At 65.7% G+C, this 224,954-nt stretch carries 211 protein-coding genes, 2 tRNA genes and 2 pseudogenes (2 of these 215 only partly in view); 124 read left to right on the top strand and 91 right to left on the bottom strand.

Features of this window, described 5'->3' with window-relative positions; translation table 11 throughout:
- Both V6Z91_RS04555 and hutC read right to left on the bottom strand, forming a co-directional pair.
- Positions 1-1,556 carry the 5' end (the start) of a PAS domain S-box protein gene (locus V6Z91_RS04555; protein ID WP_338767219.1) on the bottom strand. Its footprint begins 3,046 nt before the window's first position, so only the first 1,556 of its 4,602 coding nucleotides appear in the window; the start codon lies at positions 1,554-1,556; the stop codon falls past the left edge of the window.
- A gap of 83 nt (positions 1,557-1,639) precedes the next feature.
- Positions 1,640-2,374 (bottom strand): histidine utilization repressor, encoded by a 735-nt coding sequence (gene hutC, locus V6Z91_RS04550; RefSeq protein ID WP_338767216.1) that lies wholly within the window; start codon positions 2,372-2,374, stop codon positions 1,640-1,642.
- Positions 2,375-2,506: 132 nt separating this feature from the next.
- Between hutC and ada the strand changes: the two genes are divergently transcribed.
- The 3 genes from ada to V6Z91_RS04535 are packed head-to-tail and all read left to right on the top strand — an operon-like array spanning position 2,507 to position 5,957.
- Entirely contained in the window at positions 2,507-3,574 is a 1,068-nt protein-coding gene (gene ada, locus V6Z91_RS04545) for a bifunctional DNA-binding transcriptional regulator/O6-methylguanine-DNA methyltransferase Ada (protein WP_338767213.1), read from the top strand.
- Positions 3,575-3,576: 2 nt separating this feature from the next.
- Complete coding sequence (locus tag V6Z91_RS04540) at positions 3,577-4,257, top strand: 2OG-Fe(II) oxygenase (RefSeq protein ID WP_338767210.1); 681 nt, start codon at positions 3,577-3,579, stop codon at positions 4,255-4,257.
- Positions 4,258-4,304: 47 nt separating this feature from the next.
- Positions 4,305-5,957 carry an amidohydrolase family protein gene (locus V6Z91_RS04535; RefSeq protein ID WP_338767208.1) on the top strand — a complete coding sequence of 551 codons (1,653 nt, stop codon included), beginning with the start codon at positions 4,305-4,307 and terminating at the stop codon, positions 5,955-5,957.
- Here the strand turns inward: V6Z91_RS04535 and V6Z91_RS04530 are convergent.
- Positions 5,947-6,816, bottom strand: coding sequence for an aldo/keto reductase family oxidoreductase (locus tag V6Z91_RS04530; RefSeq protein ID WP_338767206.1), 870 nt, complete (start codon positions 6,814-6,816; stop codon positions 5,947-5,949). The two genes, V6Z91_RS04535 and V6Z91_RS04530, sit on opposite strands and share 11 nt — an antisense overlap.
- 110 nt (positions 6,817-6,926) lie before the next feature.
- On the opposite strand from V6Z91_RS04530, the gene V6Z91_RS04525 reads away from it, so the two are divergent.
- From V6Z91_RS04525 to V6Z91_RS04490, 8 genes are all read left to right on the top strand, one after another.
- Positions 6,927-7,823: a LysR family transcriptional regulator gene (locus tag V6Z91_RS04525; protein ID WP_338767204.1), complete on the top strand. Its 897-nt coding sequence runs from the start codon at positions 6,927-6,929 to the stop codon at positions 7,821-7,823.
- 68 nt (positions 7,824-7,891) lie between these two features.
- On the top strand, positions 7,892-9,580 hold the full coding sequence (hutU, locus tag V6Z91_RS04520; protein WP_338767201.1) for a urocanate hydratase: 1,689 nt from the start codon (positions 7,892-7,894) through the stop codon (positions 9,578-9,580).
- 2 nt (positions 9,581-9,582) lie between these two features.
- The gene (hutH, locus tag V6Z91_RS04515; RefSeq protein ID WP_338767198.1) at positions 9,583-11,124 is read left to right on the top strand and encodes a histidine ammonia-lyase; all 1,542 of its coding nucleotides are present in this window, start codon (positions 9,583-9,585) and stop codon (positions 11,122-11,124) included.
- Positions 11,125-11,246: 122 nt separating this feature from the next.
- A complete protein-coding gene (gene hutG / locus V6Z91_RS04510; protein ID WP_338767195.1) occupies positions 11,247-12,035 on the top strand; it encodes an N-formylglutamate deformylase in 789 nt (262 codons plus the stop codon).
- A complete protein-coding gene (locus V6Z91_RS04505; RefSeq protein ID WP_338767193.1) occupies positions 12,032-13,396 on the top strand; it encodes a formimidoylglutamate deiminase in 1,365 nt (454 codons plus the stop codon). The genes hutG and V6Z91_RS04505 overlap by 4 nt, the downstream gene beginning before the upstream one ends.
- Entirely contained in the window at positions 13,393-13,992 is a 600-nt protein-coding gene (locus V6Z91_RS04500; RefSeq protein ID WP_338767191.1) for a HutD family protein, read from the top strand. Before V6Z91_RS04505 ends, V6Z91_RS04500 begins: the two co-directional genes overlap by 4 nt.
- The gene (gene hutI / locus V6Z91_RS04495) at positions 13,989-15,218 is read left to right on the top strand and encodes an imidazolonepropionase (protein WP_338767188.1); all 1,230 of its coding nucleotides are present in this window, start codon (positions 13,989-13,991) and stop codon (positions 15,216-15,218) included. The genes V6Z91_RS04500 and hutI overlap by 4 nt, the downstream gene beginning before the upstream one ends.
- Before the next feature lie 47 nt (positions 15,219-15,265).
- Complete coding sequence (locus tag V6Z91_RS04490) at positions 15,266-16,738, top strand: glycine betaine ABC transporter substrate-binding protein (protein WP_338771727.1); 1,473 nt, start codon at positions 15,266-15,268, stop codon at positions 16,736-16,738.
- A 173-nt stretch (positions 16,739-16,911) separates the two neighbouring features.
- On the opposite strand, the gene V6Z91_RS04485 is transcribed toward V6Z91_RS04490, so the two are convergent.
- From V6Z91_RS04485 to V6Z91_RS04475, 3 genes are all read right to left on the bottom strand, one after another.
- A complete protein-coding gene (locus tag V6Z91_RS04485) occupies positions 16,912-17,922 on the bottom strand; it encodes an IS110 family transposase (RefSeq protein WP_338767186.1) in 1,011 nt (336 codons plus the stop codon).
- Between the two features lie 200 nt (positions 17,923-18,122).
- On the bottom strand, positions 18,123-18,608 hold the full coding sequence (locus V6Z91_RS04480; RefSeq protein WP_338767184.1) for a GNAT family N-acetyltransferase: 486 nt from the start codon (positions 18,606-18,608) through the stop codon (positions 18,123-18,125).
- Complete coding sequence (locus V6Z91_RS04475; protein WP_338767183.1) at positions 18,605-19,552, bottom strand: EamA family transporter; 948 nt, start codon at positions 19,550-19,552, stop codon at positions 18,605-18,607. Before V6Z91_RS04475 ends, V6Z91_RS04480 begins: the two co-directional genes overlap by 4 nt.
- Before the next feature lie 169 nt (positions 19,553-19,721).
- Here V6Z91_RS04475 and V6Z91_RS04470 point away from each other — a divergent pair, with 169 nt between their 5' ends.
- On the top strand, positions 19,722-19,856 hold the full coding sequence (locus V6Z91_RS04470; RefSeq protein ID WP_338767180.1) for a hypothetical protein: 135 nt from the start codon (positions 19,722-19,724) through the stop codon (positions 19,854-19,856).
- Positions 19,857-19,868: 12 nt separating this feature from the next.
- On the opposite strand, the gene V6Z91_RS04465 is transcribed toward V6Z91_RS04470, so the two are convergent.
- Positions 19,869-20,351 (bottom strand): Mpo1-like protein, encoded by a 483-nt coding sequence (locus tag V6Z91_RS04465; RefSeq protein ID WP_338767177.1) that lies wholly within the window; start codon positions 20,349-20,351, stop codon positions 19,869-19,871.
- A gap of 60 nt (positions 20,352-20,411) precedes the next feature.
- On the opposite strand from V6Z91_RS04465, the gene V6Z91_RS04460 reads away from it, so the two are divergent.
- Positions 20,412-20,900 (top strand): DNA-deoxyinosine glycosylase, encoded by a 489-nt coding sequence (locus V6Z91_RS04460; protein WP_338767172.1) that lies wholly within the window; start codon positions 20,412-20,414, stop codon positions 20,898-20,900.
- Positions 20,901-20,910: 10 nt separating this feature from the next.
- On the opposite strand, the gene V6Z91_RS04455 is transcribed toward V6Z91_RS04460, so the two are convergent.
- The 3 genes from V6Z91_RS04455 to V6Z91_RS04445 all read right to left on the bottom strand — a co-directional run bounded on the left by V6Z91_RS04455 (position 20,911) and on the right by V6Z91_RS04445 (position 23,280).
- A complete protein-coding gene (locus tag V6Z91_RS04455; RefSeq protein WP_338767170.1) occupies positions 20,911-22,098 on the bottom strand; it encodes an acyltransferase in 1,188 nt (395 codons plus the stop codon).
- Between the two features lie 279 nt (positions 22,099-22,377).
- A complete protein-coding gene (locus V6Z91_RS04450) occupies positions 22,378-22,614 on the bottom strand; it encodes a hypothetical protein (RefSeq protein WP_338767168.1) in 237 nt (78 codons plus the stop codon).
- Positions 22,615-22,656: 42 nt separating this feature from the next.
- Complete coding sequence (locus V6Z91_RS04445; protein WP_338767165.1) at positions 22,657-23,280, bottom strand: helix-turn-helix domain-containing protein; 624 nt, start codon at positions 23,278-23,280, stop codon at positions 22,657-22,659.
- Positions 23,281-23,429: 149 nt separating this feature from the next.
- Between V6Z91_RS04445 and V6Z91_RS04440 the strand changes: the two genes are divergently transcribed.
- From V6Z91_RS04440 to V6Z91_RS04430, 3 genes are all read left to right on the top strand, one after another.
- Positions 23,430-24,053, top strand: coding sequence for a CPBP family intramembrane glutamic endopeptidase (locus V6Z91_RS04440; RefSeq protein WP_338767162.1), 624 nt, complete (start codon positions 23,430-23,432; stop codon positions 24,051-24,053).
- Positions 24,054-24,471: 418 nt separating this feature from the next.
- A complete protein-coding gene (gene infA / locus V6Z91_RS04435; RefSeq protein ID WP_338767159.1) occupies positions 24,472-24,732 on the top strand; it encodes a translation initiation factor IF-1 in 261 nt (86 codons plus the stop codon).
- 164 nt (positions 24,733-24,896) lie between these two features.
- On the top strand, positions 24,897-25,454 hold the full coding sequence (locus tag V6Z91_RS04430) for an RNA 2'-phosphotransferase (RefSeq protein ID WP_338767157.1): 558 nt from the start codon (positions 24,897-24,899) through the stop codon (positions 25,452-25,454).
- On the opposite strand, the gene V6Z91_RS04425 is transcribed toward V6Z91_RS04430, so the two are convergent.
- From V6Z91_RS04425 to V6Z91_RS04405, 5 genes are all read right to left on the bottom strand, one after another.
- On the bottom strand, positions 25,455-26,342 hold the full coding sequence (locus tag V6Z91_RS04425; RefSeq protein ID WP_338767155.1) for an alpha/beta fold hydrolase: 888 nt from the start codon (positions 26,340-26,342) through the stop codon (positions 25,455-25,457).
- A gap of 171 nt (positions 26,343-26,513) precedes the next feature.
- Complete coding sequence (locus V6Z91_RS04420; protein WP_338767152.1) at positions 26,514-27,704, bottom strand: tetratricopeptide repeat protein; 1,191 nt, start codon at positions 27,702-27,704, stop codon at positions 26,514-26,516.
- Positions 27,705-27,761: 57 nt separating this feature from the next.
- Positions 27,762-29,729 (bottom strand): CocE/NonD family hydrolase, encoded by a 1,968-nt coding sequence (locus V6Z91_RS04415; protein ID WP_338767150.1) that lies wholly within the window; start codon positions 29,727-29,729, stop codon positions 27,762-27,764.
- Between the two features lie 92 nt (positions 29,730-29,821).
- Positions 29,822-31,021 carry a hypothetical protein gene (locus tag V6Z91_RS04410; protein WP_338767148.1) on the bottom strand — a complete coding sequence of 400 codons (1,200 nt, stop codon included), beginning with the start codon at positions 31,019-31,021 and terminating at the stop codon, positions 29,822-29,824.
- A 28-nt stretch (positions 31,022-31,049) separates the two neighbouring features.
- Positions 31,050-31,910 carry an HDOD domain-containing protein gene (locus tag V6Z91_RS04405; RefSeq protein WP_338767146.1) on the bottom strand — a complete coding sequence of 287 codons (861 nt, stop codon included), beginning with the start codon at positions 31,908-31,910 and terminating at the stop codon, positions 31,050-31,052.
- A gap of 206 nt (positions 31,911-32,116) precedes the next feature.
- On the opposite strand from V6Z91_RS04405, the gene V6Z91_RS04400 reads away from it, so the two are divergent.
- Entirely contained in the window at positions 32,117-32,707 is a 591-nt protein-coding gene (locus tag V6Z91_RS04400) for a DNA-3-methyladenine glycosylase (protein ID WP_338767144.1), read from the top strand.
- 11 nt (positions 32,708-32,718) lie between these two features.
- Here V6Z91_RS04400 and V6Z91_RS04395 read toward each other — a convergent pair whose 3' ends face one another.
- Both V6Z91_RS04395 and V6Z91_RS04390 read right to left on the bottom strand, forming a co-directional pair.
- Positions 32,719-34,410: a methyl-accepting chemotaxis protein gene (locus V6Z91_RS04395; protein ID WP_338767142.1), complete on the bottom strand. Its 1,692-nt coding sequence runs from the start codon at positions 34,408-34,410 to the stop codon at positions 32,719-32,721.
- A gap of 40 nt (positions 34,411-34,450) precedes the next feature.
- Complete coding sequence (locus tag V6Z91_RS04390; protein ID WP_338767139.1) at positions 34,451-34,915, bottom strand: cache domain-containing protein; 465 nt, start codon at positions 34,913-34,915, stop codon at positions 34,451-34,453.
- A 193-nt stretch (positions 34,916-35,108) separates the two neighbouring features.
- Between V6Z91_RS04390 and V6Z91_RS04385 the strand changes: the two genes are divergently transcribed.
- The 3 genes from V6Z91_RS04385 to V6Z91_RS04375 are packed head-to-tail and all read left to right on the top strand — an operon-like array spanning position 35,109 to position 38,710.
- On the top strand, positions 35,109-36,506 hold the full coding sequence (locus V6Z91_RS04385; protein WP_338767137.1) for a lysine 2,3-aminomutase: 1,398 nt from the start codon (positions 35,109-35,111) through the stop codon (positions 36,504-36,506).
- A gap of 2 nt (positions 36,507-36,508) precedes the next feature.
- Entirely contained in the window at positions 36,509-37,813 is a 1,305-nt protein-coding gene (locus tag V6Z91_RS04380) for an MFS transporter (protein WP_338767135.1), read from the top strand.
- Positions 37,814-37,864: 51 nt separating this feature from the next.
- The gene (locus tag V6Z91_RS04375; RefSeq protein ID WP_338767132.1) at positions 37,865-38,710 is read left to right on the top strand and encodes a fumarylacetoacetate hydrolase family protein; all 846 of its coding nucleotides are present in this window, start codon (positions 37,865-37,867) and stop codon (positions 38,708-38,710) included.
- Positions 38,711-38,815: 105 nt separating this feature from the next.
- On the opposite strand, the gene V6Z91_RS04370 is transcribed toward V6Z91_RS04375, so the two are convergent.
- Positions 38,816-40,153: an aspartate aminotransferase family protein gene (locus V6Z91_RS04370; protein WP_338767130.1), complete on the bottom strand. Its 1,338-nt coding sequence runs from the start codon at positions 40,151-40,153 to the stop codon at positions 38,816-38,818.
- 93 nt (positions 40,154-40,246) lie between these two features.
- Here V6Z91_RS04370 and V6Z91_RS04365 point away from each other — a divergent pair, with 93 nt between their 5' ends.
- Positions 40,247-40,801 carry a carboxymuconolactone decarboxylase family protein gene (locus V6Z91_RS04365; RefSeq protein WP_338767128.1) on the top strand — a complete coding sequence of 185 codons (555 nt, stop codon included), beginning with the start codon at positions 40,247-40,249 and terminating at the stop codon, positions 40,799-40,801.
- Between the two features lie 160 nt (positions 40,802-40,961).
- Here V6Z91_RS04365 and V6Z91_RS04360 read toward each other — a convergent pair whose 3' ends face one another.
- Genes V6Z91_RS04360 through yjgA form a run of 3 tightly spaced genes read right to left on the bottom strand, consistent with a single transcriptional unit; the run spans position 40,962 to position 42,877 of the window.
- Positions 40,962-41,633, bottom strand: coding sequence for a carboxylesterase (locus tag V6Z91_RS04360; protein WP_338767124.1), 672 nt, complete (start codon positions 41,631-41,633; stop codon positions 40,962-40,964).
- A 10-nt stretch (positions 41,634-41,643) separates the two neighbouring features.
- The gene (gene mog, locus V6Z91_RS04355; RefSeq protein ID WP_338767121.1) at positions 41,644-42,282 is read right to left on the bottom strand and encodes a molybdopterin adenylyltransferase; all 639 of its coding nucleotides are present in this window, start codon (positions 42,280-42,282) and stop codon (positions 41,644-41,646) included.
- Positions 42,263-42,877, bottom strand: coding sequence for a ribosome biogenesis factor YjgA (gene yjgA / locus V6Z91_RS04350; protein WP_338767119.1), 615 nt, complete (start codon positions 42,875-42,877; stop codon positions 42,263-42,265). Before yjgA ends, mog begins: the two co-directional genes overlap by 20 nt.
- A gap of 92 nt (positions 42,878-42,969) precedes the next feature.
- Here yjgA and pmbA point away from each other — a divergent pair, with 92 nt between their 5' ends.
- Together pmbA and V6Z91_RS04340 are read left to right on the top strand one after the other, a co-directional pair.
- The gene (pmbA, locus tag V6Z91_RS04345; RefSeq protein ID WP_338767117.1) at positions 42,970-44,322 is read left to right on the top strand and encodes a metalloprotease PmbA; all 1,353 of its coding nucleotides are present in this window, start codon (positions 42,970-42,972) and stop codon (positions 44,320-44,322) included.
- A gap of 86 nt (positions 44,323-44,408) precedes the next feature.
- The gene (locus tag V6Z91_RS04340) at positions 44,409-45,497 is read left to right on the top strand and encodes a TRAP transporter substrate-binding protein (protein ID WP_338767114.1); all 1,089 of its coding nucleotides are present in this window, start codon (positions 44,409-44,411) and stop codon (positions 45,495-45,497) included.
- A 217-nt stretch (positions 45,498-45,714) separates the two neighbouring features.
- On the opposite strand, the gene V6Z91_RS04335 is transcribed toward V6Z91_RS04340, so the two are convergent.
- The 4 genes and pseudogenes from V6Z91_RS04335 to V6Z91_RS04320 all read right to left on the bottom strand — a co-directional run bounded on the left by V6Z91_RS04335 (position 45,715) and on the right by V6Z91_RS04320 (position 48,517).
- On the bottom strand, positions 45,715-46,818 hold the full coding sequence (locus V6Z91_RS04335; RefSeq protein WP_338767111.1) for a hypothetical protein: 1,104 nt from the start codon (positions 46,816-46,818) through the stop codon (positions 45,715-45,717).
- 90 nt (positions 46,819-46,908) lie between these two features.
- Positions 46,909-47,606: pseudogene (locus tag V6Z91_RS04330) on the bottom strand (DUF2145 domain-containing protein).
- A 77-nt stretch (positions 47,607-47,683) separates the two neighbouring features.
- Complete coding sequence (locus tag V6Z91_RS04325) at positions 47,684-48,079, bottom strand: hypothetical protein (protein WP_338767108.1); 396 nt, start codon at positions 48,077-48,079, stop codon at positions 47,684-47,686.
- 39 nt (positions 48,080-48,118) lie between these two features.
- A complete protein-coding gene (locus V6Z91_RS04320; RefSeq protein ID WP_338767105.1) occupies positions 48,119-48,517 on the bottom strand; it encodes a hypothetical protein in 399 nt (132 codons plus the stop codon).
- Positions 48,518-48,649: 132 nt separating this feature from the next.
- Between V6Z91_RS04320 and V6Z91_RS04315 the strand changes: the two genes are divergently transcribed.
- The gene (locus V6Z91_RS04315; RefSeq protein ID WP_338767103.1) at positions 48,650-49,387 is read left to right on the top strand and encodes a helix-turn-helix transcriptional regulator; all 738 of its coding nucleotides are present in this window, start codon (positions 48,650-48,652) and stop codon (positions 49,385-49,387) included.
- 6 nt (positions 49,388-49,393) lie between these two features.
- Here V6Z91_RS04315 and V6Z91_RS04310 read toward each other — a convergent pair whose 3' ends face one another.
- Positions 49,394-50,518 (bottom strand): M14-type cytosolic carboxypeptidase, encoded by a 1,125-nt coding sequence (locus tag V6Z91_RS04310; protein ID WP_338767101.1) that lies wholly within the window; start codon positions 50,516-50,518, stop codon positions 49,394-49,396.
- Between the two features lie 127 nt (positions 50,519-50,645).
- On the opposite strand from V6Z91_RS04310, the gene V6Z91_RS04305 reads away from it, so the two are divergent.
- Positions 50,646-51,731, top strand: coding sequence for a TRAP transporter substrate-binding protein (locus tag V6Z91_RS04305; RefSeq protein ID WP_338767098.1), 1,086 nt, complete (start codon positions 50,646-50,648; stop codon positions 51,729-51,731).
- 33 nt (positions 51,732-51,764) lie between these two features.
- On the opposite strand, the gene paaX is transcribed toward V6Z91_RS04305, so the two are convergent.
- A complete protein-coding gene (paaX, locus tag V6Z91_RS04300) occupies positions 51,765-52,694 on the bottom strand; it encodes a phenylacetic acid degradation operon negative regulatory protein PaaX (RefSeq protein WP_338767096.1) in 930 nt (309 codons plus the stop codon).
- Positions 52,695-52,803: 109 nt separating this feature from the next.
- On the opposite strand from paaX, the gene paaA reads away from it, so the two are divergent.
- Genes paaA through paaZ form a run of 12 tightly spaced genes read left to right on the top strand, consistent with a single transcriptional unit; the run spans position 52,804 to position 64,520 of the window.
- The gene (gene paaA / locus V6Z91_RS04295; protein WP_338767094.1) at positions 52,804-53,793 is read left to right on the top strand and encodes a 1,2-phenylacetyl-CoA epoxidase subunit PaaA; all 990 of its coding nucleotides are present in this window, start codon (positions 52,804-52,806) and stop codon (positions 53,791-53,793) included.
- 25 nt (positions 53,794-53,818) lie between these two features.
- Positions 53,819-54,103 carry a 1,2-phenylacetyl-CoA epoxidase subunit PaaB gene (gene paaB, locus V6Z91_RS04290; RefSeq protein ID WP_130187516.1) on the top strand — a complete coding sequence of 95 codons (285 nt, stop codon included), beginning with the start codon at positions 53,819-53,821 and terminating at the stop codon, positions 54,101-54,103.
- A gap of 8 nt (positions 54,104-54,111) precedes the next feature.
- A complete protein-coding gene (paaC, locus tag V6Z91_RS04285) occupies positions 54,112-54,864 on the top strand; it encodes a 1,2-phenylacetyl-CoA epoxidase subunit PaaC (RefSeq protein ID WP_338767085.1) in 753 nt (250 codons plus the stop codon).
- Entirely contained in the window at positions 54,864-55,409 is a 546-nt protein-coding gene (paaD, locus tag V6Z91_RS04280; protein WP_338767082.1) for a 1,2-phenylacetyl-CoA epoxidase subunit PaaD, read from the top strand. Before paaC ends, paaD begins: the two co-directional genes overlap by 1 nt.
- A 1-nt stretch (position 55,410) precedes the next feature.
- Positions 55,411-56,487: a 1,2-phenylacetyl-CoA epoxidase subunit PaaE gene (paaE, locus tag V6Z91_RS04275; protein WP_338767079.1), complete on the top strand. Its 1,077-nt coding sequence runs from the start codon at positions 55,411-55,413 to the stop codon at positions 56,485-56,487.
- A 24-nt stretch (positions 56,488-56,511) separates the two neighbouring features.
- On the top strand, positions 56,512-57,303 hold the full coding sequence (paaG, locus tag V6Z91_RS04270) for a 2-(1,2-epoxy-1,2-dihydrophenyl)acetyl-CoA isomerase PaaG (RefSeq protein ID WP_338767076.1): 792 nt from the start codon (positions 56,512-56,514) through the stop codon (positions 57,301-57,303).
- Positions 57,303-58,859: a 3-hydroxyacyl-CoA dehydrogenase PaaH gene (gene paaH, locus V6Z91_RS04265; protein WP_338771724.1), complete on the top strand. Its 1,557-nt coding sequence runs from the start codon at positions 57,303-57,305 to the stop codon at positions 58,857-58,859. The genes paaG and paaH overlap by 1 nt, the downstream gene beginning before the upstream one ends.
- Positions 58,849-59,301: a hydroxyphenylacetyl-CoA thioesterase PaaI gene (gene paaI, locus V6Z91_RS04260; RefSeq protein WP_338767074.1), complete on the top strand. Its 453-nt coding sequence runs from the start codon at positions 58,849-58,851 to the stop codon at positions 59,299-59,301. The genes paaH and paaI overlap by 11 nt, the downstream gene beginning before the upstream one ends.
- 28 nt (positions 59,302-59,329) lie before the next feature.
- On the top strand, positions 59,330-60,652 hold the full coding sequence (gene paaK, locus V6Z91_RS04255) for a phenylacetate--CoA ligase PaaK (RefSeq protein ID WP_338767072.1): 1,323 nt from the start codon (positions 59,330-59,332) through the stop codon (positions 60,650-60,652).
- A 1-nt stretch (position 60,653) separates the two neighbouring features.
- The gene (gene pcaF / locus V6Z91_RS04250) at positions 60,654-61,856 is read left to right on the top strand and encodes a 3-oxoadipyl-CoA thiolase (protein ID WP_338767070.1); all 1,203 of its coding nucleotides are present in this window, start codon (positions 60,654-60,656) and stop codon (positions 61,854-61,856) included.
- Between the two features lie 6 nt (positions 61,857-61,862).
- Positions 61,863-62,471 (top strand): phenylacetic acid degradation protein PaaY, encoded by a 609-nt coding sequence (locus V6Z91_RS04245; RefSeq protein ID WP_338767067.1) that lies wholly within the window; start codon positions 61,863-61,865, stop codon positions 62,469-62,471.
- Between the two features lie 12 nt (positions 62,472-62,483).
- Positions 62,484-64,520 (top strand): phenylacetic acid degradation bifunctional protein PaaZ, encoded by a 2,037-nt coding sequence (paaZ, locus tag V6Z91_RS04240; RefSeq protein WP_338767064.1) that lies wholly within the window; start codon positions 62,484-62,486, stop codon positions 64,518-64,520.
- Here the strand turns inward: paaZ and V6Z91_RS04235 are convergent.
- Together V6Z91_RS04235 and V6Z91_RS04230 are read right to left on the bottom strand one after the other, a co-directional pair.
- Positions 64,517-65,731, bottom strand: a complete 1,215-nt coding sequence (locus tag V6Z91_RS04235) for a Xaa-Pro peptidase family protein (protein WP_338767061.1) — start codon at positions 65,729-65,731, stop codon at positions 64,517-64,519. The two genes, paaZ and V6Z91_RS04235, sit on opposite strands and share 4 nt — an antisense overlap.
- A 170-nt stretch (positions 65,732-65,901) precedes the next feature.
- Positions 65,902-68,448, bottom strand: a complete 2,547-nt coding sequence (locus tag V6Z91_RS04230) for a M4 family metallopeptidase (protein WP_338767058.1) — start codon at positions 68,446-68,448, stop codon at positions 65,902-65,904.
- A gap of 530 nt (positions 68,449-68,978) precedes the next feature.
- Between V6Z91_RS04230 and V6Z91_RS04225 the strand changes: the two genes are divergently transcribed.
- Positions 68,979-69,641, top strand: coding sequence for a hypothetical protein (locus V6Z91_RS04225; protein ID WP_338767055.1), 663 nt, complete (start codon positions 68,979-68,981; stop codon positions 69,639-69,641).
- A gap of 149 nt (positions 69,642-69,790) precedes the next feature.
- Here V6Z91_RS04225 and V6Z91_RS04220 read toward each other — a convergent pair whose 3' ends face one another.
- The 3 genes from V6Z91_RS04220 to argH form a co-directional block, all read right to left on the bottom strand.
- On the bottom strand, positions 69,791-71,434 hold the full coding sequence (locus V6Z91_RS04220) for a TRAP transporter large permease subunit (protein WP_338767052.1): 1,644 nt from the start codon (positions 71,432-71,434) through the stop codon (positions 69,791-69,793).
- A gap of 13 nt (positions 71,435-71,447) precedes the next feature.
- Complete coding sequence (locus V6Z91_RS04215) at positions 71,448-72,026, bottom strand: TRAP transporter small permease subunit (protein WP_338767049.1); 579 nt, start codon at positions 72,024-72,026, stop codon at positions 71,448-71,450.
- 82 nt (positions 72,027-72,108) lie between these two features.
- Positions 72,109-73,530, bottom strand: a complete 1,422-nt coding sequence (argH, locus tag V6Z91_RS04210; RefSeq protein ID WP_338767046.1) for an argininosuccinate lyase — start codon at positions 73,528-73,530, stop codon at positions 72,109-72,111.
- Positions 73,531-73,633: 103 nt separating this feature from the next.
- Between argH and V6Z91_RS04205 the strand changes: the two genes are divergently transcribed.
- From V6Z91_RS04205 to V6Z91_RS04175, 7 genes are all read left to right on the top strand, one after another.
- Complete coding sequence (locus V6Z91_RS04205; protein WP_338767044.1) at positions 73,634-74,167, top strand: hypothetical protein; 534 nt, start codon at positions 73,634-73,636, stop codon at positions 74,165-74,167.
- The gene (locus V6Z91_RS04200) at positions 74,167-74,601 is read left to right on the top strand and encodes a GNAT family N-acetyltransferase (RefSeq protein ID WP_338767041.1); all 435 of its coding nucleotides are present in this window, start codon (positions 74,167-74,169) and stop codon (positions 74,599-74,601) included. Before V6Z91_RS04205 ends, V6Z91_RS04200 begins: the two co-directional genes overlap by 1 nt.
- 104 nt (positions 74,602-74,705) lie before the next feature.
- The gene (locus V6Z91_RS04195; RefSeq protein ID WP_338767039.1) at positions 74,706-75,059 is read left to right on the top strand and encodes a hypothetical protein; all 354 of its coding nucleotides are present in this window, start codon (positions 74,706-74,708) and stop codon (positions 75,057-75,059) included.
- A gap of 48 nt (positions 75,060-75,107) precedes the next feature.
- Entirely contained in the window at positions 75,108-76,379 is a 1,272-nt protein-coding gene (locus tag V6Z91_RS04190) for a cyanophycinase (protein ID WP_338767036.1), read from the top strand.
- Between the two features lie 161 nt (positions 76,380-76,540).
- Positions 76,541-77,950, top strand: coding sequence for a M64 family metallopeptidase (locus V6Z91_RS04185; protein ID WP_338767034.1), 1,410 nt, complete (start codon positions 76,541-76,543; stop codon positions 77,948-77,950).
- A gap of 118 nt (positions 77,951-78,068) precedes the next feature.
- A complete protein-coding gene (locus tag V6Z91_RS04180; protein WP_338767032.1) occupies positions 78,069-78,542 on the top strand; it encodes a hypothetical protein in 474 nt (157 codons plus the stop codon).
- 307 nt (positions 78,543-78,849) lie between these two features.
- Complete coding sequence (locus V6Z91_RS04175; protein WP_338767029.1) at positions 78,850-79,914, top strand: patatin-like phospholipase family protein; 1,065 nt, start codon at positions 78,850-78,852, stop codon at positions 79,912-79,914.
- Positions 79,915-80,203: 289 nt separating this feature from the next.
- On the opposite strand, the gene parC is transcribed toward V6Z91_RS04175, so the two are convergent.
- Positions 80,204-82,546 (bottom strand): DNA topoisomerase IV subunit A, encoded by a 2,343-nt coding sequence (gene parC, locus V6Z91_RS04170; protein ID WP_338767027.1) that lies wholly within the window; start codon positions 82,544-82,546, stop codon positions 80,204-80,206.
- A gap of 16 nt (positions 82,547-82,562) precedes the next feature.
- On the bottom strand, positions 82,563-84,560 hold the full coding sequence (locus V6Z91_RS04165; RefSeq protein ID WP_338767025.1) for a DNA topoisomerase IV subunit B: 1,998 nt from the start codon (positions 84,558-84,560) through the stop codon (positions 82,563-82,565).
- A 307-nt stretch (positions 84,561-84,867) separates the two neighbouring features.
- Between V6Z91_RS04165 and kdpF the strand changes: the two genes are divergently transcribed.
- Genes kdpF through kdpE form a run of 6 tightly spaced genes read left to right on the top strand, consistent with a single transcriptional unit; the run spans position 84,868 to position 92,780 of the window.
- Entirely contained in the window at positions 84,868-84,969 is a 102-nt protein-coding gene (gene kdpF / locus V6Z91_RS04160) for a K(+)-transporting ATPase subunit F (protein ID WP_338767023.1), read from the top strand.
- A complete protein-coding gene (gene kdpA, locus V6Z91_RS04155) occupies positions 84,966-86,678 on the top strand; it encodes a potassium-transporting ATPase subunit KdpA (protein ID WP_338767020.1) in 1,713 nt (570 codons plus the stop codon). Before kdpF ends, kdpA begins: the two co-directional genes overlap by 4 nt.
- Positions 86,679-86,688: 10 nt before the next feature.
- Positions 86,689-88,776 carry a potassium-transporting ATPase subunit KdpB gene (gene kdpB, locus V6Z91_RS04150; RefSeq protein WP_338767017.1) on the top strand — a complete coding sequence of 696 codons (2,088 nt, stop codon included), beginning with the start codon at positions 86,689-86,691 and terminating at the stop codon, positions 88,774-88,776.
- Between the two features lie 10 nt (positions 88,777-88,786).
- Entirely contained in the window at positions 88,787-89,371 is a 585-nt protein-coding gene (gene kdpC / locus V6Z91_RS04145) for a potassium-transporting ATPase subunit KdpC (RefSeq protein ID WP_338767016.1), read from the top strand.
- Between the two features lie 18 nt (positions 89,372-89,389).
- A complete protein-coding gene (locus V6Z91_RS04140) occupies positions 89,390-92,074 on the top strand; it encodes a DUF4118 domain-containing protein (protein ID WP_338767013.1) in 2,685 nt (894 codons plus the stop codon).
- Between the two features lie 16 nt (positions 92,075-92,090).
- Positions 92,091-92,780, top strand: a complete 690-nt coding sequence (gene kdpE, locus V6Z91_RS04135) for a two-component system response regulator KdpE (RefSeq protein ID WP_338771723.1) — start codon at positions 92,091-92,093, stop codon at positions 92,778-92,780.
- A gap of 60 nt (positions 92,781-92,840) precedes the next feature.
- Here kdpE and V6Z91_RS04130 read toward each other — a convergent pair whose 3' ends face one another.
- From V6Z91_RS04130 to V6Z91_RS04110, 5 genes are all read right to left on the bottom strand, one after another.
- Complete coding sequence (locus tag V6Z91_RS04130; RefSeq protein ID WP_338767010.1) at positions 92,841-93,239, bottom strand: hypothetical protein; 399 nt, start codon at positions 93,237-93,239, stop codon at positions 92,841-92,843.
- A gap of 50 nt (positions 93,240-93,289) precedes the next feature.
- Positions 93,290-93,697 carry a hypothetical protein gene (locus V6Z91_RS04125; RefSeq protein ID WP_338767008.1) on the bottom strand — a complete coding sequence of 136 codons (408 nt, stop codon included), beginning with the start codon at positions 93,695-93,697 and terminating at the stop codon, positions 93,290-93,292.
- Between the two features lie 117 nt (positions 93,698-93,814).
- A complete protein-coding gene (locus V6Z91_RS04120; RefSeq protein WP_338767005.1) occupies positions 93,815-94,984 on the bottom strand; it encodes a VWA domain-containing protein in 1,170 nt (389 codons plus the stop codon).
- Positions 94,978-95,586 carry a GNAT family protein gene (locus V6Z91_RS04115; RefSeq protein WP_338767002.1) on the bottom strand — a complete coding sequence of 203 codons (609 nt, stop codon included), beginning with the start codon at positions 95,584-95,586 and terminating at the stop codon, positions 94,978-94,980. Before V6Z91_RS04115 ends, V6Z91_RS04120 begins: the two co-directional genes overlap by 7 nt.
- On the bottom strand, positions 95,583-96,446 hold the full coding sequence (locus V6Z91_RS04110) for a MoxR family ATPase (protein ID WP_338767000.1): 864 nt from the start codon (positions 96,444-96,446) through the stop codon (positions 95,583-95,585). The genes V6Z91_RS04115 and V6Z91_RS04110 overlap by 4 nt, the downstream gene beginning before the upstream one ends.
- 217 nt (positions 96,447-96,663) lie before the next feature.
- Here V6Z91_RS04110 and V6Z91_RS04105 point away from each other — a divergent pair, with 217 nt between their 5' ends.
- On the top strand, positions 96,664-96,993 hold the full coding sequence (locus V6Z91_RS04105) for a cytochrome c (RefSeq protein WP_338766997.1): 330 nt from the start codon (positions 96,664-96,666) through the stop codon (positions 96,991-96,993).
- A gap of 8 nt (positions 96,994-97,001) precedes the next feature.
- Positions 97,002-97,343 (top strand): cytochrome c, encoded by a 342-nt coding sequence (locus tag V6Z91_RS04100; RefSeq protein WP_338766995.1) that lies wholly within the window; start codon positions 97,002-97,004, stop codon positions 97,341-97,343.
- A 133-nt stretch (positions 97,344-97,476) separates the two neighbouring features.
- Here the strand turns inward: V6Z91_RS04100 and V6Z91_RS04095 are convergent, their stop codons facing one another.
- Both V6Z91_RS04095 and V6Z91_RS04090 read right to left on the bottom strand, forming a co-directional pair.
- Positions 97,477-97,899 (bottom strand): DUF1841 family protein, encoded by a 423-nt coding sequence (locus tag V6Z91_RS04095; protein WP_338766993.1) that lies wholly within the window; start codon positions 97,897-97,899, stop codon positions 97,477-97,479.
- 178 nt (positions 97,900-98,077) lie between these two features.
- Complete coding sequence (locus V6Z91_RS04090) at positions 98,078-98,707, bottom strand: RNA pyrophosphohydrolase (protein ID WP_338766991.1); 630 nt, start codon at positions 98,705-98,707, stop codon at positions 98,078-98,080.
- 229 nt (positions 98,708-98,936) lie between these two features.
- On the opposite strand from V6Z91_RS04090, the gene V6Z91_RS04085 reads away from it, so the two are divergent.
- From V6Z91_RS04085 to V6Z91_RS04075, 3 genes are all read left to right on the top strand, one after another.
- Complete coding sequence (locus V6Z91_RS04085; RefSeq protein WP_338766989.1) at positions 98,937-100,673, top strand: proline--tRNA ligase; 1,737 nt, start codon at positions 98,937-98,939, stop codon at positions 100,671-100,673.
- Positions 100,674-100,675: 2 nt separating this feature from the next.
- Positions 100,676-101,314 (top strand): lytic transglycosylase domain-containing protein, encoded by a 639-nt coding sequence (locus V6Z91_RS04080; RefSeq protein ID WP_338766986.1) that lies wholly within the window; start codon positions 100,676-100,678, stop codon positions 101,312-101,314.
- Between the two features lie 251 nt (positions 101,315-101,565).
- Positions 101,566-102,579, top strand: coding sequence for an IS110 family transposase (locus V6Z91_RS04075; RefSeq protein ID WP_338766983.1), 1,014 nt, complete (start codon positions 101,566-101,568; stop codon positions 102,577-102,579).
- Positions 102,580-102,683: 104 nt separating this feature from the next.
- On the opposite strand, the gene V6Z91_RS04070 is transcribed toward V6Z91_RS04075, so the two are convergent.
- A complete protein-coding gene (locus tag V6Z91_RS04070) occupies positions 102,684-103,067 on the bottom strand; it encodes an SWIB/MDM2 domain-containing protein (RefSeq protein WP_338766981.1) in 384 nt (127 codons plus the stop codon).
- Positions 103,068-103,280: 213 nt separating this feature from the next.
- Positions 103,281-104,648, bottom strand: a complete 1,368-nt coding sequence (gene ffh, locus V6Z91_RS04065) for a signal recognition particle protein (RefSeq protein WP_338766979.1) — start codon at positions 104,646-104,648, stop codon at positions 103,281-103,283.
- Positions 104,649-104,856: 208 nt separating this feature from the next.
- Here ffh and V6Z91_RS04060 point away from each other — a divergent pair, with 208 nt between their 5' ends.
- On the top strand, positions 104,857-105,909 hold the full coding sequence (locus V6Z91_RS04060) for a YjgN family protein (RefSeq protein ID WP_338766976.1): 1,053 nt from the start codon (positions 104,857-104,859) through the stop codon (positions 105,907-105,909).
- 4 nt (positions 105,910-105,913) lie between these two features.
- On the top strand, positions 105,914-106,939 hold the full coding sequence (locus V6Z91_RS04055; RefSeq protein WP_338766973.1) for a M48 family metallopeptidase: 1,026 nt from the start codon (positions 105,914-105,916) through the stop codon (positions 106,937-106,939).
- Positions 106,940-106,981: 42 nt separating this feature from the next.
- Here V6Z91_RS04055 and V6Z91_RS04050 read toward each other — a convergent pair whose 3' ends face one another.
- A complete protein-coding gene (locus V6Z91_RS04050; protein ID WP_338766971.1) occupies positions 106,982-109,084 on the bottom strand; it encodes a hypothetical protein in 2,103 nt (700 codons plus the stop codon).
- Positions 109,085-109,404: 320 nt separating this feature from the next.
- Between V6Z91_RS04050 and V6Z91_RS04045 the strand changes: the two genes are divergently transcribed.
- From V6Z91_RS04045 to V6Z91_RS04005, 9 genes are all read left to right on the top strand, one after another.
- Entirely contained in the window at positions 109,405-110,352 is a 948-nt protein-coding gene (locus V6Z91_RS04045; RefSeq protein ID WP_338771722.1) for an ABC transporter substrate-binding protein, read from the top strand.
- A 10-nt stretch (positions 110,353-110,362) separates the two neighbouring features.
- The gene (locus tag V6Z91_RS04040) at positions 110,363-111,184 is read left to right on the top strand and encodes an ABC transporter permease (protein WP_338766969.1); all 822 of its coding nucleotides are present in this window, start codon (positions 110,363-110,365) and stop codon (positions 111,182-111,184) included.
- Between the two features lies 1 nt (position 111,185).
- Complete coding sequence (locus tag V6Z91_RS04035) at positions 111,186-111,995, top strand: ABC transporter ATP-binding protein (RefSeq protein ID WP_338766967.1); 810 nt, start codon at positions 111,186-111,188, stop codon at positions 111,993-111,995.
- A gap of 194 nt (positions 111,996-112,189) precedes the next feature.
- Positions 112,190-112,993 (top strand): cytochrome c biogenesis protein CcsA, encoded by an 804-nt coding sequence (ccsA, locus tag V6Z91_RS04030; RefSeq protein WP_338766965.1) that lies wholly within the window; start codon positions 112,190-112,192, stop codon positions 112,991-112,993.
- Positions 112,990-113,265: a PP0621 family protein gene (locus V6Z91_RS04025; RefSeq protein WP_338766962.1), complete on the top strand. Its 276-nt coding sequence runs from the start codon at positions 112,990-112,992 to the stop codon at positions 113,263-113,265. The genes ccsA and V6Z91_RS04025 overlap by 4 nt, the downstream gene beginning before the upstream one ends.
- A gap of 19 nt (positions 113,266-113,284) precedes the next feature.
- Positions 113,285-115,000 (top strand): ATP-binding protein, encoded by a 1,716-nt coding sequence (locus V6Z91_RS04020; RefSeq protein WP_338766959.1) that lies wholly within the window; start codon positions 113,285-113,287, stop codon positions 114,998-115,000.
- Positions 114,997-116,460 (top strand): sigma-54 dependent transcriptional regulator, encoded by a 1,464-nt coding sequence (locus tag V6Z91_RS04015; protein WP_338766957.1) that lies wholly within the window; start codon positions 114,997-114,999, stop codon positions 116,458-116,460. The genes V6Z91_RS04020 and V6Z91_RS04015 overlap by 4 nt, the downstream gene beginning before the upstream one ends.
- Before the next feature lie 609 nt (positions 116,461-117,069).
- Positions 117,070-120,027, top strand: a complete 2,958-nt coding sequence (locus tag V6Z91_RS04010) for a ribonucleoside-diphosphate reductase subunit alpha (protein ID WP_338766955.1) — start codon at positions 117,070-117,072, stop codon at positions 120,025-120,027.
- Positions 120,028-120,141: 114 nt separating this feature from the next.
- Complete coding sequence (locus V6Z91_RS04005; RefSeq protein ID WP_338766952.1) at positions 120,142-121,254, top strand: ribonucleotide-diphosphate reductase subunit beta; 1,113 nt, start codon at positions 120,142-120,144, stop codon at positions 121,252-121,254.
- 281 nt (positions 121,255-121,535) lie between these two features.
- Here V6Z91_RS04005 and V6Z91_RS04000 read toward each other — a convergent pair whose 3' ends face one another.
- A complete protein-coding gene (locus tag V6Z91_RS04000; protein ID WP_338766949.1) occupies positions 121,536-121,820 on the bottom strand; it encodes a hypothetical protein in 285 nt (94 codons plus the stop codon).
- A gap of 107 nt (positions 121,821-121,927) precedes the next feature.
- Between V6Z91_RS04000 and V6Z91_RS03995 the strand changes: the two are divergent.
- The 3 genes and pseudogenes from V6Z91_RS03995 to V6Z91_RS03985 all read left to right on the top strand — a co-directional run.
- Positions 121,928-122,120: pseudogene (locus V6Z91_RS03995) on the top strand (ribonucleotide-diphosphate reductase subunit beta); the annotation flags it as partial.
- Between the two features lie 571 nt (positions 122,121-122,691).
- Positions 122,692-123,111, top strand: a complete 420-nt coding sequence (locus V6Z91_RS03990; RefSeq protein ID WP_338766946.1) for a hypothetical protein — start codon at positions 122,692-122,694, stop codon at positions 123,109-123,111.
- Positions 123,111-123,299, top strand: coding sequence for a hypothetical protein (locus tag V6Z91_RS03985; RefSeq protein WP_338766944.1), 189 nt, complete (start codon positions 123,111-123,113; stop codon positions 123,297-123,299). Before V6Z91_RS03990 ends, V6Z91_RS03985 begins: the two co-directional genes overlap by 1 nt.
- Before the next feature lie 99 nt (positions 123,300-123,398).
- Here the strand turns inward: V6Z91_RS03985 and V6Z91_RS03980 are convergent, their stop codons facing one another.
- Together V6Z91_RS03980 and V6Z91_RS03975 are read right to left on the bottom strand one after the other, a co-directional pair.
- A complete protein-coding gene (locus tag V6Z91_RS03980; RefSeq protein ID WP_338766941.1) occupies positions 123,399-125,477 on the bottom strand; it encodes a glycoside hydrolase 43 family protein in 2,079 nt (692 codons plus the stop codon).
- Positions 125,478-125,544: 67 nt separating this feature from the next.
- Positions 125,545-126,339: a nucleotidyltransferase domain-containing protein gene (locus V6Z91_RS03975; protein ID WP_338766939.1), complete on the bottom strand. Its 795-nt coding sequence runs from the start codon at positions 126,337-126,339 to the stop codon at positions 125,545-125,547.
- A gap of 933 nt (positions 126,340-127,272) precedes the next feature.
- On the opposite strand from V6Z91_RS03975, the gene V6Z91_RS03970 reads away from it, so the two are divergent.
- Together V6Z91_RS03970 and V6Z91_RS03965 are read left to right on the top strand one after the other, a co-directional pair.
- On the top strand, positions 127,273-128,412 hold the full coding sequence (locus tag V6Z91_RS03970) for a hypothetical protein (protein WP_338766937.1): 1,140 nt from the start codon (positions 127,273-127,275) through the stop codon (positions 128,410-128,412).
- 159 nt (positions 128,413-128,571) lie between these two features.
- Complete coding sequence (locus tag V6Z91_RS03965; RefSeq protein ID WP_338766935.1) at positions 128,572-129,102, top strand: YggT family protein; 531 nt, start codon at positions 128,572-128,574, stop codon at positions 129,100-129,102.
- 303 nt (positions 129,103-129,405) lie between these two features.
- Here V6Z91_RS03965 and V6Z91_RS03960 read toward each other — a convergent pair whose 3' ends face one another.
- The 8 genes from V6Z91_RS03960 to V6Z91_RS03925 form a co-directional block, all read right to left on the bottom strand.
- The gene (locus tag V6Z91_RS03960) at positions 129,406-130,344 is read right to left on the bottom strand and encodes a carbohydrate kinase family protein (protein ID WP_338766933.1); all 939 of its coding nucleotides are present in this window, start codon (positions 130,342-130,344) and stop codon (positions 129,406-129,408) included.
- Between the two features lie 7 nt (positions 130,345-130,351).
- Positions 130,352-131,569 (bottom strand): DUF3426 domain-containing protein, encoded by a 1,218-nt coding sequence (locus tag V6Z91_RS03955; RefSeq protein ID WP_338766931.1) that lies wholly within the window; start codon positions 131,567-131,569, stop codon positions 130,352-130,354.
- A 47-nt stretch (positions 131,570-131,616) separates the two neighbouring features.
- Positions 131,617-132,570 carry a 50S ribosomal protein L11 methyltransferase gene (prmA, locus tag V6Z91_RS03950; RefSeq protein WP_338766928.1) on the bottom strand — a complete coding sequence of 318 codons (954 nt, stop codon included), beginning with the start codon at positions 132,568-132,570 and terminating at the stop codon, positions 131,617-131,619.
- Positions 132,567-133,925: an acetyl-CoA carboxylase biotin carboxylase subunit gene (gene accC / locus V6Z91_RS03945; protein WP_338766925.1), complete on the bottom strand. Its 1,359-nt coding sequence runs from the start codon at positions 133,923-133,925 to the stop codon at positions 132,567-132,569. The genes prmA and accC overlap by 4 nt, the downstream gene beginning before the upstream one ends.
- A gap of 125 nt (positions 133,926-134,050) precedes the next feature.
- Positions 134,051-134,521 (bottom strand): acetyl-CoA carboxylase biotin carboxyl carrier protein, encoded by a 471-nt coding sequence (gene accB / locus V6Z91_RS03940; protein WP_338766922.1) that lies wholly within the window; start codon positions 134,519-134,521, stop codon positions 134,051-134,053.
- Between the two features lie 90 nt (positions 134,522-134,611).
- Positions 134,612-135,049 (bottom strand): type II 3-dehydroquinate dehydratase, encoded by a 438-nt coding sequence (gene aroQ, locus V6Z91_RS03935; RefSeq protein WP_338766919.1) that lies wholly within the window; start codon positions 135,047-135,049, stop codon positions 134,612-134,614.
- A gap of 129 nt (positions 135,050-135,178) precedes the next feature.
- Positions 135,179-135,739, bottom strand: a complete 561-nt coding sequence (locus tag V6Z91_RS03930; protein WP_338766917.1) for a TlpA disulfide reductase family protein — start codon at positions 135,737-135,739, stop codon at positions 135,179-135,181.
- Entirely contained in the window at positions 135,736-136,362 is a 627-nt protein-coding gene (locus V6Z91_RS03925; protein WP_338766915.1) for a hypothetical protein, read from the bottom strand. The genes V6Z91_RS03930 and V6Z91_RS03925 overlap by 4 nt, the downstream gene beginning before the upstream one ends.
- Before the next feature lie 88 nt (positions 136,363-136,450).
- Between V6Z91_RS03925 and mpl the strand changes: the two genes are divergently transcribed.
- From mpl to V6Z91_RS03905, 4 genes are read left to right on the top strand one after another with little or no spacing between them, the layout of a single operon-like run.
- Positions 136,451-137,830: a UDP-N-acetylmuramate:L-alanyl-gamma-D-glutamyl-meso-diaminopimelate ligase gene (mpl, locus tag V6Z91_RS03920; protein ID WP_338766913.1), complete on the top strand. Its 1,380-nt coding sequence runs from the start codon at positions 136,451-136,453 to the stop codon at positions 137,828-137,830.
- 2 nt (positions 137,831-137,832) lie between these two features.
- Positions 137,833-138,402 (top strand): YqiA/YcfP family alpha/beta fold hydrolase, encoded by a 570-nt coding sequence (locus tag V6Z91_RS03915; protein ID WP_338766911.1) that lies wholly within the window; start codon positions 137,833-137,835, stop codon positions 138,400-138,402.
- Entirely contained in the window at positions 138,399-139,001 is a 603-nt protein-coding gene (locus V6Z91_RS03910; RefSeq protein ID WP_338766908.1) for a chorismate lyase, read from the top strand. Before V6Z91_RS03915 ends, V6Z91_RS03910 begins: the two co-directional genes overlap by 4 nt.
- A 2-nt stretch (positions 139,002-139,003) precedes the next feature.
- Entirely contained in the window at positions 139,004-141,064 is a 2,061-nt protein-coding gene (locus tag V6Z91_RS03905; protein ID WP_338766905.1) for an RNB domain-containing ribonuclease, read from the top strand.
- A 357-nt stretch (positions 141,065-141,421) separates the two neighbouring features.
- On the opposite strand, the gene V6Z91_RS03900 is transcribed toward V6Z91_RS03905, so the two are convergent.
- A complete protein-coding gene (locus V6Z91_RS03900) occupies positions 141,422-142,447 on the bottom strand; it encodes an IS110 family transposase (RefSeq protein WP_338760468.1) in 1,026 nt (341 codons plus the stop codon).
- A gap of 237 nt (positions 142,448-142,684) precedes the next feature.
- Here V6Z91_RS03900 and V6Z91_RS03895 point away from each other — a divergent pair, with 237 nt between their 5' ends.
- From V6Z91_RS03895 to corA, 4 genes are all read left to right on the top strand, one after another.
- A complete protein-coding gene (locus tag V6Z91_RS03895; protein WP_338766903.1) occupies positions 142,685-143,566 on the top strand; it encodes a TonB family protein in 882 nt (293 codons plus the stop codon).
- 2 nt (positions 143,567-143,568) lie between these two features.
- Positions 143,569-144,378 carry a shikimate dehydrogenase gene (aroE, locus tag V6Z91_RS03890; RefSeq protein WP_338766900.1) on the top strand — a complete coding sequence of 270 codons (810 nt, stop codon included), beginning with the start codon at positions 143,569-143,571 and terminating at the stop codon, positions 144,376-144,378.
- Positions 144,379-144,408: 30 nt separating this feature from the next.
- A complete protein-coding gene (gene mtgA, locus V6Z91_RS03885) occupies positions 144,409-145,122 on the top strand; it encodes a monofunctional biosynthetic peptidoglycan transglycosylase (protein ID WP_338766897.1) in 714 nt (237 codons plus the stop codon).
- A gap of 174 nt (positions 145,123-145,296) precedes the next feature.
- Positions 145,297-146,262: a magnesium/cobalt transporter CorA gene (gene corA / locus V6Z91_RS03880; protein WP_338766895.1), complete on the top strand. Its 966-nt coding sequence runs from the start codon at positions 145,297-145,299 to the stop codon at positions 146,260-146,262.
- 45 nt (positions 146,263-146,307) lie between these two features.
- Here corA and V6Z91_RS03875 read toward each other — a convergent pair whose 3' ends face one another.
- From V6Z91_RS03875 to V6Z91_RS03865, 3 genes are all read right to left on the bottom strand, one after another.
- Complete coding sequence (locus V6Z91_RS03875; protein ID WP_338766893.1) at positions 146,308-146,757, bottom strand: hypothetical protein; 450 nt, start codon at positions 146,755-146,757, stop codon at positions 146,308-146,310.
- Positions 146,758-146,960: 203 nt separating this feature from the next.
- Positions 146,961-148,247 carry a glutamate-1-semialdehyde 2,1-aminomutase gene (hemL, locus tag V6Z91_RS03870; RefSeq protein ID WP_338766891.1) on the bottom strand — a complete coding sequence of 429 codons (1,287 nt, stop codon included), beginning with the start codon at positions 148,245-148,247 and terminating at the stop codon, positions 146,961-146,963.
- Complete coding sequence (locus tag V6Z91_RS03865; RefSeq protein WP_338766888.1) at positions 148,244-149,053, bottom strand: hydroxymethylpyrimidine/phosphomethylpyrimidine kinase; 810 nt, start codon at positions 149,051-149,053, stop codon at positions 148,244-148,246. The genes hemL and V6Z91_RS03865 overlap by 4 nt, the downstream gene beginning before the upstream one ends.
- A 167-nt stretch (positions 149,054-149,220) precedes the next feature.
- Here V6Z91_RS03865 and V6Z91_RS03860 point away from each other — a divergent pair, with 167 nt between their 5' ends.
- Together V6Z91_RS03860 and V6Z91_RS03855 are read left to right on the top strand one after the other, a co-directional pair.
- A complete protein-coding gene (locus tag V6Z91_RS03860) occupies positions 149,221-149,373 on the top strand; it encodes a rubredoxin (protein ID WP_130190434.1) in 153 nt (50 codons plus the stop codon).
- Positions 149,374-149,649: 276 nt separating this feature from the next.
- Positions 149,650-153,000, top strand: a complete 3,351-nt coding sequence (locus V6Z91_RS03855; RefSeq protein WP_338766885.1) for an Hpt domain-containing protein — start codon at positions 149,650-149,652, stop codon at positions 152,998-153,000.
- 6 nt (positions 153,001-153,006) lie between these two features.
- Here V6Z91_RS03855 and V6Z91_RS03850 read toward each other — a convergent pair whose 3' ends face one another.
- Positions 153,007-154,434 carry a deoxyribodipyrimidine photo-lyase gene (locus tag V6Z91_RS03850; protein WP_338766883.1) on the bottom strand — a complete coding sequence of 476 codons (1,428 nt, stop codon included), beginning with the start codon at positions 154,432-154,434 and terminating at the stop codon, positions 153,007-153,009.
- A gap of 214 nt (positions 154,435-154,648) precedes the next feature.
- Between V6Z91_RS03850 and V6Z91_RS03845 the strand changes: the two genes are divergently transcribed.
- The 6 genes from V6Z91_RS03845 to V6Z91_RS03820 are packed head-to-tail and all read left to right on the top strand — an operon-like array spanning position 154,649 to position 159,315.
- On the top strand, positions 154,649-155,314 hold the full coding sequence (locus V6Z91_RS03845; protein WP_338766881.1) for a YqgE/AlgH family protein: 666 nt from the start codon (positions 154,649-154,651) through the stop codon (positions 155,312-155,314).
- Positions 155,315-155,366: 52 nt separating this feature from the next.
- Entirely contained in the window at positions 155,367-155,699 is a 333-nt protein-coding gene (gene ruvX, locus V6Z91_RS03840; RefSeq protein ID WP_338766878.1) for a Holliday junction resolvase RuvX, read from the top strand.
- A gap of 4 nt (positions 155,700-155,703) precedes the next feature.
- Positions 155,704-156,237 carry a bifunctional pyr operon transcriptional regulator/uracil phosphoribosyltransferase PyrR gene (gene pyrR, locus V6Z91_RS03835; protein WP_338766875.1) on the top strand — a complete coding sequence of 178 codons (534 nt, stop codon included), beginning with the start codon at positions 155,704-155,706 and terminating at the stop codon, positions 156,235-156,237.
- 6 nt (positions 156,238-156,243) lie between these two features.
- The gene (locus V6Z91_RS03830) at positions 156,244-157,209 is read left to right on the top strand and encodes an aspartate carbamoyltransferase catalytic subunit (protein ID WP_338766872.1); all 966 of its coding nucleotides are present in this window, start codon (positions 156,244-156,246) and stop codon (positions 157,207-157,209) included.
- A gap of 8 nt (positions 157,210-157,217) precedes the next feature.
- The gene (locus tag V6Z91_RS03825) at positions 157,218-158,522 is read left to right on the top strand and encodes a dihydroorotase (protein WP_338766867.1); all 1,305 of its coding nucleotides are present in this window, start codon (positions 157,218-157,220) and stop codon (positions 158,520-158,522) included.
- A 4-nt stretch (positions 158,523-158,526) separates the two neighbouring features.
- Positions 158,527-159,315: a lysophospholipid acyltransferase family protein gene (locus V6Z91_RS03820; RefSeq protein WP_338766865.1), complete on the top strand. Its 789-nt coding sequence runs from the start codon at positions 158,527-158,529 to the stop codon at positions 159,313-159,315.
- A gap of 285 nt (positions 159,316-159,600) precedes the next feature.
- Here the strand turns inward: V6Z91_RS03820 and V6Z91_RS03815 are convergent, their stop codons facing one another.
- Complete coding sequence (locus V6Z91_RS03815) at positions 159,601-160,452, bottom strand: symmetrical bis(5'-nucleosyl)-tetraphosphatase (RefSeq protein WP_338766862.1); 852 nt, start codon at positions 160,450-160,452, stop codon at positions 159,601-159,603.
- A gap of 94 nt (positions 160,453-160,546) precedes the next feature.
- Between V6Z91_RS03815 and rfbB the strand changes: the two genes are divergently transcribed.
- From rfbB to waaA, 9 genes are all read left to right on the top strand, one after another.
- Positions 160,547-161,632, top strand: a complete 1,086-nt coding sequence (gene rfbB / locus V6Z91_RS03810; protein WP_338766859.1) for a dTDP-glucose 4,6-dehydratase — start codon at positions 160,547-160,549, stop codon at positions 161,630-161,632.
- Entirely contained in the window at positions 161,629-162,534 is a 906-nt protein-coding gene (gene rfbA / locus V6Z91_RS03805; RefSeq protein ID WP_338766856.1) for a glucose-1-phosphate thymidylyltransferase RfbA, read from the top strand. The genes rfbB and rfbA overlap by 4 nt, the downstream gene beginning before the upstream one ends.
- Complete coding sequence (gene rfbC, locus V6Z91_RS03800; protein WP_338766854.1) at positions 162,531-163,088, top strand: dTDP-4-dehydrorhamnose 3,5-epimerase; 558 nt, start codon at positions 162,531-162,533, stop codon at positions 163,086-163,088. The genes rfbA and rfbC overlap by 4 nt, the downstream gene beginning before the upstream one ends.
- A 4-nt stretch (positions 163,089-163,092) precedes the next feature.
- Positions 163,093-163,950: a dTDP-4-dehydrorhamnose reductase gene (rfbD, locus tag V6Z91_RS03795; protein WP_338766852.1), complete on the top strand. Its 858-nt coding sequence runs from the start codon at positions 163,093-163,095 to the stop codon at positions 163,948-163,950.
- Positions 163,951-164,156: 206 nt separating this feature from the next.
- Positions 164,157-165,254 carry a glycosyltransferase gene (locus V6Z91_RS03790; RefSeq protein ID WP_338766849.1) on the top strand — a complete coding sequence of 366 codons (1,098 nt, stop codon included), beginning with the start codon at positions 164,157-164,159 and terminating at the stop codon, positions 165,252-165,254.
- 66 nt (positions 165,255-165,320) lie between these two features.
- Entirely contained in the window at positions 165,321-165,629 is a 309-nt protein-coding gene (locus V6Z91_RS03785) for an H-NS histone family protein (RefSeq protein ID WP_338766847.1), read from the top strand.
- A gap of 143 nt (positions 165,630-165,772) precedes the next feature.
- Entirely contained in the window at positions 165,773-167,155 is a 1,383-nt protein-coding gene (locus tag V6Z91_RS03780) for a phosphomannomutase/phosphoglucomutase (RefSeq protein WP_338766845.1), read from the top strand.
- Between the two features lie 19 nt (positions 167,156-167,174).
- Positions 167,175-168,155 (top strand): lipopolysaccharide heptosyltransferase I, encoded by a 981-nt coding sequence (gene waaC, locus V6Z91_RS03775; protein WP_338766843.1) that lies wholly within the window; start codon positions 167,175-167,177, stop codon positions 168,153-168,155.
- 7 nt (positions 168,156-168,162) lie between these two features.
- Positions 168,163-169,461 (top strand): lipid IV(A) 3-deoxy-D-manno-octulosonic acid transferase, encoded by a 1,299-nt coding sequence (waaA, locus tag V6Z91_RS03770; RefSeq protein WP_338766840.1) that lies wholly within the window; start codon positions 168,163-168,165, stop codon positions 169,459-169,461.
- A gap of 5 nt (positions 169,462-169,466) precedes the next feature.
- Here the strand turns inward: waaA and V6Z91_RS03765 are convergent, their stop codons facing one another.
- From V6Z91_RS03765 to V6Z91_RS03735, 7 genes are all read right to left on the bottom strand, one after another.
- Positions 169,467-170,249: a SprT family zinc-dependent metalloprotease gene (locus V6Z91_RS03765; protein WP_338766837.1), complete on the bottom strand. Its 783-nt coding sequence runs from the start codon at positions 170,247-170,249 to the stop codon at positions 169,467-169,469.
- 203 nt (positions 170,250-170,452) lie between these two features.
- Entirely contained in the window at positions 170,453-171,145 is a 693-nt protein-coding gene (locus V6Z91_RS03760; RefSeq protein ID WP_338771714.1) for a lysophospholipid acyltransferase family protein, read from the bottom strand.
- A gap of 84 nt (positions 171,146-171,229) precedes the next feature.
- Positions 171,230-171,802: a D-glycero-beta-D-manno-heptose 1,7-bisphosphate 7-phosphatase gene (gmhB, locus tag V6Z91_RS03755; protein ID WP_338766834.1), complete on the bottom strand. Its 573-nt coding sequence runs from the start codon at positions 171,800-171,802 to the stop codon at positions 171,230-171,232.
- Between the two features lie 17 nt (positions 171,803-171,819).
- A complete protein-coding gene (glyS, locus tag V6Z91_RS03750) occupies positions 171,820-173,922 on the bottom strand; it encodes a glycine--tRNA ligase subunit beta (RefSeq protein ID WP_338766831.1) in 2,103 nt (700 codons plus the stop codon).
- A 10-nt stretch (positions 173,923-173,932) separates the two neighbouring features.
- The gene (gene glyQ / locus V6Z91_RS03745; protein WP_338766828.1) at positions 173,933-174,832 is read right to left on the bottom strand and encodes a glycine--tRNA ligase subunit alpha; all 900 of its coding nucleotides are present in this window, start codon (positions 174,830-174,832) and stop codon (positions 173,933-173,935) included.
- Between the two features lie 130 nt (positions 174,833-174,962).
- A complete protein-coding gene (gene lnt, locus V6Z91_RS03740; protein ID WP_338766825.1) occupies positions 174,963-176,459 on the bottom strand; it encodes an apolipoprotein N-acyltransferase in 1,497 nt (498 codons plus the stop codon).
- A gap of 62 nt (positions 176,460-176,521) precedes the next feature.
- Positions 176,522-177,475, bottom strand: a complete 954-nt coding sequence (locus tag V6Z91_RS03735; RefSeq protein ID WP_338771712.1) for a transporter associated domain-containing protein — start codon at positions 177,473-177,475, stop codon at positions 176,522-176,524.
- A gap of 138 nt (positions 177,476-177,613) precedes the next feature.
- On the opposite strand from V6Z91_RS03735, the gene V6Z91_RS03730 reads away from it, so the two are divergent.
- Positions 177,614-178,633: a transporter gene (locus V6Z91_RS03730; protein WP_338766822.1), complete on the top strand. Its 1,020-nt coding sequence runs from the start codon at positions 177,614-177,616 to the stop codon at positions 178,631-178,633.
- A gap of 178 nt (positions 178,634-178,811) precedes the next feature.
- On the opposite strand, the gene ybeY is transcribed toward V6Z91_RS03730, so the two are convergent.
- The 3 genes from ybeY to miaB are packed head-to-tail and all read right to left on the bottom strand — an operon-like array spanning position 178,812 to position 181,699.
- Positions 178,812-179,285 carry an rRNA maturation RNase YbeY gene (gene ybeY, locus V6Z91_RS03725; protein ID WP_338766820.1) on the bottom strand — a complete coding sequence of 158 codons (474 nt, stop codon included), beginning with the start codon at positions 179,283-179,285 and terminating at the stop codon, positions 178,812-178,814.
- A complete protein-coding gene (locus V6Z91_RS03720) occupies positions 179,269-180,324 on the bottom strand; it encodes a PhoH family protein (RefSeq protein ID WP_338766817.1) in 1,056 nt (351 codons plus the stop codon). The genes ybeY and V6Z91_RS03720 overlap by 17 nt, the downstream gene beginning before the upstream one ends.
- 43 nt (positions 180,325-180,367) lie before the next feature.
- Positions 180,368-181,699 carry a tRNA (N6-isopentenyl adenosine(37)-C2)-methylthiotransferase MiaB gene (gene miaB / locus V6Z91_RS03715; protein WP_338766815.1) on the bottom strand — a complete coding sequence of 444 codons (1,332 nt, stop codon included), beginning with the start codon at positions 181,697-181,699 and terminating at the stop codon, positions 180,368-180,370.
- A 483-nt stretch (positions 181,700-182,182) separates the two neighbouring features.
- Between miaB and V6Z91_RS03710 the strand changes: the two genes are divergently transcribed.
- Positions 182,183-182,548, top strand: coding sequence for a hypothetical protein (locus V6Z91_RS03710; protein WP_338766813.1), 366 nt, complete (start codon positions 182,183-182,185; stop codon positions 182,546-182,548).
- 89 nt (positions 182,549-182,637) lie between these two features.
- Here the strand turns inward: V6Z91_RS03710 and V6Z91_RS03705 are convergent, their stop codons facing one another.
- Together V6Z91_RS03705 and V6Z91_RS03700 are read right to left on the bottom strand one after the other, a co-directional pair.
- Positions 182,638-183,411 carry an HDOD domain-containing protein gene (locus V6Z91_RS03705; protein WP_338771710.1) on the bottom strand — a complete coding sequence of 258 codons (774 nt, stop codon included), beginning with the start codon at positions 183,409-183,411 and terminating at the stop codon, positions 182,638-182,640.
- 65 nt (positions 183,412-183,476) lie between these two features.
- Positions 183,477-183,761 (bottom strand): hypothetical protein, encoded by a 285-nt coding sequence (locus V6Z91_RS03700; protein WP_338766810.1) that lies wholly within the window; start codon positions 183,759-183,761, stop codon positions 183,477-183,479.
- Between the two features lie 124 nt (positions 183,762-183,885).
- On the opposite strand from V6Z91_RS03700, the gene V6Z91_RS03695 reads away from it, so the two are divergent.
- The gene (locus tag V6Z91_RS03695) at positions 183,886-184,431 is read left to right on the top strand and encodes a DUF1697 domain-containing protein (protein WP_338766808.1); all 546 of its coding nucleotides are present in this window, start codon (positions 183,886-183,888) and stop codon (positions 184,429-184,431) included.
- Positions 184,432-184,440: 9 nt separating this feature from the next.
- Positions 184,441-184,842: a DUF3224 domain-containing protein gene (locus tag V6Z91_RS03690; protein WP_338766806.1), complete on the top strand. Its 402-nt coding sequence runs from the start codon at positions 184,441-184,443 to the stop codon at positions 184,840-184,842.
- A 12-nt stretch (positions 184,843-184,854) separates the two neighbouring features.
- Here the strand turns inward: V6Z91_RS03690 and V6Z91_RS03685 are convergent, their stop codons facing one another.
- Positions 184,855-185,427: an ABATE domain-containing protein gene (locus tag V6Z91_RS03685; RefSeq protein WP_338766804.1), complete on the bottom strand. Its 573-nt coding sequence runs from the start codon at positions 185,425-185,427 to the stop codon at positions 184,855-184,857.
- A gap of 122 nt (positions 185,428-185,549) precedes the next feature.
- Between V6Z91_RS03685 and V6Z91_RS03680 the strand changes: the two genes are divergently transcribed.
- Positions 185,550-186,437, top strand: a complete 888-nt coding sequence (locus tag V6Z91_RS03680) for an alpha/beta hydrolase (RefSeq protein WP_338766801.1) — start codon at positions 185,550-185,552, stop codon at positions 186,435-186,437.
- Between the two features lie 41 nt (positions 186,438-186,478).
- The gene (locus tag V6Z91_RS03675; RefSeq protein ID WP_338766798.1) at positions 186,479-187,312 is read left to right on the top strand and encodes a ChaN family lipoprotein; all 834 of its coding nucleotides are present in this window, start codon (positions 186,479-186,481) and stop codon (positions 187,310-187,312) included.
- A 187-nt stretch (positions 187,313-187,499) separates the two neighbouring features.
- Here the strand turns inward: V6Z91_RS03675 and V6Z91_RS03670 are convergent, their stop codons facing one another.
- Positions 187,500-188,315 carry an NAD(P)-dependent oxidoreductase gene (locus V6Z91_RS03670; RefSeq protein WP_338766795.1) on the bottom strand — a complete coding sequence of 272 codons (816 nt, stop codon included), beginning with the start codon at positions 188,313-188,315 and terminating at the stop codon, positions 187,500-187,502.
- Positions 188,316-188,409: 94 nt separating this feature from the next.
- Positions 188,410-189,978 carry a galactarate dehydratase gene (gene garD / locus V6Z91_RS03665; RefSeq protein WP_338766792.1) on the bottom strand — a complete coding sequence of 523 codons (1,569 nt, stop codon included), beginning with the start codon at positions 189,976-189,978 and terminating at the stop codon, positions 188,410-188,412.
- Between the two features lie 179 nt (positions 189,979-190,157).
- On the opposite strand from garD, the gene V6Z91_RS03660 reads away from it, so the two are divergent.
- Complete coding sequence (locus V6Z91_RS03660; RefSeq protein WP_338766789.1) at positions 190,158-190,880, top strand: FCD domain-containing protein; 723 nt, start codon at positions 190,158-190,160, stop codon at positions 190,878-190,880.
- Positions 190,881-191,072: 192 nt separating this feature from the next.
- Here the strand turns inward: V6Z91_RS03660 and V6Z91_RS03655 are convergent, their stop codons facing one another.
- Positions 191,073-191,354 (bottom strand): hypothetical protein, encoded by a 282-nt coding sequence (locus V6Z91_RS03655; protein ID WP_338766786.1) that lies wholly within the window; start codon positions 191,352-191,354, stop codon positions 191,073-191,075.
- Between the two features lie 62 nt (positions 191,355-191,416).
- Here V6Z91_RS03655 and V6Z91_RS03650 point away from each other — a divergent pair, with 62 nt between their 5' ends.
- The 9 genes from V6Z91_RS03650 to V6Z91_RS03610 all read left to right on the top strand — a co-directional run bounded on the left by V6Z91_RS03650 (position 191,417) and on the right by V6Z91_RS03610 (position 202,542).
- Positions 191,417-194,122: a TonB-dependent receptor gene (locus tag V6Z91_RS03650; RefSeq protein WP_338766783.1), complete on the top strand. Its 2,706-nt coding sequence runs from the start codon at positions 191,417-191,419 to the stop codon at positions 194,120-194,122.
- A 78-nt stretch (positions 194,123-194,200) separates the two neighbouring features.
- Complete coding sequence (locus V6Z91_RS03645; protein WP_338766780.1) at positions 194,201-194,980, top strand: rhamnogalacturonan acetylesterase; 780 nt, start codon at positions 194,201-194,203, stop codon at positions 194,978-194,980.
- On the top strand, positions 194,980-196,419 hold the full coding sequence (locus V6Z91_RS03640; protein ID WP_338766777.1) for a pectinesterase family protein: 1,440 nt from the start codon (positions 194,980-194,982) through the stop codon (positions 196,417-196,419). The genes V6Z91_RS03645 and V6Z91_RS03640 overlap by 1 nt, the downstream gene beginning before the upstream one ends.
- A gap of 8 nt (positions 196,420-196,427) precedes the next feature.
- Positions 196,428-198,329, top strand: a complete 1,902-nt coding sequence (locus V6Z91_RS03635; protein ID WP_338766774.1) for a glycoside hydrolase family 28 protein — start codon at positions 196,428-196,430, stop codon at positions 198,327-198,329.
- Positions 198,330-198,553: 224 nt separating this feature from the next.
- Positions 198,554-198,880 (top strand): thioredoxin family protein, encoded by a 327-nt coding sequence (locus tag V6Z91_RS03630; RefSeq protein ID WP_338766771.1) that lies wholly within the window; start codon positions 198,554-198,556, stop codon positions 198,878-198,880.
- Between the two features lie 39 nt (positions 198,881-198,919).
- Positions 198,920-200,194, top strand: a complete 1,275-nt coding sequence (locus V6Z91_RS03625) for an MFS transporter (protein ID WP_338766768.1) — start codon at positions 198,920-198,922, stop codon at positions 200,192-200,194.
- A 99-nt stretch (positions 200,195-200,293) separates the two neighbouring features.
- Positions 200,294-202,138 (top strand): amidohydrolase, encoded by a 1,845-nt coding sequence (locus tag V6Z91_RS03620; RefSeq protein ID WP_338766766.1) that lies wholly within the window; start codon positions 200,294-200,296, stop codon positions 202,136-202,138.
- 12 nt (positions 202,139-202,150) lie between these two features.
- On the top strand, positions 202,151-202,393 hold the full coding sequence (locus V6Z91_RS03615) for a DUF1427 family protein (RefSeq protein WP_338766765.1): 243 nt from the start codon (positions 202,151-202,153) through the stop codon (positions 202,391-202,393).
- The gene (locus V6Z91_RS03610) at positions 202,390-202,542 is read left to right on the top strand and encodes a XapX domain-containing protein (protein WP_338766763.1); all 153 of its coding nucleotides are present in this window, start codon (positions 202,390-202,392) and stop codon (positions 202,540-202,542) included. The genes V6Z91_RS03615 and V6Z91_RS03610 overlap by 4 nt, the downstream gene beginning before the upstream one ends.
- Before the next feature lie 44 nt (positions 202,543-202,586).
- Here the strand turns inward: V6Z91_RS03610 and V6Z91_RS03605 are convergent, their stop codons facing one another.
- Positions 202,587-202,859 (bottom strand): hypothetical protein, encoded by a 273-nt coding sequence (locus V6Z91_RS03605; RefSeq protein ID WP_338766761.1) that lies wholly within the window; start codon positions 202,857-202,859, stop codon positions 202,587-202,589.
- Positions 202,860-203,019: 160 nt separating this feature from the next.
- Between V6Z91_RS03605 and V6Z91_RS03600 the strand changes: the two genes are divergently transcribed.
- On the top strand, positions 203,020-203,778 hold the full coding sequence (locus V6Z91_RS03600) for a hypothetical protein (RefSeq protein WP_338766758.1): 759 nt from the start codon (positions 203,020-203,022) through the stop codon (positions 203,776-203,778).
- 80 nt (positions 203,779-203,858) lie between these two features.
- On the opposite strand, the gene V6Z91_RS03595 is transcribed toward V6Z91_RS03600, so the two are convergent.
- The 5 genes from V6Z91_RS03595 to V6Z91_RS03575 form a co-directional block, all read right to left on the bottom strand.
- Positions 203,859-203,935 (bottom strand) — tRNA-Met (locus V6Z91_RS03595).
- A 70-nt stretch (positions 203,936-204,005) separates the two neighbouring features.
- Positions 204,006-204,082 (bottom strand) — tRNA-Met (locus V6Z91_RS03590).
- Positions 204,083-204,221: 139 nt separating this feature from the next.
- Positions 204,222-205,163, bottom strand: coding sequence for a tRNA (adenosine(37)-N6)-dimethylallyltransferase MiaA (gene miaA, locus V6Z91_RS03585; RefSeq protein ID WP_338766757.1), 942 nt, complete (start codon positions 205,161-205,163; stop codon positions 204,222-204,224).
- 5 nt (positions 205,164-205,168) lie between these two features.
- Positions 205,169-207,103: a DNA mismatch repair endonuclease MutL gene (mutL, locus tag V6Z91_RS03580; RefSeq protein ID WP_338766755.1), complete on the bottom strand. Its 1,935-nt coding sequence runs from the start codon at positions 207,101-207,103 to the stop codon at positions 205,169-205,171.
- A gap of 132 nt (positions 207,104-207,235) precedes the next feature.
- Positions 207,236-208,147 (bottom strand): peptidylprolyl isomerase, encoded by a 912-nt coding sequence (locus V6Z91_RS03575; protein ID WP_338766753.1) that lies wholly within the window; start codon positions 208,145-208,147, stop codon positions 207,236-207,238.
- A gap of 140 nt (positions 208,148-208,287) precedes the next feature.
- Here V6Z91_RS03575 and V6Z91_RS03570 point away from each other — a divergent pair, with 140 nt between their 5' ends.
- Together V6Z91_RS03570 and V6Z91_RS03565 are read left to right on the top strand one after the other, a co-directional pair.
- On the top strand, positions 208,288-208,932 hold the full coding sequence (locus V6Z91_RS03570) for a VTT domain-containing protein (RefSeq protein ID WP_338766751.1): 645 nt from the start codon (positions 208,288-208,290) through the stop codon (positions 208,930-208,932).
- Positions 208,933-209,014: 82 nt separating this feature from the next.
- On the top strand, positions 209,015-210,040 hold the full coding sequence (locus V6Z91_RS03565) for a carbonic anhydrase family protein (protein WP_338766749.1): 1,026 nt from the start codon (positions 209,015-209,017) through the stop codon (positions 210,038-210,040).
- 166 nt (positions 210,041-210,206) lie between these two features.
- Here the strand turns inward: V6Z91_RS03565 and V6Z91_RS03560 are convergent, their stop codons facing one another.
- The 3 genes from V6Z91_RS03560 to tsaE are packed head-to-tail and all read right to left on the bottom strand — an operon-like array spanning position 210,207 to position 212,864.
- Positions 210,207-211,001: a D-hexose-6-phosphate mutarotase gene (locus V6Z91_RS03560; protein WP_338766747.1), complete on the bottom strand. Its 795-nt coding sequence runs from the start codon at positions 210,999-211,001 to the stop codon at positions 210,207-210,209.
- A 10-nt stretch (positions 211,002-211,011) separates the two neighbouring features.
- Positions 211,012-212,388 (bottom strand): N-acetylmuramoyl-L-alanine amidase, encoded by a 1,377-nt coding sequence (locus tag V6Z91_RS03555; protein WP_338766745.1) that lies wholly within the window; start codon positions 212,386-212,388, stop codon positions 211,012-211,014.
- Positions 212,388-212,864 carry a tRNA (adenosine(37)-N6)-threonylcarbamoyltransferase complex ATPase subunit type 1 TsaE gene (tsaE, locus tag V6Z91_RS03550; protein ID WP_338766744.1) on the bottom strand — a complete coding sequence of 159 codons (477 nt, stop codon included), beginning with the start codon at positions 212,862-212,864 and terminating at the stop codon, positions 212,388-212,390. The genes V6Z91_RS03555 and tsaE overlap by 1 nt, the downstream gene beginning before the upstream one ends.
- 48 nt (positions 212,865-212,912) lie before the next feature.
- Here tsaE and queG point away from each other — a divergent pair, with 48 nt between their 5' ends.
- The gene (queG, locus tag V6Z91_RS03545; RefSeq protein ID WP_338766742.1) at positions 212,913-214,004 is read left to right on the top strand and encodes a tRNA epoxyqueuosine(34) reductase QueG; all 1,092 of its coding nucleotides are present in this window, start codon (positions 212,913-212,915) and stop codon (positions 214,002-214,004) included.
- On the opposite strand, the gene V6Z91_RS03540 is transcribed toward queG, so the two are convergent.
- From V6Z91_RS03540 to V6Z91_RS03520, 5 genes are all read right to left on the bottom strand, one after another.
- A complete protein-coding gene (locus tag V6Z91_RS03540; RefSeq protein ID WP_338766740.1) occupies positions 213,973-214,848 on the bottom strand; it encodes a CPBP family intramembrane glutamic endopeptidase in 876 nt (291 codons plus the stop codon). The two genes, queG and V6Z91_RS03540, sit on opposite strands and share 32 nt — an antisense overlap.
- Positions 214,845-215,309 (bottom strand): MarR family transcriptional regulator, encoded by a 465-nt coding sequence (locus tag V6Z91_RS03535; protein WP_338766738.1) that lies wholly within the window; start codon positions 215,307-215,309, stop codon positions 214,845-214,847. Before V6Z91_RS03535 ends, V6Z91_RS03540 begins: the two co-directional genes overlap by 4 nt.
- A 206-nt stretch (positions 215,310-215,515) precedes the next feature.
- Positions 215,516-216,244, bottom strand: coding sequence for an AAA family ATPase (locus tag V6Z91_RS03530; protein WP_338766736.1), 729 nt, complete (start codon positions 216,242-216,244; stop codon positions 215,516-215,518).
- A gap of 31 nt (positions 216,245-216,275) precedes the next feature.
- Complete coding sequence (locus V6Z91_RS03525) at positions 216,276-216,863, bottom strand: response regulator (protein WP_338766734.1); 588 nt, start codon at positions 216,861-216,863, stop codon at positions 216,276-216,278.
- A 19-nt stretch (positions 216,864-216,882) separates the two neighbouring features.
- Positions 216,883-218,886 carry a PAS domain S-box protein gene (locus V6Z91_RS03520; RefSeq protein WP_338766733.1) on the bottom strand — a complete coding sequence of 668 codons (2,004 nt, stop codon included), beginning with the start codon at positions 218,884-218,886 and terminating at the stop codon, positions 216,883-216,885.
- A 123-nt stretch (positions 218,887-219,009) separates the two neighbouring features.
- Between V6Z91_RS03520 and V6Z91_RS03515 the strand changes: the two genes are divergently transcribed.
- The 7 genes from V6Z91_RS03515 to V6Z91_RS03485 form a co-directional block, all read left to right on the top strand.
- Positions 219,010-220,002, top strand: coding sequence for a TRAP transporter substrate-binding protein (locus tag V6Z91_RS03515; protein WP_338766731.1), 993 nt, complete (start codon positions 219,010-219,012; stop codon positions 220,000-220,002).
- A gap of 77 nt (positions 220,003-220,079) precedes the next feature.
- On the top strand, positions 220,080-220,637 hold the full coding sequence (locus tag V6Z91_RS03510) for a TRAP transporter small permease (protein WP_338766728.1): 558 nt from the start codon (positions 220,080-220,082) through the stop codon (positions 220,635-220,637).
- Positions 220,634-221,920, top strand: coding sequence for a TRAP transporter large permease subunit (locus V6Z91_RS03505; protein WP_338766725.1), 1,287 nt, complete (start codon positions 220,634-220,636; stop codon positions 221,918-221,920). Before V6Z91_RS03510 ends, V6Z91_RS03505 begins: the two co-directional genes overlap by 4 nt.
- Positions 221,921-222,437: 517 nt before the next feature.
- Positions 222,438-222,962: a methylated-DNA--[protein]-cysteine S-methyltransferase gene (locus tag V6Z91_RS03500; RefSeq protein ID WP_338766722.1), complete on the top strand. Its 525-nt coding sequence runs from the start codon at positions 222,438-222,440 to the stop codon at positions 222,960-222,962.
- Positions 222,938-223,837, top strand: coding sequence for a site-specific tyrosine recombinase XerD (xerD, locus tag V6Z91_RS03495; protein ID WP_338766720.1), 900 nt, complete (start codon positions 222,938-222,940; stop codon positions 223,835-223,837). Before V6Z91_RS03500 ends, xerD begins: the two co-directional genes overlap by 25 nt.
- 50 nt (positions 223,838-223,887) lie before the next feature.
- Positions 223,888-224,079 carry a hypothetical protein gene (locus tag V6Z91_RS03490; protein ID WP_338766718.1) on the top strand — a complete coding sequence of 64 codons (192 nt, stop codon included), beginning with the start codon at positions 223,888-223,890 and terminating at the stop codon, positions 224,077-224,079.
- Between the two features lie 146 nt (positions 224,080-224,225).
- Positions 224,226-224,954 carry the start of an EAL domain-containing protein gene (locus V6Z91_RS03485; protein WP_338766715.1) on the top strand. Its footprint extends 1,719 nt past the window's final position, so the window shows 729 of its 2,448 coding nt (coding positions 1-729); the start codon lies at positions 224,226-224,228; its stop codon lies beyond the right edge, outside the window.

Below are 224,954 nucleotides of genomic sequence, written 5' to 3'. Positions count from 1 at the left end.
TTGGCGGCGGCGCGGTTCACCTGCTGCACCCGGCCGCCGCGGTCGGCCACCAGGATCCCGCCGGGCATCGCTTCCAGCACGGCGGAGAGCCGGTCGCGGTCGGCCAGCACCCGGTCGTTCACCGGCCCCAGCGTGCCGCTGGCCAGCACCGGCTGGGTGCCGGCCCGCTTGGCCACGCGGCCGCGCAGCGCCACCCAGCGGAAGCTGCCGTCGCGGCAGCGCATGCGGCATTCGTGCACGAGCAGCGCGTCGTCGACGGGATCGAGGCCGATGCGCGACAGCTCGCGCATCAATTGCACGCGGTCGTCCGGATGCACGTGCTGCATCCACGCGTCGCGGTCGCGCGGCGCGAAACCGTCCGGGCCATAGCCCAGCAGTTCACCGACGATCGGCGAGAGGCGCACCTCGTCGTTTTGCGGATGCCATTCCCACACGCCCTCGCTGGCCGCTTCCAGCGCCCGCTCGGCCACCGGGGCCGGGGCCGCCACGGGCGCGGCGGACACCGGCGCAGGCCGGGGGCGCGCACGCGCGCGCCAGACCGCCGCGGCGCCCAACAGGGCCGCCAGGGTGCCGGCGGCGATCAAGGGCCAGCGCTGCGGCGGCTCCGGCTCGCGATACAGGAAGCCCTCGAGCGGTACGCTGCGCGGCAGCATGCCCAGCGTGATGTAGGTATTGGCGATGGTCTGCCAGCGCACAGGGTTGCTGTAGCCCGGTTCCACCAGCGGATGCTCCAGCAGCCTGGCGGTCTGGCGCGCTTCGTACATGAGGTGTTCGCGCGAATGCCCTTGCGGGTACCGGGCACGGATCAGGTCCACGATCTCTTCGGGGTGCGCCAGCGCATAGCGCCAGCCCCGCAGCGTGGCCTCGCGCATGGCGCGCGCCCGCTCGGGGTATTCCTTCAGCTCGTGCTCGGTGGTGAACAGGTTGTCGCCGTAGAAGTCGATGCCGGCCGAGCGCGGCAACAGGACTTCGAAGGCCGCGCCGGTCCGGCCGAGCGTGTAGGGGGCATCCGTCATGTAGCCCGCCATCGCGTCGACCTTGCCCTCGAGCAGATCGTCCAGGCGCTGGCTGTGCGGCAGCAGCTTCAGGTCGGCCGGCTTGACGCCCTGGCGCAGCAAGTAGGCTTGCAGTTCGTCGTTGCCCGGTGCCAGCATCACGCGCGCGCCGGCCCAATGCATGGGCTTGCCGTCCGGGAGCCGGCGGGTGAACAGCGCGGCGGCCGAGTGCTGGAAGATCGAGGCCAGCACCACGACGGGTTTGCCGGCCGCGCGGTGCAGCAGCAGGTTGCTGCCGCCCACGCCATACTGGGCCCGGCCGGCGAGCACGGCCTGCACCGGGTCGGTGTCCGGCCGGCCCTCCTGCAGGGTGACTTCCAGCCCCTCGTCGCGGTAATAACCCTTGTCCTGCGCGGCGTAGTAGCCGGCGAACTGGAACTGGTGGTGCCATTTCAGCTGGACGGTCACGCGCTCCAGCGCACCGGCCGGGCCGCATGCGCACAGCAGCAAGGCCGCTTGCAGCAGCAGGCGGCGCGCGGGGCGGGCGGGGGTGGACGGCAACGGCTTCCTTTCGTGAAGTTGACTAAGGCCGGATCGGCGTTCGATGGTCAACCAATATACACCGGCGGGGCAGAGTGACGCACTCAGGCGTGTGCACCGGTCGCAACGCTGCCGGCGAACTGGTAGCGGTGGCCCGGGTGCCACATGGTGACGAGCGAGGCCACCTTGCCGCCCGAACGCGTGCGCCGGCGCAGCACCAGGCAGGGCTGGCGCGCATCCATGGCCAGCATGTCGGCGATGTCGCGCGGCGCCGCCAGCGCTTCGAGGCTGTAGGTGGCGGCCTGCAGCGGCGCGGCGGCCAGCAGGTATTCACTGGGCGTCACGCGCGTGAAGTCCTGTGCCAGGTAGTCGGCGGCCACTTGCGGGTTGACCCAGCGGTCTTCCACCTGGATCGGCACGCCGTTTTCGTAATGAACGATGATCGAGTGGAACAGGGTGTGACCAGCGGGCAATTCGAATTGCTTGGCCAGCAGTTCGTGGGCAGCTGCCGCCTCGAGCCGCTGCAGCGCGCTGCGGTGCGTGTGGCCGCGCGCCCGGATCTCGTCGGCGATGCTCTTGATCTCCAGCAGCGTGGCCTGCACCTTCTGCGGGGCCACATAGGTGCCGGAACCCTGGCGGCGCGTCAGCACCGCCTCGGCGGTCAGTTCGCGCACGGCGCGGTTGACGGTCATGCGCGACACGCCGAACTGCTTGACGAGCGCCTGTTCCGACGGGATCACGTCGCCTTCCTTCCAGTGCCCGGCGGCGATGCCCGCCAACAGGAAATCCTTGATCTGCTGGAAGATGGGCGTACCCGCTGCGTCGTGCCGTGCTTCCAAGTTCCTGCCTCCTTCGCTGCGCCATGGGTCGCGGCATTCTAGGCGCGTATTGAATTCAAAAGCAAGGGCCGGAGTGCCGCGGCGGCGCCCGCCGCCCATCATGGCGGCATACAATGATCGCTGGAGCCAGCCATGAATGAACCCACCTTCCACCCCTATGACAGCGACGAGGCGCGCTGGGCCGCCGTGCAGCGGCGCGACCGGGCCGCCGACGGGCAGTTCTATTACTCGGTGCGCACCACGGGCGTGTATTGCCGGCCCTCGTGCGGCGCCCGGCCGGCGCTGCGCGCCAATGTCGCCTTCCACGCCAGCACGGCCGATGCCGAGCAGGCGGGCTTTCGCCCCTGCCGGCGCTGCAAGCCCGACCAGCCGCCGCTGGCCGAGCGCCATGCGGCGCTCGTGGCCGAGGCTTGCCGCCTGATCGACGCAGCCGAGGGGGAACCCGACCTGGCCACGCTGGCCGCGGCCAGCGGCGTCAGCCCCTTCCACCTGCATCGCATCTTCAAGGCGCAGACGGGCATCACGCCCAAGGCCTATGCCGCCGCGCGCCGCAAGGAGCGCATGCACGAAGGCCTGGCCAGGGAACCTTCGGTGACGGAGGCGATCTACGCCGCCGGCTACAACTCGAGCGGCCGCTTCTACGCCACCTCCAACGCGGCGCTGGGCATGACGCCGACCGCCTTCCGCCGCGGCGGCAGCGGCGCCACGATCCGCTTCGCCATCGCCCAATGCTCGCTGGGCGCCATCCTCGTGGCCAGCACCGATGTGGGCATTTGCGCGATCCTGATGGGCGACGATCCCGAAGTCCTGGCGCGCGACCTGCAGGACCGCTTCCCGAACGCCGAACTGGTGGGCGCGGAAGCCGCATACGAGGCGGTGGTGGCGCAGGTGATCGGCCTGGTCGAGGCGCCGGAGACGGGACTCGACCTGCCGCTGGACGTGCGCGGCACGGCCTTCCAGCAACGGGTGTGGCAGGCGCTGCGCGCCATTCCCGCGGGGCGCACGGTCAGCTACACGGAACTGGCGGCGCTGGTCGGTGTTCCGAAGAGCGTGCGCGCGGTTGCCGGCGCCTGCGCGGCCAACGCGATCGCCGTGGCGATTCCCTGCCACCGCGTGGTGCGCAACGACGGTTCGATCTCCGGCTACCGCTGGGGCGTGGAGCGCAAGCAGGCCTTGCTGGAGCGGGAGGGCGCGAAGTGAACGTGGACTGGCAAGCCGTGGGCGACGAACTCGACGCCTTCGGCTGCGCGCGGATCGCGGCCCTGCTGACGCCCGGCGACTGCGCGCTGCTCGCGGGAGCCTACGACGATGCGGACCTGTTCCGCAGCCGCATCGTGATGGAACGGCACGGCTTCGGCCGGGGCGAATACCAGTACTTCCGCTATCCGCTGCCGGACCTGGTGCGGGAACTGCGCGACGCGATGTACGCGCCGCTCGCGGCGATCGCCAACCGCTGGAACACGGCGCAGGGCATCGGCGAGCGTTATCCGGCGCGGCATGACGAGTACCTGGCGCGCTGCCATGCCGCCGGCCAGGTGCGCCCCACGCCGCTGCTGTTGCGCTACGGCGCGGGCGACTACAACTGCCTGCACCAGGATCTGTACGGCGAGCACGTGTTCCCGCTGCAGGCGGCATTCCTGCTGTCGCGGCCCGGGGTGGACTTCACCGGCGGTGAATTCGTGCTCACGGAACAGCGCCCGCGCATGCAGTCGCGCGCCGAGGTGGTGCCTTTGGCCCAGGGCGATTGCGTGATCTTCCCCGTGCACCACCGGCCCGTGAACGGCACGCGCGGCGTGTACCGCGTCAACATGCGGCACGGCGTGTCGCGGCTGCGCAGCGGGCGGCGCCATACGCTGGGGATCATCTTCCACGACGCGATGTAGGGGATTGGCGCTACACTCTGGAGCTTTCGTACCCACGAAGGACTCCCATGCGCTTTCTCCTGCTGGCCACGAGCCTCGACCTCGCCGTCCAGGTCCATGCCGCTCCCGGCACCGTGATCGACAATGCCAACGGCTACACGCTGACCGCCAGGGACGAACTGGTGCGCTTCCAGTCGCTGGCCTTCGATGCGAACGGGCGCATCGTGGCCGTCGGCACGGCGGCCGAGGTAACCGCGAAGGCGCCGGGCTATACCCACGTCGATATGGGCGGCAAGACCGTGCTGCCCGGCCTGATCGATGCGCATGGCCACGTGTTCGGTCTGGGCGAGATCGCTACCGGCGCGGAGTTGTACAGTTCCACCAGCCTGGCAGGCGCCGTGAAGACGATCGCCGAATTCGCGCGCGCCAATCCGCGGCGCGCCTGGGCGGTGGGCAATGGCTGGAACCAGGAAAACTGGAAGCTGGGACGCTTTCCCACCGCGCGCGAGCTCGACGCGGCGGTGGCCGACCGGCCCGCGCTGATGCGCCGCGTGGACGGCCACGCCGTGTGGGTGAACAGCCGCGCGCTGGCCCTGGCCGGCATCACGAAGGATACGAAGGACCCGTCCGGCGGCAAGATCGAGCGCGATGCCAAAGGCAATGCCACCGGCATCCTCGTCGACGCGGCGATGGACCTGGTGAACAAGGTGGTGCCGCGCCCCACCGAGGCCGAGTCCCGCGCCGCGCTCGATGGCGCGCTGGCCAGGCTGCGGAGCGTGGGCCTGACGAGCGTGCACGATGCCGGCATCGGCGTGGGTGCCGACAAGCTGTACCGCGCCTACGCGGATGCGGGCAAGCTGACCACGCGGGTGTACGCGATGATCGGCGACACTGCTCAGGACTTCGACCAGTTGGCGGTGAATGGCCCGCTCAAAAGCCATGCGAACGACCTGTATGCGCTGGCCGCCGTCAAGCTGTTCGCCGACGGCGCGCTGGGCAGCCGCGGTGCCGCGCTGGCCCAGCCCTACAGCGATGCGCCGCACACGCACGGCTTGCTGTTCTACGACGATGCGGCCATGCGGGCCAGGATGGCCAAGGCGATGAAAGCCGGCTACCAGGTCAACGTGCACGCCATCGGCGATGCCGGCAACAAGCAGATCCTGGACAGCTATGCGGCGCTGCTGCCGCAGTACCCGGCGGCACTGCGCCACCGCATCGAGCATGCGCAGGTGGTCGCGCCGGCCGACATCCCGCGTTTCAAGGAACTGGGCATCATCCCGTCGATGCAGCCAACGCATGCCACGTCGGACCAGAACATGGCCGAGCAGCGCGTGGGCAGCACTCGCATCAAGGGCGCCTATGCCTGGCGCACCTTCCTCGCGCAGGGATCGCGCATCGCCTGCGGGTCCGACTTTCCCATCGAGTCGCCGAACCCCTTCGAAGGCCTGCACGCCGCCGTCACGCGGCAGGACATGCAGGACCGGCCGCCGCAGGGCTGGTACAGGGAGCAGGCGATGACGGTGAAGGAAGCGCTGCGCTGTTTCACCCTGGACGCGGCCTGGGCGGCCGGGCAGGAAAACGTGATCGGTTCGCTGGAGCCGGGCAAGTGCGCCGACTTCATCGTGACGGACGGCGACCTGTTCACGGTGCCGCCGGCCATGATCGGCCGGATCGGCGTGTTGCAGACGTGGGTGGGCGGCAGGCAGGTTTTCAAGCGATAGCCGCGATCGCGTCCAGTTCCGCCACCGCGTCGGCGGGCAGCGCCAGCGCGGCGGCCGCGATGTTCTGCCGCAGGTGCGCGATGGACGAGGTGCCGGGGATCAGGAGGATGTTCGGCGCGCGCTGCAGCAGCCAGGCGATCGCCACCGCCATCGGCGTGGCATCGAGGCGCGCCGCCACGGCCGTCAGCGTGTTTGACTGCAGCGGCGAAAAGCCGCCCAGCGGGAAGAACGGCACGTAGGCGATGCCGGCGGCGGCCAGCTCGTCGATCAGTGCATCGTCGCCGCGGTGCACCAGGTTGTAGTGGTTCTGCACGCAGGCGATCGGCACCATGCGGCGCGCGTCGCCAACCTGTTTCGCCGTCACGTTGGACAGGCCGATGTGGCGCACCAGGCCCTGCTCGCGCAGTTCGGCCAATACCGACAGCGGTTCTTCCAGCGAGCCTTCGGCCGGGCCTTCCACGCTGAACATGGCGCGCAGGTTCACCACGTCCAGCGTATCGAGGCCCAGGTTGCGCAGATTGTCGTGCACCGCATCGACCAGCTCCTGCCGGGAGAACGCGGGCAGCCAGTTGCCCTGGGCGTCGCGCCGCGCGCCGATCTTCGTCACGATGCACAGGCCGGCGGGGTAGGGATGCAGCGCCTCGCGGATCAGCCGGTTGGTGACATGCGGCCCGTAGAAGTCCGACGTATCGATGTGGTTCACGCCGGCCGCCACGGCGGCGCGCAGCACGGCGCGGGCGGCATCCGGGTCCTTCGGCGGGCCGAACACGCCGGGGCCGGCCAGCTGCATGGCGCCATAGCCGATCCGGTTTACCGTGTGGTCGCCGAGCTGCCAGGTGTGACGAGGGGTGTGCGTCATGTCGTTCTCCTTGATGAATGTGCGATGAGGAAAGGATAAGAGCGGCCCGGCTGCGCGACAATCCAGTAAAGTGTGCATGGGTTGTGCGAAAAAACGAACAATGGAGTGCCATGAAAGTCGATCTCGGTGACTTGAACGCTTTTGTCACGGTGGCGCGGGCCGGGGGCTTCCGCGATGCGGCGCGCGTGGCCAGTGTCAGCCCGTCCGGCCTGAGCGAGGCCGTGCGCCGGCTTGAAGCGCGCCTGGGGGTGCGCCTGCTCAATCGCAGCACCCGCAGTGTGGTACCGACGGAGGCGGGGCGCAGCCTGCTCGACCGTTTGGAGCCGGCCCTGAACGAGGTGCAGTCGGCGCTCGACGTGGTGAACGCCTTCCGCGACCGCCCAACCGGCACCCTGCGCCTGAACGTGCCGCTGGCCGCGGCGCGGCTGGTGCTGCCGGCCATCCTGCCGCGCTTCGCCGCCGCCTACCCGGACATCGTGGTGGACGTGGCCGTCGAGGACAGCTTCGTGGACATGCTGGCGGCCGGCTTCGATGCCGGTATCCGCTACGAGGAGCGGCTCGAGCAGGACATGATCGCCGTGCCGATCGGTCCGCGCACGCAGCGTTTCGCGGCAGCGGCGTCGCCGGCCTATCTCGACCGGCATGGGCGGCCCGGCCATCCGCACGAATTGCTGCGGCACGCCTGCATGGCCGGCTATTTCGCCAGCGGCGCCACCGTGCCGTGGGAATTCGTGCGCGATGGCGAAACGGTGCGGATCGATCCCCAGGGCCCGCTGCGCGTGCGGCTGGGCGCCGGGGCCGACCTGGCCGTCGCCGCGGCGGTGGCGGGGAGCGGTATCGTCTACCTGTTCGAGGACTGGCTGCGGCCGTATATGGCGCGCGGCGAACTGGAACCCGTGCTGGAGTCGTGGTGGCCGGCATTTTCCGGCCCGTTCCTGTATTACCCCGGCCGGCGCCTCGTGCCGGCGCCGCTGCGGGCGTTCATCGACTTCATCCGGGATATGTAGAAAGCATTTGACTCAGCTTGTATAGACAACCTATGCTGTGAGGATCCATCCACCTTCGAGGAGACGCCATGAGCGACCCGCGCTTCGATCCCACCCGCGACATCCGCGCCCCGCGCGGTCCCGACAAGATCTGCAAGACCTGGGGCGCCGAGGCGGCGTACCGGATGATCCAGAACAACCTGGACAAGGAAGTGGCCGAGAATCCGCAGTCGCTGGTGGTGTATGGCGGCATCGGCCGCGCCGCGCGCGACTGGGAATGCTTCGACGCGATCGTGGCGGCCCTGAAGGAGCTGGGCGAGGAGGAAACCCTGCTCGTCCAGTCCGGCAAGCCGGTCGGCGTGTTCCGCACCCATGCCGATGCGCCGCGCGTGCTGATCGCGAACTCGAACCTGGTGCCGAAGTGGGCAAACTGGGAACACTTCAACGAGCTCGATCGCAAGGGCTTGTTCATGTATGGACAGATGACGGCCGGCAGCTGGATCTATATCGGCACCCAGGGGATCGTGCAGGGCACGTACGAAACCTTCGCCGAGGCGGGGCGCCAGCATTTCGGCGGCGACCTCAAGGGCCGCTGGCTCCTCACCGCCGGCCTGGGCGGCATGGGCGGCGCCCAGCCGCTGGCCGCCACCATGGCCGGCGCCGTGTCGCTGACCGTGGAGTGCCAGCAGAGCAGCATCGACTTCCGGCTGCGCACGCGCTACCTGGACCGGCAGGCGGGCACCATCGACGAAGCGATCGACCTGGTGCGCAAGTACAAGGACAAGGGCGAGGCGATCTCGATCGGCCTGCTCGGCAATGCCGCCGACGTGTTGCCCGAACTCGTGCGCCGGGCACGCGAGGGCGGCCTGGTGCCCGACCTGGTGACCGACCAGACGTCCGCGCACGACCTGATCAACGGCTACCTGCCGAAGGGCTGGAGCGTGGCGGACTGGCAGGCGGCGCGCGCCGAGCCGGCGCGGCACGCGGAACTGAAAGCGGCAGCCGCCGCTTCGTGCGCCGTGCACGTGCAAGCGATGCTGGACTTCCAGCAGCTGGGCGCGAAGGTGGTCGACTACGGCAACAATATCCGGCAGGTGGCGCTTGACGAAGGCGTGCGCGACGCGTTCGGCTTCCCCGGCTTCGTGCCGGCCTATATCCGCCCGCAGTTCTGCGAAGGGCGCGGGCCGTTCCGCTGGGTGGCGCTGTCCGGCGACCCGGAGGATATCTACAAGACCGATGCGAAGATCAAGGAACTGTTCCCGCACCATGCGAACGTGCACCGCTGGCTGGACATGGCGCGCGAGCGCATCGCCTTCCAGGGCTTGCCGGCGCGGATCTGCTGGCTGGGCCTGGGCGAACGGCACCGCGCCGGCCTGGCGTTCAACGAGATGGTGAAAAATGGCGAGCTGAAGGCGCCGATCGTGATCGGGCGCGACCACCTCGACACGGGTTCCGTGGCCAGCCCGAACCGCGAGACGGAAAGCATGCGGGATGGCAGCGACGCCGTGTCCGACTGGCCGCTGCTGAACGCCCTGCTGAACACGGCCGGCGGCGCCACCTGGGTCTCGCTGCACCACGGCGGCGGCGTGGGCATGGGATACTCGCAGCATGCGGGCGTGGTCATCGTGGCCGATGGCACCGAGGCGGCCGCCCGCAGGCTGGCGCGGGTGCTCGTCAATGACAGCGCTTCCGGCGTGATGCGCCATGCCGATGCCGGCTATGAAACCGCGATCGCCTGCGCCAAGCGCAATGGCCTGAACCTTCCGATGGTGAAGTAAAGATGACTTCGATACTCAATCCCGGCAAGCTGACGCTTTCCGAACTGCGCGCCGCCTGGGCGGCGCACGGCCCCGTCACGCTGGCACGCGACGCTTATGCGCACATCGACGCTTCCGCGCGGGCCGTGCAAGCCATCGTGCAAAAGGGCGATGCGGCCTACGGCATCAACACCGGCTTCGGCCTGCTGGCCAGGACGCGCATTCCGGACGACCAGCTGGAACAATTGCAGCGCAACCTGATCCTGTCGCACTCGGTCGGCACGGGCGAGCTGATGCCGGACCATGTGGTGCGCCTCCTGATGCTGACCAAGATCGGCAGCCTGGCGCGCGGCTATTCGGGCATCCGCGCCGTCGTCATCGACACGCTGCTGGCGCTGTACAACGCCGGCATCATGCCGGCCATTCCCGTGAAGGGTTCGGTCGGCGCCTCGGGCGACCTGGCGCCGCTGGCGCACATGACGCTGGCCCTGCTAGGCGTGGGCCAGGTGCGCGTGAAGGGCGAGCTGATGGAGGCGAACGAGGCGCTGGCGGCGGCCGGCATCGCGCCCGTGGTCCTCGCACCGAAGGAAGGGCTGGCGCTGATCAACGGCACCCAGGCATCCACCGCGCTGGCGCTGCACGGCCTGTTCATGGCCGAGCGGCTGCTGGAGGCGGGCATGGTGACGGGCGCGCTGTCGCTCGACGCGGCCAAGGGCAGCGACGCGCCGTTCGACGCCCGCGTGCACGAGGTGCGCGGCCAGCCGGGCCAGATCGCGGCGGCCGCCATCTACCGGCAACTGGTGACCGGCAGCGCGATCCGCGCCTCGCACCTGTACGGCGACGAGCGCGTGCAAGACCCTTACTGCCTGCGCTGCCAGCCGCAGGTGATGGGCGCCTGCATGGACCTGATCGGCAACGCCACGCGCACCCTGCTGATCGAGGCAAATGCGGTGACGGACAATCCACTGCTGTTCCGCACGGGCGAGGAGGTGACCATCGTTTCCGGCGGCAACTTCCATGCCGAGCCGGTGGCTTTCGCGGCCGATACGCTTGCGCTGGCCATCGCCGAAATCGGCGCCATCGCCGAGCGGCGCATCGCGCTCTTGATCGACGCCACGCTGTCCGGCCTGCCGCCTTTCCTGGTGCGCGAGCCGGGCGTCAACTCCGGCTTCATGATCGCGCACGTGACGGCGGCCGCGCTGGCGTCGGAAAACAAGTCGCTGGCGCACCCGGCCAGCGTGGACAGCCTGCCCACCTCGGCCAACCAGGAAGACCACGTGAGCATGGCCACCTTCGCCGCGCGCCGGCTGGACGAGATGGCGCACAACACGGCCGCCATCCTGGGCATCGAGCTGCTGGCGGCGGCGCAGGGCATCGACTTCCACCGGCCACTGAAGACGTCGCCCCACCTGGAACATGTGCACGCGCAATTGCGCCGGCAGGTCCCGTTCTTCGACGCCGACCGCTACTTCGCCCCCGACATCGAAGCCGCCAAGCGCATGGTGCTGGCCGGCGACCTGTCCGCCGACTGCCGCCCCCTGTTCACCCCGCTCCACCCCCGGTGACAGGCACCCGGTTTTTTGAAACATTTCCGCTCGACTAGCAAGTCGAGCCCCGGTGACAGGCACCGGGGTTTTTGAAACATTTCCAAAAGAGCGGTGCCTGTCACCGGTGTTCAGGAGAGGCGATGGACTTCCACCTTGAAGCAGGCACGCTGCCGCTGCTGATTTCGATGCCGCACGTGGGCACGGGCATCCCTGCCGATATCGCGGAGAAGATGACGCCTGCCGCGCGGCTGCTGGCGGATACGGACTGGCACCTGCGCGAGCTGTACGGTTTTGCGCGCGAGCTGGGCGCGTCCACGTTGGCGGCCCACTGGTCACGCTATGTGATCGACCTGAACCGTCCGCCGGACAATACGAACCTGTACCCCGGCCAGGACACCACGGGCCTGTGCCCCCTCGACACCTTCGCCCGCGAGCCGTTGTACCAGCCCGGCCACGCGCCGGACGAGACCGAGGTGCGGCGCCGGCTGGCCCTGTACTGGCAGCCGTACCACGACCAGCTGCGCACCGAGCTGGACCGGCTGCTGGCAGCGCACGGCAGGGTCGTGCTGTGGGAAGCGCACTCGATCGCGTCGAAGGTGCCGCGCTTCTTCGAAGGCAAGCTGCCCGACCTGAACTTCGGCAGCGCCGACGGCGCCAGCTGCGATCCCGCGCTGGCGGAGCTCGTGAGCGCTGCTGCCCGCGCCGACGGCCGCTACACGATCGCCGTCAACGGCCGCTTCAAGGGCGGGCACATCACGCGCAGCTACGGCCGGCCGGAGGCGGGCATGCACGCCTTGCAGCTCGAAATGTGCCAGGACACTTACATGGACGAGGCGCCACCGTTCGGCTACCGGCCCGACCTGGCGGCGCAGGTGCAGCCCCTCCTGCGGCGCATGCTGCAAGGCGCTGCGGACTGGGTGAAGCGGTGAAGGCGCTGTTCGCCTGCCACGCGCTGCTGCCGGACGGCTGGCACCGCGACGTGCTGCTGGAGTGGGACGCCGACGGCCGGTTCGCCGCGGTCAGCCCGGATACCACCGCCCCGGCCGGCGTGGAGCAGGCGCACTACGTGCTGCCCGGCATGGTCAACCTGCACTCGCACAGCTTCCAGCGCGCCCTGTCCGGCCTGACGGAGATCGCCGGAAATGGCCCGGACAGCTTCTGGACATGGCGCGACCTCATGTACCGTTTCGCCCTGCACATCGCGCCGGAACAGATGGAAGCGATCGCCGCCCAGCTGTTCGTCGAATGCCTGCGGCATGGCTACACATCCATCTGCGAATTCCATTATGTCCACCGCGCGCCGGATGGCGCGTTGTATCCCGATGTGGCCGAGACGGCCCGCCGCGTGATCGATGGTGCGCGCCACGCCGGCATCGGCATCACGATGCTGCCCGTGCTCTACGGTTACGCGGGCTTCGGCGATGCGCCGCTGCGCGACGAACAGCGCCGTTTCCGCAGCGGCCCGGCCGAGGTGCTGGCGATCGTGGAGGCGCTGGAACCGCTGCGCGGCGCGATGGTCGAAGTGGGCGTGGCACCGCATTCGCTGCGGGCCGCCTCGCTGGCGCAGATACGCGAACTGCTGGCGGCGTTGCCGCCGGATCGCCCGGTGCACATCCATATCGCCGAGCAGGAGGCCGAGGTGCGGCAGTGCGTGGACCATACCGGGCGCCGCCCGTTGCGGTTTCTGTACGATAATCTGGCAGTCGATGAGCGCTGGTGCCTCGTCCACGCCACGCATGTGGACGATGGCGAACTGGCGGCGCTGGCCGCCAGCGGCGCAGTTGCCGGGTTGTGCCCCACCACGGAGGCGAACCTGGGCGACGGCCTGTTCCCGCTGGCGCCGTTCCTGGAACGGGGCGGCCGGTTCGGCATCGGCAGCGACAGCCATGTTTCCACCAGCCCGGTGGAAGAATTGCGCTGGCTCGAATACGGCCAGCGCCTGGCGGGGCAGCGGCGCAATGTCGCCGCGGTGCGACAGGATGAGCGGCGCGTCGGCGATGTCTTGTGGCGGGCCGCCCTGGCAGGGGGCGCCCAGGCCGCGGGAAGACAGGTCGGTGCACTGGCGCCGGCCCATGTCGCCGACCTGCTCGTGCTGGACGAGGCGCACCCGAACGTGGCCGCGCCGCCCGAGTTGCTGAACGGTTTTATTTTCAGCGGCAACGATAATCTGGTAAAAGACGTACTGGCCGGCGGGCAGTGGGTCGTCCGCGGCCGGGAGCACGTGGCGCAACCGGCCATCGCCGCGCGCTTCTCGCAGACGCTGGCCGACCTGCGTGAGTTGCGATCATGACGACGCTGATACAGTATGCAAGCCTGAATCCCACGCCTTGGAAGAATGGCGGCGGGTGCACGACCGAGATCCTCGCGTCGCCACCCGGCGCCACCCTGGACGACTTCGACTTCCGCATCAGCCTGGCGACGATCGCCCAGAGCGGACCCTTCTCGATCTTCCCCGGCGTGGACCGCACGCTGTCGCTGGTCGATGGCGGCAGCGTGGTGCTGGATGTGGGCAACGAGCGCAAGGTGGCGCTCAGCGACCGCGAACCGGTGGTGGCCTTTCCCGGCGAGGTGCCCGTTTCCGTTACCGTGGACGGCAGCCCCACCGTCGATTTCAATGTGATGACACGGCGCGACCGCTGCTCGCACCAGGTGGAGCGCCGCGTGTTCCGCGACTATTCCGAACTGGAACGGCGCAGCGCGCTGACGATCCTGTTCCTGGCCGACGGCGACACGCTCACCGTGCACAGCGAGCGCGAGCGCATGTCGATGGTGCGCTACGATGCCGTGGTGCTCGACCGCGAGCAGCACTGGGTGCTGGAGGCGCCGCAGGCCACCGTCTACATCGTCGACATCATCCCCGAGGAGGAAAAAGGCATGCTGCAATGAGTGGATGGGACCTGCTGATCCACAACGTCCACCTTGCAACGCTGGCCGGCACCGAAGGCTACGGGGAAATCCGCGACGGCGCGGTCGCCGTGCGCGATGGCCGCATCGCGTGGCTGGGCCCGTATGCGGAGGCGGCCCGGCACGGCAGCGCGCGGGTATCGCGTGACGGCCAGGGCTGCTGGCTGACGCCGGGGCTGGTCGACTGCCACACGCATATCGTCCATGCGGGCAACCGCAGCGATGAGTTCGAGGCACGGCTGAATGGCGCCACCTACGAGGAGATCGCCCGCGCCGGCGGCGGCATCATGTCCACCGTGCGCGCCACGCGCGCGGCCGATGAAGAGGCGCTGCTCGCGCAGAGCTTGCCGCGCATTCGCAGCCTGCTGGCCGAGGGCGTGACGACCCTGGAAATCAAGTCCGGCTATGGCCTCGACCTGGCGTCGGAATCGAAGATGCTGCGCGTGGCGCGCCGCGTGGGGCAGGTGCTGCCGGTGCGCGTGGCCACCACCTTCCTGGGCGCGCATGCGCTGCCGCCCGAGTACGCGGGGCGCCCGGACGAGTACATCGATGCCGTCATCGCCATGATCCCGGAACTGGCCGGCGAACGGCTCGCCGATGCCGTCGACGCGTTCTGCGAGCGCATCGGTTTTTCATCGGCCCAGACCGAACGGGTGTTCGAAGCGGCGCACCGCGCCGGCCTGCCCGTGAAACTGCATGCGGAACAGTTGTCCGACCAGGGCGGGGCCGCGCTCGTCGCCCGGTACCGCGGCTTGTCGGCCGATCACCTGGAACACCTGGGGGAGCCCGGCATCGCCGCGATGGCGGCCGGCGGCACGGTCGCCGTGCTGCTGCCGGGCGCCTATTACTTCCTGCGCGACACCACGCCGCCGCCGGTTGCCGCACTGCGCGCGGCCGGCGTGCCGATGGCGGTGGCCACCGATTGCAACCCCGGCACATCGCCGATGACGTCGCTGCTGCTGGCGCTGAACATGGCGTGCACGCTGTGGCGGCTGACGCCGCTCGAAGCGCTGCAGGGCGCCACCGCCCACGCGGCCCGCGCGCTCGGCTTGCAAGACGAAATCGGCACTTTGGCACCGGGCAAGCGGGCCGACTTCGCGCTGTGGCGCATCGCCCGCCCGGCGGACCTGTGCTACGCGATCGGCTTCAACCCGTGCGCGGCGGTCGTCAATGGCGGGGTGTGGCGCGCGCCGGTGGTGCAAGCGTGAGGGCCGGCCCGCTGCCCGCGGCGGCAGCCCTGCTGCTGCTGTTTGCCCTGCAGTTCGCCCCATTGTTCGCCCCCTTTGCCCGCGCGGCCGATGACGGCACGTTGCGCGTCGGCTCCAAGCGCTTCACGGAATCGTACATACTGGCCGAAGTGGTGGCGCAGACGGCCGCGCCGCACGTGAAGGTCGAACACCGGCAAGGGCTCGGCAATACAGCCATCGTGCTGGCGGCGCTGAAGAATGGCAGCATCGACCTGTACCCGGAATACGTGGGCACGATCGACCAGGAAATCCTGAAGCACGACAAACCGTCCAGCCTGGAGCAGATCCGGCGCGAGCTGGCGGCGATGGGCTTCGGCATCGCCGTGCCGCTGGGCTTCAACAATACCTATGCGCTGGCCGTGCGGGGCGATGCGGGCATCGGCACGCTGTCCGAGCTGGCGCGCCATCGGGAGATGCGCTTCGGCCTGTCCCATGAATTCATTGGCCGCAACGACGGCTGGCCCGGCCTGGCGCGCACCTACGGCTTGCCGCAGGCGCCGCGGGGGCTCGATCACGGCATCGCCTACGAGGCGCTGGCGGCGCGGCAGGTCGATGTCATCGACATCTATTCCACCGATGCGAAGATCGCCCGCTATGGGCTGGCCGTGCTGCGCGACGACCGCGCCTATTTCCCGCGCTACGACGCCGTGCTGCTGTACCGTCTCGATACCGCGCAGCGTTTTCCGGAAGCGTGGCGAGCCGTCGCGGGGCTGGAAGGGAAGATCACGGAGCGCGACATGATCGCCATGAACGCGGCCGCCGAGCTGGAGGGGCAGCCGTTCGCGGACGTGGCGCGGCGCTGGCTGGCGAAGCAGGGGGGCAATGGGGCGGCGCAGCCCGAGGCGGCGCCACGCTCGCTGTCCGGCGTGCTGTTCGGGCCGGACCTGGTGCGGCTCACGGGGCAGCACGTGCAGCTCGTGGCGCTGTCCGTGCTGCTCGCCTGCGTGGCCGGTGTCCCGCTCGGCGTGCTGGCCGCCTTCCGGCCGCGGCTGCGACAACCCGTGCTCGCAGTGACGGGCATGCTGCAAACGGTGCCGTCGCTGGCGCTATTGGCGATGCTGATCCCGCTGCTGGGCACGATCGGCATCGTGCCGGCGCTGGTGGCCCTGTTCGTCTACGCGCTGCTGCCCATCGTGCGCAATACGTGCACCGGCATTCTCGGCATCTCCCCCGGCCTGCGGCAAGCCGCGTTGGCGCTGGGGCTCACACCGCGCCAGCGCCTGTGTTACGTCGACCTGCCGCTGGCGCTGCCGGTGATCCTGGCCGGCGTGAAGACGGCCGCCGTGATGAGCGTGGGCACCGCCACGATCGCCGCCTTCATCGGCGCCGGCGGTTACGGCGAGCGCATCACCACCGGGCTAGCCCTGAACGACAACACGCTGCTGCTGGCCGGCGCGCTGCCGGCCGCCGCGCTGGCCTTGCTCACACAGGGAATGTTCGAATTGCTGGAGCGCCGCTTCGTGGTTGCGCAAAGGAAGTAAGCATTTCCGCGCGCTCGTAAGCATTTGTAAAAGCGGGAGGGCACGCAACAGTGCGCGACTATATTGAATCCGTTGATTCATCTCCCCTCCCAACTGACACCTGGGTTCGTGCCACGCCGCAACGCGCCGCGTGGCTTTTTTTCGGCCCTTACTGCCGAGCCCGTGTCATGGGGTCAGATACCGTGTTCACCCGCAAGCCTTTTGCCCATGTGATTCGGGTCAAATGGCTTTCCTGAGCGGACGACGCCGTACATCTGGTGCACGAGCTTGCGCATGACGGCAGCGATGACAGCCATCTTAGCCATGCCTGTTGACTGCAGCCGGTTTGCAAATTCCCTTAACAGCGGGTTCTTTCTGATCGCTGTAAGTGCTGGCATGTATAGGGCTGCCCGCAGGTCGCGACAGCCCATTCTGGTAATGGTAGTCCTACCCCTCACCGAGCTGCCTGATTGCCTCTGGCGTGGCGTCACCCCAATGTAGGCCGCCAGTTCCTTGGCGCTGCCGAAGCGCCGCAGGTTCCCCACACGACCAAGTACCTTGGCCGCGGTCCCGCCAAGGCCTGGGATCGACTCAATCAGCTCAGCATCGTGCCGGAGATCCGGATGCCGATCGATGTGATCATCGATATCGTTCTCCAGCTGCTTGATTTGTTTGTCCAGCCAATCCAAGTGCGTCTTGGCGTGAGCTGCCACCTCGGTCTGGTTTGCAAACTCAAGTGCTTCGATACGATTGGCCTGTTGCTGTCGAATGTCTTTCAACGATGCCAGATGCTCGTTCCAAGCCCTCAATTGCCGCTGCTCGTGCGAAGGGGCCTGCCAAAGCGCTGGGCTCATCGCTGCGCAGTATCGCGCAATGAGAGTTGCATCAGCTTTGTCGTTTTTGTTTCGGATGATTAGACTCTGGCCAAATCCTTTGATGCTGGCAGGATTGACGACGCTGACCTTCATGCCCATGTCGCTCAATGCCAGGGCAACAGGCTCGCTGTACACGCCTGTCGATTCCATGCAAATATGGACCGCATCGAGCGTAACATCCTGATTCTTCAACCACTTTATCAGCTCTGCGTAACCGTCCCTGTTGTTCGGAAGCACTTTGCTCTTGAGCTTCCCATTCTTTAGCAACGCTATATCCAGTTTGCTTTTGCTGACATCAATTCCTACTACTGGCGTGCCTACGAAATTCATTTGTTGACCACCCTCGTATGCAGGCTCGAAGCCTAAGATACCGTCCGGACTTAACAATGAAAAACAGGCAGAGGCGCCAATCTGACCCACAGGCTCTTGGCCTTAGACACCATCGACATCACTCTGCCTGGCCGTTTCCTTCAGCGGTAATTTTGCCAAAGATCCGACGGGATCATCATACGAGGCACCGTGACACGAACTCAGCTGTTCGCCAGCGCCGTGAGCGCATCGCCGGTGACGCGGCAGATGCGCCAGTCGGGCAGCACGGCGGCGCCCATCTTTTCGTAGAACGCGATCGCGTTGGCATTCCAGTCCAGCACCGACCACTCGAAGCGGCCGCATTGCCGCTCGACGGCCAGGGCGGCCAGCGCCGACAGCATGCGCTTGCCGTAGCCGTGTCCGCGGCGGTTTTGCTTCACGTACAGGTCTTCCAGGTACAGGCCCTTGCGGCCGAGGAAGGTGGAAAAATTGTGGAAGAACAGCGCGAACGTCACCACTTCGCCACCGGCTTCCCCGCCCACGATCGCCTCGCACGGCGGCCGCGCGCCGAACAGCGCGTCGTGCAGCATGGCTTCGTCGGCGATGACCATGTGTTCCAGTTTCTCGAACACGGCCAGTTCGCGGATCATCGCGAGGATCGATGCCACGTCTTCGGGGCGGGCGGGGCGGATGTGCAGTTCGCTCATGAGGCTTTCTTCAGTAATTCGGGTTCGGGTTCGACGGCGGCCGCGGCGGGCGCGGCAGCGGGTGACTTCAGCGCCCAGGCCACGCTGGCCAGGCACAGAATCATGCCCAGGCATTCGATGATACCGGGGCGGAAATGCTCGAGGCGGATCGACAGCAGCACCGAGATCACGGGCGTGACGACGCCGATGTACACGGCCTTGCCCGAGCCGATGCGGTGGATCAGCGTGAAGTAGCAGGCGAATGCGATGACGGAACCGAACAGTGCCAGGTACAGGAGGCCCGCCCAGTAGCGCGCCGTCGTCGGCAGCACGAACGGCTGGCCGGTGACGACGGCCCAGGCCGCGACCAGCACGGTGCCCCACAACATGCCCCAGGCCATCGTCAGCAGCACGTTCGCGTCGTGCTCGCGCACCTTCACCACCAGCACATTGCCGACGGAGCTGGCCACCGTGGCAACGAGCGCAAGGATCAGGCCCAGCAGGAAGCGGCCATCGCCGCCGGCCAGGATCTCGCGCACGGCGCCGCCGATCGACTGCCAGAACAGCAGGATCACGCCGATCACCGAGATCGTTCCTCCCGCCCACGTGCGCCATGACAGCGGTGTGCCGAGGATCATGCGGTTCAGGATCGGGTTCCAGAACACCATCAGCGCGAACAGCACGGCGACCAGCGCCGACACGAGGTATTGCTCGGAAGTGTAGGTGCAGATATAGCTGAGGCCGAACGTGGCGCAACCCTGCACGATGGTCCAGCGCTGGGCGGGCCAGGAAAGCCGCAGGCTGTCGCCGCGCAGCTTGCACCAGGCGAACAGCACGGCCGACGCCAGGGCGAACCGGTAGACGACGGAGACGGCAGGCGGCACATCGCCGAGCTGCAAGGTGATGGCCCAGAACGTGGAGCCCCAGATCAGGCAGGCGACGATGAAAAGGATGGGAGAAGGCATCGCGCCAGTATGCCGGCTAGGGCAGTGATTGCCCTAGGGCATTGTGAGCTTCGATCTGTTGCTGTTACGCCCACGCCACTTGAGCCGTCTCAAGCGTTATGAAAACGGCAGGAAGTGTGTCAGTAATGCAATTACGATGTGGACACGACATCGCCAAAGGAATCGCATCATGAACAGGCAGTTGCAATGGAAAGTGCTTTCGCTACTGGGTTATATCGCCGTGCTGACGGCGATCCTGATGATGTGCGGCGACGGCGCGCTGCCTTCCCACGCCGTGATCCTGCGTCCTGCCTCGCCGCTGTGATCAGTACGCGAATCAATAGACGACACCGAGGCGCCGGTACAGGAACCCCAGCACGAACAGCGGTCCGATCAGCAGGAACCGCACATCGTCGAAGAACGATGGCTTGCGGCCTTCGATCAGGTGGCCGATGAACTGGCCGGCCCACGCCAGCACGAACATGGCGATCGACAGCGGCAGCACCGCGATCGGCGGCAGCGCCGCAAGCACACCCAGCATCAAAAGCGCCATCACCAGCATTCCGGCCGCGAACGGCCGCGACAGCTTCCAGTAATACGCCAGCGCCGCCGCCGCCACGCCAGCGGCCACGAGTGGGTGCCCCGCCCACAGCATGCCGAGCAGCGACAGCATGATGACGGGCACGCACACGAAGTGGATCAGCTCGTTGGTCGGATCGCGGTGGCTCTCGGCATAGCGCGCCAGCAGCACGTCGACCGGCCTGGCACTGGCCGTGGCGTCGTCGATCATTCCCGTCACCATCGTCTTCGAATCGTCCATGGCGTTCTCCCGTGCGTCCCCCGTCGAGGCATTCTAGCGAGCGGCGTTACAATCCGGCGCATGGCTTCCCAACTGCTCCTGACCGGCCTGGCGCCGGTGATCGACCCCCACATCCGCATCCTCATCCTCGGCAGCTTCCCCGGCGCCGCGTCGCTCGCCGCGCAGCAGTACTACGCCCACCCGCGCAACCAGTTCTGGCGGCTGGTCGGCGCGCTTGTGGGTGAAGACTTGTACGCCTTGCCGTACACGGAGCGCCTGCCGCGGCTGCTGGCGCACCGCATCGGCCTGTGGGACGTGCTGGGCGCCTGCGAGCGGGAAGGGAGCCTCGATTCGGCGATCCGCAAGCCGGCCGCCAACGATTTCGACCGGCTGCATCATCTTTGCCCGGAATTGGAGACGGTGGGCTTCAATGGGCAGGCATCGGGCAAGTTCGCGCCCCAGTTCGCCGAGAATGGCTATCGCACCGTGGTGCTGCCGTCGAGCTCGCCGGCGCACATGGCGATGACGTTCGAGCAGAAGCTTGAGGTGTGGCGGGAATTGTGCCGCTAGCGCCAAGGTGTCATGGCGCGGCCGGCACCGCCTTCGGCTGGCGCCGGATCGCCGCCACCAGCGCCGCGGTACGGCCCATCATCGGCGCCTCGACATAGCGGAAAGCCAGCGAGCTGGCGATGACGAGCAGCGGCGCCAACAGGGTCACCGCGCACCAGTATGCTGGCGGCGACAGGGACGCGGCGCGCCCCGCTCCCGGCAAGAGGGTGAACGCGGCATACAGCGCAATGCCGTGCAGTAGATAGATGCCGTAGGAATATTCCCCGAAGATGCGCGCCGTCTTTGTGCGCAGCACGCCGAACAGGTCGCATCCCGCCGCCACCAGCGTGAACACGACACCGAGCAGTGCCAGGCTCGCCGGCTGCCACGCGGACGGAAAGCCCGCGTACGCCCATGCAGCCGCGGCGAGCAGCACTGCCGAGGCAACCGGCCGGGTGGCGAAGGCACGCACGGCGGGAAGCGCGGCGACGTGCACCGCGGCGATCCCGCCGGCAAAGGCGGCAATGTAATGCGTGTGCGGCCAGCGCAGGGCCTCGGCGCCGATCGAAGCGGCAAAGGCCGCGCTGGCTGCCAGCAACACCAGCGGCACGCGAACGCGCTGGACGAGTGCGAGCAATGGCAGGCACAGGTAGAACGCCCATTCATAAGGCAACGACCACGTGACGCCGGCCGTGATGACATAGGTACGGCGCAGCCCGTTCAGGTCCGGGGTGCCGAAGGCCGTGAATCCCAGCCACTGGCCCGCGCTCGCCAGCACGTCGGCCGGAGGTTGACGCCATTCCCAACCGGTCTGTATGGCAACGATGAGGAACATCAGCACCATGGCAACCAGGTAGAGCGGCGTCAGGCGCAGGATCCGGGAGCAGAACAGCCGCAGCCAGTCCAGCGATCGGCCACGGTGCCGGACCAGCGCGCCGTAGAACAGGAAGCCGGTGATCATGAAGAACAGCGCCACGCTGGCATGGCCAAAATTGACGAACAGGTTGGACTGCGGCGCCTTCCACGTGCCGTCCTCCAGGAACCGGTGGTTGATGGCCGCGTGATGCAGGAATACCGCGAAGGCGAGGAATCCTCGCAGGCCGTCGATCGTTTCGCAGCGGCCGTCCACCGGCAGTGGCGTCCAGCGTGCGGCAAGGCGCACCGCGGCCAAGGCGGCCAGCAGGGCGGCAAGTGCACCAGTCAGAGCAATGAAATCCATCGATGAGTGTGCAGGAGGAAAAAGGGGAGCTAAATTCCTTGCAACACTAACATGAGGAAACCAGAAGTTAACCAAAAGTACATTTTTATTCGCGTACCGATGTGGTGCCGGATACACAACCTGTTGCCTCTGCGCCGTGCCAAGCACTACGGTAGTTCCGGGGAGACGATCCCGCTGAAAAATGTACGGCAGACGCGCCGGTTGTTCATCTCATCGGTGGATGCAATGAGGCTTGGCCGTGCTCGACAAGGCATACGGCTGTACCCCCGTCGCGAGCCGCTATGGGCGCAGTTCAGCGAGCATCCCCATCACCACCCGCTCCGCCTCTGCCTCGGCCGCTTGCTGATCCGTCAAGGTCAAGTCCGCCGACACGCGCCGTTTCGGCCTCAGCGCGGTCATATGCATGGGATTGGCGGACGGCGCGAAGATCGCCACATACGCTCCCCATTGCCCCGTGCCCTCCAGCTCCTCGCCCGTGAACACAACCTCGTAGCCATCGATCATTTTGGCGGGCACGGCATTCTCCAGGGAAGGGCGGGCAAGGTATAGCTTAGTCCATCAGCGTCGTGTCAGGTATGCCACGAAGCCATCCGCGAACTGGCCGGCCAGTTCCTCATCCGTGCCCGCGACGGCGATATGCCACAGCGAGTAGGATTCCAGTGCGATGGCCTCGATGGACGTCAGCGCCTGCAGCAGCGCAAACCGCAATGCCGCGCGCGGGTCCCCATGGCTGATCTCGGGGCGGTAGACGAGCAGCGGTTCGATCAGCAATTCCAGGTTCGCCGCCACGATGGTGCGGGCCTCGGACACGAACGCGGCATCCTGGTCGGTATCCATGAAGCGGGACAGCGCCCGCAAGAGCCGGGGATGTGTCCTGTATTGCTGAAACAGCAGCGCCATCAGCCGTCTCGCCGCCTGGGGCAGGGTTTCTCCCCTGGCCAAGGATGGCCCCTGCGCCTGGCTGTTCCTTAACATCGAGAGCAGTGCTGCGCGGATCAGCGCATCCTTGCTGACGAAACGCCGGTAGACGCTGGCCGGCGCGACCCCGGCGAGCGTGGCAATGCGCGGGATCGTGGCGCCGTCCAGGCCGGCCTCATCGAGCACGCGGATCGTTGCCGCCAGGAGGCTCGCCAGTGTTTCCTCGCTGCGCTTTTGCTTGGGTGGATGAATGGAATCGCTCATGACGACAATGATAGACAAACAGCTTCACCTATGCGAATGTAAACCCACATTCACATTTTATGGGACCGGTCATGGAATGGTTATCTACTCTTGTAGCGGTATGCATCGTGCTGCTGTTTCCCGTCCTGGACCGTGGAAGGGTGGCGGACTTGCGCGACAAACCAGTGGAAGAGGAACGCCTGCGCATGTACCGCCGCAGCCTGTTGGCGCTGTGGCTCGCCACCGCGGCGGCATTCGCGGCAGGCGGCACGTGGCAGCCCACGGAAGTCGTGTCCTCCACCGGCGACTGGGTAGTGCGGCACAGGGGCTGGATCGATGCAGCCGTCATGCTGGTTTGCGGGGCGTTCCTGTTTATCTTCGCCCAAGGCGTGTGGCACGGCTCCAGTGCCGCGCGCCGCAAGGCGATCGAGCCGGCGTTCGACCGGTTGGTCTTCCTGCTGCCGGTTACGCGGCGCGAGCGGCGCTGGTGGGTCGCGCTCAGCCTTACCGCCGGCATTTGCGAGGAAATGCTCTATCGCGGTTACCTGCTCCACTTGCTCGACGAACGAACCGGGCTGGCCGGCGCCTGGCTGCTCAGTTCACTGGCATTCGGCTTCGCCCATCTTTACCAGGGCTGGAAAGGCATCGCCTCGGCGACGGCAACGGGGCTGCTGTTCGGCTTGCTCGCCATCGGTACCGGCGGCCTCGTCCTGCCGATCGTCGTGCACGTGCTGGTCGACCTGCAAATGCTGTGGATGTACCGGCCCGGGACTCCCGGAAATTCCTCCGAATAATTTTGTGCGCCGCACAAAGACCTGTGCTATACTTTGTTTGTCGGTGAGATGATTCGATCCGATCCAGGCAGGCGACGCGAACAGGCAGTGTAAAGCTGTGGCGCGGCTGGGCTAGCAAGCCGTCTGCCAGGTTGTCGTTCCACACTTTGTCGGACTTACACGCCGGCCGCACCATGCAGATAGCACGGGCGCCCCGGAGTTTCGCACCACGCAGATAGCATGGGCTGAAACAGCGATACAAGCATTGGTATCACATTGAAACGAAGCCCGCAGCAAGCGGGCTTTTTTTTCTGCGTTATGCCCCCATCTGGGCATATTCACGTATCACTTGCGCTGCTGCGGAGCGCGCGCGTCACTGTTGTTCATCCATTACCGCAGCATCCGTCCACACCCCCGTGGACGCCAATCGAAAGGAAATATGGCTAAAGAAGAACTGATTGAAATGAACGGTCTCGTCACGGAAATCCTGCCGGAAATGCGCTTCCGCGTCGACCTCGACAACGGTCACAAGCTGATCGCCTACACTTCCGGCAAAATGAAGAAGAACCACATCCGCATCATCGCGGGTGATCGCGTGACCCTGGAAATGTCGCCCTACGACCTGAACAAAGGTCGCATCACGTTCCGTCACATCGAAAAGCGGGGCCCGGCGCCCACGCACCAGCAGCGCCGCCGCTAGCATTCACTGCGGGTCGACTGCGCGGCCTCGACTGCGCTGTCCACTCGGCGCGACAAACAGCTGTACCCACTGATGGCGACCAGATCGCCTGCCGGTCCGACCTGCAACCTCGCACCGGCAAAACGCATACAATCGCGGGCACTTTCACTTCCGGAGCGATTCCGATGCCCGCCCGCGATCCTCACGAACGCACCAGCCGTTTCCTCTCCCTGATCCTGCGCCACGCGCCCGACACCATCGGCCTGTCGCTGGACCGCAACGGCTGGGCCGATGTCGCCGAACTGCTCGCCACGGCCACCGCTCACGGCACGCCGCTCACGCTGGAAACGCTGCGCCACGTGGTGGCCGGCAACGACAAGCAACGCTTCGCCTTCAGCGAGGACGGGCTGCGCATCCGTGCCAGCCAGGGGCACTCGCTGCGCTCGGTCGACCTGGAGCTGGCGCCAGCCATCCCGCCCGCCGTGCTGTACCACGGTACGGCCAGCCGCTTCATCACGTCGATCCGCCAGTCGGGCCTGAAGCCGGGTTCGCGGCAGCACGTGCACCTGTCGGCGGACCGGGAGACGGCGATCAAGGTCGGCGCCCGCTATGGCGTGCCGGTCGTGCTGGAAGTGCGCGCCGCCGAGCTGCACACCCAGGGCCACGTCTTTTACGAATCCGACAACGGGGTATGGCTGACTGATGCCGTGCCCGTGCGCTTCATCGAGTTTCCGGCGCGGTAGTCAGGCCGCCGTCGGCGTATTGTCAGGCACCGGCGCGGGCACCGGTTCCAGCGGCTGGGGCGCCGTGAACTGCGTGGTGAGGAAATGCGCGATCTTTTGCTGCGTGACCGGCAGATAGGGGATGTTCATGTGGTCGGACTCGGGAATCGTCTCGTCCAGGTGCACGCGCATCAGCTTGGAAACGAGCACGTCTGTATGCATGTGCGGCACCACGTCGTCGGTGGCCGCGCGCAGCACATAGGTGGGGGCGGAGAGCAGCGATGCGTACTTGATCGATTCGAAGCGGTGGCGCAGCACGTAGCTGACCGGCACGCCACGGAAGCGGCGCTGCGCCAGCGCCAGGATCGAGTCGTAGGGCGTGATCAGCACCACCGAATGCACGGGCCGCTCCTTGGCCACCTGCACCGCCACGCCGGTGCCCAGGCTGCGGCCGACCACCGCGATGCGCTTCATGTCCACGTTGCGGCGGCTGCCCAGCCAGTCGAACAGCATGCAGGCATCCTCGACCATGTGCTCTTCGCCCGGTTCGCCGCGCGAATCACCATAACCGCGGTAGTTCATCGCCAGCACGGCCATGCCGGGGAACAGGTTGCCGGCATCGCGCGCCACCCACGAAACTTCCTCGGAGCGCCCGCCGAAGTACACCACGGCCGGGTGCGGGCCCGGCATGTTCGGCGTCATCAGCCAGCCCGCCAGGCGCGTGCCGTCGTGCGCGCGCAGCACCACGGCGCGCGTGCGGTGCGCGCTGCTGCGGGGGCTCTGCACTTCGCGGATCAGCGTGGGGTTGAACAGCAGCTTGCGCTGGCCGGCCGCGATCGCGGAGACCATGCCTGCCCACAGGAACCCGACCACGCCAACGGCCGCGGCGACTTTTCTCGACGTACTCATGAGCCCAGTCTACCGCCAAACGGCTCGGCACGTCGCGCGCACTGTTGCGTTTCCGCTATCGGGTATTGCCGGGCAGCTTATTGCAGCTTATTGCAGTTCAATGCAGCTCAAGGCCAACAACGCTGGCCAGGGTCGAAGGGCAGGCCAGGTCGAAAGGCGGGGCAGGCCGATCTAATGCCGGGCGGTTTGCGCCGCCTGGGCACGCAGCCGGTCCAGCTTGGCCGCGTACAAGGCATGATCGGCGCGCGTGGTGCTGCCGGCGATTGCCTGCTTGATGTGGCGGTCGGCGCCTCGGTAGTCGCCCAGTTGCCACAGGGCCGCCGCCAGCCAGGCGTGGAATTCATGGTAGTCCGGGTCGCGCTGCAACTCGCGTTCGAACAGGATGCGGGCGCGGCGCCAGTCACCCATCTCCATCGCCGTGCGCCCAAGGTTGAAGTAGTAGAACGGCATCAGTGGCTGCAGGCGCGCCAGCTTTTCGCGCATCACCGCCGACTCCTCCTTGCGGCCTTGCGCGTCCAGCAACTGGGCCAGGTTGTTGATCAACAATGTGCTGTCGGGTTCGCGTCCCATCGCCCAGCGCAGCGTGCGCTCGGCCAGCGCGGCGTCGCCGTGGCGGCGGTAGACGACGGCCAGCGTGTTATACGCATACAGCAACGTGGGGTCGCTGACGATTGCCTGCCGCGCCCACCAGTAGGCTTCGTCCAGGCGTTCACGCGCCAGCGCCTCGGCGGCGCGGTTGTTCATGAACATCGCCACCACGGTATGCCGCGCGATCATGTTGCCTTCCTTCGGCTTGCGGTCCGGCGGCGGCTGGAAGTCGACGACCAGGTAGCTGGCGCTGTCGTAAGACGACACGCTTTCGCGGATGGCGCGGCCCAGTTTCAGGTTCACGTGGCCGCTGTTGAAATACAGGTCGCCGCTGCGGCTCCAGGCATCGTCCACCGGCACGTCCTGGAATACGACCGGGATGTCGAGCTCGGCCGCCAGCGCGGCCGTCATGATCACCAGCGACAGGCAATTGCCCTGGCGAGCTTCGAAAGCCTGGGCGGCGGTGCGGGTGAGGGCGGAGTCATATTCGAGCTGCAGGCCGTCGCGCTCGTACAGGGCATCGAACAGCGCGCGGCGGATTTCCTTGCCGCGGCGGTGGCGCCGCACCTCGTCGGTGTAGGCCTTCATCGCCGGCGTGAGCGCGAAGATGTCGGCTTCGGTCAGCATGGCGGAGGCGGGGCCGAACAGGTGGTCGGCGAACAGGTCGTCGGGCGGCGCCACCGTGGACGGCGCCGTCGCGCAGCCGCCCAGGAAGGCACAGAGGATCAGGGCCAGCACGGCCCGAGGAAGTGAAACGAGCGGAGAAGTATCCATGGCGCCCTCCTGGCGGCCAGTATCCTCCCCGCTCCCCGGCTTGTCAAAGCCGCGCCGTCAGCGGGACGGCAGCACCATCAGCTGCAGGCCGGAAGGCGTGTCGGGCGCATGGTAGACGCGCTGCGTCGCCTTCCTGAAGTCCTCCGGCTTCGCCCTGGCGATGTCGGTAAACGTCTGCGGATTCAGGTCGACGAGCGGGAACCACGAGCTTTGCACCTGCACCATGATGCGGTGGCCGCGGCGGAACGTGTGGTGCACGTCCCCCAGGTGGAAGTTCACCGCCTCGACCTTGCCCGGCACGAACGGTTCGGCCCGCTCGAAGCTGTTGCGGAACTTGCCGCGCAGCGGATTGCCGCGCACCAGTTGCTGGTAGCCCGCCATCGCCAGCTTCGGCGGTGGCACATCCTTGCCGCGCCTGCGTTCCTCTTCGCCCGCAGGGTATTCGTTCGGGTACACGTCGATCAGCTTCACCACCCAGTCGGCATCCGTGCCGGTGGTGGAGACGAACAGCTTCGGCGTAACGGGGCCCGCGATCGTTACATCCTCTTCCAGCGGCTCGGTCTGGTAGACGAGCACGTCGGGCCGGGTGGCGGCAAAGCGCTGGTCCGACACCATGTATTCCTTCGGCACCCCGGTGGCCGGATAGCCGATGAACGGCACCGGCTTCTTCGGATCGCTCACGTATTCGTCGAAGCCGCTGTCGCGGTCCGCCGCGGTGGCGGGCTTTTGCCAGCCCAGGCCGCCGTTCGCGCCGAAATACAGGGTCTGCGCCTTGGCCTGTTGCGGCGGCCACGCGCTGTATTGCCGCCACACGTTCGTGCCCGTCTCGAACGCGGTAACGGCGGCGAGCGGCCGTTCCGGCTTGACGCCCTTCAGGTGCTGCTCGAAGAACGGGAACTGGATCTGCTTGCGGAAGTAATCGCTCGTATCGGCATCGAACTGCACCCGGCCCAGGCTGCGGCCGTCGCCGCCGGCCCAGCCGCCGTGCACCCACGGGCCCACCACCAGGCCGTTGAAGGTGTTCGGGTTGTACTTCCCGATTGCGTGGTAGGTCGTGAAGGGGCCCTGCAGGTCTTCGGCGTCGTACCAGCCGCCCACCGTCAGCACGGCTGCCTTGATGTTCTTCAGGTGCGGCGCGATATTGCGGCTCTTCCAGAACTCGTCGTAGCTCGTGTGTTCGATCATCGGCGCGAACAGCTTGCGCTGCTTGTCCGTCAGGCTCGAGGCGATGTTGTCGAGGGTGAGGCGTTGCAGGAAGTAGTCGTAGCCGTCCGGCACGCCGTAGTCGAACTCGCCCCACGTCTTCGGCAGCGGTGTCGGGTTCGGCTCCTCGGTGAACGCGGCATAGAAGTCGAAGTTGGCCGCCAGCATGAAGGCGCCGCCATGGTAGGCGTCGTCGCCCATGTACAGGTCGGTCACGGGTGCCTGCGGCGAGGCGGCCTTGATCGCCGGGTGCGAATCGATGATGCTGGCCGACGTGTAGAAGCCGGGGTAGCTGATGCCGAGGATGCCGACCTTGCCGTTATTGTTCGGCACGTGCTTCAGCAGCCACTCGACGGTGTCGTACATGTCCAGGCTTTCGTTGCCTTCGCCGGGAAGGAGGGTAGCCTTCAGGTGTGGCGTCATCTCCTGCCATTTGCCGCCGGACATGAAGCGACCCCGCACATCCTGCTTCACGAAGATGTAGCCGCTGTCCTCGAATTCCTTCGACGGCCCGATGTGCTTCGGCATGAAGCTCACGCCGTAGCGCAGTTCGCCGTCGGCCACCACGCCGGCGCTGTAGGGCGTGCGCTGCACCAGGAATGGATAGCTGCGGCTGGCATCCTTCGGTACGTAGACGGTGGTGAACAGCTTCACGCCGTCGCGCATGGGGATGCGGAATTCGTACTTCGTGTAACGCTCGGCGAGGTTGCTTTTGGCTTCCTTCCCGGCCGGTTCGTCGCGGTGGACGGCCAGGCCGGCGGCGTGCGCGCCGCCGCAGGCCAGCATCAGGGAGAGCGCGATGGCGCTGATGGATCGGGACATCGTTTCCTTTGTTCCTTATTTTGTTGGTTGAACACTGGGCCCGCCAGTGTAGCCGAACCGCCAAACGTGTCCCTATTGTTCAGCCGAGCGGTTCAGCCGAGCGGGCGCGGATCGACGGGATTGCCCTGCGCATCGAAGCGGGCCGCCACGGCCACCTGTTCGACGCCCAGCGTGGCCAGCGCATCGCGCACGTCGTCCACCTCCACTTCGAGATCGCTGCCCAGTTCCAGCGGCCGGTCGCCGGTGGCCAGCACAGGATCGGACAACTGCGTGCCGGCAAGGAGTTGCACGCGCAGCACCATGTCGCCGGCCACGTCGGCCGGGCCGATCACGGCGCGCACCGGGCCGCCGTGGCCGTCCAGCGCGGCGCCCAGCGTGGCCATCAGCGCCAGCATCGCCTGTTCGGCCAGGCCCTGCTGGCGGGCGCCGAAGAACAGGTCCTGGTACAGGAAGTTCAGTTGCAGGGCGCGGCCGGCCGGGGCGAGCAGGCGCTGCACGAGCGGCGCCGCATCCTGCGTCCAGCGGCGGTAGCGGTCCATGCGGGCGTCGAACCAGGCTTCGGCCTTCGCTTCGTCCTGCGGCACGGCGTAGAACGGATCGTCGGCGCGCTTTTGCGAAAAGCCGACGAGGAAGCGCAGCTCGACGGCCGCGTCATCCGGGCCGAACGCGGCGTCGCTCCAGCCGGTGATGCTGCGCTCCAGGGCCGGCGCCTCGGTCACTTTCTTGTTGCCCAGCACGGCCGAGGCTTCGCGCGCCATCGCATGCAGCTCGCTGTAGGTGATGCGGCTCGCTTCGGCCGCGTCGTAGGCATGGCGCACCAGCACCAGCTTCGCCTGCGGGCTTTCCAGGCCGGCGCGCTTCATGCTGTCCAGCAGGGCATCGTAGGCTCCATCGTCCTGGAAGCCTTCGGCCTCGACGAGGCCGCCCGTGCTGCCGACGAACACGGGAATGGCGAAGGCATCGATTTCCAGCGTGGGCGCGTTCTCCCTGCGGATTTGCAGCGAGGCCGCCGCTTCCTCGATCGTGGTACGCAGCAGCCGCCAGGCGCCGATATCCTCGTGGCTGGCCTGTTCGATGGCGCCGTACAGCACATCGTCCTTGCGGCCGTTCAGGTGGCGGCGCACCAGGCGGTGGAAGTCCGCTTCCCTTTGCCGCAGCGCATCGCCCAGCGTATCGCTGTCTTCCTGTTCGGCCAGTTCGAGCGCCAGCGCGCACAGGCTTGCTACCTGGGCCTCGTGCTCGTCGTGTTCGACGGTGGATGGGCGGGGGACGGGTTTTTTATTCTTGGGCATGGTTCTACCGATGCCCGGGAGGGCATCGTCAATGATCGATGTGGAAGGTGTCGTGCAATTCCTCGAGCAGGTCTTCCACCTCCTCGGCATCCAGGCCCAGGTGGCGGCAAGCCGGGTCGCCGCCTTTTTCCCACTCCAGCGAATCGCGGTTGCCATGGTAGCGCGCAATCCCCCGTTCGGCCAGCACCGAGGCGGCGACGAGGGAGCGGATCGCATCGTCCGTGGCGTCGTCGTCCAGCACGCCGTAGTCGTGATGGTGCAGGATGGCCCACGACACGTCCGGCGACAAGCCCCAGTTGCGCGCCAGCAGGCAGCCGATCGCGGCGTGGTTGGTGCTGTGCCGGGCATCCTCCACCTCGGTGAAGGCGCGCAGCAGGTCGCGGCCGGCGATCGCCAGCGTGTCGCCATAGTCGGTGAAGCGGTCCATCAGGAGGGGCACGCCGATGTCGCAGAACAGCCCGAAGGTGTGGGCGATGTCGGGCGGCGCGATGCGCAGCTTGCGGGCAATGAACACGAGCGACTGGGCGCGCCGTGCGCTGGTGTCCCAGAACTGGTTCAGCGCCGTGTTGCCGCCGTCGATCGCCTGCCGGGCCAGCAGGCCCGTCAGCAGTGCCGCGCACTGGTTGATGCCCAGGAAATTGATCGCCTGTTCCACCGATTTCGCCTTGCGGGCGGCGCCGAAGAAGGGCGAGTTGGCCAGCTTCAGCAAGGCGCCGGACATGCCCACGTCGTTGCCGATGATGCGGGCGATGCGCCGCGGCGACGGGTCTTCGTCGGCCAGCTCCGCCTGCAGGTCCACCAGCAGGCTCGGGCGAGGCGGAATGCGGATCGACCGAAGCAGGGCGTCTTCTACGGAGGATTCCTTGGCGTGGGAGGCGGCGGTGGTCATGGTCGATGGGCGTGGAGCGGCGAACGTGTCATTATCGCCTGTTTCGCCACGGCAATATCGGTTTTTTCCCGTTTTTCAATCCTTTCGGTGCCGAATGTTGCCGATCGGCGGCGATTCGATAGCGAAATGAACAGTTTTCCTTTGCAGGCAAGACAAGTGGCCGAGCCCGGCGCTGGCATACACGCCCCGGCGCTACAATCGGCGCCATGACGACTTATCTCGCAGGAATTGACTTCAATGCACCGTCGCACGAGGTGGCGCGGCTGCTGATCGGGGTAACGGTGCTGGTCGATGGCGTGGGCGGCCGCATCGTCGAAACGGAGGCCTACGACCGCGAGGACCCTGCCTCGCATACCTACAACGGCCCCACCGAGCGCAATGCGGCCATGTTCGGCCCGCCGGCGCATGCCTATGTATACCGTTCCTACGGCATTCACTGGTGCCTGAACTTCGTGTGCCGGGAAGAGGGGCATGGCGCCGGCGTGCTGATCCGTGCCATCGAACCGCTGCACGGCCTCGACAAGATGGCGGCGCGCCGCGGGCTCGACGATCCGCGCCTCTTGTGTTCGGGGCCGGGGCGCGTGTGCCAGGCGCTGGGCGTCACGCGCGAACACAACGGCAAATCGCTGGCGCTGCCGCCGTTTGAACTGCTGCCGCGCGATGCCGCGGCGATCGCCCTGCCGGTGGCGGCCGGCCCCCGCATCGGCATCTCGAAGGCGATGGACACGCCGTGGCGTTTCGGCGTCGCCCGCTCGCCTTACCTGAGCAAGCCGTTCCGCCAGCCGGACCGGCAATAACGCCCTGCCTGTCAACGGCGCTGCTGGCGGCCGGGTGCATCGTCCGCTCCCGACTCCAGGCGCAGCCCACGCATCGGACTGCCCGGGGCGCGGCGGTCCGCGGCCGGTGCCGCAGCCGCGGCTGCCGGGGCGGTCGCGCGGCCCGGCTGTTCGGCCGCGGCGTCGAGTTCGAACACGGCCACTGCGCGCGACAGGTTCACGGCCTGCTCCTGCAAGCTCTCGGCCGCGGCGGCGGCCTGCTCGACGAGGGCGGCGTTCTGCTGCGTGACGTCGTCGATCTGGCCCACCGCCTGGTTCACCTCCGAGATGCCTTGCGCCTGTTCGGCGCTGGCCGCGCTGATGCGGTCGATGATGCGGTTCACCTGTTGCACCGACGAGACGATATCGCCCATGCTGTTGCCGGCCTGGCTCACCGAGGCGGCGCCATCGTCGATGGTGGAGACGGAAGCGGCGATCAACTCCTTGATCTCCTTCGCGGCGGCGGCCGAGCGCTGCGCCAGCGTGCGAACCTCGGAGGCGACCACGGCGAAGCCGCGGCCCTGTTCGCCGGCGCGGGCCGCTTCCACGGCCGCGTTCAGCGCGAGGATATTGGTCTGGAACGAGATGCTGTCGATCACGCCGATGATTTCCACGATCTTGCGCGAGCTGGCGCGGATCGATTCCATCGTTGTCACGGCCTGCGACACGGCGGCGCCGCCTTTTTCCGCCATCTGCGAAGCGGTGGCGGCCAGCCGGCAGGCTTCGCGCGCGTTTTCCGCGTTCTGGCGCACGGCCGTGGTCAGCGTGGCCATCGCGCTGGCCGTCTCCTCGAGGGAGCCGGCCTGGCGTTCGGTGCGGGTGGACAGGTCGAGGTTGCCGACCGCGATCTCGTGCGAGGCCGTGTCGATCGATTGCACCGCGCCGCGGATCGTGCGCAACGTCTGGTTCAGGTTGGCGATGCTCTGGTCCAGCACGCGCGCCGTCTCCGCGATCTCGTCGCGCCCGGCATTGGGCTTGACGGACGTGAGCCGGCCCGCGGCCAGGCTGCGCACCACTTCGGCAATGCCGTTGATATCGCGCAGCAGGGCCGCACGCACCACCATCGATACCAGCAGCGACAGCCCCACCGACAGCACGCAGAGCACCGCCATGGCGATGCCCAGCTGGCGGAATTCGTCCTTGGCCGCGGCGTGGGCCGCTTCCGACAGCAGTTTTTCCCGCGCCGCCAGCCGTTGCAGGGCACCGTCGAGCAGCACGAACTGGCGCTCGGCCTTCTGCATCGCGTTGGTGGCGATCGACTGGTCCATCTGCGCCATTTCGATCGTTTCCAGCACCCCCTTGCGGTAGGCGAACAGCGCATGGCTGGAGCCGTCGACCAGCTTGCGCTCGTCGGGATCGGATACCCGCGCCAGCTGTGCCAGCTGCTGCTCGATGCCGCGGTGGCGCGCGTGGATCTGGTTGGTCAGCTGCGCCAGGCGGTTGTTCGCGAAGCTGCCGTTGACCCACGCCAGCAACTGGTAGATGTTGGCGTGGGAAAACTTCGCTTCGCCGGCGATGTCGGCGGCCGCCTTCAGCCGGGCCGCGCGCACCTGCACCAGGTTTTCCAGCGATGCGTTCTGGCGCACCATGCCGACCCAGGCGCAGGCGGTGATGGCCACCAGCAAGACCAGCACGATGCCAGGCGCCAGCAGCAATTTGGGACCGATACGTAATTTGTTCAGCATGACGACTCCGCCAGGGTGGATGATTGTTATGAGCGACGCATCAGTTCTTGTAGATGCCGGCTTCCACCACCACGTCGCCCACGCGCATGATGTAGGTGGTCTTCGGTTCGATCTTGCCGCTGACCGGATTCTTGTACATGTAGTCGACCCAGCCCTTGCCCTTCCTTGCGGCCAGTTCGATGATTTCGCGGCGATATACCTTGCCGCTGGCGTCCGGCACGTCCGTCAGGTTCTTGCCCACGATCGAAGGATTGATCGGGTGGGCGAGCACGATGCCCGTGTTGATGTCGCGGATGTCGACATACAGCTCGCCCTGCACGAATTCCGGGTCCTTGGCGGACAGTTTTTTGGCCAGCGCATCCTTGCCGTTGGCTTTCAGGAAGGCGGCGCCGCGTTCGACCATGGCGATCGCGTCTTTCTCGGTCGGTTCGGCGGTGGCGAAGGCGGCGGTGTTGACGGTGGCGAATGCCAGGCATGCCATGCTGCGGATCAGTACTTGTTTCATGAGAATTCCCCGTGGTTGGTTAAGGTCAAATCATTGTGCTCCGATGCTGCTGACAGGAAATTGCGCTAGAACAAAGTGGCAAAACCACCGACAACATTGCGGACTGCGGATTTCCGTGTGGATATTGAGCTTGTGCAACATTGGGTGGGTGCCGGCTGCATAGCATGGGGATTCGTTTATCCCGGAGAACACAATGACGACCGAATTCGCCCCGCAAAAATTCAAGCCGTACACCCGTCAAAGCATCCGCCAGGCCCGCCAGTGGCAATGGCTGCCGCCGGACCAGCAGGAAGCCGTGCAGGTGGTTTCGCACGTGATGCCGTTCCGCACCAACGAGTACGTGCTCGAGAACCTGATCGACTGGCGCAACGTGCCGGACGATCCCATCTACCGCCTGGTGTTCCCGCACCGCGACATGCTGCCCGTGGAGGAATACCGCCAGCTGCGCGACCTGGTGCTGGTGAAGCAGGACGACGCGGCCATCGCCGCCCTGGTGCACAAGATCCGCATGCGCATGAACCCGCACCCGGCGGGCCAGATGACGCACAATGTGCCGCGCGTGAACGACCACGTGCTCAAGGGCTTGCAGCACAAGTACAAGGAAACCGTGCTGTTCTTCCCCAGCTCGGGCCAGACCTGCCACGCCTACTGCACGTTCTGCTTCCGCTGGCCGCAGTTCGTGGGCATGGACGACATGAAATTCGACGCCAGGGAAACGGGCGAGCTGGTGTCCTACCTGAAGTCCCACGAGGAAGTGACGGACGTCCTGATCACCGGCGGCGACCCGATGATCATGAACACGCGCTCGCTGGCCGACTTCATCGAACCGCTGCTGGCGCCGGAACTGGCGCACATCCAGAACATTCGCATCGGCACGAAGTCCGTTGCATATTGGCCACAGCGCTTCGTCACGGACAAGGATGCGGACGACCTGCTGCGCCTGTTCGAGAAGGTCGTTGCCAGCGGCAAGAACCTGGCGATCATGGGCCACTACAACCATGCCGTGGAACTGCGCCAGGACATCGCCCAGAAGGCCGTCAAGCGCATCGTCGGCACCGGCGCCACCTTGCGCATGCAGGGCCCGCTGATCCGCCACATCAACGAAGATCCGCACAGCTGGGCCGAACTGTGGCGCACCGGTGTGCGCCTGGGCGCCATCCCGTACTACATGTTCGTGGAACGCGACACGGGCCCGCGCGAGTACTTCCAGCTGCCGCTGGCGCGCGCGCACGAGATCTTCCAGCAGGCCTACCAGATGGTGTCGGGCCTGGCGCGCACCGTGCGCGGCCCGTCGATGAGCGCCTTCCCCGGCAAGGTCGCCATCGACGGCGTGGTCACGATCAACGGCGAAAAGCTGTTCGCGCTGCAGTTCCTGCAGGCACGCAACCCGGATTGGGTGAGGAAGCCGTTCTTTGCCAAGTTCGATCCGAACGCCACCTGGCTCGACCACCTCAAGCCCGCCTTCGGCAAGGAGAAGTTCTTCTTCGAGGAGGGTGGCGATGCGGGCCATGGCGACCACGCGCCGCAGCAGCGCAAGGTGATCCCGATCGCCAGCGCGCGCGAGTGCGCGTCGCAGAGCAACGCGGCCTGACGATGGACACGCCCGCGCCCGTATCAGCGGCCGCCGCCGTGTTCGGCGGGCGCCGGCGCGTGCCGGGCCGATTGTCCGGCCTGGCCGTGCTGTGCCTCGTGTTCCTGCCGTATGCACTGGGGCATTACCTGTCGTGCCTGCTACGCACCGTGAACGCCGTGCTGGCGCCGCATCTCGTGAACGCCGCGGCGCTGACACCGGGAGACCTGGGTTTGCTTACCAGCGCCTACTTCCTGGCGTTCGCGGTGGCGCAGCTGCCGGTCGGCATCGCGCTGGACCGCTACGGGCCGCGCCTGGTGCAAGTCCCGATGCTGCTGCTGGCGGCCGTGGGCACCTTCGCCTTCGCGTGCAGCGGCGACTTCGTGCAGATGCTGGCCGCGCGCACGGTGATGGGGCTCGGATTGGCCGGTTGCTTCATGGCGGCCGTGAAGGCGATTTCCACGTGGATCTCGCCGGCCAGGCTGCCGTCGGTGCAGGGTTACCTGATCGCCGCGGGCGGCCTGGGCGCGGCGTCGTCGACGCTGCCGGTACGGCTGTTCCTGCAGCATGCCGACTGGCGCTGGCTCTTCGTCGTGCTGGCCCTGTGCTGCGTGGCGGTGGCGCTCCTGATCCTGCTGCTGGCGCCCACGCCGCCGGCCGCGCCGCGCAAGTGTTTCGATATCGCGATCATGGGCGAGGTGTTCCGGCACCCGGCCTTCCGCGAAACGGCGGGGCTGGTGCTGGTGCCGCACACGGTGTTCTTCGGCATCCAGGGCCTGTGGATCGGCCGCTGGCTGACCGACGTGGGGCGTTTTCCCGAACAGGGCGTGACATGGCTGCTGTACCTCGGCATGGCGGCCGTGATCTTCGGCGCGATCGCGGTCGGCATGGTGACCGAGTGGGCGGCCAGGCGCGGGGTCGACACGATCAGCGTGGCGGCCGTCGGCGTGTCGCTGTTCGTGATGGTGCAGTGCGGCTTCGTGCTGGGCTGGCAACCCACGCTGCCGATGCTCTCCGTGCTGTTCACGCTGGTCGGCACCATCACCGGCATCGAATACACGATCGTGGCGCAGGCGATGCCGCCGGCGCTGACGGGGCGCGCCTCCACCTGCCTGAACCTGTTGATCTTTACCGGAGCGTTCATCGTGCAGGCGGGCTTCGGCATGATCGTCGGCCTGTGGCTGCCGGACCCCGCTGGCCACCTGCCGGCCGCCGCCTACCAGTGGGCGTTCTTCGTGCTGGTGCTGGTGCAATTGCCGGGCATCGCCTGGTTCGTCTGGCGGCGGCGCAGGCCGCTTCTCGCGAACCCTGTAGAATCTCCGCTTTGACCGGAAGCCGCATGCGTTGGGCTTTCGCCGCATCATGAAGCAGGAGAGAAAATGAAATTGGTTCGTTATGGCCGCATCGGCAAAGAGAAGCCGGGCCTGATCGATGAAGAGGGCAGGCTGCGCGACCTGTCCGGCGTGGTCGGCGACATCGCCGGCGCCAACCTGTCGGACAAGGTGTTGAAGAAGATCGCCAGGATCCCCTACGACACGCTGCCCCTCGTGCGCGGCAATCCGCGCTTCGGCGTGCCGGTGGGGAAGGTGGGCAAGTTCATCGGCATCGGCCTCAATTACGCCGACCATGCGGCCGAATCGAACCTGCCGGTGCCCACCGAACCGATCGTGTTCATGAAGGCCATCACGAGTCTCTCGGGGCCGGACGATCCGGTGATGCTGCCGAAAGGCTCGAAGAAGACGGACTGGGAAGTGGAGCTGGGCGTCGTCATCGGCACCCGCGCGCGCCACGTGAGCGAAGCCGACGCCGAGAAATACGTGGCCGGCTACTGCGTGGTCAACGACGTCTCCGAGCGCGAGTACCAGCTCGAACGCGGCGGCCAGTGGGACAAGGGCAAGGGCTGCGACACGTTCGGCCCGGTCGGCCCCTGGCTGGTGACGCGCGACGAGGTGTGGGATGTCAACGACCTCGATCTCTACCTGGAAGTGAACGGCAAGCGCATGCAGACCGGGAACACGTCGACGATGATCTTCAAGGTGCCGCAGATCGTGTCCTACCTGTCGCAGTTCATGACGCTGGAGCCGGGCGACATCATCGCCACCGGCACGCCGCCCGGCGTGGGCATGGCGCGCAAGCGCTTCCTGAAGAAGGGGGATTTCCTGCGGCTGGGCATTGCCGGACTGGGCGAGCAGCAGCAGGATGTGATCGGGTTCCAGCAGTTCTAGTACGCCAGCAAATGTTTCCGTAAAAATGGGGACGTACCCCGTTTTTGCGGAAACATTGCACGGGAAATGGGGTCTGTCCCCATTTTCCGGGCAATGCCGCAAGCATCAAGCCGGCCGGATCGCCACCAACGCCTTCTCCACCGCATCCGACAACCGCGTGACGATCTGCCCCAGGTCCGCCTCGGTGGCGATGAACGGCGGCGCCAGCAAAATGTGGTCGCCGCGCTTGCCGTCGGCGGTGCCGCCCATCGGATACACCATCAGGCCACACGCCAGGGCCTTTTCCTTCACCGCCGCGTGCAGCTTCAGGTCCGGGTCGAACGGGCGCTTGGTCGCGCGGTCCTGCACCAGTTCCAGCCCCACCAGCAGGCCGCGGCCGCGGATGTCGCCCACGTGCGGATGGCCGCCGAAGGCGTCGCGCAGCATGCGCCGCAGCGTGGTGCCGCGCACGGTGGCCGCGCCCAGCAGGCAGTCGCGCTTGATCACTTTTTGCACGGCCAGCGCGGCGGCCGCCGCGACCGGGTGCGCGTTGTACGTGTGCCCGTGCTGGAAGATGCCGCTGCCGTTGCGCAGGCGCTCCACCACGTGGTCGCGCGCCAGCAGGGCGCCGATCGGCTGGTAGCCGGCCGCCAGGCCCTTGCCCAGCGCCACCAGGTCGGGCACCACGCCATCCTGCTCGATGGCGAACAGCGTGCCGGTGCGGCCCATGCCGCACATGACTTCGTCGGCGATGAACAGGATGCCGTACTTGTCGCACAGCGCCCGCACCCCCTTGAAGTAGCCGGGCGTGGGCGGCACGGCGCCCAGGGTGGCGCCCACCACCGTCTCGGCACAGAAGCCGATGATGTTTTCCGGGCCCACTTCCAGGATCTTCTGCTCCAGCTCGGCGATCAGGCCGGCCGTGTACTCGTTGATATCCTGGCCGGGCGGGCGGTGGCGGTATTCGTAGCAGGGCGAGACGCGCGGCACGTCCATCAGCAGCGGCTCGAACTGCTTGCGGCGCGCTTCGTTGCCGCCCAGCGCCAGTGCACCGAGCGTATTGCCGTGATAGCTCTGCTTGCGGGCGATGAAGATGCGCCGCTGGCGCTCGCCGTTCTCCACGAAGAATTGCCGCGCCATCTTCAGCGCCGCCTCGATCGCCTCGGAACCGCCGGATACCAGGTACACGTTGTTCAGGTCGCCCGGCGCGTCCGTGGCCAGGCGCTGCGCCAGTTCCTCGGCCGCGTCGGTGGTGAAGAAGCCGGAGTGGGCATAGGCCGTCGTCTTCATCTGCGCGCTCATCGCCGCCAGCACGTCCGGATGGCTGTGGCCCAGCGAGGACACGGCGGCGCCCCCGCTCGCGTCGATATAGGTATTGCCATTGCTGTCGCGCATGTACATGCCGAAGGCGCACACGGCGGTGGGGGGCGTCTGGCGCAGGTTCCGGTGGATCATTTGGGTCATGATGTCCTCGTTGGGGTGTCGACCGGTCGACAGTAGCCCGCGAGCAACACCAAGACTTTGATTTTTCCCCTGCCGTGAGCGAATATTGCCGTCATGTCAGACCGCCTTCCCCCCATCCCGCCCGAGCATATGACGCCGGAACAACGGGCCGCCGCCCAGGACGTGATCGCCGGCCCGCGCGGCGCGCTGTACGGCCCCTTCGTTCCGCTGCTGCGCAGCCCTGAACTGATGAGCTCTGTCCAGCACGTGGGCGAGTACCTGCGTTACCGCAGCGCGATCGGCACGCGGCTGTCGGAACTGGCCATCCTCGTCACGGCCCGGCAGTGGAACCAGCAGGTGGAATGGGCAATCCATGCGCCGATCGCCGCCGAAGCGGGCATTGCCCCGACCGTCATCGACGCGATCGCGCACCGGCGCCCGCCCGCCGGCCTGGCGTCGGACGAGCAGGCGGTCTACGACTTCTGCATGGAGCTGCAACGGGACAAGCGCGTCACCGACGCCACGTACGGCGCCGCGCTGCGCCTGTTCGGCGAGCACGGCGTGACGGACCTGATGGGATTGAACGGCTACTACACCCTGTTGGCAATGGTGATGAACGCCGCGCAGTCGGCGGCGCCGGAGTCGACGGCAGTTCCGCTGCCGGAGTAGCGGCAGCCGAAGAAGCCGCGCTGCGTCCTGGTGTCGTACACCGGCTTTGCCGGTGTACGACACCGGTTTTCGGCACCGCAGTCGCCGACTTCGGCAGGGAAAACCGGTGTCTGACACCAATTCCGCTGGAATTGATGTCAGACACCTATCCTCTCAGCCGTTATCTCTTGAGGACTTTCTGCAGCCAGCCGGAAATGTCGGCCACTTCTTCCGGGCAGACGGAGTGCTGCATGTAGTAGTCGTGCCACTCGACCTGGTAGCCCAGCGCCTTCAGCGCGTCGCGCGAGGCGGTGGCGCGGGCGAGCGGCACTACCGGGTCCAGGCGGCCGTGGGCGAGGAAGATCGGCGTGTCCGCATTGGCGGCGTTGCGCTCGGCGGCCGTTTTGTCAGCCAGCGGCAGGTAGCCGGACAGGCACAGCAGCCCGGCCAGCTTTTCCTTGTAGCGCAGGCCCGTCTGCAGGGTCATCGCGCAGCCTTGCGAGAAGCCGCCCAGGATGATGCGGCTGGCCGGAATGCCGCGCGATTTCTCCCGCTCGATCAGCGCTTCCACCTGGAGCTGCGAGGCGCGCAAGCCCTTTTCGTCTTCCTGGCGGCCAAGGTCGGTATGCACGATGTCGTACCATGCGCGCATCGTGTAGCCGCCGTTGATCGTCACCGGCATGGTGTTCGCGTGCGGGAAGATGAAGCGGATGCCGGGCAGGCCGGAGAGATTCAGTTCCTGCACGAACGGCACGAAGTCGTTGCCGTCCGCCCCCAGGCCATGCAGCCAGATGATCGCCACCTGCGGATTGTCGTTGGTGGCGACTTCGATGTTCGGTAACACGTCGATCATGGATTCCTCGTCATTGCAGTGGGGTGTCGGCCGCCTTGTTGCGGATGGCCGATTTCGGCCGGAACGCCTTGCACACGGCGGCATCGGTCTCGATATACGGCCCACCGATCAGGTCCACGCAGTATGGCACCGCGGCAAAGATGCCGGCAGCCAGTACGTTGCCGGCGTCATCCTTCAAGCCTTCCAGCGTTTCCTTGATGGATTTCGGCTGGCCGGGCAGGTTCATCACCAACGCGGCGTGGTCGGTAGTCTCGCGGATCACCGCCACCTGCCGCGACAGGATCGCGGTGGGCACGAAGCGCAGGCTGATCTGCCGCATCTGCTCGCCGAAGCCCGGCATTTCCTTCGTGCCGATGGCCAGCGTGGCTTCCGGCGTCACGTCGCGGCGGGCCGGGCCGGTGCCGCCCGTGGTCAGCACCAGATGGCATTTCACGGTATCGACCAGCTCCACCAGCGTCGCTTCGATCGTGGCACGGTCATCGGGGATCAGGCGCGTCTCCACGCGGAAGGGCGTGGTGATCGCGCGCTTGAGCCAGTCTTCCAGCGCCGGAATCCCCTGGTCCTGGTATACGCCGCCGCTGGCCCGGTCGGAGACCGACACCAGGCCCACGACCAGCAAATTCGCCAGTTCACTCGGCTCGATCGTCATCCTCGTCTTCCTCTTCGTCGGCATCGGCCTCGGCCTGCTTGGCGGCGCCGCGCGCCTTGGTATCCAGTTCCTTCAGGATCTGGAAGATTTCGCGGTAAGCCTTCGGCGGCTTGTTTTCGGCCTGTTCCTTGCGCGCATTGCGGATCAGGGTGCGCAGGTGCTGCGCATCGAGTTCCTGGTGCTCGGCCAGCAGCGCGGTCAATGCCTGATCGTCGGCCAGCAGCTTTTCGCGGCGGCGTTCCAGCGCGTGCAGCGCGGCCGTATCGGCCTTCGAGGCGCCTTTCCAGCCTTCGATCGTGCGCTGGATGACGGCCACTTCCTCTTCCGTCAGCGTGCGCATTTTCTTGCCAACGAATTGCAGCTGCCGGCGGCGGCCTTCGTGGTTCTTGATGTTCTGGCATTCCAGAATGGCATCCCGCACGTCTTCCGGCATCGGCACGCGCTTGACGCGGTCGCGCGGCTGTTCCACCAGTTCGAGGCCCAGCGCCTGCAGGGCGTCGGACTGGCGTTTCATTTCGGTTTTGGAAGGGCGCTCGTACTTTTCCTGGAATTCGGAAGAATCGAAGCCGACGGCCCCGCGGTTTGCATTTGGCATGATAGAAAAACGCGCCATTCAGGCGCGCCTGTAAAAACGGTAAACGGCTGCTATGATAACTGTTTTAATGCTTAGCCGACCAAAAACACCCTATGAGCGAATCGCATTTCACCCACAGCCAGGACCAGTTGAAACAGCTTGCGCGGGACGTATTGGCCTATGCGCGGGAGAAGGGCGGCACCGATGCCGCCGTCGAGATCAGCGAGGGTAGCGGGCTGTCGGTGTCGGTGCGCAAGGGCAAGATCGAAACGATCGAGCAGAACAAGGACAAGGGCCTCGGCGTCACCGTGTTCGTCGGCAAGAAACGCGGCAATGCCTCCACGTCGGACTTTTCCACCGATTCGCTGCGCGCCACCGTGGAAGCGGCCTACAACATCGCCCGCTTCACGGCGGACGATGAAGCGGCCGGCCTGGCCGAAGAGGAACTGCTGGAGCGCGACCCGCGCGACCTGCAACTGTTCTACCCGTGGGCCATCACCACCGAGGAAGCGGTCACGCTGGCGCAGCGCGCCGAAGCGGCGGCCTTCGCCGTCGATCCGCGCGTGACGAACAGCGAAGGCGCCGGCGTGCACGTGCAGCAGTCGCACTTCGTGTCGGCCAACTCGCGCGGCTTCATCGGCGGCTATCCGTATTCGCGCCACACCATCTCGGCCACGCCGATCGCCGGCAAGGGCGCCCACATGCAGCGCGACGACTGGTACAGCTCGGTGCGCGACCCGAAGAAGCTGGCCACGCCGGAAGCGATCGGGCGCTACGCCGCCGAACGCGCGCTGGCGCGCCTGCACGCGCGCCAGATCACCACCCGCACCGTGCCCGTGCTGTTCGAGGCGCCGCTGGCCGCGGGCCTGCTGGGCGCCTTCGTGCAGGCCACGTCCGGCGGTGCGCTGTACCGCAAGTCCACCTTCCTGCTCGATACGCTGGGCCAGCAGGTGTTCCCGGAACACGTGCAGGTCTCCGAAGACCCGCACGTGATCGGCGGCATCGGCTCGGCGCCGTTCGACGAGGAAGGTGTGCGTACGCGATACCGCGACGTGGTCAAGGACGGCATCCTGCAAGGCTATTTCCTGTCCACGTACACGGCCCGCAAGCTGGGCATGCAAACCACCGGCAATGCCGGCGGCTCGCATAACCTGTCGCTGACGTCCACGCTCACGCGGCCGGAAGACGACTTCGCCGGCATGCTGAAGAAGATGGGGACCGGCCTGCTGGTCACGGAACTGATGGGCCAGGGCACCAACTACGTGACGGGCGATTATTCGCGCGGCGCCTCCGGCTTCTGGGTCGAGAACGGCATCATCCAGTATCCGGTCGAGGAAATCACGATCGCCGGCAATATGAAGGAAATGTTCCGCCAGATCGTGGGGATCGGCAACGACGTACTGATCCGTGGCACGAAACAGACGGGTTCCATCCTGATCGAAAAGATGGTCGTCGCCGGCAACTGAATTGTTGCCACGCCATCGGCGTTTCCCTACACTGTCCTGAGCAGTAGCGTATTCCGTAACGTTATAAAACATCCTCAGGAGACCGTATGGAACGTCGACGCTTCATTGCGAAGGCTGCCGCGGGCGCGGGAGCCGGCATCATCGCCGCGCCCGCCATCGCGCAGTCCCAGCCCGCCATCACCTGGCGCCTCGCCTCCAGCTTCCCCAAGTCGCTGGACACCATCTTTGGTGCTTCGGATACCTTCACCCGCCGCATCTCCCAGCTTACCAACGGCAAGTTCACGATCCGCTCGTTCGCGGCCGGCGAGATCGTGCCAGGCCTGGCGGTGCTCGACGCCGTGCAGGGCAACACCGTGGAGTGCGGCCACAGCGCCTCGTACTACTACTTCGGCAAGGACAGTGCGTTCTCGTTCGATTGCGCCGTGCCGTTCGGGCTCACGTCGCGCCAGCACACGGCGTGGTACGACCAGGGCGGCGGCCGCGAGCTGATGCGCGCCTTCTTCAAGGACTACAACATCATCAACTTCCTGGGCGGGAACTCGGGCACGCAGATGGGCGGCTGGTTCCGCAAGGAGATCAAGTCGCTGGCCGACCTGAAGGGCACCAAGATGCGCGTGGCGGGCTTTGCCGGCAGGGTGCTGGAACGCCTCGGCGTGGTGCCGCAGCAGCTGGCCGGGGGCGATATCTACCCGGCGCTGGAAAAGGGCACGATCGACGCGGCCGAATGGGTGGGCCCCTACGACGATGAAAAGCTGGGCTTCTTCAAGGTGGCGCCGTTCTACTACGCGCCCGGCTGGTGGGAACCGTCCGCCTCCTTCTCGTTCTACGTGAACCTGAAGGAATGGGAAAAGCTGCCGAAGGATTACCAGGCCGCGGTGGAAGTGGCCACGTATGAAGCGCACGTGACCATGCAGGCAGAATACGACGTGAAGAACCCCGCTGCCCTGGCCCGCCTGCTGAAGAACGGCGTGAAGCTGCGCACCTACCCGCGCGACGCCATGGACGCCTGCTACAAGACGGCCACCGCGGTGATGGAAGAGGAAGCGTCGAAGAACGCCAAGTTCCGCAAGATCTACGAGCCGTGGAAAAGGTTCCGGCAAGACCAGAACCAGTGGGCCTCGGTGGCCGAGGCGCCGATCCAGAATTACCTGATTTCCGCGGGGCGCGGGAAGTAGTGGCCCGGGGCTGGCCAAAGCCGGTGCCTGTCATCTCATGGAGAAGAAGCCACCGGCGCTCGCGTCATGGTGTCGTACACCGGCTTTTCGGTGTACGACACCGGTTTTCGCCAGATCTTGTCGACTATGGCTGGGAAAACCGGTGTCGTACCGCTGCGGCGGACCGACCTGAAGGTGTACGACACCAGTCACTTGAAACAGGCCGATCGCCGGAGCATCACTTGCACAGCGCACTGCGCGGCATTCCGCAACTGATCAAGCTGCCCACATCCGGATTCGACAGGTAGTCCAGGTGCCCCCGCACCGGGTCCTGCAACAGCCCGAAATACGTGGGCGCGTTCGACACCAGCACGTTGAACACGGTCGTTCCATCCTCGCGGTAGCGTTCCGGCGGCAGGGTATGGGTTAGCACGTCGCTGGGATCGCTGAAGGCGACCAGGGTCAGCGGGGCCGCGGCACCGCGGCGGTCGGCCACCGGCGCGCGCCGCTTTTGCAGCAGCCGTTGCAGGCTGTCCGGCGGCGGCGCCTGCATGACCGTCGGCGCGGCGGACGCCGGCGCGAGCGGCTGTTCGGCCATTTGCAAGAGCGGGATCTGGTTGGCGGCCATGATCAGCCACGCCGTGCGCTGGAGCTCGCGCGCCGCGACCTGGGCCGCGCGGCTCGGCGCCGGTTCGTCCAGCATGCGCAGCAGGGTGTCGTACAGGATCTTGCTGCCCAGGCTTTCCGAGATCACCACCAGCGGTGCGTCCGTGTCGCCGCCTTCGGTGGCGGCCAGGATCGCGTCGCGCATGCGCAGCTGGATCTGCTCGCGCGCCGCGCCTTCGTAGACCAGCGCATCGGGCAGGCAATCGTCCAGCAGCCAGTCCTTCACTTTCGCGTTCAGGCGGGCGCGCACCGGTGTGAAGGGCGGGGCGCCCGAGCAGATCGGCGACTTGTCGGTCTGGTCGTAGCACAGCTGCTGCTTGATCGGCGTGGTCAGCGGCGACCAGATCAGCGACTTGAAGTGGATCGCACCATGCGGGGTATCGACCCGGATCGGCACGATCTCGATGGCGGGTGCGGCGGCGCGCTGCACCGGCCCCGGCGTGACATTCGCCGACAATTGCGCGGCCAGCGTGTCGATGGTTTCCTTCGCCCACGTCGCGTCGTGCGTGCACATGCCGTGCACCAGCAGCACGTCGGTTCTCTTTGCCGGGGCGCGGGCAGCGAAATCGATCAGGCCGGGAAAGCGGGCATCGGCCTCCATGAACCGGGGCGGGCGGTAGGGCGTGGTGCAGCCGGCAAGCAGCGCGGCAACGGCCAGCAGGGCAAGGGTGCGCATGACGGGTCTCCTCGATGGGTTCGTATCCCCATCATTGTGCCGCCCAGCTTGCCACATTTGTGTTGGATCAAACCACGCGCACGCAATGCGTCATTCCACGACCATCACCTTCGCCGCGCTGTCGATCTTCCGCACGAAGCGCACGATGGCCTCGGTGGTGATGGTGTCGATCTGCCCGGCCATGCGGCGATCGAACGGGTGGTCGTCGAAGGCCACGTTGGCGCGGAACATGCGCCCGCCGAGACGCGTCACGCTGCGCACGCGGACGGTGATCGGTTCGAAGCCTGCCTCCTTCAGCCAGGCTTGCGCTTCCTCGCGCGTTTCCACCTGGCCGGCCGGTGCGCTGGCCGCCGCATACGTTTCCAGCACCCACTGGTTCGAGTTCTGGTAGCGCGTCGAATACGCGTAGGACAGCATGTTGTAATGGGGCTCGTGCAGCCGTCGCGCAGTGCGCGTGGCCACCAGTTGCGCCAGCCGCTCCTGCACCTCGGGGCCGGGAATCACCACCTGCGCCTCGTAGCGGAACAGGCGGAGAGGAAGAAATTGCCCAGGCCTTCGTTGTACAGGCCAGAGGAAGCCGTGCCGCACTCGTTCAGCTCGTGCACCACGGTCCAGCGCCCCGCCGCGTGGTCGCGCACCACGATGCCCATGTGCGAGTAGCGCAGGCCGTACTTGCTCAAGTCCTGGCCCGCGCGCGAAATCAGCACCGCCTTGGCGCCGCTGGCATCGAGCGCCTGGAACGTGCGCTGGGCAAGGTCCAGCGACTTCACCGTGTCCGTCACCGCCATCGGCACTTCCTCGCACGGCTGGCCGGCCCAGGCGGGCGCGGCGAAGGCCAGGCAGGCGGCGAACAGAAGGGGGCGCATCATTTCACCTCCGCGTGATGCAGCAGGGCCTTGCCCAGCTCATTGGGAACGAAGGCAAGCACCTTGCCGGACAGGACGAGCAGGTGGCCGGTGGACGTGGCCACCACGTCCAGCGTGGTGCCGGCGGCAACGGAGAGCTGCTGCGCCGCCCGGCCGGACAGGCGCACCGTGGCCTTGCTGGCGTTCGACGTGTTCGTCAACAGCAGTTCCACGCCGTCGCCCACCTTTTCCACGCTCTCGACCACGGTGGAACCGGTTGCGGCGATCGATCCGACGACGACCAGGCCCGACAGCAGGCCGCTGATCATCGACGCCTCGGAAGCGGTGCCGGCTCGGGCCGCGGGCATGCCCCCCAGCAGGGATGCGGCCAGTACAAGGGAAAGAATGCGTTTCATGATGAATGACTCCGTGCAGTGATCGTGCAATGGTGTGGTTCAGGATTCGCGCGCGCTGCGCAGCAATGCCTTGCCGGCCGCATTGGGCACGAAGGCGATTACCTTGCCCGCGGCCACGAGCACATGGCCGGTGCTGGTGGCCGTCACGTCCACGGCGGTGCCGGCCGCCACCGACAAGCCCTCGGCCGCCTTGCCGGACAAGCGCACCGTGGCGCGGCTGCCATCGGCCGCGCTTTCCAGCAGCAGGTCGACGCCTTCGCCCGTTTTCTCCAGCGCCACCACGACGACGCTGCCGGCCAGCACCACGGGCACCAGCGACCCCACCACCACGACACCGGAAGCTTCCCCGATCGCTTGCGAAGGGGCCGAACCATCGGCGGCATGGCCGGTGGCGCAGGCAAGGCTCAACAGGGTAAGGCACAGCAGGCGTTTCATCATTGTCTCCAAACAAGTAAAAATGACAGTGCACGCATCATCGGTGCCGCGGGCCAGGCAGGCAATCGATATCCCGGCAGTTGCGGGCCGACCCTGCTAAAGTATCGGAAAGCGATACTTTCAAAGGATAAGCCTATGCCCGGCAGCGCGATGTTGGTCGAGGGACTGAAACGTGAACTGAAGGCGCGCGGCATCACCTACGCGGAGCTGGCGCGGCGCATCGGCATGTCCGAGGCCAGCGTGAAGCGCATGTTCGCGCAGCGCAGCTTCAGCTTGCAGCGTCTCGACGAAGTACTGGCGGCGGCCGGCATCGACCTGCTGGATTTGACGCGGACCGCGCTTGACGCGCCCCGGCTGATCGCGCAACTGAGTTATGCGCAGGAAGAGGAATTGACGGGCGACCCGAAGCTGCTGCTGGTCGCGGTTGCGGCGCTGAACGGCGTGCCGGTCGACGAAATGGTGGCCACGTTCGCGCTCACGGAAGCGGAAGCCGTGAAGTACCTGCTGCGGCTGGACCGCATCGGCTTCCTCGTCCTGAAACCGAACAACCGGGTAAAACTGCTGGTCGAGCGCACGTTCGACTGGATTCCGAACGGCCCGATCCAGGCCTGGTTTCGCCGCGAGGCGGCGGCCGACTACCTCGACGCCCGCTTCGACGGCCAGGGCGAACTGCTGCGCCTGTTCAGCGTGATGCTGTCGCCGGCCTCCACGCAGGCACTGCTGGAGCGGCTGCGCCAGGTGGCCGACGATTTCTCGCGGCAGCACCAGGCCGACGCCCGGTTGCCATACCAGGAGCGGCAAGCCATCACGTTCATGCTCGCGGCGCGCCCCTGGTTGCCGAAGGCGTTCGGCAAGCTGCGGCGCGAGCGGTGATGCGTCTTACCGGCGCAGCGCGCGCAGCACCGGCTGCAGCACGGCGGCGCCCAGCTTCATCGAGCGGGCACCGTTCCAGCCGTTGACCGGGTCGGGGTCGTTGGCATTGTCCTTGAACGGCAGTTCCAGGGTCAGCGACAGGCAGCCGAACAGGTGGGTGATGTGGGGCGAACCCATGGTCAGCACTTCGGGGGTGAACGGCGCGTCCGGGTAGCCGAATTCGCTCTGGAAGTCGGGGCTGGCCACCTTGAAGTCGGCGATGAAGGCATCCTGCTCGGCCTTTTGCTCGGGGGTGAAGTTTTCCAGCGAATCGCTGCCGGCCACGAACACATAGGGCAGGCCCTCGTCGCCGTGCACGTCCAGGAACAGGTCGCAGCCGGTTTCCTGCATCGCTTCCTTCACCAGGAACACTTCCGGGCTGCGCTCCATCGTGGGCGTGTTCCACTCGCGGTTCAGGTTGGCGCCGGCCGCGTTGGTGCGCAGGTTGCCGCGCACCGAGCCGTCCGGGTTCATGTTCGGCACCACGTAGAACACGGCTTCCTTCAGGCACTGGCTGGCGAACGGGTCGGCCGGGTCCAGCAGCGCTTCGACCATGCCTTCCACGAACCATTCGGCCATCGTCTCGCCCGGGTGCTGGCGCGCGATCACCCACACTTTCTTCGCTGCGTCCGGATCGCCGATCACCAGCATGTTCAGGTCGCGGCCATCCACGGTGGAACCCAGGTCCACCAGCTGGGCCAGCGGCGACAGTTGCGCGTTGTCCAGCAGCGACAGGTGGCGTTCCCACGAATACGGCTCGAAGTAGGCGTAGTACACGCTGTCGTATTCGGGCTCGTGCTCGATCGTCATCACCTCGCCGTCGAAGCTCGTCGGCACGCGGAACCACGTGTCGCGGTCGTAGCTGGCCACGGCCTGGTAATCCTTCCAGCCATCCGGATAGGCAGCCTTGCCGGCGTTCAGGAAGCGGATCGTCAGCGGCGTGCTGCCCGCGCCCTGCACGCGGAAGTAGAACCACTGGGTGATGTCGGCATGGGAGTCCTTGCGGATGTTCACGTCGATATCGCCGGCGCTGGTAACGCTGACGAGTTCGATGGCGCCAGCGTCGAACTGGCTGCTGATCTTGATAGACATTGTGTGTCCTGTTATGAATGGAAGCGCCATGGCGCGAGGCCGCCATGATAACGGCTTTGCGCGGCGAATTGCACCCTTCGCGCGGCGTTGGGCATAGAATGGCTCATCCACGCAAAGGAGACCGACGATGCAACGCCGTTCCTTCGTAAGCCATGCCGCCGCCGCTGCCGCGGGCGCCACCGTGGCCGTGCCGGCCATCGCCCAGGGCCAGGGCACCATCACCTGGCGGCTGGCATCGAGCTTCCCGAAAACGCTGGACACGATCTATGGCTCGGCGGAAGCGTTCGTCAAGCGCGTGGCCCAGCTGACCGATAACCGGCTGCAGATCCGCCAGTTCGCCGCCAACGAGATCGTGCCCGGCCTGCAGGTGATGGATGCGGTGCAGGCCAACACCGTCGAGATGGGCCACACGCCCGCCTACTATTACTTCGGCAAGGACCCCACGTTCGCCTTCGATTGCGCCGTGCCGTTCGGCCTCACGTCACGCCAGCAGACGGCATGGTACGAGCACGGCGGCGGCCGCGAGCTGCTGCGCGAGTTCTACCGCGGCTACGGCATCGTCAACTTCCTGGGCGGGAACACGGGCACGCAGATGGGCGGCTGGTACCGCAAGGAGATCCGCTCGGTGGCCGACCTGAAGGGCCTCAAGATGCGCGTGGCGGGCTTCGCCGGCCGCGTGATGGAACGCATGGGCGTGGTGCCGCAGCAGATCCCGGCCGGCGACGTGTACGCGGCGCTGGAAAAGGGCACGATCGACGCGGCCGAATGGGTGGGTCCGTACGACGATGAAAAGCTCGGCCTCGTGCGCGTCGCCCCGCACTACTACACGCCGGGCTGGTGGGAAGCGGGGCCGCAACTGTCGTTCTACGTGAACAGCGCACAATGGGACAAGCTGCCGAAACCGTACCAGGCGGCGCTGGAAGCGGCTTCATACGAATGCCATGTGCGCATGCAGGCCGCCTACGACGCCCGCAACCCCGCCGCGCTGGCCCGCCTGCTGAAGAACGGCGCCAGGCTGCACACGTTCGGCAAGGATGTGATGGACGCCGCCTATAAACAGTCCACCGCCGTGATGGAAGAGGAGGCGGCGAAGAACGCGAAGTTCCGCAAGATCTACGAGCCGTGGAAGCGGTTCCGGCACGACCAGAACCAGTGGGCATCCGTAGCGGAGGCGGCCATGCAGAACTACCTGATCACGGCCGTGCGGCGCTGACGCCTGCCGGCCGTGATAGCTCGGCCGTGACAGCTAGTGCAGTCCCCCGAACCGTTCGAAGAACGCGGCGCCAGCCCCGGCCACGTCTGGCGCCTCGCGCCGCAGCGCCGCCACCACATATTCCTCGGCGGCGGCATACGTCAGCAGGTACAGTTCGCGCGCCAGCTCGTACGCGGCGGCGCCGGGCCACGGTTCGGGCAGCAGTTCCACCGGCAGCTGCGGATCGTGCAGCTGCACCCGCCGGTAGGCGTGGATCAGCAGCGTGCGCACGATGAAAGCCTGCCGGGGCGAGACTTCCCCGCCCAGCAGCGAGCGCACCGGCGCGAACCGTTCGATGAAGCGCTCGTAGCCGCCCGCCACTTCCCGCAGGTCCCAGCCCTCGGCGATCAGGTCGGCCAGCGGCTTGCCCTGCACGCCCGGCAGTTGCGCGGCCTGCACCACGTAGACCTTGCCGCGCATGTCCAGCCGGCCCAGCAGATCGTCCAGCGCCTCGGCATCCCCGGCCGGGTGTCCCGCGATGCCGGGGGCGACCACGCTGTAGCCCTCCCACAGCAATTCCTTGCGCAACGTGGTCCGTTCGGCCGCTGACAGGCCGTTGGTGCCCAGCACGAAAGTCCAGCTGCCGTGCCAGTGCACATGCGGCGCCGCGTACACGCGGCGGAAAGCGCGCGCGAAGCGCTGGGCAGCTTCCGGCGTGATCGTGTAGTGGCTGCGCCGGCCGTCGCGCTGCGACACCAGCCAGCCTTCCTGCGCCAGCCGGAACACGGAAGTGCGCAGCAGCCGGTCGTTGACGCCGAACGGCGCCAGCAGTTCGATGAGGCTGCCCAGCCAAGCCAGCCCGCCATGGGGAACGATCGCATCCCCGAAAATCGTCATCACCAGGGACTTCGAGCGGGGCGGTTCTTCCGCAAGGTGCCGATCGATCCACTGGTCCAGGCTCGCATTGGTCAAATCATTCTTCATGGCGCCATTGTATCCGGCCAAACAAGATACGGTTTTTGAAAGTGACTCAAAAAAGACGTTTGCAAACAAATTTGTGTATCGTATTATGGTCGAAAGAGGAGGAGACGACATGTACGCACAAATGGTGGAGACCGGGCTGAAGAATGTCCGCACCGACGAGGACATGAGCGCGCAAGAGCGCGCCTTCCAGCAGCGCATCGACGACGGCATCAAGATCGAGCCGAAGGACTGGATGCCGGAGGCTTACCGCAAGACGCTGGTCCGGCAGATCTCGCAGCACGCCCATTCCGAAATCGTCGGCCAGCTGCCGGAGGGGAACTGGGTGACGCGCGCCCCCACGCTGAAACGCAAGTCCATCCTGCTGGCCAAGATCCAGGACGAAGCCGGCCACGGCCTGTACCTGTACAGCGCTGCCGAAACGCTGGGCGTGTCGCGTGACGAACTGCTGCAAGCCCTGCACTCGGGCAAGGCGAAATACTCGAGCATCTTCAACTACCCCACGCTGTCGTGGGCCGACATGGGCGCCATCGGCTGGCTCGTCGACGGTTCGGCCATCATCAACCAGATCCCGCTGTGCCGCTGCTCGTATGGCCCCTATTCGCGGGCCATGATCCGCGTCTGCAAGGAAGAGTCGTTCCACGCCCGCCAGGGCTACGACATCATGCTCTCCCTGTGCCGCGGCACGCCCGAGCAGAAGGCGATGGCGCAGGATGCGCTGAACCGCTGGTGGTGGCCGTCCCTGATGATGTTCGGCCCATCGGACGCCGACTCCGTCAACAGCGCGCAATCGGCGAAGTGGCGCATCAAGCTGTTTTCCAACGACGAGTTGCGCCAGCGCATGGTCGACCAGACCGTGCCGCAAGCCGAATTCCTGGGCCTGACGATCCCAGATCCCGACCTGAAATGGAACGCCGAACGGGGGCACTACGACTTCGGCGAGATCGACTGGGAAGAGTTCCATAACGTCCTGAAGGGCAACGGACCCTGCAACCGCGAACGGCTGCGCACCCGCGTGAAGGCTTACGAGGATGGCCAGTGGTTCCGCGACGCCCTCGTGGCGCATGCCGAGAAGCGCGCGCAGGACAAGGCCGCGGCGTAGTACCTCGATAAAACGGAGACAAAGCATGAGCAAGGAATGGCCCCTGTGGGAAGTGTTCATCCGCAGCCAGCACGGCCTGGCCCACAAGCACGTGGGCAGCCTGCACGCGCCGGACGCGGAGATGGCGATCAATAACGCGCGCGACGTGTACACGCGCCGCAACGAAGGTGTGTCGATCTGGGTCGTGCGCGCTGCCGACATCGTGGCCAGCAGCCCGTTCGACAAGGGCGCGCTGTTCGAGCCGGCCAACAGCAAGGTGTATCGCCACCCCACCTTCTTCCCGATGCCGGAAGAAGTGAAGAACCTGTAAGGCTCCCGATGGACGCGAAAATCCAATATCTGCTGCGCCTGGGCGACAACGCCCTCGTGCTGAGCCAGCGCCTGTCCGAACTGTGCGGCAAGGGCCCGGCGCTGGAAGAGGACATGGCGCTCACCAACGTGGCGCTCGACCTTCTGGGCCAGGCCCGCCTGTGGCTTACCTATGCGGGCGAGCTGGAAGGCCGCGGCCGCGACGAGGACGCGCTGGCCTACCTGCGCGACGCGCGCGATTTCCACAACGTGCTGCTGGTCGAGCAGCCGAACGGCAATTACGCGCACACCCTGATGCGCCAGTTCTACTTCGACACGTGGCACTATTTCCTTATCGGCGCACTCGTGCAGGCGTCCGATCCGCGTATCGCCGGGATCGCGGAAAAGTCGCTGAAGGAAGTCACATACCACCTGCGCCGCAGCGGCGACCTCATTGTCCGCCTCGGCGACGGCACGGCACTCAGCCATGAGTACACGCAAACGGCGGCCGACGAGCTGTGGATGTTCACCGGCGAGGTCTTCAACTACGACGCCGTCGACGACGCGATGGTCGCCGCCGGCATCGCGCCGCCCGCCGTGCAGGTGCGCGCGCAATGGCTGGCGCACGTGGCGGACATCTTCACCGAAGCCACGCTGGCGATGCCGGCACCAGGCGCCTGGATGCAGAAAGGGGGCAAGCAGGGCCGCCACACGGAACACCTGGGCTACCTGCTGGCCGAAATGCAGTTCTTGCAACGGGCCTATCCGGGAGCGACCTGGTAATGATGACCACCGCCCTGGATGAAGCCACGGTCTGGACATGGCTCGCCGACGTGGCCGACCCGGAAATCCCCGTGATCTCCGTGGTCGACCTCGGCATCGTGCGCGCCGTGCACGTGGAAAGCGACACCGTCACCGTCACGCTCACGCCAACGTACTCCGGCTGCCCGGCCACCCACGTGATCGAAGGCGCGGTGCGCGAAGCCTTGCAGGACCACGGCGTGGAGGACGTGCGCATCGTCACCCGGCTGTCGCCGGCCTGGACCACCGATTGGCTCAGCGAGGCGGGGCGGCAGAAGCTGCGCGGCTATGGCATCGCGCCGCCGGCGCACCAGGTGGTCGACATCTCGGGCCTGCGCGGGGGAGGGCTCGCGGCAGCCGTATCACGTACGAACCCGCGCCGCGCCGGCGCCACGCCGCGCATCGCCTGCCCGCACTGCGGTTCCACGCACACGGAACTCACGAGCCAGTTCGGTTCCACGCCGTGCAAGGCGCTGTACCGCTGCCTGGCCTGCCGCGAACCGTTCGATTACTTCAAGTGCCACTGACATGAGCAAATTTCATCCGCTGACCGTCGCGCGCGTGCACAACGAAACGCGCGACTGCATCGCCGTCACGTTCGCCGTGCCGCCCGAACTGCAAGACGATTTCCGTTACCAGCAGGGCCAGCACCTGACCCTGCGCACGAGGATCGGCGCCGAGGACGTGCGCCGTTCCTACTCGATCTGCTCGGCCGTACAGGATGGCGCGCTGCGCGTGGCCATCAAGCGCACGCCGGGCGGCATGTTCTCCAGCTGGGCCAACGAGTCGCTGAAACCCGGCGCCGTGATCGAGGTCATGCCGCCGATGGGCCACTTCAATGTGCCGCTGGCGGCGGAAAATGAACGCAACTACCTGGCCTTCGCGGCCGGCAGCGGCATCACCCCTGTCCTGTCGATCATCAAGACGACGCTGATGACGGAACCGCGCAGCCGCTTCACGCTCATCTACGGCAACCGGTCGTCGTCCTCCGTGATCTTCCGGAACGAGCTGATGGAGCTGAAGGATTTGTACCTGGAGCGCCTGAACATCGTCTACGTGATGAGCCGCGAACAGCAGGACATCGAGCTGTTCAACGGCCGCATCACGAAGGAAAAGACGCAGCAGTTCCTGGCGCACTGGATCGATATCGCCGACTATGACACGGCCTTCATCTGCGGGCCCGAAGACATGATGCTGGGCGTTTCGGAAGCCCTGCAGGAGGCGGGCATGCCGAAGTCCGCCATCAAGATAGAGCTTTTCGCCGCATCGATCCCCAGGCACCAGCACAAGCCGCAATCCGATACCGCGGCGGCGCGGCACCTCACCGAAGTCACCGTGATCCAGGATGGCAGCGCCGCCACCTTCTCGATGGAAAAAGACAAGGAATCGATCCTGGACGCGGGCTTGCGCGCCGGCCTGGACATGCGCTACTCGTGCAAGGGTGGCGTGTGCTCCACCTGCCGCTGCAAGGTCGTCGAGGGCAAGGTGGACATGGATGTGAACTATGCGCTGGAGGATTACGAGATCGCCCGGGGCTTCGTGCTCAGTTGCCAGAGTTTTCCGGCGACGGACAGGGTGGTGATCGATTTCGACCAGGCGGAATGAACGAATCACTGGAGGAGACAGCCAATGACCTACCAAAACATCCTGTTCAGCATTGAAGCCGGCATCGCCAGGCTCACGCTGAACCGCCCGGATAAACTGAACAGCTTTACCCAGGCCATGCACCTGGAAGTGCGCGACGCCTTCGAGAAGGTCCGCGCCGACCGGAGCGCGCGCGTGCTCCTGCTGACCGGCGCGGGCCGTGGCTTCTGCGCCGGGCAAGACCTGTCCGACCGGGCCGTCGCCCCTGGCGGCCAGCCGGTCGACCTGGGCGAATCCGTGGAAAAATACTATGCGCCGCTGGTCATGGCAATCAAGGACCTGCCGATGCCCGTGATCTGCGCCGTCAACGGCGTGGCGGCGGGGGCGGGCGCGAACCTGGCGCTGGCCTGCGACATCGTGCTGGCCGCCAAGTCGGCCACCTTCATCGAATCGTTCTGCAAGCTGGGCCTGATCCCGGACACGGGCGGCACCTGGCACCTGCCGCGGCTGATCGGCCCGGCGCGGGCGATGGGCCTGGCCATGCTGGGCGAGAAGCTCACGGCGGAGCGCGCCGAGGAGTGGGGCCTGATCTGGAAGGCGCTGCCGGACGACGCGCTGATGACGGAAGCGATGGCCATGGCCGAGCACTTCGCCTGCGCGCCGACCAAGGGCCTCGCCTACACGAAGCGGGCGATGCAGCTCTCGGCCTGCAACTCGCTGCACGCCCAGCTGAAGCTGGAAACGGACATGATGCGCGAGCTGGGCAACAGCCACGACTACCGCGAAGGCGTCGACGCCTTCGTGGCCAAGCGCACCCCGCACTTCAAGGGGGAATGATGGCGGCGCTGACCAGGGATTCCATCGTTGCCGTGATCGGCAGCGGCGCCATGGGCGCCGGCATCGCCCAGGTGGCCGCCGCCGCCGGGCATACCGTCAAGCTGTACGATGCCCGGCCGGAGGCGCTGGCCAAGGCCGTCGACGACATTGCCGGCGCCTTCGGCAAGCTGGCGGCAAAAGGCCGGATGAGCGGCGGCGACGCGGAAGCGGCGCGCGGCCGGCTGCATGCCGTGCCGGCGCTGGCCGACGTGGCCGATGCCGCCCTCGTGGTCGAGGCGATCGTTGAAAACCTCGATGCGAAGCGGGCGCTGTTTACCGAGCTGGAAGGCATCGTGGCGGCCGGCGCCATCCTGGCCACCAACACGTCGTCGATCTCGGTGACGGCGATCGGCGCGCCGCTGCGCCATCCCGAGCGGCTCGTCGGCATGCATTTCTTCAATCCGGTGCCGCTGATGGCGCTGGTCGAAATCGTCAGCGGCCTCGCTACCGAACAGGCGGTGGCGCAAGCGGTGCACGATACCGCCGCCGCCTGGGGCAAGATCCCCGTGCATGCGAAATCGACGCCCGGCTTCATCGTCAACCGCGTGGCCCGGCCGTACTACGCCGAGGCGTGGCGGCTGCTGAACGAGGGTGCGGCCGACACGGCCACGATCGACGCGGTGCTGCGCGAAGCCGGCGGTTTCCGCATGGGCCCGTTCGAGTTGATGGACCTGATCGGGCATGACGTCAACTACGCCGTCACGAAATCCGTGTTCGACGCCTTCTACGGCGATCCGCGCTTCACGCCGTCGGTGCTGCAGCGCGAGATGGTCGATGCCGGCTTCCTGGGCCGCAAGACGGGCCGCGGTTTCTACCGCTATGCCGACAACGCAGTGCCGCCGCAGCCGAAAAGCGAACCCAATTGCCCGAGGCCGGAATATGTGGGCTACAGTCTGGAAGCGGGTGCCAACGCCGCGCTGACGGCGCCCATGCTGGCGCGCTTCGAGGCGCACGGCCTGCACGTCACGCGCCGCACGTCCGCCGAGGGCCACCAGCACGGCGAGGCGCCCGCTTTCCACTGCAATGGCGCCGCCATCTACCTGACCGATGGCCGCACCGCCACCGCGCGTGCCCGCGCCAACAAGCATGACGACACCGTGGTGTTCGACCTGGTGCTCGATGCCCCCCATGCCGCGCGGATCGCCATCGCCCGTGCCGACCAGTGTGGCGAAGCGGCGTACCAGGCGGCCGTGGCGCTGTTCCAGTCCGCCGGATTCGCCGTGACGCGACTGGACGACGTGCCCGGCCTCGCGGTGATGCGCACCGTGGCCATGCTGGCCAACGAGGCGGCCGACGCGGTGCACCAGGGGGTGTGCAGCGCCCACGCCGTGGACATGGCAATGCAGAAGGGCGTCAACTATCCGAAAGGACCGCTGGCGTGGGCCGACGAGGTCGGCGCCGGCCACATCGTGAAGGTGCTGGACAACCTGGCTGCCGCGTACGGCGAGGACCGCTACCGCGTGTCGCCGCTGCTGCGCCGGCGCCAGGCCAGTGGAAAGGCCATCCATGCCGAATGATTCCCTGCACCTGGACGAAAAACTGGACCCGCAGGCGCTGGCCGAGGCGGCCGGCGCCGCCATGTTCGAGCGCGATCCCGCCAGCCAGGGCCTGGGCATGACCCTGGACGAGATCCGTCCCGGCTATGCGCGCATGTCGATGCGCGTGCGCGAGGACATGCTGAACGGCCACCGCACCTGCCACGGCGGCTTCATCTTCGCGCTGGCCGACAGCGCGTTCGCCTTCGCCTGCAACAGCCATAACCACAACACGGTGGGCGCGGGCTGCACCATCGATTACCTGGCGCCCGGGCGCCACGGCGACCTGCTCACCGCCGAGGCGGTCGAACGGGCGCTCGCCGGCAAGACCGGCATCTACGACGTCGACGTCGTCAATCAGGAGGGCCGGCTGATCGCCACGTTCCGGGGCAAGTCGCACCGGGTGGCGGGCACGGTCGTCTGAGGCTTGAAGTTTCAACTGGAGGAGACCCATGGGTGAATTTGCAACCGCGCGTACCCCTGCGCCGGACGAGCTGGACCCGATCGAGCGCGCCAGCCGCGACGAGCTGCAGGCCCTGCAGCTCGAGCGCCTGAAGAAGACGCTGCGGCATGCCTACGACAACGTGCCGCACTACCGCGCCGCGTTCGACGCGAAAGGCGTGCATCCGGAGGACGTGAAAACGCTGGCCGACCTGGCGAAATTCCCGTTCACGGACAAGAAGACGCTGCGCGACAACTACCCGTTCGGCCTGTTCGCCGTGCCGCGCGAACGGGTGGTGCGCATCCATGCGTCGAGCGGCACCACCGGCAAGGCCACGGTGGTCGGCTATACGCGCAACGATATCGATACCTGGGCCGATGTGGTGGCCCGGTCGATCCGCGCGGCCGGCGGCCGCGCCGGCGACATGGTGCATATTTCCTACGGCTACGGCCTGTTCACGGGCGGCCTTGGGGCGCACTACGGCGCCGAGCGGCTCGGCTGCACGGTCATTCCCATGTCCGGCGGGCAGACCGAAAAGCAGGTGCAGCTGATCCGCGATTTCGAACCTTCGATCATCATGGTCACGCCCTCGTACATGCTCAACATCATCGAGGAATTCCAGAAGCAGGGCATCGATCCGGCCGCGTCGTCGCTGAAGGTCGGCATCTTCGGCGCCGAGCCGTGGACCGAGGCGATGCGGCGCGAAATCGAACAGCGCGCCGGTATCGACGCGGTCGACATCTACGGCCTGTCCGAAGTGATGGGCCCTGGCGTGGCCAGCGAATGCATCGAGAGCAAGGATGGCCCGGTTATCTGGGAAGACCATTTTTATCCGGAGATCATCGATCCGGAAACGGGCGAGGTGCTGCCGGACGGCGCCGAAGGTGAGCTGGTGTTCACGTCGCTGACGAAGGAGGCGATGCCGGTGATCCGCTACCGGACGCGGGACCTAACGCGCCTGCTGCCGCCCACCTCGCGCGCAATGCGCCGCATCGGCAAGATCACGGGCCGGTCGGACGACATGCTGATCATCCGCGGCGTGAACGTGTTCCCCACGCAAATCGAGGAACTCATCCTGAAAATACCGCGGCTGGCGCCGCAGTACCAGCTCGTCGTCACGCGCGAAGGACACCTGGACAAGCTCGACGTCGTCGCCGAACGCCGGCCCGAGGTGCCCGAGTCGGCCAGCCTGGAGCTGGCACGGGAGCTGGAACACTGCATCAAGACGCATGTCGGCGTATCCACGCGCGTGAGCGTGGTGGGCACCGACGGCATCGAACGCACGCTGACGGGCAAGGCCCGCCGCGTGATCGACAAACGCCCGAGGAACTGACATGGAAGCATTCATTATCGACGCAATCCGCACGCCGTTCGGCCGGTTCGGCGGCGCGCTGGCGAACGTGCGGGCGGACGACCTGGCCGCCATTCCCATCCGCGCGCTCATCGAGCGCAACGCAGGAATCGACTGGAGCCGGGTCGACGACGTGCTGTACGGCTGCGCCAACCAGGCCGGGGAGGACAACCGCAACGTGGGCCGCATGGCCGCGCTGCTGGCCGGCCTGCCGCCCGACGTGCCGGGCAACACGATCAACCGGCTGTGCGGTTCCAGCCTGGACGCGGTGGGCACGGCGGCGCGGGCGATCCGTGCCGGCGAGGCGCACCTCGTCGTCGCCGGCGGCGTGGAAAGCATGACGCGCGCCCCCTTCGTGATGGGCAAGGCCGACAGCGCGTTCTCCCGCACCGCGAAGATCGAGGATACAACGATCGGCTGGCGCTTCGTCAACCCGAAGATGAAGGAGCTGCACGGCATCGACAGCATGCCGGAGACGGCGGAGAACGTGGCGCAGGAATTCGGCGTGAACCGCGCCGACCAGGATGCGTTCGCGCTGCGCAGCCAGCAGCGCTGGGCCGCCGCGCACGCCGCCGGTATTTTCCAGGCCGAGATCGTACCCGTCACGCTGCATTCGAAGAAGGGCGAGTCGATGGTATTCGATACGGACGAACACCCGCGGCCCGATACCACGTCCGACAAGCTGGCGAAGCTGAAGGGCGTGGTGCGGCCGGATGGCACCGTTACGGCCGGCAATGCCTCCGGCGTCAATGACGGCGCCGCGGCCCTGCTGCTGGCATCGGGCGCGGCGGTCGAACGGTACGGGCTGAAGCCGCGCGCGAAAGTGCTGGGCATGGCCGTGGCCGGGCTGCCGCCGCGCATCATGGGCTTCGGCCCGTCGCCGGCCTCGAAGAAGGTGCTGGCGCAGCTGGGGCTGTCGATCGGGCAGATGGATGTGATCGAGTTGAACGAGGCGTTCGCCGCGCAGGCGCTGGCCGTCACGCGCGACCTGGGCTTGCCCGATGACGCGGCGCACGTCAACCCGCACGGCGGCGCGATCGCGCTCGGCCACCCACTGGGCGCTTCCGGCGCCCGGCTCGTCACGGCGGCCGTCAACCAGCTCGAACGCACGGGCGGGCGCCACGCACTGTGCACGATGTGCATCGGCGTGGGGCAGGGCATCGCCGTGGTGATCGAACGGGTTTGAACGGCGATGGTCAAAGTCTATGAGATCAATGGCGTGCGCCCGGTCGTGCACCCGAGCGCCTACGTGCACCCGACTGCAGTGCTGATCGGCGACGTGATGGTGGGGCCGCGCTGCTATGTGGGGCCGCTGGCTTCGCTGCGCGGCGACTTCGGCCGCATCGTGCTGCAAGAGGGCTCGAACGTGCAGGATGGCTGCGTGATGCATGGCTTCGCCGACACGGATACGGTGGTCGAGGTGGATGGCCATATCGGGCATGGCGCCGTGCTGCACGGCTGCCGCATCGGGCGCAACGCCCTCGTCGGCATGAATGCGGTGGTGATGGATAACGCGGTGGTGGGCAGCGAGAGCATCGTGGCGGCCATGAGTTTCGTGAAGGCGAACATGGAGATTCCGCCGCGCAGCATGGTGATGGGCACGCCGGCGCGCATCGTGCGCGCCGTAAGCGATGCCGAAATCGCGTGGAAGAATGTCGGCACCGCCCAGTACCACGAACTGGCCGTGCGCTCGCGCGAGACGATGCGCGAAGTGGAAGCGCTCGCGGAACCCGAGCCAGACCGGCCGCGCATCGCCTGGGAAAGCTCGGTCCCGCTGCACGTGCACAAGAAAACAACCTGAACGGAGACGAACATGGGTACTTTGCAAAGCTTTGTCACAGGCCGCTGGCACGGCAGGGAAGCGCACCAGCCGCTGCACTCGGCGCTGAACAACAGCCTGATCTACCACACGCATGCCGAAACGATCGATTTCGGCGAAGTGCTGGACTATGGCCGCAAGACGGGTATCCCGGCGCTGATGGCGCTGGACTTCCAGCAGCGCGCCGCGCGCCTGAAGGCGCTGGCGCTGTACCTGATGGAGCGCAAGGAGCACCTGTACGAGATTTCCCGCTTCACGGGCGCCACCCGGCCGGACAGCTGGGTGGACGTCGAAGGGGGCATCGGCACGCTGTTCGCCTACGCCAGCATTGGCAGCCGCGAACTGCCCTCGTCGAACGTGCTGCACGAAGGCCCGGCCATGGCGCTCGGCAAGCGCGGCGGCTTTGCCGGCACGCACATCCTCGTGCCACGCGGCGGCGTGGCGGTGCACATCAATGCCTTCAATTTCCCGATCTGGGGCTTGCTGGAGAAATTCGCGCCCAGCTTCCTGGCCGCCATGCCGTGCATCGGCAAGCCGGCCACGGCCACGAGCTACGTGACGGAAGCGCTCGTGCGCATGATGCACGACTCCGGCCTGTTGCCGGATGGCGCCTTGCAACTGGTGATCGGCAGCACCGGCGACCTGCTGGACCGGCTCACGGGTTTCGATGCCGTGACCTTCACCGGTTCGGCCGATACGGCGCAGAAGCTGCGCTCGAACCGCAACCTGATCGCCAACTCGGTGCCGTTCACGGCCGAAGCGGACTCGCTGAACTGCGCGATCCTGGCGCCGGACGTGACGCCGGACGATCCGGAATTCGACCTCTTCATCAAGGAAGTGGCGCGCGAGATGACGGGCAAGGCGGGGCAGAAGTGCACGGCGATCCGTCGCGTGATCGTGCCGCGCGAGCGGGTGGACGCGGTGGCGGAACGGCTGCGCGACCGCCTGTCCAAGGTAACCATCGGCGATCCGGCCATCGAAGGCGTGCGCATGGGTGCATTGGCCTCGAAGGACCAGCAGCGCGACGTTGCCGCCCAGGTCGAGCGGCTGCTGGCGGGGAACGAGCTGCTGCACGGCGGCGAGCTGAAGCTGGTGGGCGACGGCGTGCAGGATGGCGCGTTCTTCGCGCCCACGCTGGTCATGTGCCGCAACGCGATGGAAAACGAGGCCGTGCACGACATCGAGGCGTTCGGTCCGGTCAGCACCCTGATGGCGTACGAGGGCATCGACGAGGCGCTGGCGCTGGCGGCGAAAGGCAAGGGCAGTCTCGTGTCCACGCTGGTGACGAAGGACCCGCGCACCGCGGCTTATGCGGTGCCGGTGGCGGCGGCCCATCACGGTCGCGTGCTGGTGCTGGAGCGCGAGGCGTCCGTGGACTCGACCGGCCACGGCTCGCCGCTGCCGCAACTGAAGCATGGCGGCCCGGGGCGTGCCGGCGGCGGCGAGGAACTGGGCGGCATCCGCGCCGTCAAGCACTTCCTGCAACGCACGGCGGTGCAGGGTTCGCCGACGATGCTGTCCGCGATCACCGGCGAATATGTGCGCGGTGGCGCGGTGCGCGAATCCGAGGTGCACCCGTTCCGCCGCCATTTCGAGGATTTGCAGGTGGGCGATTCACTGCTCACGCACCGGCGCACGGTCAGCGAGGCAGATATCGTGAACTTCGGCGGCGTCTCCGGCGACTACTTCTACATGCACTTCGACGATATCGCCGCGAAGGACACGCAGTTCGGCAAGCGCATCGCGCACGGCTATTTCGTGCTGTCGGCCGCGGCGGGCCTGTTCGTGTCGCCGGCGCCAGGACCGGTGCTGGCCAACTACGGGCTGGACAACCTGCGCTTCATCACGCCGGTGGCGATCGGCGACACGATCCGCGCCCGGCTCACGTGCAAGCGCAAGGTCGACCGCAACCGCACCGACGACAGGGGCGTGGGGCAGGGCGTCGTCGCGTGGGATGTGCAGGTGACGAACCAGAACGACGAGCTGGTGGCCAGCTATGACATCCTGACGCTGGTGTCGAAGCGGGCCTAGCCTGCCAATCCGAACGGATCCTCGATCGAGCGGGCCGGCCGGGTAAACCAGCGCGGCCCGTTTTCCGTCATGTAGAAGTGGTCTTCGTGGCGGATGCCGAATTCGCCCGGCACGCAGATCATCGGCTCGTTCGAGAAGCACATGCCCACGTCGAGCGGCGTCTTGTCGCCACCCACGAGGTAGGGCCATTCGTGGATGTCGAGGCCGATGCCGTGGCCGGTGCGGTGGGGCAGGCCCGGCAGTGCATAGCCGGGGCCGAAGCCGCTGGCCTCCAGCGAGCGGCGTGCCGCCGCGTCCACTTCCTCGCAGGGCACACCGAGTCGGGCTGCCTCGAACGCTGCCTGCTGTGCCGCCTTTTCCGCATTCCAGACGGCGCGCTGGCGCTCGCTCGGCGTGCCGAACACATAGGTGCGCGTGATATCCGAGATGTAGTCGTGCAGCTTGCAGCCGGTGTCGATCAGCACCGTGTCGCCGTCCTTCAGGGTTTGCACGTACGACACGCCATGCGGGAATGCCGTCGCCTCGCCAAACAGCACGATCACGAAATACGAGCCGGCCGGCGCGCCCACCTTGCGGTGCGCCCGGTCGATGAACGCTTCGACTTCCTTCGTGGTGATCCCCACCCGCAGGATGCTGGCGGTGGCGATGTGCACGGCCATCGTCATGTCCTTGGCGCGCTGCATCAGCGCGATTTCGGCCGGCGACTTGCGGGTGCGGCAAAACGCCGTCACCGCCTTCGCATTGACAAGGGTGTAGTCCGGGGCTTGCTGGCGGATGCCGTCGGAGGTGAAGAAAGGCGTGCTCTCGTCGATGCCGATGTGCGCGCCGGGCGGGATGCCCAGGCCCTTGATGACGCCGGCGAACAGCGCGCACGGGTCTTCGTGCTCGTGCCACGTATGCACGTGGCCATCGACCAGCATGAAATCCTTCAGCGTGGCTTCCTCGAAGGCGGGCGCGAGATATACCAGCGGCCCCTCGGCCGGCAGGATGGCGCCCACCATCCGCTCGCTCGGGTGCCACTTCATGCCCGTGAAGTACAGCAGGTTCGTGCCCGCGTTCAACCAGACCGCCGCGACCTGCTGCGCGCGCATATACGCCTGCGCCTTCGCGATGCGCGCCAGGTGCTCCTCGCGCCCGATCGGCACCGCCCCCGCCGTCATGTCCACCAATCTGGCCAGTGCCTGTTCGACCGTCTTCCCGCCAATGCCCATGCCCGCTCCTTCCAACGAAGCGGGCATCATATCAGCGCCCCTCGGAACTGTTGTAAAAAATCGGGGACAGTCCCCAGCCGTGGATCGTTGCGCGGTTGCCACGTTTCGCCATGCTCGCGCGGCAAAAACGCAACGGATTCCGGGTGGGGACTGTCCCCGTTACTTCCCTGTTACTGGGTTACCACACTCACCTTGTCGACCACGAACGATGTCTGCAGCGACGAGTCTTCCGTCGCGGCGAACGACAGCCGCACGGTCTGCCCCTTGTAGGCCAGCAGGCTGAAGGTGCGCACCTGGTAGCCGGCGGCGGCGTTGGCGTTGGAGTACGTGGCCAGCGTGCCCAGCGTGGTGCCGGCGCTGTTCTTCACCGTGACCACCAGCTTGTCGTAGACGGTGGTGCCGGTTTCGGCGGTGTCGATGTGCAGCGCGAAGGACAGCGCGGCCGACGTGGCCGTCGACGGGATCGCCACGTCCTGCGTCAGCGTTTCGGTGGCCGTGGCGCCGTTGCCGCCCAGCCAGGCGTAGCGGCTGCCTTCGTAGGCCGTCTGGCCGCCGAAGGTGCCGATGGCGCCCGTGCTGCCGGCCCAGCCGGTGGTGCCGGATTCGAAGCCGCCGTTCACCACCCGCTCGCTGCCCGTGCCGCCGCCGGTGCCGCTGACCGTCAGCGTCGCATTGCCCGAGGTGGCGGTGGCTGCCGCCGCGTCGGTCACGGTAGCCTTGAATACGGCGCCGTTGTCGGTGGACTGGGCGGTGAACGAGTAGGTGGCCGCCGTGGCGCCGCTGATCAGCGAGTTGTTGCGGTACCAGCGGTAGCTGTACGGTGCCGTGCCGCCCGAGGCGGCGACGGTGAAGCGCGCGGTGCCGCCGGCAGAGACGGTCATGTTGGCCGGCTGCGTGGCGATCGCCAGGGCCGTGCCGCCGGTGCCGCTTTCGGCCACGTCCGTGCCTACGTTGATCGCGGCGTAGGCGCGCCGCACGGCGATCGCTTCGCGGCTGCCCGCGCCATACAGTTCCTCGGCCGAGGCGATCATCTTCAGGCGCGCATCGGCATAGTTGGTGGACGAGGTGAACTTCGTCGTATTCGCCTTGAACCAGATGCGGAAGGCCTTGTCGTTGCCGATGCCCGTCATCGCCAGCGGCTGCTGGGTGAGGTAGGAGCTGTAGTACTCGCTGCTGCTGCTCGAATTGGAGCCCTGCGACAGGAAGTAGAACATGCGGTTGTTCGGGCCGCTGCTGTAGTGCACGTTGAGGTTCTTGATCGTGTTGCTCCACGCGTTCGGGCTGCTGCCATCCTTGCTCGGCTTGTACATATAGCGCAGCGGCTGGCCGGTTCGGCTGATCTCGCGACCCATCACCCAATCGTTGCCCGTGGCGGGGATCACGCTGCCGGTGCCACCGGCGCGGGCATAGGCTTCCGTCATCTCGCCGCCGATGTCGGACGACGATTCGTTCAAGCCGCCCGACTCGCCCGAGTACACGAGGTTCGACGTGGCATCCGTCACGCCGTGGTGCATCTCGTGGCCGATCACGTCGATCGAGCCGAGGTTGTAGAACGCCGTGCCGCCGTCGCCGATGTACATGCACTTGCAGCTCGGGTCGAAGAAGGCGTTGTCGTACTGGTTGTCGACGTGCACGGCGATATAGGTCGACGTATTGTTGCCGTCCAGGCTTTGCCAGCCCAGCACGTTCTTCATCGCGTCATAGGTGTTCATCAGGCCCCACAGCGCATTCACCGCGGCCGTCTGCCCGTTGGCGTTGGTGGTGCTGCCGCCGTTGATGTACTGCTGGCCGTCGCCCCAGGTATTGGTGCTGTTGGTGTAGATGTTGCCGGGGGTCGGATTCGATTCCGGCGCATGGTTCGCATTGGTGATCGCCATGCCGCCAAAGCGCCCGCCGGTGCCGCGCGAGCCGTCCAGCATCTGGTAGGTGCTGCCCGAGAGCGTGGTATTGATCGGCACGGTACCGTTGTACTGGCTCTTGCCGGTGCCGGCCACGGTCTGCAGCGCATCCCACTCGGCAATCACTTCGCCGGTGTGGGCGTCGAGGATGCTGTCGCGGTAGATGAGCCTCTTGTTGACGACCATGCGCGTCTGCACCAGGTAGGCCAGCGCATAGCGCTCGACCACTTCTTCCACGTCCAGCGCGTTCAGCGCGCTTTCGGCCTTGTTCTCCGCGCCGGGCACGCGCACGGTCTTCATGACCGGATAGATCAGCAACTCCGCTTCCGGCTTCCAGCGATGCTTGCCCAGCGGTGCGACGCGGCGCATCACGGCGGCAATGGCATCTTCCTTGGCGATCGCCGGCGTCACGTCCGGCGCCGGACGGGAGCTGGCCAGGTTGGCGCGCGAGCCGTCCAGGCCCTCACGGCGATTGGAAGCGGACTCGCTGACGATCTCGCCGTCGTCATCCGTGACGATGACCGAGTCCGAGCCGAACACCCGCAAGCCCTTCCACGTATGCTGCGCGCGCACGATGCGCGTGCCTTGCGCACCGGGCTGCTGCCGGCCGATCCTGAAGCCATGATCTTCGTCCAGGCCGGCCGCGACGCGGCGCGATGCCAGGCGGTTCTCGAGACCCGCCTTGGCGGTGGCCGTCAGCTCCTGGGCCGGGCCGGCCATCAGGCTGTCGGGCAGCATGCCGCGCGATTGGGCGGCGGCGCCGCCGCCGAAGGGAAGGATGGCGATCGCGGCCGCCAGGATGCTCAAGCGAAGGTTCATTTCATCTCCAGAAGTGAAGTGACAGGCCCGCCATGAACGCGGGTGAACCGCGACGTTATGCAATAGGCAACAGGCAAGTCAAAAATCTTCCGAAATGAGTCGCTGAGCTCGTTTTTGTTAAGAATGGGACACCTTGCCTAGCGCGAACATTCGGTCCTGAGCGCACGATTGGTCTATTTTGTATGCGCGATGCAACGGTCGCGAAATGTGCCGCGGTTTTGCACGCTCAAGCAACAATTAGCCGTACACTACAGTGACACCGGCGTGGCCAACCAGGCCCGCCGGGCCAACAAGAACAGCGCACCGGGAAGGTACAACGTTACGGGCATAAATAAGCGCTGAGGCACACTTCAGGGAAGCAACCATGACCACGCAAGCACACCTTCGCTTCATCCAGGCTCCACACCGCGCGCCACCTACATAGGCAGCCGCCGCGCCGATAACATCCTTCGCGTCCAGCCCGTCGCCCCGTGCCCGGCGGCGGCGCGACGCATGACTTTTACAAGGAGCGCCCTCGCGGGCGTGGAGCCATGCTGTCCATCGCTACCAAAGTAGAACGCATCGTCATGGATTCGCCCTTTCTCAGCGAGGGCTTGCGCCGTGGCTTGATCAATCTGTCCGAACTGGCGCGCCAGCTGCAGCCGCAGCTGGAAAGCGACTTGTGGAAACCCGTGGGGCAAGCCGCCGTCGTGATGGCACTGCGCCGCGTATCGGAACGCCTGCCCGCGCAGGGCGCGGGAGCGCAGGAAATCGCGCTGGCGCGCAAGACCGGGCAGCTGACCGCACGCACCGACCTCGTCGAACTGACATGGCGCGAGTCGGCCCGCACCGACGCCTGCCACCGCGAACTGCTGGCCAGGGCCGATCGCCGCGGCGACATGTTCCTGACGGTGACGCGCAACGTGAACGAAGCGATGGTGGTCTGCAGCCGCCCGCTGATTCCGCTCGTGGAAGCCGTGTTCGACGGCGAATGCCTGCTCGCCCGCCTCGACAACCTGAACGCCGTGACCCTGCAGCTATCGGACGAATCGCACCGCACGTCCGGCGTCTACCATGCCATCCTGAAGAAACTGGCATGGGACAACGTCAACCTCGTGAACATGATTTCCACGCATTCGGAGCTGACCCTGATCATGGATCGGGAGCATGCGGGGGCGGCGTTCGCGGTGCTGGCGGGGATGGTGACGCACTGAGCGCGGTTCCTTGGTGTCAGACATCATTTCCGAAGGAAATGGTGTGTGACACCGGTTTTCCGGCGAGGCATCCAGCGCCTCTCGGGCAAGCCGTGTTGATGCTTCATGGGAAAACCGGTGTCAGACACCAGTGGATCAGGCATCGACGCCTACTTCTTCTCCTCGTCCGTCGAGAAATCCAGCTGCGGCGGCCCGTCCTCCGCCGGCGCGCCGTAGTCGGCCGGCGCATCGATCTTCAGCTCGACTTCCTCGGTCATGTCGGTGCGCGTCTCCACCGCCACCAGCTGCGGGAACGCGATGATCAGCGCCACCATCAGCACCTGGATGCACACGAACGGAATCGCGCCCCAGTAGATGTCGGAAGTCTTCACTTCCTTCGGCGCGACCGAGCGCAGGTAGAACAGCGCGAAGCCGAACGGCGGGTGCATGAACGACGTCTGCATGTTCACGCCCAGCAGCACGCCGAACCAGATCAGGTCGATGCCCAGCTTTTCCGCCACGGGCCCCACCAGCGGCACGAGGATGAAGGCCAGCTCGAAGAAGTCGAGGAAGAACGCCAGCACGAAGAACAGGATGTTCACGGCGATCAGGAAGCCCGTCGAGCCACCCGGCAGGCTGGTCAGCAGATGCTCCACCCACAGGTCGCCGTTTACGCCGCGGAACACCAGCGCGAACACCGTCGAACCGATAAGGATGAAGATCACGAAGCACGACAGCCGCGTGGTCGACATCATCGCCTGCGTGAGCAAGGGCCAGGTAAGCCGGCGGTTCAGCAGCGCCAGCACGAGTGCGCCCACCGCGCCCATGCCGCCACCCTCGGTGGGCGTGGCCAGGCCGATGAAGATCGTGCCCAGCACGAGGAAGATCAGCGCCAGCGGCGGGATCAGCACGAACACCACCTTTTCGGCCATGCGCGACAGCAGGCCAAGCTTCGCGTACCGGTTGGCCAGCGCGAACACGAAGGCGCCGACGATGCCCAGGGCCGCCGAAAAGATGCCTACTTCGTCGCGGTGCGCATCCGGATGGCTTGCCTCGTACCAGTGCGCGAACGCATAGGACGCCGCCACGGTGGCCGCCACCAGTACGAGCAGCGAGCGGATGCCCGAGTCGCCGTTCGGCTCGCGCAGGTTGCGCGCTTCCGGCGGCAGGGCCGGCGCATGGTGCGGCTTGAACAGCGACACGGCCAGCACATAGCCGGCGTACATGGCCGTCAGCAGCAGGCCGGGGCCGAATGCCGCCTTGTACATATCGCCCACCGAGCGGCCCAGCTGGTCCGCCATCACGATCAGCACGAGGGACGGCGGGATGATCTGCGCCAGGGTGCCGGAGGCGGCAATCACGCCGGTCGCCAGGCGCTTGTCGTAACCGTAGCGCAGCATCACCGGCAGCGAGATGAGGCCCATCGAGATCACCGACGCGGCCACCACGCCGGTGGTGGCGGCCAGCAGCGCGCCCACGAAGATCACGGCATACGCGACGCCGCCGCGGATCGGCCCGAACAGCTGGCCGATCGTGTCCAGCAGGTCTTCGGCCATGCCGGAGCGTTCCAGGATCAGGCCCATCAGCGTAAAGAACGGAATGGCCAGCAGCGTGTCGTTGGCCATGATGCCGAAGATCCGGTTCGGCAGCGCCTGCAGCAATTCCGGTTTCAAGAGGCCCAGCTCGATGCCGACAAGGCCGAAGAACAGCCCATTGGCCGCCAGCGCGAAGGCCACCGGGAAACCGCACAGCAGGAACAGCACCAGGGTGCCGAACATGATCGGCGCGATATTGGCGATGAGGAAGGCTTCCATTGTCCGGGTCCCGTCAGTGCGGCTGGTTGGCTTGCCGGATCGCCTCGATCTCCTGCTGCGGCGTGGGCGCCCCCTTCGTGAAGGCGCTCGCGTCGAGCCGCCCGCGCAGGTACTCGATCCGCTTGATGATTTCCGACAGGCCCTGCAGGATCATCAAAGCGAAGCCGATCGGCACCAGGATCTTCGCGGGCCACACGATCAGGCCGCCCGCATTGCTGGACATTTCACCGCTCTTCAGGGAGTTGAGGCCGAATGGAATCCCGTAGTACAGGATCACGCAGCAGATGGGCAGCAGGAAGAGGAAGAAGCCGAACAGGTCGATCCAGACCTGGGTGCGGCGGGAAAAGCGGCCCACGATCACGTCGATGCGCACGTGCTCGTCGCGCCGCAAGGTGTGGGGAGCCGCCAGCATGAAGACCGCGGCAAACAGGTACCACTGGATCTCCAGCCAGGCATTGGAACTGAGGTTGAACGAGTACCGGATGAGCGCATTGGCCGCGCAGATCAGCACCGCGGCGAGCAGGGCCCAGGCCACCACCGCCGCGATCCGGTCGTTCAGAAAATCGATTGCCCTGGATATTGCCATCAACATCGTTGTCTCCTTTGCTTCCTTCTGAAGGGCGCTGCGTTGGCGCCCGGGATCGCTTCGGTGATGCGGTGACGAGGGCTATCGTTTACATGGCGGTCTGCTCCGCTTGTTGGCCAGCGAGCTGCTGGCGGATGCGGGCGATCGCGGCGCGCACCTGGTTCGGCGCCGTGCCGCCCACGTGGTCGCGCGCGGCCACGGAACCTTCCAGCGTCAGCACCTCGAACACGTCCTCGCCGACCAGCGGCGAGAAGGCGCGCAACTGCTCCAGCGACAGGTCGGCCAGGTCGCAGTTCGCGTCCACGCAGGCGCGCACGGCGTGCGCCACGGCTTCGTGCGCGTCGCGGAACGGCAGGCCCTTCTTGACGAGGTAGTCGGCCAGGTCGGTCGCGGTGGCATAACCCTGCAGCGCGGCGGCGCGCATCGCTTCCGGCTTGACGGTGATGCCGCCGGCCATGTCGGCGAAGATGCGCAGCGTGTCGACCACGGTGTCCACCGTATCGAACAGCGGTTCCTTGTCTTCCTGGTTGTCCTTGTTGTAGGCCAGCGGCTGGCCCTTCATCAGGGTCAACAGGCCCATCAGGTGGCCGTACACGCGGCCCGTCTTGCCGCGCGCCAGTTCCGGCACGTCCGGGTTCTTCTTCTGCGGCATGATGGAGGAGCCCGTGCAGAAACGGTCGGCGATGTCGATGAAGCCAACGCGCGGGCTCATCCAGATCACCAGCTCTTCCGACATGCGCGACACGTGCGTCATGACCAGCGAGGCGGCGGCCGTGAATTCGATGGCGAAGTCGCGGTCGGACACGGCGTCCAGCGAGTTGTGGCACACGTCGTCGAAGCCCAGCGTCTGCGCCACGCGCAAGCGATCGATCGGGAAGGTGGTGCCGGCCAGCGCCGCGGAACCCAGCGGCAGGCGGTTCACGCGCTTGCGGCAGTCGGCCATGCGCTCGGCATCGCGGCCGAACATCTCCACGTAGGCCAGCATGTGGTGGCCGAACGTGATCGGCTGGGCCACCTGCATGTGCGTGAAGCCGGGCAGGATCGTGTCCGCATGCTTGTCCGCCAGGTCCACCAAGGCGGTGCGCAGCTGGTGCAGGAGGCCGGTGATGTCGTCGATCGCCGAGCGCACGTACAGGCGGATATCGGTGGCTACCTGGTCGTTGCGGGAACGGCCCGTGTGCAGGCGCTTGCCGGCGTCGCCCACCAGCTCCGTGAGGCGCTTCTCGATGTTCAGGTGCACGTCTTCCAGGTCCAGCAGCCATTCGAACTGGCCGGATTCGATCTCCTGCGTGATCTGCGCCATGCCGCGGCGGATCGCTTCCAGGTCGTCGGCGGGGATGATGCCTTGCGCGGCCAGCATGCCGGCGTGGGCCAGCGAGCCTTCGATATCGGCCTTCCACATGCGCTTGTCGAAGAACACGGAGGCGGTATAGCGCTTGACGAGATCGGAAACGGGTTCGGAGAAGCGGGCCGACCAGGCCTCGCCTTTTTTGGAGAGTTGTTCAGTCATGATGAGAAGGTCCAGGTAATCCGTCGATTATAGCCAACGTTGGTTCCCTGCCCACTATTTATGCACGGATGCTATTGTTGTGTTTTTGACGACAGGAGGGCTCATGAAGAAGTCGATCGCACTGTTCGCCGCTTTACTCCTCGCCACGGCCGGCATGGCCGGGGGCGCCTCGGCCGAGGGGGCGCGGCAGGAAGACGTGGCCAGCGTCGATGCCGTGGTCGCCGCGCTGTACGACACGCTTTCCGGTCCCGCCGGCAAGGCGCGCGACTGGGACCGCCTGCGCGCGCTGTTCCGCGCGGATGGAAAAATGATCGTCCACGGCCAGAACAAGGAAGGCGCATTCACCACGCGGGTGCTGTCGGTCGACGACTACATCGCCCGCGTCACGCCGCTGTTCGCCAAGGAAGGCTTCTTCGAATCGGAGCTGGCGAGGAGGAGCGAGCAGTTCGGCCAGATCGCCCACGTGTTCTCCACTTACGAATCGCGCCACGCAAAGGAGGAAGCCAGGCCCTTCCAGCGCGGCATCAACAGCATCCAGCTCGTCAACGACGGCACGCGCTGGTGGGTGCTGTCGCTCGTGTGGCAGGCCGAGACCGACCGCAATCGGCTGCCGGAACGCTACCTGAGGCCTCGCTGATGGATTTCGCCGTCGATACCGACAAGGCGCGGCTGGACGTCGCGCGCATCCACCGCTACCTGAGCGAAGAGTCCACCTGGGCGCTGGGGATACCCCTGGAGACGGTCGAGCGCTCGATCGCCCACTCGCTCTGCTTCGGCGGCTACGCCGGCGGCGCCCAGGTGGCGTTCGCGCGCGTGATCACGGACCAGGCCACCTTCGCCTACCTGCTCGATGTGTTCGTGCTGCCCGAACACCGGGGCAAGGGTTACAGCACGCGCCTACTCGATGCGGTGATGGCGCACGCCGCCTTGCAGGGCCTGCGAAAATTCATGCTGACCACGAGCACCGCCGCTCCGCTGTACGCGCGCTATGGCTTCGTGTCGCCCGCCGCGCCGGGAGCGCTGATGGAGCGCAGCTTCCCGGACCTTTATCGCCAGCCCCCGGCACCCTGACAGTCGCTCCGGCGCGACGCTCCCGGTCGCGTTGGTTTGAATTTTGCCGCCGTCCTGCCTGGAGTACGGCGAACCGACAACGATAACTTTTCGACATGCATACCATGCAACCATACCCCGTGGCCGGGAACCGCGTCGTGCAGCGCTGGCGCCACACCATCACGTTCGAATGGGAGCGGGGGCCGTTCTCGGCCAGCCTGTCGAACACGTTCTCGTCCTCGTACGAAGATCAGAATTCGGCGATCAATACCGACGACGGCAGCGTGGCGGCGCCGAACCACGTGTCCTCGTACACGCTATGGGACCTGTCGGCCGCATCGCAGGCCAGCCGCGCGCTGAGAATCCGTGCCGGGGTGCAGAATATGTTCGACCGCAGCCCGCCGTTCTCGAACCAGGCGTACCACTTCCTTTCGGGTTACGACCCGACGTACACCGACCCGCGCGGGCGCCGCTTCTAAGCCAGTGTGACCTACGCCTTCAGATAGGGCCTTTCAAGAGGGGAGCCGATGTCCAAGTTCTTCGCCGCCATGTTCCTTGTCCTTGCTGCCTTCACTGGCCTCCTGGCCAATGCGCAAACCCTGGAGCACGTTCCCGAGGAACCCGCGGCGGAGAAGCCGCCCCTGCCGAAGGCGAAGGGTTCGCTGGTGATCATCGGCGGCGGCCTGCGCGCCGACAATGCCGACGTGTGGCAGAAGATCGTCAGCCTGGCGGGCGGCAGGGGCGCGCGGATCGCCGTGTTCCCTTCGGCCTCCGGCAACCCGGAGCGGGCGGCGGCGGCCAGCATCGCCTACCTGAAGAAATACGGCGCCGAACCGTTCGCCGTGCCGGTGGCGCAGCGGCTTGCCAACAGCGACTATCGCAAGGCGGCGGACGACGCGGCGCTGGCCGAGAAGATCCGCACGGCCGACGGCGTGTATTTCGCGGGCGGCGACCAGGCCCGCATCACGCAGGCCCTGATCCGCGAGAACGGCACGCGCACGCGGGCGCTCGAGGCGATCTGGGACCTGTACCGCCGCGGCGGCGTGGTGGCCGGCACGAGCGCCGGCGCGGCGATCATGAGCAGCACGATGTTCTACCGGCCCAACGCGATCCTGGCCATGCTGCGCGGCGGCGTGAAGGATGGCCAGGAAATCGCCCCTGGCCTGGGCTTCATCGGCGACGACGTGTTCGTCGACCAGCACCTGCTGGTGCGCGGCCGTTTCGCCCGCATGATCCCGGCCATGCTGGCCAAGAACTACAAGCTTGGCCTGGGCGTGGACGAGGATAGCGCCGTGGTCATCAATGCCCAGCGCGAGATGGAGGTGATCGGCTACACGGGCGCGCTGCTGCTGGACCTCACCCTGGCGGTGAGCGATACCAGCAAGCCCGACTTCAACGTCAGCAATGTGCGGATCAGCTACCTGGATCGCGGCGACAAGTTCAACATCATCACGCAAAGCTTCACCCCGTCGCCGGACAAGGCCGGTGGCAGGCTGGACCCGGCGCGCACGGCGTATCGCGGCCCCGTCTACAGCAACGACATCCTCGGCAACCACGCGGTGGTAAGCCTCATGGAAAGGCTGGTCGACAGCGACCAGGAAGAGGCGATCGGCATCGCCAGCGGCAACCCGCGCTCCACCACACCGGAAGTCGGTTTCGAATTCCGCTTCACGAAGACGCCGGAAAGCGTGGGCTACATTTCCAACACGGTCGAGGCGTATTCGGTGCTCAACATCAGGCTCGATATCCGGCCCATCGATATTCCCCGCCCGCTCTACCGTTATCGCGATGCCAAATAGTTGGATCCAGCCGGCGCGCCGGCGCGTACAAGGCCACGCGGTACACATTCATCCCCGAACGGGGATTTCGGCGTCTCTACCTTGCAGGATGGGCGCGCCGCTTTGAAGCCGGCAAGGTCGGCCTTACAATGGCCGCCTCTCATTGCCATCGGAGCCACAGCATGCGCCTCTCCTTCCTTGCCGGCCTGGCCTGCCTCGCAGTGTCCGGCGCGGCCTTCGCCGCCCAACCCGCCACCGTGCGGCTCGACTATATCCACAGCGGCAATGCGCTCTCGGAAGGCTATGCGATGGACCGCGTGGTGATCGAACCGCTGCCATGGCCGGGCGACATGACGCGCACGCTGGACGATACCGGCCGCGGCATCAACAAGGTGGAAGTGGTGGATGCCAGGACGGGCAAGCTGCTGTACTCGCGCGGCTTTTCCACCGTGTTCGGCGAATGGAAGACGACGGACGAAGCGGCGAAGCTCACGCGTGCGTTCGGCGAATCGGTACGCTTCCCGAAGCCCGATGCGCCCGTCAAGGTGCGCATCCTGAAGCGGGACGAACGTAACGAGTTTTCCATCGTGTGGAGCGTGGATGTCGACACCGACGCGCTCGACGTCGTGCGCAAGCAGCCGCCCGCGCCGGGCAAGCCGATCCCGCTTCGCGTCAGCGGCCCGTCGCCGCAAAAGGTGGACTTGCTGATCCTGGGCGACGGCTATACGCGCGCCGAGCTGGGCAAGTTCGAGCAGACCGCGAAGCGGCTGGCGGACCACCTGTTCACCGTGTCGCCGTTCAAGGAGCGGGCCGCCGACTTCAATGTGTGGGGCCTGGCGGTGCCGACGGAAGAGTCGGGCGTGAGCCGGCCGTCGACGAACACGCACCACGCCTCGGCGCTGAACACGCGCTACGACATCTTCGGCAGCGAGCGCTATGTACTGACCACGGATAACCGGGCACTGCGCGATATCGCCCAGCATGCGCCGTATGAATTCATCGAAATCCTCGTCAACAACGATACCTATGGCGGCGGCGGCATCTACGGCCAGTTCAGCACCGCGGCGGCGAACAACGACTGGGCCAACTACCTGTTCGTGCACGAGTTCGGGCACCACTTCGCCGGCCTGGCGGATGAGTACTACACCTCGCCCGTCGCCTACCAGTCGAGCGCGGAAAGGCCCGAGCCCTGGGAGCCGAACGTGACGGCGCTGCGCGATCCGGCCAACGTCAAATGGAAGCATTTCGTGAAGCCGGGCACGCCGCTGCCCACGCCGTGGCCGAAGGCGGAGTACGAAGCGCATTCGCGCGAATACCAGAAGGTGCGCGCCCGCCTGCGCAAGGATAACCGCCCCGAATCGGAGATGAGCAAGCTCTTCGCCGACGACCTGGCGTGGACGAATCGCCTGTTCTCGAAGGCTCCGCATCGACATGCGGTCGGCGCGTTCGAAGGCGCGAACTACGAGGCGAAAGGCTACTACCGCTCGCAGCAGCAGTGCCTGATGTTCGATCGCAGCGAAGCGTTTTGCGCGGTCTGCGCCGAGGCGGTGGGGCAGACGATCGATCTGTATTCGCGGCCGGGGAATCGGTAAGAAAGATAACAAAATGTTACTAGGTACGGTAGCGCACGGTCGATAGCATCTGGAAACTTTATTCTGATCACGTGACAGAACGAAACGTATTCAGAAAACCACGAGAAAGGTGCCAATCATGAACAAACTGCTCGCAACCCTGATCGCCGGCGTGTTCGCCACCGCAACCACCGCCTACGCGCAGACCAACGACGTGACGAAGGCACAGGCCGAAGCCCAGAAGGACATCGCCAAGGCCCAGGACAAACAAGCGAAAAAAGTGGCTGACGCCAATGAAGACGTAGCGAAAGCCCAGGCCAAGGCGAACGAGAAAGTCGCCAAGGCCCAGGCCAAGGCCGACGAAGCGCACCTGAAGGCCGGCGAAAAAGTCGCCAACGCCGATCCGGAAGACCGCCTGAAAGCCGAAGCGAAGGCTGACAAGAAAATCGCCGCCGCCGACGCCAAGGCCGCCAAGGCCGTCGCCAAGGCCGATGCCAAGGTAGCCGAGGAAGTGGCCGAAGCCGACAAGGAAAAAGCCCTGGCCGCCGCCAAGACCGAGCAAGCCATCGCGAAGGCCAATGCCGACGTGAAGAAGGAAGCTGCCAAGCACTAAGCTGACCAGCTAAACGGATGAGCCCGTGTCCCCGTGGTGCCAGGCACCGCGGGACACGAGCTCGACGGTAATTACAGCTGAGCCTGTGTCTCTGGGGTCTGACCCCACGAGACACGGGCTCAGCTGTTTTTGTTGCTTGCGGCGGACAAATCGGGCCCAGCAGAAACACCACAGGTCTGCCTTGTTTCAAAGGGAGATCACGCGATAGCAAGCGGTCACGGCAGTATTGTAGTTGACGCACGTCAAGATGGCGTCGATTCCAGCGGGCAATCTCTCACTTCCCTTTGATGTGTTTTATGGAGTAGTGATGAAGAAACCGATGGCATTGATCCTGCAAGGTGGCGGCGCGCTGGGCGCTTTCGAGTATGGCGTAGTGACCGCGCTGGTCGAGGAGGGCTGGTATCCGAAGGCTGTCACCGGCGTGTCGATTGGCGCGATCAATGCGGCGTCCATCGCCGGCGCCAAGGGTGGCGACATTGCCGCCAGCCTGCGCAAGATGTGGCAGGCGATCACGCTGCCGACCGTGCCCTGGTGGCCGGCCGCGAAGCAGGCCAGCCTGTCCTTGCTGGGCAATCCGAACTTCTGGCTGTCGCGCACCGATTACTGGCGCATGCCGAACTGGAACAGCTACTGCACCACCGCGCCGATGCTGAACACGCTGGCGCAACATCTCGATTTCGACCAGCTGAACAACCCGAAGCACGTCCGCTTCGGCGTCACCGCCACCAGCCTGCACACGGGCGGCCAGACCACGTTCTCGAATTACACGGCGAAAGGCGCCCATCTGCAAAGCTGCCACCACAAGGCGGTGCGGGCGCAACTTACGCCGTCGCACATCGTGGCCAGCGGCAGCCTGCCGCCGGGCTTCCCCGCCACGCGCATCGACGGCACCGATTACTGGGACGGCGGCCTGTTCTCCAACACGCCGATCGATTCCCTGCTGAACCTGCTGGAGCCGGACGAGATCGCTTCGCTGCCGATCTTCGTCGTCGACCTGTTCCCGACCGATGGCCAGCCGTCGCCCACGAATATGCAGGAAGTGCAGACGCGCGCGACCGCGCTGCAATACCAGAACCGCTTCTGGGCCCAGTACGGCGGCGAGGCCAGGCTCGACGGCTTCCTGGCCATGCTCGACAAGCTCGATGCGGTAGCGGGAAGCACGGCCGTGGCGGATATGCCAGCCTACGACTGGCTGATGCGCCTGCGCGCGCTGAAGAACCTGCACGTGATCGCCAGCAGCCCGGCGGCAGCCGGTGGCGACCATGATTTTTCGGAGCATGGCGTGAACATGCGGTATGAGGCGGGGCGGGCGGCGGCCAGGCAGTATCTGGCGCGGATGGTGCAGCAGCCGCGGTTGAAGGCGGCGGCTTGATCGGGAAAACCGGGGGCGGTTGACGCTGTTTGGTTGGCGGCTGCAATGCGGCCCGCGGCGCCAGCGCTTGGTGTCGGACACCGGGTTTATCGGTGTCGGACACCGGTTTTCGCAGGAGGTTATTGACCTCGGCGGGGAAAACCGGTGTCAGACACCTTTTCCCGATGGGAAAAGGTGTCTGACACCAAGCATCGGAGAGGTTACTGACTTCGGTAGGGAAAACCGGTGTCGGACACCTTTTCCCGTTGGGAAAAGGTGTCCGACACCAAGCGCATCGAGCCGTGTCGACTCAGTTCGGCATGAGTCCCGTCGGCTTGATCCGCGTCGGCATCGGCTTGCCCTTCTTCGCGCGCTTGCCGAAGTGTTCACCCTCGGCCAGGGCGTTCGGCGTCATGCGTTCTTCCTTAGGCTTGCTTGCATTCCCGATACCCAGCACGGTTACGCCCTTTTGCGTGATCGCGCAGGCGGCCACCAGCTTTTCCTTCGGTTCCAGTTCCATCAAGGTCACGCCGCGGCCGCCGTTCGACAGCACCTTCATCTCGTCGATGCCGAACACCAGCAGGCGTGCCTTTTCCGAGACCACGGCGACGGCGCTTGCTTCCGGCGCCACCACCGTGGGCGCCAGCGGCTTCGCGCCATTCTCCAGCGTCAGGAACGATTTGCCGCTCTTCTGGCGGCTCACCATGTCGCCCGCCTTCGTGATGAAGCCGAAGCCGGCGTCGGACGCCATCAGCAGCTGCGTGGCAGCGGGGCCCGCGAAGTAGTGCAGCAGCCGCGCGCCGCCGGACAGGTCGACCAGTGTCGTGATAGGCACACCATCGCCGCGCGCGTTCGGCAGCGCGGCCACCGGCACCGAGTACACGCGGCCGTTGTCGCCGAAGCCCAGCAGCGTGTCCACGGTGCGGCATTCGATCGCATCGTGCAGCGCGTCGCCGGCCTTGAACGTGAACTGGCCCTTGTCATGGCCGATGCCGGTGCGCGCGCGCACCCAGCCCTTCTGCGAAATGATCACGGTGACCGGTTCGTCGATGATCTTCTGCTCGACCGAGGCGCGTTGCGCTTCCTCGATCAGCGTGCGGCGGGCATCGCCGTACAGCTTCGCGTCGGCCTCGATCTCGCGGATGATCAGCCGCTTCATCGACGAAGGATTGTCCAGCAGGTCCTGCAACGTGCCTTTTTCCTTGCGCAGCTCGGCCAGTTCCTGGGCGATCTTGATCGCTTCCAGGCGGGCCAGCTGGCGCAAGCGGATTTCAAGGATGTCCTCGGCCTGCCGATCGGAGAGGTTGAAGCGCTCGATCAGCGCCTGCTTCGGCTCATCCGAATTGCGGATGATGTGGATCACCTCGTCGATATTGAGCAGGATCGTCTCGCGGCCTTCCAGGATGTGGATGCGGTCGTCGACCTTCTTGAGGCGGTGCTGCGTGCGGCGCGTCACGGTGGCGAAGCGGAACGTGATCCACTCGCCCAGGATGTCCGTGAGACCCTTCTGGCGCGGGCGGCCGTCGCCGCCGATCATCACCAGGTTCATCGGCACCGAGGTTTCCAGCGACGTGTGCGCCAGCAGCATCAGCATGAATTCGTTCTGGTCCTGGTTCTTCGACTTCGGCTCGAAGACCAGGCGCACCGGCGCGGCGCGGCCGGATTCGTCGCGGATCGTGTCCAGCGCGCCGAGGATCTGGCCCTTCAGCGCCAGCTGTTCGGGCGACAGCGTCTTCTTGCCCAGCTTGACCTTCGGGTTCGTCAATTCCTCGATTTCTTCCAGCACGCGCTGCGCCGAGGTGCCCGGCGGCAGTTCGTACACGACGGCCTGCCACTGGCCGCGCGCCAGTTCCTCGATCTTCCAGCGCGCGCGCACCTTCATGCTGCCGCGGCCGGAAGCGTACATGTCCGTGATCTGCGCCTGCGGCGTGATCAGCTGGCCGCCGCCCGGGAAGTCCGGGCCGGGCATCAGTTCCATCAGCTCGGCATGCGAGAACTTCGGGTTGCGGATCAGCGCCACGGTGGCGGCGGCCACCTCGCGCAGGTTGTGCGACGGGATTTCCGTCGCCATGCCCACGGCGATGCCGGACGCGCCGTTCAGCAGCGTCATCGGCAGGCGTGCCGGCAGCAGCGCCGGCTCTTCCGTCGAGCCGTCGTAGTTCGGGATGAAATCCACGGTGCCCTGGTCGATCTCGTCCAGCAGCAGCTTGGCGATCGGCGTCAGGCGGGCTTCCGTGTAACGCATCGCCGCGGCGCCGTCGCCGTCGCGCGAGCCGAAGTTGCCCTGGCCATCGATCAGCGGGTAACGCAGCGAAAAGTCCTGCGCCATGCGCACCAGCGCGTCGTACACGGACTGGTCGCCGTGCGGGTGCAATTTACCCAGCACGTCGCCGACCACGGTGGCCGACTTGCGCGGTTTCGCCGTGGCGTTCAGCCCCAGCTCGTTCATCGAGTACAGGATGCGGCGCTGCACGGGCTTCTGGCCGTCGCACACGTCGGGCAGGGCGCGGCCCTTCACCACGGAGATCGCGTAGTCGAGGTAGGCGCGTTCGGCAAAGGTCGAGAGGGTCAGCGATTCGCCGCCGTCGCCGCCATTGCCGTTATTGCCGGGTTCTTCCGGCAGCGGTGCGTCAAAAAGGTTTGCTTGGCTCATGGTGCTTCTTCAAATTTTAGATATCTGCTTCGACTTCGTTGCCGTGTTCCTCGATCCATGCGCGGCGGGCGGCGGCTTCGCCTTTACCCATCAGCATGTTGAAGCGGGCCGCGGCCTCGGTGGGCGCGTAGTCGCCGAACGCCACCGGCAACAGGCGCCGCGTGTCCGGGTTCATCGTGGTTTCCCACAGCTGCTCGGCGTTCATCTCGCCCAGGCCCTTGAAGCGGGAAATGGTCCAGCTGCCATCCTTCAGGCCATCCTTGCGCAGCTTGTCCTCGATCGCCGTCAGCTCGCCGTCATCGAGGGCGTACAGTTTCTGGATCGGCTTCTTGCCGCGCGCCGGCGCGTCCACGCGGTACAGCGGCGGGCGCGCCACGCAGATATTGCCGTTCTGGATCAGCGCCGGGAAGTGGCGGAAGAACAGCGTGAGCAGCAGCACCTGGATGTGCGAGCCGTCCACGTCCGCGTCCGACAGGATGCAGATCTTGCCGTAGCGGAGGTTCGACAGGTCTGGCGTATCGCCGAAGCTGTGCGGGTCCACGCCGATCGCCACGGCGATATCGTGGATCTCGTTGTTGGCGAACAGGCGGTCGCGGTCCGTTTCCCAGGAGTTCAGCACCTTGCCGCGCAGCGGCAGGATCGCCTGGAATTCCTTGTCGCGGCCCATCTTCGCCGAACCGCCCGCCGAGTCACCCTCGACGAGGAACAGTTCCGTGCGCGACACGTCGGTGGATTCGCAATCGGTCAGCTTGCCCGGCAACACGGCCACGCCGGACGACTTCTTCTTTTCCACCTTCTGCGCCGAGCGCAGGCGCGATTGCGCCTGCTTGATGACGAGTTCGGCCAGCTTCTTGCCCCAGTCGATGTGCTGGTTCAGCCACAGTTCCAGCGCCGGCTTGGAGAAGGTCGAGACGAGGCGCACCGCATCGCGCGAGTTCAGGCGCTCCTTGATCTGGCCCTGGAACTGCGGGTCCAGCACCTTGGCAGACAACACGAAGGAAGCGCGCGCGAACACGTCTTCCGGCAGCAATTTGACGCCCTTCGGCAGCAGCGAGTGCAGCTCCACGAAGTTCTTCATGGCGCCGAACAAGCCTTCGCGCAGGCCCGATTCGTGGGTGCCGCCGTTCGGAGTGGGGATCAGGTTCACGTAGGACTCGCGCATGATCGAGCCTTCTTCCGTCCACGCCACCACCCACGAGGCGCCTTCGCCCTCGGCAAAGCCTTCCGCATCGGGGCCGGCGAATTGCTCGCCTTCGAACAGGGGCACGAAGGTTTCGCCATTGCCGCTCTGCGCCAGCGCTTCGGTAAGGTAGCCGCGCAGGCCGTCGTTGTATTGCCACGTCTGCGAATCGCCCGTCTTCTCATTCTTGAGCGTGACGGAAACACCCGGCAGCAGCACCGCCTTCGAGCGCAGCAGCCGTTGCAGCTCGACCTGCGAGATCAGCGGCGAATCGAAATATTTCGGGTCGGGCCAGGCGGTGACGCGCGTGCCGGACTTTTTACCATCCTTCGGCGCCGGGCCGGAGGTCAGCGGTTGCACCAGGTCGCCGTTCTCGAACGCGATCGTGTGGTATCCGTTGCCCTTGTCGTCCTTGCGCCACACATTGATTTCCAGGCGCTTGGACAGCGCGTTGGTGACGGAGACGCCCACGCCGTGCAGGCCGCCCGAGAACGCATAGGCGCCGCCCGAGCCCTTGTCGAACTTGCCGCCGGCGTGCAGGCGGGTGAACACGATTTCCACCGTGGGCACGTTTTCTTCCGGGTGCAGGCCGACGGGGATGCCGCGGCCGTCATCCTCGACGGTGATGCTGCCGTCCGCATTCTGCGTGACGACGATGTTCCGGCAATGGCCGCCCAGCGCTTCGTCCGATGCGTTGTCGATCACCTCCTGGATGATGTGCAGCGGATTTTCCGTGCGGGTATACATGCCGGGGCGCTGCTTGACAGGCTCCAGGCCCTTCAGCACGCGGATCGATGATTCGCTGTAGTCGGAAACAGGTTTTTTCGTGGCCATACTTGACTTGTTGCGGTTTTGAGTTAGTCCGGCATTCTAGCCGAGGCGCCGGGCGGGAAAGCAAGCGCTCTCGCTGCCCATCCTGCCGATGACTGTATGAATATACAGTAAAAAGGCGTTTTTATACCTTGTTTATACCTCGCCAGCAAGTCTTTACCCCGTTTTTAGACCCCCGTCGATAAGCTGATTTCCCTGACAACAACCCTTGAAGGGAAGCGATGGACATCATTTTCATTGCCGCGATCGGCGCCTGCGCGGCACTCGTGTGCGGCATGGCGGTCGCCTGCGCGCGGCTGGGCGAATCGTCATGAACCTGGTCATGAACCTCGTCTACGCGGTCGGCGCCGTTACCGCCGCCGGCCTGCTCGTCTACCTGCTGGTGGCGCTGCTGAAAGCGGAGGACCTGTGACTGCGCAATCCTTGACGCTGTTGGCGGTATTCCTGGCCGTGCTGCTGGCGCTGGCCTGGCCGCTGGGCGCGTATCTTGCCCGCGTTGGCGACGCCGATGTGCCGGTTCGCCGCCTGGGCTGGCTGCACGGGGCCGAGCGGGGCCTGTACCGGCTCGCCGGCGTACATGGCGCGCAGGATTGGAAAGCCTACGCGATCGCGCTGGTCGTCTTCAATACCCTCGGCACGCTGTTCGTCTACGGCGTGCAAAGGCTGCAAGCGTGGCTCCCGCTCAATCCGCAAGGCCTGGGCAACGTGAACCCCGATTCCTCGTTCAACACGGCCGTGAGCTTCGTCGCCAACACGAACTGGCAGGGCTACGCGGGCGAGCAGACGATGAGCTACCTGACGCAGATGGTGGCGCTGGCCGGCCAGAACTTCCTGTCCGCGGCCACCGGCATCGCCGTCGTGTTTGCGCTGATCCGCGGCTTCGCCGGCAAGTCCAGCGCCTCGATCGGCAACTTCTGGGTCGACGTCACCCGCGCCACGCTGTACGTGCTGCTGCCGCTGTCGCTGCTGTTCGCGCTGTTCCTGATGAGCCAGGGCGTGATCCAGAACTTCGACGCCTACCGCACGTTCGCCACGCTCGACGGCGGCACGCAGACGATCGCCATGGGGCCCGTCGCGTCGCAGGAAGCGATCAAGCTGCTGGGCACGAACGGCGGCGGCTTCTTCAACGCCAACTCGGCGCATCCGTTCGAGAACCCCACGGCGCTGACGAATTTCGCGCAAATGATCGCCATCTTCCTGATTCCGACCGCGCTGTGCTTCGCCTTTGGCCGCATGGTCGGCGACATCCGCCAGGGCTGGGCCGTGCTGGCCGCCATGACGGTCGTCTTCGTGCTGATGACGCTCGTGGTGTTCGCCGCCGAGCAGCAAGCGCATCCCGCGTTGCAAGCGCTCGGCGTAGACCAGGTGGCGAGCAGCCTGCAAGCCGGCGGCAACATGGAAGGCAAGGAAACCCGCTTCGGCATCGCCGCCTCGTCGCTGTTCGCCGCCGTGACCACGGCCGCCTCGTGCGGCGCGGTCAACGCCATGCACGATTCGCTGATGCCGCTGGGCGGCGCGGTGCCGCTGCTGCTGATGCAGTTCGGCGAGGTGATCTTCGGCGGCGTGGGTTCTGGCCTGTACGGCATGCTGGTGTTCGCGATCCTGGCCGTGTTCATCGCCGGGCTGATGATCGGCCGCACGCCGGAATACCTGGGCAAGAAGGTGCAGGCGTATGAGATGAAGATGACGTCGATCGCCATCCTCGTCACGCCCGTGCTCGTGCTGTCCGGCACCGCCATCGCGGTAGTCTCGGCCGCCGGCATGGCCGGCATCGCCAACCCGGGCGCGCACGGCTTTTCCGAGATCCTGTATGCGTTCAGCTCCGCCGCCAACAACAACGGCAGCGCGTTCGCCGGGCTGTCGGCCAACACGCCGTTCTACAACACGATGCTGGCGATCGCCATGTGGTTCGGCCGCTTCGCCGTGATCGTGCCCGTGCTGGCCATTGCCGGCTCGCTGGCGGCCAAGGCGCGGCTGCCCGTCACCAGCGGCACGATGCCCACGCACGGCCCGCTGTTCGTCGCCCTGCTGATCGGCGTGGTGCTGCTGGTGGGCGTGCTCAATTACGTGCCGGCGCTGGCGCTGGGCCCGGTCGTCGAGCACCTGCAACTTTTCCAATGAGAGGTTTGAAATGAACAGGACATTGTTCGACCGCCAGCTCATCGGCCCGGCCCTGCTGGACGCGATGCGCAAGCTGCACCCGCGCGCGCAGCTGAGAAGCCCGGTCATGTTCGTCGTCTACGTGGGCAGCATCGCCACCACGCTGCTGGCCGCCCAGGCGCTGGGCGGGGAGGGCGAGGTGCCGGGTGACGCAAATGCCGGCTTCATTCTCGCGATTGCCGTGTGGCTGTGGTTCACGGTGCTGTTCGCGAACTTCGCCGAGGCGCTGGCCGAAGGGCGCAGCAAGGCGCAGGCCGCGTCGCTGCGGGCGCTGAAGGCCACGGTCACGGCGAAGAAGCTGGCCACGCCGAAGTACGGCACCACATGGCTGCCCGTGCCGGCCACGGACCTGCGCAAGGGCATGACGGTACTGGTGGAAGCCGGCGACGTGATCCCGGCCGACGGCGAGGTGATCGAAGGCGTCGCTTCCGTCGACGAAAGCGCCATCACGGGCGAATCGGCGCCCGTGATCCGCGAATCCGGCGGCGATTTCTCGTCCGTCACGGGTGGCACCCGCGTGCTGTCGGACTGGCTCGTGGTCCGCGTTTCCGTCGATCCGGGGGAGGCATTCATCGACCGCATGATCTCGATGGTGGAGGGGGCCAGGCGCCAGAAGACGCCGAACGAGATCGCCCTGACGATCCTCCTGGTCGCGCTGACCATCGTGTTCCTCGTGGTGACGGTGACCCTGCTGCCGTTCTCGCTGTTCTCCGTGGCGGCGGCGGGCAGTGGCACGCCCGTGACGGTCACCGTGCTGATCGCGCTCCTCGTGTGCCTGATCCCCACCACGATCGGCGGCCTGCTGTCGGCGATCGGCGTGGCCGGCATGAGCCGCATGATGGGCGCGAACGTGATCGCCACGTCGGGCCGCGCCGTGGAAGCGGCCGGCGACGTGGACGTGCTCCTGCTCGACAAGACGGGCACGATCACGCACGGCAACCGCCAGGCGTCGGCCTTCCTGCCGGCGCCCGGCGTGACCGAAGAGCAGCTGGCGCGCTCGGCGCGCCTCGCCTCGATGGCCGACGAAACGCCGGAAGGGCGCAGCATCGTGGTGCTCGCGCGCCAGAGATTCACGATCGATGAACGCGAGCACGAGCTGGCGGCCGTGGGCGGTGGCGGCGAGATCGCGTTCGTGGAATTCACGGCACAGACGCGCATGAGCGGCGCCGATATTGGCGAACGGCAGGTGCGCAAGGGCGCGATGGACACGATCCGCCGCTACGTGGAAACGCAGGGCGGGCGCTGGCCGGGCGAGGTGGCAAGGCTGGCGGACGACGTGGCGCGCCGCGGCAGCACGCCGCTCGTCGTCGTGGACGACGGCCGGGTGATGGGCGTGGTCGAGCTGAAGGACATCGTCAAGGCCGGCATCCGCGAGCGCTTCGCCGAACTGCGCAGGATGGGCATCCGCACCGTGATGATCACGGGCGACAACCGGCTCACGGCGTCGGCGATCGCCGCCGAGGCGGGCGTGGACGACTTCCTGGCCGAAGCGACGCCGGAAGATAAATTGAAGCTGATCCGCAGTCAGCAGGCCGAGGGCCGGCTGGTGGCGATGACGGGCGACGGCACCAACGACGCGCCGGCCCTGGCCCAGGCCGACGTGGCGGTGGCAATGAACACGGGCACCCAGGCCGCCAAGGAGGCGGGCAATATGGTCGACCTGGACTCGAACCCGACCAAGCTGCTGGAGATCGTGGAGATCGGCAAGCAGATGCTGATGACGCGCGGTGCGCTGACCACGTTCTCGGTCGCCAACGACGTGGCGAAGTACTTCGCCATCATCCCGGCCGCCTTCGTGGGCACCTACCCGCAGCTGAACAGCCTGAACGTGATGGCGCTCGCCAGCCCCGACTCGGCGATCATGTCCGCCGTGATCTTCAATGCGCTGATCATCGTGTTCCTGATCCCGCTGGCGTTGAAGGGCGTGAAGTACCGGGCCCTGGGCGCCGCCGTGCTGCTGCGCCGCAACCTGCTCGTGTACGGCCTGGGCGGCCTCGTGCTGCCCTTTATCGGCATCAAGCTGATCGACATGGCGCTGGCCGCGCTGAACCTCGTCTGAAAGGATCGTCATGATTTCCCATCTCCGCCCCGCCGTGACCATCTTCGCCGCTCTTACACTCGTCTGCGGCATCGTCTATCCGTACGCGGTGACGGGCTTCGGCAAGGTCGCCTGGTCCGACCGGGCCGCCGGCAGCCTCGTTGTCCGCGACGGCCAGGCCGTCGGTTCCCGCCTGATCGGCCAGGCATTCACCTCGCCGCGCTACTTCCGGGGCCGCCCGTCGGCCACGGCGCCGCAGCCGAACAATGCGGCCGGCTCGTCCGGATCGAACCAGGGGCCGCTGAACCCGGCGCTGATCGATGCCGTGAAGGGGCGCATCGCGGCGCTGCGCGAGCTCGACCCCCGCAACACGGCACCGGTACCGGTCGATCTCGTGACGGCATCGGCCAGCGGCATCGATCCCGACATCAGCCTGGCCGCCGCGAAGTACCAGGCGAACCGCGTGGCGCGCGCCCGCGGCATCGACCCGGCGCGCGTGCGGGAGCTGATCGAACGCCACGCCGACCGGCCGCTGTTCGGCTTTCTCGGCGAACCGAAGGTGAATGTGCTGGCCCTGAATATGGCTTTAGATGCGCTGGCCCTCGACACACTGTAATCGTCTACACTGCCGCGCATGATCCCCATCGACAGCCAACGCCCCGACCCGGACACCTTGCTGGCGCAGGTCCAGGCCCGCGAACAGCGCGCCGCGCGGGGCCGGCTGCGCGTCTATTTCGGCGCTTCCGCCGGCGTGGGCAAGACGTACGCGATGCTGTCGGCGGCGCGCAAGCTGCAGGCCGAGGGCATGCGGCCGCTGGTAGGCATCGTCGAAACACATGGCCGCGGCGAAACGGCCGCGCTGCTCGATTCGCTGGAGGTGCTGCCGCCCAGGTCCATGGCCTGGCGGGGCAGGGCGCTGCCCGAATTCGACCTCGACGGCGCGCTGGCGCGGCGGCCGGACCTGATCCTCGTCGACGAGCTGGCGCACTCGAACGCCCCGGGCTCGCGCCACCCGAAGCGCTGGCAGGACGTGGAGGAATTGCTGGACGCGGGCATCGACGTGTTCACCACGGTAAACGTGCAGCACCTGGAAAGCCTGAACGACATCGTTGGCGGCATCACGGGCGTCCGCGTGGCGGAAACGCTGCCCGACACGGTGTTCGACCGGGCCGACGAGGTGGTGCTGGTGGACGTGCCGGCCGACGAGCTGCTCGAGCGCCTGAAGGACGGCAAGGTGTATGCCGCCGCCCAGGCGGGGCGCGCCGCGCAGAACTTTTTCCGCAAGGGGAACCTGATCGCCCTGCGCGAACTGGCGCTGCGCCGCACCGCCGACCGCATCGGCGACGACGTGCAGGCCTACCGCGTGGAACAGGCCATCAGCCCCCTGTGGAAATCCGGCGTGGCGCTGCTGGCCTGCGTGGGTCCGCGGCCGGGCGGCGAACAGGTAGTGCGCAGCGCGGCCCGGCTGGCCAGCCAGCTGGGTGCGGCATGGCATGCCGTGTACGTGGAAACGCCGGCCCTGCAACGCCTGCCCGCCGACCAGCGCGAACGCATCCTGAAAACGCTGAAGCTGGCGCAAGACCTGGGCGCCACCACGACGGTGCTGGCCGGCGACGACATCGCCAGCGCCATCGCCCGCTACGCGCTGGCGCACAACATCCCGAAGGTGGTACTGGGCCGCGCCACGCCCACGTGGCCCTGGCGCACCCCGCACCTGCGGCGCCTTGCCAGCGCCGCCCCTGCGCTGGACATCGTCGAAGTCGCTGCCACACAGCAAAGTTTCCTCAAAAATGGGGACAGTCCCCATTTTCCGAGAAACTTCTTGCAGCCGGAACATGGCTGGACGCGCTACGCCCTCGCACTCGCCGCCAGCGGCATCGTCGTGCTGGCCGGCATGCCGCTGGTGGGTGCGCTGGAAATCACCAACATCGCGATGCTGTTCCTGCTCGCCGTACTGGTGGTGGCGTTCCGGCTGGGCCGCGGGCCGGCAGTGCTGTGCAGCTTCGCCAGCGTGGCGCTGTTCGATTTCCTGTTCGTGCAACCCACGTTCTCGTTCGCCGTCAGCGATTTCCAGTACCTGATCACGTTCGGCGTGATGCTCGTCGTCGGCCTGATCACGAGCCAGCTGACGGCCAGCCTGCGCTTCCAGGCGCGCGTGGCGTCGCACCGTGCCGAGCGCTCGCAGGCCCTGTATGAATATGCGCGCGAGCTGACCGGCGTGCTGCAGACGGATCATGTGATCGAGATCACGCAGCGCACGCTGGCACAGGCGTTCCGCGCTCGCGTGACGCTGCTCTTGCCGGATGCGGACGGCCGTCTTGCGGCCAAGGTCGAGGTGCAGGGCGGGAACATGCCCGATCTGGCCATCGCCCAATGGGCATACGAACACGCCGAAGCGGCCGGCATCGGCACCGGCACGCTGCCGGCGGCGCCGCTGTTCTACTTGCCCCTCATGGCGCCGATGCGCACGCGCGGCGTACTGGCGCTGGAGCCGGCCGAGCGCCGCTGGCTGCTGATTCCCGAGCAGCGCCGGCAGCTGGACACGTTCGCCGCGCTGGCCGCTATCGCGCTGGAACGCGTGCACTACATCGACGTTGCCCAGGGCGCGCTGGTGCAGATGGAGTCCGAGCGGCTGCGCAATTCCCTGTTGGCCGCGCTGTCGCACGACTTGCGCACGCCGCTGACGTCGCTGGTGGGCATGGCCGAATCGCTGGCGCGCTCGCCGTTGTCGCCCGTGCAGCTGGAACTGGCCCACGCGTTGCAGGAGGAAAGCGTGCGCATGAGCACCCTGGTCGCAAACCTGCTGGACATGGCCCGCATCGAAAGTGGCGCCGTGCGCCTGAACCTGGAGTGGCACGCGATCGAGGAGACGGTGGGCAGTGCGCTGCGTGCCAGCCGCGCGCTGCTGGCCGGGCACCACGTCGTCACGCGGCTGCCGGCCGGCCTGCCGCTGGTGCGCTACGACGCGGTGCTGATCGAGCGCGTGCTGGGCAATCTGCTGGAAAATGCGGCGAAGTACACGCCCGCGGGCAGCACGATCACGCTGTCGGCGCGTACCGCCGGCGACAAGCTGGAAGTAACGGTCGCCGACAACGGCCCCGGCCTGCCTGCCGGCCGGGAAGAGGCGATCTTCGAAAAATTCACGCGCGGCGAGCGCGAGTCGGCCAAGCCCGGTGTCGGGCTGGGGCTGGCGATCTGCCGCGCCATCGTCGAAGCACATGGCGGCAGCATTGCCGCGCGGCGGGCGGAGGAGGGCGGCGCCGCCCTCGTCTTCACGCTGCCGCTGGGCACGCCGCCCGCGCTGCCGGAGGAGCCTTGAAGTGACTGACAAACTTATGCTGACCGCCCTCCTGGTCGAGGACGAACCGCAGATCCGCCGCTTCGTGCGGCTGGCGCTGGAAGAGGAAGGCTGGAACGTGCAGGAATCGGCGACGATGCACCGCGGGCTGATCGATGCCGGCACGCGCCGCCCCGACCTCCTGATCCTCGACCTGGGCTTGCCCGATGGCGACGGCGTGGACCTGATCGCCGACCTGCGCAAGTGGTCGGCCGTGCCCGTGATCGTGCTGTCGGCCCGCGTGTCGGAAGAGGAAAAGATCCGCGCCCTCGACGCGGGCGCCGACGATTACCTGACCAAGCCGTTCGGCGTGGGCGAGCTGCTGGCCCGGGTGCGGGCGATGCAGCGGCGGCGCCGCACGCCCGAGCAGGACGGCAGCGGCGTGGTGCAATTCGGCGACGTGAAGGTGGACCTGCAGGCCCGCATGGTTGCGCGGAACGGCCAGCTCGTGCACCTGACGCCGACCGAGTACCGGCTGCTGGCCGTGCTCGTGAACCATGCGAACCGCGTCGTCACCAATCCCCAGCTGCTGCGCGAGGTGTGGGGGCCGTCGAACGCCGAAAACGGCCACTACCTGCGCATCTACATGGGCCACCTGCGCCAGAAGCTGGAACGCGATCCCGCCCAGCCGGCGCACCTGCTGACGGAAACGGCGGTCGGCTACCGGCTGCTGCTGTTGGCCCCTTGACGCGTTTCGACACAGCCCCTTTGATCCGTTGATGTCGGGAGCGGTGTCCAGGTGCCCCGTTCAGCGGCTCGCAGCAGCTTCGCTAAGGGTACCGGGCGAGCCTGCTACTGCTTTGTCGCTTTCGGGCTTGCATGCAAATCGCGTGTCGGTATGCGCCAGGATGGTAATCTTGCGCGTCGTTGAATCCACGAGCGCACCAGCGGCGACAAGGCGGCTGATCAGCACGTCGTCGCAGCTGAAGCGCCGTTTGAAGTCGGCCACGTCAAAACTCTGCGTTTCACGCGGCTTCTTTTCGGCGGCCTTGGCTTTCTCGCCATCCTGCTCGATACGGAATTCGGCGTAGGACTTGGCAAGTCGCATAAATCCGTTCAGCGCGAGCATCGAGGCAATGATTGCGGCGAAAAAATTCCAGCGGAAGTCGAACTGTATGTCTTCCGCCACCGACGTCCGCTTGCGCAAGACCTGATAGTTCGCCAGTAACGACTCAAGCCTGACGAATTCCTCGTTCGTCAGCGACGGCTTTGCTTGTCCAGTGCGGCGAGCAGGGGCGAAGCTTCGAACGGGGCTGCCAGAAGCGAAGTCTTTACCTGGTCGATGAAGGGGCATACGGCACTTCCAGGCTGGCTACCCGTGCCGCAATACCTCCGTTCGAGCGCGAGCGTGGTGCTGGCGATGCTCTGGCGCGTGCCCTTGGCCAGGAACTCATTGGTTTTCGCCTGGATCTGCGAGCTGGAAAACCACACGCCTGCAATCAGGGTCACGAGTGATACCAGGCCCAGGAAAGAGTTGAACAGGTCCACACCTTTCCAGAAGGCCTTCGACTTTTTCATATGCGATGGTAGTCCTCTGTAGATCACTACGGTGATGGCCAGCATCGACGCCGAGCCGAAAAGCATGAATCCAAGCATGTCGTCCATCGTATGCCCTATTGTTCTGTTTGTTGTTCCGGTGGATGAGCCGACATGGCTCTGCCTGGAGCGGAGCCACGGTCGCGTGCATGATACGTGAGCCCGGTAGCTGTCCCGGGGGTTCGGCTATTTCGACAGCACACGCATCGCCCGCTCCAGCCCTTCCAGGGTGACGGGAAACATGCGGTTGTTCATGATCTGCCGGATGATCGCGATCGACTGCCGGTACTGCCAGTACTGTTCCGGTTCCGGGTTCAGCCAGGCGAATTTCGGGAACGCGTGCGTGAAGCGGGCCAGCCATTCGGCGCCCGCTTCCTGGTTGTTGTACTCGACCGAACCGCCCGCCTGCAGGATCTCGTAGGGGCTCATCGTGGCGTCGCCCACGAAGATCAGCTTCGTGTCCGGCGTGTACTTGCGCAGCACGTCCCAGGTGGAAAAGCGTTCGGCGTTGCGGCGGCGGTTGTTCTTCCACAGGTAGTCGTAGACGCAGTTGTGGAAGTAGAAGAACTCCATGTTCTTGAATTCCGACTTCGCCGCCGAGAACAGTTCCTCGGTGCGCTCGATGTGGTCGTCCATGGTGCCGCCCACGTCGAACAGCATCAGCACCTTCACGTTGTTGCGGCGCTCCGGCTGCATCCTGATGTCGAGCCAGCCGGCGTTGTTGGCGGTGGCGCGGATCGTCTGGTCCAGCGCCAGTTCTTCCTGGGCGCCGTCGCGGGCGAAGCGGCGCAGCCGGCGCAGCGCGACCTTGATGTTGCGGGTGCCCAGTTCCTTGTCGGCGTCGTAGTCCTTGTAGGTGCGCTGGTCCCATACCTTGACGGCGGTGCGGCTGCCGCCCTTTCCGCCAATGCGAACGCCCTCGGGATTGGTGCCGCCATGGCCGAACGGCGACGTGCCGCCCGTGCCGATCCATTTGCTGCCGCCTTCGTGGCGCTCCTTCTGTTCCTTCAGCAGTTCGGCCAGCCGGTCCATCAGCTTGTCGTAGCCGAATTTTTCCAGCGCCGCCTTCTGCTCGTCGGTCAATTCGCGCTTCATGCGCTGCAGCAGCCAGTCCAGCGGGATCGATGCCTTGGGATCGAATGCGCCGTCGATGCCCTTGAAGTACTGTGCAAAGGCGCGGTCGAAGCGGTCGTAGTGCGCCTCGTCCTTCACCAGCGTCAGGCGCGCCAGGTAGTAGAAGTCGTCCAGCGACTGGGTGACGACGTGCTTTTCCATCGCCTCCAGCAAGGTAAGGAATTCCTTGATGGTGACGGGGATCTTCGCGTCCTTCAGCGTGAAGAAGAAGTCGATCAGCATGGCCGTTCGCGCAGTATCGGGTGACGATGGAGCAGGTAGTCGAGATGGGCGCGGATCTCGGGCCATTCGCCGCGCACGATGCTGTACATGACGGTGTCGCGCACGGTGCCGTCGCGCCGCATGGCATGGTGGCGGATCACACCATCCTTCTTCGCGCCAAGGCGTTCGATCGCCCGCTGCGAGGCATGGTTGAAGTTATCGGTGCGAAAGCCCACGGCGTCGCAGCCCAGCGTGTCGAACGCGTGCGCCAGCAGCATGCGCTTGCAGCTCGTGTTCACATGGCTGCGCTGGCGGCTCTTCGCGTACCACGTGTAGCCGATTTCCACGCGGCCGATGGCCGGCACGATGTCGTGGTAGCTCGTGGTACCGATCACCTCGCCGGTGGCCGCGTCGAGCACGGCGAACGCCAGCCGGGAAGGGCGCATCTCCACGGCCGTGGCGATATAGCCGGCGACGTTCTCCGGCTCCGGCACGGAGGTGACGCGCAGCTTCCACAGCTCGCCGTCGCGCGCCGCGGCGCGCAGTCCTTCCGCGTGCCCAGGGCCCAGCGGTTCCAGGCGCACCCCGTTGAACTCCAGCGTGACGGGTTGCACCGTGATCATCGGTTATGCCTCGACATGAATACCAGGCGCTCGAACAGGTGCACGTCCTGCTCGTTCTTCAGCAGGGCGCCGTGCAGCGGCGGCACGATCGCACGGCTGTCCTTGCTGCGCAGTGCTTCCGGCGGAATGTCCTCGGCCAGCAGGAGCTTGAGCCAGTCGAGGAATTCCGACGTGGAGGGCTTCTTCTTCAGCCCGGAGATGTCGCGCACTTCGTAGAACGTTTGCAGCGCCTGTGCCAGCAGGTCCTGCTTCAGCTTGGGGAAATGCACCTGCACGATCGCTTCCATGGTGTCCCGGTCGGGGAAGGCGATGTAGTGGAAGAAGCAGCGGCGCAGGAAGGCGTCCGGCAATTCCTTCTCGTTGTTCGACGTGATGATCACCAGCGGGCGGTGCTTCGCCACCACCATCTCGCGGGTTTCATAGACGTAGAATTCCATCCGGTCCAGTTCGCGCAGCAGGTCGTTGGGGAATTCGATGTCGGCCTTGTCGATCTCGTCGATCAGCAGCACCACGGGTTCGGGCGCCGTGAACGCCTGCCACAGCACGCCCTTGACGATGTAGTTGTGGATGTCGCGCACGCGCTCGTCGCCCAGCTGCGAATCGCGCAGGCGCGAGACGGCGTCGTATTCATACAGGCCCTGCTGCGCCTTGGTGGTGGATTTGACGTGCCACTGCAACAGCGGCCGGTCCAGCGCGGCGGCCACTTCCTCGGCCAGCATGGTCTTGCCGGTGCCCGGTTCGCCCTTCACGAGCAGCGGCCGCTGCAAGGTAAGCGCCGCGTTGACGGCAAGCTTCAGGTCATTTGTGGCAACATAGTTGGCGGAGCCATCGAAGCGGCTGTTCTCGTGGTGGACGGTCATGGAAAAGCTTCCGGTTCGGGAGAAAAAGGCCAGTATACGGTAGTTCCGCGCAGCCCAGAACGTACCTGAATCGTTATGGACGACCAGAAACAGCCGCGCTAGAATGGGCCGCTGGTAGCACGCAGAGCAAGTATTTATGCAAGCAGCAAGGGGACACGGAGACCTCGATGAAGAATGAGTCCCCTCCAACTACTCTTTTGGATTCGACTAGCCACCCATGAATAAACTGACAGCAGTGTTCCTGCTTGCCGGCGCAGTACAGGCCGCGCCGGCCGCGCTGGCCGCGGACATCGTCGGCAACCCGGCCGCCGCCCCAGCCAAGATCGAAATGTGCATCGGCTGCCACGCCATCCCCGGCTACAAGGCCACCTTCCCGGAAGTGTTCCCGGTGCCGAAGATCGGCGGCCAGAATGCCAAGTACATCGAAGCGGCGCTGAAGGGTTACCAGAAAGGTGACCGCAAGCACCCGTCGATGCAGGGAATCGCCGTCAGCCTGTCCGACCAGGACATCGCCGACATCGCCGCCTATTACGCCAAGCAGAAATGAGGACCACGATGAAGAAAACCCTGTTCGCCGTGGCCTGCTGCATCGCCTCCGCCGGCGCTTTCGCCGCCGGGAACATCAACAACGGCAAGGCGCTGGCCGAGAAGTACGCGTGCGCGACTTGCCATGGCAAGGATTACAACTCGCCGATCGACCCGAGCTACCCGAAGCTGGCCGGCCAGCACAAGGATTACCTGGCCCACGCGCTGATCGCCTACAAGCGCGGCGACGGCCCGAACGGCCGCAACAACCCTATCATGGGTGGCCTGGTGAAGCCGCTGTCGAACAAGGATATCGCGGACCTGGCGGCTTATTTGCACAGCTTGCCGGGGAATATGGTCGTGAAGCGGTAATCGCGACCGAAAACCGGTGGCTTGACAGGGGTTTCGCGGAGCATGCTCCGCGCCTGTCAAGCGGTAATGGCATGCATGCCATTACCCCTCCCCGACACCTTTTCCCATCGGGAAAAGGTGTCGGGCACCAACTTCAGGTGCGCCGCCTGACGGCCTCGATATACGCCTCCCCGTCCGGCGGCAGCCCGCTGCGCTGCGACTTCCAGATCATCTCCCCCAGGCATTCCATGATTTCGTGCTGCGCGTCGTGCTGGCCGAGCTTGTTCGACAGGGCTTCATAGGCGGCGCGGATGCCCCGTGGCGAGTCGATCGACACCTGCTCGGAGATCGACAGGTGCATCGCCAGGTGCAGGAAGGGATTGGGTTGCCCGCCTTCCACCGAGTAGTCGCGCGCCAGCGCCGCTTCCACGTCGGTCAATGCTTCGTCGTACTCGGGGTGCTGGCGCACCCAGTCCAGCGCCATCGCCTCGATGGGGGTCAGGATTTCATGGGCGCGGTCCTTGCGGAACACTTCGCAGAAGAAGCGGCGGACGTCGTGGGAGGAGGGGGTGAACATGGGGCTGGCAATGGGCGTGCGGGGGTGGGCGGACATTGTACAAAGAATTGTCCGGTGGTGCAGGCTGTGAGGAAGACCTGGAAGGGGTACACGCCGGGGCGGGGCGTGGGAAAACCGGTGTCGGACACCTTTTCCGGAAAATCGCCCGGAAAAGGTGTCCGACACCAATGTGCCGACGTCAGCGCTTGCCGGAGGTGGCCAGGGCCGCACCGTCGCAGCCGACAAGTTCCTGCGGCGGTGCCGCGATCGCCTGTTGCTGCGCGCGCTGCCCCTGCTGGCCGCGGCCGTGCGGCTGGCGCAGGTAGCGCGACGAATGACGGCGCTCGCCGTGCGACGGCCAGGTGAGAAAGCGCGACAGTTCCTGGAGCGCGCGCTGGTACACCTCGCGCTTGAATTCAATGACCACGTCCAGCGGCACCCAGTATTCGTGCCAGCGCCAGGCATCGAACTCCGGGTGGTCCGTCAGGCGCAGGTTCACTTCATTGTCGCGCGCGCACATGCGCAGCAGGAACCAGATCTGCTTCTGGCCACGGTAATGGCCGCGGATCTCGCGCTTGATGAAATGGTCCGGCACCTCGTAGCGCAGCCAGTCGCGCGTGCGGCCCACGATCTTCACGTGCTCGGGCCGCAAGCCGATTTCCTCCTGCAGCTCGCGGTACATCGCCTGCTCCGGCGTCTCGCCGTATTTGATTCCTCCTTGCGGAAATTGCCATGAGTGCTCGCGCACCCGCTTGCCCCACCACACCTCGTTATGCGAGTTGAGCAGGATGATGCCGACGTTGGGGCGGAACCCTTCCCGATCGAGCATAGTGCACCTCAAACTTTCTGCCTGCTGTGCGATCCTTCTTACATTTTTGCCTACAAGTCCGCCTGCCGGCATCGCCCCCCTGGTAGGGAAGCGTCCGGCAAGCCCGCAGTTGAGCGCCGCAGTAGAACGCGCAGTTGGGCGTATTGTATAAATGATGGATGCATCAGCCAGCTAATCCTTTAAAATTAGGTTGATTATAACCCTCTCTTTTTGAAAAGAATTCACAGATATGCGTGCGTCACGGTTTTTTATTTCCACACTCAAAGAAGCGCCTTCTGACGCCGAAATCGTCAGCCACAAGCTGATGATGCGGGCAGGCATGATCAAGCGGCTGGGCTCCGGCATCTACACGTATATGCCGATGGGCCTGAAGGTGATCCGCAAGGTCGAGGCGATCGTGCGCGAGGAGATGAACCGCGCCGGCGCCATCGAGCTCCTGATGCCGCTGGTACAGCCGGCCGAGCTGTGGCAAGAAACGGGCCGCTGGGACAAGATGGGGCCGGAACTGATGCGCGTAAAGGACCGGCATGGCCGGGAGTTCGCGATTCAGCCGACCTCCGAGGAAGTGATCACCGACGTGGTGCGCAGCGAGATCAAGTCGTATCGCCAGCTGCCGTTGAATTTTTACCACATCCAGACCAAATTCCGCGACGAGCGCCGCCCCCGCTTCGGCCTGATGCGTGGCCGTGAATTCACGATGAAGGATGCGTACTCGTTCGATCGCGACCTGGAAGGCATGCAAAAGTCCTATCAGGTGATGTTCGACGCCTACGTGAAGATCTTCACCCGCTTCGGCCTGAAGTTCCGCGCGGTGGCGGCCGACAACGGCGCGATCGGCGGCACCGGCTCGCACGAATTCCACGTGATCGCCAGCACCGGCGAGGATGCGCTGGTGTACTGCCCCACGTCCGACTATGCGGCCAATATGGAGGCGGCCGAGGCGCTCGCCACCGGCACCCGCCCGGCACCTTCCGAAGAGCTGGTGAAGGCGCATACCCCGAAGGCCGCCAAGTGCGAGGAAGTGGCGCGCCAGCTGGGCATCGACCTGTCGAAGACGCTCAAGACGCTCGCGCTGACCGTGGAAACCGACAACGAAGGCAAGATCGAGAAGCAGTACTTCATGCTGCTGCTGCGGGGCGACCATGAGCTCAACGAGATCAAGGCGTCGAAGGTGCCGGGCCTGCAGGGCGCCTACCGCTTCTCGACCGCCGAGGAGATCGAGGAAGTGTACGGCTGCAAGCCGGGTTACCTCGGCCCGATCGGCACGAAGCTGCCGGTCACGATCGTGGCCGACCGCACGGTGGCCAACATGGCCGACTTCGTGACGGGCGCGAACGAGGAGGACTACCACTTCACGGGCGCCAACTGGGGCCGCGACGTGGCCGAGCCGCACATCACGGCCGACCTGCGCAACGTGGTCGAGGGCGACCCTTCGCCGGACGGCAAGGGCGTGCTGGCGATCGAGCGCGGCATCGAAGTGGGCCACGTGTTCCAGCTGGGAACCGCGTATTCGCAGGCGATGAACGCCACTTACCTCGATGAAAACGGCAAGCCGGCACCGCTGCAGATGGGTTGCTACGGCATCGGCGTCACCCGCATCCTGGGCGCGGCGATCGAGCAGAACTTCGACGACAAGGGCATCGTCTGGCCGACCGCCATCGCGCCGTTCGAGCTGGTGCTGTGCCCGATGGGCCTGGACCGCAGCGAACTGGTCAAGGAAGAGACAGAGAAGCTGTATGCCGCGGCGCTGGCGGCCGGCATCGACGTGATCGTGGACGACCGCGGCCTGCGCCCGGGCGCCATGTTCGCCGACTGGGAACTGATCGGCGTGCCGCATCGCGTCGTCATCGGTGAGCGCGGCCTGAAGGATGGCAACCTGGAATACCAGGGCCGCCGCGACGCCGAGGCGACGGGCGTGCCGCTGGCCGATATCGTGGCCTTCATCAAGGCCAAAGTGCAGCAGTAATCATGGGCGGGGGAGGTCGCGAGCGGCGCCGGTGGTGGGCGCGCCCGTTGCGCTGGTGGCACACGGTGGCTTTCGCCACCGGCGTGCTGTGCGCCCCGTTCGGCTTCGCGGGCAACCAGAAGGAAGAGGCGCTGGCCGATGCGGTGCGCGTCGCCCTGTCCAATGCCATCCTGGACGCGCGCCCGCCGAAGCCCGTCTTCACCAATCCGGCCGACCAGCAGCGCTATGACGCGTGGGTGGCCGACATGTCCGGCCGGCTGCAACGCAAGCTGCCGGACGAACTGCATCGGCGCGAATTCCTGGAAACCGTCTGGTACGAGGCGCGCCGCGCGGGCCTCGAGCCCTCGCTCGTGCTGGGGCTGATCCAGGTGGAATCGGCGTATCGCAAGTACGCCGTGTCCATCGTCGGCGCGCGCGGCTACATGCAGGTGATGCCGTTCTGGACCAACGTGATCGGCGACAGAGACCGCCGCAAGCTGTTCAACATGCAGACCAACCTGCGCTACGGCTGCGCGATCCTGCGCATGTACCTGGACATGGAAAAGGGCGACCTGTTCCTCGCGCTGGGGCGCTACAACGGCAGCCGGGGGAGGGCGGAGTATCCGAACGCGGTGCTGAAGGCGTGGAATAACTGGAAGTAGGCGTCTCTGGTGTTGGCTCAGGAAAACCGGTGTCAGACACCATTTCGAGCTTTGCTCGAAATGGTGTCTCGTATGATGATCCCGTCGGATCTTTGGCAAAATTACCGCTGAAGGAAACGGCCAGGCAGAGTGATGTCGATGGTGTCTAAGGCCAAGAGCCTGTGGGTCAGATTGGCGCCTCTGCCTGTTTTTCATTGTTAAGTCCGGACGGTATCTTAGGCTTCGAGCCTGCATACGAGGGTGGTCAACAAATGAATTTCGTAGGCACGCCAGTAGTAGGAATTGATGTCAGCAAAAGCAAACTGGATATAGCGTTGCTGAAGAATGGGAAGCTCAAGAGCAAAGTGCTTCCGAACAACAGGGACGGTTACGCAGAGCTGATAAAGTGGTTGAAGAATCAGGATGTTACGCTCGATGCGGTCCATATTTGCATGGAATCGACAGGCGTGTACAGCGAGCCTGTTGCCCTGGCATTGAGCGACATGGGCATGAAGGTGAGCGTCGTCAATCCTGCCAGCATCAAAGGATTTGGCCAGAGTCTAATCATCCGAAACAAAAACGACAAAGCTGATGCAGCTCTCATTGCGCGATACTGCGCAGCGATGAGCCCAGCGCTTTGGCAGGCCCCTTCGCACGAGCAGCGGCAATTGAGGGCTTGGAACGAGCATCTGGCATCGTTGAAAGACATTCGACAGCAACAGGCCAATCGTATCGAAGCACTTGAGTTTGCAAACCAGACCGAGGTGGCAGCTCACGCCAAGACGCACTTGGATTGGCTGGACAAACAAATCAAGCAGCTGGAGAACGATATCGATGATCACATCGATCGGCATCCGGATCTCCGGCACGATGCTGAGCTGATTGAGTCGATCCCAGGCCTTGGCCGCGGGACCGCGGCCAAGGTACTTGGTCGTGTGGGGAACCTGCGGCGCTTCGGCAGCGCCAAGGAACTGGCGGCCTACATTGGGGTGACGCCACGCCAGAGGCAATCAGGCAGCTCGGTGAGGGGTAGGACTACCATTACCAGAATGGGCTGTCGCGACCTGCGGGCAGCCCTATACATGCCAGCACTTACAGCGATCAGAAAGAACCCGCTGTTAAGGGAATTTGCAAACCGGCTGCAGTCAACAGGCATGGCTAAGATGGCTGTCATCGCTGCCGTCATGCGCAAGCTCGTGCACCAGATGTACGGCGTCGTCCGCTCACGAAAGCCATTTGACCCGAATCACATGGGCAAAAGGCTTGCGGGTGAACACGGTATCTGACACCGGTGTTCGGCCGCCGTGCGTGCAGTGCAAGGCGCAAAAAAAATCCCCGGTCGCTGCAAGCGCCGGGGGCTCTGTTCGGTACCGGGCGGGCCGGTGCATGGTCAGCTCAGGTGATCGGAAATCAGCTTCGTCATTTCGAACATGGAAACCTGGGCCTTGCCGCCGAAAACGGCTTTCAGCTTGTCGTCCGCGTTGATCATGCGGCGGTTCGCGGCGTCCTGCAGGTTGTGCTTCTTGATGTAATCCCAGACTTTCTTCGTGACTTCCGTGCGCGGCAGCGGGGAGGCACCTACTACCGGGGACAGTTGGGCCGACGGAGTCATCTCTTTCATGAATGCTGCATTGGGCTTGCGTGCTGCGGGTGCTGCCTTTTTCGCTGCCGGCTTGGCTGCAGCTTTCGCTGGAGCGGCGGCCTTCTTTGCCGGAGCCGCTTTGGTCGCGGCTTTCTTGGCAGGTGCTGCCGTGGATTTCTTGGCTGTTGCCATATTCGAGCCTCCTTAACAAACACATGGAAAATTGCGCAATACAATCGCACGGCTAATATTGGTGGGCTTTTTACAAGGATGCAAGCGTTTTTCGCCTTTTTTGTGGGAAACGGCACGTAAAGAAAGGTTAATAATGACAAAAACCGCCGCTGGGCTTGCGCACAGGGCGGTTCCGGGGGATGCACAGGGCAGAAAGCCCCGTAAACACTGGCTTTAACGCAAGCCGGGCATCATGCCCTTCATGCTGCGCATCATCTTCATCAGGCCGCCGCCCTGGAGCTTTTTCATCATCGTCTGCATCTGTTCGAACTGATTCAGCATGCGGTTGACTTCCTGCACCTGCACGCCGGCGCCGGCCGCGATGCGGCGCTTGCGGGCCGCCTTGATCAGCTCCGGCTTGGCGCGTTCGGCGGGCGTCATCGAATCGATGATGCCGACCATGCGGCGCACCTGCTTTTCCGCCTGGTCCATGTTGGCGTTGCCGGCCGCCTGCTGGAACTGGGCCGGCAGCTTGTCGACCAGGCCGGCCATGCCGCCCATCTTCTTCATCTGGCCCAGCTGGGCCTTGAAGTCGTTCATGTCGAACTTGCCGCCCGCCTTCACCTTGGCCGCCAGGTCGGCCGCGGCCTTCGCGTCCACGCCCTTGCGCGCCTCTTCCACCAGCGCGAGGATGTCGCCCATGCCGAGGATGCGGTTGGCCATGCGCGAGGGATCGAAGGCTTCCAGGCCATCGAGCTTCTCGGACACGCCGGCGAACTTGATCGGCTTGCCCGTGATGTGGCGCACGGACAGCGCCGCGCCGCCGCGCGAATCGCCATCGAGCTTGGTCAGCACGATGCCGGTCAGCGGCAGCGCGTCGTTGAACGCCTTGGCGGTGTTGATCGCATCCTGGCCCAGCATCGCGTCGACGACGAACAGCGTCTCGATCGGCTTGACCGCGCCGTGCACGGCGGCGATCTCCTTCATCATCTCTTCGTCGATACCGAGGCGGCCGGCGGTGTCGATGATCAGCACGTCGTGATAATGCTTCTTCGCCCAGTCCAGTGCGGACAGCGCGATGTCCACCGGCTTGTCCTGCGCCGTCGACGGGAAGAAGTCGGCGCCGGCCTGGCCGGTCACCGATTGCAGCTGCGCGATGGCGGCGGGGCGGTACACGTCGGCCGACACGGTCAGCACTTTTTTCTTCTTCTGCTCGCGCAGGTACTTGGCCAGCTTGCCGACGGTGGTGGTTTTACCCACGCCCTGCAGGCCGGCCATCAGGATGATCGCCGGCGGCTGCTGGGCGAAGCTCAGTTGGGTGGCTTCGGGGCCGAGATCGGCGCCCATCAGGGCGCCCAGTTCGCGCTGCACCACGCCCACCAGCGCCTGGCCCGGCGACAGCGAGCCGACGACTTCCTCGCCGAGCGCCTTTTCCTTGACCTTGCCGATGAATTCGCGCACGGCCGGCAGGGCCACGTCGGCCTCCAGCAGGGCCAGGCGCACTTCGCGCAGCATTTCGGCGGTGTTGGCTTCGGTCAGCCGGGCCTCGCCGCGCATGGTCTTGACGACCTTGGCGAGGCGTTGAGTCAGATTGTCTAGCATGTCGGGTGATCAGATATGAGAGGGCGGGCACGGGCCCGGAACCGCGCCATTTTACATTAGTGCGGCAGGCGCGGTTTCCCCGCGACGGCGGTCGAAGCTCTCCAATTGTCACAGCCGTGCACACTTTATGTGCCTCTTTGCTATTTCTCATTGACAACTATTGCGACCACCTGCATCGTGCTCGTTCACTTTAACCATGGGGAGCATCATGAGCAGCGTATACAGCGGCGGTGCGGCATTGAAAGAGGCGGCGCCGGAAAGCCGCGAAGAGAAATTCGAGTTCACTGCCTCGGGCAGCGAGTATTTCAGGATCTGGATCGTCAACGTCCTGCTGACGATCGTCACGCTCGGCATCTATTCGGCCTGGGCAAAGGTCCGCACCAATCAATATTTTTATGCCAATACCCGGCTGGCGGGCGGCGGTTTCGAATACCATGCCAAGCCCGGCGCGATCCTCAAGGGACGGATCATCGCCGCCGTCATGCTGGGCGCCTACAACATCGGCTTGCAGACCGCGCCGGCGGTGGCCGCCGGCGTCTTCGTGCTGTGGATGGCCGTGATGCCATGGATGCTGTGGAAAAGCCTGCAGTTCGCGCTGTACAACAGCAGCTATCGCGGCATCCGCTTTTCCTTCCGCGGCAGCGCCAAGGGCGCCTATTTCCACTACCTGGTGCTGCCGCTGCTCGGTGTGCTGACGCTGGGCCTGCTGTACCCGTTCGTCCACCAGCGCGTCAAGCGCTTCCAGCATACCGAAAGCCGCTATGGCAACGTGCCGTTCAGCTTCGACGCGCCGGTGCGCGGCTTCTACAAGATCTACCTGGGTGTATTCGGCATGATGCTGCTGGCCATCGTCGCGATGACCGTCGTGTCGTTCGCGGGAATCGCCCTCGGGGCCGGGAAAGACCTGACGATCCTGATGGCGTTCGCTGTCTACCCCTACATGCTGGTCGTGATGTTCGTGGCCATGACGGCGCTGCAAAACCTGATCTGGAACCACACCTATCTCGCCCAGCATCGCTTCCGTTCGACGATGACGCTCAAGGGCATCGCCTGGCTGTACATCACCAACACGCTGGGCATCCTCTTCACACTGGGCCTGTTCATTCCGTTCGCCACGGTGCGGGCGGCGAATTACCGCCTCGCGTGCACTTCGCTGGTCGTCGAGGGCAGCCTGGATGACATCACGGCCGGCCAGCGCGCCGAAATCGGTGCGATCGGCGAAAGCGCCGCCGACCTCGGCGGCTTCGACCTGGCCCTGTAACGCCATGGCGGAAGAACTGACCGGCAGCTACTTCGACGGCCTCACGTCGCGCGCCCATCGCGTGACGCTGGCCGTGCGCGATGGCGCCGTGCACCTGGCCGGCGACGTGGAACGCAGCACGCCACTGGCGGAGATGCGCGTGGCCGAGCGGATCGCCCGCGCACCGCGCAAGCTCACGTTCCCCGACGAAGCCACGTTCGAAGCGGACGACCAGCAGGCGCTGGACGCCCTGCTGCACGCGACGGGCCATCGCGACACCACGGTGGTGCGGATGCAGCAGAGCTGGCGCGGCGCGGTGGCAGCGCTGGGCGCGACGGCCGCCGTGCTGGTGCTGGGCTACCTGTTCGTGCTGCCGGTCGGCGCCGACCTGGTGGCGCGCAACCTGCCCGTGGCGGTCGAGCGGCAGATGGGGCAGGGCACGCTGGCGCTGCTGGACCGCCATGTGTTCTCGCCCAGCCAATTGCCGGCGGCCCGGCGCGGCGAACTGGCCGAGCGCTTTGCGCGGCTCGTGCCGCCCGACACCTTCGACGGCCCGGCGCCCGAGTGGCGCCTGCTGTTTCGCAAGAGCCGCATCGGACCGAACGCGTTCGCGCTGCCGTCCGGCGACATCGTGCTGACCGACGAGATGGTGGAGTTGCTCGATGACGACGGGGCCGTGATGGCCACGCTGGCGCACGAACTCGGCCACCTGCACGGACGCCACCTGACGCGCCGGCTGATCCAGGGCTCCGCCGTGGCGGCGGCCGGGCTGCTGCTCTCCGGCGATGCCAGCTCGCTGGTGGCCGGCCTGCCGGCGCTGGCACTCGACCTGCACTATTCGCGCGACGCCGAGCGGGAAGCCGACGATTACGCGGTCGCCCTGCTGCAACGCAATGGCTTGCCGCTGGCACACCTGGAACACGTCTTCGCGGCCTTCCAGGAACTGGAGAAGGAGGCGCGGGTGCCGGCCTACCTGTCCAGCCATCCCGACACGGGCGAACGCCTGGCACGGGTGCGCCGGCACGGCCAGGACAGTCACGGCAACGACTGATCGGGGGCGCGGCGGCCGTTGCCGCACCCCCGCTTTTCTCCATCAGTGGGGCAGGACCAGCTTCACGATGGCGGAGTTGGAAATCAGCGCGAACGTGTGCAAGCCGGTCGGGCCGAGCATGCCGTCGGTCACGATCGGGGCGGACAGGGCGCCGGGCAATGGACCCAGCACCGTGCCCTCCATGCCCTTGCTGCCGGCCACCACGGTGCGGCTTCCATCGGCCTCGATCCGGTACACCGTCTCGCCGTCGTACCCGTAGCGCTTGCCGTCCGGCGCGCGTGCCACGTCGTCGGGGAGCGCCGTCACCGTCGTCACCGTGCCGTCCTGGGCGACCTTGCGCAGCACGCCGCCATCGTCGTTGACATACAGCGTGCCGTCCGGCGCGATGCCGGCGAAGGTCGGCCAGACGAAGCGCGCCTCCGGGCCCTTGCCGTCGACGCTGCCGCTGGCGGCGAGCGTGCCCGCGATCAGGGTGGTGGTGCCGTCCGGCCCGATCTTGTACACGGCGCCGCCGGGCATGCGGTAGCGGCCGTTCAAGGAGTTCTGCTCGACGACATACAGGTTGCCGCCCTGGTCGGCCAGCAGGCCCGCCGGCCGGCCGAACTGCGCATTCCGGATCACCGTCGTCACGTTGCCGGATGTATCGATCCTGCGCACATACAGTCCCCGGTCATTGCTGAAGCCGACGGGCTGGTTGTAATAGACCGGTTGATCGGCAACGTACACGTTGCCGCGCAGGTCGGAAGCAACATACTTGGGATCGACGAAGCGCGCGGCGGCACCCGCGCCGTCCACGTCGGCGACGGCGTCGTCCTCCAGGCCGGCAAACAGGGTGGTGGTGCTGCCTTGCAGCACGTGGATTTCACCTTGAGTGGCGAGCAGCAGCCGTCCCGCCGCATCGCTGCGCACGAGCGCGAAATCGGTCCGGCGACTCGTGCCGTTCACGACGGGGACGACCGGGCGGCGCAACAGTACCGTGGCCAGCCCGTCCGGCGCCACGCTCCACACGACCTGTTCCTTCGCGTCCCATGCCAGCAGTGCAAGCGAGCCGTCGGGCCGCGCGGCGATGCTGCGGGGCCTGAACGGGAAGGTCAGCACGGGAACGCCCGCGCTGTCGCGCGGCACGATCGTCGTCACGGTCCCATCCATCGCGATCCGGCGGATCTGCTCGTCGTCCACCATGTACAGGCTGCCGTCGGCGGCGCGGGTCAGGTCGGACGGCGCGCTGAACACCGCGGCGGCGCCGCGCCCGTCCAGGGGCGCCCCGCATCCGCCACCGGCGAGCAGGGCGACGGCGCCCTGGTCGGTGACGCGATAGAGGGCGCATGCCGAGTAGCTCGTCGTCTGCACGAACAGCTCGCCGGCGGCGCCTGCGACCAGCCCGGTGGCCCCGAGAAGTTCCGGCTGCGGGCCGCCGGCGGCGGACACGTTGCCATCCGTGCCGAGTCTCAGCAATGTGCCCAGGACCCCGTTTTCGCGCACCATCCAGGCGGTGCCGTCGGCAGCGACGCCCAGCGCGTGCACGGCCCAGAATACCGGATCCTCGCCGGCCGGGACGGGGATCGACGTCACGGCGCCCGTGGCGCCGATCCGGCGCACGACCGGCAGCAGCTTCTTGAAGTCGACCACGGCCAGCGAACCATCGGCCGCCACCGCCATGTCGCCGATCGACCCGAAGCGCGCCGCGGTGCCCGTTCCGTCGACGATCGTGTGGCTGCCGAGCGAGCCGGCGAGCAGGCTGAGGCCCGGGGTGCCGGGCGAGGGGTGGACGAGCAGCGTGACCGTCTTCGTCGCGCCGCCGGCCGTGGCGCTGACCGTCACCGGCGTGGGGGCCGATAGGCCCGATGCGGGAGCGGTATAGGTGACGGATGCACCGGTCGCGGCCGACAGCGCGCCGGGTGACCCCTGGGCGAGCTGCCAGGTGATCGCGCTGTTGTCGGAGGCGGTGCCGGTCAGCGTGGCCGTGCCGCCGGGGAGCAACTGCGTCGTGCCGGCGGTCGCACTGAGCGTAACCGGGCCCGAGGAGCCGGGTGCCGTCGCCGGTGCCGGCGTGTCGGAACCCCCGCCGCCACAAGCCGCCAGCAGGCTCGCGGCCAGCAGGAACGGAGCCAGCCTTGCATAGGAGGTCATGGTCTTCCCTTTCATGATCGATTGCGATGCATTATGCGCCGCACGGAACGCGAGAAATCTCACGGAAAGCCACGCGGGCGCGGACGCAACTCTTGTTATTTCTCAACGACAGTTTTTGCCGGCGGGGCATTGTGCTCGTGCTCGTGGTCCGGTTGTGCATAACGGCAACACAACCTGACTACGACACAGGGCGGCACGGTATGATGACCGGGCAATCGCTGTGGCCGGTAAGCCCGGCCTGATCGTTCTTTCGAGGAGAAACCCGGATGAAAGTGAAGTCGATGGTGGCGGAGTGGGCAACCAAGTGGGCAACTGAGTGGGCAACCAGGTTGGGGATGGCAGTGCTGGCGCTCGGCGCCGTCCATGGCGCCCAGGCGCAGGACGTGGTCAGGCTGGGCAACCTGAAGTTCGCCCACTACGGTGCGGTCTCGTACATAAAGGAGATTGCGCCGAAGTGCGGCATCAAGGTCGAGGAACATGTGTTCGCCAAGGGCCTGGACGTGATGCAGGCGATCATCGCCGGCGAGCTCGACGTGGGCGCCACGGCGTCCGAGGCAGCCATTTCCGGGCGGGCCGGCGGCGCGCCGATCTACGTGGTGGCCGGCTTCGCCAAGGGCGGCGCCCGGCTCGTGGGCCGCGCGGATCTGAACATGAAATCGCTTCGCGACCTGAAGGGCAAGCGCGTGGGCGTGACGCGGGGTGGCATCCAGGAAGTGCTGCTGCTGGCCGAGCTGCAGCAGGCGGGGCTGACGGCTTCGGACCAGCCGGGCAAGGACGTGCGCCTGGTGTTCCTCGCCTACGCCGACTTGAACCAGGCGCTGCTGGGCAAGAACATCGACGCCATGATGCAATCCGAGCCGCAATCCTCGCAGGCCATCAACAAGGGCTTCGGCACCGAGATCATGAAGCCGTACAACACGCCGATCGGCGAACCGGTGCGCACGATGGTGATGACGGAGAAGTTCTACAACGAGCGCCGCCCGGTGGCCGAGAAGTTCATGCGCTGCTTCCTGGAGGCGACCAAGACCTTCATCGACAACAAGGCGACGGCCGAGAAGTACGTGCGCGACGTGGTATTCAAGGGCCAGATTTCGAAGGACGACTTCGAGGATGCGATCGGCAACTCGCCCTACACCTACGACATCACCCCCGCGCATATCCAGACGACCACCGACGTGATGGTGAAGACCGGCGTGGGCCGCATGAGCCGCCCGCCGCTGGCCAAGGACTGGGTCAAGACCGACCTGCTGGACCAGGCCAAGAAAAGCCTGGGCGTGAAATAGGAGGCCGGCCATGGCACGCATCGACTGGCGCGAGGTGGGCACCGGCCTCGTGGTGCCGGTGCTCGCGATCGCCGCCTGGCAGGTCGCATCCAGCCTGGGGTGGGTGAACCCCCAGGTGCTGCCGTCGCCCTGGGCGGTGGTGACGAAATGGGTTGAATACGCGTTGCCGTTGCAGCCGCACGATCCGGCCACGCAATCCTGGCTGGCCTGGGCCGCGTCCGGCGAATTGATCCACGATTCGCTCGGCAGCCTGTATCGCGTGGCGGTCGGCTTCGCCATCGGCGCCGGCCTGGCGCTGCCGATCGGCCTGTCGATGGGCGCCAGCCCGCGCGTGTATGCGTGGCTCAATCCCCTCGTGCAGCTGCTGCGGCCGATTCCGCCGATCGCCTACATTCCGCTGTCGATCCTGTGGTTCGGGCTCGGCAACCCGCCCGCCGTGTTCCTGATCGCACTGGGCGCCTTCTTCCCCGTGCTGATGAACACCATCGCCGGCGTGCGGCAGGTGGACGGCATCTATATCCGTGCCGCCCGCAACCTGGGCGCCGCGGGCAGCACGATGTTCCTGCGCGTGATCCTGCCGGCCGCCGTGCCTTATATATTGTCCGGCGTGCGGATCGGCATCGGCACGGCGTTCATCGTCGTCATCGTGGCCGAGATGATCGCCGTGAGCAACGGGCTGGGATTCCGCATCACCGAGGCGCGCGAATACTTCTGGTCGGACAAGATCATCGCCGGCATGTTCACCATTGGCCTCATCGGGCTGGCCATCGACGTGGGCGTGAACCGCCTGAACAACCACCTGCTGCGCTGGCACCGCGGCCTGGAGAACTGACATGAACGCGCACGCCAATGAACCGCACATCATCGTCTCAAGCGTCAGCAAGGTGTTCGCCACGGGCGGGCGGGAAGTCGTCGCCCTGAAGGATATCGACCTGGCGATCCCGCGTGGCCAGTTCGTCTGCCTGCTGGGGCCCTCGGGCTGCGGCAAGTCGACGCTGCTGAACGCGATCGCCGGCTTCGCGCCGCCATCCTCGGGCATCATCACCGCCGACGGCTCGGCGGTCGCCGCCCCCGGCCCGGAACGGGGCATGGTATTCCAGGAATACGCGCTGTTCCCCTGGATGACGGTCGAGGACAACATCGCCTTCGGCCTGGAGATCAAGGGCCAGCCGAGGGAGAAGATCCGCGCGACCGTGGACAAGCTGCTGGCCATGCTGTCGCTGTCGGACTTCCGCCAGCGCTACCCGAAGGACCTGTCCGGCGGCATGCGGCAGCGGGTGGCGATCGCCCACGTGCTGGCGCTCGATTCGCCGATCATGCTGATGGACGAACCGTTCGGCGCCCTCGACGCGCTCACCCGCCGCAACCTGCAGGACGAGCTGCTGCGTATCTGGTCCGAGCTCCGGAAGACGATCATCTTCGTGACGCATTCGATCGAGGAAGCGATCTACCTGGCCGACCGCATCGTGGTGATGACCTACCGCCCCGGCACGATCAAGCGCGACATCCTCGTCGACCTGCCCCGGCTGCGCGATCCTTCCTCGCCCGAGTTCAACACCCTGAAGCGCGAGCTGGGGCAGCTGGTGATGGAGGAGCAGCAGCGGCACCACGAGGACGAGGTACGGCTGGCGGCAGTGGATTGATCCGGCCCGCGGCTCTTGGTGTCGTACACCTTTTCCTGCGGAAAAGGTGTACGACACCGGTTTTCCCACGAGGTCGGCATGTTCGCGGAAAACCGGTGTCTGACACCATTTCCCAAGGGGAAATGGTGTCAGACACCAGACCCGGGCGGCTCTTGCCCCCGGTCACCAAAGCCGCGTTAGTGTAAACTGCGCGGATGCAAACCATTCTCCTGATCGCAGCCGCGCTGCTGTACCTCGTGTGCGCCCTGTTGCCCGCGGCGAAAGCCAGGCCGATTGCCGCCGTCACCGCGCTGGCCTGGCTGGTGCACGGTGCCGGGCTATGGATGGATGTCGTGGTGCCCGGCTCGCTGCGGCTGGGCTTTGCCGCGATGCTGTCGTCCGCCCTGTGGATCTCGGTGGGCGCCTACTGGATCGAAAACCGCAATTTCTCCCTCGATGGCCTGCGCCGCATGGTGATGCCGTGCGCCGCCATCGCCTGCGCGCTGCAGGCGCTGTTCCCCGGCGCGCTGATCGCGCTGGAAGGCCGCTCGCCCATGTTCGGCTGGCACATCGCGATCGCCACGCTGGCCTACAGCACGCTCACGATCGCCGCCTTCCACGCCGTGCTGATGGCATTGCAGGAGTCGCGCCTGCACACGCGCAGCGAGCAGGTCACGTTCCTGTCCGCCGCGCTGGACCAGTTGCCGGCGCTGCTGACGATGGAAAAGCTGCTGTTCCGCCTGATCGGCTTCGGCTTCGTGCTGCTCAGCCTGACCGTCCTGTCCGGCATCGTCTTTTCCGAGCAGCTGTTCGGCCAGGCGCTGAAGTGGGACCATAAATCCGTGTTCACGCTGCTCTCGTGGATACTGTTCGCCGCGCTGCTGGCCGGCCGCCACTTCCGCGGCTGGCGCGGCAAGACGGCGCTGTCGTTCACGCTGGCGGGCTTCGCCACCTTGCTGCTGGCCTATGTCGGCAGCCGTTTTGTCCTGGAAGTAGTGCTACACCGAGGTTTCGCATGACACGTGTTCTGTTCTGGCTGGCGCTCGCGCTGCTGGTGTATTTCGCCATCCGTTCCAAGTTGAAGCAATCGCAGCGCCGGCAACAGCAGCTGTGGGAGCAGCAGAGGGAGCAGCAGCAAAGGGAGCAGCAGCGGCAGTCGGCGCAGCGCGAGGTGGTGCGCGCCGAGCCGATGCTGCGCTGCGCCCAGTGCGGCGTGCATTTTCCCGCATCGGAAAACGTGCCGGTGGGCGGGCGGGATTATTGCAGCCCGGCCCACGCGCCCGTGAAATGACGCCGGCCGGGTGAGCGGCGTGATCGATACCGCGACGCCGCCGCCGGCCTTGCCCCGGCATTTGCCGCCGCATTTGTCCGCTGCTGCGCGGGAAACGTTCTGGCGCTCGCTGCAAACGCTGAACGCCACGCGCGTGGTCATCGCCCTGGTGCTGCTGGTCTACCTGAGCATCGACAGCCGCGCTCTGACCACTTCCGGCGACTTCCTGTACGCGCAAACCTGCGCCGCCTACCTGTTCCTGGCGATCGTGTTCGCGCTCATGGCCGCCTGGTGGCGCCGCCGTTTCCTGGTGCAGCTGCTTTCGCAGGTCGCCTGCGACCTGGTCGTGATCTCCCTGTTGTATACAGCGGCCGGGGGCTTGCGCAGCGGCCTGGCGATCCTCTACCTGTTTCCGCTGGCCGGCTGCGCGATCCTGGCGCCGCTCATGCTCGCGCTGTTCTGCACGGCGCTTGCTTCGCTGTACATGCTGGCCGAGAGCATCTGGCGTGCCCTGTCGGGCGCCGGCGACATGGCCGTGCTGCAGGCCGGCCTGTACGGCGCGGCCTTCTTCGCCGCCGTGCTGCTGGTGAACCGCATGGCGGCACGGCTGATCAAGCAGGAGGCGCTGGCGGCGCAGCGCGGGGTCGAGATCGGCGTGCAGCAGGCCGTCAACCGGCTGGTGATGTCGCAGGCCGGGGATGGCATCGTGGTGGTGGGGCCGGACGGCGAACTCCTGGCCGGCAACCCGGCCGCGCGGCAGATGCTGGGGCTGGCCGGCGCGCTGGGCCTGCGGCTGGCCGCGATGCCTTCGCTGCACCCGATCGCGCAAGCCTACGCCCACTGGCGTGCGAATCCAGCCCTCCACACCGTCTATGTGACGATCAAGCCCTACACAGACCCGGCGCTGCAGGAGCTGGCCGCCGCCTGGAGCGCGCGCGCCGACCTGGCCGCCCACCTGAAGGTGCGCTTCGCCGCCGCCGACACGATGGAACTGGGCACCGAGCGCAACGTGATCTTCCTGCAGGACGTGACGGCGATCGAAAACCAGGCGCAGCAACTGAAGCTGGCCTCGATGGGCCGGTTGACCGCCAGCATCGCGCACGAGGTGCGCAATCCGCTGTCGGCGATCGGCCACGCCAATTCGCTGCTGGCCGAAGACCTGGACTCGCCCGTCCACGCGCGGCTGGTCAAGATCATCGGCGACAACGTGGCGCGCGTGAACCGTATGGTGGAAGACATCCTGCAACTGTCGCGCAAGGCGCACCCGCACGACGAGCCGCTGGCGCTGGCGTCGCTCGTGGCCGAGTTGAAGGCCGAGTTCGACGAAACGCAGCGGCTCGACCCGCGCGTGCTCGATATTTCCCGCGTGAGCGACGTGACGGTGCGCTTCGATCCCGTGCACCTGCGCGCCGTGCTGCTCAACCTGCTCGGCAATGCGATCCGCTATGCCAGCAGGCAACCCTCGTCGATCCGGCTGTTCGTGGTCGGCGTGCAGGGCCGCAGCGCCGAGCTGCACGTGCAGGACGACGGTCCCGGCATCTCGACAGAGGTGCGGGCCCACCTGTTCGAACCGTTCTACACTACGTCGTCGAAGGGCACGGGCCTGGGCCTCTACCTGGCGCGGGAGCTGTGCCTGAACAACGACGCGATGCTGGACTACGAATACCGCTTCGACACGGGCCCCGTGGCCGTGCCGGGGTCGTCCGGCCGGTTCGTCATCACGTTCGCGCAACCCTCTCGAGAAGACAGGCCATGAGCTCTTCCCCCCGCGTTCTGGTAGTCGATGACGAGGACGACCTGCGCGACCTGCTGGAAATCACGCTTCTCAAGATGGGATTGGACGTGGACGGCGCCGCCGACCTGCGCGGCGCCCGCGCGCTGCTGGCCGCCCATGACTACGACCTGGTGCTGACGGACATGCGCCTGCCGGACGGCCTGGGCCTGGAACTGGTGCGCGAGATCGCCGCCAGTGGCCGCAACCTGCCGGTGGCGGTGGTGACGGCGTTCGGCAGCGCGGAAAACGCCGTGGTGGCGCTGAAGGCGGGCGCCTTCGACTACGTGACCAAGCCCTTGCAGCTCGACCAGCTGCGCGTGATGGTGCAGTCGGCGCTCAAGCTCAATGCGCCGCCTGGCGCCGCCGCGCCGCATCCCGGCCCGGTGGACAGCCGGCTGAAAGGGCAGTCGGCCGCCATGCAGGCGCTGCGCGCGCAGATCGCCCGGCTGGCCCGCTCGATGGCGCCGATCGCCATCACCGGCGAATCGGGCTCGGGCAAGGAACTGGCGGCGCGCGAGATCCACGCGCAAGGTTCACGGGCCGACAAGCCGTTCATCGCCGTGAACTGCGGCGCAATTCCCGAGGCGCTGATGGAGGCCGAGTTCTTCGGTTACCGCAAGGGCGCCTTCACGGGTGCGGCGGACGAGCGCGACGGCTTCTTCCAGGCTGCCAACGGCGGCACGCTGATGCTCGACGAGGTGGCGGACCTGCCGCTGCCCATGCAGGTGAAGCTGCTGCGCGCTATCCAGGAGCGGCGCGTGCGCAAGATCGGCGCCACCGCCGAGGAACCGGTGGACGTGCGCATCGTCAGCGCCACCCACCAGGACCTGGCGCGCTGCGTGGAGCAGGGCAAGTTCCGGCAAGACCTGTTCTACCGGCTGAACGTGATCGAACTGTCGCTGCCGCCGCTGCGCGAGCGGCTCGACGATCTGCCGGTGCTGACCGACGCGATCCTGGCCCGGCTCTCCGCCGCCAGCGGCCAGCCGGCCACCCTGGGCCCCGGCGTGCTGGACGCGCTGCGCGGCTACAGCTTTCCCGGCAATGTGCGCGAGCTGGAAAACATCCTGGAGCGGGCGCTGGCCTTTGCCAACGATGGCGTGATCGACGTGGCCGACCTGTCGCTGAAGGGGGCGAAGCTGGCCGAAGTGCCGGCCGCCGCGCCGGTTCCGGGTCCGGGTCCGGGTCCGGCTTCTGCCGCCGCGCCCCCGGTTTCAGTGCCGGCGCCGGCGCCCGGCAGCGAGCGCATGCCGCCGCTGCCCGACCTGTCCGTGCTGCCGTCGAACCTGCCAGCCTACCTGGAGCGGGTGGAGCGGGAGATCATCGTGCGCGCCCTCGCGCAGACCCAGTACAACCGCACGCAGGCCGCGCAACTGCTGGGGATCAGTTTCCGGCAGTTGCGGTACCAGATGCAGAAGCTGGGGATACAGGAGCCGGAGGGGTAAGTTGCCGGCCAGCGGCGGCTGAAGGCCTGGTGTCGTACACCTTTTCCTGCGGAAAAGGTGTACGACACCAGGCGCCTCATGTGTTCGCGGCTGGCATTCGATGCCTATCCGGCAACGTAAGAAACATTTCTGCTGAAGCATTAAGCACCGCCCCCGACCTACCACATTTCGTGGGCGAGCGTGTGCTCAACGAAGAACGCCCGTCCTTATCGCAAGCTTGAAAAGTCAACAGAATTATTAGCCGTTCTGGCAAAAAAATTCCGCCTGTAGCGCTTGTCGCGAGCAAGCGCGCTCACTACAATTAGTGCCAGAAATTGTGTGGCGCACTAAATCTAGTGCCTTCGTGGATAAATCGGTTGATAAGCAGTTGATAACCGGGTGCATAACCTGGTTGATAACTCAGTTGATAACTGCTTGGATAACTTTGACCAGCGTCAACATCCACAGAGGGCGCCAGCAGGGCGTCGCACAGCAGCCACCGGGCGAAATCCCGGCACCGGAGAGTCTGTCGGACATGAGTTCGAGGGGCCCGGTTTTGCCGTTTTCATGCCGTTTTTTGTTACGGCAGGTGGCAAAGAATTTTTTCCGAACAATCAATCGGGAGCATACATGCAATCCAACCAAGACATCACCACCCCAGCAGCATCGCAACCAGCGGTGCCAGCGTCCGCCCAGCCGGCCAGCGGCCTGACCACGGCAGCCGACCTCGGCGACTACCGCATCATCCGTCGCAACGGTGCCGTCGTGGCGTTCGAGCCCTCCAAGATCAACGTCGCCATGACCAAGGCCTTCCTGGCCGTGCAGACGGAAAAGGGTGGCCCCGCCGCCGCGTCCGCGCGCATCCGCGACCTGGCCGAACAGCTGACGAACAATGTGGTGAATGCCTTGGTGCGCCGCCAGCCTTCCGGCGGCACGTTCCATATCGAAGACGTGCAGGACCAGGTGGAACTGGCCCTGATGCGCTCGGGCGAGCACGACGTGGCCAAGGCCTACGTGCTGTACCGCGCCAAGCAGATGGAAGAGCGCCGCGCCAAGAAGGCCGCCGCCGGCGCACCGGAAGTGGCCGAGCCGCAATTCCACGTGCTGGACAACGGCCAGCGCCGCCCGCTGGTGGTGCAGGAAGTGCGCGAGCTGATCGACGCCGCCTGCTCGGGCCTGGAAAAGCACGTCGATGCCGACGCGATCCTGGCCGAGACCTTCCGCAACCTGTATGACGGCGTGCCCGTCGAGGAACTGTACAAGTCCGCCATCCTGGCTGCCAGAGCCCTGATGGAAAAGGACCCGGCTTACTCGCAGGTCACCGCCCGCATCCTGCTGCACACGATCCGCAAGGAAGTCTTCGGCAAGGAAACCCCGCAGGCGCAAGCCGCCGCGGCCTACGTGGAATACTTCCCGCAGTACGTGGCGAAAGGTATCGCCGCCGAGCTGCTGGACCCGAAACTGGCCGAGTTCGACCTGCAGAAGCTGGCCAAGGCCCTGGTGGCCGACCGCGACCTGCAGTTCGGCTACATCGGCCTGCAAACCCTGTACGACCGCTACTTCCTGCACGTGCGCGACGTGCGCATCGAAATGCCGCAGGCGTTCTACATGCGCGTGGCCATGGGCCTGGCCCTGAATGAAGAGAACCGCGAAGCGCGCGCCATCGAGTTCTACAACCTGCTGTCCTCGTTCGACTTCATGTCGTCGACGCCGACGCTGTTCAACTCGGGCACGCTGCGCTCGCAGCTGTCGTCGTGCTACCTGACCACCGTCTCCGACGACCTGGAAGGCATCTACGACGCGATCAAGGAAAACGCACTGCTGGCGAAGTTCGCGGGCGGCCTGGGCAACGACTGGACGCCGGTGCGCGCGCTGGGCGCCCACATCAAGGGCACCAACGGCAAGTCGCAGGGCGTGGTGCCGTTCCTGAAGGTGGTCAACGACACGGCCGTGGCCGTGAACCAGGGCGGCAAGCGCAAGGGCGCCGTCTGCGCCTACCTGGAAACCTGGCACCTGGACATCGAAGAATTCCTCGACCTGCGCAAGAACACGGGCGACGACCGCCGCCGCACGCACGACATGAACACGGCGAACTGGATTCCCGACCTGTTCATGAAGCGCGTGATGGAAAAGGGCGAGTGGACGCTGTTCTCGCCGTCCGAGACGCCGGACCTGCACGACAAGGTCGGCAAGGCATTCGAACAGGCTTACCTGGGCTATGAAGCGGCTGCCGCCCGCGGCGAAATCCGCGTGTTCAAGAAAATCCAGGCGCTGGACCTGTGGCGCAAGATGCTGTCGATGCTGTTCGAGACGGGCCACCCGTGGATCACGTTCAAGGATCCGTGCAACATCCGTTCGCCGCAGCAGCACGTGGGCGTGGTGCACAGCTCGAACCTGTGCACCGAGATCACGCTGAACACCGGCCCGGACGAGATCGCCGTCTGCAACCTGGGTTCCGTGAACCTGCCGGCCCACATGAAAGAGGGCAAGCTGGACCACGTGAAGCTGCAGAAGACGATCCGCACCGCCATGCGCATGCTGGACAACGTCATCGACATCAACTACTACGCCGTGGACAAGGCGCGCAACGCGAACATGCGCCACCGTCCGGTCGGCATGGGCGTGATGGGCTTCCAGGACTGCCTGCACATGATGCGCGTGCCATACGCCTCGCAGGAAGCGGTGAACTTCGCCGATACGTCGATGGAAGCGGTGTGCTACTACGCCTACTGGGCCTCGACCGAGCTGGCCGAAGAGCGTGGACAGTACGCTTCGTACAAGGGTTCGCTGTGGGATCGCGGCATCCTGCCGCAGGATTCCGTGAAGCTGCTGGCCGAAGAACGCGGCGGCTACCTCGAGCAGGACATGTCGTCGTCGATGGACTGGACCCCGCTGCGCGAACGCATCAAGCAGTTCGGCATGCGCAACTCGAACTGCGTGGCGATCGCTCCGACCGCGACCATTTCGAACATCATCGGCGTCTCGGCCTGCATCGAACCGACGTTCCAGAACCTGTACGTGAAGTCGAACCTGTCCGGTGAATTCACCGAGATCAACTCCTACCTGGTGCGCGACCTGAAGGCGCGCGACCTGTGGGACGAGGTGATGATCGCCGACCTGAAGTACTTCGACGGTTCGCTGACGAAGATCGACCGCGTGCCGCAAGACCTGCGCGACATCTACGCCACGGCGTTCGAAGTCTCGCCGAGCTGGCTGGTGGAAGCGGCATCGCGCCGCCAGAAGTGGATCGACCAGGCCCAGTCGCTGAACATCTACATGGCCGGCGCCTCGGGCAAGAAGCTGGACGAAACGTACAAGCTGGCCTGGCTGCGCGGCCTGAAGACCACGTACTACCTGCGCACGATCGCCGCTTCGCACATGGAGAAGTCCACCACGAAGACGGGCGCGCTGAACGCCGTGTCGCCGGCCGCCGTGGGCTCCTTGGCTTCCGCCTCGGCAACGTCGTCTGCCGCCCCGGCCGTGCCGACCCACTCGGCGCCGGCCACGGTGCAGGAAGTGCAGGAAGGCGCCGCATGCTACCTCCGTCCGGGCGATGCGGGCTTCGAGGAATGCGAAGCTTGCCAATAAGCTGCCAGTAAGGCGGTCGATGAAGTACTTGCGCGACTCCCGTCGAGTCGCCATCTAATATGAATACGAACTGCCCCGACGGGGCAGTTCCCGTTACCAAACGAAGGAAAGAATATGTTGAACTGGGAAGATGACGTGGCCAAGCCCGCCGCCGCGCCCGTGGCGGGGCAAATCTCCGCCGAGCCGGAAACCACCGCCGAGCAGATCTCGCACCGCGTCAACGCGGAAGACAAGCGCATCATCAACGGCAAGACGGACGTGAACCAGCTGGTGCCGTTCAAGTACAAGTGGGCCTGGGACAAATACCTGGCCGGTTGCGCCAACCACTGGATGCCGCAGGAAGTGAACATGCAGCGCGACATCGAGCTGTGGAAGAACCCGAACGGCCTGACCGAAGACGAGCGCCGCATCGTCAAGCGCAACCTGGGCTTTTTCGTGACGGCCGACTCGCTGGCCGCCAACAACATCGTGCTGGGCACCTACCGCCACATCACCGCCCCGGAATGCCGCCAGTACCTGCTGCGCCAGGCGTTCGAGGAAGCGATCCACACGCACGCCTACCAGTACATCGTGGAATCGCTGGGCCTGGACGAGCAGGAAATCTTCAACGCCTACAACGAAGTCAAATCGATCCGCGACAAGGACCAGTTCCTGATCCCGTTCATCGACACGCTGACCGACCCGGCCTTCACGACCGGCACGATTGAAAACGACCAGAAACTGCTCAAGTCGCTGATCGTGTTCGCCTGCCTGATGGAAGGCCTGTTCTTCTACGTGGGCTTCACGCAGATCCTGGCGCTGGGCCGCCAGAACAAGATGACCGGTGCCGCCGAGCAGTACCAGTACATCCTGCGCGACGAATCGATGCACTGCAACTTCGGCATCGACCTGATCAACACGATCAAGCTGGAAAACCCGCAGCTGTGGACCCCGCAATTCCGCGACGAGCTCAAGGAACTGTTCATGAAGGCCGTCGAGCTGGAATACGCATACGCCGAAGACACGATGCCGCGCGGCGTGCTGGGCCTGAACGCGGCCATGTTCAAGGGCTACCTGCGCTTCATCGCCAACCGCCGCGCCGTGCAGATCGGCCTGGAACAGCTGTTCGACCAGGATGAGAATCCGTTCCCTTGGATGAGCGAGATGATCGACCTGAAGAAGGAGCGTAACTTCTTCGAGACGCGCGTGACCGAGTACCAGACGGGTGGGGCGCTGAGCTGGGATTGATACCGGCGCGCTGGCGTTGCTATCGATGAAAGGCCTGTCGAGAGACAGGCCTTTTTGTTTTAGGGGATCGTTGCACAAAACCTTCGAGTCCTGGCACTTCGCACCCCGTCGTTTAACGCGACCGAAAAAGCTCCGCCCGGACCCAGCCGTCGAACGTCCAATCCAGATCGAATCAGACCGGCATAGCGCATTCTGGATGCTTCTTTACCGTCGGTCTCGGGCAAGCGGGAAACGTCCTCTCCCCGATGCCTGCGGCATCTCGCTCGCTTGCGATAACGATATTAATCGTCCAGCGTCTCGAGTGCCGAGTGCATGTCGCCGCGCTTTTCACGATCGGATTCATGCAAGCCACGCTCGAGCGCGCGTAGTTTGGCAGCGGCAATCATCACGACAACGACGGATGCCCCTGTGACCGCGCCAAAGACGAGCATTATCGTCCAGCTACCCGAAATCACGTACATCAGGACAAGCACTGTAATCAACGTCACCCCGGCCGCGATCATTACGCGGGCCCACAGGCGTTCAAGCGCGTTCATCTGGTCGCCGGTCAACTGTACTTGGCTCATGTATCATCCGATCGAAATGTTTGGCGGCAACAGCTTCTGCCAATAACCGCCGGCGAGTGTACGACAACTTCCTGCCCAGCGAAACCTGGGGAGCGCAGGGCGCAGGACCTCAGCTGTGGACCGTGCAATTACGCGATGCGCTGAAGGCGCTGTTCATGCGCGCCGTCGAGCTGGAATACACGTATGCGGAAGACACGACGCCGCGCGGCGTGCCGGGCCTGAACGCGGGTCATGTTCAAGGGCTACCTGCGCTTCATCGCCAACCGCCGCGCCGTGAAAATAGGCCTGGCGCCGATGTTTTCTGCCCCGGGCAGCAACACCGCAGGATGCATATCAGGCGGCCGCTTTCTGCGCGAGGTCTAATCGGACCTAAACGCCGCCGAAACGGTCTAAATCGGACGAAAACCGGCAGCTCAGCGTCTATTCTGATCGATATTACCCGGCATCTGTCATGAATCGGTCTAGACGAACGTTGCGAATGTTATTCCGATGGATCAGCTTAGACCTTACCGGTCTGGTCGGATCTCCCAGCACGGCAGCCATCAAGACGCACCCGGCAATCGGCAGCACGCCACCAATGCTCGTCGCCGGGAAATCGCAGCCAGACAAAGCGCCACGCGTTCCGCCCCCTCGCGTGGCGGTCAGCAAATTGGGACGGCGTCAGGATGGCGCCATCGTCCGACATGATACGGTCGCCGCAGACCCTGGCGAACTCGACCGTTTCGCCATGACAGGTGCGGCCACCGCGATGCCGCCGACCGTAAAGTGCGACGTGGATACGCTCACGACATTGTCGCCGCGCGCTGTGCAAGCGCAACTTGCCTGACTTCGCCGGCGATATGCTTTCCCGACATTACTTAGAGGAGGGAACATGTCTGACTTCTATCGCTACTTCAAGGAAAACATGGAAGGGCTTGGGCTGCCTGCGCCCGAATCCTTGTATGGAACGCTTCAAGCGGCAGTCGCCAATGCGGCAGTACTTCTCGGACAACTCGACAAGTTCGGCCGAAAGGTTACCGTTCGGGAGCTCATCGTGGCGGGCACGCGGTTGGAAAAGCTCGCGGTGATCGGTGCCCTGTCCGCGGCGTTTTATGTGGGCGCCGTCATTGGCAGTATCGCCGTCGCAACCGGGCGAGTACTGGGCAATGGAACCTCGCTGGCAGACGTATTGTTATTGGCCCAACAGAATCATCTGAACAGGCCATGGCTTCCCGCCACCCTCCAGCGCTGGCCGGGTACATATAAAGAGGCTCCCGGACGCCAGATGTATCGGCTGGCAGCGGCACGGTGATGAACGACCGCGTCCTGCTCGTCTTGAGCGCCCTCGCAAGCTCCCTGGCCGCCTGGGCCTTCTGGCACTACCTGGACCGTGATGCGATCGATGTGCTGGTCCTGGTGGCCTTGATAGGTGCTATCGCGGACAACCGGCGATTGCGTCGGGCCCTGCGGCAGTCAGCGGCGGGGGATGGCAAGCGTTAGCGGTTGGATGAAGCGACGGGATGGCGTTCACAAGAAACGCCATCCCAAATGGTTGGCGTTTAACGTTGACGTTCTCCTGGCCCGTTCACCCTAGCCAGCTCATTTCCACGTGAACCGGGTTCCATCTCCACTCTCGGTCAGCGGCCCCGGGCTATCCACCGCCACCTTCCCGTTCGCCGCATCCACCCGCACGAAGCGGTGATTGGCCAGCGCCATCAGCACCAGCTCCCCGGTCGGCGTCTCGATCCACTGGAAGCTCTGCGCCTCCCCAGGCGCGCCGTCGGCCAGCGACAAGGCACCATCGGCACCGACCGTCACATACTGTTTACCCGAGCGCAGCGCCACCCGACCCAGCTTCATGTCTTCAACAGCGAAGGCGGACGGCGCGCCCACCGACAAGCGACCGCCGGCAGCTAGCAAGCCAGTTTTCGCACCAAAAGAGGTCAGGCGGATCGTCTTCCCGACCGGGATCGGCCGCATCAGGCAGTGCGGGTAGGGCTGGTAGACATCGATGCTGTCGAAGTCCGCCACGCCGCCCTCGCTGCCTGCGGTGTTGTAATTGAAGAGGGCATAGCGCCCGCCCTGGAAGGTCACGAGCTGGAAGACCATCGTGAACTCGTCGCCGACCGGCACGAAGGTCTTGCCGTCGACCGAGTACGAGAAGCGCGCCTTTTCCGTCAGGAAGTCGGCATCGGCGCGCAGCCAGACACGAGGAGCCTTGAGAGGCACGCGCTTCGTCGCATTCTTCATCTGGTCGAACACGGCGACCGACAGGCCGCCGGCGGTTTTTTCGACGCCCAAGGTCGCATAGGGCAGGTTCAGCAGCGCCAGGCCGGCCACGTCGCCGTCTTTCAGTCCGCCGGCATCCAGCACGACGGTGGGGGAGGATAAAGGGCCGATGGCGCGCTGCGTGAGGCTGTTGCGAGCCTCCCAGAACGACTTGGCCGGCAGCGCGTGCAGGCGCAGGTAGCCCGGCCGCTCCGCCAGCGACCATTTATCGGCCACCGGCACGTGGTTCCACTGCCAGACGGGTTTAAGCGACGGCCCGGAAAAATCGTCGCTGCGTTCGAAGGGCACCTTGATCGCTTGCGCCTCGGCCGTCTTCGGCTTCACCCACGTGCGCGGATTGCGGCCCAGGTTGCCGGGCAGGCCGAAGTAGGGCCAGCCATCCTTCCACGTGACCGGTGACAGCGAGAGCAGGCGGCCCACCGAGTTGTAGTCCATCATCGAATAGCCCCACCATTCGCCGGCGTGCGTGAGCACGATGCCGCCCTGGTGGATCGCGGTGGAGTCGTGCCGCTTCGGATCGCCCGGCTTGACCTCGAAGGGCGGCGTGTTCTTCTTCAGCCGGTTGCCCTCGGCCATGCCGAAGCCCTCGTTGGTGCTGATCGACCAGTTCACTTCCCATGGGCCGAACGGGTGGTCGGCGCGCGCGGCCGGCATGCGGAAGCCGCCGGCATAGTTCGCGCTCAGGATGAAGTACTTGCCGTCGATCTTCAGCAGGTGGGCGCCTTCGCCCATGCCCTGGTCTTTCTTGAAAATGACCTTTTCCGTGCCCGGCACCAGGTCGGTGAGGTCGTCCGTCAGCTGGGCCATCTTCATTTCCTGGTGGTCCCACACCACGTAGACCTTGCCGTCGTCGTCGAACAGCACCGACAGGTCGTGCAGGCTGCGCTTCATCTCGCGGTGCGTCCATGGGCCCTTCGGGTCGGTCGCCGTGTAGATCTGCGTGCCGCGGCCGTTCACGTTGGAAAAGATATAGAAGGTACCGTCGTGGAAGCGGAAGCTGGGCGCCCAGATGCCCCGGCCGTAGATCCCCTTGCCGTCTTCCAGCCGATAGGCCGGGCCGAAGTCGAGCTTGGGCGAGGCGTAGCTGAGGAACTCCCAGTTCACCAGGTCCTTCGAGCGCAGCACCGGCAGGCCCGGCATCGCGTGCATCGTGGTGCCGGTCAGGTAGAAGTACTCGCCCACGCGGATCATGTCCGGGTCGGAGAATTCGTCGTAGAGCAGCGGGTTGGTGAAGGTGCCGTTGCCGTTGTCGGGTGTCCAGGTCTTCGTGGACAGGCCGTGGGCCGGGCGCGGTTCGTGCTGGGCCAGCGCGGCCGCGGAGAGCAGGGACAATGCGAGGGTGGAGGACAGCGCCAGCGCGGCGAACCGCAGGGAGAGGGGAGTCGTCATCGCAGCAAGGTCGGTTATGTTGGGGCACCCAACATAACCGCACCCGGCGCCGATATCCAATCAATTTTTACGGCTCATCCATATGCACTCCGGTATTGGTTGCCGGGCCTGGAAAGGCGACGCCTTCGCTGCGCCATGCGACGGGCGCGGGCAGCGTGAAGCCTTCCAGCAGGAGGCCGCCGAACGGGGCCAGCGTGCGCCGCACCGCGGCGTCGAATAGCCGCTTGCCGGTGGCCGAGTCGGCCGTGATCGCAGCCATGGCGGCCACCAGTTCGTCGGCCAGGCCGGGGTCGAGGGCGCGCAGGCGGCGCGCCAGGTGCTTGCCCTCGCCCGACCAGGCGCCGGCGGCACGCAGTGCGAAGTGCGCCAGCATGTCGTACAGCCTGACGGCCGTGGCCAATGTCTCATCCGGCGCGGTGCCATCGATCAGGTCTTCGAGCAATGTCGTGATCCCGTAGCGGCGGCCGGCCAGCATCGCTTCGGTGAGCGGCGGCGGACCGGCATCGATCAGTTGCCGCGCATGAGTTCGCAGCCATGCGGCGGCGTCGCCGTCGGCCATCACGCTCACGCCTTCCACCACCATGTCCGCCAGCGGCATGCGGCCGTTGGGGCGGTCGATCTCCCGGCAGAAGTAGTCGAAGGTGGCGGGGTCGTGGCCGAACAGCTCGACCGTTTGCGTGCCGATCTTCAGCGTGTCGCGCCATGCCTGGTCGACGCGATCGAACACGAGCAGCAGGTCGATGTCCGAGGTCGGCGTCGCCTCGCCGCGCGCGATCGAGCCGCCGATGATCGCGACCCTGGCGTCCGGCCAGCGCGGCAGCAGTTCGGTGGCGACGAGGTGGCGAGCAGCGTCGATATGCATGGCATGTCTTTCGATATGAGGAGCCGACAGTGTAGCCGCCGTCGCGCCAGGCGGGCCGTCAACGTCGAGCACGTTTCGCGATCGTGTGAGGTGGGGGCGCACACCTCATCATCTTTTTGGCGGAGTTCGCGCCATGCCGCGCGTGCGATGTCATCCATGTCGTGCGATGGCGACGGCGCGCGATTGCGCCGTGTGCATGCCGGCTCATGCATGTCGCGATGCCTGGCCGCTTCGCATAACGCCTTTAGGTAAAGGCCGTATGCGAAGCGGCATGGTCCGGGCGGCATCGCTTGGCGGCACTGCGCGATGGCGCGCGCAGTGCATCGCGCTTGCTGCTATGTGCGTTACCTCGCGTAGCCCAGTAAAAAAAGACTGCGAAAAGCATGCGTGCCGGTTGCACATTCCAAAGGTTTTCGTGTACTTTACGAGCTTGAAAACACGGTGATATGCAAGCGCTCTTTTTCGAGTGTGCGATCGCCGCGAGAAGTGAAGTACATAGCTAAGAACAACAGGACAAAAGTTCGCACAGATATGCACGATGACCACACGTGATCTGGTATGCCGCCTCGCCTGAACCTAGTCAGGCCGGGCGGTTTTTTCTTTGAGAGCCAGACGTCGATGTGGAGCAGATTCTAAGATCCGGAGCTGAGTAGACGCCCGGCCTGGGAGACACGAACAACAAGAATGTAAGACCGGCGCCGCACGCCACGCATGAAGCGGAAAGCAAAGTACGCAGCGTATGCGGGTGGTCCTGGTCGAATGGCTGAAGTGCTGCAGTCGTGAGGAGCTGCAGCAGTTCAGCCGGGTGCCGAATTCATTAGTGCAAACACCGAGATGCTTGTGCCGATGAATAATTCGCCCGATGTGCCGACGGGCATGCCGGACGGGTTTCAACAATGTGCGTATTTTCATCCCGGATGAAGGAGAAATAAAATGGCTACCGCCACCAAGAAGACCGATACGAAGAAGCCAGCCGCCACCAAGGCCGCTGCCGCTCCTGCCAAGAAGGCGACTGCGAAGTCGACCGAGAAGTCCGCCGCCGCCAAGCCGGCCGCGAAGAAGACCACCGCTGCCGCCAAGCCTGCTGCTGCGGCGAAGAAGACCACGGCCGCCGCCAAGCCGGCCGCCGCGAAGAAGACCACGGCTGCGAAGTCGACGGCAGCTGCCAAGCCGGCAGCGAAGAAGGGTACCGCCACCAAGTCCACGGCTGCGAAGTCGACGGCAACGAAGTCCACCGCGGCGAAGTCCACGGCAGCAAAGTCCACGGCAGCAAAGTCCACGGCAGCGAAGTCGACGGCAGCGAAGAAGTCGACCGCGGCGGCCAAACCGGCAGCGAAGAAGGCGACGACGGCAACCAAGTCGACGGCAGCGAAGAAGTCGACGGCAGCCGCCAAGCCGGCAGCGAAGAAGACCGCCACCAAGGCCGCTCCGGCAGCCAAGAAGGCCGCCACCACGACCGCCGCCAAGCCGGCAGCGAAGAAGGCCGCCGCCAAGCCTGCAGCCAAGGCCGCCGCCAAGCCGGCAGCGAAGAAGACCGCGACCAAGACCGCCGCCGCCAAGCCGGCAGCCAAGAAAGCCGCCGCCAAGCCTGCAGCCAAGGCCGCCGCCAAGCCGGCAGCGAAGAAAGCCGCCGCCAAGCCGGCAGCCAAGGCAGCAGCCAAGCCGGCAGCGAAACCCGCAGCCACCAAGGCCGCCGCCAAGCCCGCCGCGAAGAAAGCCGCCGCCAAGCCTGCAGCCAAGGCAGCCGCCAAGCCGGCAGCCAAGCCGGAAGCTGGCAAGGCAGCAGCCAAACCAGCGGCGAAGCCTGCAGCGAAGAAGGCAGCTTCCGCAAAAAAGCCTGAGGCCGCGCCGGCTCCCGCCACGGCAGCGACTACGGCCGACAAGCCAGCGGAACAACCTGTAGCGAAGAAAGCTGCGCCGAAGAAGACCGCGGCGAAGAAGGATTCCGCTGCGAAGCAGGAAACGCCGGCGGCAGCTCCGGCTGCGGCTCCGGCCGCCGCCGCGCCGGCAGCGAAGACCACGCTGGCACCGGCGGCCGCCTGGCCGTTCCCGACCAGCACCCGTCCTTCCTGATCGGTGATAGGGCGGAACCGGCAATGCCGGCTGCCGTCCCTGCGGCCGGTCCCGGCCGCCGCCACGGGCATGGTCCCCGGACCCGTGCTCCGTTTGGCGGCCTGATGGGCGCGAATACCGCTGTGTGAGACAATCGCACGGCGGTTTTTTTTATGGAGAATGCTCGTGCTTAGTATTGTGATGCTGATCGTCGATACCGTCGCCGTCCTGCTCGGCGGGGTGCTGCTGCTGCGGTTCTGGATGCAGGCGACACGCGTGCGCCCGCCTTCGTCGGTGGCGCAATTTACGTTTCAGTTGTCCGACTGGCTGGTGCGCCCCATGCGCCGCATCGTGCCCGGCGTGGGCGGCTACGACTGGGCCAGCCTGCTGGGCGCGTTCCTGATCGTATTGCTGGCCACCTCGGTGCGCTGGTTTGCCGGCTATCCGTTCGAAGTGATCCTGCTGATGGCGCTGCACCGCTTCCTGCAGTGGATCCTGTACGGCTTCATGATCCTGCTGGTGGTCGAGGCGATCTTCAGCTGGGTCAATCCGCACGCCCCGCTGGCGCCCTTCGTGCGCGCGCTGAACGAGCCGATCCTGCGGCCCGTGCGCCGCGTGGTGCCGCTGGTGGGCAATCTCGACCTGTCGCTGCTGGTGGCGCTGGTGTTGCTGCAGATCGCGCAGATCGTGCTGGATATGCTGTTCAGGTGAACGGCCGTCAGGAATGAAAAAAGGCGCCTCTGGCGCCTTTTTGTTTTTGGGGTGAAGCTTGGAAGTGGAGAGAGCGCCTGCGTACTGGGGTCTGTCCCCGGTAAGTGTCGGCATTAAAGTTCGCTGCTGACGCAACAAGGGGACTGACCCCGGTTTCGTTGGCGCCGTCGAAGCGCCGGCAAAAACCGGGGTCAGTCCCCTAGGGAAGCGCCCTTCCCTAGGAAACGTCAACAGCGAGCATTAGAGCTACCACTTACCGGGGACAGACCCCTGTACGCAGCCGCTATCCGTGACCTCGATGTCTCAGAACCGGTAACCGAACGCCTTCTCGAACCGGTCCGCGATCTCTTCCTGCGTGAAGTGGTGGTTCTGCGCTCCCTTGTGCGCGATCTTGATGGCGCCCAGCAGGCTGGCCAGCCGGCCCGTGGTTTCCCAACCCAGGTCGTGCGTCAGGCCGTACAGCAGGCCCGCACGGTAGGCGTCGCCGCAGCCGGTCGGGTCCAGCACCGCTTCGGCCTTCACGGCCGGGATGTCGATGCTGGTGCCCTTCGTGTAGATTTCCGAGCCTTTCTCGCCGCGGGTGACGATCAGCGCGTCGAGACGGTGGGCGATGTCGGCCAGGGACAGGCCGGTGCGGTCGACCAGCAGTTCGATCTCGTAGTCGTTGCAGGTCACGTAGGTGGCCTGGTCGATGAACTTGATCAGTTGCTCGGGCGTGAACATCGGCATCTGCTGGCCCGGGTCGAAGATGAACGGAATGCCCAGGCGCGCTAGGTCTTCGGCGTGCTTGAGCATGCCCAGGTGGCCGTCCGGCGAAATGATCGCCAGGCGGGCCGGGCCTGCCTCCTCGATGTCGTTCTCGTGAGCGAACGACATGGCGCCGGGGTGGAAGGCGTTGATCTGGTTGTTGTCCGAGTCGGCCGTGACGAAGCACTGCGCGTTGTAGGCATCCTTCTTGATCAGGATGTTCTGCGTGGAGATGCCGAGCTTTTGCAGGCGTTCCAGGTACGCCGCGCAATCCTGGCCCATCACGCCAACGATGCGCGGGTCGCCGCCGAGCAGCTTCAGGTTGTAGGCGATATTGCCGGAGCAACCACCGAATTCGGTGCGCATGGTCGGCACCAGGAACGATACGTTCACCTTGTGCAGCTGGTCGGCCAGCAGGGTGTCGCCGAAGCGGCCCTCGTATTGCATGATGATGTCGATGGCGAGCGAGCCACAGATCAGGGAAGTCTGGTTCATGAAAGTCTCAGGGATGGAAGATGGCGATGTGGTAGCCGGAGGCGCGCAGGCCGTCCAGCTCGAAGTACAGTTTCACGGCTTGCTCACTGCGTGGCCGGAAGCCGGCTGCCACGTCGGCCGGCTTCGCCAGGTAGTCGCGCGGCGCGAAGACGCGGCGCAGCACGGGCTTCTCGGCGGCATCGTTCAGCACCAGCTCGATGTGCGGCCAGGCCTGCACCGTGCGCGACTGGTTGCGCAGCACCGTGACGAAGCTGAACGTGTTCGGGGCGAGCGTCTGCAGCTCGCCCTGTTCGATCGCCAGCGCGTCGATCTGGCGCGGCAGCTCGACCGTGCAGCCGAGCGGGCCGCACAGCGCCTGCAGCGCCGGTTTCAGCGAGGGGTAGTCGGCCGCCAGCCGGTTGCGCAGCGAGTACACGCCCTGGCCCAGCAGCACGAAGGCCAGCAGCGGGATGCCGGCGATCATCGCCAGGCGCGACAGATTGCGGGTGCGCTCCCGGCGTTCGGCCTGGCGCACGAAACCGGGCGCCTCGTCGTCCTCGCCACGCTCCTCGGCCGGCGCGGCCGCGGCACCCGCGCCGGCGGCCAGCAGCGCGCTGTCCGGCGCCGCCGTCAGCAGATCGGCGGCGGCCGCGTCGTCGGCGGTGCGGTCGGCGGCTTCGTTGGCGGCGCGCCCGGTGTCCGGCTCCGGCGCTTCTAACCGTACCGGGACGATGGGTTCCGGCGCTTCATCGAAGTGATGAAGGTCGTCGAGCGCCGCGGCCACCAGGTGCTCGGAAGGCGTGTCGAGCGCGGGTTCGCGGCGGGAGGCATCGGCCTCCGATCCGCGCCGGCTCTCGGGTTCCGGGCTGGGTTCCGTCAGCGTCTCTGTCGCTTCTTCCGAGTCAGCGATGGATTCGGGGGGCGGACCCTGCGGGGTGGAGCCGGGGTTTCGCGGAGCACTGCTCCGCGCCGGCGGAACGGTGCCGGCATCCGGGCCAGCACTCCCTTCCGACCCCTTATCTACCGCCGCGGGCTCGTCGACGACGGCCGTCGCCTGTTCATCCAGATCCAGCTCGAGATCGAGCTTCGGCGCGGCAGGCGAGGACACGGGCACCGGCAGCGGCGCAACCACCACCGCCGCTCCAGGCTCTACCAGCGCCGCATTCCCATCGAAGATTTCATTGCAGGCGCCGCAGCGCACAATGCCCCCACGCAGCTTCAACTGGTCCAGGGCGACCCGGAACACGGTATGGCAGTGGGGGCATTTGGTGGCGAGCGCCATGCGTGAAAGAATTACCCTTGGCGTGAGGGAGGCGGCGCGAAGTTGCCATCCTCCGCGCCCTGGCGGCCGGCAAGGGCGACCCAGCCCTCGTGCTCGGCCCAGACGGACAGCTTGATGAACGGCGCATACGCGGCGGCCACTTCTTCGGCCTGGCGGGCCAGCACGCCGGACAGCACCAGCGCGCCGCCGTCGGCCACGCGGCCCGACAGCATCGGCGCCATCAGCTTCAGCGGCGACGACAGGATGTTGGCCACCACGATGTCGAATTTCGCATTGGCGTAAGCCGACTGCGCGAAGTCCTCGGGAACGAAGTATTCGATATCCTCGACACCGTTACGCACGGCATTGTCGCGCGCCGAGTCGATGGCCTGCGGGTCGATGTCCACGCCGGCAACCGGCGCGGCGCCCAGCTTGCGGGCCACCATGGCCAGGATGCCGGAACCGCAGCCATAGTCGAGCACCGTCTTGCCCGGCGCCGGATGGGCTTCCAGCCATTCCATGCACAGGCGGGTGGTCGGGTGGCTGCCGGTGCCGAAGGCCAGGCCAGGGTCCAGTTCCAAGATCAGCGCTCCAGGGTCCGGCGCCTCGTGCCAGCTCGGCACGACCCAGATGTTCTTGCCGATGTGGATCGGCTCGAATTGCGATTGCGTGAGGCGTACCCAATCCTCATCGGCCACCTTGCGGGTGGTGAAGGCGGGCAGCGTCTTCAGGCCCACGGCCTGCGCGGCTGCCGCCACGATGAAGGAATGATCGGCATCGTCGTCGGCCAGGGCTACGACGCGGCTGTGTTCCCACGCCGCTTCCTTCGGCTCCATGCCGGGCTCGCCGAACAGCGGCTGCTCCGCGTCGGTGCCTTCGTCCGCATCCTCGACGGAAACGGACAGGGCGCCCGCTTCCATCAGCGCGTCGGACAAGCCTTCCGCGTAATCGCGGGCGACTTCGATGACGATTTCAGTCCAGCTCATGAACCCGCCTTGGGCATTGCCGCCAGTTTCTGTTCCAGATAGTGGATATTCGTGCCGCCCTCGATGAAGCGGGCATCGACCATCAGCTCGCGGTGCAGCGGGATATTGGTCTGGATGCCTTCGACCACCATTTCCGACAGCGCGATCTGCATGCGGCGGATCGCCTGCTCGCGGGTCGCGCCGTAGGTGATCACCTTGCCGATCATCGAATCGTAGTGCGGTGGCACATAGTAACCCGCATACGAGTGCGAGTCGACGCGCACGCCAGGGCCGCCCGGCACGTGCCACGCCGTGATGCGGCCCGGGGATGGGGTGAACTTGAACGGATCCTCGGCATTGATGCGGCACTCGACCGCGTGGCCGGACAGCATCACGTCGCGCTGGCGGAAGCGCAGGCGCTCGCCGCAGGCGATGCGGATCTGTTCCTGCACGATATCGATGCCGGTGATCATTTCCGTCACCGGGTGTTCGACCTGCACGCGGGTGTTCATCTCGATGAAGTAGAACTCACCGTTTTCATACAGGAATTCGAACGTGCCGGCGCCGCGGTAGCCGATCTTGCGGCACGCTTCGGCGCAGCGGTCGCCGATCTTCTCGATCAGCTTGCGGGGAATGCCCGGTGCCGGCGCTTCCTCGATCACTTTCTGGTGGCGGCGCTGCATCGAGCAGTCGCGCTCGCCCAGCCACACGGCGTTCTTGTGCTCGTCGGCCAGGATCTGGATTTCCACGTGGCGCGGATTCTCCAGGTACTTCTCCATATAGACTTCCGGATTGCCGAAGGCCGCGCCCGCTTCACTCTTCGTCATGGTGACGGCGTTCAGCAGGGCCGCCTCGGTATGCACCACGCGCATGCCGCGGCCGCCACCGCCGCCGGCCGCCTTGATGATGACCGGGTAGCCGACCTTGCGGGCGATCTGCACGATGGCCTTCGGATCGTCCGGCAGGGCGCCGTCCGAACCGGGCACACAAGGCACGCCGGCCTTGATCATGGCCTGCTTGGCCGACACCTTGTCGCCCATCATGCGGATCGAGTCGGAGCGGGGGCCGATGAACACGAAGCCGGATTTCTCCACGCGTTCGCAGAAGTCGGCGTTCTCGGACAGGAACCCGTAGCCCGGGTGGATCGCCTCGGCATCGGTCACTTCGGCCGCGCTGATGATCGCCGGCATGTTCAGGTAGGAGAGGCTCGACGAGGCCGGGCCGATGCAGACGGATTCATCGGCCAGTTTGACGTATTTCGCGTCCTTGTCCGCTTCGGAGTGCACGACGACCGTCTTGATGCCCATCTCGCGGCAGGCGCGCTGGATACGCAGCGCGATTTCACCACGGTTGGCAATGAGAATTTTTTCAAACATGGCTAGTTCTATGTTTGCGAACACCCGGACGCGCCGGGTGTTCTTGTAGAAGAGGGGAGCTTACGTGGCGGCGGGCCGCCGGGCCGGCGCTGGGCCGGCTGCATCGGACTTTCGCCGATGGTCGATCAGCCAATGACGAACAGCGGCTGGCCGAATTCGACCGGCTGGCCGTTCTCGACCAGGATCTGGGTGATCGTGCCGGCTTTGTCGGTGTCGATCTCGTTCAGCAGCTTCATCGCTTCGATGATGCACAGCGTGTCGCCTTCCTTCACGGTGGCGCCCACTTCGACGAACGGCGGATTACCCGGCGCGGACGAGCGGTAGAACGTGCCGACCATTGGCGATTTCACGATATGGCCGGTCGGCTCGGCGGCGGCCGGCACTGCCGGCGCGGCGGCAGCGGCGGCCGGCGCAGGGGCAGCGGCCGGAACATACTGGGTCGGAGCGCCTTGCGGCGGCATCATCACGACCTGGTTCTGCGGCATGGCGGACGACTTGACGATGCGTACCTTGCTCTCGCCCTCGGTCACTTCGAGTTCTGCAATATCCGATTCGGCAACCAAGTCAATCAACGTCTTGAGCTTGCGTAGATCCATCTGAGACTCCCGTCTAATCTTGTTTTGTGAATGTTGGCGCGGCTGCCATGATAAGCGAAAACGCAGTAAATAGCGCGCAGATCGCGTACATTAACTGCTTTTTAAAGCAAAGTCGATCGCGAACCGGTATCCATCGGTACCGAGCCCGCAAATCGTTCCCTTGGCAATCGCGCTGAGAAATGAGTGGTGGCGAAAGCTTTCGCGCTGATAAATATTCGAGATGTGCACTTCGACGAAGGGGATCGCCACACCGGCCAGCGCGTCGCGCAACGCCACGCTGGTATGGGTATAACCGCCTGGGTTGATGACGATGAAGTCCACGCCTTCGTCGCGGGCTGCATGGATGCGGTCGATCAGCGCACCTTCATGATTGCTCTGGAACGTGGCCAGTTGCGCGCCGGCCTGCGTGGCCTGGTCCCGCGCCGCCTGTTCCACCTGTGCCAATGTCGTGGCCCCATAGACGCCGGGCTCCCGGGTGCCCAACAAGTTCAGATTGGGGCCGTTCAGCAGCAGCAGGTGTTTTGCCATGTTCTGACCTTTGTCCAGCGAAAGTTCCGCATTTTGCCGTCTAGCGCGACTATTTGGCAAGAAAAAAGAACTTTCCAAACAGTTAACTCAGTCGTTACCCGGAGCGCGCTGCCGGGCCTGCGCGCTTCCCTACAGGGCCGCGAGGTCCTGGTGCAGCTGGTCGAACTTCAACAGGCCCAGATAGGTCTTCTTCACTTGCCCGTCGGCGCCGATCAGCACCGTGAACGGCAGGCCACCCTGGGTATTGCCGAACTGGCGCGCCAGTTCCGTGCCGCCCACGCCGTCCACGTAGATCGGATAGGCGATCTGGAATTTTTGCGTGAATTGGGCGATGTTCGACGGCGAGTCGATACCGATGCCGATCACCTGCAAGTCCTTGTACTTGCCGCTCCGTTGCAGCGCGGAGAGTTCCGGCATCTCCTTCACGCAGGGGGCGCACCAGGTGGCCCAGAAGTTCACCAGCAGCGGCTTGCCCTTCCATTGCGCCAGCGCTTGCTGGGTGCCCTGGGCGTCCGGCATCGACCGGGCCAGGAAGGCATTGACCACGGCGCTGGCGGCCGCGGCGCCTTCGGGCGGCACGGTGGCAGTGATGGGCGGGGCGGGTTCTTTCTTGTTGACGCCGACCCAGGCGCCGATCGCGCCAAATAAAAGGGCGATGACGCCGCAGGCCAGCAGGTGGGATTTCTTCATTCGGTTCCGTGTTCAGTATCAATGAGGGCGCGCAGCTCGGCGATGTCGGCGCGCGCCGGGCGTTCTCCCGCCTTTTGCTTCTTTGCTCCGCGCAGGTCGTGCTGCTCGTACAGTTCCACGTGCACGCCTTCGCCATGCCACATGAAGCTTACCGTCTCGACCGGATCGTGGCGCGGGCCCTTGAAGTGCTCGCTCTCCGAGATCTCGATATCGACGTTCTTATTCAGCAGGAAGATCTGCACTTCCTTGGCGCTGTCCGCGAACAGTTGCAGGTGGATGTCGTCGTGCTCGCCGGCGCTGCCGCTCAGGACCGCCCCCGTCACGAAAGGCTGGAACTGCTCCAGCCGCTCCATCACCTCCAGTGCGACGGTGCGCAGCTTGTGCAGCCGGGCCGGTTGCGTATCGGCGTTGAAGAGCGCGTGATACTGGCGCACTTCCTCTTCGATCTGCGCATCGTCCGGCAGCGCATCGCGCATGGCGTTTGCCTGCGCATCGCCGAGGATGCGGCGGGCCGCCTTGCGCTTGGCGGTGGCGTAATCGGCCCCATCCTGCGCAACCATCCGGGCCGCCGCGGCGGCGATCTCGGCGCGCAGCTGCGCTACCTGGTCGTTGGCGTCGTTCATGCCGGAATGATACTCTGAACCGGCCAAAGCCAGCGCGTCGGGTAAAATCGCGTCCTTGACCACGCAGCACCACGGAGCAGATTCGACCATGCACATTCACATCCTCGGCATTTGCGGCACCTTCATGGGCGGCCTCGCAGTGCTCGCCAAGGAAGCCGGCCACAAGGTGACCGGCTGCGACGCCAATGTCTACCCGCCGATGAGCACCCAGCTCGAAGCCCAGGGGATCGAGCTGATCCAGGGCTTCGACGCCGAGCAGGTGAAGTTGAACCCCGATCTCTACGTGATCGGCAACGTGGTCTCCCGGGGCAATCCGCTGGTCGAGGAAATCCTGAACCGCAGCCTGCCGTACGTGTCCGGCCCGCAGTGGATCGGCGACCATATCCTGCGCAATAGATGGGTGCTGGCGGTGGCCGGCACGCATGGCAAGACCACCACGTCGTCGATGCTGGCGTGGATCCTGGAAGACGCCGGCTATGCGCCGGGCTTCCTGATCGGCGGCGTGCCGATGAACTTCGGCATTTCGGCGCGGCTGTCCGCTCCCGGCAAGGAGTCGGAATTCTTCGTGATCGAGGCGGATGAATACGATACCGCCTTCTTCGACAAGCGCAGCAAGTTCGTGCATTACCACGCCAAGACGGCGATCCTGAACAACCTCGAATACGACCATGCCGACATCTTCCCCGATATCGGTGCCATCGAGACCCAGTTCCACCACCTGGTGCGCACGGTGCCCGGCATCGGCCGCGTGATCGTCAATGGCGACGAGGAATCCCTGCAGCGCGTGATCCGCCGCGGTTGCTGGAGCGAGAAGGAAACCTTCGGCAACGACGCGCACGCCAACTGGACGCTGAAGGAACACCCGGACGGCAGCTTCGATGTGCTCTTCAACGGCAAGTTCGAAGCGCTGATCAACTGGAAGCTCACGGGGCGCCACAACCGCTACAACGCGCTGGCCGCGATCGCCGCCGCGCGCAACGTGGGCGTGCCGATCGCCCAGGCGGCCAAGGCGCTGGAATCGTTCGAGAGCGTGAAGCGCCGCATGGAAGTGCGCGGCGTGGTGAGCGGCGTGACCGTGTACGACGACTTTGCCCACCACCCGACGGCCATCGCCACCACGGTGGGCGGCCTGCGCCAGAAGCTGGGACATGACACGCGCATCCTCGCCGTCCTGGAACCGCGTTCGAACACGATGAAGCTGGGCGCGATGAAGGATGCGCTGCCCGGCAGCCTGAAGGATGCCGACTTCGTGTTCGGCTTCGGCAGCGAGAAGGCGCTGGGCTGGAGCCTGGCCGCCACGCTGGCGCCGATGGGCTCGAAGGCTTCGGCCTACGAGGATATCGATCTGATGGTGAAGGCCATCGTCGGCCAGGCGCGGCCGGGCGACCATGTGGTGGTGATGAGCAATGGCGGCTTCGGCGGCGTGCATGGCAAGCTGCTCGAAGCCTTGCAGGCCCTGAAGGTCTGAGCATGATTCTGTATCTGCACGGCTTCCGCTCGTCGCCGCTGTCGATGAAGGGGCGGCTGCTGGGCGAGCGGATGGCGCAGCTGGGCCGCGCCGCGCACTATGTGGCGCCGCAGCTGCCGCCGTCGCCGAAGCTGGCGATGGAACAGGCGATGGCTCTGGTGGCCGGCGTACCGGCGGACGAACTCGCGATCATCGGCTCCTCGCTGGGCGGCTATTACGCTACCTGGATGGCCGAGCAGCTGGGCTGCCGCGGCGCGCTCCTGAATCCCGCCGTCACGCCCTTGCGGGACCTGGAAAAATACGTGGGCATGACGACGATGTTCCACAGCGGCGAGCCGTTCGAGTTCAAGCGCGAATACATCGCCGAGCTGGGCGAGCTGGCCGTGCCGGCCATTACGCGCCCGGAACGCTATTACCTGCTGGCCGCCACCGGCGACGAGGTGCTGGACTGGCGCGACATGGTCGCCCACTACCCGGGCGCTCGCCAGCACGTGATCGACGGTTCCGACCACGGTATCGCCGAATTCGCCGACTACGTGGATGAAGTGCTGGCCTTTTGCGGGGTCCGATGAGGGAACGCTCGCTGCGCCGGGCCAACTGGTACCGGCATGTGCTGGCGGTGAACGCGCCGCCCGCGCTGGCGCGCTGGCTGGCCTCCGGCGGTTCGCTCACGGCCCGCTTGAGCGCCCATGCCGGCGCGTTTCGCGTGCAGGTGCTGCACCAGCATGCGGCGCCGTGCCTGGCCGACGAGGCGGCGGCGCTGGGGCTGCACACGATGGGAAAGCGGCCCGGCCGGTGCTGGGAACGGGAAGTGCTGCTGCGGTGTGATAATACGCCCGTGGTGTTCGCGCACACGGTGGTGCCGATGAGCGCCGACGCTTCCGACTGGCCGCTGTTTTCCGCGCTGGGCGAGCGCTCGCTGGGCACCACGCTGTTCGGCGACCCGATGGTGGCGCGCGGCGAGCTGGAATACGCGCGGCTGCGCGGCAGCCACCCGCTGGCGCGCCGGGCGCGCGCCGCGCTGGCGGCGCAGGGGTGCGCCATCCCCGAAGAACGATTGCTGTATGCACGGCGCTGCCTGTACCGGCGGCGCCAGGGCACGCTGCTGGTGACCGAGGTGTTCTTGCCCCAGGTCGCGGCGCTGGTGCCGAAAACCTCCAACACGAGATGAACATGAATGTCTTTTTTGAAGAATCCGGCGATTTCAAGGTCGGACAAGTGCTGTCCACCGCCGGCGAGGCTTACCAGGTGGAGATGGCCAGCGGCAAGCGCAGCAAGGTGAAGACCAAGGATGTGCTGCTGCAGTTCGAGAAGCCCGCGCCCGAGGAGCTGATGGAAGAGGCGCGCGCGGTGGCGGCCGAGGTCGACCTGGATTTCCTGTGGGAGGTGGCCGGCGAGGAAGAATTCGGTTTCGCCGAACTGGGCGCCGAATACTTCGGCCATGCGCCGCTGCCCGCCGAGGCGGCGGGCCTGATCCTGGCGCTGCACACGGCGCCCGTGTATTTCTACAAGAAGGGGCGCGGCCGTTATAAAGCCGCGCCGGAGCAGGCGCTGAAGGCGGCGCTGGCCGGCATCGAGAAGAAGAAGCAGCAGGCGATCGTCCAGCAGCAGTACGTGGACGAGCTGAAGGCCAATCGCTTGCCCCCTTCCATGGCGGGCATCGTGCAGCAATTGCTGTTCAAGCCGGACAAGAACACCATCGAATACAAGGCGCTCGAAGCGGCCTGCAATGAACTGCACACCACGCCGGCACGGCTGATGCTGGCCGTGGGCGGCATCGGCTCGGCCAAGGACCTGCACATGGCCAGGTTCCTGTTCGAGTCGTTCCCGCGCGGGCACGGCTTCCCGGAAGTGGCGGTGCCCCCGCCGCCGGCCAACCTGCCGCTGGCCAATGTGGAGGCATTCTCGATCGACGATGTGACGACGACCGAGATCGACGATGCGATTTCCATCGTCCACCTGGACGACGGCAAGGTGCGCATCGGCATCCACATCGCCGCGCCAGGCCTGGGCATCCGGCCGGACGACGCGATCGACAAGATCGCGCGCGCGCGCCTGTCCACTGTCTACATGCCGGGCGACAAGATCACCATGCTGCCGGATTCGGTGGTCGATGCGTACACGCTCGCCGAAGGCAAGACCTGTCCGGCACTGTCCCTGTATGCCACCTTGAACAAGGCCGACTGGAGCGTGATCTCGACCGAGACGCGCGCCGAGATGGTGCCGATCGCGAACAACCTGCGCCACAACGACCTGGACGACGTGGTGAATGAAGAAACCCTCGCGAGCGGCGAGGGCGACTACCCCCGCAAGGCCGAGCTGACCCTGCTGTGGGGCTGGGCGCAGCACCTGGAAGCGGGCCGCATGGCCAAGCGCGAGGCGTTCGGCCTGAAGCCGGAACAGAACAACCGCGTGGACTTCAACTTCTACGTGGAAGACGACGTGGTGACGATCACGCGCCGCAAGCGCGGCGCGCCGCTGGACAAGATCGTGGCCGAGCTGATGATCTTCGCCAACAGCACCTGGGGCAAGCTGATGCACGACCATGGCGTGCCCGGCATCTACCGCAGCCAGGGCCGCGGCGTGGGCGGCTGGAACGCCAAGATGCAGGTGCGCATGCTCACGCACGCCGCGCCGCATGAAGGCCTGGGCGTGGACCAGTATGCATGGAGCACGTCGCCGCTGCGCCGCTATACCGACCTGGTGAACCAGTGGCAGATCCTTGCCGTGGCCGAGAAGGGCGTGATGGCGCCGCTGGTCGCGCCGTTCAAGCACAAGGATGCCAACCTGTTCGCGATCGTCTCGGCGTTCGACGCCGCGTACGCGGCCTATGCCGACTTCCAGGCGAACATGGAGCGCTACTGGTGCCTGCGCTGGCTGGGCCAGGAAAACAAGCAGCAGGTCGATGCCGTGGTGCTGAAGGATGAAGTACTGCGCCTGACCGAGATCCCGCTGGTGATCCGCCTGCCGGGCATGCCGTCCGCCCCGCGCGGCGCCGCCGTCAAGCTCGACGTGCTGCGCTGGGACGAAGTCGACCTGTCGATCGAGACGCGCCTGCTCGAAATCGAGGCCGCCGCCCCGGCCGCCGTCGACTTCGAGGAAGAAGAGGAGCTGACGGGCGAGACCGTGCCGGAACTGGTGCCGGATCCCGACCAGCCGGCCGACGAGAAGGCGGAAGTGGCCGAAGCGGCCGATGAAGTTGACGCTGCCGCGGCGCCGCCAGCCGTCAGCTGACCCGCCACGCTCGATACGCTTGGTGTCGCACACCTTTTCCGCAGGAAAAGGTGTGCGACACCGTACATGGACGCCCCCGGTATGCCAAGCTTTCTTTTCGTGATGGTTTGTAGGTAAAGATTGCACCCGTACATTCGGACTTTGATGTGGCTGATGCCACTGTCCCTGATGGGATTTGCTGGTCGACGCCCCCTCGGTTTAACGCACTCAAGGTGCTTGGTGTCGCGCGGGCTAAGCCGACCACGGTCTTACCTGGTTTGCCATCACTTCTTGATCGCTTGTGCAATCGGTGGAATGTACTGCTCCGCTTCCAAAAAACTGTCCGCTACCCTCCGCGAAGGCCCTCAGCCGAGCCGATTACGCGGCAGCGTAATCGGCTCGGAACTCTCTGTCATGAGCCAATAGGGCCCAGACAGTCCTTGCATTCTTGTTGGCCAATGCTACTGCCGCAACGTTCTTGTGCCGTCGCCCAAGCAGTGAGTGAAGCCAGCCGCTCTTGCTTGGATCCTTTTTGACTGCATGCTGGATCACCGCTCGGGCTCCATGAATGAGCAAAGTACGCAGGTACGTATCGCCCCTTTTGCTGATGCCCAGAAGATTCGTGCGACCGCCTGTCGAATGCTGCTTGGGTACTAGGCCGATCCACGCTGCGAGTTGCCTGCCATTGGCGAAGTTCCTCGCGTTACCGATCGCCGCGACCAAAGCGCTGGCTGTGATCGGTCCTATGCCGGGTATCTTCTCCAACCGTTTGGACATCGGGTTCGAGCGGTGCCATTTCAGAATTTCCAGCTCGAATTCGTTGACTCTTCTATCCAGCACCTTCAAGTGATCGAGAAGTTCCAGAATGGTCTGGCGAAAAATGCCGGGCAACTCATCCTTCGCTTCGTCGAGCAGTGCCGGTACTCGCTCCCTGAGCACGGCCAAACCCTTCGGGACAACGAGGCCAAACTCCGCCAGCAGGCCGCGAATCTGGTTGGCCTGAGCAGTACGCTGCTTGACGAACCCACTACGCGCCGTGTGAACAGCGATAATCGCCTGCTGCTCAATAGTCTTGATCGGCACAAAGCGCATGTTTGGCCTTTGCACTGCCTCGCAGATTGCCTCGGCATCGGCTGCATCGTGCTTGTTGGTCTTCACGTATGGCTTGACGAACTGCGGAGCTATCAGCTTGACCGTGTGGCCCAGGCTCTGCAACTGCCGTGCCCAGTAATGCGCGCTGCCACACGCCTCCATCCCAATTAGACACGGCGGCATGTTAGAGAAAAACCTCATCACCTTGCCACGCCGGAGCTGGCATCGCATCTCGACCTTGCCGCTCGCATTAACGCCATGGAATTGGAAAACTTCCTTTGCCAGATCCATACTGCATGTCGTAATCTTCATGGTGACGCCCCTCTCTGGTTAAGTGAAACTTCGACAGCTCCACTTTGGCACATCGATGCCGTCTCAGGGTGGGGGCGTCCATCCCATTGGTTTTCTCCCGAACTCGCCGACACCGCATCCAGGCTCCGGGAAAACCGGTGTCTGACACTTTTTTCCGGATGATGCACCCGGAAAAAAATGTCCGACACCGAGCGCGGTTAGAATGTCACATTTCGCCGACGCTTTCCCTTCCTCTGCGTGAAGTATTTACAAGAAAACCGGTTCCTCGCGATCGCCCTGGCCGTTTCGGTGCTTGCGCATGCGGCCTTGCTGGCGGTGCGGTTCGTGGCGCCGCCGGAGATCAAGCTCAAGCCCACCGACCCGACGCTGGAAGTCATCCTCGTCAATGCCAAGCACGCCAATCGGCCGCTGAAGGCGGAGGCGCTGGCGCAGGCGAACCTCGATGGGGGAGGGCAGGCCGACCAGGGACGCTCGAAGTCGCCGCTGCCGGACATGCGCCGCGTGGCCGATGGCGACAGCATCGAAGCGTCGCGCCGCCGCATCGAGCAGCTAGAGGAGATGCAGAAGAAGCTGCTCACCCAGGTGAAGACCACGCCCTACCGCGCCGCGCCCGTCACGGAGAACAGCAAGCCCGATCCCACGGCCGGCGGCGCCGAGCTGATGGAAAGCAGCAAGGCCATCGCCCGCATGGCCGCCGAGATCGCGCAGACGATCGAAGACCAGAACAAGCGCCCGCGCCGCACCTACATCACGCCGAGCACGCAGCAGGTGGGGTACGCGATGTACTACAAGACCTTCCAGCGCAAGGTGGAAGAAGTGGGCACGCTCAATTTTCCGCAGAAGGATGGCCGCAAGATGTACGGCGAGCTGGTGCTGTCGATCCCGATCTTCCAGGACGGCACGCTGTACACGAAGGAGGGCGGCATCACGGTGCAGGCCAGCTCCGGCAACCGCGCGCTGGACGAAGCGGCGATCGCGATCGTGCGCCGCGCCGCGCCGTTCGGCAAGTTCCCGCCGAACATGCTGTCGAACGACCGCGACGACCTGTGGGTCATCATCACCCGTTTCAAATTCACCCGCGAACAAAAACTCGAAGCCCAGCTCGGCGGGGCACCATAGACATGGACAAATACTGCGTATTCGGCAACCCGATCGCCCACAGCAAGTCGCCCGACATCCATGCCGCCTTCGCGGCAGCGACGGGCCAGCAACTGACCTATGAAAAGCGCCTGGCGCCGCTGGACGGCTTCGCGCAGGCCGTGCGGGATTTCATCGCCGAAGGCGGCCGGGGCGCCAACGTGACGGTGCCGTTCAAGCTCGAGGCTTACCGGCTGGCAAACGCGCTGACGGTGCGCGCCCAGGCCGCCGGTGCCGTGAACACGCTGCTGTTCGACGAGCATGGCATCACCGGCGACAACACCGATGGCGCCGGCCTGGTGGCCGACATCACCGTCAACGCCGGCGTGCCGATCGCGGGCAAGCGCGTGCTGTTGCTGGGCGCCGGCGGCGCCGCGCGCGGTGCCGTGCTGCCGATCCTCGAGCATCGGCCCGCCGCGCTGGTGATCGCCAACCGCACGGTGGCCACGGCCGAAGCGCTGGTGCAGCAGTTCGCGCCGCTCGGCGGGGAAGGTGTCGTTTCCGCTTGCGGCTTCGCGGACATCGCCGGCAGCTTCGATATCGTCATCAATGCAACGTCGGCCAGCCTGCAGGCGGACCTGCCGCCCGTGCCGCCATCGGTATTCCACCCGGGCGCGCTGGCATTGGATATGATGTACGGGAAGGAGCCGACCGTCTTCATGCGCTTCGCCGAAAGCCACGGCGCCGCCACGCGCGACGGGTTGGGCATGCTGGTCGAGCAGGCCGCAGAGGCCTTCCACGGCTGGCGCGGCGTGCGCCCCGGCACGGCGGAGGTGCTGGCCAGCCTGCGGTGACGAATTTTTCTTCCTGCGTACTTATAAGTAATGACAAAAACGCGCAACGCGCCCGGCCGCTGGTCCTGGGTCAAATGGATCTTCATCGTTCCCATCGCACTGTTCATCGCGGTGCAGCTGTATTTTCTCGCGCAGATCTGGTGGTGGCGCGACCATGAACCGGGCATGACCGCCTTCATGCGCCAGCAACTGGCGGTGATGCGGGAAACGAATCCCGACGCGCAAATCAGGCAGCAATGGGTGCCCTACGAGCGCATCTCCACCAACCTGAAGCGCGCGATCATCGCTTCGGAAGACGCCAACTTCTCCGACCACGACGGCGTGGACTGGGACGCGCTCGAGAAAGCCTACGAGCGCAATGAAAAGCGCAAGAAGGTCACGCACGGCGGGTCCACGATCACGCAGCAGCTGGCCAAGAACCTGTTCCTGTCCGGCTCGCGCAGCTATCTGCGCAAGGGCCAGGAGCTGATCATCGCCTACATGCTGGAGACGGTGATGGACAAGCGGCGCATCTTCGAGATCTACCTGAACGTGGTGGAATTCGGCCGCGGCGTGTACGGCGCCGAGGCGGCCGCGCGCTACTATTACAAGATTCCCGCCTCGAAACTGGGCGCGGCCCAGGCGGCGAAGCTGGCGGTGATGCTGCCCAACCCCCGCTATTACGACGCGCACCGCAGCACGCGCTACCTGAACCGGCGCACCCAGATCATCCTGCGGCGCATGGGGTCGGCCGAGTTGCCGTGATCGGCGCCGCTTAGTGGTAACTTAAGCAACGCACAATAAAGCTGCAATGTACGGTTCCACCGGTAAAAAGTGGTTCTCCGGTCTGGTCCCGGCACGGGCTTTGCCTGTACACTTGCGCTGTTTTATTTTTTGCGTCTTGCAAGTGTCCAGAATTCCACCCGGCTGAGTGCGCCTATGATCAATGTCTTCGTTCTACAAAATGGCCGGCTGAACCAGGTTCCCATCGAGACGCGCGAAGACCTTGAGCAAGTGGCACCGGTATGGGTCGACCTCACCGACCCGACCGACGACGAGCGCGCCTGGGTCAAGACGATCTATGGCGTGACCCTGCCGGGCGAGGACGAAGTCAAGGACATCGAAGCCTCGGCCCGCTACTACGAGGCGGAGAACGGCGACCTGCACCTGCGCACCGACTTCCTGCTGGAAGAAGACGATGGCCCGTCGCGCGTGGTCACCGTCGCGTTCATCCTGGCCCGCAAGATGCTGTTCTCCGTCCATACGGACGACCTGCCCGTGTTCCGCCTGGTGCGCATGCGCGCGCGCTCGCGCCCCGGCTCGATCGCCGACTACATGGACGTGCTGCTGGACCTGTACGCGACCGACGCCGAATACTCGGCCGACGCGCTGGAAGGCATTTACCAGAAGCTGGAAGAGGTGTCGTTCCGTGTGCTGCAAAAGGAATTCACCGACAAGGATGCGGCCGACGCGCTGTCCGCGATCGCCCACGAGGAAGACTTGAATGGCCGTATCCGCCGCAACATGATGGATACGCGGCGCGCCGTCAGCTTCCTGATGCGCGGCCGGCTGCTGAACTCCGAGCAGTTCGAGGAGGCGCGGCAGATCCTGCGCGACATCGAATCGCTCGATGGCCACACGTCCTTCCTGTTCGACAAGATCAACTTCCTGATGGATGCCACGGTCGGCTTCATCAACATCAACCAGAACAAGATCATCAAGATCTTCTCCGTGGCCAGCGTCGCCTTCCTGCCACCCACCCTGATCGCCAGCGTGTACGGCATGAATTTCGACTTCATGCCGGAACTGAAGTGGTCGCTCGGCTATCCGTGGGCGTGGGGCTTGATGATCACCAGCGCGATTGCGCCCTTCCTGTATTTCCGGCACCGCGGCTGGCTGAAATAATACGCACGATAAAAGCGGCCGCGGCCGCTTTTATCGTTTCAACGATTACGCACGGCGCGCCGCCGCTTCGATTTCCACATTGCCCATTTTCTTCTTCTGGAGGTTCAGGAAGATATTGGCGGTCATCGCCAGGATCGCCACCGCGGCCGAGACTTCCGAAATCACCAGCGCCGGCAGGATTTTCACATCCCCCGTCAGCAGCACGTAGGCAAGCGAACCCATCATTACCGGCAACGCCAGGTTCAGCAGCCAGAAGTGCACGCGCGCCAGCAGCGTGTCACCCGTTTGCGGAAACACCGTGTAGATGAGCCCGGAAATGGCCAGCGTCGTCCAGCCCAGCAGGTTCACGTGCGCATGCACTGGCCGCAGCGTGAAGTTCTGGCTCGCGCCCATGGCAATGCCGATGGCCACGCCGACGACGAGGTACAGCACCGCCAGCTTGATCCAGATGATGCCGGACTGGCCCTGGCCTTCTTGCATCTGTTCAGTACGCATGATGAACACTCCGAATGATCTTTGACGCAGCGAATTCTAAAGATCGGATGTCATCGAAATGTACGAAGATTGTCGCTTTAAGAAGTTTTTAGGGTTCGAACGCTGCCATAGCGAAATGTTTCCCGGAAAATGGGGTCTGTCCCCATTTTCTGGGCAATAAAAAAGGACGGTCGCCCGTCCTTTTCGCTCGAAGCCTGCGCCGCTTACTTCAGCCGCGCAAACACCCGCCGTGCCGCTTCGATCGTTTCGTCGATGATCTCGTCGCTATGCGCCGCCGACACAAAGCCGGCCTCGAACGCGGCCGGGGCGAAGTACACGCCCTCGTCCAGCATCGCGTGGAAGAATTCGTTGAACCTGGCGCGGTCGCCGGCCATCATTTCGGCGTAGTTGCGCGGCGGCTCGGCGCTGAAGTACAGGCCGAACATGCCGCCCTGGTAATCGGCGCAGAACGTCACGCCTTCCTGGAAGGCGGCATCCGTCAAGCCTTCGGCGAGGCGCTTGGCGCTGGCCGTCAGCCGGTCGTAGAAGCCCGGTTCCTGGATCAGCTTCAGCGTCGTCATGCCGGCCGCGACAGCGATCGGGTTGCCGGACAGCGTGCCCGCCTGGTACACGGCGCCGACCGGCGACATCTTGCTCATCAACTCGGCGCTGCCGCCGAAGGCCGCCACCGGCAGGCCGCCGCCGATCACCTTGCCCAGCGCCGTCAGGTCCGGCTTGATGCCGTACAGCGTCTGCGCACCGCCAAGGCCGACGCGGAAGCCGCACATCACCTCGTCGAAGATCAGCAGCGCGCCGTGTTTCGTGCACAGGTCGCGCAGCGCCTGCAGGAACTCGGGCGCGGCCTTGATCAGGTTCATGTTGCCGGCCACCGGTTCCACGATCACGCAGGCGATCTCGTCGCCAAATTCGGCGAACGCCTCTTCCACCTGCGGCACGTCGTTATAGTCCAGCACCAGCGTGTGCTTGACGAAGTCTTCCGGCACGCCGGCGGACGTCGGGTTGCCGAACGTGAGCAGGCCGCTGCCGGCCTTGACCAGCAGCGAGTCGGCGTGGCCGTGGTAGCAGCCTTCGAACTTGACGATCTTGTCGCGGCCCGTGGCGCCGCGCGCCAGGCGCAGCGCGCTCATCGTGGCCTCGGTGCCGGAAGAGACCAGGCGCACCTGCTCGATCGACGGCACCAGGCGGGCGATCTCTTCGGCCATTTCCACTTCACCCTCGGTCGGCGCGCCGAACGACAGGCCGCGCGTGGCCGCTTCCTGCACGGCCTTCACCACCTGCGGATGGGCGTGACCGACGATGGCCGGGCCCCAGGAGCCGATATAGTCGATGTAGCGCTTGCCGTCGGCATCCCAGAAATACGGGCCCTCGGCACGCTTGATGAAGCGCGGGGTACCGCCCACGGAGCGGAAGGCCCGCACCGGCGAGTTGACGCCGCCGGGCGTGGTCTTTTGCGCGCGTTCGAACAGCACATCGTTTTGCGAAATCGTCATTGCTTATCCTTTCTGTTTTTCGCCACCGCATGGAAGCGGTTCGGCACCAGCCTGCCCATGCCGTAGCGCTGGGCATGGCGCAGGGCGCCGGCGGTGTATTGCTGGGCAAGGTCGACGGCTTGCGGCAGGGCCATGCCATGCGCCATGTAGGCGGCAATGGCGCCCGACAGCACGCAGCCGGCGCCCACGAACGGGCCGGGCAGGTGTTGCCAGCGGTCGTGGCGGATGATGCCGCCGTCGCCGTACAGGGTGTTGGCGCGCATGCCCGTCTCGGCGCGCGAGGTGCCGGCCGGCGTGCCGGTCACCAGCACGTATTCGCAGCCCAGGTCGATCAGGTGCTGGGCATCGTCGGCCATCGTTTCGCCGTTCGACAGGTCGCGCCAGGTCTCGGCCATGCGCCCCAGCTCCACCTGCGACAGCATCAGCAGGGTGGCCTGCGGCACCAGCAGCTGGCGCATCACGGTCAGCAGTTCTTCCGGATCGGTCTGTTCCGACAATGGCGGCAGCTGCGAGCCGAATGGGTCGAGGATCAGCGGCGCATCGGGGTAATCGGATACCACTTCGGCGATCGAGGACACGTGTTCCATGTGATCGAGCGCGCCGATCTTGAACGCCGCCACCTGCACGTCTTCCAGCACCACCCGGGCCTGGTCGGATACCCAGTCCGGTTCCACGTGCTGCTGGTCTTCCACGCGGGCGCTGTCGCCGATGAGTAACGCGGTCGTGACCGACAGGCCCTGGCACCCGAGCGCGGCGAAAACGCCGATATCGGAATGCACGCCCACTGCGCCGATCGGATCGGCCACGCCGAATGTCAGGATGAGGGGTGATGTTTGGTTTTGCACGGCCAGTAGATTAAGATACCCGATTCGGCATTTTACTTGATTGAGGGTGGCAGAACGTGAGCAGCAATATCGTAAACGGCGGGGTAAGCGGCGTGGAGAAAAACGCCGGTGGGGAATTCAAAAGCTGGATGTGCCTGATTTGCGGCTGGATTTATGACGAAGAGGCGGGATTGCCGGAAGAAGGCATTGCGCCGGGCACCCGTTGGGAAGATGTGCCGATGAATTGGACGTGCCCGGAATGTGGGGCCAGAAAAGACGATTTCGAAATGGTCGCCCTGTGATGATGCCTCGATAAGCCCGTTGCGCAACGCCAGACGCTGGTCTGCGGTACTCCGCGGCGGCGGACCGCCCGTACATTGAGTACGGCTCCGTTCCTCAACCAGGTCTGACGTCGCCCATTACGGTTTCTCGAGGCCTCGAGGCGCACGCAGGAAAAGCGGTGCACGGCTGCCGCGGATTTCCCGTCCGCCTCTCTGGATTTCGCTGTGATAAGGTAGCGATCCACCTTTCCCCGAGATCTTCCGGCGCTGCAACGCGGCGCCGAACCCGACGAGACCATGAGCGAAACCGACTTTGCCACGCACTCCTTCGATCCCGGCCCACTGTCGTGGGTGATGGGCGAGGTGCGGGAGGCGTTGGGGAGGTCGCGCACGGCCTTGTTCGAGGCCGGCGGCCTGGAGCCGGAATTCCAGGCGACCGCGCTGCGGCTGGCCAAGTCGCACCTGCAGCAGGCGCATGGGGCCTTGCAGATGGTCGATGTGCAGGGCGTGTCGGTCATCACGCAGCTGGCCGAGGAGGCGCTGGACCGCTTCAAGGATGGCAGCGTGAAGTGCAGCGCCGACCATGTGCAGGCCATCGCGCGGCTGTACGGCGCCCTGGTCGAATATCTTGAGGAATTGCTCGATGGCGCGCCGCCGCAGCCGGTGCGGCTGTTCCCGTATTACGCGGCCGTGCAGCGCATGCTGGGCGGGCCGCGCATCCACCCGGCCGACCTGTTCTTTCCCGACCTTGCCCGCGAGCCTGAATTGCCGGCGCCCGCCGGAGCCCCGATCGATGTCGGCGCGCTGCGGCAACGCTTCGAACGGGCACTGCTGCCTTACCTGAAATCCGGCGACCCCGTGCAGGCGCAGCCGCTGGCGGACATCATCGCCGAGGTCGCGGCGGCGCAAGCCGCGCCGCGCGGCCATGCATTCTGGCTGGCATTGCAGGCATTCGCGGAACTGGTGGCGCAGGGCCACGTGCCCGGCGGCGTGGACGTGAAGCAGCTGTTCGGGGCGGCCAACCTGCAAATGCGCCGGCTGGCACAGGGCGCACCGGAATACCCGGACACGGTGCTGCGCGACGCGCTGTTCTTCGTCGCCGCGGCGCAGCCGGAACACTTGTCGCTGCCCGCCAGCGCCCTGCGCGCCGGCTTCGCGCTGGACGGCATGGTGCCGCCGGATTACACGCTGGAGCGCTACTGCCGGCCCGAAGCGGCGGGCGGGGCCGCAGGTGAAGCCGGTGCACCGGCGGCCGCGCCATGGGCACCTGGCCTGGCCCTGCAACAGGACGAGGCGGTGGTCGAACCGGCGCAGCGCCTGAAGGCGGCACTGCGCGGGGTGGAGCGGGAGCTGGACGGCTTTACCGCCGACCCGGCGGCCCGGCTGCGCCTGGCCGGCCTCGATGCACTCCTGGAACCGCTGGAAGCCGCGCTGGCGGACATCGGCCAGCAGGGCGCGCGTGCCGGCGTGGCGCAGGTGCGCGTGCAGGTGGCCGCGCTGGCGGCGACCCCGGGTTCCGGCGAGCCGGCCGAACGCGATCGCCTCGCGCAGAATGTCGCGGCGCTCGGCTTCTTCGCGGACATGCTGGCCCAGAACGTCGCCGGAGCGCGCGAGCGCTTTGCCTTCGATGCCGCCCAGGGCGCATTCCGTGCCGTGCCGCTGCGCAAGATCCCCGGCCCGGAATCGATTCCCGTGCTCGATGAAGCTGTGCCGGCGCCCGCCGCCCCCGAGTCCGCGAGCAGCCTGCTGGCGGCGGCGGTGCCGGGCGCAAGCGACCCGGCCATCGAGCAAGAACTGCTGGAAATCTTCATCGGCGAGGCGCGCGAGACGCTGGCCTTCATCGAAGCGGCCTTGGCCAAGCCGCGGCCCGAGGCGGGCATGCCGGACGGCCTGGCGCTGCTGCGCCGCTCGTTCCACACGCTCAAGGGCAGCGGCCGCATGGTGGGGCTGAACCAGTTCGCCGACGCCGCCGCCGCGCTGGAAAAAGTGTTGAACGCGTGGCTGGCCGAGGCGCGCCCGGCCGACGCAGCCTTGTTCGGCCTGCTGGAATGGACGGCGGCCGAGCTGGATGCCTGGGTCGGCGACCTGGTGGCGAAAGGCATCTCGCCGCGCGGTGCCGCGCCCGTGGTTTCTGCCGCCGCGCAGGTGCTGGAAGGGCGGCCGTTCATGTCGCCCGATGACAAGCCTGCGCCGATCGAGCCGCCGCCTGCGGAACCGTATGTAACGGACGAAAACGCGACCGAGGAAACCGCGGCCGCGGCGCCCGAAATGGGTGCTACAGATGCTTCGGCGCACGAAACCCCCGACCCTGTCGCCACGGCGCACGAGGACGTGGCACAAGAGGACGTGGCACAAGAGGACGTGGCACAAGAGGACGTGGCACACGAGGACTTGGCACACGAGAACGTGGCACGGGAGGACAGCGCGCAAGAGGACTGGGCGCGGGAGAACGTGGCGCACGAGGCCAGGCTGCACGACGATGAAGCGCGCGCCGACGAAGCGCCCGGCGACGGCATGCGCTTCGCTGGCCGCCTGGCCGTGCCGGCGGCGCAGTTCGACGATTATGTGGCGCAGGCGGGCACGCTGGCCGGCGGCCTCGCCGGGGCTTTCGATGCCTGGCGCCGCCAGGGCGGGCTGGACCCCGAGGCGCTGCACCAGGCCCAGGCGCTCGCGGACGCTTCCGGCGCGGTCGGCTTCAAGTCCATGCGCGAGCTGGCCGCCGCGCTCGAGGCCACGTTGCAGGCGGCACCCGCCACGCTGCACGACCCGGCCCACCACGACCTGTTCGACCTGGTCGCCCAGCGCATGCGCGGCATGGTGGACAGCTTTGCCACCGGCGACATGCCGCCTGGGCAGGCGGAACTGATCGCCGCGCTGGAGCGGCTGCGCGACGAACTGGCGCGTGCCCATGCCGCCGGGCCGGACGTGGCGGCGCGGCTCGATGGAATGCTGGCGCCGGCATGGCAAGAACACGGGACGGCACCGCAGGAAGAGCCCGCGACAGCGCCGCCCGAGGCGCCCGCGGTGGACGCGGTGGACGACCTGGCCACCCGCCTGGACACGCTGTTTGCCGACACCTATCACGCCCTGCTGGCCGACCCGCCGCCGGTACCGGAGCGGGGCGCGCCGCTGCCGCTGCGGCCGCAGCTGGCCACGCAGGACGAATCGATCGACGACCTGTTCGACGCGGCATTCGACGACGCATTCGCCGAGCCGCCGCTGACGCAGGCCGCCGCGCCGCAACTGACGCTGGTGCCGCCGCCGGAGCGGCCGGCCGAACCGGTGCCGGCCGGCAGCGAAGCCGACCTGCAAGGCACGACGATCGACCTCGCGATCGACCGTTCGCGGCTGGAAAGCGAGGTGGCGGCGTTGCGCACGACCCTGTTGGGCTTCGAGGACAAGCTGGACCGGCTGCGGCAGCAGTTGCGCGAAGTGGAAGCGCAGGCCGAGTCGCATATCGCGTCGCGGCTGTCGGTGTCCGGCCTGGAGGAGTTCGACCCGGCCGAATTAGACCGCGTCACACGGTTGAAGGAATCGACGCGGACGCTGGCCGACAGCGTGGACGACATCGTGTCCTCGCACGCCAGACTGCGGCAGTCGGTGGAGTCGATCGCCGGGTTGCTGCCGGGGGAGTCCGGCGAGCGCTGACCTGGATCAGCGCCCCTTCACCACCTCATAGCGCTCCAGCGTGCGCTGCCGCGCCTCGGCATGGTCGACGATCGGCGCGGGATAACCCGCCGCGCCGCCGTGCAGCCAGGGTGCGTGGATCTCCTTGGCCGACAGGCCGCGCAGCGGCGGCAGGTAGTGGCGGATGAAGTCGCCGTTCGCGTCGAACCGTTCCGATTGCGTGACAGGATTGAAGATGCGGAAGAACGGTTGCGCGTCGCAGCCGCTCGACGCGGCCCATTGCCACCCGCCGTTGTTCGACGCCAGCTCGTAGTCGTTCAGCTTCAGCGCGAAATACGCTTCGCCGCGGCGCCAGTCGATGCCAAGATCCTTGCACAGGAAGCTGGCAGTGACCATGCGCAAGCGGTTGTGCATGAAACCCGTGGTGTTCAACTGCACCATGGCGGCATCGACCAGCGGATAGCCGGTGCGGCCTGCGCACCAGGCGGCAAACAGTTCCTCGGCTTGCGGTCCCGTTTCCCAGTCCACCTTGTCATACACCGGCTTGAACGCGGCGTGCACGACTCGCGGGTGGTGAAACAGGATCATCTGGTAAAACTCGCGCCACACGAGCTCGGAAAGCCAGGTGGCGCCGCCGTCGCCGGCCTGGCCGCGCGCGGCCAGCTGGATCACGGTGCGCACGAGGTGGCGGATCGATACCGTGCCGAAGCGCAGGTGCAGCGACAGGTGCGAGGTGCCGTCGCGCGCCGGATAGTCGCGTTCCGTGCCATAGCCGGCCAGGCGCGGCAGGAAGGCCTCGAACACCGCGGCGCCGCCGCGCATGCCCGGCGTGACGCCGACCGCGGCCAGGTCGGCACCCTCGAAGCCGATGGCTTGCAGTACCGGCAACTGCGAGCGGCCCGGGGCGAACGACGCGGCATGCGGGTCGATCGGCCATGGCGCCAGCGCGTCCGGGTGCGCTTCCAGGCGTTTCAGCCATGCTTTCTTGTAGGGCGTGAACACACCGAGGGGCTTGCCGGCTTGCGACAGCACTTCGTCCTTCGCGAAGATCACCTGGTCCTTGAACAGGCCCAGCGCGCGGCCTTGCGCCGCCAACGCCTCGGCCACGGCCGCGTCGCGGGCGATGGCGGCGGGATCGTAGTCTTCGTTGGCGTAGACGGCACCCACGCCCAGTTCGGCTGCCAGGGCCGGGATGACCGTGCCGGCGTCGCCATGCCGCACGAGCAGGTGGCCGCCGAGCGCTTCCAGTTCGGCCGCCAGTTCCACCAGCGAGGCGTGGATGAAGGCGACCCTGCGGTCGTCGCGTGGCAAGCCTTGCAGGATGGTTGTATCGAAAACGAAGGCGCAATGGACCGGCGCGCCGGCGGCGAGGGCGTGGTGCAGCGCGGCATGGTCGAAGACGCGCAGGTCGCGCCGAAACCACACCAGGGCGCCGTGCCCGGCGCGAATCTCCATGGAATTGCTTTTGGGCATGCTTAAGCTCAAGTCGGGAAAGGAATTATTGCTTACCATCAGTTTACGGGGTGCCAGCCTTGTTTGGATGGCCGTTCCGGCAATTCATAGTAAACTGTCGATATGGCGCCCAGTTTCCTTGCGTCATTGCGCGTCACCAGTTCCAGTATCATCAAACCCAGAAGCAACCAAGACAGTCCAGCGAAGAGAGCAGCTTATGAAGAAGAGCAAAGTGAGCAAACCGCTACCTGTGCCCGGGCTGTTACAGGAAAGCGAATCCCCGCTGCATAAGATGGAAGCGCGGGAATCCTCCACGACGCCCACGTTGAACCTGGCGAATCATTTCCTGATCGCCATGCCTTCCATGCAGGATCCCGTGTTCGGCGGAACCGTCGTGTATGTCTGCGAGCACAATGAAAATGGCGTGCTTGGCGTGGTCATCAACAAGCCCACCGACATGACGATGGATGTGCTGTTCGAGCGCATCGACCTAGAGGTAACGGCCGCGAACGACCAGATGACTTCCAAGCCGATCATGTTCGGCGGCCCCGTGCAGGACGATCGCGGCTTCGTGCTGCATACGCCCTGCGCGCGCTACTCGTCGTCGCTGACGGTGACGGACGAGGTGGCATTCACCACCTCCATCGACGTGCTGGAAGCCGTGGCCAAGGGCACCGGCCCACAGCGCATGCTGGTGTCGATCGGTTACTCGGGCTGGAGCCCGGGCCAGCTCGAGGATGAGATCAGCCGCAATGGCTGGCTGACCGTGCATGCCGAGCCGAGCATCCTGTTCGACCTGCCGATCGAGGAACGCTACGTGGCCGCGATGAAACTGCTGGGCATCGATCCGCTGATGCTCACTTCCGAAGCGGGCCATGCGTAGTTTGGAAACGGTATTCGCTTTCGATTTCGGTATCAAACGTATCGGCGTAGCAATGGGGAACACGATGATCGGCCAGGCAAGCCCGCTGGCCGTCATCAAATCCATCGACAATCAATCCCGCTTTGCGGAAATCAAGACCCTGATCGACAAGTGGGGCCCGACCAGGTTCGTCGTCGGGCTGCCGCTGCATCCGGACGGCGCCGAACACGAGATGACGGCGCGCTGCCGCCGCTTCGCCAACCAGCTGCATGGCCGCTTCAACATACCCGTCGAGCTGGTGGACGAACGCTATTCCTCCGCGATCCTGTCCGGCAAGCGCGGCGAGGTGATCGACGATCGCGCCGCCGCCGTCATCCTGCAACAGTATTTCGACCAACATTCCTGAAACCATGTCCCACACTGACCCCACCGCCCTGGATGCCGAGGCGCTGTATGCCGCGCTGCTGGACCAGGTGAAGGCCGGCCTCGCCGGCGCGCACGAGCCGGCGATCGTCGGCATCCATTCCGGCGGCGCCTGGATCGCCGAGCGCCTGGCCTCCGACCTCGGCATGAGCGAACGCTGCGGCGTGCTCGACGTTTCCTTCTATCGCGACGACTACGCGAAGAAGGGCTTGCCCGCCGATGTGAAGCCCACCCAGATCGGCTTCGACGTGGCCGGCGCCACCATCCTGCTGGTGGACGACGTGCTGTATACCGGCCGCACCACGCGCGCCGCGATCAACGAACTGTTCGACTACGGCCGCCCCGCGCGCATCCTGCTGGCCGCGCTGGTGGACCGCGGCGAGCGCCAGCTGCCGGTGGCCGCCGACTTCGTGGCGGCGCACACCCGCGTGCAGCCGGGCCAGGCGCTGCGCCTGAAACAGTTTCAGGATCAAGGTCAGGACCGACGATTCCAACTCACCATCGAACACGAGTCTGCGTAAATTCCCATGCTTAATCCGCAACTGAACAAACACGGCGAACTGCAGCACCTGCTGACGACCGAAGGGCTGCCGAAAGCCATCATCAACCAGATCCTCGATACGGCCAGTTCCTTCGTCAGCGTATCGGACCGCGAAGTGAAGAAGGTGCCGCTGATGCGCGGCAAGAGCGTCTTCAACCTGTTCTTCGAGAATTCCACGCGCACGCGCACCACGTTCGAGATCGCCAGCAAGCGCCTGTCGGCGGACGTGATCAACCTGAACATCTCAGCCTCCTCGGCCAGCAAGGGCGAATCCCTGCTGGACACGATCGACAACCTGTCGGCCATGCATGCCGACATGTTCGTGGTGCGCCACTCGCAGTCCGGCGCGCCCTACCTGATCGCCAAGCACCTGCACGACACGAAGCAGAACCACGTGCACGTGGTGAACGCGGGCGACGGCCGCCACGCGCACCCCACGCAGGGCCTGCTGGACATGTACACGATCCGCCACTACAAGAAGGACTTCACCAACCTGCGGGTGGCCATCGTGGGCGACATCCTGCACAGCCGCGTGGCCCGCTCGGACATCCACGCGCTGACGACGCTGGGCGTGCCGGAAATCCGCGCCATCGGGCCGCACACGCTGCTGCCGGGCGGCCTGGAACAGCTGGGCGTGCGCACGTTCACGAACATGGACGAAGGCCTGAAGGACGTGGACGTGATCATCATGCTGCGCCTGCAGAACGAACGCATGAGCGGCGCGCTGCTGCCCTCGGCGCAGGAATACTTCAAGAGCTACGGCCTGACGCCGGAGCGCCTGGCGCTGGCCGCGCCCGATGCGATCGTGATGCACCCGGGGCCGATGAACCGCGGCGTGGAAATCGATTCGGCCGTGGCCGATGGCCCGCAGGCGGTGATCCTGCCGCAGGTCACGTTCGGGATCGCCGTCCGCATGGCGGTGATGAGTATTTTGGCTGGTAACCAAGGGTAAGCGCAGCAATGAGCAATCTCCATATCAAGAACGGCCGCGTGATCGACCCGGCCAACGGTGTCGACGCGGTGCAGGACCTGTACATCGTGGACGGCAAGGTGGCCGCGCTGGGCGCGGCGCCGGAAGGTTTCGCGGCGGCGCGCACGATCGACGCGACCGGCCTGGTGGTGGCCCCCGGCCTGGTGGACCTGGCGGCGCGCCTGCGCGAACCGGGCTACGAATACAAGGCCACGCTGGAATCGGAAATGCAGGCCGCCTTGCAGGGCGGGGTGACGAGCCTGGTGTGCCCGCCGGATACCGATCCCGTGCTCGACGAGCCGGGCCTCGTGGAAATGCTGAAGCACCGCGCGCGCGGCCGCAAGGGCGCGCACGTGCATCCGCTGGGCGCGCTGACCATGGGCCTGAAGGGCGAGGCGCTGACAGAAATGGCCGAGCTGAGCGAGGCGGGCTGCATCGGCTTCTCGCAGGCCGAAGTGCCGGTGACCGATACCAATGTGCTGCTGCGCGCGCTGCAATACGCGAAGACGTTCGGCTACACCGTGTGGCTGCGCCCCCAGGATGCGTACATCGGCAAGGGCGGCGTGGCGCACAGCGGGCCGTTGGCCTCGCGGCTGGGCCTGTCCGGCGTGCCGGTGATGGCCGAGACGATCGCGCTGCACACGATCTTCGAACTGGTGCGCTCCACCGGCGCCAGGGTGCACCTGTGCCGCCTGTCGTCCGCGGCCGGCCTGGAGCTGGTGCGCGCGGCCAAGGCCGAAGGCTTGCCGGTGACCTGCGACGTGGGCGCGCACCACGTGCACCTGACCGATGCCGACATCAATTTCTTCGACCCGAACGCGCGCGTGACGCCGCCGTTCCGTACCCAGCGCGACCGCGAGGCGATCCGCGCCGCGCTGGCCGACGGCACGATCGACGCGATCTGCTCGGACCACACGCCGGTCGACGACGACGAGAAGCTGCTGCCGTTCGCCGAGGCGTCGCCGGGCGCGACGGGCCTGGAGCTGCTGCTGTCGCTGGCGATCAAGTGGGGCGAGACCCTGAATGGCCATGCGTCCGGTGACAAGCACCTGTTCAAGGCGCTGCAGCGCGTGACGGCCGATCCGGCCCGCGTGGCGGGTCTGGACGCCGGACACCTGCGCGTGGGCGCGAACGCCGACGTGGTGCTGTTCGACCCGGCCGACCGCTGGCTGGTCGAGGGGGCGGTACTGGCCAGCCAGGGCAAGCACACGCCTTTCCTGGGCTACGAGATGCCGGGCCGGGTGCGGGCCACCATCGTGGCGGGCCGCGTCGCCTACGAACGCAAGGCCGGCTGAGCCGATGATCCTCGCACTGCGCATCGCGCGGCTCGTCTTCCACCTGCTCTTCGGGATGGCGATCTGCGCGCTGCTCTTTCCGTGGATCGGCCGCGAGGCGCGCGAGATCCACGTCCGCCGCTGGTCGCGCCACCTGCTGGGCATCTGCAACGTGCACGTGCAGATCACGGCGGGCAGCGCCGTGCCGCGCGCGCAGGCGCTGGTGGTGGCCAATCACGTGTCGTGGCTGGACATCTTCGTGCTCAACGCGCTGTACCCGTGCCGCTTCGTGGCCAAGGCCGAGATAAGGTCCTGGCCGCTGGCCGGCTGGCTGGTCGAGCAGGCCGGCACGGTGTTCATCGCCCGCGGCAACCGGCGCGACCTGCGCCGCGCCTTCGAGGGACTGGTCACGGCCCTGAAATCGGGCGAGCGCGTGGCCTTCTTCCCGGAAGGGACGACCGCGCCGCAAGGCACGCTGCTGCCGTTCCACGCCAACCTGTTCGAAGCGGCGGTGGACGCGAAATCGCGCGTGCAACCCTACGCGATCCGCTACATCGACCACGAACGCAAGCCCCATCCATCGGTGGAGTTCATCGGCGACATGACCTTCGTGCAGAGCGTCCTGGCGATCCTGTCCGGCAAGGCGATCCATGCCCGCGTGACGATCCTGCGCTCGATGAAGGCCGAAGGCGCCCACCGGCGCGACCTGGCCGAGCGCTGCTACCAGTCGATCCGCGAAGCGCTGCACATCCCCGCGCCAGCCGACACCTCCGCCCCAGCCGACACCCCGGACGCCGAGCCCGAGAACCGGTAACAGTCCGCGGTCCCGGGGTCTGTCCCCGCCAGCCCGCGGCCCCAGGGGTCTGTCCGCGCCAGTCCGCGGCCCAAGGGGTCTGTCCCCGCCAGTCTGCGGCCTCGAACACGGTCGCCGGCCCTGATCAAGGGGACTGACCCCATTTTTCACCAGCAAAAAACCGGGGTCAGTCCCCTCGGTCCATGCTGGCGACTGTGTTCCGAGCCACGGACTGGCGGGGACAGACCCCTACGGCGCGGACAGACCCCTACGGCGCGGACAGACCCCTATGGCGCGGACACACCTCTACGCCTTCCCCTTAGCCCGCTGGAACTCCGGGCATTCCACCTGCAACAGCGAACGGTCGTCCAGGCACACGGCCGAGAGTTGCCCGCCCCACACGCAGCCGCTGTCGAGGGCAATGTACTTCGGCGTAATGCGCAGGCCCAGGGCGGACCAGTGGCCGAACACCACGGTCACGTCTTCGGTGCGGCGGCCCGGCACCTCGAACCACGGCATCAGTCCCGTGCCGGGATCGACGGTGGCGCTTTCCTTCAGCTTGAAATCCATCTCGCCGTCAGCGCTGCAAAAGCGCATGCGGGTCAGCGCGTTGACGATGCAGCGCAGTCGCGCGGTGCCGCGCAGGTCGTCGTCCCAGCGGTCCGGCTGGTTGCCATACATCTCGGCCAGGAAGGTCGTCCATTCGGCGCTGCGCAACGCCGCTTCCACTTCGCCGGCCAGCGTAACCGCCTGCGCCGCGGTCCATTGCGGCAGCACGCCGCCGTGCACCAGCAGGTGCCCCTTCGTGAACAGCGCCAGCGGGCGTTCGCGCAGCCAGTGCAGCAGCGCCTCGCGGTCCGGGGCGGCGAGGATGGTGTCGAGCGTGTCGGAACCCGACTCGGGGCGGATGCCGTTGGCGACCGCCAGCAGGTGCAGGTCGTGGTTGCCCAGCACCGCGTCGATGCGGCCGCCGCTGCCTTGGGCCAGCGCCTGCACGTAGCGCAGCGTCGACAGGGAATCGGGGCCGCGGTTGATCAGGTCACCGCAAAACAGGATGGCTGGCGGTTCATTGCCCCGCTCGCGTTCCAGGATGCGCTCGACGAGCGCGACAGTTTCAGCATGGCACCCTTGCAGGTCGCCGATTGCGTAAGTCCGCATACCTCTCCACCGGGCGCCGCTATTATTGAACCAGCAGCGCCCTTTGCCATTACAATCGAAGTTATCAAAAACTAAAGCCAAACAGGGATACTAAATGATTTTAGTGACAGGCGGGGCCGGTTTTATCGGCTCGAACTTCGTGCTGGACTGGCTCGCTCAATCGGACGAGCCCGTGCTCAACTTCGATAAACTGACCTACGCGGGGAACCTGAACAACCTGGCATCGCTGAAGGACGACGCGCGCCACGTCTTCGTGCGCGGCGACATCTGCGACGGCGAGCACGTGCTGGCCATGCTGCGCGAGCACCAGCCGCGCGCGATCGTGCACTTCGCGGCGGAGAGCCACGTGGACCGCTCGATCCACGGCCCCGCCGAGTTCATCAACACGAACATCAACGGCACTTTCGCCCTGCTGGAAGCGGCGCGCGCCTACTGGAGCGAACTGGCCGAACCGGGCAAGGCCGCGTTCCGCTTCCTGCACGTGTCCACCGACGAGGTGTACGGCTCGCTGGGCCCGAACGATCCGCCGTTCTCGGAAACCACCGCGTATGCACCGAACAGCCCCTACTCGGCCTCGAAGGCGGCCTCGGACCACCTGGTGCGTTCCTACCACCATACCTACGGCTTCCCAACGCTGACGACGAACTGCTCGAACAACTACGGGCCCTATCACTTCCCCGAGAAACTGATCCCGCTGATGATCGCCAACGCGCAGGCGGGCAAGCCGCTGCCGATCTACGGGGACGGCCAGCAAATCCGCGACTGGCTGTATGTATCCGACCACTGCGCGGCGATCCGCCGCGTGCTGGCCGGCGGCAAGCTGGGTGAAACCTACAACGTGGGCGGCTGGAACGAAATGGCGAACCTGGACGTGGTGCACACGCTGTGCGACATTCTCGACAGCCTGAAGCCGAAGGCCGACGGCGCCAGCTACCGCACCCAGATCACCTACGTGAAGGACCGGCCCGGCCACGACCGCCGCTACGCGATCGACGCGCGCAAGCTGGAGCGGGAGCTGGGCTGGAAACCCGCCGAAACGTTCGAGACGGGCATCCGCAAGACGGTGCAGTGGTATCTCGACCATCCGGACTGGGTGGCCGACGTGCAGTCGGGGGCGTACGCCAAGTGGGTCGAGACGAATTACTTCAATCGGGAAGTGGCACAGGGAGGCGCGACATGAATACGGACGTCATCAACCAGCGCAAGGGCATCATTCTTGCCGGCGGCTCGGGAACCCGGCTGTACCCGGTCACGACGAGCGTCTCGAAGCAACTGCTGCCGATCTACGACAAGCCGATGATCTATCATCCGCTGACGACGCTGATGCTGGCCGGCATGCGCGAAATCCTCATCATCTCCACGCCGAACGACACGCCGCGGTTCCGCGAACTGCTCGGCGACGGCAGCCAGTGGGGCATACAGCTGTCGTACGCGGTGCAACCGTCGCCGGACGGCCTGGCGCAGGCGTTCATCATCGGCCGCGAGTTCGTGGGGGATGCGCCTTCCGCCCTGATCCTGGGCGATAACATCTACTACGGCAACGACCTGGACGCGCTCTTGCGCAGCGCGGCCGGCCAGGGCGACGGGGCCACCGTCTTCGCCTACCACGTGAACGATCCGGAGCGCTATGGCGTCGTGGAGTTCGACGGCAACCGGCGCGCGGTGAGCATCGAGGAAAAGCCGGCGGTGCCGAAATCGAACTATGCGGTGACGGGTCTGTACTTCTACGACAACCGGGTGTGCGACATCGCCGCCGCGATCAAGCCGTCGGCGCGCGGCGAGCTGGAGATCACGGACGTCAACAAGGCCTACCTGGAGCAGGGCCGCCTGCGGGTCGAGCTGATGGGCCGCGGCATGGCCTGGCTCGACACGGGCACGCATGAATCGCTGCTGGACGCCTCGCAATTCATCGCCACGATCGAGAAGCGGCAGGGCCTGAAGGTGGCCTGCCCGGAGGAGATCGCCTACCGCAAGGGCTATATCGATGCCGCGCAGTTGCACCGCCTTGCCGAGCCCTTGAAAAAGAACGGCTATGGCAAGTACCTTCTGCAAATCCTGGAAGACAAAGTGATTCCGCGATGAATGTCATCTCCACCCCGATCGATGGCCTCCTGGTCATCGAGCCGGCCGTGTTCGGCGACGAACGCGGCTTTTTCTACGAGAGCTTCAACGCGAAACGCTTTGCCGAGCTGACCGACGTACAGCTGCCCTTCGTGCAGGATAACCACTCGCGCTCGGCGCGCGGTGTGCTGCGCGGCATGCACTACCAGATCCGCCAGACACAGGGCAAGCTGGTGCGCGTGACGGCCGGCAGCGTGTTCGACGTGGCAGTCGACCTGCGCAGGAACTCGCCCACGTTCGGCCGCTGGCATGGCCTGGAACTGTCGGCCGAGAACAAGCGGCAGTTCTGGATCCCCCCGGGCTTCGCCCACGGGTTCGCCGTGACCAGCGAATTTGCCGAGTTCCTGTACAAGACCACCGATTACTACGCCCCCGAGCACGAGCGCGCGCTGGCGTGGAACGATCCCGCGGTCGGCATCGAATGGCCGATCGACGGTCCGCCCCTGCTGTCGGCCAAGGACCGGACCGGCGTGTCCCTGGCCGAGGCCGAAGTGTTCGACGACGTGTCCAGGTAAGCGCATGAAGATCCTGTTGACTGGGAATACCGGGCAGGTCGGCTACGAGCTGGAACGCAGCCTGCAGGGCCTGGGCGAGATCGTCGCCGTCGACCGCACCCGCATGGACCTGGCGAACCTGGACCAGGTGCGCGAGGTGATCCGCGCCGTGCGGCCGCAACTGATCGTCAACCCGGCCGCCTACACGGCGGTGGACAAGGCCGAAAGCGAGCCGGAACTGGCGTACCGGGTCAATGCCGAGGCGCCGGCCCTGATGGCGGCCGAGGCCAGGGCGCTGGGCGCGGCGCTGGTGCACTACTCGACCGATTATGTGTTCGACGGGCAGTCGCCGGAAGCGCGGGTGGAAACCGATCCCGTCGCGCCGCTGAACGTGTATGGCGCCAGCAAGCTGGCGGGAGAACAGGCCATCGCCGCGTCGGGCGTACCGCACCTGATTTTCCGCACCAGCTGGGTGTACGGCATGCGCGGCAAGAACTTCCTGCTGACGATGCTGCGCCTGGCGAAGGAGCGGGGCGAGCTGCGCATCGTCGACGACCAGCACGGCGCACCCACGTGGAGCCGCACGATCGCCGACACCACGGCGCTGATCCTGGCCCAGGCGCGCGCGGGCGGCGCCGGGTGGTGGAGCGAGAACGGCGGCATCTACCACCTCTCCAGCCAGGGCCGCACCACGTGGTGCGGCTTCACGGCCGCGATCCTGGAGGAAGCCGGCATCGCCTGCAAGCTCGTGGCGATCACCACCGACCAGTATCCGCTGCCCGCCGCCAGGCCCCGCTATTCGGCACTCGATTCGAACCGCCTGCAGGAGCGTTTCGTGCGCCTGCCGGCATGGCGCGACGCATTGCGCCTCTGCCTGCGGTGATCATCGCGCACCGTGGCCGAGTGTATCGAATAGTAATTGATCTTTGGAAACTCCGCGTGCCCGGTAGAATCGTGGCCTTTCGCAGCCCGGGCACGGGGCTGGTTTTCCCAGTTTCCGCTTATTAATCCGGTACAATCGCTGGTTGGCACGCGGAGCACATCCGTACCGCGCTGCGGCTTTGCCCGACCACGACCGATCTACGATACATGTTTTCTTTCCTTGTGAGCTTTGTCGCTTCAGCCTTGCTGACCTTACTGGTCATCAAGGAGGCGCGGCTGCACGGGCCAGCGCTGGATGCCGATTTCAACGGCGTGCAGAAAGTGCATTCGCACAGCGTGGCCCGGATTGGCGGGCTATCGATCTTTCTCGCCGTCGCCTTATCGGCGTGTATTTCCGTCTGGCGGGTCCCGGCATTGACGACCTGGATGCTGTCGCTGATGGCGTGCAGCACCTGCGCATTTGTCGGCGGCATTGTCGAGGATTACACGGGGCGGGTGTCGGCCACGCGCCGGCTCTTGCTGACGATGGTGGCGGCGCTGCTCGGCTATTATCTGCTCGATGCCCGCATCGACCGCATCGACTGGATCGATGCGGTTTGGTCGCTGCCGTATATCTGGCTGACCCTGCCGCTGACCGTATTATCGGTGGCCGGCATCGCCAATGCCGTGAATATCATCGATGGATTTAACGGCCTGGCCAGCGTGGTCACGATATGCATGCTGCTTTCCCTCGGCTATGTGGCGCTGCAGGTGAACGATATGTTCGTGCTGGTGGCGGCATTGATGGTGGCCGGGGCCACGGCGGGCTTCCTGATCTGGAATTACCCGGTGGGCCTGATATTCCTGGGCGATGGCGGCGCCTACTTTATCGGCTTCATGCTGGGTGAGCTGGCGCTGTTGCTGGTGATGCGCAATCCGCAAGTCTCGACCTGGTATGCGGCACTGTTGCTCATCTATCCGGCGTTCGAAACGCTGTTTTCCGTGTACCGCCGAATGTTTATTCGAGGCAAGTCGCCGGCCATGCCGGACGGTATTCATCTGCACAGCCTTATTTTCCGCCGCGTGGTGCAATGGGCCGTCGGGCACAAGGATGCCCGCGCGCTGATGCGCCGCAATTCGCTGACATCGCCCTACCTGTGGATGTTTTCGCTGATGGCCGTAATTCCCGCCACCGTATTCTGGCGCTATACGGGCGTGCTGATGCTATTTTGCCTGCTGTTCATTATCAGCTATGTCTGGTTATATGTACGAATCGTCCGATTTAAAGCGCCGCGCTGGATGATTCGCCACAAAAAGAACCGGTGAATCCAGAGTTGGTGTATATTTCGCACAGAAACACGTTCCCTGAACATTTTTATAAAGGAATACACGATGGATCTGTCGAATTTGTCGGCTTCGGATTTGCGTAATCTGCAGGAACAGGTCAAGCGCGAGCTGAAAAAACGCGAGACGCAGGATCTGCAAAAGGCAAAGGACGAAATTCTCGCGATCGCCCAGCGTGTCGGCCTGCCGTTGAAGGAATTGATCGCCACCAATCCGCGCGGCAAAGGCGGCACCGTGGCTGCCCGTTTCCGCAATCCCGACGACGCGGCCCAGCAATGGACCGGCCGTGGCCGCCAACCGAAATGGGTGAAGGACTGGGTCGACGCCGGCAAGTCCATCGACGAACTCCGCATCTGAACGCGTTGCCGGGCGAATTCCCGGCAAGGATCAGCCGGCGCGCGGCAGGACGACACTTGCCTGTAGCCGGCTTCGCACTTACTATACCGGTTGTTTCCATTTCATAAAGCCGGCTGCCCGCTCAGCCTGGGCTCCCGACATTCATGGTCTCCCTCTCGAAATCGATCTTCAAAGCTTACGACATCCGCGGCATCATCGATAAAACCCTCGACGCAGGCGTAGCCCGCCAGATCGGCCATGCCTTTGGCGCGGCCGCGCTGGCCAAGGGCGAGCGCAGCGTGGTCATCGGCCGCGATGGCCGCCTGTCCGGCCCCGCGCTGGCCGCGGCGCTGGCCGAAGGCCTGCAAGCCGCCGGCATGGACGTCATCGACTTGGGCGTGGTCGCCACGCCGATGGTGTACTTCGGCACCAATGTGCTCGAGACGAAATCGGGCATCATGGTTACCGGCAGCCACAATCCGCCGGACTACAACGGTTTCAAGATGGTGCTGGCCGGCGAAGCGATCTATGGCGACGCGATCACGGGCCTGTATGAGCATATCGCCGCCGGCACGCTGCAGCCGGCCGCGCAGCCGGGCGCCTACCGCACGCACGATATCCGTGCCGCCTACCTGGAACGCATCATCGGCGACGTGAAGATCGCCCGTCCCATCAAGATCGCGGTGGACTGCGGCAACGGCGTGGCCGGCGCGTTCGCGGGCGACCTGTACCGCGGCATGGGCTGCGAAGTGATCGAGCTGTTCTGCGAAGTCGACGGCAACTTCCCGAACCATCACCCGGACCCGGCGCACCCGGAAAACCTGCAGGACCTGATCCGCTGCCTGCAGGAGACGGATGCCGAAATCGGCCTGGCCTTCGACGGCGACGGCGACCGCCTTGGCCTCGTGACCAAGGATGGCCAGATCATCTACCCTGACCGCCAGATGATGCTGTTCGCGGCCGACGTGCTGTCGCGCGTGCCGGGCGAACAGATCCTGTACGACGTGAAGTGCACGCGCCACCTGGCGCCCTACATCGAGAAGGCGGGCGGCAAGCCGCTGATGTACAAGACGGGCCACTCGCTGGTGAAGGCCAAGCTGAAGGAAACCGGCGCCCCGCTGGGCGGCGAGATGAGCGGCCACATCTTCTTCAAGGAGCGCTGGTACGGCTTCGACGACGGCCTGTATGCCGGCGCCCGCATGCTGGAAATCCTCACGAAGGAACAGGAACCGTCGGCGCTCCTGAACTCCCTGCCGCAATCGGACAGCACGCCGGAACTGCACCTGCACCTGAAGGAAGGCGAGAACTTCGCGCTGATGGACAAGCTGCGCAGCGACGCGAAATTCCCCGGCAACGAACGCATCATCACGATCGACGGCCTGCGCGTGGAATACGCGGACGGCTTCGGGCTGGCGCGCTCGTCGAACACCACGCCGGTGATCGTGCTGCGCTTCGAAGCCGAAACCCCGCAGGCGCTGGCGCGCATCCAGGGCCAGTTCCGCGACGTGATCCTGACCGCCAAGCCGGACGCCGAGCTGCCCTTCTGAGCCAGCGTTCCCGAACCAGATGAACATCCTGCTGGTGCGCGTCTCCTCGCTGGGAGACGTGCTGCACAACATGCCCATCGTGGCGGACATCCGCCGCCACTTCCCCGGCGCGAACATCGACTGGGTGGTGGAAGAGGGGTATGTCAGCCTCGTGCGGCTGAACAAGGATGTGCGCAACATCATTCCCTTCGCGCTGCGGCGCTGGCGCAAGAACCTGGGCGACAAGGCGGTGCGTGCCGAGGTCGGGGCGTTCTTCCGCCGCCTGCGCGAAGTCGAATACGACTACGTGTTCGACACGCAGGGCTTGTTGAAGACGGGCGTCATCATGGGCGCCGCGTGCGTCCGGAAGGGTGGCCAGAAGGTCGGCCTGGCGAACGGCAGCGAAGGCTCCGGCTACGAAGGCATTTCCCGCGTGTTCCACACGAAGAGCATTCCCCTCGATCCGCGCACGCACGCGGTGGCGCGCGGCCGCCTCGTCGTCGGCGCGGCGCTGGGCTACGCGGTCGATACGCCGGCCGATTTCGGCCTGCCCGAAGTGGCGGCCGATGAACCGCGCCCGGACTGGATGCCCCCCGAACCGTACGCCGTGTACTTCCACGGCACGGCGCGCGACGCGAAGAAATGGGCACCCGCGAACTGGATCGCGCTGGGCCGCGAGCTTGCTCCGATGACCATCCTGCTGCCCTGGGGCTCACCCAGGGAAAAGGCCGAAGCCGAAGCGCTGGCGGCGGGCATTCCCAACGCCCGCGTGCTGCCCGGGCTGCCGATGGCGGACGCCGTGATGCTGGCCCGCCGCGCCACGCTGGCCGTCGGCGTCGACACGGGCCTCACCCATATCGCCGCCGCGTTCAGCCGCCCGGTGGTGGAGATCTACTGCGACTCGCCGCGCTGGAAAACCGAAGGCAACTGGTCGCCGAAGATCATCAACCTGGGCGACCGGGGCAATCCGCCTTCCGTGGCCGAGGTGGCGGCCGCCGCCAAGAGCCTGCTGGGAAGGTGATGGCCTGATGCGGTTCCTGTACACCCTCATGTGGCGGCTCGCACTGCCGCTGGTGCTGGCGCGCCTGTGGTGGCGCGGCCGCAAGGAACCGGGCTATCGCCAGTTCTGGAACGAACGCCTGGGCATCTACGGCCGGCGGGCCGCCAACGACGAACCGCTGACGATCTGGGTGCACGCCGTCTCGGTGGGCGAGACGCGCGCCGCCGAGCCGCTCGTCGAGGCGCTGCTCAAGCGCTACCCGCGCGGCCGCATCGTGCTCACGCACATGACGCCGACGGGCCGCGCCACGGGCAAGAGCCTGTTCGGCAAGCACGGCGCCCGCGTGGTGCAATCCTACCTCCCGTATGACCTGCCGGCGCTGGTGGGGCGCTTCATCGCCCACTTCGAGCCGCGCATCTGCATCCTGATGGAAACCGAGGTGTGGCCGAACCTGATCGCCGGGTGCAACCGGCGGCAGGTGCCGGTGGTGCTGGCCAACGCCAGGCTGTCGGAACGCTCGCTGCGCAAGGCCCGCAAGCTGGGCAAGCTCATGGCCGAGGCGGCACGCGGCATTTCGCTGGTTGCCGCGCAGACCGCCGAAGACGCCGAGCGCGTGCGCGCGCTGGGTGTCGCCAACGTGGCGGTCACGGGCAGCATCAAGTTCGACGTGGTGGTGCCGCCGGCCGCGCTGGCCACCGGCACCCAGCTGAAGAACCAGTTCGGCGCAGGACCCGGAACGGCGCGGCCGGTGCTGCTGTGCGCGAGCACGCGCGAAGGCGAGGAAGAGGGCATCCTCGACGCGTTCAAGGCGGCCGGCCTCCCCTCACACACGTTGCTGCTCCTGGTTCCGCGCCATCCGCAACGCTTCGACGCTGTCGAGACGCTGGCGCGTGAGCGGGCACTTACTGTCCAGCGCCGCTCCGCGCTGGCGCAGCCCGGCGCGAGGGTCGATGCCGCCACGCGCGTGGTGCTGGGCGATTCGATGGGCGAGATGTTTGCCTACTACGCCACCTGCGACGTGGCCTTCATCGGCGGCAGCCTGGCGCCGCTGGGCGGGCAGAACCTGATCGAGGCCGCGGCGCTGGGCAAGCCGGTGCTGATCGGCCAGCACACGTTCAACTTCGCCCAGGTGACGGAAGACGCGGTGGCCGCCGGCGGCGCGCTGCGCGTGGCCGATGCCGCGGACCTGATGGTGCAGGCGGGCCGGCTGCTGGCCGACGAGGCAAGCCGCACCGCAATGGGCCAGGCCGGCCTGGCATTCGCCAACCAGCACCGCGGCGCCACCGCGCGCACGCTGGAATTGCTGCCCCCGCTCAACGAAGCGTAGCCCTTCTAATTAAACAGCACCGGCAGCTCCTGCGAGCGGCGCCGCAGCAACTGTTTCGCTTCCTCGTACTGCGGATAGACGCGGCCCACGTGCGCCCAGAAGCGCGGGCTGTGATTCATTTCGTGGATGTGCGCCAGTTCGTGCGCCACCACGTAGTCGATCAGAGGCAGCGAGAAGAACATCAGCTTCCAGTTCAGCCGGATCACGCGCTGCACGGTGCAGGAACCCCAGCGCGAGTCGGCCGAGGAAAGCGAGAACGACGCGTACTGCACGCCCACGCGGGGCGCGTAGAGATCGAGCCGCTGGGCGAACAGGCCCTCGGCCTGCTGCTTGTACCAGTTCTTCACGCGCTCCTTCACGAGCAGCTCGGTGGCGCCCTGCACGAGGCCCAGCGACAGTTCGTTCGTGGCCGGGTTGAAATCGGTGCGGTTACGCGGCGCGTGGTACAGGCGCAACGTGACCTCGCCGCCCAGGTAGGGCAGCTTCGCGCCGTCGACCCATTCGATTGGCGGCTTTTCCAGGCGCGCGGCGCGGCGCTGGCGCCGGTCGTCCAGCTTCTCGAGTATCCAGCCCTGTTTCGCGCGGATCGCGTTCTCGATATCAGCCAGCGTGCAGCGCTTTGGCGCCGTTACGCGCAGGCCGTTGTCGTCGACCATGAAGCCGATCGAGCGGCGCGTGGAGCGGCGCAGCGCATATTCGAGTATGAAGCTGCCCACTAGGACCTGGCGCCGCTCCATGCCGTCCGCAGGCGGCAGGACCGGCGACGGGTCCGGCCGGCGCAACGGCACCGTAGGGCGCAGCAGGTTAACGGCGGCGGGGGCCGGAATGGGGAATGCGGAAACGGGAGGGGGAGGGAACGGAGCCGGCGCTTCAACTGCTGCGGCGCCGGCGGCGAACAGATCGAGCTGGGATTCACTCCCGGAATGATCGGCCTGGGCGGCGCCTGCGCCGCTGCTGCCGTCATCCCGGTCGCTGGCCTGGGTACGGGTCTCTAGCCAGCGCTGTAGGCGTGGGGCGAAATGACGCGCATTTCTGATTCTATCCACTGTTCCACCTGTTCCATCATGCTGTCGGGGGTATGCCCGTCCGGCGAGATCGGCTTGCCTACGGAAACCGTGATCTTGCCCGGGTATTTGATAAAGGAGTTCTTGGGCCAGCATTCCCCCGAGTTCACCGCGATGGGTACCACCGGAACATTCGTCTCGATCGCGAGCCGCGTGCCGCCGCTCTTGTACTTGCCCGCCTGGCCCACGGGAATGCGCGTGCCTTCCGGGAACATGATAATCCATTGGCCGTCTTTCAGGCGACGCTTTCCGTGTGCCACCACCATCCGGAACGCGTTCTTGCCCTGCTTGCGGTCGATCGGAATCATGCGCAGGAGCGCGATGCCCCAGCCGAAAAAGGGGATGTACAGGATTTCCTTCTTGAACACGAAGACGAGGGGACGCGGCAGATTGGGCAGCAGGAAGATGGTCTCCCATGCCGACTGGTGCTTCGACAGGATGATGGCGGGGCTGTCCGGGAAGTTCTCGTAGTTCTTGAATTCGTACTCGATCCCGCAGATCACCTTGGCGCACCAGATCACGAACACGTTCCAGCGCGAAGTCACGTAATAGCGCTTGTTGTAGGGCAGGGGCGCGGCCAGCATGCAGACGAAACACCACACGACGGTGGCGATCGCCATGACCAGCGCGAACACGACGGAACGGACAAAGGGTACGACTTTACGCAACGCGGTTTCTCCAGTTTGGACGATTGTTGTCGATTTTTATTGGTTCGCGGGCGCGGGGCCCTTCAGGATGTGCTGCACGGTGGTTGCCAGGTCCGGGAAGGTCAGTGTGCCGGGCGGCAGGCCGCCCGTCATGGCCGTCTTCTCGCCCTTGCCGGTCAACACCAGGTAGGGCACGCAGCCGCTGATGAAGCCCGATTGCAGGTCGCGCAGCGAATCGCCCACCGTCGGCACGCCCTTCAGGCTCACCTGGTAGCGCTTCGAGATCTCGGCGAACATGCCGGGTTTCGGCTTGCGGCAGTCGCAGTTGTCCGCCGCCGCGTGCGGGCAGAAGAACACGGCATCGATGTCCGCCCCCACCTGCAGGGCGAGGCGGTGCATCTTCGCGTGGATCGCGTTCAGCGTGGTGATGTCGAACAGCAGCCGCGCGATGCCGGACTGGTTCGAGGCAATCACCACACGGTAACCCGCCTGGTTCAGGCGGGCGATCGCCTCCAGCGAGCCGGGAATGGGAATCCATTCGTCGGGGGACTTGATGAAGTCCGGCGAGTCGTGGTTGATGACGCCATCCCGGTCGAGGATGATCAGCTTGGGTTGTGACGATTGCGGCATTGCGATCTTTGTTCGACTCAGGCGGCCAGCTTCGAGATGTCCGCCACGCGGTTCATCATGCCGTGCAGCGAGGACAGGAGCGCCAGGCGGTTGTTGCGCAGCGCGATGTCGTCGGCCATCACCATCACGTCATTGAAGAACGCATCGACATCGTCGCGCAGCTGCGCCAGCGTCTTCAGCGTGCCGGTGAAGTCGCCGGCCGCGAAGGCGGCGTCCACTTCCGGCTGCACGCGCGTCACGGCGGCGGCCAGGTTCTTCTCGGCCGTGTCCTGCAGCAGCGCCGGGTTCACCATGCCGGCCTGCGCCAGCGCTTCCTCGTTCTTCTTGAGGATGTTGGTGATGCGCTTGTTGGCGGCGGCCAGCGAGGCCGACTCGGGCAGGGCGGCGAAGGCTTGCACCGCTTCCAGGCGCTGCACGATATCGTCCAGGCGGTCCGGGTTCTGGGCCACCACGGCTTCGATCTCGTTCGGCGTGAAGCCGCGCTCGCGCAGGATGCCGCGCAGGCGATCCAGCATGAAGGCGGTCACCTCGACGGTCGGGTCCTTGAAGTTCGGTACCGACGTGAACTGCGCCACGGCATCGGCCAGCAGCTCCGAAATGGCCAGCGGCAGGCGCTTCTCGATCAGCATGCGCAGCACGCCCAGGGCATGGCGGCGCAGCGCGAACGGGTCCTTGTCGCCGGTCGGCTGCAGGCCGATGGCCCAGATACCGACCAGCGTTTCGAGCTTGTCGGCCAGCGCGACGGCGGTGCCGGTCTGGGTGGAGGGCAGGGCGTCGCCGGCGAAGCGCGGCTGGTAGTGTTCGGAAGCAGCCAGCGCCACTTCCTCGTTCTCGCCGTCATGGCGCGCGTAGTACGTGCCCATGATGCCCTGCAGCTCGGGGAACTCGCCCACCATGTCGGTCAGCAGGTCGGCCTTGGACAGGCGCGCGCCGCGCTCGGCCAGTGCCGCGTCGGCGCCGAGGCGCGTGGCGATGGCAGTGGCCAGCGCCGTCACGCGGTCGCTGCGCTCGGCCTGGGTGCCCAGCTTGTTGTGGTAGACCACGTTCTTCAGCAGCGGCAGGCGCGATTCCAGCGTTTTCTTCTTGTCCTGCTCGAAGAAGAATTTCGCGTCCGACAGGCGCGGGCGCACCACGCGTTCATTGCCGCCGATGATCGCTTGAGGCGTGTCGGTGGCGATGTTCGAGACGATCAGGAAGCGCGAGCGCAGCTTGCCGTTGGCATCCGTCAGCGCGAAGTATTTCTGGTTCGTCTGCATCGTCAGGATCAGGCATTCCTGCGGCACGGAGAGGAATTCATCCTCGAAGCGGCATTCGTAGACCACCGGCCATTCGACCAGCGAGGCCACTTCTTCCAGCAGCGCTTCCGGCATCAAGACCTTGTCGTCGCCGGCCTTGGCCAGCAATTCCTTGCGGATCTGCTCTTTACGGGCCTCGAACGAAGGGATGACCTTGGCCTTTTCCACCAGCGTATCCGCATAGGCGTCGGCGTTCGGCACCATCACGGTGCGCTGGCCCGGCGCCGTCAGGAAGCGGTGGCCTTGCGTGGCGTTCGAGGCGGTCAGGCCCAGCAGGGTCAATGGCAGCACCTTGTCGCCGAACAGCGCAATGACGCTGTGCGCGGGACGTACGAACTGCACGGTGCTGCCATCCGGGCGCTGGTAGCTCATCACCTTCGGGATCGGCAGCTTCGCCACCGATTCCTCCAGCGCGGCCTGCAAGCCCGCCTCCAGCTGCGAGCCGGGCGCCGTGTACGTGTAGAAGAACGATTCGGCCTTGCCGTCCTGGGCGCGTTCCAGGTCCGCTACCTTCAGGTCGGGGAAGCCGAGGGCGGCCAGTTTCTTGGCCAGCGGGGCGGTCGGGTTGCCTTCCTTGTCCAGGGCCACGGTCACGGGCAGCACTTTTTCGCGGATCGATTTGTCCGGCGAGACGTCGCGCACCTTCGTGATGGACACGGCCAGGCGGCGCGGCGTGGCATATGGCGTGGCGATGCTGTCTTCTTCCAGGAAGTCGCGCGCCTTCAGGCCGTTGACGATGCCGGAAGCAAAGGCGGCGCCCAGTTTCGCCAGCGCCTTCGGCGGCAGTTCTTCGGTCAGCAGTTCGATGAGCAGGGTTTGAGTCATGTCGGTATTCTTAAGCTTTGTCTGCCATCGGGAAGCCGAGGCGTTCGCGGGAATCGTAGTAGGCTTGCGCGACGAGGCGCGACAGGTTGCGCACGCGGCCGATGTAGGCAGCGCGTTCCGTCACGGAGATGGCGCCGCGCGCATCGAGCATGTTGAAGCTGTGCGAAGCCTTCATGATCTGTTCGTAGGCAGGCAGCGTGAGCTGCAGCTCGATCAGGCGCTTGGCTTCCGATTCGTGGTTCGCGAACTGGGCGAACAGCAGCTCGGTGTTGGCGTGCTCGAAGTTGTACGTGGACTGTTCCACTTCGTTCTGGTGGAACACGTCGCCGTATTTGAGGACTTTCTTTTGACCGTGCTCTTCCCACTCGGTCCATACGAGGTCGTAGACGTTTTCAACGCCCTGCAGGTACATCGCCAGGCGCTCGACGCCATACGTGATCTCGCCCAGCACGGGCTTGCAATCGAGGCCGCCCACTTGCTGGAAGTAGGTGAATTGCGTGACTTCCATGCCGTTCAGCCACACTTCCCAGCCCAGGCCCCAGGCGCCCAGCGTGGGGCTTTCCCAGTCATCCTCGACGAAGCGCACGTCGTTCTGCTTCAGGTCCAGGCCCAGCGCCTCCAGCGAACCCAGGTACAGGTCCAGGATGTTTTCCGGCGCGGGCTTGAGCACCACCTGGTACTGGTAGTAGTGCTGCAGGCGGTTCGGGTTTTCGCCATAGCGGCCATCCTTCGGGCGGCGCGACGGCTGCACGTAGGCGGCGCGCCACGGCTCGGGGCCGATCGCGCGCAGGAAGGTGCCGGTGTGGAAGGTGCCCGCGCCCACTTCCATGTCGTACGGCTGGAGCAGGGCGCAGCCCTGCTTGTCCCAATAGGTTTGCAGGGTGAGGATGATTTGTTGGAATGTCAGCATTGTGTTCTTTTGTGGCGCGCACGGCGCGCTCCATGTGAGCGGCGATAACGGGTCGCTAAAACTGGGTTCGCCAAAACTGGGTTCGCTAAAACGGCCCATTTTAGCAATTTTCGCAATGGACCAGTAGAGATCAGGCGTTTGCCTTCCTGCGGCGCGAGAGCAGCCAGGCAGCCAGTACCGCACCCGCGGCCAGCAGCAGAACGAGGCGGTTCTGCAGCACGATGTACGGCGTGTCGCCCGTCATGCCCTGCACCGTGGCCTTCAGCACGCCGGCCTGGTAGTACGGCAGGCTGGCCTGCACGGCGCCGCGGCCGTCGATGACGACGGTGGCGCCGTTGTTCGTGGCGGCCAGCATCGGGCGGCCCGTTTCCAGCGTGCGCATCTGCGAAATTTGCAGGTGCTGCGGGATCGCCACCGATTCGCCGTACCAGGCCAGTTCGGAGATATTGAGCAGGATGGTGGCGCGCGAGCCCGCATTTTTCCCATTACTGAGCTGCGCGGCGATCTCTTCCCCGAAATTGTTTTCGTAGCAGATGTTCGGCAGCACACGCTGGTCCTTCACCGCGAACGAGGGCTGCAAGGCGTGGCCGCGGGTCTGGTCGCCCAGCGGAATGCTCATCATGTCCGTGAACCAGCGGAAACCGAAGGGAATGAATTCGCCGAACGGCACCAGGTGGTGCTTGTCGTAGCGGTAGGGCTTGGCCAAGGTCGGGCCCAGGCCCATCACGCTGTTCGCGTAGCGCGTGGGGCTGTCGGCGAACGGCATGCCCAGCACCACGGCGCTGCCGGTCTTGCGGGCGAACTGGCCGTACATGTCCAGGTAGCCGGCCGGCAGCTGTTGCGGGAATACGGGGATGCCCGTTTCCGGAATGGCGATCAGGTCGGCCGGCTCGGCCATCACCAGTTCCTGGTAGCGCCGCAGCGTGTTGCCGATGTGGTTCGGGTCGAATTTGGTTTGCAGCGGGATATTGGCCTGCACCAGGCGCACGGTGAGCGGCTGCCCGGCAGGAACGGTCCACTCGATCATGTGCAGCGTCCAGCCACCCATCCACACGGCGGCAATCAGCGACAGGGCGGGCTTCCTCGTGGGGTGCATCAGCAGCAGCAGGGCGCCGGCCGTGATGGCGACGATCCAGCCGATGCCGAACACGCCGAGCAGCGGCGCATAGCCGGCCAGCGGCGAGACATTGTGCGCATAGCCGCTCGATGCCCACGGGAAGCCCGTGAACAGCCAGCCGCGCGTCCATTCGGAGACGGCCCACAGCGCCGGCAGCACGAGCAGGTTCGCCGCCGGCAGCGACAGCGCCCAGCGCTTGCGCAGCCAGGCGGCGCCACCCATCGCGGCGGCGCAGTGCAAGCCCATGTACACGGACAGCAGGCCGATGGCGATCCACGCCAGCGGCAGCGGCAGGCCGCCGAAGCGCGAGATCGCGATGGTGAGCCAGTGGACCCCGGCGAAGCACCAGGCAAAGCCGAAGGCCCAGCCGATGAAGAACGAGGCACGGATGGAATCGGCCCGCAGCACCTGGTAGAAGAGGACCGCGAGGGTGAGCAGCTGTATGGGCCACCAGCCCCACGGCGCGAACGACAGCACGCTCGCGCCGCCGGCGACGGCGGCGATGATCATGCGGCTCCTGGTGCTGCGGGGTGGTTGGGGCGTCTCGCCGGGTGCGGCGCGGCGAAGGCGCATCAGTCCTGCTCGTCGATGGCGGGCGGCAGTTTCTCGACCGTCAGCACGTGGACCTGGCGGGCATCGGCACGCAGCACTTCGAAGCGCAGGTTGTCGATGTCGAACGAGTCGCCCTTGTGGGGCATGCGGGCCAGGTGCTTGGCGACGAAGCCGCCGATGGTGTCGACGTCGTCGTCCGGCAGGTGGGTGTCCAGTTCCTCGTTGAACTGGGAGATTTCCGTCAGCGCCTTGACGCGCCAGCGCGGGCCCAGCTGGCCTTCGCGGATCGAGAGGATATTGTCTTCCTCTTCGTCGAAGTCGTATTCGTCCTCGATGTCGCCGACGATCTGCTCGAGCACGTCCTCGATCGTGATCAGGCCGGCCACGCCGCTGTATTCGTCGACGACGATCGCCATGTGGTTGTGGTTGGCGCGGAAGTCGCGCAGCAGCACGTTCAAGCGCTTCGATTCGGGAATGAAGATCGCCGGGCGCAGCATGTCGCGCACGTCGAACGATTCCTCGGCGTAATAGCGCAGCAAGTCCTTTGCCAGCAGGATGCCGACGACCTTGTCGCGCTCGCCCTCGATGGCCGGGAAGCGCGAATGCGCCGTTTCCAGCACGAGCGGCATCCACTCGTCGATGGGCTTGCTGATGTCGATCACGTCCATCTGCGAGCGCGGCACCATGATGTCGCGCGCGGACAGGTCGGAAACCTGGAACACGCCTTCGATCATCGACAGCGCGTCGGCATCGATCAGGTTGCGTTCGTGGGCTTCGTGCAGGACTTCGAGGAGCTCGGAGCGGTTTTCCGGCTCGGGGGAGATCAGGGCGGTGAGCCGCTCGAGAAGGGAGCGATGGGGTTTTGCTTCGCTCTTGCCGTTACGCGCGGTAAGGCTACGTGATTGGCTTGCGTCAGTCCGGACGCTACGGTTAGGGTTCGCGTCATTTCTGACGCTACTAGAATGCTCTTGCATAGCAGGCATGAAGCCATTTGTTTCGAAGGGATATAGCATACACGAAACCGACACTGCGGGCCGCTTTTGTCAAAAAGTCATGCGGGGAAACATCGGTGTCATATTGTTCTGCTAGGCTGGCGTCCGGGAGGAATGCCAATGCAGGCAAATGCGCTGGAGTACGGGTCGGATCAGAATGGTTTGGTGTGCGGCTACCTGTTCGGGCAAGGGTCCGGCACCGTGCCGATCGGCGCGGCCGAGGCGGCGGCGTGGCTCAGGCAGGGCAAGGCCGGACCGGACGAGTTCCTGTGGCTGCACTTCAATCTTGCCAACACGGCCAGCGAGAAATGGCTGCGCGAGCATGCCCGGCTGTCCGACGAGTTCTACGATTGCCTGCACCAGGGTTCGCGGTCGACGCGCATCGAGCAGGCCGACGATACGCTGGTGGCGGTCGTCAACGACGTGCTGCGCGATTTTTCCTTCGAGCCGTCCGACATCTCCAGCCTGTATCTATCGGTGGAGCGCCAACTGGTGATCAGTGCGCGGCGCAGCCCCTTGCAGGCCGTGGAGCGCCTGCGCCAGGCGGTGCGGCGGGGCGAGTCGATCGCCTCGTCCGTGGTGCTGCTGACGCACCTGCTGCGCGACCAGGCCGACGTGCTCACGCGCATCGTGCGCGTGGCGACCGGCAAGGTCGACAATATCGAGGATAACCTGCTGTCCGGCCAGCTCAAGTACAAGCGCGCCGACCTGGGCGCGCTGCGGCGCGTGCTGGTGCGGCTGCAAAGGCTGCTGGCGCCGGAACCGGCGGCCATGTTCCGGCTGCTGCAGCGCCCACCCGGCTGGGTGACCGTGCAGGACCGGCAGGAATTGCGCGAAGCGAGCGAGGAATTCGCCGTTACGCTGAACGATATCGCCACCTTGCAGGAACGCATCAAGCTGCTGCAGGAAGAAATCGCCGCCCTCGTCAACGAGGCCAACAACCGCAGCCTCTACGTGCTGACGATCGTTACCGTGCTGGCGCTGCCGATCAATATCATTGCGGGCTTGCTGGGGATGAACGTGGGCGGGGTGCCGCTGGCTTCGGATGCCTCCGGCTTCTGGATCATTGCCGGGATCGTGGCAGCGTTCACATTCGTGGCCGGGTGGGTGGTGTGGCGCAAGCGGCGGGAGCTGGAGTAAGGATGATCCGCGGCTTTCGGGCATTGGTGTCGCACACCATTTTCGCGAGCGAAAATGGTGTGCGACACCGGTGTTCTCCAGAGGTCGCGAATTGCGGTGAAGAAAACCGGTCGGTCCGCCGCAGCGGTCGGACACCCGGAGGGTGTCCGACACCAGGCGCATCGGCCAACGGCCGGGTTCAGGCTTTCTCAGCCGCGTACGGATCCGCGTACCCGAGGCCCACCAGCAACTCCGTCTCGAGACTTTCCATCTCCTCGGCCTCGTCATCCTCCTCATGGTCATACCCCTGCGCATGCAGCACGCCATGCACGATGAGGTGCGCGGCATGCTCCTCGACCGTTTTCTTCTGCTCGGCCGCTTCGCGCTCGAGCACGTCGGTACACAGGATGATGTCGGCGCGCGTCGGCTCGTCGTCGGCGATTTCCTCGCCTTCGTTGTAGGCGAACGTGAGCACGTTGGTGGCGTAATCCTTGCCACGGTATTCGCGGTTCAGTTCCTGGCCCTCGGCCGCGTCGACGAAGCGGATCGTCAGCTCGGCCGGGGCGAAGAGGGCGGCCTTCACCCACTTGCGGATGAGCGGGCGGGTGATGGTTTCCTGCAGGCGGGTGTCGGCGTACTGCACCGACAAGGTCAGCTTATTTTTTTCGGACATTCCGGGTGGTACTTTTTACGGGTTTCAGCAGGGGCGCGATATCGGCGGTGCTCTGGTGCGCGCTGTCGTAGGCGTCGACGATGCGGGCCACCAGCGGGTGGCGCACCACGTCCTCGCTGGAGAAGTGGGAGAACGCGATGCCGCGCACGTCGCGCAGCACCTGCACCGCGTCGACGAGGCCGCTCTTCTGGTGTTTCTGCAAGTCGACCTGGGTGACGTCGCCCGTCACCACCGCCTTGCTGCCGAAGCCGATACGGGTCAGGAACATCTTCATCTGCTCGACGGTGGTGTTCTGCGCCTCGTCCAGGATCACGAAGGCGTGGTTCAGCGTACGGCCCCGCATGTAGGCCAGCGGCGCGATCTCGATCACCTGTTTCTCGAACATCTTCTGCGTGCGCTCGAAGCCCAGCAGGTCGTACAGCGCGTCGTACAGCGGGCGCAGGTAAGGGTCGACCTTCTGCGCCATGTCGCCGGGCAGGAAGCCCAGCCGTTCGCCGGCCTCGACGGCGGGGCGGCACAGGATGATGCGCTTGATGGCGTCGCGCTCGAGCGCATCCACGGCGCAGGCCACGGCGAGATACGTCTTGCCGGTACCGGCCGGGCCGACGCCGAAGCTGATGTCGTGTTCGAGGATATTGCGCAGGTAGCGGATCTGGTGCGGCGTGCGGCCGCGCAGGTCCGTGCGACGCGTCTTCAGCGTGGGGCTGGCGATCTCGGGATCGTTGAACGGCGGCTCTTCCTCGTCGTCGCCATCGGGCACGGCGGCGCTGGTGCGCTGCTCGACGAGGCCCAGCTGCACCTCTTCGACGGGCACGGCCTTGTCGGCCACGGCATAGAATTTTTCCAGGATCTGCACGGCGCGCTCGGCATTGGTGCCGCTGACGATGAATTTCTCGCCGCGCCGGAAGATCGTCACATCGAGCGCCGCCGAGATCTGGCGCAGGTTTTCATCGAGGGGGCCGCACAGGTTGGCCAGCCGGGTGTTGTCGAGCGGCTCCGGGACGAAGTAGTGCGGTTGTACGGGTGTCTTTGTTTTCAATGGCGTAGGCTGTTGGGTAGGCGCGGCACTGTGTCCTCAAGTATCAGACGAGCTCTCCGCGCAGGGAATAGGACAGGCTTTCCGTGATCTTCACATCCACCATCCTGCCATGAAGCGAGGTAGACGCGTCGCCACCATCGAACAGTACGGTGCGCGTGTTGCCGGCGCGGCCGGCCAGCTCGGTGCCGCCGTTCTTCGACGGGCCCTCGACCAGCACGCGCATCGTCTTGCCCACCATGGCCGCGCTGTGCCGCTTCGTGTTGGCATCGATCAGCGCCTGCAGCCGCTGCAGCCGCGCCAGCTTCACGTCGTGGGGCGTGTCGTCCGCCAGGTTCGCCGCCGGGGTGCCGGGGCGCTTGCTGAAGATGAAGCTGAAGGAATTGTCGAAGTCGATGTCCCGCACCAGCTTCATCATCGCCTCGAAATCCTCTTCCGTCTCGCCGGGGAAGCCCACGATGAAGTCGGAGGCGATCGTCACGTCCGGCCGCACGGCCTTCACCTTGCGGATGATCGACTTGTATTCCAGTGCCGTGTAGCCCCGTTTCATCGCGCCGAGGATCTTGTCCGAGCCGTGCTGGGCGGGCAGGTACAGGTGGTCCGCCAGCTGCGGGATGCGCGCATAGCAGTCGACCAGGCGCTGCGTGAATTCCTTCGGGTGGCTCGTCACGAAGCGGATGCGCTCGATGCCGGGAATGGCGGCCACGTATTCGATCAGCAGCGCGAAATCGGCTTGCTGGCCGTCGGCCATCTGGCCGCGGAAGGCATTCACGTTCTGGCCCAGCAGCATCACTTCCTTCACGCCCTGGGTGGCCAGGCCCGCCACTTCGGTCAGCACATCCTCGAAGCGGCGCGAGACTTCCTCGCCGCGCGTGTACGGCACCACGCAATAGCTGCAATACTTGCTGCAGCCTTCCATGATCGACACGTAGGCGAACGCGCCTTCCACCCGGGCCGGCGGCAGGTGGTCGAATTTCTCGATTTCGGGGAAGGTGATGTCGACCTGCGGCTTGCCGGACTGGCGCCGCAGCTCGATCATCTTCGGCAGGCGGTGCAGCGTTTGCGGGCCGAATACCACGTCCACCTGGGGCGCGCGCTTCACGATCGCATCGCCTTCCTGCGAAGCGACGCAGCCGCCCACGCCGATCACGAGGTCGGGGTTCTTTTCCTTCAGCTTGCGGAACACGCCCAGGTCGGAGAACACCTTTTCCTGCGCTTTCTCGCGCACCGAGCAGGTGTTGAGGAGGATGACATCCGCTTCTTCCGGGGTTTCGGTGCGCACCAGGCCATCCGTGGCGCCGAGCAGGTCCGCCATCTTGTCCGAGTCGTACTCGTTCATCTGGCAGCCGAAGGTCTTGATGAATACTTTTTTCTGCATGGCCGGCAGTTTACCGTAATTCCCGTGCCGGGCCAGGCTATCTGTCAGCAAGGGGAGAAAAATTCCGATGCCAGCAGGCATGCGGCTTTCCGGCTCATCAATATCAGGAAGGAAACTCTGTCACTGCTGAGTTGACTGTTGTAACAATTTCCCACCGGTTCTATCGTGCGCTGCCCCGTGTTTCCGTGTGTTGAAATAGCATTGTTGTCAAGTATTTCAGCGAATGATTGATATTGATTAAAAGTTCGCTTGGCATCGCTAGGCTGGAGCGTGCTTGTTTGGGCATAGAATTTTGTAGAAAGTGCAAGTTTCTACTTCTCGTTTCTACTTTTCTATCCCGATGGTCGCCGGCCCTTGCGCCAGTCGTTTTTGGCGCAGTCGTTCCGGAACTGAACGGAACAGGTTTGAAACGAAGGTAGAACTATGGTCTTTCAGAAAATCCGGAGCAGCATCTTCAATCAACTATATCGACGAGGATCAATCATGGCACACCACGCACTCTCATCCCAGGAAAGTTACAACCCGAATCACCTGCTCGATATCCTGCTGGGCAAGATGCAACTGAAAAACGATGCTGCCCTGTCGCGCCTGCTGGAAGTGGCGCCGCCCGTGATCAGCAAGATTCGCCACCACCGCCTGCCGGTCGGCGCTTCGCTGCTGATCCGCATGCATGAAGTGACCGGCATGAGCATTCGCGACCTGCGCGACTTGATGGGCGACCGCCGCACCAAGTATCGCCTGTCCGACGCGCAAGGCCGTCCGAAGCCAGAAGAGAAGGCCGCACAGCAGGCCGCCGCCGCAGCGGCACAACAAGCTCAGCAAAAGACCGAGGGCAACTACACCCACTGAGCCTTGCCGGCCGGAGCGCAGCTCCGGCCGATCTCCGGCGCGTTTGCCGCGCGTTTGCCGTATTCTGCGCCCTGATTGTTTCAGCTTCATTACGGCAACAATAGCGGCGCCATCCCTTCGAACTGCGCCCGCGTGTCCTCGAACACGCGCCGGCACGTTTCCTCATCCAGCTCCAGTGCATGCCACGCCGCGGCCGAGACGGGCGGCACGAGTTCGTCCGGAACGCCGGCCAGGTCCAGCGCGTGCGCGATCGCGTCCGCCACGTGGACGATCGTCGCCAGCATGCCCGCGCCCGGCAAGTCGGGGGCGTGGTGATGGCCGATGGCCCCGCGCATCGTGGCCGAGAAATTCCAGTGCTCGGCCAGCGCGAGGCCGGCGTCGACATGGTCGATGCCGAGCACCGAGCGTTCCGCATCGATCCAATGCACATCGTGCGCCGCGCGCCAGGCAATCACGGCCGCATAGTGTCCGGGGAAACAGCTGACCAGCGCCAGCCGGCCCACGTCGTGCAGCAAGCCCGCCGTGAAGGCGTAGTCCTGGTTGAAGCCGGCGTGCCGCGCCAGCGCCTTGGCGCAGATGGCCGTGGCGATCGCATGGCGCCAGAATGCCGGGTGCGAGAAGCCGGCGCAGCGGTTCTCGGGAAAACAGCCGGTGAGGGCGGCGGCCGTGATCAGGTTGCGCGCCGTCTGGAAGCCGAGGTAGGTGATCGCCTGCTGTATCGTTGTCATCCGCACCCGCAAGCCATACAGGGCGGAATTGGCCACCCGCAGCGTCTTGGCCGTGAGCGCCTGGTCCAGCGCCACCTTGCGGGCCAGCACGGCGATATCGACTTCCTCGGCGTCGATGCTGTCGAGCAGTTCCATCACGACGGCCGGCAGCGAGGGCAGGTCGTCCAGGTTCTGCACCACGTCGTCGTAAGCCAGGCGGTTCACCCTTGCGCTCCGGCGCGCCACGCGCGCAAGCGATCCTTCAGCGCCTGTCCGGCCCAGGCATCGCCGGCCGCCGGGTCCAGCTTGCGGAACAGGTAGTCGAGACGGGCATCGGCAGGGCGCACCGGCAGCGCCGCGATGCCATCGCGCGCCAGCGCGGCCAGCTGCGTTTGCGTGAGTACCGTATCGCGCGGCAGCAGCACGCGGCCCCGCGCATCGCGCACGTCATCCGAGAGCACCATGCCGGCGCGCGCCCGCGCCAGCGGCAGATCGCCGTTTTCCATCGCATCCTCCTCGTCGAAACGATCTTACCACCGCGCCGCGAAGGGGCGGACCGGTCCGGCCGGGGCCGCAAGCCGGGCGCCCGCTTTGACGTGGCTGACGCATACTGCGGCCAAGGGAGGCTACATGAGCACACAGCGGCAGATCGCCTTGCTCAGGGGCGTCAATGTCGGCAGGGCCAAGCGTATCGCGATGGCCGATCTGCGCAAAGTCCTGGGCGACCTGGGTTTTACAAACGTACGCACGCTGCTCAACAGCGGCAATGCGGTATTCGACTGCGCCGCGCGCGATGCCGCGCTGTCGGCCGTGCGCATCGAGGAAACCCTGGTGCTCAAGCTCGGCGTGCCGGCCCGCGTGACGGTGCTCGATGCGCAGCAACTGGCCGAGGTGGTCGCCGCCAATCCGCTGGTGGACGTGGCCGCCGACCCGGCGCGGCTGATGGTGGCGGTGCTCAGCAATCCGGCCCATCGCGCGAAGCTCGAACCGCTGGCGCACCAGCAATGGCAGCCCGAAGCGTTCGCCCTGGGCCGGTGGGCTGCCTACATCTGGTGCGCCGATGGCGTGCTGGCCAGCCGCGCCGCCGCCGCCGTGGGCAACCTGCTCGGCGATGCCGTCACGACCCGCAACTGGAGTACCATGTCGAAATTGCATGCTTTGGCAATGGAAAGTTGAGGAGACAGCATGGCGAAGGTCAGCGGGGAATTCGATGTGAAACTGGTGCCGGAAATCCTGGCCGAAGGCAGCGAGGGCACCGGCATCGAGCGGATGACGCTCGACAAGCACTACCACGGCGCGCTGTCGGCCACCGGCCGCGGCGAATTCCTGTCGTTCCGCAGCCCGGTGCCCACGTCGGCCGTCTATGTGGCCATCGAGAAGGTCGATGGCGCGCTGGAAGAGCGTGCCGGCAGCTTCATATTGCAGCATGCGGGCGTGATGGGAGGCGAGTTCGCCGGCCTGCGCATCCTCATCGCCCCGGATTCGGGTACCGGCGAACTGGAAGGCATCCACGGCACGCTGAATATCCGCATCGAGAACGGCAAGCATTACTACGATCTCGACTACACCCTGCCTGGCCGCGACTGACGCCGGGCGCCGTCAGCCGTCCTGCTGCCGGCGCTGCCGGAACGACGCCACCTTGTTGCGGTTGCCGCACAGGGCCATGCTGCACCAGCGGCGCCGGTGCGACTTGGTGCGGTCCAGGAACCACAGCACGCATTGCTCGTCCTCGCATTTGCGCACCAGCGCGAAGTCGCCCGTAGCGATGAGTTCGGCCGCCCGTTCGGCCAGCGGTGCCAGCAGGCGCCGCGGCAGGTCGCCGGTATAACGCTCCGCCAGCGTCAGCGCGCCATCGTCCTGCCACGCCAGCTCCAGGTGGCGCGGCCCCTCCGCCAGCACGGCATTCAATGCCCGCACGTCGGGCCGCTTGCCCGCCTTCCTGTCCATCACCAGCTGCCGCACCACCTCCCGCAACGCCCGGGCCATGTCCAGCAAGCCGGCGGGCGCGGGGCCGCCGAACGGCTCCGGCAATACGCCGGCGCCGGCGCCGGCGAGCCAGTGCAGCACGTCGGCATCGCTGCGCCACCGGTCGACGAGTTCGCCGTCGGTGCGCACCACCGTGTTCAGCAAGTCGAGGGCCGGGTGGTCGCCCAGCAGCGCAGTGTCTTCCATGGTCGCTCCGATAAGTTACGTTCATTGTAACCGGCAAAAAATGACTTGACTAGTTACGGTGGTACGGTAATCTGTAACCGTTAATTCGACTTTTAACGGTTTCAACCTCGAAAGGAACTGCCATGCCCCACGCCACCAATCGCGTCGCCTTCCATGCAGTGCAAGCCGACGGCGTCGATATCTTCTATCGCGAAGCCGGCCCTGCGGACGGTCCTGTCGTGCTGCTGCTGCACGGTTTTCCCACGTCCTCGCACATGTTTCGCGACCTGATCCCGCTGCTGGCCGACCAGTACCGCGTCATCGCACCGGACTTGCCGGGCTTCGGCTTCACCAACGTGCCGGCCGAACGGAACTACGTCTACACCTTCGACAACCTGGCCGCCACGATGGAAGCGTTCGTGGGCGCGCTGGGCCTGCGCAAGTACGCGCTGTACGTGTTCGACTATGGCGCGCCGACAGGATACCGGCTCGCCGCGGCCCACCCCGAGCGGGTGACGGCGCTCGTCTCGCAGAACGGCAACGCCTACCTGGAAGGCCTGGGCGATGCATGGGAACCGCTGCGCAAGTACTGGGCCGATCCGAGCCCGGCGAACCGCGAGGTGGTCCGCGGCTTCCTCACGCTGGAGGCCACGAAGTGGCAGTACGTGCACGGCGTGGCAAACCCCGACAGCGTGGCGCCCGAGGCCTACCACCTCGATGCGGCCCTGCTGGCCCGGCCCGGCAATGCCGATATCCAGCTCGACCTGTTCCTCGACTATGCGAACAACCTCGAACAGTACCCGCGCTTCCAGCAATTCTTCCGCGAGTGGCGCGTGCCCACGCTGGCGATCTGGGGCCGCAACGACCCCTTCTTCATCCCGCCCGGCGCCGAGGCATACCGCCGCGACAATCCGGATGCGATCGTGACGTTGCTGGACACGGGCCACTTCGCGCTGGAGACGCACGTCGACGAGATCGCGGCCGCGATGCGGGCCTTGCTGGCCGGGGTGCCGCCGGAGCGCCTCGTTTGAGTTGCGTTAGACTGCTGGCTTCATCGTCACCGTGAAGCCACATGAAACATCTACCCCTCGTTGCCGTGCTGGCCGGCGCCTTGCTGGCCGGCTGCGGCATGATCAAGAAAGACAGCGCCGCCGGCCGCATCACCGGCATGCAGGAAGCGGCCAATCCGCAAGTGCTGCTGCTGGGCGAAGTGCACGACAATCCCCAGGGGCACAAGCTGCGCTTCGAGGAATTGAAGAAACGCGTGGACGCCGGCTGGCATCCCGTCATCGCCATGGAACAGTTCGACCATGAAGACCAGCCGCTGCTGGACGATGCGCAAAAGGGCTGCGTCGATGCCGGTTGCGTGATCCGCGTGATGAACAAGAAGGGCTGGGACTGGCAGCAGTACTACCCGGTGATCCAGCTGGCGCTGGACAAGCATCTGCCGATCGTGGCCGTGAACCTGTCGCGGGCGAACGCGTCAAGGGTCGTACGCGACGGCGTGGCCTCGAGCTTCGATGCGAAGACGGTGGCCGAGTACCGGTTGAACGAGCCGATTTCGGCGGACTGGCGCAAGGCGCAGGAAAACGAGATCCGCACCGGCCATTGCAATATGCTGCCTTCGATGATGGTGCCGGGAATGGTCGATGCGCAGCTGGCGCGCGACATCTGGATGGCCAAGCTGATCCGCGACCAGCAACCGCGCGACGTGGTGCTCATCGCCGGCAATGGCCACGTGCGCAAGGACATCGGCGTGCCGCGCTGGCTCAATGCCGTCGGCCCGAAGCTGGCCGTGAAGACGATCGGCTACGTGGAAGGGGGCGGGCAGAAGGAGCTGTACGACGAGGTGCGAAGCATACCCGCGCAGAAGCGGGCCGATCCCTGCGCGAAGTTCAAGAAGTAGCGCGCGTATTTGGTGTCGGACATTTTTTTCTGGGGTCTCATCCAGAAAAAAGTGTACGACACCGGTTTTCCGCTGCCCTTGCCGGCAACTCGCGAGATAGCCGGTGCCGGCAGAGAAAACCGGTGTCGAACACCCTTTTTCGCCAGCGAAAAAGGTGTTCGACACCAAGCGGGCTATTCTTGTTCCATCAATCCTTGTACATCGGCCCATCGAAGATGAACTTGCCGCCATGGTAGTTGAACGTGGCGTCATCGGCCGGCGGGTATTCGCCGGTTTCCGGCACGTCGGCGCGGAATTGTTCGGAGGAGTCCTTCGGGTGGAAGCCCAGGTGGGCGGCCTTGCGGTTGTCCCACCACTGGCGCTTGTTGTTCGAGGCGCCGAACAGGATCGTGTAGCCCACGCGCGGCGTGAGCAGCGAGCAACGCAGCGCTTCCACCAGATCGTCGTAGGACAGCCAGGTGCACATCATGCGCGGGTTGTTCACCGACGGGAACGAGGAACCGATGCGCAGGCACACGGTCTCGATGCCGGCGCGGTCGAAGTAGTAGCGCGACAGCTGCTCGCCGAACACTTTCGAGATGCCGTACATGCTGTCCGGGCGCGGCGGGTCGTCGGCGTCGATCACCTGGGTCTGCGGGTAGAAGCCGATCGCGTGATTCGACGAGGCGAACACGATGCGCTTCACGCCGTGGCGGTGCGCCGCTTCGTAGATATTGTAGGTGCCCTGGATGTTCGCGAACATGATGTTCTCGAACGTGTTCTCGGTCGAGATGCCGCCGAAATGCAGGATCGCGTCGACGCCTTCCACCATCTTCAGCACGGCCGCCTTGTCGGCCAGGTCGCACTGGAAGATTTCCTCGCCTTCGCCGGCCTCTCCCATGTCGCCGATGTCGGAGAGGCGCACCACGTCCGCCCACGGCTTGATCCGCTCGCGCAGCACTTTACCGAGGCCGCCGGCCGCGCCGGTCAGCAACAGGCGCTTGAAAGGTTTTTTCGTCGTCATTGTCGTCTCTTGTGTCTTGTACGAAGGGGAGTGTGCATCCTAACCGAATCGGCCGCCCATGGCGGGCGGCTGCGAAAGATTCGCGGAAGGTTGATCAGGTCACCGGCGCCGGGTTGAACAGCACCAGGGCATTGTGCAGTTTCCACTGCTCGGCCCAGGTCTTCCTGCCGCTGGCCACGTCGAGCAGCAGGTGGAACAATTCCCAGCCCACGCTTTCGATCGTCGCCTCGCCGGTGGCGATGCGGCCCGCGTTCACGTCCATCAGGTCGTGCCAGCGGCGCGCCAGGTCGTCGCGCGTGGCCACCTTGATTACCGGGCACTCGGCCAGGCCGTAGGGCGTGCCGCGGCCGGTGGTGAACACGTGCAGGTTCATGCCGGCCGCCAGTTGCAGCGTGCCGCAGATGAAGTCCGACGCCGGCGTGGCCGTGTACAGCAAGCCCTTCACGCCCTTGGCGGTCGCCTTCTCGCCCGGCGACAGCACGCCGGAGATCGGCACGCTGCCCGACTTGACGATCGACCCCATGGCCTTTTCCACGATGTTCGACAGGCCGCCCTTCTTGTTGCCCGGCGTGGTGTTGGCGCTGCGGTCCACGCCGCCGCGCTTCAGGTACTCGTCGTACCACGCCATCTCGCGGATCATTTCCTGCGCCACGTCTTCATTGACGGCGCGCGAGGTCAGCTGGTCGATTCCGTCGCGCACCTCCGTCACTTCCGAGAACATCACGGTGGCGCCGGCGCGCACCAGCAGGTCGGTGGCGAAGCCCACCGCCGGGTTGGCGGTCACGCCGGAGAACGCGTCGCTGCCGCCGCACTGCACGCCCACCACCAGGTCCGATGCCGGGCAGGTCACGCGCTGGCGCTTGTTGAGCACTTCGAGCTGCGCCTCGGCCGTCTGCATGATCGACTCGATCATCGACATGAAGCCGACGTGGCCGGCATCCTGAAGGCACACCACCGGCGGCTCGCTGGCCACACTCTGATCCTTGCGGCGGATCTGGATCGAATTGGCCGGGAACAGTCGGTTCGGCTGCAGCTTTTCGCAGCCCAGCGACACGACCATCGCCTGGCCGCCGAAGTTCGGGTTCTTGCTGATGTTATGGATCGTGCGGATCGGGATGTTGGCGCCGGGCGCATCGATCGCCACGCCGCAGCCATAGGTGTGCTCCAGGCCCACCACGTCGTCCACGTTCGGGTACTTCGGCAGCAGCTCGGCCTTGATGCGCTTGACCGCGTGCTCGACGACACCCGACACGCACTGCACGGTCGTGGTGATCGCCAGGATGTTGCGGGTCCCTACCGTGCCGTCTTCATTGCGATAGCCCTGGAACGTGAAGCCTTCCAGCGGTTCGAGCGGCGGCACCTTCACGGTGGCGATGGGCAGGTTGTCCAGCTCGCGCGCCGGCGGCATTTCCAGCAATTGCTCGGACACCCAGCTGCCTGCCGGGATGTCGCGCACGGCGCGGCCGATCGTCACGTTATAGCGGCGCACTGCCTCGCCCTGGGCGATATCGGCGAGGGCCACCTTGTGGCCTTGCGGCACGCCTTCGACCAGCGTGAGGCCATCGGGGAATACGGTACCCGCCGGCAGGCCGCCATCGTTGACGACGATCGCGACGTTGTCGTTGGCGTGCATGAGGATACGGCGCGGAGTGCTCGCTGTCATGGTTCCATCCTGAGGGGCCGGCAGCACCCGAGCAAGTTGTTGGTACGCAACAATCAGGCGTGCCGGCGAGTTGTCTGATGACTTCAGTATGACAGATGGCCGTTTTTTTGGCTAGTCCACATTGCTCATTTGGCCTGACCGGTTTAGAATGGCCTGACCAGATGCAAGAATGAAAAGTAATGTCGAGACGCCTGCCAGTCATCCACGAGCACCCCGAGCCACGGCTCTACCGCGTGGTGGCGGAGCGGATCGCACAGCTGATCCGCGAGGAAGGCATCGAGCCCGGCGCGCGCCTGCCGTCGGAGCGCGACCTGGCGGCCAAGCTGTCGGTCAGCCGCGCCTCGCTGCGCGAGGGCCTGATCGCGCTGGAGCTGGGGGGTGTGATCGAAGTGCGCGGCGGTTCCGGCGTGTACGTCTGCAGGACGCAACAAACCAGGGAGCAGGAAAGCGACGTGCCCGAGGCAGGGCCGGGGCCGTTCGAAGTGTTGTCGGCGCGCCGCCTGGTGGAGGCGGAAGTGGCGGCGATCGCCGCCCGCGTGGCAACCGACAATGCGATCGACGCGATCCTGCGGACGGTCGAAGTAATGGAAGCGCACCACGCGAACCGGACCACCGACGAGCTGGCCGATCGCAACTTCCACCTCGCGATCGCCCGCGCCACCGGCAACGGCGCACTGGTGGGGACGACGGCCTACCTGTGGGACCAGCTCGGCCGCCTGTGGCACAAGCTGCGCGAGCATTTCGAGACGGACGAGCTGCGTTTGCAGACCTTGAAGGACCACCGCCTCATCTTCGAGGCGATCGCGGCGCACGACCCCGCCGCGGCGCGGCGCGCGATGCGCTCGCACATCGAACGCGTGACGCGGACGTTCTCGCGCGGCCGCGGCAACAAGGAGGATTGAAGCGGCGAGCCGGAAGCCGGGCCCGGCGGCACGCGACGGCGGTGCGGGAACGAGCAGCAAGGCAAGTAGCAAGACAAACAGTAAGAAAAAAGCAGCAGGCGGCAAAGAACAAGCAGCAAAGACTAAGCAGCAAAGACTAAGCAGCAAAGACTAAGCAGCAAACACTAAGCAGCAAACACTAAGCAGCAAACACTAAGCAGCAAACACTAAGCAGCAAAGATAAGCAGCAAAGATAAGCAGCAAAAAATAGGCAGCAGCGAACAAGCGGCACCAGACAAAAAAGCAGCAGGTGCGCCCCGACAGGCGCGCCACAGGAGACAGGATGTACACGGAACCACCCGCCACAATCGCCGGCAGTGCGCCACGCGCGGCGCCGCCGCGCGCCTGATCTTCCATAACAAAGAGTTTATCCACCGCCTGCGACCCGGCCTCGGCCTTCCATCGCAGCGGCACGGAGCACGCGAGGTGCTCCATCAACGCCGCCTGCCCCGACACGCGGGCGGCGCGAACACCATCGGAAAAACCAGGAGACAAGCATGAACAACCGCGCAAGCAAGCAAACCCGCTTCCAGCCACGGCTGGCATTGACCTCGATCGCCCTGGCCGCCATGGCCGTGGCCAACGGGGCGGCCGCACAGGAAGCGGCGATGCAGCGCATCGAAGTGACGGGTTCCTCGATCAAGCGACTGGCCAATGAGGAAGCGCTGCCCGTCACCAGCATCAAGGCCGAGGAATTCACGCAGCGCGGCATGACCACGCTGGCCGACGTGATGATGGCCCTGCCGCAATCTGCATCGCTGGCCCCGTCGAACGCCGGCTCGGGCACCAACATCAACCTGCGCGGCCTGGGCGTGAACCGCACGCTGGTCTTGCTGAACGGCCGCCGCCTGGCCAATGAAGCGATTTCGGCTGGCTACGCCAACCTGGACGTGATCCCATTCTCCGCGCTGCAGCGCGTCGAGATCCTGCGCGACGGCGCGTCCTCGCTGTATGGTTCCGACGCGATCGGCGGCGTGGTCAACTTCATCACCAGGAAGGAATTCGAGGGCGTGCAGGTGACCGGCCAGTACGTGACGCCGGAACGCAAGGGCGGCGGCGACGAGCGCCGCGCCACGCTGACCTTCGGCAAGGGCAGCCTGAACCGCGACGGCTGGTCGGCCTATGCCACGGTGGACTTCCACGACCGTTCCCGCCTGGCCGCGAAGGACCGCGCGGAGTTCAGTTCCGACGAGCTGCTGGCCTCCCTGGGCCGCCCGCGCACGCTGGGCTCCGGCGGCTACGCCATGCCGGCCAACTTCACCACGGCGGCCAACAAGAACGCGCAGAACCCCTACGCGGCCACTTGCGCCGAACCGTATTCCACGATCGGCGCCAAGAACACCTGCACGCTGAACAGCAATGAATACGGCACCGCGCTGTATGAGAACGAGCAGATCAGCTTCTACGCCCGTGCGGCCAAGCAGATCAGCGAAGACCACACCTTTACCGTCGAATACACGCGCGGCCAGTCGTACATCATTTCGGCCCGCAATCCCACCCAGTCGGTGGCGGTGAACGGCAAGGCGGCGCTGCTGCCATCCACGTCGAAATGGTATCCGGGCAACAGCGGCGGCGTGCCCGCCGTGGCTGGGCTGAGCGGCGAGCCGCTGACCGTCACCTGGTCGGTCGCCGACTACGGCCTGGCAGCGCAGAAGGACAAGCAGGTCAACCAGCGCCTGGCCTTCGTCGACGAAGGCCGCTTTGGCGAATGGGATTACCGCGGCGGTCTCGTGATCGGCCTGTCCGACCGCGAAAACTTCTACCAGAACGGCTTCTTCCGCGGCCAGGGCATCATCGACGGCCTGGCCAGCGGCGCGCTGAACCCGTTCGGCCTGCAGGACCAGGCGGGCCGCGACTACCTGGCCTCGATTTCGGTCGACGGCATGAAGAACCGCGATTCGCGCACCACGTACAAGGGCCTCGACTTCTCGGCCAGCCGCTCGCTGTTCGCGATGGCCGGCGGCGATGCCGCGATCGCGCTGGGCGCCGACATCCACCGCGAAACCACGCGCGACGACAAGCTGGCGATCCAGAACGAGGTGCAATACCTGAACAGCACCGCATCGCACGGCGAGGGCGCGCGCAATGTGTACGCGCTGTACGCCGAGATGGACCTGCCGGTGACGAAGACCCTGAACGTCAACCTGGCCGTGCGCGACGACTATTTCAGCGACTTCGGCAACACGGTCAACCCGAAGGTGTCGTTCCGCTGGGAGCCCAGCAAGACGGTGATGTTCCGCGGTTCGGCCAACACGGGCTTCCGCGCGCCGACGCTGTTCGACGCCTACGGCTTCCGCCTGCCGGGCGCCACCGGCAAGACGTCGGCCCGCTGGGACGACCCGGTGCTGTGCCCTGGCGGCACGCCGGGCGTGACCGGCACCGGCACGGCACTGCCGGGCTATGTGTCGTCCGAAGTCTGCAACGTGCAGCTGCCCAAGCAGAACGGCTCGAACGCCAGCCTGAAGCCGGAAAAATCGAAGGGCTACACGCTGGGCGTGGTGGTGGAGCCGACCAAGTCGCTGACCATGTCGTTCGACTACTGGAACATCCGCATGAAGGACATGCTGGCCAACCTGCCGGAGCAGGTGTACTTCCTGGACCCGGCCAAGTACGCCTCGCTGTTCGTGCGCAACGCCGACGGTACGCTGGCCTACATCAACAACACGACGATGAACCTGGGCGGCCAGAAGGCGGCCGGTATCGATGTCTCGGCCACCTACCGCTTCCCGCGCAGTGCCTACGGCGACTTCAAGGTGGAGCTGGACGGCACCTACCTGACGCAGTTCGACAACCAGCTGTTCCCGGGCGAGGAATGGGTGAACAACGTGGGCCGCTTCGGCGCCGCCTCGAACGGCACCACGTCGAGCTTCCCGATCATTACCTACCGCTGGAAGCACGTGCTCAAGCTCTCCTGGGCGCAGGGAGACTGGACCGCGCAGGCCACGCAGAACTACAACTCGAAGTATGAAGACCAGAACCTGGTGGCGCAGCAGTACTGGCGCGACATCAACTCGTACAAGCCGTGGAACCTGACGGTGGGCTACAAGGGCTTCAAGAACACGCAGCTGACGTTCGGCATCACCAATGTGTTCGACTCGGCGCCGCCAGTCACGAACCACAGCGGTTACTCGTTCGGTTACCTGTCGAGCGCGGCCAGCCCGATCGGCCGCGCTTACAATCTGCGCGCCACCTACACCTTCTAAACGAAGTCCGGCCGCCCGCCATGTGCAGCATCGCTGCCATGGCCGGTGGCCGTTTTTTGCATGAAACGGAGGTCTTGCATGAAGCAACGTTTCCTGTCGGTCGCGGTCACGGCGGTGCTGTTCGCCGGCGTCGCCCAGGCCGCCGACAAGCCGGTCAGGTTCATCCTCGTCGGCGATTCGACGATGGCATCGAACAGCGGCTACGGTGACGCGTTCTGCGCCCGCGTGAACCGCGCGCACACCTGCATCAACCTGGCCAAGGGCGGCCGCAGCTCGTCGAGCTTTCGCGCCGAAGGGCGCTGGGACGAGGTGCAGGGCCTGCTGAAGGGCGGCGCGGCCTACCGCGCCACCTATGTGCTGATCCAGTTCGGCCACAACGACCAGCCGGGCAAGCCCGGCCGATCTACCGACCTGAAGACCGAATTCCCCGTCAACATGGCGCGCTATGTCGACGAAGTGAAAGCCCTGGACGGCGTGCCCGTGCTGGTCACGCCGCTGACGCGCCGCATCTTCAAGGATGGCGTGCTGGAAAACACGCTGGCGCCTTGGGCGGACGTGGTCCGCGCCACCGCCAGGGCGAGGCAGGTGCCCCTGCTGGACCTGAATGCCGACAGCCATGCCGCCGTGCAGGCGATGGGGGAAGCCGAGGCAGACACGTTCGCCGTGGCGCCAAAGCCCGCGGCAGTGCCGGCGCCGGCCAGCGGTGCGGCGGTCGAACCGCAAGGAGCGGCCAAGAGCGCCTTCGACTACACGCACCTCGGTGCCAAGGGAGCTAAATACTTCGCCGCAATGGTCGAGCGCGAGCTGAAGGCGGCCGTTCCCGCCGTGGCGGCAGAGTTCAAGCCGGAGGGCGAGTGATGCGCGCGGCGCTCCTCCTTGCAGCCGCGTCTTTTGCCGCCGCCGCCCAGGCGCAGGATACCGGCGCCATCGGCCGTCCGCAGCTCATGGAGGCGCAGGCGAAGCGCTATTCGATCGCCGAAGTGCTCAAGACCACCGGCCGCGCCGGTGCCGAGAAGACCGATCCGTGGAATCCGCTGGTCGATCCCCTCGCGCAGGGCATGGCATTCAAGGCCGACTACACGGTGGATGCGGCCGGCCGGGCCGACGGCGTGACCACTTTTGTCAGCGTGCAGCAAGCCGTCAACCGCGCCGTCATCGACGCGGCGGCGAAGCCGAAAGGTGGCCGGCAGTACATCCTCGTCAAGCCCGGTACCTACCGGGAGCTCGTGTACGTGCCGGCGTCGGCCCGGCCGATCACGCTGTACGGCGAGGGCGCCAGCGCGGGCGACACGGTGATCTCGGCCGGGCTCGACGCGGCCATTTCCATTGCCGATTACCTGAAGCAGTACGGGCGCCAGTTCGAGCGGCTCGACCCGTCCATCGTCGCCATGCATGCACAGATCGCGGCCCGTGCGCCCACGATTTCGACCAGCGGTTCGATGACGGTGTGGACGCGCAACCACGGCTTCCAGGCACGCAACCTGACGATCGAGAACGCGTACAACAAGGCCACCGGCAATGCTCGCGACGAGTGCGGCGAGCGGGTGTGCGGCACGCCCGACAAGCCCCAGCAGCGCGTGAGCCACCAGGCCGTGGCGCTGCTGGTGGAAGGCGCGGACAAGGCGCAGTTCGAGAACGTGCGGCTGATCGGCTTCCAGGATACGCTTTACCTGAAGTCGGCCGAAACCCGGGTGACCGCGCGCAGTTTCTTCCACAAGTCGTATATCGAGGGCGACGTCGATTTCATCTTCGGCGACACCACCGCCTATTTCTATCGCAGCGAAGTGCGCTCGCTGGGCGACCGCACCATGTCCTACGTGGGCGCGCCGAACACGAACTGGCGCACGAAGTACGGCTTCGTGTTCAATGAGGTGCGCTTCACCAATGACGGCTCGCCGAATGCACTGGCCGGCAAGTACTATCTGGCGCGGCAGTGGTTCCACAATTCGCGCTGCAGCCCCTACGCACCGGTGGCCGTGGAAGGCTACGCGTGCACCTTGGGCAGCGAGAGCGTCTACAAGGCGCCGAAGGGCACGATCACGCCCACGGTGCTGGAAACGGTCGGCAAGATGGTGGTCATGAACTCGCGCATCGGCAAGCACATCGACCGGAGCAAGCCGTGGTCGGACTGGAACGCGCCGGGCACGCTGGCCTACCGTCCGGCGCAGTTTTCGTCCGACGATTTCTATAAGAACCTGAAGAACGCGGGCTTCGACCCCGTCCACCAACTGGGCTACGGGAAGCAGCCCCTGCCAGCGGAGATCTACCTGGCGGAATTCCATAACGCTGACGAGTAGGAGACAGCATGAACTTTTTCAACCAGCAACGCGTCAATGAAGACCGGATCAACGACCGGCGGCGCGCCATGATGAAGGCGGTGTCGGCGTCCAGCCTGGCGCTGGCCGGCGGCACCCATCTGATGGCCAGTGCGGCGATCGGCGACGACCCTTGGGGCCGCGCCAAGGAAATCGTCGACCGGCTGAGCAGCAAACCGCGCTTCCGGGACCAGGATTTCCCCATCACCGACTTCGGCGCGGCGCAGTGCAAGCTGGTCAAGGTCAAGGCCTGGATCTCGCATGACGACCAGGCCACCATCGACACGCAGGCGCCGGGTTCGCACGATTGCTACCCGGCGATCAAGGCTGCCATCGAGGCATGCCACAAGGCCGGCGGCGGGCGCGTGGTGATCCCGGCCGGACACTGGTTCGTGGCCGGCCCGATCGTGCTGCTGTCGAACGTGCACGTGCACCTGAAGAAGGGCGCCAACGTGCTGTTTTCCACCAACCCCGTCGACTACGCCAAGTACGGCGAATTCGATTGCGGCAAGCACGGCAAGCTGGTGATCACGCGCTGGCAGGGCAACGACTGCCTGAACTTCGCCTCGCCCGTCTATGCCTACGGCGCCGACAATATCGCGTTGACGGGCGAGGACTGGACCAGCGTGCTGCACGGCCAGGGCGGTGTCCCCTTCAATGGCAAGGATGGCGACTGCTGGTGGACGTGGAAGGGCAAGAACCGCACGATCAACCCGGCCTCGCAGGCCAATACGCCGGGCTACGCGGAGGGCAAGCTGACGCAGCGCGTGCCGAACCCGATCAATCCGAAGTCGCTGAAGGACGTAGCGCCGCACCTCACTGAGGAAGAGCGCCTGCACATCCAGGGCGAAGGGGAGCGCTGGCGCGCGGACGAGCAATACCTGCCGGCGTTGTCCGAGGCGGGCGTGCCACTGGCGCAGCGCGTGTTCGGCCTGGGCCACATGCTGCGGCCGACGATGATCCACCTGATCGGCTGCACCAATGTGCTGCTCGAGGGCTATGAAGTGCGCGACACGCCGTTCTGGCAGCACCATCCGGTCCACTGCCGCAATATCGTGATCCGCAACGTGCACTGCAACAGCAAGGGCCCGAACAGCGACGGCTTCGATCCCGAATCGTGCGATATGGTGCTCATCGAAGGCTGCACGTTCGACACGGGCGACGACTGCATCGCCATCAAGGCCGGCAAGGACCTGGACACGCACTATGGCCCGTCGCAGAACATCGTGGTGCAAAAGTGCATCATGCAGAGTGGCCACGGCGCCGTCACGCTGGGCAGCGAGATGGCCGGCGGCATCCAGAACGTGTATGCGCAGGACCTGGTGTTCGAGAACATCCACTGGGCGACGGACCCGCTGAATACGGCGATCCGCCTGAAGACCAATATGAACCGGGGCGGCTACCTGAAGAACTTCTACGTGCGCAACGTGAAGATCCCGAACGGCGTGCAGACCAGCCCATCGTTCTATGCCTCGCTGCCGAACTCGCCGATCGAATCGAAGACCGTGGCCGTGGCCGCCGGCGCCGTCGTCACCTTCGACTGCGACTACACGCCGACCGCCGACACGGTGCGCACACGGCCGCCGGTGGTCGACAATGTGCAGATCTCGAACGTCACCGTCGGCAACGTCGAGGTGAAGAAGGGCGCGAAGAAGGGGCAGAAGGCTTCGTGCTACCAGGCGGTCGTCATCCTCGGGCCGGTGTCCAACAACTACAACGGCCCGCAGCCGATGCCCCAGGTCCCGCCCGTCACCAACGTGACGATCAGCGACTGCGACTTCGGCACCACCGTCAGCACCGAGCAGCCGTACTTCCTGTACAACGTGCGCGGGCTGAAGCTGAACCGCGTAAAGATCGGCGGCAAGGAGTACAACACCACGCTGTCGGCATAAAGGCAACCCCAACACCGGTGACAGGCACCGGCATTTTTGAAATGTTTCCAGAAACGGGGTGCCTGTCATCGGTCTTGAAGAAATGTTGCAAAAAACCGGGTGCCTGTCACCGGTTTTCGGGAAACATTTCCAAAAAAACGGAGCCTGTCACCGGTTTTCGGTGTGCACGCGGTTTCTGGCAGCATGGTAAGGTTCCGCCAACAAACCTTGCCATTGGAGTCAACATGGAACGCACCTACCAGGAAGCTGCGCCCACGCGCGCCGAGATCGATGCCTTGAGCGGCCCCGCGCTGCTGGAGTTCGGCACCAACTGGTGCGGCTACTGCCGCGCCGCCCAGCCGCTGCTGGCCGAGGCCTACGCGGACCATCCCGGCATCAGGCACTTCAAGGTCGAGGACGGGCCCGGCCGCTTGCTGGGTCGTTCCTTCCGTGTCAAACTCTGGCCGACCATGATCTTCCTGCAAGACGGGAAGGAAGTGGCGCGTGTGGTGCGCCCCGCAAGCGCGGGCGAGATTCGCGACGCGTTCGCCAAGATCGCCCAACCCGGCTGACGGCACCTTTATCGGTTTTCCCTTCACCCCGGAGTATGCATGTCCCAGCCTCACCCGGCCGGTCGAGTCAACTCGCCCGGCACCGTGCTGTTCGCCAGCCTGATCGGCACGACGATCGAATTCTTTGACTTTTATATCTACGCGACGGCGGCCGTTCTCGTCTTCCCGCACCTGTTCTTCCCCGCCGGCGACCCCACCGCCGCCACCCTGCAGTCGCTGGCCACGTTCGCCATCGCGTTCTTCGCGCGCCCCGTCGGCTCGGCCGTGTTCGGCCACTTCGGCGACCGCGTGGGCCGCAAGGCCACGCTGGTGGCCGCGCTGCTGACGATGGGCCTGTCGACGGTGGTGATCGGCCTGCTGCCGACCTATGCGCAGATCGGCGCCTGGGCGCCCGCGCTGCTGGCCCTGTGCCGCTTCGGCCAGGGCCTTGGCCTGGGCGGCGAGTGGGGCGGCGCGGTGCTGCTCGCCACCGAAAACGCGCCGCCGGGCAAGCGCGCCTGGTACGGCATGTTCCCGCAGCTGGGCGCGCCGATCGGCTTCTTCCTGTCGGGCGGCATCTTCCTGCTGCTCTCCGAAGTGCAGACCGATGAGCAATTCTTCGGCTGGGGCTGGCGCATTCCGTTCCTGGCCAGCGCGCTGCTGGTGCTGGTGGGCTTGTACGTGCGGCTGAAAATCACGGAAACGCCGGACTTCCAGAAAGTGCTCGACAAGGGCGAGCGCGTAAAGGTGCCGGTGAAGGCCGTGCTCACCGAGCACACCCGCGCGCTGGTACTGGGCACGCTGATGGCGATGGCCACCTTCGTGCTGTTCTACCTGATGACGGTGTTCGCGCTGAACTGGGGCGTTCAGGGGCTGGGCTTCTCGCGCCAGCGCATGCTGATCCTGCAACTGGTCGCCGTGGTGTTCTTCGGGTTGACGATCCCGATGGCCGCGCTGCTGGCCGACCGCCACGGCCGCCGCGGCACGCTGATCTGGGTATCGGCGGCGATCGCCGTGTTCGGCCTCGTGTTCGGCCCCCTGTTCGATTCGCAGAGCGCCGTGCAGGTGACGGTGTTCCTGGCCCTGGGACTGGGGCTGATGGGCATGACGTATGGCCCGCTGGGCACCATCCTCTCCGAACTGTTCCCGGCCGAGGTGCGCTACACGGGTGCTTCGCTGACGTTCAACCTGGCCGGCATCCTGGGCGCCTCGCTGGCCCCCTATGCCGCGACCAAGCTGGCCACCACGTATGGCTTGCAGTACGTCGGCTACTACCTGTCCATCGCGGCGGTACTCAGCCTCATCGCGCTGGTGCTGGCCAAACCACGCAACTGAGCTACCTCTTTCGGCATAGGAAGGGCGTGCCCCGTCTAGGGATGACTGGGCACGCCAGGTGCGTATGATGGACCCACCATCGCCAACGCACACCAGACCATGCTGATCCTGACCAACGGCCGCTTCCACACGGCCGACAAATCGAACCCCGTCGCTACGGCAGTCGCCATCGCCGACGGCAAATTCCTCGCCGTGGGCGACACCGAACAGGTGATGCGCCATGCCACGGCCGACGCGCAGGTGGTCGACCTGAACGGCCGCACCGTGATCCCCGGCCTGAACGACTCGCACCTGCACCTGATTCGCGGCGGCCTCAATTACAACCTCGAGCTGCGCTGGGAAGGCGTGCCTTCGCTGGCCGACGCGCTGCGCATGCTGAAGGAACAGGCGCTGCGCACCCCGAGCCCGCAATGGGTGCGCGTGGTGGGCGGCTGGAACGAATTCCAGTTCGCCGAGAAGCGCATGCCCACGCTGGACGAGATCAACGCCGCCGCTCCGGACACGCCCGTGTTCGTGCTGCACCTGTACGACCGGGCGCTGCTGAACCGTGCCGCGCTGCGTGCCGTCGGTTACGACAAGAACACGCCCGCGCCGCCGGGCGGAGAGATCGTCCGCGATGCGCAGGGCAATCCCACCGGCATGCTGATTGCCCGCCCGAACGCGATGATCCTGTATGCCACCCTGGCCAAGGGCCCGACGCTGCCGCTGGAGCACCAGGTCAACTCCACCCGCCAGTTCATGCGCGAGCTGAACCGCCTGGGCCTGACGAGCGCCATCGACGCCGGCGGCGGCTTCCAGAACTACCCGGACGACTACGCAGTGGTCCAACAGCTGGCCGCGCAGGACCAGCTGACGATCCGCATCGCCTACAACCTGTTCACCCAGAACAAGGGCCAGGAACTGCAGGACTTCAGGAAGTGGACCGAAGTGGTCAAGCCCGGGGACGGCAACGACTGGTACCGCCACAACGGCGCCGGCGAAATGCTGGTGTTCTCGGCGGCCGACTTCGAGGACTTCCTGGAGCCGCGCCCGGACCTGCCGCCGGAGATGGAGGCGCAACTGGAACAGGTGGTGCGCCACCTGGTGGAGCAGCGCTGGCCGTTCCGCCTGCACGCCACCTACGACGAATCGATCTCGCGCATGCTCGACGTATTCGAGAAGGTGAACCGCGACATCCCGTTCGACGGCCTGCACTGGCTGTTCGACCACGCCGAGACGATCAGCCCGCGCAATATCGAGCGCGTGAAGGCGCTGGGCGGCGGCATCGCGATCCAGCACCGCATGGCATTCCAGGGCGAGTACTTCGTGGACCGCTACGGTGCCGAGGCGGCCAAGCACACGCCGCCGATCAAGCGCATGCTGGAAAACGGCGTGCCCGTGGGCGCCGGCACCGACGCCACGCGCGTGGCCAGCTACAACCCTTGGACGGCCCTGTACTGGCTCGTTTCCGGCCGCACCGTCGGCGGCCTGCGCCTGTACGACGCCGGCGCGAAGCTGGACCGCGAAACGGCCATCGAACTGTGGACCGCCGGCAGCGCGTGGTTCTCCAACGAGCAGGGCAAGAAGGGCCGCATCAGGGAAGGCATGCTGGCCGACCTGGCCGTGCTGTCGGCAGACTTCTTCAGGGTCGACGAGGAAGCGATCAAGGCGATCGAATCGGTGCTGACGGTCGTCGGCGGCAGGATCGTCTTCGCGCAGGCCGAGTTCGACAAGCTCGGCCCGCCGCCACTGCCCGTGCTGCCCGACTGGTCGCCCGTCAACAAGGTGCCGGGCCATTACCGCGCCACCGCTCCAGCCGCGCAGAAGAAGGCACTGCCGCACCAGTGTGCCGGCGCCTGCGTGGTGCACAAGCATGCGCACGACGTGGCCCGCAAGTCCGACGTGCCGGTCTCGGACTATGCCGGCTTCTGGGGCGCGTTCGGCTGCAGCTGCTTCGCTTTCTGACGAGGAGGGGCGATGAACTACGTGAAGATCCTGGCCGGGCTGGTACTGTCCTTCGTCGTCGGCCTGGCCTGTCGCAAGTTCGGCATTCCGGCCGCGTCGCCGCCCGTGCTGTCCGGCGCGCTGCTGGTGTTCATGATGAGCAGCGGCTACTGGCTGGTCGACCGTTATGTCGCCCGACGTGCCGCCGAGAACAAGCGCCATTGCGGCGGCCATGCACTCGATGCCGCGCCGGGGCAGGCGGGAGGACGACAGTGAGCGCCCTCGTTGCCGGCGCCGTGCTGGGTCTCGTGATCGGCGCCGTATGCCGCGCCTGCGACATTCCTTCGCCGGCGCCGCCCACGCCGATCGGCGCGCTGCTCGTGGTGGCGATGACGGGCGGTTACGTGGTCGGCGGTCTCGTTTGATCCCTTCCTGAGGCAAGCCCGCGGCCGCGCGGGCTTTATCCTTTCTATGCCGGTGCCTGCACCAGCTGCGCCAGTACGCGGTCGCGGTTGTTCAACATGAAGGTGCGGAACGTGGGTTCCTTCACGGCCAGCCTTACCAGGCCGGGCAGCAGCTCATAGCAGCAGCCGATCACCGTGTCCATCGCCTGCTGCTTCTGCAGTGCCGCCACCGTCCATTCCCCCGGCTTGCCATCGAGCTTTTGCAGGATCTGCGCGCGGTGCTCGCCGATCACTCGCAGGATTGGGGACATCAAATCGGGTTGCATCAGGTCGACCATGTTTCCTCCTGTGGTGTGAAAAATCCACAGTCTGCTCCCATGCGCCGCCGATATTGCTGAGGTGACGCAACAATTGCCCATGGGAATTGCGTTTGCGCAATTTCCACAACGCGCTGCCCGCCTAAAGTCGCACCTACAACAGACGACAAGCGGGGAAACCATGAGAAGCCAGGGTACCGTGGCATTGCTGCTGATTTCGGCGGGATGCCTGATTTACGCGGCCACGCACCAGCCGCGCGCCGCGTCACCGATGCAATCGAACGAGCGCGGCACCGAGGCGCCCGCGCGGCTGGCGTACGGTGTCGGCCCGGCCGAACCGCGCTTCGCCGCCGACATGCTGGATGCGCGGGTCGAGCGCATGCTGGACAGGGCCGTCCATAGGCAGCCCGCGCACCAGGGAACGAGCCGTTTCGTGTGCAAACTGCCCGCCGACGTGGGGCCGGTACCCATGCTCGAATTGGTCGATGCCTACCTGCGCGGCTTGCCGGACAGCCGCCGCGATTCCATCCTGCTGGGTGGCCTGCACGAGGCCGCCCGCCAGGGCAACTGGCTGGCAAAGGTGCAGGTATTGCTGTCGCAGGGCGGCCGGCATGCGGCGGACGATACCTCCGCCTTCCGCCGGATCACGCTGAAGGAATGGATGCAGGAGCAACGCATCGGTGCCGTGTATGCGGCCGCCGGCAACGCGCCGCCCGCCGCCCGCGCGCGCCGCGCCAGGCCGTCCGGCGCGCTGACGAGCCTCGACATCTACGCCGCCATGCACCACAACTACCCGTCGCAGTACAAGGTGGGGCGCGAACTGCTGCGCAGCGGCGACGCGCAGCAGGCCGCCGTGGGGCGGCGCATGCTCGATTGCGCGGCGCGGGCGCTGCCGGTGTACCGGCAGATGCATCGGGACCGGGCGCTGGCGGCGCGGTAGGGATTCAACTGGACAGGCTAACCGCGAACGCCAGAATGAAAAAAGCCGCCAGTCTCGCAACTGGCGGCCTTTTCCGCATCTGGTGGTGATAGGTGGACTTGAACCACCGACCCCAGCATTATGAATGCTATGCTCTAACCAACTGAGCTATATCACCGAAAACTCTACATCAACTTCGCTAACAAAAAGACCTGATCCGTGTTCGATCAGGCCATTTTGATGAATCCTGGTGGTGATAGGTGGACTTGAACCACCGACCCTAGCATTATGAATGCTATGCTCTAACCAACTGAGCTATATCACCGCAACGGCAAGCATTATCGCGGCTCCCACGCGCCGTGTCAAGGACGGTACCGATTTTCGGCGTCCATGAACAATCCGTCAATATAGCGCACTTTTGCAGCGGGCCGCGCAAATTCGTCAAGCCGCAGGAAAGGCGCACGCTACCGGATCGGCAGCCGTGCGAGGAGCTGCGCCGTGGCATCCGGCGCCAGGCAATCGATCACGATCCGCTCCGGCATTGCCCGCAGCCACGTCAGCTGGCGCTTGGCGAGCTGGCGCGTGGCGATGATGCCGCTCTCGCGCATGTCCTTGTAGCCGATGTGTCCGTCGAGGTATTCCCATACCTGGCGGTAGCCCACGCAACGCATCGACGCCAGGCCGGGGTGCAGGTCGCCGCGCCGGCGCAGCACTTCCACCTCGTCGATCAGCGCGTCGTTTTCCAGCATCAGGTCGAAACGGCGGGCGATGCGTTCGTGCAGCACGGCGCGATCCGATGGTTCGAGCGCGAGCGGCATCAGGTCGAACGGCAGCGGTTCCGGCTCGCGCTGCGCGAGCAGGGCGGACATCGGCTTGCCGGACAGGCGGATGATTTCCAGCGCGCGCTGGATGCGCTGCGCATCGTTCGGTTTCAGGCGGGCGGCCGTTTCCGGGTCGAGCGTGGCCAGCCGGGCGTGCAGCGCCGGCCAGCCCAACCGGGCTGCTTCGTCTTCCAGCTCGGCGCGGATGGCGGGGTCGGCGCCGGGCAGGTCGTCCAGGCCGTCGGCCAGGCCCTTGAAGTACAGCATGGTGCCGCCCACGAGCAGGGGCAGCTTGCCCCGCGCCAGGATCTCGTCGACGAGGCGCAGCGTGTCGGTGCGGAACTGGGCGACCGAATAGGCATCGAGCGGGTCGATGATGTCGATCAGGTGGTGCGGCACGGCGGCCCGCTCCTCGCGCGTGGGCTTGGCAGTGCCGATGTCCATGCCGCGATACACGAGCGCCGAGTCGACGGAAATGATCTCGGACGGGATGCGCTCGGCGATGGCCAGCGCGGCGGCCGTCTTGCCCGACGCGGTCGGGCCCATGATGGCGACCGCGAGCGGGCGCTTGGTTTGCTGGTTCATACGGCTTACTGCCCGCGCAGGAACAGTTTATCGAGGGCGGAGATTTCGACCTGCACCCAGGTGGGGCGGCCATGGTTGCACTGGTCGGCACGCTCGGTGCTTTCCATCTGGCGCAGCAGCGCATTCATTTCCGGCGTGGAGAGGATACGGTTGGCGCGCACGGCCGTGTGGCAGGCGAGGGTGCCGAGCAATTCGTTGCGGCGCTCGATCAGCACGCGCGAGCCGCCGAATTCGCGCACGTCGCGCAGCACGTCGCGCGCCAGGGTTTGCGCATCGGCGTTCTTCAGCAGGCTCGGCACGGCACGCACGGCCAGCGTGGTCGGCGACAGCACGGCGATGTCGAAGCCCAGCGTCTTCAGGGTGTCGCCATGTTCCTGCACCGTGCCCACCTCGACCGGGTCGGCATAGAACGTGACCGGGATCAGTAGCGATTGCACCTGCATGTCGGTGCCGGCGATCTGCGCATCGAGCGCGTTCTTCAGCTGTTCATACAGGATGCGCTCGTGCGCGGCGTGCATGTCCACCAGCACCAGGCCCTTGCTGTTCTGGGCCAGGATGTAGATGCCGTGCAGCTGGGCCAGCGCGAAGCCCAGCGGGAATTCCTCGTGCGCCAGCGCGGCGGCCGAGGCGGTGTAGGTGCTCGGCTGCGGGATCGCGTAGGGCGCGGCCTGCTCGGCCGCGCGCGGCGGCTCGGATTCCGCGAACAGTGCCCCATAGCGCTCCGTGCTCTGCACCACGCCGCCGCTGTCGCGCGATCCAGGAGGGGAAGCCCAGGGAGACGGCGAGAACGTGGGCGTGTAGGCCGGGTTCATCATCGCGCCGAACGATGTTTGCTGCTGCGGGCGCCACGCATGGCCGCTCAGCGGCGCGTCGCCGTTCAGGGTATTGGCGGCGGGGAGCGGCGCCGGCACGTTGCCGTGGGCCGTGGCCGACGTTTGCGCCAGCGCGCGCTGCACCGCGTGGAACACGAACTGGTGCACGGCGCGGCTGTCGCGGAAGCGCACTTCGATCTTCGACGGGTGCACGTTCACGTCCACCAGCGCCGGGTCCAGCTCCAGCGCCAGCACATAGGAGGGGAAGCGGTCGCCGTGCAGCACGTCCTCGTAGGCCGCGCGCACGGCGTGCACCAGCAGCTTGTCGCGCACGAAGCGGCCGTTCACGTAGAAGTACTGGCAGTCGGCGCGTGCCTTCGAGGCGGTGGGCAGGCCGGCGAAGCCGGAGAGGCGCAGCACGCCCGAGGCTTCGTCGATGGCCAGGCGCGCCTCGGCGAACGCTTCGCCCAGGATCTGTGCGCTGCGCTTGGCCATGTCGCTGGCCATCCAGTGGTCGACGGTGCGGCCGTTGTGCGTAAGCGTGAACGCCACGTCCGGCCGCGCCAGCGCGATGCGGCGCACCACCTCGGCGCAGTGGCCGAACTCGGTCTGCTCGGACTTGAGGAATTTGCGGCGCGCGGGCGTGTTGTAGTACAGGTCCTGCACGTTGACGGTGGTGCCCGGCGCGCCGGACGACGGCTGCACCGTGCCGAGGTGCGAGCCTTCCAGTTCCCAGGCATGGGCGCCGTCCGCCGTGCGCGAGGTCAGCGTGACGACGGCAACCGAGGCGATCGACGCCAGCGCCTCGCCGCGAAAGCCGAGCGTGTTCACGTTCTCCAGGTCGTCCAGCGAGGCGATCTTCGAGGTGGCGTGGCGGGCCAGCGCCAGCGGCATCTGGTCCGGCGGGATGCCCTTGCCGTTGTCGGTGATGCAAATACGCTTGACGCCGCCTTCCTCGAGCCGGATCGTGACCTGGGTGGCGCCGGCGTCCAGCGCATTCTCCAGCAATTCCTTGACGACGGCGGACGGCCGTTCGACCACCTCGCCGGCGGCGATCTGCGAGATGAGCTGGTCGGGAAGGGCCCGGATCGGGCGCGCAGGCATCGGGGCGTGAATCGGGGCGTTCATGGTGGCCGAATTATACCCCGGCCGCCCGACGCGCCGTTTCGATCATCAGCAGCCCGAGGATGGCCGCGTGCAAGCCGGCGGCCAGGCCGATGCCAACGGCGCGCGAAGTCGGCCGCGCCGGCGCCGCGGCCGTCACGATCCCTGCCCGGCACCCTTCGATCGCACCGGAATCGGCACGTTGCACAGGTCGACGTGGCCGGCCGCCACCTTCGTCCACGGGCCGCCGCGGTTGCGCGACGCTTCGGCGACCGCCTTGAAGCTGGCCGAGTCGGTGCGCATCACTTCGAGTTTGCTGCGCTGTTCCTCGGGCACATCGGCCGCCAGCTTCACGGATTTGATCGTCACGCGCTGCGCCGGGTCCTCATAGAAGCCCATCGCGCCGGGGCCGCGCGGCATCACGGCGAGGAGCGGCATGCCGTCGACGACGCGGCCGACGACGGTGATGTTGCGGTCCAGCTGGCGCGGCGCCTGGCCGATCACGGCATACAGCGCGCCGCCGTTGCCGCTGTCGGCGCCCACGTCGCGGCCCACGCCCACCATGCCGTAGCAGTGGGCCAGCCAGGCCTGGCCGGTCTTCGGGTCGCGCGCGGACGGGAAGCTGTTCGAATGGCCCACCTGCGGAGCGTAGCCGTCGCGGTCGGGCAGGCGAGTAAAGCTCCTGTCGTTCTTCAACGGAATCGTGAATTCACCGGCCAGCTTCGCCTTCGCCGTCTTCAATGGGCGCGGGTTCGCTTCATCGGGGTCGCCCCACTGCACCACGAAGTTGTCCTGCGCGCGCAGGATCGCCAGGCCGTCGAAATACCCCTCGCGCACCATCGCGCGGATATTGTCGGCATGGTTCGGCGCGTATACCGGAGCCAGCTCGATGACGACGCGCCCGGCCGGGAGCTCCAGGTACAGCGTGCTGGCCGGGTCGAGCGCGCGCCAGTGGCTGGCGGGCGACGCCTTGATTACGTCCGCCACCGTCGGCTTGGGTGGCAGTTCCTTCGCCGCCGAGGGCAGGGCGGCCAGCAGGGGAAGGCAATACAGGGGCCAGCGGGTCATGCGATCTCCAGGTTTGCTTGCTCAACCGAACCAGAAGATTGTAATCTTTTAAATTCACGTAATGAAAATATGTTGCCGCGGCCGGGGTATCCGGGCCCCCTCGCTGGTGTATGATTCCGCCGCAACCTTATAGGACTGATATGGAATTCGTTCAATTGATGGAGATGCTGGTTCACGTCGACAAGGCGCTGGACACGCTGATCGCGCAGTACGGCACCCTGGTTTATGCGATCCTGTTTGCCATCATCTTTTGTGAAACGGGACTCGTGGTCCTGTTCTTCTTCCCCGGCGACACCCTGCTCTTCATTGCAGGCGCGTTCTGCGCCACCGGCCACATGCATCTGGGCTTGCTGATCTTCCTGCTCGTCAGTGCGGCCGTGATCGGCAATACCACCAATTACTGGATCGGCGAAGCGATCGGCACCCGGGTCTTCACGCACGATTACCGCTGGCTCAACCGCGACGCGCTGCAGCGCACCCATAACTTCTTCGAGCGCCATGGCGGCAAGACGATCATCCTGGCCCGCTTCGTGCCTGTGGTGCGCACGTTCGCGCCCTTCGTTGCCGGGGTGTCGGACATGACATTCGCCCGCTTCCAGCTCTATAACATCACGGGCGCCGTGCTGTGGGTAGTGTCGCTGTGCGTGGCCGGTTACTTCTTCGGCAATATTCCCATGGTGCGCGACAACCTGACGACCATCGTGCTGATCGGCGTAGCCGTCGCCATCGTGCCCGTGGCGCTGGGCGGCGTGTGGAAGATGAGCCGCCGTATTCTTAACCGCTGATTTCTCTCAGGCAAAAACTTCTCAAGTTTTTCCGTACGGCATCCGTTAACCGGGGCAAGTCTGTTTTCTGCCCCGGATTGACATGCGCAAGCTGCTTGCCCTCATCGCGTGCTGCCTGGCCTTCGGCCCGGCGCTCGCCAACGAAACCCCGTCCAGGATCGCCGGTGTGGCGCCGTCGTCGCCCGCGCGCGAAGATGCGATGGGCATCGGCGACCCGAAGACCAAGCACGCCAAGCCGGGCCGCAAGCTTTCCGCCCAGGAGGAGGAAGAGCAGGCCGAAGCCGAGCTGTCCGCCCGGATTGCCGAGCGCCTCGCGCAGATGAAGGCCCGCCAGGCGGCCCGCGCGGTCGCCGCCGCCAAGGCGCGCAAGGAAGCGCAGGCCCGCGCCACCAAGGCGGCCTATACCGCCGCGCCGCCGTCGGCCCCCGCCAACGGTACGTTCTGGACCTACGAGGGTGAATTCGGCCCGGCCAACTGGAGCAAGATCAACGCCGCCTGGAACAAGTGCAATGGCGGCGACCGCCAGTCGCCGATCGATATCCGCGACGGCATCAAGGTGGACCTGGAGCAGATCTCCTTCGATTACCGGCCATCCGGCTTTTCCGTCACCGACAACGGCCATACCGTGCAGGTCGCGCTGGGCGCCGGCAATTTCCTGTCCGTGGCCGGCCGCACCTACGAGCTGCAGCAATTGCATTTCCACCGCCCGGCCGAGGAGCGCGTCAACGGCAAGACCTATGAAATGGGTATCCACCTGGTACACAAGGATATCGAGGGCCGCACCGCCGTGCTGGCGCTGATGCTGCAGCGCGGGCGCCCGCAGCCGGCCATCCAGACGGTGTGGAACAATTTGCCGCTGGAAAAGAAGGAAACGTTCACGCCGTCGATCGTGTTCAATCCGAACGACCTGCTGCCGGAACGGCGCGACTATTACACGTACATGGGTTCGCTCACGGAACCGCCGTGCACGGAAGGCGTGCTGTGGCTGGTGATGAAGGAGCCGGTACAGGCATCCGGCGAGCAGATGGCGCTGTTCTCGCGGCTGTATCCGTTGAACGCGCGGCCCGTGCAGGCCGCCGCGGGGCGGATGATCAAGGAATCGCAGTAACCGGTGCACGGCACCGGACGACCAGTTCTCTTAGTGGGGGAATTTTCAGGGCGCAGCGATGCGCCCGTTTTTTTGCGCTAAGATTTCCCGAAAAATGGGGACGTACCCCATTTTCTGGGCAATGTTTCCTAAAAAATGGGGTCTGTCCCCATTTTTCGAGCAACTTTCAGGCTTGGACGGTGATCGTATGCACGCCGGTCCACTCGCCGCCGGCGTCCAGCGGCTGCTTGTCGACGCGGGCAGGTTCGATGCAGACGAAGCGCTGCCATTCGTCGTCCCGCATGTCGGCCAGCTTGGCGGCGCCTTCCGCGCCGGGGTTCCAGACGACGAATTCGGTAAAGCCCTGCTGCGCGAGGCGCAGCGCGCCGGTGCCCGGTTGCAGCGTGACTTCGGCCGGGGCGGGGTAGATATTGTCCAGCGGCGGGCCGAAGTGCAGCGGCGATTCGCCCGGCAGGCCGGTCAACACCGTGCGCGTGAATTCGTCGACCTGGAAATACGTGTGCAGGGCGCAGGCGAAGTCGAACGGATCGGTGCCCGTATTGCGCACGTGGTAGCGCATTTCCAGCGCGTCGGGCCGCAGGGTGAAGCGCAGCGCCAGCGCGAACGGGTGGGGCCAGCCCTGTGCCAGCGCGGCCGGCACGTCCTCGTGCGTGAGCAGGAACTCGGCCCAGGCGGAGGCGCCGTCAATGCCGTGCTCGCCCAGCTTCCAGTGCGACAGCCGGGCCACGCCATGGCGCTGGCCGGTGCCGCGCGTGGAAAACTGCGGGAAGATCACGGGCACGCCGCCGCGGATCGCGGCGCTGCCGTCGCGCGGCGACGCTTCGCTCATGAACAGGCGTTCGCGGCCATCGGGCGTTTGCCATGACACCAGGTGCGCGCCGTACAGCGCGATGGTGGCGCGGGCGCCGTCCGGCGCGGTGATGGTCACGGCCGGGAGCTGGCCGAACGTCGTCGATTGCATGCGGTGGTCCTCAGGTCAGCCGGCTCTTGGCGAGCGGCGGGTTCTTGGCGAAATACGAGCGGATGCCGCGCACGATGGCGTCGGCGATCTGATCCTGGTAATTGTTGTCGTTCAGGCGCTCTTCCTCTTCCGGGTTCGAGATGAACGCGGTCTCGATGAGGATCGAGGGAATGTCCGGCGCCTTCAGCACGGCGAAGCCGGCCTGCTCGACGGCGTTCTTGTGCAGCTTGTTGACGCCGCCGATCTGCTGCAGCACGGCCTTGCCCACTTTCAGGCTGTCGTTGATCTGCGCCGTCGTCGACAGGTCGAACAGCACGCTGGCCAGCTGCGGATCGTGGCCGCCAGTGTTGGCGCCGCCGATCAGGTCGGCCTGGTTTTCCTTGTTCGCCAGCCAGCGCGCCGCCGACGAGCTGGCGCCCTTCTCGGACAGCACGAACACCGACGAGCCGCGCGCCGTGGGCTTCACGAACGCGTCCGCGTGGATCGACACGAACAGGTCGGCATCGACCTTGCGCGCCTTTTCCACGCGCTTGTTCAGTGGCACGAAGAAGTCGCCGTCGCGCGTGAGCATCACGCGCATGTTCGGGTGCTGTTCCAGCTTGGCCTTCAGGCGCTTGGCGATGGCCAGCACGATATCCTTCTCGCGGCTGCCGCGCGCGCCGATCGCGCCGGGGTCCTCGCCGCCATGGCCGGGGTCCAGCGCCACGGTGAGCATGCGCACCAGCTTTTCGTTCGGCTTCGCCGCCGGCGGCTTCGCTGGTTCCGTCTTCGCGATATCGGGCCGCGGCACGGCTTCGGAAGGCACGCCGGGCGCGGGGATCTTGTTGTCCGGCAGCGGCAGGCCGGGGGCGGGGTGCTGCTCGGCCACGTTCGGCTGGCCGACGGGCACGCCGTCGCTCGACCATTCGCCCTTTTCGATCATGGCCGCGATCGGGTCCACTTCCTGCACCGGGTACAGGTCGAAGATCAGGCGGTGCTTGTATTCGCCCACGGGCGCGAGCGTGAACACCTGCGGGCGGATTTCCTCCTTCAGGTCGAACACCAGCCGCACCACGCCCGGGCGGTTCTGGCCCACGCGCACCTGCTGGATGTAGGGATCGTTCGACTGGATCTTCGCCACCAGCGACTTGAGCTCGGGATTCAGGTCCAGGCCTTCGATGTCGACCACCAGGCGCTCGGGATTCTTGATGATGAAGTGCGAAGTCTTCAGGTCGGAATCGTTTTCCAGCGTGACGCGGGTGTAGTCGTCCGCCGGCCAGACGCGCACGGCGAGGATCTGGGCGGCGCGCGCGGGCAGCGGCGTCAGTACCGACAGCAACAGGGTGCCGCCGGCTTTCAGGAAGGTACGGCGGGTTGGACCGCGTCGATCGCCGGGCTGGTGCGGCATCAGAGGATCTGCGGGAAGTGGAGGCGTTGCAGGCATGACATACCTAATGCAGAGAACGCGTGCAATTCTACATCACGTCCTTCGCCGGCGACGGCAAGGGTGATGCGCAGGTCCGGCGGCGGCAGCACGCCTTCGGCTTTTTCCGGCCACTCGACGATGCAGATATTGTGGCCGTCGAAGTCTTCGCGAAAACCCGCGTCGAGGAATTCCTCGGGGCTGCCCATGCGGTACAGGTCGTAGTGGATGATATCGATCGGCCCGCTGTCGAGCGTCACATGATACGGTTCGGACAAGGTGTAGGTCGGGCTCTTCACGGTGCCGGCATGCCCGGCCGCGTGCAGCAGGGCGCGCGTGAGCGCCGTCTTGCCGGCGCCGAGGTCGCCGTGCAGGTGGATCGAGAGGCCGGGCAGCAGGGCGCGCGCCAGCGAAACGCCAAGGGCGGCCGTGTGGCTTTCATCGCGCAGGTGGGCTTTCATGGGTGGGATCGCATAAAATGGTGGATTGCCCCCGCATTGTACCGTCCGATGTCCCTGTCACCCGAAGTGTTGTCGTCACTTGCCGCCGCGATCAAGCGGTGGGGGAACGAGCTCGGCTTCGCCGAGGTGCGCATCGCCGACATCGACCTGGCGGCGGCCGAGCCGGGCCTGCAGGCGTGGCTCGACGCGGGCATGCATGGCGAAATGGATTACATGGCCGCGCACGGCATGAAGCGCGCGCGCCCGGCCGAGCTGGTGCCGGGCACCGTGCGCGCGATCACGGCGCGCATGGATTACCTGCCGGCGAGCCAGGATACGGACTGGCGCGCGCGCGAGCGCGCCCGGCTGGAAGACCCGACCGCCGCCGTCGTCTCCGTCTATGCCCGCGGGCGCGATTACCACAAGGTGCTGCGCGCCCGGCTGCAACAGCTGGCCGACCGCGTCAGGAACGAAATCGGCGAGTTCGGCTACCGCGTCTTCACCGATTCCGCGCCCGTGATGGAACTGCCGCTGGCGGAAAAGTCCGGGCTGGGCTGGCGCGGCAAGCACACGCTGCTGATCAACCGCGATGCCGGCTCGATGTTCTTCATGGGCGAGATCCTCGTCGATCTGCCGCTGCCGGTCGACCCGCCCACGGGGGCGCACTGCGGCCAGTGCAGCGCCTGCATCACGGCGTGTCCGACGGGCGCCATCCTCGGCCCTGGCCGCCTCGATGCGCGGCGTTGCATTTCCTACCTGACGATCGAGCTGAAAGGCGGCATCCCGGAAGAACTGCGGCCGCTGCTGGGCAACCGCGTCTACGGCTGCGACGATTGCCAGACCGCCTGCCCGTGGAACAAGTTTGCCCGGCGCGCCACGCTGCCCGATTTCGACGAGCGCCACGGCCTGGGTCGCGCCGGCATGGTGGAGCTGTTCGGCTGGAGCGAAGAGGAATTCAATCGTAAGATGGAGGGCAGCCCGATCCGGCGCATCGGCCACGAGCGCTGGCTGCGCAACCTGGCCGTAGGCCTGGGCAATGCCGCCGCGCTGGGGGGGCGGGGCGATCCCGCCATCGTCGCCGCGTTACAGGCGCGGTGCGATCATCCCTCGGAGCTGGTGCGCGAGCACGTCAGCTGGGCACTCGCGCGGCACCAGGCTTGAGCTGCCATTGGCCCTTGCGTCGTGCCGCCCGCAGCAGCACGACGGCGGCGGCGCCCCAGGCAAGCACGGTCACGATCGACCCTTCGATACCGTAGGCGCCGCCGCTCAGCCATTCGGGCCCGCTGGCGGTGACCTGGATCCAGCCGTGCGCCGCATGGCCCGAGACGGGGATCGAGAACACGGCATCGAACAGATAATTCCATGCGAAGTGCATGCCGACCGGCACCCACAGCCGGCGCGTGGCGAGGTAGCCGGCCGACAGCGCGGCCGATGCCGCGGCCGTGGCCAGCATGCCCAGCACGCTGATGTGTTCACTCGGCAGGTGGGCGGCGACGAAGAGCAGGGTCGACACCACCAGCGCGGCGGTCGTGCCCCACGCTTTTTCCAGCAGCCGGTACAGCACGGCGCGGAACAGGATTTCTTCCATGAAGGCCACGAACACCTGCTCGGGGAACGGCTTGAACAGCGCGCTCCAATGCTCGGTCCCCGTATAGGTGTAGATGCCGCCGGCCAGCAGCGGCACGCTGCAGCCGACCATCAGCAAGGCGCCCAGCCCCAGGCCGGCACCGAGTTCACGCCCGGCGCCGGCCAGCGTCAGTTCGGACACTTCGCGCTTCTCGATCTTGCGTACGTACAGCCGGTAGCCGGCCACGATGGCACAGGCGGCCAGCAGCAGCGGCCACCCGGTGCGGTACGGCTTCGGCACGAGCTCGGACAGGCCAAGCACCAAGAACATCGGCAGCAGTACCGACAGGATGCCCAGCAGGGTGCGGACGAAACCGTTGGCCAGCAGGCGGGCACCCAGCGACGGGCGGGATGGTGCGGAAAGCGATGCCGTGTTCATGTTTCCTCCTTGTGGTCTTGTAGTGTCAGGCGTTCCCGCGCGGCGCGGATGCGCGCGCCGAACGGCTGGCATTGCAGTGCTTCGATCGCGTGCGCGAGCGTGGCGGACAGCGGATACGGCAGGTCGGCATCGAGACTGGCCGCCGCGGCGCTGGTGGCAGCCCAGCAGCGTTGCAAGTGCGGCAGCAGGTCCCGGCCCCGTTCCGACAGGCGTACCAGCTTTTGCCGCGCATCGCCCGGCGCCGGCATCGTGGCGACCAGGTCTTCCTTCAGCATCAGCGCCACGGTTTGCGTGGCCGCCGGCTGCGTGATGCCGGCCGCTTCCGCGATCTGCCCCACCGTGCGCGGCGTGCCTTCGGCCAGCGCGCGCATCACCGGCGTGTAGCGCGGGCGGTAGTCGATGCCGGCTTCCACGTAGGAAGCGGCCACGGCGCCGTCGAGCAATTCGATCAGGTGTCGCAATTGGGTTCCGAGTCCTTGTTTCATGGACCGATAATTACATAAGTGCTTATGTATATCAATACGCGCCGTGCGCCATGGGCGAAATATTTCGTGCAACCGGGGACGGTCCCCGTTGTGGGAAAGCCACTAAAAAAAGCGGGGACTGTCCCCGTTGTGGGAAAACCACGTAAATGAACGGGGACTGTCCCCGTTGTGGAAAACATACGTCAAGTTTCGTCGCCGAGCAGGCTGTCCAGCGCGCCGCGCGGGTCGCGCAGGAAGTCGAGGGTGACCTGGTAATGTTCGGTGTCTTCGTAGTCCGTGCGCCGCAGGCCGTCCGGCAGGCAGGCGTAGATGCGCGCGTCCGGGTAGGCCATCAGGATCGGGGAGTGGGTGGCGATGATGAATTGCGAGCCGGCCTTCACGAGGCGGTGGATCTGCTGCAGGGCCGCGAGCTGGCGCTGGGGGGAGAGGGCCGCTTCCGGCTCGTCCAGCACATACAGGCCCTGGCCGCCGAAGCGCCGGGTCAGCAGGGTCATGAACGATTCCCCGTGCGACTGTTCGTGCAGCGAATGGCCGCCATAGGAGTCGATCACGGGCGGACCGCCGGCGGGATCCTCGTCGAGCCGTTCGATCTCCGTGGCCACGTTGAAGAAGCTCTCGGCGCGCAGGAACCAGCCATCGCGCGGCTTGCGGTAGCCGCGGCTGATGCGCACGTATTCATGCAATGGCGAATGCGAGGCGCGGGTGTCGAACCGAAAATTGCGGCTGCCGCCCTCGGCGTTGTAGCCCAGCGCGACGGCGATCGCTTCCAGCAGGGTCGACTTGCCGCTGCCGTTCTCGCCCACGATGAAGGTCACGGCCGGGTGGAAGGTCAGCACGTCGAGGTGCTTCACCGCCGGCAGCGAAAAGGGGTAGCGGTCGAAGCCGGGCACGGCCTCGCGCCGCAGGGTCATGCTGATCGCGAAGTTGCGCGACAGCGCCACGTTACTTGAGCAGGCCGGCCAGTTCCACGGCCGTCTTGACCTGCATCTTGTCGAAGATATGGGCGCGGTGTACCTCGACCGTGCGCATGCTGATGCCCAGCTCGTCCGCCACCACCTTGTTCATCTTGCCGGCCAGGATCAGGTCCAGTACTTCGCGCTCGCGGGTCGACAGCGTGGCCAGGCGCGCGTGCACGGCCGCGTGGGCGCTGGCCTGTTGCGAGCGGGCCAGCCCTTCCTGCACCCGGTCCATCAACTGGTTGTCGTTGAACGGCTTCTCGAAGAAGTCGAAGGCGCCGCGTTTCAAGGTGTCGACGGCCATCGGCACGTCGCCGTGGCCGGTCAGGAAGATCACCGGCAGCCGCTGCGCCAACCCGCGCGCGTGCAGCTGGTCGAACACGGCCACGCCGTTCATGTCCGGCATGCGTACGTCCAGCAGCACGCAGTCGCCGGCCGGGTCGAACTGGCCTGCTTCCACGTAGGCCAGGAACTTGGCGCCGCGATCGTAGGTGGCGGCGGGAATGGCGCGCGAGGAGGCCAGCCACGACAGCGAGTCGCGCACCACTTCTTCATCGTCGACGATATGCAGCATAAGATTTCTCCGTAAAACACTACTGGCTTGAGGCTGCGGCGTGGCTGGAAGCCGGCAGCGTGAAGGTGAATATGGTACCGCCTTGCGGGTTGTCCCGGTGTGTCAGCGTGCCGCCGTGGAATTCGATCGCCGTGCGGCAGATGTTCAGGCCCATGCCCATGCCTTGCGCCTTGGTCGAGAAGAACGGCGAGAACAGGCGCTCGGCCACGTCCTGCGGGATGCCGTGGCCATTGTCGATCACGCTGACGACGACCTGGCCGGCGGCCGCATCGTGGTGCGCCGCCACGCGCAGCACACGCCGCCCCGGCGACACTCCGGCCATGGCCTCGATGGCATTGCGCGTGAGGTTGAGCAACACCTGCTCGATCATGATGCGGTCGGCCCGCACCAGCGGCAGGTTGCCCGGAATGGCGGTCTGGAACGACACCTGGTGGGGCCGCGCCTGCAGCTCGATGAGGGCTCGGATGCTGTCGATCATCGTTGCCAGTTCCACGTCGTGCCGCTCGGTCTCGCGCTTGCGCACGAATTCATGCACGCTCTTGATGATCTGCCCGGCGCGGCGCGCCTGCGTGCCGGCCTGTTCCAGCGCCGGTTTCAGCTTGGCGGGATCGACGTCGGGCCGGGCCAGCAGGTTCAGCGCGCCCGTCGTGTAGCTGGAGATCGCGGCCAGCGGCTGGTTCAGCTCATGGGCCAGCATCGAGGCGATCTCGCCCATCGTGGCAAGGCGGCTCGATGCCTGCAGCTTTTCCTGGTGCTCGCGGTTCAGTTCCTCGATGCGCTTGCGGTCGCTGATATCGAGGATGGAACCCATCCAGCCCGTGTGGCGGCCTTCGTTGTCGACCAGCGGCGCCTCGAAGATGAGCACCGGAATGCGGGTGCCGTCCGGGCGCTGGAAGATCGTTTCGAACTGCGGCGTCACGGTACCTTGCAGCACGTTCTGCAGCCGGTGCTGGTACTCGGCCATCACCTCGGGTGCCCAGTAGGGCATCGGCGGCGAGCGGCCCACCAGTTCGTCTTCGCTGTAGCCCACCATGTGGCAGAAGGCCGGGTTCACATAGGTGATGCGGCCTTCCAGGTCGCGCGCGCGCAAGCCGGTGACGAGCGAATTTTCCATCGCCGTGCGAAACGCCATCTGCTGGCGCAGCGCCTCTTCGGCTTCCAGCCGGCGCGAGATATGCCCCCACAGCGCCAGCAGGCTCCACAGCAGGGCCAGCGCCAGCACGATCACCGAGCCCACCAGCAGGTTCGGCAGCAGTTTCGGCGCAGTCTTCACGCTGTCCGTCATCAGCGTGATGGTGGCACCGGGGAGGTCCAGTGCGCGCTTGTGCGTGTACACGCCGTGGCCAGGCCCGGCGGCGGCGCGGCGCGCCAGGATACGGTCGTCGCGGTCCAGCAGCGTCACCTGGTTGTCCTGGGCGAACCACCACGGCACCATCTCTTCCAGGATCGCCGACAGCTGGTACGTTCCCACCAGCGTGCCCAGGTAGGTGGCGCCCCGGTACAGCGGATAGTGATAGTCCATCATCATGGCACCGGGCGTGCCCGCCGGATTGCGCGTCTCGGGCGACGGTTCGCTGTACACGCCATCACGGCTGAGCCGCGCGCGCTCGGCCGCTTCCCGCGAAGCGGCTGACAGCGTGGCCACCGGCAGGGGCGCCTCCTCGCTCGAGGCGGCCACCTCGCCCTCGGGCGTTACCCACATGACCCGCTTCAGCTCCAGGCCCGTCCTCAGCTCGTTGGCCATGCGCTCGTGCAGGCGTTCGACCGTGGCGCCGGCCAGGATTTCGTTGGCCACGCTTTTCAGGTCTTCCTCGTGGCGGCCTAGCTGGAAGCGGATGGTCTGCTCGACCCACAGCGTGTCGGCGATCAGTTGCTCCTGCCGCTCGTTGCTTTCCATCTGGCGCGCCTGCCATGGCAGCCAGATCAGGATCGCCAGGAACAGCAGCACCAGCACCACTGGCAACAGCCAGCGCGCGGAATTCGGGAACGGCAGGCGCGCCGCCATGGAACGAAGGGATGTCATTGTCGGAGAGTAACCAATCCGGCCCGGCGGACTATTGTGGTTTTCCACAGTTGCCCCTTGCGATGTCGTTCTACAGAATGGAACAGCAAGAATAATAAATGCAACTTCTAATTGGGGACACACATGAAGCTGAAGACCATCCTGGTCGCGCTCGCCGCGACCGCCTGCATCACCTCCAACGCCTGGGCCCAGGCACCGATCGTCATCAAGTTCAGCCACGTCGTGGCCACGGATACGCCGAAAGGCCAGGCCGCGGCACGCTTCAAGCAGTTGGCCGAGCGCGCCACCAATGGCCGCGTGAAGGTCGAGGTGTACCCGAACAGCCAGCTGTACAAGGACAAGGAAGAACTCGAGGCGCTGCAATTGGGTGCCGTGCAGATGCTGGCTCCCTCGCTGGCCAAGTTCGGCCCGCTTGGTGTAAAGGAATTCGAGGTTTTCGACCTGCCGTATGCGTTCCCCACCAAGCAGGCGCTGTACAACGTGACCGAAGGGCCGATCGGCAAGGGCTTGCTGAAGAAGCTCGAATCCAAGGGCATCACGGGCCTGGCGTACTGGGATAACGGCTTCAAGATCATGTCGGCCAACAAGCCGCTGTACACCCCGGCCGATTTCCGCGGCCTGAAGATGCGCATCCAGTCGTCGAAGGTGCTCGACGCGCAGATGCGCGCGCTGGGCGCCAACCCGCAGGTGCTGGCGTTCTCCGAGGTGTACCAGGCGCTGCAGACGGGCGTGGTGGACGGCACCGAGAACCCGCCGTCGAACATGTACACGCAGAAGATGCACGAGGTGCAGAAGTACGCCACGGTCTCGAACCACGGCTACCTGGGCTACGCGGTCATCGTCAACAAGAAGTTCTGGGATGGCTTGCCGGCCGATATCCGCACCGCCCTGGAAGGCGCGATGCGCGAAGCCACCACGTATGAAAAGGCCATCGCCCAGCGCGACAACGACATGGCGCTGGAAGCCATGAAGAAGTCCGGCCGCACCCAGTTCATCACCCTTAATGCGCAGCAGCAGGCCGCGTGGAAGAACGCGCTGATGCCGGTGCACAAGCAGATGCAAAGCCGCATCGGCGCCGACCTCGTCAACGCGATCGCCAAGGAAGGCGCGAAGTAATCGCCCGCGGGGCGGCGTCCTGCCGCCCCGTTGTTCCGATGTGCCGGCCGCCCTGGCCGGAATCCGAAAGCTACCCCATGAAATTCCTGGATCACCTGGAAGAGTGGCTCATTGCGTTCTTGATGGGCGCGGCCACCTTCATCATCTTCGTGGCGGTCGTGCACCGCTACCTGTCCGGCCTGCCGATCCCCTGGCTGCAGGACGAACTCATTCAAATCAATACCAGCTGGGCGCAGGAGCTGTGCATCTACATGTTCGTGTGGATGGCCAAGTTCGGCGCCGCCTATGGCGTGCGCACCGGCATCCACGTGGGCGTGGACGTGGTGATCAACCGCCTCGATACGCCGTGGCGCAACAAGTTCATCGTGTTCGGCCTGCTGGCCGGCGCGCTGTTTACCGGCATCGTGGGCGCGCTGGGCGCGACGTTCGTGTGGGAAATCGGGCATACCGAGCAGACGTCGGCCGACCTGGAAGTGCCGATGTGGCTCGTCTACCTGGCCGTGCCGGCCGGGTCCTGGCTGATGTGCTTCCGCTTCCTCCAGGTGATGGTCAACTTCATCCGCACCGGCGAACTGCCGAAACATGACCATGCCCACGTCGAGGGGCTTGACGACGAACTGGGAGCGAAGGCATGAACGCGCTGATCATTTTCACCCTGCTGCTGGTGCTGATGCTGACCGGCATGCCCATCTCGATTTCGCTGGGCCTCACGGTGCTCACGTTCCTGTTCACGATGACGGAAGTGCCGATCGAATCGGTGGCCCTCAAGCTGTTCACCGGCATCGAGAAGTTCGAGATCATGGCCATTCCGTTCTTCATCCTGGCGGGCAATTTCCTCACGCATGGCGGCGTGGCGCGGCGCATGATCAATTTCGCCACGTCGATGGTGGGCCACTGGCACGGCGGGCTCGCCCTGGCCGGCGTGCTGGCCTGCGCGCTGTTCGCGGCCGTCTCCGGCTCCAGCCCGGCCACCGTGGTGGCGATCGGCTCGATCATCCTGCCGGCCATGGTCAAGCAGGGCTTCCCGAAGCGTTTCGGCGCCGGCGTGATCACCACCTCGGGCGCGCTGGGCATCCTCATCCCGCCATCGATCGTAATGGTGATGTATTCGGTGACGACCAATACCTCGGTGGGTGCGCTGTTCATGGCCGGCGTGGTGCCCGGCATCATGCTGGCCTTCCTGCTGGGGCTGACGACGTGGGTGCTGGCGAAGAAGCGCGGCTATCCGCGCATGCGCAAAGCCACCTGGGGCGAGCGATTCGCGGCATTCCGCAAGAGCGCGTGGGGCCTGCTGCTGATCCTGATCGTGATGGGTGGCATCTACACCGGCATGTTCACGCCGACCGAGGCGGCGGCAATGGCGGCCGTGTATGCGTTCATCATCGCCGTGTTCGTCTACAAGGACCTGAAGCTGAGCCAGGTGGGCAAGGTGCTGCTCGATTCCGCGTCCATGTCGGCCATGCTGCTGTACATCATCACCAATGCCGTGCTGTTCTCCTTCCTGATGACCAGCGAGAACATCCCACAGGAAATGGCCGCCTGGCTGACGGCGCAGGGCCTGGGACCGATCGCCTTCCTGCTGGTGGTTAACCTGATCTTGCTGGCGGCGGGCAACTTCATGGAACCGTCGTCGATCGTGCTGATCATGGCGCCGATCCTGTTCCCCGTGGCGGTCGCGCTCGGCATCAATCCGATCCACTTCGGCATCCTCATCGTGGTGAACATGGAAGTGGGCATGTGCCACCCGCCGGTGGGCCTGAACCTGTATGTCGCCTCCGGCATCACGAAGATGGGCATCTCCGAACTGACCGTGGCGGTGATGCCGTGGCTGCTGACGATGCTGGCCTTCCTCGGCGTGGTGACCTACGTGCCGGAGATTTCGCTGTGGCTGCCGAGGCTGGTGTACGGCGCTGTGTGACACGCTGTGTGACAAATCGATGACGCGTTTACCAAACTTTCGTAAACATTGCCACACTTTATTTATGCACAAGGCAAATATTTTCTTGCTACAAAAAAACAGGAGAAAACCGCGTTTGGATCAGTTATGATCGCTCCTGTTTGGTGCAGCACATAACGATATGCACCAACGTAGCAAGGAATACGCGAGTTAGTGGGGAGTGGTAATAAAAACGTTATGCCGGAGACGGCGATAATCGAGGAGACACGCGGTTCACAGTATGTTGTTGGCATCACTGCTGAAGGCGGCCAAAAGCCAGCCGCGGCGGGACCAAACAACCGGAACCGTGCCAAAGCAATACTTAAAACGCACCAGCAGGTGCGTTTTTTTTCGTCCGCGTGTTCCGCCACGCAGCGGCACCGCAACCGGCTGCGATCGGGCGCGTTGGCGATGCCGTGCAAGCGCGTGGCGTACCTTTGATCTAGCTCTGGGTCAGCCGTTCGTGTAGCATGTTTGCGACAGTAGTCTGGAGTTAATTGTGACGCAAATACAACAAGCTGCCGAGTTGTTCGCAGCGATCGTTCCCACGCCCTTCGGCGCGCTCGGTATCCGCACCGGCGGTGCCGTCGTCAGCGAGCTGGTTTACCTGCCCGCCAGCCAGGGGGAGAAGGCACCGGCCGACGCGGTCGCCGAGCAGGCCGCCATGCAGGTGCAACGCTACTGCCTCGATCCCGATTTCCCGTTCGACCTGCCGCTGGCGCAGGTGGGCAGCGCATTCCAGCGCAAGGTGTGGGATGCGATCCGCGCCATTCCGCGCGGCGAGGTGCGCACCTACGGCGAGATCGCCAGGTTCGTGGGCTCGATGCCGCGCCCGGTCGGCCAGGCGTGCGGCGCCAATTATTTTCCGCTGGTGATTCCCTGCCATCGGGTGACGGGCGCGCAGGGCCTGGGCGGTTTTGCCGGCAGCGACGACCGCAATGGCTTCACGCTGGACGTCAAGCGCTGGCTGCTGGCCCACGAAGGCCACCGCGAATACGCATGGCAGCAAACGACGCTGCTCTGATCGACGAGTTCTGCGACACGCTGTGGCTGGAAGACGGCCTGTCGAAGAACACGCTCGATGCCTACCGGCGCGACATGAAACTGTTCGCGGCCTGGCTCGCCCAGGCCCGGCCCGGCACGGGCCTGCTGGCGGTACATGCGGGCGATATCGCCGGCTATTTCGCCGCCCGGCATGGCGACACCAAGGCCAGTTCGTCGAACCGGCGCCTGTCGGTCCTGAAACGCTTCTACCAGCAGGCATTGCGGCGGCAGCGCATCAGCGAGGACCCGTGCCTGAAGCTCGCGTCGGCGAAGCAGCCGGCGCGGTTCGTGCATACACTGTCCGAGAGCCACGTGGAAGCGCTGCTCGCCGCCCCTAGCGTGCGCGAGCCGCTCGGCATCCGCGACCGCACGATGCTCGAACTGATGTATGCCAGCGGCCTGCGCGTATCGGAACTGGTGGCCATGAAAGTCACCGAGCTGGGCTTGAACGAGGGCGTGGTGCGCGTCACCGGCAAGGGTGCGAAGACGCGCCTGGTACCGTTCGGCGATGCCGCGCGCGAATGGATCGAGCGCTACCTGCGCGAGGCGCGCGGCGTGATCCTGAACGGCCAGCAGGACGATGCGCTGTTCGTCACCGCGCGCGGCGGGCCGATGACGCGGCAGATGTTCTGGGTGGTGGTGAAGAAATGCGCGCACAGGGCGGGCATCACGGTGCCGCTGTCGCCGCACACCCTGCGCCACGCCTTCGCCACCCATCTGCTGAACCACGGCGCCGACCTGCGCGTGGTGCAGTTGCTGCTTGGTCATGCCGACATTTCCACCACCCAGATCTATACCCACGTGGCGCGCGAGCGGCTGAAGCAACTGCATGCGTTACATCATCCGCGGGGATGAGAAATCTGCGATGCTCGTTCTGTCGCATAATGTTGGCAACGGAGGCAGTCATGGCAAAAACGAATTTCTCGTATGAAAAGCGGCAACGCGAGTTGGAAAAGAAGCGCAAGGCCGAGGAAAAGGCCAAACGCAAGCTGGAGGCGAAGCACAGGCCGGCCGGCGAGCAGGAAGCCGATACCGTCGGCTATGAGGTTACGGAAGATACCGCCGAGACGGATACGACGGCACTGCGGCAAGAGTGAACGGCCGGCCCGTTCACTGGCAACAGTCAGCCGCCCGCTCCGGCTGACTGTCTTGTATTTTGTATCCGGGCAACATAAATATCCATCAAGCAGTCATTCTTGATGCAACGCAAGCGCCAGCTGAGCAGGAGGGCAAGAATGGCACGATGGCCTCGCAAGATCTTCCCATTCCTTCCGCATCTGCCGCGCTCGCGCTCGTCGCGCGCCTCGTGGCCGCCCTCGAGCACACGGCCCTCGTTGCCGTGTGCGGCATCGACCGCGCCGGGAAGGTGCGCTTCTGCAATAACGCATGTGCCGGGCTAGCCGGTGTCGCGCCGGAAGCGGCAATCGGGCAGCCGCTGCATCACCTGTTTTCGCGTGGCGACCGGCAGGCCGAGCATGACGCCTTGGTGGAGGAAGCCTGGCGCAGCGGCAAGCATGTGCCCGCGGGGGACTGGCACGTGCGCACGGCCGATGGCCGCGAGCTGTGGCTGTATTCGACGCTCGTGCCCGTCTGGCACGAAGGCGAGCTGGCGCAGGTGTTCTGCATGGACGTGGACGTGACATCGCGCCGGCATGCCGAGGAAGCGCTGGCCGCCGCCGGCGTCAATTTCCGCCAGTTGTTCCAGAAGTCGGCCGATGCGATCCTGCTGGTGCGCCATGGCCTGATCGAGGATGCGAATCCCGCGGCATTGCACCTGTTCAAATGTGCCGATGCCGGCCGCTTCGTGGGCCGCCGCCTTGCCGATTTTTCACCGCTGCAACAGCCTGGCGGCGTGCTGTCCGTGCCGGCCGGGCGGCGGCTCGAAGAGCAGGCGCACCAGCTGGGCAACTGCCGCTACGACTGGCGCTACCTCGACTGCAGCGGCAACCTGTTCTGGGCCGAAGTGCTGATG

The sequence above is a fragment of the Massilia sp. METH4 genome (assembly GCF_037094685.1).
Taxonomy (GTDB): Bacteria; Pseudomonadota; Gammaproteobacteria; order Burkholderiales; family Burkholderiaceae_D; genus Rugamonas.
This window is presented reverse-complemented; position numbering and strand designations above follow the sequence as displayed.

Excerpts from the sequence above, each read along its gene's own strand:
- ada (WP_338767213.1), top strand. The coding sequence starts at position 2,507 with ATGAATGAACCCACCTTCCACCCCTATGACAGCGACGAGGCGCGCTGG.
- V6Z91_RS04535 (WP_338767208.1), top strand. The coding sequence starts at position 4,305 with ATGCGCTTTCTCCTGCTGGCCACGAGCCTCGACCTCGCCGTCCAGGTC.
- V6Z91_RS04530 (WP_338767206.1), bottom strand. The coding sequence starts at position 6,816 with ATGACGCACACCCCTCGTCACACCTGGCAGCTCGGCGACCACACGGTA.
- V6Z91_RS04525 (WP_338767204.1), top strand. The coding sequence starts at position 6,927 with ATGAAAGTCGATCTCGGTGACTTGAACGCTTTTGTCACGGTGGCGCGG.
- hutU (WP_338767201.1), top strand. The coding sequence starts at position 7,892 with ATGAGCGACCCGCGCTTCGATCCCACCCGCGACATCCGCGCCCCGCGC.
- hutH (WP_338767198.1), top strand. The coding sequence starts at position 9,583 with ATGACTTCGATACTCAATCCCGGCAAGCTGACGCTTTCCGAACTGCGC.
- hutG (WP_338767195.1), top strand. The coding sequence starts at position 11,247 with ATGGACTTCCACCTTGAAGCAGGCACGCTGCCGCTGCTGATTTCGATG.
- V6Z91_RS04500 (WP_338767191.1), top strand. The coding sequence starts at position 13,393 with ATGACGACGCTGATACAGTATGCAAGCCTGAATCCCACGCCTTGGAAG.
- hutI (WP_338767188.1), top strand. The coding sequence starts at position 13,989 with ATGAGTGGATGGGACCTGCTGATCCACAACGTCCACCTTGCAACGCTG.
- V6Z91_RS04485 (WP_338767186.1), bottom strand. The coding sequence starts at position 17,922 with ATGAATTTCGTAGGCACGCCAGTAGTAGGAATTGATGTCAGCAAAAGC.
- V6Z91_RS04480 (WP_338767184.1), bottom strand. The coding sequence starts at position 18,608 with ATGAGCGAACTGCACATCCGCCCCGCCCGCCCCGAAGACGTGGCATCG.
- V6Z91_RS04475 (WP_338767183.1), bottom strand. The coding sequence starts at position 19,552 with ATGCCTTCTCCCATCCTTTTCATCGTCGCCTGCCTGATCTGGGGCTCC.
- V6Z91_RS04470 (WP_338767180.1), top strand. The coding sequence starts at position 19,722 with ATGAACAGGCAGTTGCAATGGAAAGTGCTTTCGCTACTGGGTTATATC.
- V6Z91_RS04465 (WP_338767177.1), bottom strand. The coding sequence starts at position 20,351 with ATGGACGATTCGAAGACGATGGTGACGGGAATGATCGACGACGCCACG.
- V6Z91_RS04460 (WP_338767172.1), top strand. The coding sequence starts at position 20,412 with ATGGCTTCCCAACTGCTCCTGACCGGCCTGGCGCCGGTGATCGACCCC.
- V6Z91_RS04455 (WP_338767170.1), bottom strand. The coding sequence starts at position 22,098 with ATGGATTTCATTGCTCTGACTGGTGCACTTGCCGCCCTGCTGGCCGCC.
- V6Z91_RS04445 (WP_338767165.1), bottom strand. The coding sequence starts at position 23,280 with ATGAGCGATTCCATTCATCCACCCAAGCAAAAGCGCAGCGAGGAAACA.
- infA (WP_338767159.1), top strand. The coding sequence starts at position 24,472 with ATGGCTAAAGAAGAACTGATTGAAATGAACGGTCTCGTCACGGAAATC.
- V6Z91_RS04430 (WP_338767157.1), top strand. The coding sequence starts at position 24,897 with ATGCCCGCCCGCGATCCTCACGAACGCACCAGCCGTTTCCTCTCCCTG.
- V6Z91_RS04425 (WP_338767155.1), bottom strand. The coding sequence starts at position 26,342 with ATGAGTACGTCGAGAAAAGTCGCCGCGGCCGTTGGCGTGGTCGGGTTC.
- V6Z91_RS04420 (WP_338767152.1), bottom strand. The coding sequence starts at position 27,704 with ATGGATACTTCTCCGCTCGTTTCACTTCCTCGGGCCGTGCTGGCCCTG.
- V6Z91_RS04415 (WP_338767150.1), bottom strand. The coding sequence starts at position 29,729 with ATGTCCCGATCCATCAGCGCCATCGCGCTCTCCCTGATGCTGGCCTGC.
- V6Z91_RS04410 (WP_338767148.1), bottom strand. The coding sequence starts at position 31,021 with ATGCCCAAGAATAAAAAACCCGTCCCCCGCCCATCCACCGTCGAACAC.
- V6Z91_RS04405 (WP_338767146.1), bottom strand. The coding sequence starts at position 31,910 with ATGACCACCGCCGCCTCCCACGCCAAGGAATCCTCCGTAGAAGACGCC.
- V6Z91_RS04400 (WP_338767144.1), top strand. The coding sequence starts at position 32,117 with ATGACGACTTATCTCGCAGGAATTGACTTCAATGCACCGTCGCACGAG.
- V6Z91_RS04395 (WP_338767142.1), bottom strand. The coding sequence starts at position 34,410 with ATGCTGAACAAATTACGTATCGGTCCCAAATTGCTGCTGGCGCCTGGC.
- V6Z91_RS04390 (WP_338767139.1), bottom strand. The coding sequence starts at position 34,915 with ATGAAACAAGTACTGATCCGCAGCATGGCATGCCTGGCATTCGCCACC.
- V6Z91_RS04385 (WP_338767137.1), top strand. The coding sequence starts at position 35,109 with ATGACGACCGAATTCGCCCCGCAAAAATTCAAGCCGTACACCCGTCAA.
- V6Z91_RS04380 (WP_338767135.1), top strand. The coding sequence starts at position 36,509 with ATGGACACGCCCGCGCCCGTATCAGCGGCCGCCGCCGTGTTCGGCGGG.
- V6Z91_RS04375 (WP_338767132.1), top strand. The coding sequence starts at position 37,865 with ATGAAATTGGTTCGTTATGGCCGCATCGGCAAAGAGAAGCCGGGCCTG.
- V6Z91_RS04370 (WP_338767130.1), bottom strand. The coding sequence starts at position 40,153 with ATGACCCAAATGATCCACCGGAACCTGCGCCAGACGCCCCCCACCGCC.
- V6Z91_RS04365 (WP_338767128.1), top strand. The coding sequence starts at position 40,247 with ATGTCAGACCGCCTTCCCCCCATCCCGCCCGAGCATATGACGCCGGAA.
- V6Z91_RS04360 (WP_338767124.1), bottom strand. The coding sequence starts at position 41,633 with ATGATCGACGTGTTACCGAACATCGAAGTCGCCACCAACGACAATCCG.
- mog (WP_338767121.1), bottom strand. The coding sequence starts at position 42,282 with ATGACGATCGAGCCGAGTGAACTGGCGAATTTGCTGGTCGTGGGCCTG.
- yjgA (WP_338767119.1), bottom strand. The coding sequence starts at position 42,877 with ATGCCAAATGCAAACCGCGGGGCCGTCGGCTTCGATTCTTCCGAATTC.
- pmbA (WP_338767117.1), top strand. The coding sequence starts at position 42,970 with ATGAGCGAATCGCATTTCACCCACAGCCAGGACCAGTTGAAACAGCTT.
- V6Z91_RS04340 (WP_338767114.1), top strand. The coding sequence starts at position 44,409 with ATGGAACGTCGACGCTTCATTGCGAAGGCTGCCGCGGGCGCGGGAGCC.
- V6Z91_RS04335 (WP_338767111.1), bottom strand. The coding sequence starts at position 46,818 with ATGCGCACCCTTGCCCTGCTGGCCGTTGCCGCGCTGCTTGCCGGCTGC.
- V6Z91_RS04325 (WP_338767108.1), bottom strand. The coding sequence starts at position 48,079 with ATGAAACGCATTCTTTCCCTTGTACTGGCCGCATCCCTGCTGGGGGGC.
- V6Z91_RS04320 (WP_338767105.1), bottom strand. The coding sequence starts at position 48,517 with ATGATGAAACGCCTGCTGTGCCTTACCCTGTTGAGCCTTGCCTGCGCC.
- V6Z91_RS04315 (WP_338767103.1), top strand. The coding sequence starts at position 48,650 with ATGCCCGGCAGCGCGATGTTGGTCGAGGGACTGAAACGTGAACTGAAG.
- V6Z91_RS04310 (WP_338767101.1), bottom strand. The coding sequence starts at position 50,518 with ATGTCTATCAAGATCAGCAGCCAGTTCGACGCTGGCGCCATCGAACTC.
- V6Z91_RS04305 (WP_338767098.1), top strand. The coding sequence starts at position 50,646 with ATGCAACGCCGTTCCTTCGTAAGCCATGCCGCCGCCGCTGCCGCGGGC.
- paaX (WP_338767096.1), bottom strand. The coding sequence starts at position 52,694 with ATGAAGAATGATTTGACCAATGCGAGCCTGGACCAGTGGATCGATCGG.
- paaA (WP_338767094.1), top strand. The coding sequence starts at position 52,804 with ATGTACGCACAAATGGTGGAGACCGGGCTGAAGAATGTCCGCACCGAC.
- paaB (WP_130187516.1), top strand. The coding sequence starts at position 53,819 with ATGAGCAAGGAATGGCCCCTGTGGGAAGTGTTCATCCGCAGCCAGCAC.
- paaC (WP_338767085.1), top strand. The coding sequence starts at position 54,112 with ATGGACGCGAAAATCCAATATCTGCTGCGCCTGGGCGACAACGCCCTC.
- paaD (WP_338767082.1), top strand. The coding sequence starts at position 54,864 with ATGATGACCACCGCCCTGGATGAAGCCACGGTCTGGACATGGCTCGCC.
- paaE (WP_338767079.1), top strand. The coding sequence starts at position 55,411 with ATGAGCAAATTTCATCCGCTGACCGTCGCGCGCGTGCACAACGAAACG.
- paaG (WP_338767076.1), top strand. The coding sequence starts at position 56,512 with ATGACCTACCAAAACATCCTGTTCAGCATTGAAGCCGGCATCGCCAGG.
- paaH (WP_338771724.1), top strand. The coding sequence starts at position 57,303 with ATGGCGGCGCTGACCAGGGATTCCATCGTTGCCGTGATCGGCAGCGGC.
- paaI (WP_338767074.1), top strand. The coding sequence starts at position 58,849 with ATGCCGAATGATTCCCTGCACCTGGACGAAAAACTGGACCCGCAGGCG.
- paaK (WP_338767072.1), top strand. The coding sequence starts at position 59,330 with ATGGGTGAATTTGCAACCGCGCGTACCCCTGCGCCGGACGAGCTGGAC.
- pcaF (WP_338767070.1), top strand. The coding sequence starts at position 60,654 with ATGGAAGCATTCATTATCGACGCAATCCGCACGCCGTTCGGCCGGTTC.
- V6Z91_RS04245 (WP_338767067.1), top strand. The coding sequence starts at position 61,863 with ATGGTCAAAGTCTATGAGATCAATGGCGTGCGCCCGGTCGTGCACCCG.
- paaZ (WP_338767064.1), top strand. The coding sequence starts at position 62,484 with ATGGGTACTTTGCAAAGCTTTGTCACAGGCCGCTGGCACGGCAGGGAA.
- V6Z91_RS04235 (WP_338767061.1), bottom strand. The coding sequence starts at position 65,731 with ATGGGCATTGGCGGGAAGACGGTCGAACAGGCACTGGCCAGATTGGTG.
- V6Z91_RS04230 (WP_338767058.1), bottom strand. The coding sequence starts at position 68,448 with ATGAACCTTCGCTTGAGCATCCTGGCGGCCGCGATCGCCATCCTTCCC.
- V6Z91_RS04225 (WP_338767055.1), top strand. The coding sequence starts at position 68,979 with ATGCTGTCCATCGCTACCAAAGTAGAACGCATCGTCATGGATTCGCCC.
- V6Z91_RS04220 (WP_338767052.1), bottom strand. The coding sequence starts at position 71,434 with ATGGAAGCCTTCCTCATCGCCAATATCGCGCCGATCATGTTCGGCACC.
- V6Z91_RS04215 (WP_338767049.1), bottom strand. The coding sequence starts at position 72,026 with ATGTTGATGGCAATATCCAGGGCAATCGATTTTCTGAACGACCGGATC.
- argH (WP_338767046.1), bottom strand. The coding sequence starts at position 73,530 with ATGACTGAACAACTCTCCAAAAAAGGCGAGGCCTGGTCGGCCCGCTTC.
- V6Z91_RS04205 (WP_338767044.1), top strand. The coding sequence starts at position 73,634 with ATGAAGAAGTCGATCGCACTGTTCGCCGCTTTACTCCTCGCCACGGCC.
- V6Z91_RS04200 (WP_338767041.1), top strand. The coding sequence starts at position 74,167 with ATGGATTTCGCCGTCGATACCGACAAGGCGCGGCTGGACGTCGCGCGC.
- V6Z91_RS04195 (WP_338767039.1), top strand. The coding sequence starts at position 74,706 with ATGCAACCATACCCCGTGGCCGGGAACCGCGTCGTGCAGCGCTGGCGC.
- V6Z91_RS04190 (WP_338767036.1), top strand. The coding sequence starts at position 75,108 with ATGTCCAAGTTCTTCGCCGCCATGTTCCTTGTCCTTGCTGCCTTCACT.
- V6Z91_RS04185 (WP_338767034.1), top strand. The coding sequence starts at position 76,541 with ATGCGCCTCTCCTTCCTTGCCGGCCTGGCCTGCCTCGCAGTGTCCGGC.
- V6Z91_RS04180 (WP_338767032.1), top strand. The coding sequence starts at position 78,069 with ATGAACAAACTGCTCGCAACCCTGATCGCCGGCGTGTTCGCCACCGCA.
- V6Z91_RS04175 (WP_338767029.1), top strand. The coding sequence starts at position 78,850 with ATGAAGAAACCGATGGCATTGATCCTGCAAGGTGGCGGCGCGCTGGGC.
- parC (WP_338767027.1), bottom strand. The coding sequence starts at position 82,546 with ATGAGCCAAGCAAACCTTTTTGACGCACCGCTGCCGGAAGAACCCGGC.
- V6Z91_RS04165 (WP_338767025.1), bottom strand. The coding sequence starts at position 84,560 with ATGGCCACGAAAAAACCTGTTTCCGACTACAGCGAATCATCGATCCGC.
- kdpF (WP_338767023.1), top strand. The coding sequence starts at position 84,868 with ATGAACCTGGTCATGAACCTCGTCTACGCGGTCGGCGCCGTTACCGCC.
- kdpB (WP_338767017.1), top strand. The coding sequence starts at position 86,689 with ATGAACAGGACATTGTTCGACCGCCAGCTCATCGGCCCGGCCCTGCTG.
- kdpC (WP_338767016.1), top strand. The coding sequence starts at position 88,787 with ATGATTTCCCATCTCCGCCCCGCCGTGACCATCTTCGCCGCTCTTACA.
- V6Z91_RS04140 (WP_338767013.1), top strand. The coding sequence starts at position 89,390 with ATGATCCCCATCGACAGCCAACGCCCCGACCCGGACACCTTGCTGGCG.
- kdpE (WP_338771723.1), top strand. The coding sequence starts at position 92,091 with ATGCTGACCGCCCTCCTGGTCGAGGACGAACCGCAGATCCGCCGCTTC.
- V6Z91_RS04125 (WP_338767008.1), bottom strand. The coding sequence starts at position 93,697 with ATGGACGACATGCTTGGATTCATGCTTTTCGGCTCGGCGTCGATGCTG.
- V6Z91_RS04120 (WP_338767005.1), bottom strand. The coding sequence starts at position 94,984 with ATGCTGATCGACTTCTTCTTCACGCTGAAGGACGCGAAGATCCCCGTC.
- V6Z91_RS04115 (WP_338767002.1), bottom strand. The coding sequence starts at position 95,586 with ATGATCACGGTGCAACCCGTCACGCTGGAGTTCAACGGGGTGCGCCTG.
- V6Z91_RS04110 (WP_338767000.1), bottom strand. The coding sequence starts at position 96,446 with ATGACCGTCCACCACGAGAACAGCCGCTTCGATGGCTCCGCCAACTAT.
- V6Z91_RS04105 (WP_338766997.1), top strand. The coding sequence starts at position 96,664 with ATGAATAAACTGACAGCAGTGTTCCTGCTTGCCGGCGCAGTACAGGCC.
- V6Z91_RS04100 (WP_338766995.1), top strand. The coding sequence starts at position 97,002 with ATGAAGAAAACCCTGTTCGCCGTGGCCTGCTGCATCGCCTCCGCCGGC.
- V6Z91_RS04095 (WP_338766993.1), bottom strand. The coding sequence starts at position 97,899 with ATGTTCACCCCCTCCTCCCACGACGTCCGCCGCTTCTTCTGCGAAGTG.
- V6Z91_RS04090 (WP_338766991.1), bottom strand. The coding sequence starts at position 98,707 with ATGCTCGATCGGGAAGGGTTCCGCCCCAACGTCGGCATCATCCTGCTC.
- V6Z91_RS04085 (WP_338766989.1), top strand. The coding sequence starts at position 98,937 with ATGCGTGCGTCACGGTTTTTTATTTCCACACTCAAAGAAGCGCCTTCT.
- V6Z91_RS04080 (WP_338766986.1), top strand. The coding sequence starts at position 100,676 with ATGGGCGGGGGAGGTCGCGAGCGGCGCCGGTGGTGGGCGCGCCCGTTG.
- V6Z91_RS04075 (WP_338766983.1), top strand. The coding sequence starts at position 101,566 with ATGAATTTCGTAGGCACGCCAGTAGTAGGAATTGATGTCAGCAAAAGC.
- V6Z91_RS04070 (WP_338766981.1), bottom strand. The coding sequence starts at position 103,067 with ATGGCAACAGCCAAGAAATCCACGGCAGCACCTGCCAAGAAAGCCGCG.
- ffh (WP_338766979.1), bottom strand. The coding sequence starts at position 104,648 with ATGCTAGACAATCTGACTCAACGCCTCGCCAAGGTCGTCAAGACCATG.
- V6Z91_RS04060 (WP_338766976.1), top strand. The coding sequence starts at position 104,857 with ATGAGCAGCGTATACAGCGGCGGTGCGGCATTGAAAGAGGCGGCGCCG.
- V6Z91_RS04055 (WP_338766973.1), top strand. The coding sequence starts at position 105,914 with ATGGCGGAAGAACTGACCGGCAGCTACTTCGACGGCCTCACGTCGCGC.
- V6Z91_RS04050 (WP_338766971.1), bottom strand. The coding sequence starts at position 109,084 with ATGAAAGGGAAGACCATGACCTCCTATGCAAGGCTGGCTCCGTTCCTG.
- V6Z91_RS04045 (WP_338771722.1), top strand. The coding sequence starts at position 109,405 with ATGGCAGTGCTGGCGCTCGGCGCCGTCCATGGCGCCCAGGCGCAGGAC.
- V6Z91_RS04040 (WP_338766969.1), top strand. The coding sequence starts at position 110,363 with ATGGCACGCATCGACTGGCGCGAGGTGGGCACCGGCCTCGTGGTGCCG.
- V6Z91_RS04035 (WP_338766967.1), top strand. The coding sequence starts at position 111,186 with ATGAACGCGCACGCCAATGAACCGCACATCATCGTCTCAAGCGTCAGC.
- ccsA (WP_338766965.1), top strand. The coding sequence starts at position 112,190 with ATGCAAACCATTCTCCTGATCGCAGCCGCGCTGCTGTACCTCGTGTGC.
- V6Z91_RS04025 (WP_338766962.1), top strand. The coding sequence starts at position 112,990 with ATGACACGTGTTCTGTTCTGGCTGGCGCTCGCGCTGCTGGTGTATTTC.
- V6Z91_RS04015 (WP_338766957.1), top strand. The coding sequence starts at position 114,997 with ATGAGCTCTTCCCCCCGCGTTCTGGTAGTCGATGACGAGGACGACCTG.
- V6Z91_RS04010 (WP_338766955.1), top strand. The coding sequence starts at position 117,070 with ATGCAATCCAACCAAGACATCACCACCCCAGCAGCATCGCAACCAGCG.
- V6Z91_RS04005 (WP_338766952.1), top strand. The coding sequence starts at position 120,142 with ATGTTGAACTGGGAAGATGACGTGGCCAAGCCCGCCGCCGCGCCCGTG.
- V6Z91_RS04000 (WP_338766949.1), bottom strand. The coding sequence starts at position 121,820 with ATGAGCCAAGTACAGTTGACCGGCGACCAGATGAACGCGCTTGAACGC.
- V6Z91_RS03990 (WP_338766946.1), top strand. The coding sequence starts at position 122,692 with ATGTCTGACTTCTATCGCTACTTCAAGGAAAACATGGAAGGGCTTGGG.
- V6Z91_RS03985 (WP_338766944.1), top strand. The coding sequence starts at position 123,111 with ATGAACGACCGCGTCCTGCTCGTCTTGAGCGCCCTCGCAAGCTCCCTG.
- V6Z91_RS03980 (WP_338766941.1), bottom strand. The coding sequence starts at position 125,477 with ATGACGACTCCCCTCTCCCTGCGGTTCGCCGCGCTGGCGCTGTCCTCC.
- V6Z91_RS03975 (WP_338766939.1), bottom strand. The coding sequence starts at position 126,339 with ATGCATATCGACGCTGCTCGCCACCTCGTCGCCACCGAACTGCTGCCG.
- V6Z91_RS03970 (WP_338766937.1), top strand. The coding sequence starts at position 127,273 with ATGGCTACCGCCACCAAGAAGACCGATACGAAGAAGCCAGCCGCCACC.
- V6Z91_RS03965 (WP_338766935.1), top strand. The coding sequence starts at position 128,572 with ATGCTCGTGCTTAGTATTGTGATGCTGATCGTCGATACCGTCGCCGTC.
- V6Z91_RS03960 (WP_338766933.1), bottom strand. The coding sequence starts at position 130,344 with ATGAACCAGACTTCCCTGATCTGTGGCTCGCTCGCCATCGACATCATC.
- prmA (WP_338766928.1), bottom strand. The coding sequence starts at position 132,570 with ATGAGCTGGACTGAAATCGTCATCGAAGTCGCCCGCGATTACGCGGAA.
- accC (WP_338766925.1), bottom strand. The coding sequence starts at position 133,925 with ATGTTTGAAAAAATTCTCATTGCCAACCGTGGTGAAATCGCGCTGCGT.
- accB (WP_338766922.1), bottom strand. The coding sequence starts at position 134,521 with ATGGATCTACGCAAGCTCAAGACGTTGATTGACTTGGTTGCCGAATCG.
- aroQ (WP_338766919.1), bottom strand. The coding sequence starts at position 135,049 with ATGGCAAAACACCTGCTGCTGCTGAACGGCCCCAATCTGAACTTGTTG.
- V6Z91_RS03930 (WP_338766917.1), bottom strand. The coding sequence starts at position 135,739 with ATGAAGAAATCCCACCTGCTGGCCTGCGGCGTCATCGCCCTTTTATTT.
- V6Z91_RS03925 (WP_338766915.1), bottom strand. The coding sequence starts at position 136,362 with ATGAACGACGCCAACGACCAGGTAGCGCAGCTGCGCGCCGAGATCGCC.
- mpl (WP_338766913.1), top strand. The coding sequence starts at position 136,451 with ATGCACATTCACATCCTCGGCATTTGCGGCACCTTCATGGGCGGCCTC.
- V6Z91_RS03915 (WP_338766911.1), top strand. The coding sequence starts at position 137,833 with ATGATTCTGTATCTGCACGGCTTCCGCTCGTCGCCGCTGTCGATGAAG.
- V6Z91_RS03910 (WP_338766908.1), top strand. The coding sequence starts at position 138,399 with ATGAGGGAACGCTCGCTGCGCCGGGCCAACTGGTACCGGCATGTGCTG.
- V6Z91_RS03905 (WP_338766905.1), top strand. The coding sequence starts at position 139,004 with ATGAATGTCTTTTTTGAAGAATCCGGCGATTTCAAGGTCGGACAAGTG.
- V6Z91_RS03900 (WP_338760468.1), bottom strand. The coding sequence starts at position 142,447 with ATGAAGATTACGACATGCAGTATGGATCTGGCAAAGGAAGTTTTCCAA.
- aroE (WP_338766900.1), top strand. The coding sequence starts at position 143,569 with ATGGACAAATACTGCGTATTCGGCAACCCGATCGCCCACAGCAAGTCG.
- mtgA (WP_338766897.1), top strand. The coding sequence starts at position 144,409 with ATGACAAAAACGCGCAACGCGCCCGGCCGCTGGTCCTGGGTCAAATGG.
- corA (WP_338766895.1), top strand. The coding sequence starts at position 145,297 with ATGATCAATGTCTTCGTTCTACAAAATGGCCGGCTGAACCAGGTTCCC.
- V6Z91_RS03875 (WP_338766893.1), bottom strand. The coding sequence starts at position 146,757 with ATGCGTACTGAACAGATGCAAGAAGGCCAGGGCCAGTCCGGCATCATC.
- hemL (WP_338766891.1), bottom strand. The coding sequence starts at position 148,247 with ATGACGATTTCGCAAAACGATGTGCTGTTCGAACGCGCGCAAAAGACC.
- V6Z91_RS03860 (WP_130190434.1), top strand. The coding sequence starts at position 149,221 with ATGTGCCTGATTTGCGGCTGGATTTATGACGAAGAGGCGGGATTGCCG.
- V6Z91_RS03855 (WP_338766885.1), top strand. The coding sequence starts at position 149,650 with ATGAGCGAAACCGACTTTGCCACGCACTCCTTCGATCCCGGCCCACTG.
- V6Z91_RS03850 (WP_338766883.1), bottom strand. The coding sequence starts at position 154,434 with ATGGAGATTCGCGCCGGGCACGGCGCCCTGGTGTGGTTTCGGCGCGAC.
- V6Z91_RS03845 (WP_338766881.1), top strand. The coding sequence starts at position 154,649 with ATGAAGAAGAGCAAAGTGAGCAAACCGCTACCTGTGCCCGGGCTGTTA.
- ruvX (WP_338766878.1), top strand. The coding sequence starts at position 155,367 with ATGGGGAACACGATGATCGGCCAGGCAAGCCCGCTGGCCGTCATCAAA.
- pyrR (WP_338766875.1), top strand. The coding sequence starts at position 155,704 with ATGTCCCACACTGACCCCACCGCCCTGGATGCCGAGGCGCTGTATGCC.
- V6Z91_RS03830 (WP_338766872.1), top strand. The coding sequence starts at position 156,244 with ATGCTTAATCCGCAACTGAACAAACACGGCGAACTGCAGCACCTGCTG.
- V6Z91_RS03825 (WP_338766867.1), top strand. The coding sequence starts at position 157,218 with ATGAGCAATCTCCATATCAAGAACGGCCGCGTGATCGACCCGGCCAAC.
- V6Z91_RS03820 (WP_338766865.1), top strand. The coding sequence starts at position 158,527 with ATGATCCTCGCACTGCGCATCGCGCGGCTCGTCTTCCACCTGCTCTTC.
- V6Z91_RS03815 (WP_338766862.1), bottom strand. The coding sequence starts at position 160,452 with ATGCGGACTTACGCAATCGGCGACCTGCAAGGGTGCCATGCTGAAACT.
- rfbB (WP_338766859.1), top strand. The coding sequence starts at position 160,547 with ATGATTTTAGTGACAGGCGGGGCCGGTTTTATCGGCTCGAACTTCGTG.
- rfbA (WP_338766856.1), top strand. The coding sequence starts at position 161,629 with ATGAATACGGACGTCATCAACCAGCGCAAGGGCATCATTCTTGCCGGC.
- rfbC (WP_338766854.1), top strand. The coding sequence starts at position 162,531 with ATGAATGTCATCTCCACCCCGATCGATGGCCTCCTGGTCATCGAGCCG.
- rfbD (WP_338766852.1), top strand. The coding sequence starts at position 163,093 with ATGAAGATCCTGTTGACTGGGAATACCGGGCAGGTCGGCTACGAGCTG.
- V6Z91_RS03790 (WP_338766849.1), top strand. The coding sequence starts at position 164,157 with ATGTTTTCTTTCCTTGTGAGCTTTGTCGCTTCAGCCTTGCTGACCTTA.
- V6Z91_RS03785 (WP_338766847.1), top strand. The coding sequence starts at position 165,321 with ATGGATCTGTCGAATTTGTCGGCTTCGGATTTGCGTAATCTGCAGGAA.
- V6Z91_RS03780 (WP_338766845.1), top strand. The coding sequence starts at position 165,773 with ATGGTCTCCCTCTCGAAATCGATCTTCAAAGCTTACGACATCCGCGGC.
- waaC (WP_338766843.1), top strand. The coding sequence starts at position 167,175 with ATGAACATCCTGCTGGTGCGCGTCTCCTCGCTGGGAGACGTGCTGCAC.
- waaA (WP_338766840.1), top strand. The coding sequence starts at position 168,163 with ATGCGGTTCCTGTACACCCTCATGTGGCGGCTCGCACTGCCGCTGGTG.
- V6Z91_RS03760 (WP_338771714.1), bottom strand. The coding sequence starts at position 171,145 with ATGGCGATCGCCACCGTCGTGTGGTGTTTCGTCTGCATGCTGGCCGCG.
- gmhB (WP_338766834.1), bottom strand. The coding sequence starts at position 171,802 with ATGCCGCAATCGTCACAACCCAAGCTGATCATCCTCGACCGGGATGGC.
- glyS (WP_338766831.1), bottom strand. The coding sequence starts at position 173,922 with ATGACTCAAACCCTGCTCATCGAACTGCTGACCGAAGAACTGCCGCCG.
- glyQ (WP_338766828.1), bottom strand. The coding sequence starts at position 174,832 with ATGCTGACATTCCAACAAATCATCCTCACCCTGCAAACCTATTGGGAC.
- lnt (WP_338766825.1), bottom strand. The coding sequence starts at position 176,459 with ATGATCATCGCCGCCGTCGCCGGCGGCGCGAGCGTGCTGTCGTTCGCG.
- V6Z91_RS03735 (WP_338771712.1), bottom strand. The coding sequence starts at position 177,475 with ATGCAAGAGCATTCTAGTAGCGTCAGAAATGACGCGAACCCTAACCGT.
- V6Z91_RS03730 (WP_338766822.1), top strand. The coding sequence starts at position 177,614 with ATGCAGGCAAATGCGCTGGAGTACGGGTCGGATCAGAATGGTTTGGTG.
- ybeY (WP_338766820.1), bottom strand. The coding sequence starts at position 179,285 with ATGTCCGAAAAAAATAAGCTGACCTTGTCGGTGCAGTACGCCGACACC.
- miaB (WP_338766815.1), bottom strand. The coding sequence starts at position 181,699 with ATGCAGAAAAAAGTATTCATCAAGACCTTCGGCTGCCAGATGAACGAG.
- V6Z91_RS03710 (WP_338766813.1), top strand. The coding sequence starts at position 182,183 with ATGGCACACCACGCACTCTCATCCCAGGAAAGTTACAACCCGAATCAC.
- V6Z91_RS03705 (WP_338771710.1), bottom strand. The coding sequence starts at position 183,411 with ATGGAACTGCTCGACAGCATCGACGCCGAGGAAGTCGATATCGCCGTG.
- V6Z91_RS03700 (WP_338766810.1), bottom strand. The coding sequence starts at position 183,761 with ATGGAAAACGGCGATCTGCCGCTGGCGCGGGCGCGCGCCGGCATGGTG.
- V6Z91_RS03695 (WP_338766808.1), top strand. The coding sequence starts at position 183,886 with ATGAGCACACAGCGGCAGATCGCCTTGCTCAGGGGCGTCAATGTCGGC.
- V6Z91_RS03690 (WP_338766806.1), top strand. The coding sequence starts at position 184,441 with ATGGCGAAGGTCAGCGGGGAATTCGATGTGAAACTGGTGCCGGAAATC.
- V6Z91_RS03685 (WP_338766804.1), bottom strand. The coding sequence starts at position 185,427 with ATGGAAGACACTGCGCTGCTGGGCGACCACCCGGCCCTCGACTTGCTG.
- V6Z91_RS03680 (WP_338766801.1), top strand. The coding sequence starts at position 185,550 with ATGCCCCACGCCACCAATCGCGTCGCCTTCCATGCAGTGCAAGCCGAC.
- V6Z91_RS03675 (WP_338766798.1), top strand. The coding sequence starts at position 186,479 with ATGAAACATCTACCCCTCGTTGCCGTGCTGGCCGGCGCCTTGCTGGCC.
- V6Z91_RS03670 (WP_338766795.1), bottom strand. The coding sequence starts at position 188,315 with ATGACGACGAAAAAACCTTTCAAGCGCCTGTTGCTGACCGGCGCGGCC.
- garD (WP_338766792.1), bottom strand. The coding sequence starts at position 189,978 with ATGACAGCGAGCACTCCGCGCCGTATCCTCATGCACGCCAACGACAAC.
- V6Z91_RS03660 (WP_338766789.1), top strand. The coding sequence starts at position 190,158 with ATGTCGAGACGCCTGCCAGTCATCCACGAGCACCCCGAGCCACGGCTC.
- V6Z91_RS03655 (WP_338766786.1), bottom strand. The coding sequence starts at position 191,354 with ATGGAGCACCTCGCGTGCTCCGTGCCGCTGCGATGGAAGGCCGAGGCC.
- V6Z91_RS03650 (WP_338766783.1), top strand. The coding sequence starts at position 191,417 with ATGAACAACCGCGCAAGCAAGCAAACCCGCTTCCAGCCACGGCTGGCA.
- V6Z91_RS03645 (WP_338766780.1), top strand. The coding sequence starts at position 194,201 with ATGAAGCAACGTTTCCTGTCGGTCGCGGTCACGGCGGTGCTGTTCGCC.
- V6Z91_RS03640 (WP_338766777.1), top strand. The coding sequence starts at position 194,980 with ATGCGCGCGGCGCTCCTCCTTGCAGCCGCGTCTTTTGCCGCCGCCGCC.
- V6Z91_RS03635 (WP_338766774.1), top strand. The coding sequence starts at position 196,428 with ATGAACTTTTTCAACCAGCAACGCGTCAATGAAGACCGGATCAACGAC.
- V6Z91_RS03630 (WP_338766771.1), top strand. The coding sequence starts at position 198,554 with ATGGAACGCACCTACCAGGAAGCTGCGCCCACGCGCGCCGAGATCGAT.
- V6Z91_RS03625 (WP_338766768.1), top strand. The coding sequence starts at position 198,920 with ATGTCCCAGCCTCACCCGGCCGGTCGAGTCAACTCGCCCGGCACCGTG.
- V6Z91_RS03620 (WP_338766766.1), top strand. The coding sequence starts at position 200,294 with ATGCTGATCCTGACCAACGGCCGCTTCCACACGGCCGACAAATCGAAC.
- V6Z91_RS03615 (WP_338766765.1), top strand. The coding sequence starts at position 202,151 with ATGAACTACGTGAAGATCCTGGCCGGGCTGGTACTGTCCTTCGTCGTC.
- V6Z91_RS03605 (WP_338766761.1), bottom strand. The coding sequence starts at position 202,859 with ATGGTCGACCTGATGCAACCCGATTTGATGTCCCCAATCCTGCGAGTG.
- V6Z91_RS03600 (WP_338766758.1), top strand. The coding sequence starts at position 203,020 with ATGAGAAGCCAGGGTACCGTGGCATTGCTGCTGATTTCGGCGGGATGC.
- miaA (WP_338766757.1), bottom strand. The coding sequence starts at position 205,163 with ATGAACCAGCAAACCAAGCGCCCGCTCGCGGTCGCCATCATGGGCCCG.
- mutL (WP_338766755.1), bottom strand. The coding sequence starts at position 207,103 with ATGAACGCCCCGATTCACGCCCCGATGCCTGCGCGCCCGATCCGGGCC.
- V6Z91_RS03575 (WP_338766753.1), bottom strand. The coding sequence starts at position 208,147 with ATGACCCGCTGGCCCCTGTATTGCCTTCCCCTGCTGGCCGCCCTGCCC.
- V6Z91_RS03570 (WP_338766751.1), top strand. The coding sequence starts at position 208,288 with ATGGAATTCGTTCAATTGATGGAGATGCTGGTTCACGTCGACAAGGCG.
- V6Z91_RS03565 (WP_338766749.1), top strand. The coding sequence starts at position 209,015 with ATGCGCAAGCTGCTTGCCCTCATCGCGTGCTGCCTGGCCTTCGGCCCG.
- V6Z91_RS03560 (WP_338766747.1), bottom strand. The coding sequence starts at position 211,001 with ATGCAATCGACGACGTTCGGCCAGCTCCCGGCCGTGACCATCACCGCG.
- V6Z91_RS03555 (WP_338766745.1), bottom strand. The coding sequence starts at position 212,388 with ATGCCGCACCAGCCCGGCGATCGACGCGGTCCAACCCGCCGTACCTTC.
- tsaE (WP_338766744.1), bottom strand. The coding sequence starts at position 212,864 with ATGAAAGCCCACCTGCGCGATGAAAGCCACACGGCCGCCCTTGGCGTT.
- queG (WP_338766742.1), top strand. The coding sequence starts at position 212,913 with ATGTCCCTGTCACCCGAAGTGTTGTCGTCACTTGCCGCCGCGATCAAG.
- V6Z91_RS03540 (WP_338766740.1), bottom strand. The coding sequence starts at position 214,848 with ATGAACACGGCATCGCTTTCCGCACCATCCCGCCCGTCGCTGGGTGCC.
- V6Z91_RS03530 (WP_338766736.1), bottom strand. The coding sequence starts at position 216,244 with ATGACCCTGCGGCGCGAGGCCGTGCCCGGCTTCGACCGCTACCCCTTT.
- V6Z91_RS03525 (WP_338766734.1), bottom strand. The coding sequence starts at position 216,863 with ATGCTGCATATCGTCGACGATGAAGAAGTGGTGCGCGACTCGCTGTCG.
- V6Z91_RS03520 (WP_338766733.1), bottom strand. The coding sequence starts at position 218,886 with ATGACATCCCTTCGTTCCATGGCGGCGCGCCTGCCGTTCCCGAATTCC.
- V6Z91_RS03515 (WP_338766731.1), top strand. The coding sequence starts at position 219,010 with ATGAAGCTGAAGACCATCCTGGTCGCGCTCGCCGCGACCGCCTGCATC.
- V6Z91_RS03510 (WP_338766728.1), top strand. The coding sequence starts at position 220,080 with ATGAAATTCCTGGATCACCTGGAAGAGTGGCTCATTGCGTTCTTGATG.
- V6Z91_RS03505 (WP_338766725.1), top strand. The coding sequence starts at position 220,634 with ATGAACGCGCTGATCATTTTCACCCTGCTGCTGGTGCTGATGCTGACC.
- xerD (WP_338766720.1), top strand. The coding sequence starts at position 222,938 with ATGGCAGCAAACGACGCTGCTCTGATCGACGAGTTCTGCGACACGCTG.
- V6Z91_RS03490 (WP_338766718.1), top strand. The coding sequence starts at position 223,888 with ATGGCAAAAACGAATTTCTCGTATGAAAAGCGGCAACGCGAGTTGGAA.